Source organism: Mycobacterium sp. GA-1199 (assembly GCF_001500045.1).
In the GTDB taxonomy this organism is placed as follows: Bacteria; Actinomycetota; Actinomycetes; order Mycobacteriales; family Mycobacteriaceae; genus Mycobacterium.
The window spans coordinates 1-230,686 of the sequence record NZ_LQIX01000034.1 but is presented as its reverse complement, the minus strand read 5'-3'; the positions used below and the strand labels follow the sequence as shown (position 1 = coordinate 230,686).

The following is a 230,686-nucleotide window of genomic DNA, read 5'->3' as shown; positions in this document are numbered from 1 at the left end:
TCGGTACTGGCGTCGAAGCTGACCACGACGGTGTTGTCCGGTCGCAGTGAGACATCGTGGACTGTGCCGACTCGGATTCCCGAAACCCGCACCGAATCACCGGTTTTCAGACTCGAGACATCGGTGAACACCGCCGAGTAGTCGTTCGACGACCCCGTGCGGTACTGGCCGAAGATCGCGAACAGCGCGCCGGTCAACAGCAGCATCACCGTGCAGAAGACACCGAGCTTGATCGCTATGCCCACCCCGCTCATCCCGGCATCCCGATCTGTGCGGTGTTTCGCGGCGGACCGTCGATCGGGCCGAACAGTGCCTGCTTGAGCGCATCGGAGTTCAACAGGATGCCCTGATTGCCGTACTGCGCACGGCTGGCGTCGATGTCGCTGACGACGTAGGGCGCCCGCGTTTCGTATCCCACGTCAGGCAGACCCGCGCACTGGGGGCCGCCCTTGGCCGCCACCTTCGGCAGGTTCCCGGGGTAACGGTACCGTTCGGAGCCCAGCACGAAGGAATCCAGCAGTAGAACCCCAGGAACTGGTGAGGGCGCCGCCGTGGCCAACGGAACCATGCCTGCCAGCACACAATTCAGGGCTGGGTGATACTGGCTGGTCAGGTCGGTCGTGGGCACGAGCAGGTCGAGGACTTCAGTGATCGCGTGCCGGTTGTCGGACAGTACTTCGTTGCCGATCTCGGCGAACCCGATCGCGCTGAGCAGCAGGGCGTCGAGATCGTGCTGCTTCTCGACGATCGTGTCGCTTATGGCCGACGCACTGTCCACGACTGCCAGGAGATCCGGGCTCGCGTCGGCGTACGCGTCGAGAACTTCTGGTAGGACCGCGATGTCGTGGCTGAGGTTCTCCAAACTGGGGTCGAGCTTTGCGAGCATGGTGTCCAGGTCGGACAGCGCCTGCCCGAACTTCTCGCCACGGCCGCTGAGCCCGGAGGCCAACGCCCCCAGTGTCTCGTTGAGTTTTGCCGGCTCGATCTTGTTCAGCACGGAGACGAGTTGTTCGAATATGGTGTTGATCTCGACCGACACGTGATCGGCGTCGAGTACCTGGCCCGCCCGCAGCGATTGGGGAGACGGATCCGATGGTGGCACCAGGGCAACGGATTTCGCGCCGAACACCGTCGAGGATGCGATGTCGACACGTACGTTGGCCGGAATCAACTCCATCGCGGAGGGATCCATGGCGAGGTGGATAGCGGCCTTCCCGCCAGGGAGCGGTTCGATGGCGGAGACGGTGCCGACTTGAGCGCCGTGCAGTTTGACCCTGGCATCGGGATTCATCACGAGACCGGCGCGGTCGGTGATGACGGTGACCGGCTCGGTGCTGGTGAAATCCCCCCGGAAGAGCGCGACGGCGATGGCGACGACCGCTGCGATTGCGGCGATGGCAACGAAACCCGCTATCGGCCTTGCGTATTCACGCGGCTGTGTCGGTGGCTCGTGGTTGCTGGTCAACGTTCCACCTATCCCGACAGGTTGAAGTTGCCGTTGGAACCGTAGATGGACAGTGACACCAGCAAGGTGACCGACACGACGACCACCAGCGAGGTGCGCACCGCGTTACCGACCGCGACCCCCACACCCGAAGGACCGCCGGAGGCAAAGTAGCCGAAGTAGGTGTGAATCAACAAGATCGTGATCGCCATCAGCACCGCCTGAAGAAACGACCACAACAAGTCGATCGGATTGAGGAAGGTGTCGAAGTAGTGGTCGTACAGCCCGCCGGACTGGCCGAACAACACCACCGTGGTGAACTGGCTGGCCACAAAGCTCAAAATCACCGCAATCGAATACAGCGGAGTGATCGCCACCATGCCGGCCACGATGCGGGTGGACACCAGATACTCCACCGGCCGGATCGCCATCGACTCGAGTGCGTCGATCTCCTCATTGATGCGCATCGCCCCCAACTGCGCGGTCACCCCGGCCCCGAACGTGGCCGCCAACCCGATCCCGGCCACCACCGGCGCGGCGATACGCACATTGATGAACGCCGCCAAAAAGCCCGTCAACGCCTCGATACCGATATCGCCAAGCGACGAATACCCCTGCACCGCCAGCGTCCCACCGGCAGCCAACGTCAAAAACCCCACGATCGCGACCGTGCCACCGATCATCGCCAACGTGCCCGCGCCCATGGAGATCTCAGCGATCAACCGCACAATCTCCTTGCGGAAATGCACCGCCGCATGCGGGACCCCTGCCAGCGCCCGCAGATAAAACAACATGTGATCGCCGATGCGGCCGAGAAAGTCGACCGGCCGCTGGGCCTGGCGGCTCAAGCGGGGATACGTCGTGCGCAAAATCGTTGCGGTGCCCATGATATGCCGTTAGCCCGTGGTCATTCGGATGCCGATGGCGGTGACGACCACGTTGATCACGAACAACGCCATGAACGCATACACCACCGTCTCGTTAACCGCGTTACCGACCGCCTTGGCTCCACCACCGGTGATCGTCAACCCGCGAAAACACGCCACCAATCCCGCGATCAACCCGAACAACGCCGCCTTCACACACGAAATGATCACCTCGGGCACCCCGGTCAACAACGTGATCCCCGCAGCAAACGCACCCGGATTCACATCCTGGATGAACACCGAAAACGTGTAACCCCCCAAAATCCCGATGATCACCACCAAACTGTTGAGCAACAACGCCACCAGACCCGAGGCCAACATGCGCGGGGTCACCAAACGCTGCACCGGATTGATGCCCAACACCTCCATCGCATCGATCTCCTCGCGGATCGTGCGCGACCCCAGATCGGCACACATCGCCGTCGCGCCCGCACCGGCCACGATCAACACCGTCACGATCGGACCCACCTGGGTCACCGCACCAAAGGCCGCACCCGCCCCCGACAGATCCGCAGCACCCAACTCGCGCAACAAAATGTTGAGCGTGAACGACACCAATACCGTGAACGGAATCGCCACCAACAACGTCGGCGCCAACGACACCCGAGCGATGAACCAGCACTGCTCCAAAAACTCCCGCCACTGAAACGGCCGGCGAAACACAAACCGCACCGCATCAGCCGACATCGCAAACAACGCCCCGACCGCCTGCATCGGCCCGGCCAAATTCCGCAACGGCGGCAGACCCGCCGACCACCGCTCCGGTGCGTCGGTCGCCATCACCTCACGACTCCGCGTGCGGCCGTCATCGCGAAACACCCTGACGGGATCGCGGGTGACATCGGGCCTCCTGATTACGCGGGCGCATCGACGGCCCGTGTCTCGATCGGCAGCGTCGCAGTGAATCGTTCAGCGGCACAGTGAGCGTCCCGCTTACCGGGACGCCCGATGAACGGAACAACCGCCGGCGGTGAAATATGCGCGTGGCAGGCTAGGGGCGTGACCGATACCGCAGCCTTCATCGCCCGAGTCGAGAACGACCGCCGCGAGGCGCCGACACCTGCCGGAGTGCTGCGCTACTACGACGTGGGCGACGGTCCCGTGCTGCTGTTTCTGCACGGCTCCGGCCCCGGCGTCACGGGGTGGCGCAACTTCCGCGGCGTGCTACCGACCTTCGCCGAGCGGTTCCGGTGCCTGATTCTGGAATTTCCCGGTTTCGGGGTCAGCGACGATTTCGGCGGACATCCGATGATCACCGCACAGGGCACTGTCGCACCGTTTCTCGACGCGCTCGGGGTTGACCACGTTGACATCGTCGGCAACTCGATGGGAGGCGGTGTCGGCATCAACTTCGCGATCAACAACCCCGACCGCATCGGCCGGTTGGTCACGATCGGCGGCATCGGCACCAACATCTTCAGTCCCGGCCCGAGCGAAGGGATCCGGCTGCTCCAGGAGTTCACCGAGGATCCGACCCGGCAGCGGTTGGTCGACTGGCTCAACTCGATGGTCTACGACCAGTCTCTGGTCACCGAACAGCTGATCGAGGAACGCTGGCAGTTGGCCACCGATCCGGACACCCTGGCCGCCGCCCGCCGCATGTACGGCAAGAAGGCCTTCGCTCAGATGATGGCGTTCATGCGCAGCAGCGACGCGCCGCTGCCCTGGGCGCAGATGCACAGGGTCGCCGCACCCACGCTGCTGACGTGGGGGCGAGACGATCGGGTGAGCCCGCTGGACATGGCGTTGATACCGATGCGCACCATCCCCAACGCCGAGCTACACGTGTTCCCGAATTGCGGGCACTGGGCGATGATCGAGGCCAAGGAGGCCTTCGAGAACGTGGTGTTGGCGTTCTTGACCCGTGAGGCCTAGGGCGGCCCCAGCAGCCGGAAGCCCTTGTAACCCGCGGCGGCCACCTCGTTGCAGATGTCGAGGTAGACACCGAAACCGCCAATGAACAACATGAACCCGCGCGGTTTGCCCGGGACGTTGGCGCCCATGTACCAGGAGTTGGCCTTCGGGAACAACGTCGCATCCGCGCGCCGGTTGCACTCGGCGATCCAGTTGTCCACCGCAGCGGCGGTGGGTTCGAGTGCGGTGTAACCATGTCCGTCGAGGTAGGAGATCGCCTCGGCGATCCAGTTCACGTTCGCCTCGGCGTGCAGCACCATGTTGGCGAGCACCGCAGGCGCACCGGGGCCCGAGACCAGAAACAGGTTCGGGAAGCCGTCCACCCCGAGACCGAGGTAGGTGCGCGGACCGTGCGCCCAATCGTCGCGCAGACTCTGACCGCCGCGGCCGACAATGTCGATCTTGGCCAGTGCGCCGGTCATCGCATCAAAGCCGGTGGCCAGCACAATCGCGTCGACGTCATAGTGGGCGTCGGAGGTGTTGATACCCGTCGCGTCGATCGACACGATGGGCGTCTTCCGCACGCTGACCAGCTTTACGTGCGGTTGGTTGAATGTCTGAAAGTAGTTGGTGTCGGTGCAGATTCGCTTCGTCCCGATGGGGTGGTCGTTGGGGATGAGCAGTTCGGCGACCTCGGGGTCGTCGATCACCGCGCGGATCTTCTCCTCGTAAAACTTGCGCGCCTCCTCGTTGGCGGCCATATCGATCATCTGGTCGCTGAACGTCTTCGAGAACAGCACACCGCCGAGTTCCCAGCGTTTCTCGAACGCCGCCCGGCGCTCCTCGGGCGTGGCCTCCATCGTCAGCTTCGGATGAGCGATGTGCGGTGAGCCGCCGCCGCTGCGCCACGACAACCGGCGGCGTTCGGCGTAGGTCGCCTTGACCTGGGCGCGGTCCTCGTCGGTCAGTGGTCGATTCCCGGCGGGCACACTGTAATTGGGTGTCCGCTGGAAGACGTAGAGGCGATCGGCCTGTTCGGCGATGACCGGAATGGACTGGATGCCCGACGAACCCGTACCGATCACCGCGACTCGCTTGCCGGTGAAGTCGACGGGCTCGTGCGGCCAGTGCGCGGTGTGGTACAGCTCCCCCGCGAAACCGTCGAGGCCGGGAATGTCGGGCGTCAGCGCCGCCGACAGCGGACCGGTCGCCATCACACAGAAGCGCGCGGCGACGACCTCACCCGCGTCGGTCGTCACCGTCCATTTCAGATCGTTCTCGTCGAGCACCGCCGAGATGACCCGGGTGTTGAACGTGATGCCGTCGCGCAGGTCGAGCTTGTCGGCCACCCAGTTCAGGTAGCGCAGGATCTCGGCCTGCGTCGCGTACTTCTCCGACCAGTCCCACTCCTGCTCGAGTTCCGGATCGAACGAGTAGCAGTAGTCCACGCTCTCGACGTCGCAGCGCGCCCCCGGATAGCGGTTGTAGTACCAGGTCCCCCCGATCTCCGGCGCCGCCTCGAACACCCGCACCGACAAGCCCTGCGATCGCAGTTTGTGCAACGCGTACAGGCCGGCGAAGCCGGCGCCGACCACCACCGCGTCCACGTTCGACCGCTCCTCGGAGATACCCACGCGACCACGGTAGGGCGTGGCGGAGCCGATACCCCTGGAGTTTCCCGATGACCGGGCAATCGGGCGAGGAAGATTCCGCCCATTGGAAGGACCGGTCGACCCGGTTGCCGCGGACGGTGAAGATCAGCGCATGTCACAGACCGAGGCCAGCGTTACCCGGGTCGATACCACCGCCTGCGTCGATCTGGACGGAACCCGCCACCACCTTCGCTGGCCGCGCGACAAGACCCTCGTCGACGCGATGCTCGACGCCGGGATCGATGCCCCGCACTCGTGCCGGGAAGGCCACTGCGGGTCATGCGTCGCGACCGTGGTGTCCGGCGAGGTCGACATGGCCACCTGCGACATCCTCGAGCCCGCCGACCTGGCCGACGGCCTCATCCTGGGGTGCCAGGCCCGACCGCTCAGCGACGACATTCATGTCGAGTATTGAGCCGAAACCCCGCCCGCTGACCGGGATTGCGTCCCATTCGCCCGTCCGGTGCGGTAGACCATCAAGTGCAGCCGATAGTGAGGACATCAGCATGAGTGAGCGCGTACTCGACCGGGTGATGCACCTGGCCGAGCAGTTCAAAGACCAGGGCGCCGAGGCCGAGAAGATCGGACGCTTGACCGACACCACGGTCAAGTCGATGAAGGCCGCCGGGTCCATCCGCCTGCTGCAGCCCAAGAAGCACGGCGGCTACGAGGCCCATCCCCGCGAATTCGCCGAGACCGTGATGGCCACCGCGGCCCTGGACCCCGCGGCTGGCTGGATCAACGGCGTGGTCGGTGTGCACCCGTACCAGCTGGCATACGCCGATCCGCGGGTAGGCGAGGAAGTCTGGGGCGAGGACGTCGACACCTGGATGGCGTCTCCGTACGCGCCGCAGGGCGTCGCAAAGCCGGTCGACGGGGGCTACCTCTTCAACGGACGGTGGCAGTTCAGCTCCGGAACCGACGCGTGCGACTGGATCATCCTCGGCGCGATGATCGGTGATGCGGAAGGCAAGCCGCTGATGCCACCGCAGATGCTGCACATGATCCTGCCGCGGTCGGACTACGAGATCGTGGAGGACTCGTGGGACGTCGTCGGGTTGCGCGGCACCGGATCCAAGGACGTCATCGTTCGCGATGCGTTCGTGCCGGAGTACCGCACGATGGACGCGATGAAGGTGATGGACGGCACCGCCCAGCGTGAAGCGGGTATGACCGAACCGTTGTACCTGATGCCGTGGTCGACGATGTTCCCGCTCGGTATCTCGGCCGCCACCATCGGCATCGCCGAGGGCGCGCTGGCCGCGCATCTGGACTATCAGCGCGAGCGCGTGAACTCCAGCGGCGTTGCGATCAAGGACGACCCGTACGTCATGTACGCCATCGGAGAGGCGGCCGCCGACATCAACGCCGCACGCCAGGAACTGCTCGCCAACGCCGACCGCATCTACGACATGGTCGCCGCGGGCAAGGAGGTCAGCTTCGAGGACCGGGCCGCCGGACGTCGCACCCAGATCCGCGCGGTGTGGCGCGCGGTGTCCGCCGTCGACGAGATCTTCGCCCGCTCGGGCGGCAACGCCGCACGCATGGACAAGCCCTTGCAGCGGTACTGGCGCGACGTGCATGTCGGGCAGCTGCACGCAATTCACGTGCCCGGCACGGTATTTCACGCCTCGGCGCTGAGCTCGCTGGGCGTGGATCCGCAGGGTCCGCTGCGGGCGATGATCTGATGAGCGATCTGAAGAGCCTCGGATATGTCAAGGTCCAGGCGACCGACATCGAGCGCTGGCGCCACTTCGCGTTCAAGGTGCTGGGTTTCGCCGAGGGCTCCGGCCCCGACGGCGACGCGCTGTATCTACGCATGGACGAGCGCGCCGCGCGCATCATCGTGGTTCCCGGCGACGTCGACAAGATCGTCACCGTCGGTTGGGAAGTCCGCGACCATGCGGCGCTGACCCGGGTGAAGGCCGCTCTGGACGGCGCTGGCATAGCGGTCAAGGAACTCTCACTCGAGGAGGCCGACGCACGTCGGGTCGAAGAGGTGATCGCGTTCGACGATCCGGCAGGCACCTCCACCGAGGTCTTCCACGGTGCGGTACTCGACCACAGCCCGGTGGTGACGCCGTACGGTGCCAGGTTCGTCACCGGCGATCAGGGGTTGGGCCACGTCGTGCTGCCGGCCCTCGACGTGCCTGGCCTGTTCGGTTTCTACACCGAGGTTCTGGGATTCAAGTCGCGCGGGGCGTTTCGCGTTCCGACGCCGCCGGAGTTCGGGCCGCTGCGCGTGCGGTTCCTCGGTATCAACGCGCGCCACCACAGCCTGGCGATCTGCCCGGCGATGACGTTGCGAGACCCGGGCCTGATCCACCTGATGGTGGAGGTCGACAGCCTTGACGCCGTCGGACAGGCACTCGACCGGGTGAACAGGGACGGCTTCCAGTTGTCCTCGACGCTGGGCAGGCACACCAACGACAAGATGGTGTCGTTCTACGTGCGCGCGCCCGGTGACTGGGATATCGAGTTCGGCACCGACGGTATGCGGGTCGACGAAACCTATTACACCGCAGAGGAAATCACCGCCGACAGCTACTGGGGTCACGAGTGGGTCTCCGACCTGCCGGCGGCGATGCGCCCGTGAACGGTGACGTCACTCCGCTTCCCGCGGCGGATATCGCGCAGTGGGACGAGGAGGCCGACGTCGTCATCGCCGGCTTCGGCATCGCCGGTGCCGCGGCAGCGGTGGAAGCGACGCGCGCCGGCGCCGACGTCCTGGTCCTCGAACGAACCGGCTCGTGGGGCGGCGCGGCGTCGATGGCCGGTGGCTTCATCTACCTGGGCGGTGGCACACCCATCCAAAAGGCCTGCGGCTTTGACGATTCCGTCGCGAACATGGCCGCCTACCTGAACGTCGCGATGGGGCCCGGTGCCGACGAGAAGCGCATCGCCGACTACTGCGACGGCAGCCTCGAGCACTTCGACTGGCTCGTCGGCTGCGGTGTGCGGTTCAAGCCGGAATTCTTCGGCGAGCCGGGTTGGGAACCCATGGGCGATCAGGGGTTGATGTACAGCGGCGGGGAGAACTCCTACCCGTTCAACACCATTGCCACGCCCGCACCGCGGGGACACGTCCCGCAGATGTCGGACAAGAAGCAGGGCGAGGCGAGTGCCGGCTTCATGCTGATGAAGCCGCTCGTGGAGACGGCCACCGCGGCGGGAGCACGGGCCATTTACGACGTCCGCGTGCAGCGGTTGATCGTCGAGTCCGACGGCCGCGTGGTCGGTGTTCGCGCGCGTCGGTACGGCGAGGAGATCGCCGTGCGGGCGCGTCGCGGAGTGGTCCTCGCGATGGGCAGCTTCGCCTACAACGAGGCCATGGTCGCCCAGTACGCCCCGCGCATCGCCGGCCGACCCGCCGCCGCCATCGAGCAGCATGACGGCCAGGCCATCCGGATGGCGCAGGCGCTGGGCGCCGACCTCGCCCACATGGACGCCACCGAGGTGGCCATCTTCATCGATCCGCAACAGTTGGTGCGGGGCATCCTCGTCAACGGCCGCGGGCAGCGCTACGTCGCCGAGGACACCTATCCCGGCAGGGTCGGACAGTTGACGCTCTACCACCAGGACAACACGGCGTACCTGATCATCGACGAGAAGGCTCAGGAGGAGGCGATGGCCTCGCTGTCGCCGCAGTTGATGCTGCGCCCGCCGACCTGGGTGTGCGAGTCGGTGGCCGAACTCGAATCCGAGATGGGGTTGCCGACGGGATCGCTTCAAGCGACCGTCTCCGCCTACAACGCCGGCGCCGCCGCGGGTGAGGATCCGCTGCTGCACAAGAAGCCGCAGTGGCTGCGACCGATCGGCACACCGGTCGGCGCGATCGATCTGCGCGAGAGCACCGGCGGATTCACCCTGGGCGGGCTGCAGACATCGCTGAACGCGGAGGTCTTGCACGTCAGTGGCGAGCCCATCCCCGGCCTGTTCGCCGCGGGGCGCTGCACCGCGGGCCTCGCGGCGTGGGGCTACGCGAGCGGTATCTCGTTGGGCGACGGAAGCTTCTACGGCCGGCGGGCGGGGCGGAGCGCGGCGGCCGCCTAGTCCCCAGCCCGCGTGGTACACGATGGACGCATGAAGGCCGTCAGCTGTGAACAAGGCAATCTGTCCGTCGTCGACCTCCCGACCCCTGCCCCAACACGCGGGCAACTGCTGCTCGAGGTGCGGCGCTGCGGGATCTGCGGATCCGACCTACATGCGAAGGACCATGCCGACGAACTGACCGATGTGATGGACGAGGTCGGTTATCCGGACTTCATGCGTCGGGACACGCCGGTCGTGTTGGGCCACGAGTTCGTCGGTGAAGTAGCCGAGCGCGGCCCGGGCGCCGCCAAGGAGTTCAAGGCCGGGGCTCCCGTGGTGTCTTTTCCGATGGTGCGAGCGGCGGGCGGTGTGCACATGACCGGGCTGTCGCCGCTGGCACCCGGCGCCTACGCCGAGCACGTCCTCGCCGAAGCCTCGATGAGCTTTGTCGTCCCGAATGGGCTCGACCTCGATATCGCTGCGCTGACCGAGCCGATGGCGGTGGCCCTGCATGCGGTGCGCCGCAGCCAGATCGGCAAGCGTGATGTCGCGATCGTCATCGGTTGCGGGCCGGTCGGTCTCGCGGTGATCTGCCATCTGAAGTCGCTCGGCGTGGCCACGATCGTCGCGAGTGACTTCTCCGCCACGCGCCGCGAGATGGCGTCGCGCTGTGGCGCCGACGTCGTCGTCGATCCCGCCGTCGACTCCCCGTACACGGCCGCCGGTCAGTCCGCGGCGATCACCGAGGCTCAACAGTTGTTTGAACTCGCCGTCGGCACGATGGAGAAGCTGCGCCGCGTGCCGGGCTGGTCGCAGCTCTACCGGGTCGCCGACAGGTTGGGCGCGGCGAGCCCGAAGCGGCCCGTGGTCTTCGAATGTGTCGGCGTGCCCGGGATCATCGACGGCATCATCCGCGCGGCTCCCGTGCAGTCACGGGTCGTCGTGGTCGGCGTGTGCATGGGCACCGACCACTTCCGCCCGGCGGTCGCGAACGGCAAAGACATCGACCTGCGGTTCGTCTTCGGTTACACGCCGCTGGAGTTCCGCGACACATTGCACCTGCTCGCCGACGGCAAGGTGGACGCCTCGGCGCTCGTCACCGGGACTGTGGGGCTGAGCGGCGTGGCACGCGCCTTCGAGGTCCTCGGCGCGGCCGAAGCGCACGCCAAGATCCTGATCGACCCGCAGAGCGACGCGATTTCGCCTTAGCGGGTTGATCGCACGCGCCCAGTGCGGGCGATCAACCCGTTAGCGACACGTCGACGCGTGGCCCGAAACCGCAGGTCATTTCCGTGACCGAAGGCCAATCGAAGTGTTCGTGTGACACCACGCACAGCGACATGCTACAAATAGGCATATTCCTATTAGAAATATCGCCTGCCTGTCGCAGGTCGTTCGCCGGAGGCCACATGACAACGACTGTCGAAACACCCAGCGCCGTCCTCGACCGCGTATCGCTGGTTCTTGACGCCTTCGACGGCCCGGGCCGGCTGACACTGGCGCAGATCGTGCGCCGCACCGGGCTTCCCCGCTCGTCCGCACACCGCATGCTCGAGCGCCTCGTCCAATTGCGGTGGCTGCGACGCAACGGGCGCGACTACGAGCTGGGCATGCGGCTGGTCGAGCTGGGGTCGCTCGCGGTGCACCAGGACCGCCTGCACCGCGCGGCGGTCCCTCTGCTGCACGACCTGCACCGCGCCACCGGTCTCGTCGTCCACCTCGCCGTCCTGGACGGCGCCGACGTCGTATACCTGGAGAAGATCGGTGACGGGCTGGGCGCAGCCATACCCAGCCGCGTCGGGGGGCGTCACCCCGCTCACTGTTCGGCCCTGGGCAAGGCGATGCTGGCGTCCGTGGGCGATCTGGACTACGACACCATCGACCTGACGAGCCGGCGTACCAAGTACTCCATCGGATCGCCCGCCCAGCTGCGCACCGAACTCGCCAAGGCACGCTCGCACGGCATCGCGTTCGACCGTGAAGAGGCCCTCACCGGATTCGGTTGTGTGGCAGCACCGATCGGCGGTCAGGGTGAGGCTGTCGCGGCGGTGTCGGTGTGCGGACCGATGAACCGCATGATGTTCGATCAGCGCCTCGTCGCACCGGTGCGGATGACAGCCATGGCGGTCTGGCGCAACGCCGAGGACGGCCCCCGGCGGGTCGCGCCGACGCTGCAGCAGGCCCGGCCGCTGCGGAACATGCCCGCACCCCGGCCCACGGCGCCCCGCGAGCCGGTGCTGCAGTACGCGTGACACTCGATCCGCAGATCGCCGAACTGATCGAGGCGCTGGACTCCGGTTTTCCGCCGGTGCACACCATGACCGGCGCGCAGGCGCGAGCGACCATCCGATCACGCTTCGTACCGCCCGCACAGCCCGAAGCCGTCGGGTCGGCCGAGGACGTCACCATCCCCGGACGCGTCCCGGTTCGGATCTACCGACCGGCGTCGGATGTCGCGCTGCCGATTGTGGTCTACGCGCACGGCGGTGGGTTCGTGTTCTGCGACCTCGACAGCCACGACGGGCTGTGCCGCAACCTGGCGAATCTCCTTACCGCGGTGGTGATCTCGGTCGACTACCGACTGGCGCCCGAGCATGCTTGGCCTGCCGCCGCGGAGGATGTGTACGCCGCGACGTGCTGGGCGGCCGAGCACGCCACGCAATTCGGTGGCGACCCGGGCCGGCTGGGGGTCGCGGGCGACAGCGCAGGCGGCAACCTCGCGGCGGTCACCACGCTGATGGCACGCGACCGCGGTGGGCCCGCACTGTCCGCTCAACTGCTGATCTACCCGATGATCGCCGCGGACTTCGAGACCGAGTCATACCGCTTGTACGGCAAGGGTTTCTACAACCCGCGCCCAGCGTTGCAGTGGTACTGGGACCAGTACGTGCCCTCCCCCGTCGACCGCACACACCCGTATGCCTCGCCGCTGCAGGCGCGCCTCGACGGACTGCCACCGGCCGTGGTGGTGATCGCGGGTCACGATCCGCTACGCGACGAGGGCGTCGCGTACGCCGATGCGTTGGAATCCGCCGGTGTCTCTGTGGCGCGGTGCACGTTCGACGGCGGGATCCACGGATTCATGACGATGCCGATGCTCGATATCGCTCATGAGGCGCGGCGTCAGGCCAGCCAGGAGCTCGCGAAGTTGTTGTGAGGCTTGCCACTAGGCCTTGGTGACCGGCCCGTAGCGCTGGTGCGGGTCGAGCACGCAGTGTGTCCGGCCGAACACCGTGACCATGCATTTGTTGTTGTGGTTGCATCGGCTGCGGGTGTCGTGATCGGCGGTCATCGCGTTGACCAGATCGGGTTCGCGGAGTAACGCGCGGCCCATCGCCATGAAGTCGAAACCCTCGCGCAGCCCGGTCTGGAGGTGGTCGTAGTTCGTGATGCCGCCCAGCAGAATCAGTTTGGTGTTGCCGATGACGGGAACGAACTGTCGTGCGGCGTCGAGCATGTAGAGGTCCCGGTACGGATAACTGCCCATGACCCGCTTGCCCGCCAGGCGTACGCCGGGCCGCAGCGCGGACGGCATCACCTCGGCGAATTCCTTGACCGGAACGTCGCCCCGGAACAGGTACATCGGTTTGTAGACCGATGACCCCTGAGTGAGCTCGATGGCGTCCAGCGTGGAGTCGGCGTCGAGCAGCTGCGCGGTCCGCAGGGCCTCGTCGATCCAGATGCTGCCGGGCAGACCGTCGTCCATGTCGAGTTTGGCGATGACGGCGATCTGGTCCTTTACGACTTCCCGGACACGGGCCGCGATTTCGCGGACCAACCGCGACCGGTTGTCGATGGAACCGCCGTATTGGTCCTTGCGCCGGTTGATCCGCGCACTGAGGAACGAACTCGGTAGGTAGAGATGGCCGAAGTGCAGTTCGACGGCGTCGAAGCCGGCGTCGATGGCCACCTGCGCAGCCGCGGCGAATTGTTCGATCACGGCGCGGATCTCGTCGCGGGTGATCTCGCGACAGTAGGCGAAGGAGGTCGGGTTGACGAAGCGGCTCGGGGCGACCGCGGTCACCCCGGTCAGCTTCTTCGGAGCCACGACACCGGCGTGGCCGAGCTGCGCCGAGATCGCCGCGCCTGCCGCGTGGACGGCGTCGGTCAGCCTGCGCAGTCCCGGCAGCGCCGCCGGGCTCATCACGATCTGACCGGGGGCGCTGGCACCCTCCTTGGAGACGCAGCAGTAGGCGACCGTCGTCATTCCCACGCCGCCCTTGGCGAACGCGACGTGGAAGTCGATCAGGTCGTCGGTGACCAAGCCGTCCGGCGAGCGGCCCTCCGACGTCGCGGCCTTGATGACCCGGTTGCGCAGCTTCACCGGACCGAGCCGGGCCGGCGCGAACGGGTCCAGCGTCTCAACGGTCATCGGCCCACGGTGCTCCGCGGAACGGTCGCGGTCAACGGTGTCATCCCGATGGCCGGGAGCGTCATCCTCACCACGATCGCCGTCGCCCTAGTGTGCGGGTCATGGCCGACGGTGAGGTGTTCGTCATCGACCGGGTCATCACCCGGCCCGGATGCGCACGGAGATTCGTCGACACCTACCTGGCCGAATACGCGCCGGGTGCGCGGGATCGCGGGATGACGCTTCGCGACGTGCTCGTCAGCCCGCCGATATGGTTCGACGACCGATCCAACGTGATCACCGTGACGTGGTCGCTGCCGAGCCCGCAAGCCTGGTGGGAGATGACGTGGAAGGGCAGGCCCGACGCCACACTCGGGCCGTGGTGGGATGGCGTGGCCGACCTGGTCGTCGAGCGCACCCGTAGCGTTGCCGCCGCCGCGGGCGATGTCGACGGATTGTGCGATGTATAGCGTCATCCGCCTGATCGACGCCGCCGAAGCCGGACGCGAGCGTCTGCTGAAAGAGCTGCGCGGAGCCGCGGCGGCCAGCGGTGCGGCCCACGCCCTGGTGCAGCCGACGCTGCCGGGCGTGCGCAACGGCGGCGATATCCTCGTGCACCTGCGGTTCCGCGATGCCGACGAGTGGTCCTCGACGGCAACGTCTTTCGACGCGGTGTTCGACCGTCCCGAGGTCAATCGCGTCAACGGCGCCACCTACACCGGCAGCCCGGTCGCCGCCAGAGACATCTCGACCACCGTGTACCGGACACTACTGTTGCGCGTGCAACCGGACGCCGACGACGCCACAGTGGCGCGGTTCGAAGACGATCTGCGGCTGCTCCCCCGCTACGTGGGTTCGATCGGCACATGGCAGCTCAGTCGCGTCGATTCGGCCGTCGGTAACTCACCGTGGACACACGTGTTCGAACAGGAGTTCCGCGACCTCGACGGTCTGACCGGTCCGTACCTCATGCATCCGATCCACTGGGCGTACGTGGACCGCTGGTTCGACCCCGAGTGTCCCGAGGTCATCGTCCGCGACCGGGTCTGCCACAGCTTCTGCGACCTCCCCCCACAGTGATTTGGGTGCTCAGACAGTCGCACACCGACTGTTAGAGCACCGAAACCGCTACAGGCCGGCGGGCAGGATGTTCGGGTTGGCCACCGCGGGCGGCTCCAGCGGCGGCATCTCCGTGGCTCCGTCGAGGCTGCGCACGGTCAGCCCCTGCGACCACGGGTAGTGCAGGCTGAAGGCGACCAGGCCGGTGCGCTCGGCGGCAGGCCGATGGCACATCGCCAACACCGTCTCGGCCAGATACTCGACCGGTTCGGTCGGAAAGGTATCCGGAATCAGTTGGGCCGCACCGGGAGTCCGGATGGCGGTGGAGGGACCGACACAGTTGACCGCGATGTTCGCGTCGAGCAGCTCGGCGGCCACACCCTGCGTGAACCGGTGCAGCGCGGCCTTGCAGGAGGCGTAGACGACGTCGCCCGAGGTCTTGTTGTACTCGCGATACGGCCGCACCGGGGCGACGCCCGTCACCGAACCGATGTTGACGATCCAGCCGGCGCCCCGTTCCCGCATGTGTGGCACGGCGGCCTTGGTGAGCACGAAGGGGGTGCGCAGATAGTGTTCGACGGTGCGGTCGAAGGTGTCCAGGCTCATCTCCTCGACGCGGGCGTAGTCGGCGAAACCGGCGTTGTTGACGAGGATGTCGAGGCCGCCGGTGCGGTCGACGACCTCGTCGATCAGGCGGCCCCGCTGATCGGGATCTTCGAGGTCGGCCGCGATGCCGATCGCCGTTCCGCCCGCGCCCTCGATCAGCTCGATGGTCTCGGCGATGGTCCCCGGCAGGGCCGTGGCCGCTCCGCCACGTACCGATGCCGAGGGCTCGAATGACCGGGCGGTCACCGCCACGGTGGCGCCCTCTGCGGAAAGGCGTTGCGCCACAGCGCGTCCGATACCTCGGCTGCTGCCGGTGACCAGAGCCGTCCTGCCGGCGAGAAGTCCCGTCATCGGAGGACGAAGTGTTCTTCGACGGGTGCGCGATGCTGGTGCCACAGGTCGACCAGGCGGTACGGCGTGGCCACCACTACGCGACCGGAACCGGAACGGTAGTAGGTGTGCGCGTTCGGGGTGTGACACCACACCGTCTGCGACATCGCGTCGTCTATCTGGGCGACGTAGTCGTCGTAGGCCTCGCGCGTCACCTCGATGGTGGTGGCGCCGCGCAGCGCCAGCAGTTGCAGGCACTCCACGATGTAGTGGGCGAGCACCTCCATCGAAAAGTTCGCGCCCGCACCGTGGCCCGGGCTGTAGTTCGGGGCCGAGGTGATGAACAGGTTCGGGAAGCCCGGCACCGTGCCGCCGCGGTACGCGCGGGGGCTGTCGCCCCATTCCTCGCGCAGTGTCCTGCCGTCACGTCCCCGAATGTCGATCGTGGACAGGAAGTCGAGGTGATATCCGGTGGCATAGACGATGACATCGAGGTCGATCTGCCGCCCGTCGGCCGTGACGATGCCCGCGGCGTTGACGGCGGCCGGTTCGCTGGCTTCGACGTCGACGTGGTCGCGGGTCAGCGCCGCGTAGTAGCCGCCCGGATCGCGGATGATCCGCTTGCCGTACGGCGCGAAATCCGGCGTGACCTTCTTCGCCAGCTCCGAACCCTCGCCGAACGTCGTGTTGATGTACTCCAAACACATCTGCAGCAGCACGTCGTTGGCAGCCGAGATCGACAGGTGGTCCTTGGCCCACTCGGGGTCGCGCAGGATGACCGGGTAGTTGTTGTCGGCCGTCGCCCAGTACGACTTCAGCCGGTGCCAGTTCGCGTAGTACGGCAGGCGCCGTCCGAGGTAGCGCCGGTATTCGGGGACGTCGTCGGAGAGCCGCTTGCGCGGAGCCACCCAGTGCGGTTGGCGTTGGAACACGGTCAGGTGTTCGACCTCGTCCACACAGGCGTCGACGATCTGCACGGCGGTGCACCCCGCGCCGATGACGGCGACCCGCTTGCCGGTGAGGTCCAGCGACGGATCCCACTGTGCCGAGTGGATACTGGTGCCCTCGAACGACTCTCGGCCGGGGACCTCCGGCCAGCGTGGCCGGTTGAGGTAACCGGCAGCGGTGATGACCACCCGGGCGTAGCTGACGTCGCGGTTGCCGTCGCGGTCGACCGCGTGAATCTGCCATTGATTTCGCGCCTCGTCCCACCACAGCGCCTCGACCTCGGTGCCGAAGCGGGTGTGTTCACGCAGTCCGTGTTTGTCGGCCAGCGACACCAGATAGTCCTGGTACTCCGCGCCCTGCGGGTAGTAGCTCGACCAGTCCGGGTTGACCTCCCGCGACAGCGAGTAATACGCCGACGGGGTGTCGACGCCGATCCCGGGATACTTCGTCGTCAGCCAGGTGCCGCCGACCTCGTCGTTGCGGTCGAAGATCTGATACCGCACCCCGGCGTCGGCGGCGGCCAGTGCGGTGATGATGCCGGCGATGCCCGCGCCGATGATCGCGACCGTCGTCGTCGGCGGGATCGGCACCGTGCGCGGCACCGTGGGCTGGGAAAGATGGAAACCGCCCTGCTCGAGCAGGAGCGGGACGAATTCGTCGTCGACGTCGGAGCCCAGCGCAACCGGCAGTACGCGGGTGAACAGATCGATGTCGTCGGCGGCCATCGCACCCCCGGCCCGCGGCGCGGACAACGCCGAGATGACCGCGTCGACAAGCGCCGTCATGGTGTCGGCGTCGGTGACACCGACCCGTTCGGGCGGATCGGGGATGTGAGAGATCTTCGGCGCGAACCGGTCGATCACCGACGGATCACCCGTCAGCTGGGCCAGCACCGCGACCAGGACGCCTGGGTCCGCTTGAACGAGGTTCGCCCTGAGTTCATCGCGGTCGGCGTCCGCGGCACGCGGCGACGGTATGGCTCGAGCGTCAGCAGTCACGGCACGAGTATCGGCCCGCCACGCCGCGCCGGGCACCGCCCTGCCTACTGAGCGGGACATCCGTCGCCCGCACCACACTCAACGCGCTTACGCTTCCCGCCATGGATCTGGATGCGGTGGTCGAGCAGGCACGCAGCCACACTCTGGGCGACATCCCGCGCCGGTCGGCGCGCAGGCGACCCGACAAGACCGCGATCATCGACGGTGACGTGGTGCTGACGTTCGCCGAATTCGACCACCTGGTGGACCGGGCCGCCGCGGCGTTGCAGGACAACGGCTTTCGACCCGGCGACCGGGTCGCGCTGTTGGCCCGCAACTGTTGGCAGTATGCGGTGCTGGCCTTCGCCACCGCCCGCGCCGCGGTGGTGCTGGTGCCGGTCAACTTCATGCTGACGGCCGAGGAGGTCGCCTACATCCTCGGCCACAGCAAGGCCAAGGGCTTCATCGTCGAAGCCGAGTTGGCGGATGTCGCCGAGGACGCCATGCGGATCGACGGAGCGGTGCGCACCAGGGCCGCGATCGTTCGGCCCGGACAGAGCATTCCGTCGGGCTGGGAGGACTTCGCGCAGTGGCTGTCCACCACGACCCCCGCGCCGAATCCCCGCATCGACGACGACCAGCTGCTGCGGTTGATGTACACCAGCGGCACGGAGTCACGGCCCAAGGGCGCGATGCACACGAGCCGCAGCCTGATGTGGCAGTACGTCAGCACCATCGTCGCCGGTTCGATGGCCGGTGACGACGTCGAAATCCACTCGCTGCCGCTGTATCACTGCGCGCAGCTGGACAACTTTCTCGCCACCGACATCTATCTCGGTGCCACCAGCATCATCCTGCCCGGGCCCGACCCCGAGACGGTGCTGCGCACGATCGCCCGCTACGGGGTGACCAACTACTTCGCGCCTCCGACGGTCTGGATCAGTCTGTTGCGTTGTCCGGTGTTCGACGAGGTCGATCTGTCGAGCCTGCGCAAGGGCTACTACGGCGCTTCTGCGATGCCGATCGAGATCCTCGCCGAGATCCGCGACCGGCTGCCGAACCTGAGGTTGTGGAACTTCTACGGACAGACGGAGTTGGCACCGCTGGCGTCCGCGCTCGGGCCCGACGAGCAGGACACCCACGCTGGTTCGGCGGGACGCCCCGTGGTCAACGTCGAGACGACGATCCTCGACGAGGACGACGCTCCGGTAGCACCCGGCGTGGTGGGTGAGATCGCCCACCGCAGTCCGCATCTGATGCTCGGTTATCTCGACGACCCGGCCAAGACGGCGGAGGCGTTCCGCGGCGGTTGGTTCCACTCCGGCGACCTCGGTTACTACGACGAACACGGACTCCTGCACGTGGTCGACCGCAAGAAGGACATGATCAAGACCGGTGGCGAGAATGTCGCCAGCCGCGAGGTCGAGGAAGTTCTGTACCGGCACAACGGGGTTCAGGAGGTCGCGGTCTTCGGTCTTCCGCATCCGACGTGGGTCGAGACCGTGGTCGCCGCGGTGGTGTCGCGCGAGGGCGCCAACCTGACCGAGGACGACCTGATCGCGCACTGCCGGCAGCATCTGGCCGGGTTCAAGACCCCCAAGCACGTCTTCTTCGTCGACACGTTGCCGAAGAACCCGAGCGGCAAGCTGCTGAAACGTCAACTGCGCGAACGCTTCGTGGCCGAACCGCTGAGCCGCTGAGCCAGAAGGGAACTGAGGATTGTTCACAGGACGTATCGCGCGCTTTGACGCGCCCGGAAAACCGTTCGAAATAGAAACCGTGAACCTGGCCGAGGTCGGCCCCGGCGAGATCCTGATCAAGGTCACCAGGACCAATATCTGCGGATCGGACCTGCACGCGTGGCACGGCACCTTCGCCACCCGCGGACTCGGAGGCCAACTTCCGACGGTGCTCGGTCACGAGATGGTCGGCGCGGTCGAGGAACTCGGCGATGGCGTCACGGCGGACTCCAACGGCGCACCCCTGGTAAAGGGCAGCCGGGTAGTGTTCCCCTACTTCTTTTCTTGTCACCGGTGCCGAAATTGCCTGGCGGGCAGGCGCAACGCGTGCCTCAAACTCGCGATGGCCATGCTCGGACGCGCCGACGCGCCTCCCTACTTCGTCGGCGGTTACGCCGACTACTTCCTGCTGCCCGCCGGGGCGGTCGTGTACACCGTGCCCGACCGGGTCAGCGACGACATCGCGTCGGGCGCCAACTGTGCGCTGTCCCAGGTGATGTACGGCCTCGAGCGCGTAGACCAGCAACTCGGCGAGACCGTCGTCGTGCAGGGCGCCGGCGCGCTGGGACTGTATGCGATCGCGGTCGCCAAGGCCCGCGGCGCCGGTCGGGTCATCGCCATCGACGGGGTATCCGAACGGCTCGAGCTGGCAACCGCGTTCGGCGCCGACGCGGTGATCGACATCAACGCCGCCGCCACGGCGAAGGACCGCGCGAAGATCATCCGCGACCTGACCGACGGTTACGGCGCCGACGTCGTGGTCGAGGTCGTCGGCCACCCGTCCGCCATCGACGAGGGCCTCAAGATGCTGGGCCAGTTCGGCCGTTACGTCGAGATCGGAAACATCAACATCGGCAAGACCTTCGAATTCGACCCGTCACGGTTCGTATTCGCCAACAAGACGATGGTCGGGGTCTCGCTGTACGAACCGCCGGTGCTGTCGCGGGCGCTGACCTTCCTCGAACAGCACCAGGATGCCCTCCCCCTGCACCGGCTGGCTGCAGCGCAGTATCCGCTCGACGACATCAACGAGGCGTTCGCCGCCGCCGAGCACAAGCGCGACGTCCGCGCCAGCATCGTTCCCTGATCCCAAGGAGACCCATGCACGACTACACCCGCAAGACGCTGTTCATCGACGGGCAGTGGATGACACCGTCGGCGGCCGACGTGATCGACGTCGTCGACCCCGCCACCGAGAAGGTGATCGGCTGTGTGCCCAACGGAACGGTCGCCGACGTGGACGCGGCCGTGGCCGCCGCCCGCCGAGCCTTCGATCCGTTGATCACCCGCGCCGAGCGCAGTGACCGGCTGGCCCGGGTGATCGCCGCGATGGAGAAGCGGCTGCCCGACATCGCCGAGACCGTCAGCCGGGAGATGGGCGCGCCGCTGCGTGTGGCGCAGGGGGTTCAGACCAAGGTGCCACTGGCGGTGGCGCGCGGTTTCGCCGACGTCCTCGAGTCCTTCGAATTCGAAGAGCGCGTGGGCAACTCGTTGGTGCTGCGCGAGCCGTACGGCGTCGTCGGCGCCATCACCCCGTGGAACTACCCGCTCTATCAGGTGGTGGCCAAGGTGGTGCCCGCGATCGCCGCGGGCTGCACCGTCGTCCTCAAGCCGAGCAACGAGGCGCCGCTGTCGGTGTTCGCGTTCATCGAAGCGGTCGAGGAGGCCGGACTTCCCGACGGTGTGGTGAACCTGGTGTCAGGACGCGGATCCGTGGTGGGCGAGCGCATCGCGTCGCATCCCGACGTCGACGTGGTGTCGTTCACCGGATCGACCGCCGTGGGCCGCCGGGTCGCCGAGCTCGCCGCCGGATCGGTGAAGAAGGTCGCCCTCGAACTCGGCGGCAAGTCCGCCAACGTCATCCTCGACGGCGGCGACCTGACCACCGCGGTGAAGGTCGGCGTGGGCAACGCATTCCTCAACGGCGGGCAGACCTGCATGGCGTGGACCCGGATGCTGGTGCCGCACTCGCGCTACGACGAGGCCCTCGAACTGATCGAGGCGGCCGCCGCCAAGTACACGGTCGGCGACCCGTCCGATCCCGGTACCCGGATCGGCCCCCTGGCCTCGGCCGCGCAGTTCGAATCCGTGCGCGGGTTCATCGACCGCGCACGCCGCGACGGCGCCCGCCTGCTCACCGGCGGATCCGAATCGGTCCGCGACACCGGCTACTACGTCGCCCCGACCGTGTTCGCCGACGTCGACCCCGACTCCGAGCTGGGCCAGGAGGAGGTGTTCGGGCCGGTGCTCGCGGTGATTCCGTTCCGGGACACCGACGACGCCCTACGCATCGCCAATGGCACGCCCTACGGGCTCGCGGGCGCGGTGTGGGGTCCCGACCTCGACACGGCCATTTCCTTCGCGCGTCGCGTGCAGACCGGACAGCTCGACGTCAACGGCGGCATGTACAACCCGGTCGCGCCGTTCGGCGGGTACAAGAAGTCCGGTGTCGGTCGCGAGCTCGGCCGCGCGGGGTTCGAGGAATTCCTGCAGACCAAGTCCCTACAGTTGCCGTCATGAGCACACCGCTGAACATCGCCGCTCACGGTGCGACACAGACGTGGACCATCGACCTGCCCGAGGTCGGCAACGCGATCACCGACAAGGGCTTCATCTCGGCGTTCGAGGCCGCGGTCGACGCCGCCAACGCCGACCTCGACGTGCGCGCGGTGATCCTGACCGGCGCGGGCAAGATCTTCTCCGCGGGCGGCAACGTCAAGGAGATGGCCGACCGCACCGGGATGTTCGGCCTCGACGCCCTCGACCAGCGGCGCGCCTACGTCGACGGGATCCAGCGCATCCCGCGCGCACTCGGGCGCCTGGAGGTCCCGCTGATCGCCGCGGTCAACGGACCCGCCGTGGGAGCGGGCTGCGACCTCGCCATGATGTGCGACATCCGCGTGGCTTCCGAACGGGCGTCGTTCGCCGAGAGCTTCGTACAGATCGGCATCATCCCGGGCGACGGCGGCACCTGGTTCCTGCCGAGGGCGATCGGCTACGAGCGCGCCGCCGAGATGACGTTCACCGGCGACCGCGTCGATGCGGCCACTGCCCTGGAGTGGGGCATGGTCAGCCGCGTCGTGCCGCACGACGACCTGCTCACGGAGGCGCTCGCGTTGGCCGAGCGGATCACCAAGAACCCCGCTCACGCGCTGCGGATGGCCAAACGTCTGCTGCAGGAATCGCGGGCCGGCTCGCTGGACTCCACGCTGGCCATGGCCGCGGCCATGCAGCCGCTGGCCCACCGCGACCGGGAGCATGAACAGCGCATCAGCCGATGGCGGACCGCCCCGTGACGCTCCCCCGCCTGGTGCCCCCGGCTGCCGTCGACGCCGCTGCGACCGCGGCCCTGCGGGCAGAGGTTCGCGCGTTCATTGCCGAGCAACGTGCCGCGGGCGCCTTCACGCCGTCGGTCGACGCGTGGCTGACGGGATGGGACGAGGACTTCACCAAAGCGCTTGCCGCCCAGGGCTATCTCGGAATGACCGTGCCGGTCGAGTACGGCGGACACGGACGCTCCTTCGTCGAACGGTTCGCGGTGACCGAGGAGCTGCTCGCCGCGGGCGCACCGGTCGCGGCGCACTGGATCGCCGACCGGCAGATCGTGCCGTCGTTGCTCAAGTACGGCACGGAACTGCAGAAGAGGGAGTTCCTTCCCCGAATCGTGCGCGGCGAGTGCTTCTTCGGCATCGGCATGAGCGAACCCGATTCCGGCTCCGATCTCGCGAGCGTGCGTACCAAAGCGGTACAGGTCGACGGCGGCTGGTCGCTGTCCGGGACGAAGGTGTGGACCTCGGGCGCGCACTACGCGCATGCGTTCATCGCGTTGGCCCGCACTGCGCCCGTCGATCCGGACAACCGCCACGCCGGATTGAGTCAGTTCATCGTCGACCTGCGCGGATCGGGCGTGCACATCCGGCCCGTCGTCTCGATGAACGGCGCACACCACTTCAACGAGGTGATCCTCGACGGCGCCTTCGTCCCCGACGACATGGTGTTCGGTGAGATCGGTGCGGGCTGGCGCCAGGTCACGTCGGAACTGGCTTTCGAGCGCAGCGGACCCGAACGGTTCCTGTCCACCTTCGTGCTGTTGCGGATGTGCGGCGAAAAGATGGCCGCACAGAGGCTTTCGCGGGACGCCGGACTCGGCCGCCTTATCGCCCGAACCGCCGGATTGCACCAGATGTCGACCGCAGTCGCGGGCGCACTGGAGCGGCGCGAGCCCGCCGATGTTCCCGCGGCGGTGGTCAAGGTGCTCGGCACCACCACCGAGGGAGACATCGCGGACTTCGCCGACACGCTGACCGACGGGACCACGAATCCCGAACTCGCCGAACTGGTTTCGAGAGCCGTGGATCAGCGTCCCGGCTTCACGCTGCGCGGCGGCACCAACGAGGTGTTGCGCGGCGTGATCGCACGAGGGTTGGGGCTGCGATGACCGTCGATCCAGCGCTCGTCGAGATGATGGACGCGGTCTTCGCCGAGTACCGCGACGCCCACCCGCCTGCGAAGGCCGTCGAACGGGATACCGAGTTGTGGCGGCGCCTCGACGACCTGGGCCTGGTTCGCCTGACCGGCGCCGAGGAGTCGGGCGGCAGCGGGGCGGGCTGGTTCGAGGCCGCCGAACTGCTGGCGGCCGCCGCCCGCAACGCGGTGCGAACACCGTTGGCCGAACACGACCTACTGGCCTGCTGGCTGCTCGAGGCGAACGGGATGAGCGGCGACGACGCGGTGCGCACGGTGTGCCTGCTCGGCGAGGACGGCACCTCCGACGGCGTCCCCTGGGCCGCGGCCAGTGACCGGGTGGTCGTCGTCTGGCGCGACGGCGACGACCATCGCGTCGCCGACGTCGACGTCGCCGCACTCTCGATCACGGCCGGCAGCAACCTGATCGGTGAACCCCGCGACTCCATCGAGGCCGACGTCACCGCGCTCGACGGCGTCCCGGTGACCTCCGATCGGGTGGCCGAATTGCGGCTGAGAGCCGCGATGGTGCGGGCGATCCAGGTGTGCGCGGTGCTCGACCGCATCGTGCTGTCGTCGGTCGAACACGCCGCGTCGCGAATCCAGTTCGGCCGGCCCCTGTCCCGCTTCCAGGCCGTCCAGCACCTGATCGCCGACTCCGCCGCCGAAGCGGCGCTGGCGCGGGCGGCCACCGAGGGTGCGCTGACGACGGCCGTCACGAACGGTTGGTCGACGGGCAACCTCGCCTTCCGCGTCGCGGCGGCACGCTCCTGCGTCGGTCATGCCACGTCGGTCGTGGTGCGCAACGCCCACCAGGTTCACGGCGCGATCGGCACCACCCTCGAGCACCGGTTGCACGAGTTCACCCGCGCCGCGCTCGCATGGCGATCCGAATTCGGGTCGGTGCGCTACTGGGACGAACGGGTCACCGACGCGACGCTGGCCGCCGGAGCCGACGTGTGGAGCCTGATCGTCGACTGATCCGACTGCCCGGCCGCGCGGTGTTCCACTGACCGGGCACCGCCGCGCCACGTCCCGGTCGGCGACGGTTGACTCGCACCCATGAGCAACGAGATCACGCTGTCCGAGGTCCAGGAGTTCATCGCCGCCTTCTGGTACCACTACGACCAGGGTCACTTCGCCGAACTCGGGGCCCGGCTCGGCGAGGAGATGGAATACCTGAGCCGATCCGATTCCGGCAACTGCCCCTTCGAGGATCTGCTGGCCGCCGAGTTGCACGGCAAAGACGAGACCTTGGCCTGGCTGACCCAGCACCGCAACGAGAATCCCTACCCGTTGCGTCACCATGCGACCAACATCTTCCGCACCGGCGTCGACGGAGACGTCACCACCGCCCGCTTCTACCTGTACGTCAACCAGGTGACGAACAACGTCCCGTTCGACGTCTCCAGCGGAGTGGTCGACGTCGGCATCCGCCGCGCCGGCGACGGCCTGGTGTTCACATCGATGACCGTGATCCTCGACGCCGAGGACTCCATTCCGTTTGCCGAGCACGCCGCCAAGACCGCCACCGCCTCGACCGCCTCGTAAGGCGTGGACGCACGCGCGACGTTCGGCGGTGGTGTCGCGGTCATCACCGGCGCCGGAAACGGGATAGGCGCGGGACTGGCACGCCATGCCGCCGCGCTGGGCATGACCGTCGTACTGGTCGACATCGACGCCTCGGCTATCGCAGTACTTCGCGACGAGCTCACGGGCTCGGTGGACCTGGTGTGCGATGTGCGCGACCCCGAGGCGCTCGAAGGCCTTGCCGCACAGGTGTACTCAGAGGTCGGCCCGGTCCGGCTGCTGGTCAACAACGCCGGTGTCGAGCAGTTCGGATACCTGTGGGACACCCCCGTCGCCAATTGGGACCGGCTGGTGGACATCAACATCAACGGCGTGTTCCACGGAATCCGCGCATTTCTCCCGCGCATGATCGCCGCGGACACTCCGTCGTGGGTGTGGAACCTGTCGTCGATCGGCGGGGTGGCCGCCGTGCCGCTGCAGGCGCCCTACATCATGAGCAAGCACGCGGTGCTGGCGCTGACCGAATGTCTGCGACTGGAGGTCGAATTGGCCGGCCACGCCGACCGGATCCACGTGCAGGCGGTGCTTCCCGGCGCGGTCAAGTCGAACATCTTCGAGTCCGCCGGCGGCGTGGACGACGGCGACGTCGGGGCCGCCGAGGCGCAGCGGACCGCGATGCTCGACATCAAGGCCGAGGCAATGGATCCGGTCGAAGCGGCGCGAGTGGTCTTCGAACAGGCCGCGGCCGGCGAGTTCTATCTGCTCACCCAACCCGAGTACGTCGGCAACGCCATGGCGGAGCGCGCCGAAGTCCTGGCGTCGCGCCGGGCGCCGGCCCTGCGCGCCAAGCGGCGGTTCGACCCCACTCGGCATTGACGGAATCCGATTGAAGGAAGGTCGACGTGCAGATCGCCGACAAGGTGTTCGTGGTGACCGGCGCCGGCAACGGTATGGGCAGGCAAGTCGCGCTCGGACTCGCCCGCCGCGGCGCACGCATCGCTGCGGTCGACCGTGACTCGGTCGGCCTGGCTGGTACGGCGGAACTCGCGAGCATCACCGGCATCCCGATGTCCACGCATGTTCTCGACCTCACCGACGACGAGGCGGTCGCCGCACTACCCGAGGCGGTAGCGAAAGAGCACGGACAGATCGACGGACTGGTCAACATCGCCGGCGTCATCCACCGATTCGCCCCCTTCTCCGAGCTTTCCCCAGATGAGACCGACCGCATCATGGCCGTCAACTTCGATGCCACAGTGCGGATGTGCCGCGCCTTCCTGCCGTCCCTGCTGACGCGGCCGGAGGCGAACATCACCAACATGTCGAGTCTCTCCGCGCTGTTGCCGTTCGCCAGCCAAACGCTCTACAGCGCGAGTAAAGGAGCGGTGAAGCAGTTCAGCGAGGGTCTCTACGCCGAACTGTGCGACACCAATGTCCATGTGGTGACGGTGTTTCCGGGAAACATCGACACCAACCTGACGGGGAACTCCGGGGTGGCGATGCTCGACGCCGGTGACAAGAAGGTTCGTTCCGCCACCGCCGAAGCCGCAGGCAAGAAGATCGTCGACGGAATCGCCCGTGACCGCTTCCGAGTCCTGATCGGCACGGACGCATTGGCCCTCGACATCTTGGCCCGGCTGTCGGCGAAGCGCACTACCCGGTTGGTCGCCAAGCAGATCAAGTCGGTTCTGTGAGGTTGAACGTGGCAGCTGAAACCGAGTACGACGTCATCGTTGTCGGGTTCGGTGCTGCCGGCGCCGCCGCCGCGATCGAGGCTGCCGATCGCGGAGCTCGCGTCCTGGTGCTGGATCGGGGGTATGGCGGCGGCGCGACTGCCTTGTCGGGCGGGATCGTCTACGCGGGCGCGGGTACGGCCGAACAGCGGGCCGGCGGATACGACGACAGCGTCGCGGATATGCGGGCGTATCTCGAACAGGAGGTCGGCGACGCGGTCAGCAGTGAAACCCTTCGGAGGTTCTGCGAACAGAGCCCGGATCTGATCGAGTGGCTCAAGAGACAAGGGGTCGGGTTCCGCGGCGGTCCCGTGTCCTCATACAAGACGTCGTATCCGACCGACGATTTCTACCTCTACTACTCCGGCAACGAGAAGGCCCATCCCTACGCGCGGCACGCGCGGCCCGTGCCGCGCGGGCACCGCGTGGTGGCTCCGGGTATGAGCTCGGGCAAGGTGCTGTTCGAGAACCTGCGCCGTTCGGCGAAAGCCAAAGGCGTCGAATTCATTCCGTTGTGCCGAGTGCACCAACTCATAGCCGATGACCACGGGCGGATCCGCGGGGTCCGGTATCGCGCGATGCCGACGAACCATCCCGATGCGCGCAAGCACCGCGTTCTGACCAAGCTCACCGGAAAGGCAGGCACCTGGCTGCCCGGCCTGGTCAAGGGCGCGGTCGCGCGCGCCGAGACGCTGTGGTCCGAGGCCGCCGTGGACGGCGAGGCGTCCGCACGAGCAGTGATACTGGCCGCCGGCGGTTTCGTCCACAACCGTGAGTGGATGGCCGAACACGCTCCGGAGTTCATGAAGATCTCGCCGCTCGGCACCCCCGGCGACGACGGCTCGGGTATCGCCCTGGGAGTCGAAGCCGGAGGCATGACCGACAAGATGGGCAACATCACGGCCTGGCGTTTTCTGTCGCCACCGAGCGCATTTCTCGAAGGCCTCACCGTGGGCCGGGACGGCCGACGCATCGCCAACGAAGACCTTTACGGCGCAACGCACGGCAATGTGATGATGCGCGAGTTCAGCGGCGCGGGCTGGGCCATCTACGACGCCCCGACCTGGAGAAAAGTAAAGGCCCAGATTCGCACGCAGACACAGCTCTTCCAGCGCCTGCAATTGATGTACCTGTTGACGGTCGGACACCGCAAGGCGTCGACGGTCGAGGACATCGCACGAAAGAACGGGATCGATCCGACGGGTCTGCGCCGCACCGTCGAGGAGTACAACCGCGGCATTGCCGGCGGTGCGGGCGACCCCGCGCACAAGGAGCCGGATCTGTGCCCCCCGCTGACAACCCCGCCGTTCTACTCGATCAACATCTCTGCGGACTCGTCGATGTTCTACCCGATCCCCGGGCTGACACTCGGCGGCCTCATCGTCGATGAACACACCGGCGAAGTCGCCCATCGTGACGGTGGAACCGTGGCGGGCCTCTACGCCGCGGGTCGCAATGCGGTCGGTATCTGCTCCAACAGCTATGTCAGCGGGTTGTCCATCGCGGACTGCATCTTCAGCGGACGGCGCGCAGGGGCGCACGCGTCGGACACGCTGCGGTCGGTCTCGAGTGATCGAGATCGCCTGTGACGCACTACTGCCTGGATCCCGACGCCGCGGCGCGGGTTGCGCAGTTCGGGGACGTGGCGCCGATGCGGGAGCGCGGGCTCGACGCCGTGCGTGACGCGTTGGAATCCGCGCCGCTGCCTGCGATGCCGGAGATTGCCGACGTCGAAGACCGGATCATCGAGGGCCCCGTCGGGGACATCCCGCTGCGCATCTACCGGCCGTCAACCGACAGCGACGCCCCAGCGGTCGTCTACTTCCACGGCGGCGGGATGGTTCTGGGCTCCAACCACTCCTTCGAACCGTTGGCGCGCAACCTCGCCCAGCACTCCCACGCCACGGTGGTGTCCGTCGACTACCGCCTGGCCCCCGAAGCGGCACCCCCGGCCCAGTTCGACGACGCCTACGCCACGACCTGTTGGGTGGCCGCCCATGCCGACGACCTCCGGATCGACTGCACCCGGGTTGCGGTGGCGGGCGACAGCGCCGGGGGAACGCTGGCCGCCGGCGTCGCGTTGGCCGCCCGCGACCGCGGCGGCCCAACCCTATTCGCTCAGGTGCTGATGTATCCGGGCGTCGACAAGGATCTCGAGGTCCCGTCGATCCGGGCCATGCCCGAGGCGCCGATGCTCACACTCGCCGACATCGAGTACATGCACGAGCTGGCCGAAGGCCCCGAGCACCCGTACACGGTTCCCGCGCGCGCGCATGATCTGTCGGGCCTGCCGCAGGCCGTCGTCGTGACGGCCGAAGCCGATCCGATCCGCGACTGGGGTGAGCGCTATGCGGACCGGTTGCGCGAGGCGGGAGTGCAGACGACGGTGACCCGCTACCCCGGTGTGTACCACGGGTTCTTGATGCGTTCAGAGGCGACGGCCCGCGGGAGACTGGCGGTGGCCGAAATCGGCGCGCTGCTGCGCGCGAAGTTCGCCCATCCGCTGCCTTTCTGACCGGGCGGAAACAGATGTCCCGATGACCGGACAGGCACGCGTCCACTTGCGCGCCGCAACCACAGAATTGGCCAAGCGACCGGCATGAGATGCCGGCCTCGAGAGTAGGAGAGAACATGCTCACCCAAGAGCAGCGGATTGAGTTGTCCGACATCCTGCGGCCCGCCTCACCGCCCCGCGAGATCGACAACCTCTATACCGACGACCAGCGGGAGCGCCTCCTCGATGTGGTGCGCACCCAGGGTCCGTGGAAGCTGATCATCGCCCAGCACTTCGCGTCTGCCGAAGAACTGATGGCCACCATGAGCGGGTTGTTCCCCGAGGGCTTCACCCCCTCGCTGGACCTGTTCCTCACCGCGACGTTCCGCGGTTATCTGGCCAATTACGGCACGGTGCTCTACCCCGAGTTGCACGACTGCTTCTACAACCAGCGCTTCGTCGAGTACGCCAAGAGCTACTGGAACGCCGAGTACGCCAAGCCCGAGATGATGCTGTTCAACATCAACGGCCCCTGCGCGAACCGCGATCCCGGCCACCTGGACTCCCCCAGTTTCCGCGGCGTGCGCCACGAGAACGCTCCCACCTGGCTGACCAGCGTGATGGGCAAGTCCGGGCTGTTCCGCGACTACCTCATCAAGATGGCTCAGGTCATCACGTGGTTCTCGCTCGACGAGGGCAGCGGCTTCACCTACTGGCCCGACGGACCACTCAAGCCGCCGAAACGCCTGCTGCCGCCGGTGTACAACCGCGGTGTGCTCGTGCAGAACGAGATGATGGTGCACCGCGGCGAGGCCAACGGGCCGCTCGATCAACAGACCCCGGCCGGCCTGGCGTTCGACACGGTGTTCACCGGAGATCCGTCCGACCGCGACTTCTGGCTGCTCAAGAACGGCGACGACGTCATCGCCCGCCACCACACCGATGAACTCCGGTTCCTGGTGCACTGGTCGGCGGAGGTGTTCACCGACTTCGACGAGCTCAAGAAGAACATGGACGGCAGCGACGATTTGACCATCGACAAGGCGATCGACATGCTCGTCGACGATGTGCACTCCAAGGGCATCAAGCTCGATGTGCCGAGCGAGCCTCTGCACGACCCGGAGTTCATCGCGGCGCTGAACGCGGTCTACGACCTCGGCGGGCCGGCGGAGTACCCGCAGGAAGCACCCCTGTCGGCATTCCAGCTGACCTAGTAGCGATTTCGGTGCGCTATCAATCGCTCAGCGATCGGTAGCGCACCGAAGTCACACTGTTTCGTCGACGATCGGCACCGCCCCGCGGCGCGCCGCCTCCTCGATCGAATCCCGCAGCTCGAAGCAGACGAGGAACGGTCTGCCGTCGTGCGCATGGATGGCTTCGGCGTCGCGGCGCTGGTGGCACTTCTCGGTGGACTCGGCGTCCCATTGCACGCTGGTCTGCTGCCAGGTGCTCTTGCGCACTAAAACGGTTGCCGCGCAGAGCCGGCACGTCACCGAGGTCATCGGCGTGTCGGCGAGTCGGTTGTCCTGGCGGACGGTCATCCCGCGCTCGTGACGGCGTCCCGTGCGGCGATATTGGCCTCGACGACCTTCATCCACTCCTCCCGCGGGCGGGTGGTGTCGATCTCGTACTCGAAGCGGTCCACCATGTCGGGTGTCACGTCGGCGACATCCACATAGAACTGCTCGTACCACCGACGCAGTTGGTAGACCGGCCCGTCCTCCTCGCACAGCAGCGGATTGTCGATGCGGGCCTTGTTCTTCCAGATCGCGACGTCCTGCTCGAAACCCATCTTCACGAAGTCGCCGAGACCGATCGCGGTCTGCATCGCGAGGTCCTCGGGCAGCTGCTCGGACTTCTTGACGATGATCCCGTACTGCAGCACGAAGGAGTTCTGGTCGATCGGATAGTGGCAGTTGATCAGGATCGTCTTGTGGTCGATGTCGGTGTAGTGGTACGTCAGGTCGTCGATCATGAACGACGGCCCGAAATACGATGCGACGGAGGTGGTTCCGAGCATCTGCGTCGGACCGGGCTCGCCGAGGTCCGGCCGCCCCGCGCTGTTCATGTACTGGGTGGCGACGTGGCCTTCGAAGATGTTCTTGAAATGCGTCGGCAGTGAACCGTGAATGTAGAAGAAGTGCGCCATGTCGACGACGTTGTCGATGATCTCGCGGCAGTTGGTGTTGACCACCGTGGTGTACCAGTGCCAGTCGGTCCACTCATCGCTCGTCGCACCCTCGATGCGCGGAATGGTGACCTCGGGAGGTGGAGGGTTGCCCTCCGGGTCGTTCCAGACGAACAGCATGCCGTCCTGTTCGAGCGTGGTCCACGTGGCGGTGCGGGCCAACCGGGGGACGCGCTTGCTGTAGGGCACCTTCTTGCATCGCCCGTCGCCGCCCCAGCGCCAGTCGTGGAAAGGGCACGCGATCTCGTCGCCCTTGACCTCGCCCTGGCTCAGGTCGCCGCCCATGTGCCTGCAGTACGCGTCCAGGACGTTGATGCGGCCGTCACCGCCGCGGAACACCACCAGCTTCCTGCCGAACGCGCGCACTTGGTGCGGTTTGCCGTCACCGAAATCTCTGACCAGGCCCAGGCAGTGCCATCCACGAGCGAACCGCGACGGCGCGGCCTCCGCCTCGATCTGGCGGACCTCGATATCGGTGTCCAACGTCATACCGCTGTTCTAGCAGTCCTCGGGGAGCGTGTTCACGGTTCTGTTCCGCTCATCAGGACATCGATTCCGCACCGGATCGAACCGCTCTAATTTGTTCGGTTGTGAGTAGCGCATACGGGGCGACGATCCCCGACGGCTTACCGATGACCGACACAGACGTCGATCTGGTGGTGATCGGGTCCGGCACCGGCATGGCCGCCGCACTCGCCGCTCACGAGCGCGGCCTGTCCGTGCTGATCGTCGAGAAGTCGGCCTACGTCGGCGGCTCGACTGCACGTTCGGGCGGCGCGCTGTGGCTCCCGGCCAGCACGGTGATCAAGGGCGACGGCGGCGCCGACACCGCGGCCCGGGCCAAGACGTACCTCGACGCGGTGGTGGACGGGACGGCGCCCGCGCAGCGGTCGGACGCGTTCCTGGCGAACGTCGGCGCGACGATCGAGCTGCTGCGGCGGGCGACGCCGATGCGGCTCTTCTGGGCCAAGGAGTACTCGGACTACCACCCCGAAGCGCCCGGCGGCACCGCCGTGGGTCGCACGTGCGAATGTCGTCCCCTCGATTCGGGGATCCTCGGCCGGTACCGCACGCGTCTGCGGCCCGGCGTGATGGAGGCCAAGGTCCCGATACCGACCACCGGCGCGGATTACCGCTGGATGAACCTGATGTCGCGGGTGCCGCGCAAAGGTCTGCCGGTCATCGCCAAACGCCTCGGCCAAGGAATCGGCGGACTGGCCCTCAAGCGGCGGTACGTCGCCGGCGGCCAGGCGCTGGCCGCCGGCCTCTTCGCAGGTGTGCTGCGCGCGGGCATCCCCGTCTGGACCGACACCACCTTGCGTCGGCTCGTCACCGCTGGCGACCGGGTGAGCGGCGTGGTGCTCGACCACAACGGCGCGGAGATCACGGTGTCGGCGCGCCGCGGTGTCGTGCTCGCGGCGGGTGGTTTCGACCACGACATGGACATGCGCTGGAAGTTTCAGTCGGAATCCCTCGGCGAGCATGCCAGCCTGGGCGCGGAGACGAACACTGGCGACGCGATCCGAATCGCCCAAGACGTCGGCGCCGCAACCGATCTGATGGACCAGGCGTGGTGGTTCCCCGCCGTCGCGGCGCTGCCGGGCGCCGATCCGAAGGTCATGCTGGCGGAGCGATCGCTTCCCGGATCTCTCATTGTCGACCAGACCGGTAGCCGGTTCGTCAACGAGGCGACGGACTACATGACGTTCGGACAGCGTCTGCTCGAGCGTGAACGCGCCGGGAACCCGGTCGAATCCATGTGGATCCTCTTCGACCAGGGCTATCGCAACAGCTACGTCTTCGCCGCCGAACTGTTCCCGCGTATGGCGATACCCCAGAGGTGGTACGACGCCGGTATCGCGCACCGCGCCGACTCCATCGCCGGACTCGCCCCCAAGATCGGCGTCGACGAATCGGCGCTGACCGCGACCGTCGAACGGTTCAACGAAAACGCCGCCGCCGGAGTCGATCCCGACTTCCTCCGCGGGGCCAGTGCCTACGACCGCTACTACGGTGATCCGACCGTCACGCCCAACCCGAACCTGCGCCCGTTGAACCGGGGGCCGTTCTACGCCGTCAAGATGGTGCTCAGCGACCTGGGCACGTGCGGCGGGTTGCGCGTCGACGACCACGCCCGTGTGCTGCGGGAGGACGGCAGTGCCATTGACGGGTTGCACGCGATCGGCAACACGGCGGCCAATGCGTTCGGCGCCACCTATCCCGGTGCGGGCGCGACGATCGCGCAGGGTTTGGTGTACGGCTATATCGCCGCCGCGAACGCCGCAGGCGGGTGACTCATCAGTCCTCGGCTTCGGCCTTCTTCTCGATCTCGTACCAGTATTCCGGTGCAGGCCAAGGGATTTGCGTGCCCCGTTCGATACCGGCATCCGCGAAGGAGGCCTCGGCCTCGTCGAGTTCCTTGAGCATCTTCATGGCGAGCTCGCGTTCTGCGGCGTAATACCGCTCGGCCCACTGCAATGCGACCTTCGCGTAGGCCCACGACGGGTCCACGCCCGCCCACTTGGCGTCCTTCGCGGCTTGGCGCTGCATGTCGTCGGCGTAGGCGATGTGTTCCTGCAGGATCTCCTTGAGGCGCTCCGGTTCGGTCAGATGTCCGAACGTCACGCGCAGCAACGGGTTGTGCTTGAGCACCGGCGGATCGACGGGCGCCTCGTTGGCCCACCGCCGCACCGCGTCGAGACCCGCGGGGGTGATCTTGTAGAGGCGACGGTTGCGGGTCCGGCCGGTGTTCTCGACGCGCGAGGACAGCAGTCCCAACTTCTCGAGCTTCTTCAGCTCCGAATAGATCTGGCTGTAGGCGGGGCTCCCGTAGAAGAAGCGCATGCTCCATTCGATCCACTTGCGAATGTCGTAGCCCGACAGTTCGTGTTCGTAGGTCAGCATGCCCAGCAGCGCCCAACTGGTCGCGGCCAGATTCGGCTTCGCGTCGGACGTGCTTTTCGCCATTTGCCTAGCCTAACAACGCAGGAGCACACCGCACCTCCAACGCACCACTGGCCGGGACGCCGCCTTGCGGAGGCGCCCAGGCGTGCGCACGCTGAAGCCCATGGCCGGTTCCGAACTCGACGACCTGCGTGCGGTGTACGAACCGCTGGCGCAATCGGTGCGCCGACTGATCGACGTCACCATCCGCACCCGCGCGGACGCCGCGACGGTAGCGGCCGCGAAGGGCCGAATCGATTGCGCCAGTGACGAACTCAGTGAAGCGCTGCGCGACGGCTCATTCGGACTCGAACACACCCGTGACGGCGAGGCCATGGTGTGGGGAAATGTCGTCATCGGAGTCCGCAATCCAGCTGCCCCACCGCTGGTGGTGCATCACGATCCCGACGGCCGGGTATGGGCCGAATTCACACTCGGCGCCGCATTCGAAGGCCCGCCCGGGCACGTCCACGGCGGAGTCTGCGCGATGCTGCTCGACCACGTCCTCGGCGCCACAGCGCACAAACCGGGCAAGCCCGCCGTCACGGGCACGTTGACCACGCGGTACCGGCGCGGGACCCGGCTTGGTCACCCGCTGCGCGCGGAGGCCTGGGTCGAACGGGTGGACGGCCCGAAGACGTTCGCGGTCGGGCATATCGCCGACGCCGATGGCGTCACCGTCGAAGCCGACGGTGTCTTCATTCACCCCCGGAACCCCTGAGCGCTCGGGCGGGCGGGTCGACCCTCAGGCGGCCCCGCGGCGCCTGCGGTGCCGCGTATCCGTCGACCACAGATGCCCGCAGGTCGGGCATTGCAGATGAACGACCGTGGCCCGGTTGCTCAGCAGATACTGCCAGTGGTCTGCGCAGTTGCGCTGACTGGCACACTCACCGCAGCCCGAGCCGTGGTCGCAACCGGGGCAGGCCAGCCAGGCCCGCCGTGCGCGGTCGGCGGTGGGATCAATCGGCAGCACGGGTCACCGTCCGATCGGGCAGGACACCGGCGCGCACGAGCTCGTCGTAGATCCGCTGCTGCTCGTCGTCCAAGTCGCTGTAGAGCATGTCGTAGGCCAACCGCTCCTGCTGCAGCACGGCGATCGGATCCCAATCGTCGCCGATGGCTTCCAGGACGGCCGCGCGCCGCCGCCCCTCGTCGAGCGTGAGGTCGTACGCGAAGTCGAAATCCGACGTATCAGGCATGAACTGAAAGCACCTTTTGGCAAATATTCGATAGGAAAGGCCAGCGTGCCCGCCCGCCGAGGCGCCTGACAATGAATTAGGTCACACTTATGTGTTGAAATTCGTCACTTTCGGGCGGTGAGCCAGCGGCGCTGCCGACGGACGAAGTCGGCGTCGACCGCGGACCCGTGACCGGGCACGTAGACCGCGTCGCCGCCCCCTGCGGCCAGCACCCGATCGAGCGTCGCCGGCCAGGCGTCAAGGTCGGAGTCGAACTCGATGGACGGGTCGCCCGATTCCTCGACGAGGTCGCCGCAGAACACGACCGTCACATCCGCCGCGGCCACCACCGCGATCAGATCGTGGTCGGTATGGCCGCGACCGGGATGGCTGATCACCACCGTCCGTCCACCGAGGTCGACAGTGGCTTCCCAGAGCTTGCAGTCCGGCTCGCGCAGCGCACCGATCGCCGCGTCCACCTCTTCGGTGTCGGCGCCGTGCCGTATCGCGTCCGCGCGCAGGTACTGCCTGCCGGAGGTCACGGTGCCGGCCACCGGGGGCGCGCAGTAAACCTGCGCGCCGCCGAAGGCGGGAAAGCCCAGGACGTGGTCGAAGTGGTCGTGGGTCAGAAGCACATGGCACACCGGTTGCATGGTGAGCTCGGCGACGTCGGTATTGATGGCCCGCCCCTCGGCCAACGTGCTGCCCGTGTCGATCAGCAGGCAGCCGCTACGTCCGGCGACCACGCCCACCGTGACGTCGAGAAACGGCAAACGGGTGCGAAACACGCCGTCTGCCAATCGATCCCACGAAAAGTTCACTGCCCCAGAGTAAGCGGCTGCGCAGCCCGATACTGGTCGAACACCGACGGGGTGGGATCCGCACGGTAGGTCGCGATGTCGGCCAGCGGCCACGACGGCGGCACGTCCGATTGGGCCAGCGTCCACGCGGCCTGACGGGCAGCACCGAGCGCAACGTATTCGGCGGGTTCGGGTACCTGTACCGCCGCTCCGAAAATCGCCGGTGCGATCCGGCGAGCCGCCTCCGAGCGCGCTCCCCCGCCCGTCAGCATGACGCGTCCCACGTCGACACCGTGTGTCCTGATCTTTTCGATGCAATAGGCCATCGAACACAACAGGCCTTCCACAGCGGCTCGAGCGACGTTTGCGGGCAGCAGGTTTCGTGTGGTCACACCGTGCAGGGCTCCGGCGGCCGCGGGTAGGTTAGGCGACCGCTCGCCCTCCAGATACGGCACCAGGGTGAGGCCCTCCGCACCCGGCGGCGCCGACAGTGCCAGCCGGTCCAAGTCGCCGAACTCGACGCCCAACATCTTCGCTACGGCGGCGAGCACGGGGGCGCCGTTGAGAGTGCACACCAACGGCAACTGACGACCGGTGGCATCGGCGAAAGCGGCGACGATGCCCTCCGGATCGCGGGGCGCGACCGCGCCGACGGCGCTGACCACACCCGACGTGCCCAGCGACACCACACAATCGCCCTCGTCGGCGCAGAGGCCGAGCGCCGCCGCGGCGTTGTCGCCGGCCCCAGGCCCCAACACCGCACCGGAGGCCGAGCGTCCGGCGCTCGCGGCCGGTTCGAGCACCGGCGGAACGAGGGGTCGCCTGCCCCGCATGGCCATCTCGAGAAGATCGATGTCGTAGCGACCGGTGGCGGCGGAGAAATACCCCGTTCCGCTGGCATCGCTGCGATCGGTGCGCAGGTCGCCGAGATCCGGGGAGCCGCTCAGCCGCCAGGTCAGCCAGTCGTGCGGAAGGCACACGGCCGCGGTCGCATCCGCGTGCCCGGGCTCGTGATCGGCCAGCCAGCGCACCTTCGCCGCGGTGATCGCCGCGACCGGCACCACGCCCACCCGCGCGGCCCATTCCTGCGGACCGCCCAACTCACGGATCAGGTCGGCGGCGGCGCTACTCGAGCGAACATCGTTCCACAGCAACGCATCTCGCACCACATGACCGTCGTCAGCAAGGCAGACCATGCCGTGCTGCTGCGCGCCCACCGAGATCGCCGCCACGTCGTCGAGACCGCCCGCCGCCGAGGCCGCGGCCTGAAGCGCCGACCACCAGTGCCCGGGATCGACCTCGGTTCCATCCGGGTGCGGAGCCGAGCCCGAGCGGACCACCGCCCCGGTGCCGGCATCACAGATGAGCACCTTGCAGGACTGAGTCGATGAATCTATCCCCGCGACGAGCGCCACCCTCGCCAACGTACTCCGGCGTCGACTGCCACCGACCGGTTGGCCGGAAACCGTCATTCGGTCGACCGGCCACTGGAGCGGCTGCCAGAATCAGATGTGGACTTCGAGCGACCCGATCCGGACGGGCCGGAGGGCTACCGGCGCCACGAGACGGAAGCCCAACGGCTGGACCGCAATTGGTCGAGCCTGTTGCAGGAACTTCGGGTCGCGCAGACGGGTGTGCAGCTGCTCACCGGCTTTCTGCTGATACTGCCGTTCAGCGATCGCTTCTCCGAGCTGGACGAGGTCATGCGCACGGTCTATCTCGTCACGGTGGCCTGCTCCATAGGCGCGACGATATTGCTGATCGCCCCGGTCAGCATGCACCGACTGTTGTTCCGGCGGCACCGCATGGAGACGTTGGTGGCAACCGCGCACGCCTTCGCGATCACGGGCACGTTGCTGCTCGGCGTCGCGCTCTCCGGCGTCGCGACGATCATCTTCGATGCCGTCGCCGACCGGACGGCGGCGTGGATCGCCTGCAGCGTCGTGCTGATCTCGCTCGTCGGGTTCTGGTACATCATGCCGCTGCGGCACCGGACTCCCCGCGACGCGCCCAATTGACGTTTGCGTCCCGATACGCCTGGGAACTCCCGAGCCATGTTGATTCGCCGTATCGCGCGCCCGATGCTCTCAGCAGCCTTCATCGCCAGAGGTGTGGAAGCCCTTCGCAGCCCGAAACCGGCGGCCGACGCCGCACGCCCGACCCTCGAGGGGCTCAGCAAGCTGCCCGACCCGGTCGGGACCAACGTTCCGACGAACGCCGAAACCGTCGCCCGCGCGACGGCCGCCGTCCAGATCGGCGGTGGCCTGCTGCTCGCGACCGGCAAACTCCCTCGGCTCGCCTCCGCGGCCCTCGCATTGAGCGTGGTGCCGGGCAGCCTTGGCGGACATACGTTCTGGAGCGAGACAGATCCCCAGCGCAAGGCCGATGAGCGGCGTGCGTTCATCACCGACGTGAGCCTCATCGGCGGACTGATCATCGCGGCGGTCGACACGGAGGGCAAACCCTCGCTCGGTTGGCGTGGCCGGCGCGCGGCGCACAAGGTCTCTGAAGCGGTCACGGCGGCGTTGCCCGTCGGCGCGGCCGCGGGTGGCGCACTCTCCGACAGCGCGCTGGCCGACAAGGTGGGCCATGGCCTGCATGTCGGCGCAGAGCGGGGCCGCGAGCTGGCCAACGTCGCACTCGAACGCGGGGCCGAATTCGCCGACGTTGCCCGCGAACGCGCGCCCGAGTTCGCCGAACTGGCGCGCAAGCGCAGTGCGGAACTCGCCGACGTCGCCCGCGAACGCGGACCCGAGCTCGCCGAGGTGGCGCGCAAACGCGGAGCTGTGCTCGCCGACGTCGCGCGCGAACGGGGTTCGGAGTGGGCAGACATCGCTCGTGACCGCGCTCCCGAGTTGGCCGAGACGGCGCGCGGCCGCGCCGCGGAGTTGGCCGAGACCGCACGCAAGCAGGCCGACACCGCTCGCAAACAAGCCGAGACCGCACGCAAGGAGGCGCGCAAGCAGGCCAAGCGCCAGCAGCGCAAGCTCCGCTGAACTCCCTGCGGAGCGTACGAAAAGCGGCCCTGAACCGCGAGGTCGCCGGTACATTGACTCGGCACTTTGTTTTTTCCTGGCTCGTGTTGTGAGGGCATCACGAGCCTGGGTATCTCCGCTCGCATGCATCTCGATTGATCTAGACGCCGTGGCAATCGCGCGGACGGGTCACACGCGGTCTCGTGACTTGCGGATCTAGCGCTCTAATTGGTCGAGGCAGCTCTTATGCTCGTTTCGTATCAGTAATTCGGCCGGAATCGCTCCGCGCACATTGGCGGGGGTGCGTATCCTTCATCTGTGGGAATGCCGCAGGGGGATCCGTCGCAGGGAAATGCTCGACCTTTACCGGGGTGGTACACGGATCCGAGCGGTCACGGTATGCGATGGTGGAATGGCAGCGCATGGGGACAACAAGCTCCCGATGTGCACCCACAGCGTTCAACTCATTCGCTTTATTCGCAACCGCCGCAGGAGAAGTCGAGTGCAGTCGCCCTTCTCATAACTATCCTCTGGCCTGGTGGCGGGCACCTCTATCTCGGGCTAACCCGTAAGGGACTCCCATATGTGGTAGCCAATGCCATTGGTTTCGTTCTTGGAGTGCTCACCCTGATCTTTCTCCCTGTGGCCGTCGTAATTTGGATCGTGACCCTTTGTATGACTGTCGGGAGTATTACCGACGACACGAACTTCGTAAACGATGCGCTTCGCAGAGGGCAGAAAATCGTCGACTGAGCGTCCTGGCTCTAACCGGCATGCCACCGTGCTGTACGTCGACGAAACGGCAGAAATGTCGCCCGCGGGGCGGTGAAGCCCCAAGTCGACAGCTGCGGGCGGGCTATCCGGAACTGTGGACGCAACCACCAATCATTCCGTTTGTCAGCGGGCTGCTAAGCGTCTGCTAAGCGTCGTCGCTTGATCGAACTCCCTTGTTTTCGCGACGGGTTCGGCGTCAGATCACCAGCCACAAGATGAGGCTGAACGCGAAGGCGGTCAGGCCGAGCGTGGTCTCCATGACCGTCCACGTCTTCAGCGTGGTCTTCACATCCATCCCGAAGAAGCGGCTGACCAACCAGAAGCCCGAGTCGTTGACATGGGAGAGCACGGTGGCCCCGGCGGCGATGGCGATGCACAACAAGGTGAGGTGAAGACTGCTCAGAGCCGCCTCGCCCGCTGCGGCACTGAGCAGGCCCGCCGTCGTCGTGATCGCCACCGTGGCCGATCCCTGGGCCACGCGCAGCAGCGTCGCGATGATGAAGGCCTGGACGATCAGCGACATCCCCAGACCCGACAGGGAATCGCTGAGTGCGCTGCCGATGCCGCTCAACCGCAGCACCCCGCCGAACATGCCGCCGGCCCCGGTGATCAAGATGACCGAGCAGATGGGCCCGAGCGCGTTGTCGTAGAGGGCGCTGACCTCGTCCATCGACCGGCCCCGCCGCAGACCCAACACCACGGCCGCCACGATCACGGTGATCAGCAGCGCAACGCTCGTGTCGCCGAGCAACATCAGGTAGCGCGCCCACGTGGCGTCCTCTTCCAGAATCCCGGCGGTCACCAGGGTGTCGAGAACGGTGTTGAACGAGATCAACACGAACGGAAGAAGCAGCACGCCGAGCACCGAGGCGAACGACGGAGCGGTTCGGGCCGCGGTGGCCACTCCTCCGGCGCCGGATCCGTCGGGGGCATCGCCGGCATCGTCGCGTACGGAGTTCGTTGTTCCGCCGTTCATCTCGCCGAACAACGCCGTCGGGACGTCGACGTGTACGCGGTGCCCGATGACCCGGGAAACCAGCAGTACGCCGATGTACCAGGACAGAACAGCGACCGGGACGCCGACCAGGAGCGTCACGCCGATGCTCGCGCCGAGTGCCTCGGCCGCGGCCACCGGCCCCGGATGGGGTGGCACCAGGGCGTGCATGGCGGCGAACGCGCCCGCCGCGGGCAGACCGTAGAGCAGCAGCGACCCTCCGAACCGTCGGGCGACGGTCATGATGATGGGCAGGAACACGACCAGACCGGCGTCGAAGAAGATCGGGAAGCCGAACAGCAGCGCGGCGACGCCGAGCGCGAACGGCGCCCGCTTCTCACCGAATCGGGCGATCAGGGTGTCGGCGAGAACCTGCGCGCCGCCGGTGACTTCGAGCAGCCGACCGAGCATGACGCCGAAGCCGACGAGCAGCGCCACCGAGCCGAGGGTGTTCGAGAAGCCGTAACTGATGGCGTCGGGAACGTCGCCGACAGGGATGCCCGCGGCGAGCGCGGTGAGCACGCTGACGAGCACCAACGCTACGAAGGCGTGCAGCTTGACCTTGATGATCAAGAACAAAAGGAGCGCTACCGCCCCCGCGGCGATCAACAGGAGCGTCGTGGCTCCGTAGGCGGGATCGATTGCTTCCATCAGGGCTCCGAACTGTCAGTGCTGGATGTTTCCGGACGTCTCACTATCGGTGGATGGCCAAAGCGCCTCACTGGCAACGTCTTTGGTTCATCCGGTGTATCAGCCACGCGTCTTACCGGTCGGTCGAACCCGTTGCCGCTACATAGCTCTCGACGATGGCATCGATGCTCTGGTCGACGTCGATGTCGACGCCGCGCTCGTCGGGTCCCAGCGGTTCGAGTGTCGCGAATTGAGAAGCCAGCAGTGATGCCGGCATGAAGTGACCGGGACGGCTGGCCTGCCGCCTGCCGATGACCTCTGGGGTGCCGACCAGATGCAGGAGTTCCACCTCAGGGCAGTGACGCCGCAACTGATCCCGGTACTTGCGCTTGAGCGCCGAGCAACTCATCACCCCACCGGTTGCGCAGCGCTCGGCCAACCACTCACCGATCGCTTCCAGCCACGGGTAGCGGTCGTCGTCGTCGAGCGCCTCACCGGCCGTCATCTTCGCGATGTTGGCCGGCGGATGGAAGTCGTCCGCATCGGCGAACGGTACGCGCAATCGCTGCGCGAGCGCGGCACCCACGGTCGACTTGCCCGAACCTGAGACGCCCATGACCACGATCGGAGACGCCATTTCCTCCACCTACCCAGTTGTGTTTGGCATCACACAGCATTCCGTAATAGGCATACGATTGCAATAGCATTACGCATTGATATGTCTTTAGTGGCTATTGCCAACGTTATGAAAAGATGTATGCGTGGCGTCTCAACCAATCGTCGGCGCGCTGCACGGCAATCTACTCAATGCGCTGGGCACCGCGATCGTCTCCGGTGAGTATCCCGCCGGGCAGGTGTTGACCCTCGACGGGGTCAGCGCGCGTCACGGGGTGTCGCGCAGCGTCGCTCGTGAGGCGATCCGGGTCCTCGAATCGATGGGCATGGTCGAGTCGCGGCGGCGGGTGGGCATCACGGTCCAACCGTCGGAGAAGTGGAATGTCTTCGACCCCAGGTTGATTCGCTGGCGCTTGGAAGCAGGCGACCGGGCCGCCCAACTCCTCTCGCTTTCCGAGCTACGCCGCGGATTCGAGCCGGCGGCGGCCGCTCTGGCCGCGCGGCGGGCCGGCCCGGATCAGTGCCGCATCATGGCGGCCGCCGTTTCGGACATGGTGGTCCACGGCCGCGCGGGCGACCTCGAGGCATACCTCGAGGCCGACAAGCTGTTTCACCGGACCATGTTGGAGGCCAGCGGCAACGAGATGTTCCGTGCACTGGACGGTGTTGTGGCCGAAGTGCTCGCCGGGCGAACCCACCACGGGATGATGCCCTCGACGCCCAACCCCGCCGCGATCAACCTGCACGACGAGGTTGCGCGCGCCATCCGACTGCGTGACGAGGCGGCGGCCGAACAGGCCATGCGGGCGATCATCGACGAGGCCAGTTCGGCGGTGTCCGAGGATTCGTCGGGCCACTGACACCTCATGATCGGGCCGCGGCGGGCGGGGATCGACGTCAGTGGTTAACTGCCGACGTGGACAGGCAACCGTCGTTGGCGCGCCGATTCTTCGATCGACTCGAACCCGTGCACGCCGTCACCTACTTCGCCCCCGAAGCTCGGGCGGCCCTCGACGGCCTTGGCTACAAGGGATTCTGGATGGGCTATTTCGCGGCCAGGTCGGCACCGCTGGGCGAGGTCGCGCCCGAGGTGGTGACGGCGGCGTTCTACAACTTCGCGCCGCACCGGGTCGCCAAGGCTCTTCCGGCGGCGTGGGAGGTGGCTCCCCCGGCCAACGCGCTGCGGGTTCGACTGGAGTCCGCGGTGGCGGCGCTCGAGCGTTACGGCGTCGGACACGGCGACGACGTGGCCACCGCAGCTGACCTGTTGGCGAAGGTCGCCCGCAGCGCCGCGCTCGACGGTCGATGCCTGTTCGCCGCCAACGCGGCTCTGCCGTGGCCGGACGAACCTCTGGCCAAACTCTGGCACGCCACAACGCTGCTGCGGGAACAGCGCGGTGACGGCCACATCGCGTTGCTCATCACTCACGGGATCTCCGGTCGCGAGAGCAACATCCTGCACGCCGCTGCGGGCCGTGTGCCCAAGGAGATGATCATGCGCAGCCGCGACTACGACGACGAACAGTGGGCGCTGTACCGCGACCGGCTCGTTGGGCGTGGACTGCTCGACGGTGATGAGCTCACCGACGCCGGCCGCGACCTCAAACAGCGGATCGAGGACGACACCGACCGGCTGGCGCTGCCGGCGCTCGACGTGTTGAACGATGACGAGATCGAGACGCTGTTCCGCACGCTGACACCGATCACCCGCAAAGTGGTCGCCGGCGGCGACCTGCCCGCCGCGACGCCCATGGGCCTGAACCGCGACGACCTCGACGACGACAGCGCCCACCTGACCTGACAATCAGTGGCGCGACGGTGCGTGTTTGCACACGACACGCCGCGGCGTGAGAGCATTTTGCGCACGCTCACGGCACGCTGAGTGACGTGATGGTGCTCAAATCGGTGATGCTGTTCGTCCTCGCCGCGCTGCTCGAGATCGGCGGCGCGTGGCTGGTGTGGCAGGGCGTGCGTGAGCACCGCGGTTGGTGGTGGATCGGCGCCGGCGTAATGGCCCTGGGCGCTTACGGTTTCGTCGCCGCGTTTCAGCCCGACGCCCATTTCGGCCGGGTGCTGGCGGCGTACGGCGGGGTCTTCATCGCCGGCTCACTCGCGTGGGGAATGATCGCCGACGGCTTTCGGCCCGATCGGTGGGACGTCACCGGGGCGCTGATCTGTCTGGCCGGGGTCGGTCTGATCATGTACGCCCCGCGTTAGCGCACGCCCGCTGCGGCGCGAGGGTGCGCAAAGCGCCGAAGTTTCGCGGTGTGTCGTGTGCAAACCCGCACGTTCGCACCACAAAGATGGAGGCTAGGGCTGGTTGCGGTTCCACTCCAGCCAGCCCACGCCCTTGCGGCCGTCGGCCGTCGTGACCGTCGCCCACGCGCGGGGGAAGTGGCTGATCCGGCCGTCGGGCGAGGTCAGCAGCACCGGAGCATGGGCGCGCACCTCGGCCGTGACGGTCACGTCGCCGGGCGCCAGCGTCAGCGTCGTCTCCACCGGTAAAGCGTTGTCGGCGAACGTCTCCCGCGCAGTGACGGTCTGCAGTTCGATCAGCGGTTCGCCGGGCGGTTGCACATAGCCGATACCGAGCGGCGGGGCGCCGGGGATGCGGATGTCGACGCCGTGCAGGTGGGTGCCGTCGTCGAGGTGCAGCGCGCTCCACACCCAGTCCATCGACCACCAGTCGCGCACACCCCAGGAGTGGTCGCGCTGGCCCGGCACATCGGTGAACGTGAACTCGTGACCGTCGACCGACACCGTGCCCGACACGGAGCACGGTATCTCGTAGCGCGGGGTCACCCGGTACAGATACGGCGTGCCGGTGGTGGTCCACTCGAGTTCCATCGACACGTCGACAGGACGGCCGGATTCGTTGCGGAGCAGCCCAGCCGGATCGTCGTACGCCTGGCCGCGGCCGCGCATGGTGACGCGGACGGTCTTGAGCGGTTCGGTGGGGGTCAGCGTCAGTTCAATCGCATCGGTGCCCTCGAAGTCGAGCAACGCGTAGGTCGGGATGTTCGGACCACACACGAGGCCGTTGACCCAGGACGTCTTGAGGTTGGGGTACAGCCCCAGACGCACCCAACCGCCGATCTCCTGCTGCGGGTCGACGAAGTCGTAGTACCAGCTCTCGTTCCACAGCGGGTCGTCGCTGGACGGATGTTCACCCTCGTCCTCGGCCGTGGGTGTAAGAGGTTCGGGCGCAACCGGTTCCGGGAGTATGCTCAGCGCGTTGACGTCGATTACGTGCTCGCAGTGGCGCTGCAGCATCGTCATGAACATCTCGTCACCGCGCTCGGTCTGCTCGACCAGCATCGAGGAGATGATCGCCATCATCACCCCGAAGAAGGTCTGCCTGCGCACGCCGTCGCGGACGTCCTCGAAGCTGATCGGCGCGTCGGGACCCAACGCCTGGTGGTAAGCGTCCAACAGCGCGTCGTAGTGCTCGCGGCGCAACTCGACAGGGAGCGCACAGCCCATGAAGTACGCCACGTCGGTCATCGCCGGACCCCAGGTGACCGTCTGCCAGTCGACGACTGTCAGCGGCCGGTCGGCCCCGGCCTGCCCGAACAGCATGTTGTCGAGCCGGTAGTCCCCGTGCACGAGCCCCTTGACCCGGTCGTCCGCCGACTCCGCGGCCAGGTACCCGTCGAAGCTCGCGAGCAGTCGCTCGCACACCTCACGATGCTCTGGCGCGATCTTGTCGGCGTAGCGCTCGGCGAAACCTGCGTACAAGTTGGCGATCAGCGCCTGGTTGACCGGCGCCTCGCGGTTGAGCCACTCGGCGCTCGCGGCAGCGGGATCCCCGAGCAGCGGGCCGTGCAGTCTGCCGAGCTCGGACAGTGCCAGCATGGCCTGTTCGGCTGAGGCACCGCGAATCTCGTCTCCGACGGTCGCGGGTCCCGCGTCACCGAGCAGCAGATGGAAGGCGCCGGTTTCCGGGTTGAATGCCGACGAAAAGCAGGGCGCCACCGGTCCCCCGATCCGCGGCGCGATGTCGGTGTAGAACCGCACCTCGCGTTCGTAAAGGCCCAGCGCCAAACCGGTCTGCCTGCTGACCGCGTCGGTGGCGGCCACCTTGAGCACCACGGTCGCGGGGCCGGCGTGCTGGTCCGCATACGTCAGCGCGACGCGGTAGCACTCGCTCATCTGGCCCGTCCCGATGCGCTCGTAGGAGAAGTCCGCGACCGCTGAGCCGATCGCGGACGTCAACCACTCGGCGCTCAGATCTGCGGGGCTTTCGACGACGTTGATGGTGGGCACTCATTCCTCCGTGTGACGATTCGTGGTCGCTGGGGGCCAGCGTCAACGCGAGACTAGCGAGAAGTTTTCCCACTTCCCTGCGGGCGGCGTGCGGGTCGAACTCGATGCGCGGGCGCTGATCGAACACTCGCACGGCGCGATCCGCGCTGGTGTAGGCGGGCCAGTCGGCACCGGGGACGCCGGTGGCCGCGAATTCGCGCCAGCGGCGTTGGACTTCATCGCTGACGCGCAACGCGGTTTTGCGGTCACCGACCGCGGTGAGCAGACGGCCGAGCCCGGTGCGGTACACGTCGAACACCGCCAGTAGTTCGGTGGCGTGCGTGGCGCCGAGGCCCGACCAGCGCAACGGGCGCGGTGCGTAGTCGTAGCGGTACAGGTAGGTCGGCGCGTGGCGGCTGTGCGCCTCGGCGATCTGCCAGGCGGCCGAGCCGAACGCGAAATCGCTGCCGAACTGGACGCACGCCTTCTGATTCGGATATCCCGGGTACGCGGCGGTGATACGTTCCCGCTCTTCGGGTTCCGCCTCGGCGAGCAGCCGCTCGATCATCGGCTCCGACATGGGCAACAGCTTGAGGAAACGACCGAAGAGGTTGGCCTCTTCGGCATTCGTCCCGACGATGAGCGGCAGCCGGTGTCCCTTACCACTGCGCATCGCCTCCACCGGATCCTGTGGCAGGTAGTCGGTTCCGCTCGTCGGCCCCGCGGCGAAGGCGCCGAGCATCTCCCGTTGGCCGTGTCTGATGAGATCTTCGAACGCATCGACCAATTCGGCCGGGCGCGCCGCCATCACCGCGTTGGCGCCGTCGTTCTCCCCCGCGCCCAGCATGGCGGCGAACCGCGTCGCGTACTGTGCGGCCACCTCCGGGGTGCGCACCATTCCAGCCGCCGGACTCTCCGAGATCGCGTTGGCGAAAAGGTCTTTCGCGGCGGGTACCGCGAGCAACGTGGCCACGGCGTGCGCTCCGGCGCTCTCGCCGAAGATCGTCACATTGTCGGGATCGCCGCCGAACACCGCGATGTTCTCGCGCACCCAGCGCAGGGCCATCACCAAATCGCGCAGATACAGGTTGTCGTCGATCGTGACGTCTGAGTTCGACAGCGACGACAGGTCCAGACACCCCAGCGCACCCAGGCGGTAGTTGACCGATACGTACACACATCCCTTGCGGGCCAGTGCCGCACCGTCATAGATCGGGGTGGCCGACGTCCCCATGAAGTAACCGCCGCCGTGGATGAAAACCATGACCGGCAGCGCGGAGCCCGACCGTTTCTTCGGGCTCACCACGTTCAGGGTCAGGCAGTCCTCGCTCATCGGTTGGTACTTGCCCGGCGCCAGCATCGTGTACATGCGTTGCTGGGGGGCGCAGTTGCCGTATCCGTGGCAGTAGCGGACCCCGCGCCACGGCTGGACGGGCTGGGGCGCGCGCAGCCGCAGCGGACCCACCGGCGGGCGCGCGTAGGGAATGCCACGCCAACGGTGCACGCCGTCGCGGGTGAACCCCTCGATCGTGCCGGAGGCGATGGTCGCGCGGACGGTGTGTTCGTGCATCACCCGACGTTAGCAATGGTCTCTCGAGCACGGCCTCCCGCCGCGCCTGACCAGGGATCGCGTGTCGGCCCGCTAGCCTGGCCGGTATGCGAATGGCTGTGCTGATCGCGTCCGTGCTGGTAGCGGGGTGTTCGACGACGACGGGCGGGCAAGCTGAACGGATAGAACCGATTCCACCGTCTCCGTCGGCGAGTTCGCCGACCACGACCACGACCAAACCGAAGCCCACCGCTCCGCCGGCACCCGGCGCGCCGATCGGCGACGTGGTGGCCTGGGTGGAAGCCGGTGAGCCCGCCGACACCGGCCGGTACCACGCGGCCATGCGCGAGGGCCAGACAACGGACCTCGGCGAGGACGTCGCGTTCACCACGCCGTCGGGCAAAACGAGTTGCATGACCGACAGCCAGTACGCCGACGGGGCGCTGGCCTGCCTGGTGGACCTGGTCGACCCGCCGCCGCGGCCGGCTGACGCCTACGGCGAGTGGAAGGGCGGCTGGGTCGACTACGACGGCACCAGCGTCATCGTCGGCTCCGTGCACGGAGACCCCGGCCGGTTCACCGCCGGCGAGGGCCCCGAACTCCCGTACGGCCAGGCGTTGTCCTTCGGGGACTACCGCTGCCGAACCGACACCGTCGGACTGTTCTGCGTCAACTACGCCTATCAGTCCGCGGTCAAGTTCAGCGACGCAGGAATCGAACCGTTCGGCTGCCTCCAGTCGGTCACCGCGCCCCCGCAGACCGGCGAGAAGTTCAGCTGCTGACCACCCGCACTAGGCCACGCCCTTGCGCTTCAGCAGCGGCAGCACGCCTTCGGCGAACCAGTAGGCCTCTTCCAGGTGCGGGTAGCCCGACAGGATGAACTCGTCGAAGCCCAAGGAGTAATACTCGTAGATCAGATTGGCGACCTCCTCGTGGCTGCCGACGAGCGCCGTGCCCGCGCCGCCGCGCACCAACCCGACACCGGCCCACAGGTTCGGGTAGATCTCCAGCCGGTCGGTCCGACCGCCGTGCAGTGCGGTCATCCGCCGCTGCCCCTCGGACTGCGACTTAGCGTGCAGTGCAGTGGCTTTGGCGATCTGCTCCGCGCTCAGCCCCGTCAGCATCTCGTTGGCGACCGCCCAGGCCGCCGCCGAGGTGTCGCGGCTGATGGTATGCAACCGGACGCCGAACCGCACGGTGCGCCCACGTTGTTCGGCGAGCTCACGGACTCGCGCGATCTTCGCGGCCGCGTCCTGCGGTGGCTCGCCCCACGTCAGGTACACGTCGACGTACTGCGTGGCGATCGGCAACGCGGCCGGTGAAGATCCGCCGAAGTAGATCTGCGGCAACGGATCCGGCGGCTCGGGCACGCGCGCATCGGCGACCTTGTAGTAGTCGCCTTCGAAATCCAGCGATTCCCCGCGCCAGATGGAATCGACGATGTGAAGGAACTCCCCCGTGCGCGCGTAGCGCTGGTCGTGGTCGAGCCAGTCGCCGAACCGGCGCTGTTCGACGTCGTCACCACCGCTGACGATGTTGAGCAGCACCCTCCCCCCGGAGAACCGCTGCAGCGTCGCGGCCTGCTGGGCGGCGAGCGTGGGCGGCGTCAGCCCCGGCCGGAACGCGACGAGGAACTTCAACCGCTCGGTCTCGGCCAACAGGGCCGATGCGCTCAACCATGCGTCCTCGCACCAGGTTCCGGTCGGGGTCAACACCCCTTCGTAACCCAGGCGATCGGCGGCGCGGGCCACCTCGGCGAGATAGCGCCGCGTCGGCGCGCGGTAGTTGGCGGGCACGGTCTGCTGTGACGACGCGTGCGACGAACCGACGATGGACCGGCTGTCTCCGGCGGTGGGCAGGAACCAGAAGAACTTCCCCGAGGACATGTCGCTCCTAATCGCGAGTCAGGTAGAGGGGCTTGAGCACGTCGGTATAGCGGCGGTCGACCCAGCGTTCGAAATCCGGTGCCGCCGCGATCTGTTCGGACTCGGCGAACAGATCGGCCATTTCCTGCTCGGATGCGATCAGTCCGTCGGACAGGTCGGTGGGCAACCGCAGGCTGCGCCCCTGTGCGAGTGCGGCGACCGCGGGATCGAGGCCCACTTCTTCTCCGTAGCGTTTCGCCCACTGCTCGCGGTTGTCGTCGGCCCACCGGACGGCCTTGGCGTACCGCTGCAGCAGATCGCTCAGCGCGGTGTTGCGTTTCGGGTCGGCCAATGCGGCGTCGGAGGCGATTCCGAACCCGGCACCGTTGGTGACACCGGTGGCCCGGGCGATGCTGCGCACCGCCAGGTCGGTCTCGGCTTGGGCGGTGTAGGGGTCCCATACTGCCCAGACGTCGACGCGGCGCTGGGTGAACGCCGACAGCGCGTCGGCGGGTTGCAGGAACACCAGCTTCACATCGGAGGCCCTCAAGCCCACCCGGTCCAGCTGGACCAGCGTATGGCCGTGTGCCGAACTGCCTTTGGCGAGCGCAATGCTCTTGCCGCGCAGATCCGCGACCCGCTGGATGGGTGAATCGGCGTGCACCAGGATCTGATCGCCGAATCCGCCGCCGTCCAGGGCCGAGACGACCTTGATCTTCGCGTTGGAGGCGGCGCCGAAGATCGGTGGCGTGTTGCCGGTGATCGCGAAGTCGATCTTCCCGGCGGTAGCCGCCTCGATCTGGGCGGACCGGACGTGAATGTGGAGAAGTTGATCTCGTACGGCAGGCCCTCGAGAGCGCCCGATGCGCGCAGCAGCGCCTCGGTGCCGCCCTTCTGGTCGCCGACGTTGAGGGTGAGGCCGGCGAGGTCGGTCAACGCGACGGTGGCCGGCGCCTCCTGGGCGCCCGAACTGTCCTGGCGCGACACGCATCCGGTCGCCAACAGGCCGATGAGCGCGAGCACAGCGACGACTCTGGACATGACAATCCCTTCGGTTGTATGCGGTTTCAGCTCTGTACGCCGAGCTGGTCGAGCAGTTCGGCACGGTGGCTCGCCGAACCGGTCGAGGTGCGCGGCTCGGGGATGTCGAGCGTGTGGGTGACGCGTCCGTCGTCGAGCACGAGCACGCGGTCGGCGAGCGCAACGGCCTCGTCGACATCGTGCGTGACCAGCAGTACGCCGAACCCGTGCTCACGCCAGAGGTCGAGCAACAACTCGCGCATACTCAGCCGCGTCAACGCGTCCAACGCGCCGAACGGCTCGTCGAGCAGCAGTAGATCGGGTTCGGCCACCAGAGCACGAGCGAGCGAAACCCGCTGTGCCTGGCCACCGGACAGGGTCAGCGGCCAGGCGTCGGCACGATCGGCGAGCCCGACATCGGCCAACGCGCGCTCGGCGCGCGATCGGGCCTGATCCCTGGGCAACCCGCTGCGGGTGAGGCCGTACTCGACGTTGGTGCGGACGTCTCGCCACGGAAACAGCCGCGGCTCCTGGAACGCCAGCGCGGGCGGGCCCGACACGACGCGTTCCCCACTGTGTTCGGACGACAGGCCCGCGAGCACCCGCAGCACGGTCGACTTGCCGGATCCGCTGCGGCCGATCAGCGCAACGATCTCGCCGCTGCCGATCCTCATCGATACGTCGACGAGCACGTGGTGCTTGCCGTACCACTTGTCGACGTGCCGCACTTCGGCCGCAGTGCGGACTTCTCGGGCAGTGGCCAATGTCATGAGCGGTACCTCAATGCACGTCGTTCCAGAACCCGGACGATCGCGTCGGTACCGATGCCGAGCAACGCGTACACGATCAGGCCGAAGATGATGATGTCGATGCGTAGGAAATCGCGGGCGTTGTTGATCAGGAAGCCGATCCCGCTGTCGGCGTTGATCTGTTCGGCGACGATCAACGTCAACCACGCGATCGCCAACGACTGCCGGAAGCCGACGAGCACCTGCGGCGCCGCGCTCGGCACGATGATGCGCCAGAACCGCTGCCAGAACGAAAAGCCCAGCACCTGGGCGGTTTCGAACAGTTTCGGGTCGACCTGTCGAATGGCCGAGAACGTGTTCAGGTACAGCGGGAAGCTGACACCCAACGCGACCAGCAACACCTTGGGTAGTTCGCCGATGCCGAACCACAGGATGAACAACGGGATCAGACCGAGATGGGGCAGCGCCCTGACCATCTGCATGGGCGGGTCGATCGCGGCCTCCACCCACCGCGACAGGCCGACAGCCGTCCCGAGCGCGACACCCAGCACACCGCCGAGCACCAGGCCCTCGACCACCCGGATGCCCGAAACGCTCAGCGCATCGGCGAGTTGGCCGTTGCGAACAAGCTCCACGCCCGCCTCGAGGATCAGCGACGGGGCGGGCAGTACGTCCTGGGGGATCAGTCCGACCGCGCTGAGGAGTTGCCACAGCGCAAGAAGTATCACCGGCGACGCCAACCGAATCACGGCCCACTTGTGTTGCTGCCGAGTGGGATTCGCAGCCCGTCCGGCCGCGATGGGCGCATTGGGCGCGGCGAGGTCTGGTGGGGCGGTCACGGTGATCTGACGCTACGGACCGCCGCGCGGCACCTGAAGGCTTTGATTCCGGATGAAATAAAGACACAAGCCCCGGCGGGGCCTTGAAACTGTGTTGTCAGTTCAAGCGGAACGCACCGGTGACGAGGGTCGGGGTGACGTCCCTACCGTTGATCCTGGAGCTCATCGCCCCATTCGACAGGCGGGTGATCTGCTGCGCCTGTTGCAGCCGGCGTTTGTTGCGGACCTCGGCGCGGAACTGGGCGTCGTTGAGTTGTTGGATGTCGGCCTGGTCGAGCGTGCCGCTGAACCCGTTGAGCTGCACACCGACCGCCGAGCCGTCCTCGCGGACCACCCATGCCGCGCGCACGCCGTCCACGCCGGCGGTATACACACCGGCCTCATCGGCCACCGGCGTCGCGGTGAATGCGTAGGTGATCCCGTCCATGGTCAGGTCACCTTCGACGTCGGCGCCGTCGAACTGCGCGGTCAGCGTGTCGCGGAACCTCGACGTGAGGTCGATCTTGCCGTTGGTGTGGTTGCCGAAGAACCAAGCTTCGCCATCGCTGCCGTTGCAGGCGTACGCGGCGAGCTCACCGCCGTCGACGGAGATGCCGATGGTCATCGGCTTGCCGTCGAGCGATTTCATGTCCGCGACACAGCGCGCCGACTGCGGAAACGCCCGGGCCTCCGCCGTCGTCGTCGACTCCACCGACGAGCCGCCCATCGTGGTTCAACGACGCAGCGGAATACCGGGAAATCCAGCTGTCAGCGCCAACCGTCGGCCGCCTTGGCCGCAGTGATCAGCGCCTCGCACAGTTGGCGCAGTTCGACGGTGTCGGCGCCTTCCTCGACCGCTGTGGCGACGTCCTCGGCGGCGCATCGGACCTGGTAGATGCGGTCGGAGAGCTCAGCGGCCTCGTCGGCAGTGAGGACGACCGCGTCGGGGGCCAGCGACGTGCCCTTGATCACGGCGCGCTGTTCGTACGCGCGTTGTCGGCACGACTGCCTGCAGTACTGCCTCCGCCTGCCCAGCCCCGCATCGCCGACCTCGCGACCGCACCAGCGGCAGGCGGCGGGGCGGAGCCGCCTCTTGATCCCGGTTGCCACAGGCCAGACTGTAAACCGAGGGTCATCGGTTTCCCGGTATCATGGTGGGTCGAGTCGGGAACTTCACAGCATGCTGCGGCGTTGATGATTCGGACAATAACGCGCTGATCGAGGAGTGTTTGACGATGGCTGATCGCGTCTTGAGGGGAAGTCGCCTCGGAGCCGTGAGCTACGAGACCGACCGCAACCACGACTTGGCGCCGCGTCAGGTCGCGCGGTACCGCACCGACAACGGTGAAGAGTTCGACGTCCCGTTCGCCGACGACGCCGAGATCCCCCACACCTGGCTGTGCCGTAACGGCATGGAAGGCACCCTGATCGAGGGTGACGCCCCCGAGCCGAAGAAGACGAAGCCGCCGCGCACGCACTGGGACATGCTGCTCGAGCGCCGGTCGATCGAGGAGCTCGAGGAACTGCTCAAGGAGCGGCTCGACATCATCAAGGCCCGCCGCCGCGGCTGACCCCGTCGTTCACCGCGAGCGACCGCTTTAGGTCACGAAAGCACGGCGTGTCGGCGTGCAGACCCGGTCGCTCGCGGCTGGTGAGCGTCAGCGCTCGCGGCTGGTGAGGGTGAGGGTCAGCGCGTGACGCGGGCTCCGCGGCCGCGGTCGATGCGGCCGCGCAGACCCCACTCCGCGACCTTGAACAACGCCTCGCGGATGTTGGACCCGCTCATCTTGGACTGGCCGAACTCGCGTTCGGTGAAGGTGATGGGCACTTCCACGACGACGAACCCGTTGTTGATCGTGCGCCAGGTCAGGTCGATCTGGAAGCAATACCCCTTCGAGTCGACCGCGCTCAGGTCGATCTTTTCCAGCACCTCGCGCCGGTAAGCGCGATAACCGGCGGTGATGTCGTGGATGTCGACGCCGAGCAGGATGCGCGAATAACCGTTGGCGGTCCGCGACAGCAGCAGGCGGCGGCGCGGCCAGTTGCGGACCTCTCCGCCAGGCACATAACGCGAGCCGATGGCCAGGTCGGCGCCGCCGTCGATGGCGTCGAGCAACCGGTACAGCTGTTCGGGCGGGTGGCTGCCGTCGGCGTCCATCTCGACCAGCACGGAGTACTCGCGGCTCAGCCCCCAGGCAAACCCGGCCAGGTACGCCGCGCCCAGGCCACCCTTGGCATTGCGGTGCATGACGTGGATGCGGTCGGGGTCCGCGAGCGCCCGCTCGTCGGCGAGCCTGCCGGTGCCGTCGGGGCTACCGTCATCGACGATCAGGATGTGGACGTCGGGCAGCGCCTTCTGGACGCGATCGACGATCAGCGGAAGGTTCTCCCGCTCGTTGTACGTGGGGATGATGACCAGCGTGCGCTGGCTGGGTCGCTCCCCCGGGTCCCGGCCCGTCGTCATGTGGCTCCTCTGTCTGTGGTGCCGCCGCCCACGCGGCGACGCACAAAGCTTTTATTGTGCAGTATCGCGGTGAGCAGGCTGCCCACGCCGAGGGCGATGAGCAGCCCCTCCACCAGCGGCCCGAACCGTGTCGCGGCGCTGAGCTGGGTTTTCAGCCGTACGGCGGAGTCCAGGTAGGCGGGTTCGTAGAACGCGGTGCGAGCCAGCTCACGGCCGTCCGGCGAGATGATCGCGCTGATTCCCGTCGTGCCCGCCACCACGACGTAGCGGTCGTGTTCGACCGCACGCAGCCGGGCGAAGGCGAGTTGCTGTTCGCTCATGGACTCGGTGAACGTCGCGTTGTTGGACGGCACGACCAGCATTTGGGCGCCGTTGCGCACCGACTCGCGCGGCGCACGGTCGAAGATCACCTCCCAGCACGTCGCCACCCCCACCGGCACACCGGCCGGGTGCACGACGCCTGTTCCGTCCCCCGCTACGAAGTAACCGGCGCGGTCGGCGTACTCGGAGAAGTTGCGGAAGAACCCGCGCCACGGCAGGTACTCGCCGAACGGCTGCACGATCTGCTTGTCGTGGCGCTCGCCGGGACCGCTGCCCGGGTTCCACACGATCACCGAGTTCGTCGTGGTCGGCTCCTCGGGCGTGGCGCCGGGCGCCTCGACGACCGCGCCGACGAGGATCGGCGCGTCGATGGCTTCGGCGGCTGAGGAGATCAGCTCATGGGCGTCGGGGTTGGCCAGTGGATCGATGTCGGAGGAATTCTCGGGCCAGACGACGAACATCGGCCGCAGCGCCCGCCCCGCCCGCACGTCCTCGGCCAGCCGCAACGTCTCGCGGACGTGGTTGTCGAGCACGGCGCGACGCTGGGCGTTGAAGTCCAGTCCGAGCCGGGGCACATTGCCCTGGACGACGGCGACGGTGACCGAGTGCTCGTCGCCGGCGCCCAGACCCGACTGGCGCACGTGCGGCCATGTCAGCGCAGTGACCAGCAGCACGGCGCTGATGCACAGGCCGGGCACCACCACGGCCGGCGGTGCGGCTTTCTGCGCATCGTCACGCCGCCACCACTGGATGACCTCGAAAACCATTGCCGCCAAGCTGAACCCGACGAGCACGACCGCGAAGGACAGCAGCGGCGCCCCGCCGAGCTGCGCGATCGACCGCAGCGGGCTCTCCGTCTGGCCGTAAGCGACGACGCCCCAGGGGAATCCGCCGAACGGCACCGTCGACTTGAGCCACTCCTGCGCGGCCCACAACCCGGCGAACCACAGCGGCCAGCCCGGGAGCCGGCGAACCACCACAGCGGCCGCCCCGAACAGCGCGGGAAACACCGCCTCGGCGAGCGACAGCCCGATCCACGGGAACGGCCCGACGAACGCCCCCACCCACGGCAGCAGCGGCAGGTAGAAAGCCGCCCCGAACAGGAACCCGTAGCCGAATCCGCCTCGCACCGTGGTGGTTTCGCGTGTCAACACCCACGCCAACAGTGCGAACGCGACGAAGCCCAGATACCACCATCCAAACGGCGGGAAGCTCAAACACAGAAGCACGCCGGCGACGATCGCGACGCCCAGCTGTGGTAGCCGGTCCACCATCACCTGACCGAACCGCCTTGCCTTCGAGGGAGTTTCAGCCATGGATGACGACACCCCGATGGACCGTCTGCCGACACCGGGGTGACGGGCCGTCGAGTCGCGGCAACGCCGGCACCCGTGACCGCTGGTCGGTGGACCACCGTTGCACCGCGTCGGCGGGGGCACTCGCCTCGAGTTCGTCGGCCTCCCAGATCGCGTACGAGGCCGGTGCCCCGGGAACGAGGGTGCCCGCCAGCCCGTCTCGAACGCCGGCGGCGCGCCACGCACCTCGGGTGAGCGCTGCGAACGCCGCACGCGCCGAGAGCGCACTGCCCGGCGTCTGGTGTCGCGTCGCCGCGCGCAGCGTCGCCCAGGGGTCGATCCCGGTGACGGGGCTGTCCGAGCCGAAGGCAAGGGGCACGCCTTGGGATGCTAACAGCGCGAACGGGTTCAGCGATCGGGCTCGCTGCGGCCCGAGACGCTGGGCGTACATGCCGGATTCACCGCCCCAGAGCGCATCGAAATTCGGTTGCATGCTGGCGAGCACACCCCAGGCACCGAGCTTGTGCGCCTGTTCTGAGGTGACCATCTCCAGATGTTCGAGTCGATGCCCGCACCGGGCGACCGCGGGAGCGCCCGAGAAGGCGACGACGGACTCGAGGGCGTCGACCACCGCGGTCACGGCGGCGTCGCCGATCGCGTGGAAGCCGGCCGCGATACCCGCCTCCGTGCACGCCTGCAGGTGGGCCGCGATGGCGTCGGGGGCGAGGTAGGTGTTGCCCACGCAGCCGAGCGCGTCGTCGTAGGGCTCGTGCAGCCAGGCGGTGCGCGAGCCGAGCGCTCCGTCGACGAACAGGTCGCCCGCCAGGCCGCGGGCGCCGGTGCGTTCGATCAGTGCGCGTGCCTGGTCGGCTGTGGTGACCGCTTCACCCCAGTAGCCGACGACCTCGACGCCGTGGTCGAGGGCGCGGATCTCATCCCAGTCGTCGAGGCCGCCGATGTCGGGACCCGCGCATTCGTGCACCGCGACGATGCCGTGCGCCGCCACCGCGTTGAGCGCGGCGGTGCGCGCGTCGGCACGCTGTGGGGCCGTCAGCCCGGCCCGCGCGGCGGCGCGGACCAGGTGATGGGCGTCGCTGGTCAGCGGCCGCTGCGGGTCGTATCCGGCCGCGTCGGCCAGGCCCGGGCACCGCGTGCGCAGTGCGGTGGACGCCGCGGCCGAGTGCACGTCGACCCTGGCGAGGTAGGTCGGCCGGTCCCCCACGACGGCGTCGATGTCATCGGTGCTGGGCGGGGTGCGCTGGGGCCATGTCGACTCGTCCCAGCCGTGCGCCCAGATCGGACCGTCGGGGTGACTGCGCGCATGGTCGGCGAGCAGTTGCAGGCAGTGTTGAAGCGAGGCGGCGGCCCGCAGATCGAGCCCGGCGAGCGTGAGCCCGGTGGCGGTGAGATGGATGTGGCTGTCGACGAAACCGGGCGCGACGAAGGCACCGTCGAGGTCGATGACCTGCGCGTCGGGAAACTGGCTACGGCCCACGTCGTCGCTGCCCAACCATGCGATCACACCGTCGCGCACGGCCAGCGCCGTGGCGTCGGGCATGGCGGGGCTGTGCACCCGCCCGTTGAGCAGAAGGGTCGTCACCTACGGGAGGTTCTCACAGCCCGTCGGTGGTGGGACGCGGGCGCTCCACGGCGGGCGGTTCGACGTCGACCACGTCGACGACCTCGCCGTCGATGTAGTCACCGTGCTGGGTGGCCGAGTCACGCCGGTTGGTGGCCGCCCCCCACCCGGCCATTCCGGCGGTGATCAGCGGCATCCGGCGCGCGGCGAGCGCGGTCACCAGCGGGCGGCCCGCGGCCCGCGTCGGCGGCAGCAGGAGCAGCACCCCCGCCACCGAACTGGCCAGCCCCGGAATCACGACCAGCACGGTGCCGAGCGCGACGAGGACGCTGTCGGCGGCGGTACCGTGCAGGGTCGCCGGGGTCAGGCCCGAGCGCAACCTGCCGATGTGACGCCTGACCTGCGACCCTGCCAGCGCGAAACCCAGCACGAACGTGGTGAGCAGCGCCAGTAGCGTCCAGCCGATGCCGATCGTCGACACCAGGGCCACCACGACCGCGATCTCGATGACCACATAGAGGACAAACAGCCGCATCGCCATACGGGGTAAACGTCCGGACGGCCTCGAGGGTTCCGTAGATTGGCGGTGTGGCCACGATCAAGATCGATACACCGGGCGGTCCGATCGACGCGTTGCTGTCGACGCCGGATGGCGAGGGTCCGTGGCCGGCGGTCGTGGTCGTGCACGACGCGATCGGCTACGGGCCGGACAACGAGGCGATATCGGCGCGCATCGCCGAGGCGGGCTACATCGCCATCACTCCCGACCTGTACGCGCGCGGTGGCCGCGCCCGCTGCATCACCCGGGTGTTCCGCGAACTGCTTTCCAAGCGCGGTCGCGCGCTCGACGACATCCTGGCCGCCCGTGACCATGTGCTGGGCCTGCCCGAGTGCACCGGCGCGGTCGGCATCGCCGGCTTCTGCATGGGCGGGCAGTTCGCGCTGGTGATGTCGCCGCAGGGGTTCGGCGCGTCGGCACCGTTCTACGGCACCCCGCTCCCTCGCCGTCTCGACGAGACGCTGACCGGGGCGTGCCCGATCGTCGCGAGCTTCGGCAGGCGCGACCCGATCGGCATCGGCGCGGCGGACAAGTTGCGAAAAGTGGTCGCGGACAAGGGTACTGCGGCAGACATCAAGGTGTATCCGGACGCCGGGCACAGCTTCGCGAACAAGCTGCCGGGCCAACCGCTGTTGCGGATCACCGGGTTCGGCTACAACGAGGCGGCGGCCAACGACGCCTGGACGCGGGTGTTCGGATTTTTCGGCGAACACCTGACGGCTACCCCGCGGGCTTGATCTCGATTCCGATGTGAACCTTGTCGATGCCGCCACGGATGAGTGCCTGCGGGATCCACCACCACGCGTGCCACCAGTAGCGCCTGGTGACCTTGTCGAAGACGCGGCGGGTCTCCTCCTTGGGCAGCACCCTGGCGACGGCCTCCACCGGACCGCCTTTCGGCTTGCCCAACGCCGTCGACTTCTGGATCGTCACCCGCGGAGTGTTGTTGATGCGCTTGGTTTTCCACGACCCGTCATCGGTGATGACGAGCAGCTTGCCGTCCTCGGGCGCACCCCAGATCGGGGTGGGCTTGGGCTTGCCGTCCTTGGTGAAGGTGGTCAGCAGAATGTACTTCGAACGGGCGACGTCGCCGAACGTGTCGGCCATGGTCAGCCCGGCTTGATCTCGATGGTCACGTTGTTCTTCATTCCCCCGCGCAGCTTGGAGAAAACGTTGAACGTCTTGCCCAGCAGCCCGTAGCGCTTGCCGATCGCATCGTAGGTCGCGCCGTTGGCCGACTTGTCCAGGATCGCCGCGACGGCGTCGACGGCCTCGCCCTTGGGGTTGCCGCGCATGTCGCACGGCGCGATGGTCACGCGCGGGGTGTTGCGGATCCGCTTGACCTTCCACGACTTCTCCTGCGTGATGGCGATCAGGCCGTCGCCGTCGGGCACCGCCCAGATGGGTGTCGGCTTGGGCCTGCCGTCCTTGGTGAACGTGGTCAGCAGGATGTACTCGGATTTCACGACATCGGCAAAGGTGGCAGACACGACGCCAACCTAGCCCTCCAGGTCGCCTTCGGTCTCCAGCAGCACCTTGCGCAATCCGTCGAGCGTCGCCTGTTCGGGTGCCGCCCACATACCGCGGTCGGCGGCCTCCAGAAGCCGTTCGGCCATACCGTGCAGCGCCCACGGATTGGATTCGGTCATGAATTTGCGGTTCTCGTCGTCGAGCACGTATTCCGCCGACAGCCGCTCGTACATCCAGTCCGCCATCACGCCGGCCGTGGCGTCGTAGCCGAACAGGTAGTCGACCGTGGCGGCCATCTCGAACGCGCCCTTGTAGCCGTGCCTGCGCATCGCGTTGATCCAGCGCGGGTTGACCACGCGGGCGCGAAACACCCGGGTGGTCTCCTCGGACAGGGTGCGGGTGCGCACGGCGTCGGGTCGGGTGTTGTCGCCGATGTAGGCGGCGGGGTCCTTGCCGGTCAACGCACGAACGGTGGCGATCATGCCGCCGTGGTACTGGAAGTAGTCGTCGGAATCGGCGATGTCGTGTTCGCGGGTGTCGGTGTTCTTGGCCGCCACCGCGATCCGGCGGTACTGCCGGCTCATATCGTCACTGGCGGCGGCTCCGTCCAAGCCGCGGCCGTAGGCGAATCCACCCCACGCCGTGTACACCTCGGCGAGGTCGGCGTCGTCGCGCCAGTTGCGGCTGTCGATCAGCTGCAGCAGCCCGGCACCGTACGTGCCCGGCTTCGAGCCGAAAATCCTTGTGGTGGACCGGCGCTCGTCGCCGTGCTCGGCGAGGTCGGCCTGGGCGTGCGCGCGGACGTAGTTGTCCTCGGCTGCTTCATCGAGTCCGGCCACGAGCGCCACGGCGTCGTCGAGCATCGTGACGACGTGCGGGAAGGCGTCCCGGAAGAACCCGGAGATGCGCACGGTGACGTCGATGCGAGGCCTGCCCAGGTCGGCCAGCGCGATCGGTTCGAGGTCGACCACTCGCCGCGACGCCTCGTCCCACACGGGGCGCACCCCCAGCAGGGCGAGCACCTCGGCGATGTCGTCACCGGCGGTCCGCATGGCCGATGTGCCCCAAACCGACAGACCGACCGACCGCGGCCAGTCGCCGTAGTCATCGCGGTACCGGGCGAGCAGCGAATCGGCCATCGCCACACCGGTTTCCCACGCCAGCCGCGACGGCACCGCCTTCGGGTCGACCGAGTAGAAGTTGCGCCCCGTGGGCAGCACGTTGACCAGCCCGCGCAGCGGTGACCCCGAGGGGCCGGCGGCGATGAAACGTCCGTCGAGCGCCCGAAGGATCTGGGTGATCTCCTCTGCCGTGCCCGCCAGCCGCGGCACCACTTCGGTGGCGGCGAACCGCAGCACCGCGGCGACGTCGGCGTTGTCGGTCAACGTGTCGACCACCTCGCGGTTCCATCCCGAATCCTGCAGCGCAGCCACCAGTTTCCGGGCTTGTGCTTCGGTGGCATCGACGGCGGTGCGTTCATCGTGGCCGTCCTCGGCGAGGCCGAGTGCCTGGCGAAGTCCCGGCACCGTCTGCTCGCCGCCGAACAGCTGACGGGCCCGTAGCACCGCCAGCACCAGGTCCAGTTCGTCCTCCCCGCTTGGCGTTTGGCCGAGGATGTGCAGGCCGTCGCGGATCTGAACGTCTTTGATTTCGCAGAGCCAGCCGTCGACATGCAGCAGCATGTTGTCAAACGAGTCCTCTTCGGGCCGCTCCTCGAGGCCGAGGTCGTGGTCCATCTTCGCGGCGCGCATCAGCGTCCAGATCTGCTGGCGGATCGCGGGCAGCTTGCCCGGGTCGAGTGCCGACACATTCGCGTGCTCGTCGAGCAGCTGCTCCAAACGTGCGATGTCACCGTAGGTTTCGGCGCGTGCCATGGGCGGGATCAAATGGTCGATGAGGGTGGCGTGCGCGCGACGCTTGGCCTGGGTGCCCTCACCGGGATCGTTGACCAAAAACGGGTAGATCAGCGGCAGGTTGCCCAGAGCGGCATCGGATCCGCAGGCCGCCGACATGCCAAGCGTCTTACCCGGCAGCCACTCCAGGTTGCCGTGCTTGCCGAGATGCACGATCGCATCGGCACCGAACACCGACTCGATCCACCGGTACGCGGCCAGATAATGGTGGCTCGGCGGCAGATCCGGGTCGTGGTAGATCGCGACCGGATTCTCGCCGAAACCGCGTGGCGGCTGCACCATAAGAACGACGTTGCCCGCCCGCAGGGCCGCGATGACTATCTCACCGTCCGGGTCGGCGCTGCGGTCGACGAACATCTCCCCCGGCGGCGGGCCCCAGTGCTCGACGATCGCGTCGGTGAGCTCGGCGGGCAGCGTGGCGAACCAGTTGCGATAGTCGTTGGCCGACACCCGGATCGGGTTTCCCTCGAGCTGCCCTTCGGTCAGCCAGTCGGGGTCCTGGCCGCCGCGTTCGATCAGCGCGTGGATGAGCGCGTCCCCATCGCCGGCGTCCAGGCCCGGGATGTCGTCGATGCGGTAGCCGTGCGCGCGCATCGCGCGCAGCAGCGCGATGGCGCTGGCGGGCGTGTCGAGGCCGACGGCGTTGCCGATGCGGGCGTGCTTGGTCGGGTAGGCGGAGAAGACGACCGCGATCCTCTTGTCCTGCACCGGAATCGACCGCAGCCGGGCGTGGCGGACGGCCAGCCCGGCGACCCGCGCGCACCGTTCGGGATCGGGCACGTATGAGGTCAGGCCCTCGTCGTCGATCTCCTTGAACGAGAACGGCACCGTGATGATGCGTCCGTCGAATTCCGGCACGGCGACCTGCGTGGCGACGTCGAGCGGCGAGAGCCCGTCGTCGTTGTTCTGCCACTGAGCCCGAGAACTCGTCAGGCACAACCCTTGCAGGATCGGGACATCCAGCGCCGCAAGGTGCGCGACGTTCCACGCGTCATCCGTGCCGCCGGCCGACACGCTCGACGGGGTGGCGCCGCCTGCCGCGAGCACCGTCGTGATCAGCGCGTCGGCCGTCCCGAGCAGCTTGAGCAGGTCCGCGTCGGCGGTGCGCAGCGACGCGCAGAACACCGGCAGCGCACGGCCACCGGCATCTTCGATCGCATCACACAGCGCCTCGACGTAGGCGGTGTTGCCCGCAAGGTGCTGCGCGCGGTAGTAGAGCACCGCGACCGTGGGACCGTCGCCGCCGCCGTCTCGGGGCACCACTCCCCACAGGGGCGTGCTCTCGGGTGGGGAGAACCCGAAGCCGGTCATCAACACCGTGTCGCACAGGAACGCGTGCAAATGGCGCAGGTTCGAAACGCCGCCCTGAGCCAGATAGACGTGCGCCTGCAGCGCGACCCCGGCGGGCGTGGTCGAATGCCGCATCAGCTCCGCGTCCGGCGACTGCTCGCCGCTGACGACGACCGCGGGCACTCCGCTGGCCACCACCTCGTCGATGCCGTCCTGCCAAGCGCGGTAACTCCCGAGGATGCGCACCACCACAATGTCCGTACCGCGCAGCAGTTCGCCGAGTTCACCGTCCACCAGTCGCGACGGGTTCGCCCACCGGTAGTTGGCGCCGCTGGACCGGGCGGTGATCAGGTCGGTGTCCGAGGTGGACAGGAGCAAGACGGCGGGGTCGCGAGACGGCTGAGCCACCCCCCATTACTACCCCACGCCGGTTTCCTGCCCACTCCCCGTGCGCCGACGGTGCACGTCTGCGCACGACACTCCGCGCCACCGCGACAGTTTGCGCACGGTCAGTGGCCGACGAGCGTGCGGTCGCACGCTCGCGGCGCTTGCGGAGGGGGCTAGGGGCGGTTCCAGCGGCCGTAGGTGCTCTGCGGATAAGGCAATCCGAGGGCGGCGATGAGTACGACCAGAAGAGCACCGAACACGATGAGTTCGAACATCGTCGTTCCTTCCTGACGCTTACTGCACACACGTGCAGTAACCCGGAACTTACGACGTCAGCGGCGATATGAGACCGACTTGTGTGGCACGGATCACTAGAGGTTCTAGTGTGACCGCCGTCACTTTTGCGCGGTGTGGACGGTGAAGTCGGACGGCACCGGCGAAGCCAGCAGCCGGCGATGACGCACGGGTTCCCAGGGGAACAGCTCGGGCAGGCCGTTCTTGTCGAGATACCAGCTGTTGCAGCCGGTCGTCCAAACCGTCTGCGGCATAGCAGCTTTCATCTCCTCGTTGTACTCCTTCGTGGCCACATCCGTCGGCGCCGCGGCGACGATGTCGCCGTCGCGGATGCGCTCGATCCACCACATCGCATAGTCGGCCTGGTTCTCGGCGATGATCACCAACGACTGTTGGCCGATCGGAGAGTGCGGGCCCATCAACATGAACAGGTTCGGGAACCCCGGCACCGCCACCGACCGGTAGGCCTGCGGCCCGTCTGCCCAGGCTTCGTCCAGCGACACCCCGTGCTCGCCGATGATCTCCATCGGACGCACATAAGCGTGGGCGTCGAAGCCGGTGGCGAGCACGAGGAGATCCACCTCGTGCAGTGTCCCGTCGGCGGTGACGACACCCTCGGCCGCGATGTGATCGATCGGGTCGACGACGACGTCGACACCCGGCTTCTGCACGGATTGGTAGTAGTGCCCGGCCGCGACGATGCGCTTGCACATCGCCTGGTAGTTCGGCGTCAGTTTGCTCCTGAGCTCTGGGTCGCGCACCGAGAGGTCGAGATTCCACCGGCACATCGCCGAAACCAGCCGGCGGCGGAATCCCGGCTTGACCATGGCTTTGGCGAAGAAGTTCTCGTACACGGCCTGCCAGAAGCGGTAACCGAGGCGGCTCATCGCCGGGAAGCGCCGAAGTGCCGCCTTGGTGATCGGCGAGTAGCGCGGGTTCGGGAACGGGAAGACCCACTGCGCAGTGCGTTGGAATATCGTCAGACCGCGGACGTTCCCACCGAGTTCAGCGGTGATCTGGACACCGGTAGACCCCGTCCCGATCAGTCCGATCCGCTTGTCCTGCAACGGTACCGAGTGATCCCAGCGCGACGAGTGAAACATCGGGCCCGCGAACGTGTCCAGCCCCGGAATGTCGGGATAGCGGGGCACGCGCAGGATTCCGGTGGCGGTGATGAGGATGTCGAACTCCTCGGTGCCGCCGGCGGTGCTGACCCACCACTTGCCGTCGCGGTACTGCGCCGATGTCACCGGGGTGCCGAATCTGATGTGGGCTCGGATATCGCGCTCTGTGGCGACCTCTTTGAAATAGGACTGCACCTCGCCACCCGGCGGCAGCAGCCGCGTCCACTCGGGATTGGATCGGAAGGTATACGAATAGAAGCGCGACGGCACGTCGCAGCGCAGTCCGGGATAGGTGTTGTCGCGCCAGGTGCCACCGACCTCGTCGGCCTGTTCGAAGATCGTGAAGGTGTCGATACCCGCGTCCTGCAGTTTGGCCGCCATGCAGATGCCCGACATGCCGGCGCCCACGATCGCGATTCTCACTGCGCGTTTGTCTGCCATCGGACCCCCTTCGGCTACCGGAAGGGTACGCCTGACCAGCGCGGTTGTCGTGGCAATCGGGCTACGGGACGGTGACGAAACCTTGGGCCACCATCCAGTCCCGTGCGACCTCGCTCGGGTCGCGGCCCTCCACGTCAACCTGTTTGTTCATCTCCATGATCGCCTCATTGGTCAGCGCCGCCGTCACCGGCGCGGTGACCTCCGCGATCTGTGGATGTGCTTCGTAGAAAGCGCGTTTCATGGTCACCGACGGGTTGTAGTGAGCGAAGAACTGCTTGTCGTCGGTGAGCACGATGAGGTCGAGCGCGGCGATGCGGCCGTCGGTGGTGAACACCTCACCGAAGTCGCACTGCGTGCCGTCCGCGGTGGCCTGGTAGATGATGCCTACCTGCAGTACCGGCGTCTGCGCCCGCCCCGGATCGAACCCGTAGGCCGCCGCCATTCCGGGGAAGCCGTCCTGGCGCGCCCGAAATTCGGTGTCCACGCACGTACGCGCCGCCGCCGGATCGCGCTTGACCAGCTCGGCGTATTGCGAAAGCGTACGCACGCCGGTCCGTTCGACGACCGCCCTGCCGGCTGCCAACGCGTACGTGTCGTCCATCGGTCCTGGCGGCAACCACACCATGTCGTTGCGGGCCAGATCTTCATCGCGGACGGCCTCGAACTGCTTGCGGCTGTCGGGGATCGGCTTCTCGTGCCCCAGGTAATTGATCCATGCGTTGCCGGTGAACTCGTAGGCGACGTCGACCTGACCCGACAACTGGGCTTCCCGGGTGCTGCGGGAACCCACGATGCCGGTGAGGTCACGCACGTCGGCACCCGCGGCGGCCAACGTGAACTCGAGGATGTATCCGAGGATCACCTGCTCGGTGTATTCCTTGGAGCCCACCGTGATTCGCACTCCGTCGAGTGCGGCGACCGGCTGGATGGAACCCGGACCGACCTTGAGCGGCACGGTGCTGCCCGCGCCGAGCCCGCAGCCGGTCAGCAGCAGGCAGGCGAGCAGGGCGATGGTGCGGCGGATCATCGCAGGCCTTTGGGGTTGAGGTAGAACTCGGCCAGCCCGCCCAACCAGTCGACCAGCAGGGCAAGGCATACCGCGAGCACGCTGCCCAGGATCAGGGTCACGTTGTCCTGCAACTTGTAGCCGGTGTCGATCAAGATGCCCAATCCGCCGGCGTTGACGAGGAAGCTCAGCGTTGCGGTTCCCACGGCGAGCACCAGCGACGTGCGCAGTCCGGCCAGGATGTACGGGATCGCCAGCGGCAGCTCGACCCGCGTCAGCACCGAGCGTCGCGACATCCCCTGTCCCAGCCCGGCGTCCACCAGCGACCGGTCGACCTGTGTGATGCCGAGGATGGTGCTGGCCAGCACCGGCAGCAGTGAGTACAGCGCGATCGGAAGGACGCCGATCCAGAACCCGGTCCGACCCGTCCACAGGAACAGCAGCACCAGCAGCCCGATCGCCGGTGCCGCCTGGCCGATGTTGGCCACACCCATGAACAACGGGCGCAACAGTTTCGCGCCGGGGCGGGTGACCAGCACACCCAGCGGAACGCCGATGGCGAGCACGATCGCGGTGACCGCCACGGTGATCAACAAGTGCTGCCAGATCAGCGTGGCGATGTTGCCGGGGTTGATGTTCTCCTGCTGGGTGGCGGTGAGGTCGCGGTTGAACGCCCAGAACACGACCGCGGCAGCGATGACCAGCACCAAGACGGGCTGGATGAGCAGTCGTCTGCGCTCGCCCGGATCGGCGCGCGCCGATTGAGCGGTATCGGTGACCGCGGTCATGGTCGTCCGTCCGTGTCAGCCTGCGCCGAAGCCCGCAGCCAGGTGATCGTGTCGATCAACGTGTCCAACGTGACGACACCGGCATACCGGCTGCCCGGGCCGGCCACCACGGCCGACGCATGCTGTTGGGCGAGGATGGCCTCCAGCGCGTCTTCGAGGGTGGACTGCGTGCTGACCACGTCGAGCGATTCGACGACGTCGGCGAGCGCGGTCGCGTGCTCGAGCTTGCTCTCCCGCACCCAACTGACCGGGCGCTCACGGTCGTCGAGCACAACGGCCCAATCGAACTCACTGCCCGCCAACGTCTTCCGGACATCATCGATCGGATCCGTCTGGCGTACCGAAGGATGCGGCCGCAGCTCGACGTCCTTGATCCGCATCAGGCCCAGCTGGCGCAGCGACGCGCCGGACCCGACGAAACCGGCGACCGTGTCGTCGGCGGGACTGGCCAGGATGTTCTGCGGAGTGTCGTACTGCAGCACCTTGGACTGGTTGCCCAGCACGGTGATCCGATCACCGAGTTTGACGGCCTCACCGAAGTCATGGGTGACGAAGACGATGGTCTTGCGCAGCTCACCCTGCAACCGCAGAAGTTCATCCTGCAGCGTGCTGCGCGTGATCGGGTCGACGGCGCCGAACGGTTCGTCCATCAACAGAACCGGAGGGTCGGCGGCCAGCGCGCGCGCAACGCCCACACGCTGCTGCTGCCCGCCGGACAGTTGACGCGGATACCTGTCGGCGTACTGGCCCGGTTCCAGCCCGACCATGTCGAGCAGTTCGTCGACCCGTTCGGCGATGCGTTTGCGGTCCCAGCGCAACAGGCCGGGCACCAGGCCGACGTTCTGCCGGATCGTCATGTGCGGGAACAGACCCGCCTGCTGGATGGAATAGCCGATCGAGCGGCGAAGTTCGGTCGGACGGATCGACATCGCGTCGTTGTCGCCGATCATGATCGTCCCCGACGTCGGCTCCGAGAGCCGGTTGATCATCCGCATCATCGTCGTCTTCCCGCAGCCGGACGGGCCGACGAACACGACGATCTCGCCCGCGGGGATCTCGAGCGACACGTCGTCCACCGCGGGGCGGTCCGATCCGGGATAGACCTTGGAGACGTGGTCCAGCACGATGCGGACCCCGGTGCTGCCGTTCGAGCTTGTGTCCTCCGACGCGATGTTCTCTGCCTTCGAATGCCCTGTCATCGAATGCCTTTCGACGTGGTGAGGCGGCCGATCAGGACGAGCACCGCATCGAGCGTGAGCGCGAGGATGACGATGAGCAGCGTTCCCGCCAGCGCCATCGGGAGGGCCGTCGGGCTGCCCACCCGCGCCAACCCGGTGAAGATCAGGTTGCCCAGCCCCGGTCCTTTGACGTAGGCCGCGATCGCCAGCACGCCCATCGACATCTGGGTGCTGATCCGCATGGCCGACAGGATCGACGGCCACACCAGCCGCAGTTCCACTCTGGCCAGCGTGTCGAGCCTGCTCATCCCGATGCCCCGCGCCGCATCGGTCAGCGCAGGGTCGACCGCGTTGAGGCCGACGATCGTGTTGCGCACGATGGGCAGCAGTGAGTACAGCACCAACGCGGTGATGCTGGGTACCACGCCGAGCCCGAACAACGGGATCAGCAGGCCCAGCAGCGCGAACGCCGGGACGGTCATGATCACGCTGGAGGTCGCGGTGGCGAGGTTGGCGGCCATCGGGTTGCGGTAGGTCAGCACACCGATCACCACACCGACGATCGTCGCGATGAGCACACTCTGGACGACCGCACTGACGTGCTGGTAGGAATCGAACGTCAGCTGCGCTTGGTGGGCCCAGATGTAGTCCCACAGTGCCCTCACGGCGGTGAGCTACCCGATCTTGATCCAGCCGAAACACCTGCCCGGTTCGATTCGCGCTGAGTTGAACGGTTGGCGTCACACCTCCCGGAGACGAATGTGAGCACCACGTTTCATGCATCGTCTGGAGGTTCCCCGTGCCGTCATCTCTGCGGGTGTTCAAGCTCGGCGCTCACATCGGCGCCCGGATCGAGGGCGTCGACCTCAGCGCTGGAGTCGACGCGAGAACCGCGTCGTCGATCAACTCGGCCCTGCTCGACCACAAGGTGATCTTCTTCCGCGACCAGCGCGGCCTGGACGACGACGGTCAGCTCGCCTTCGCGCGGACATTGGGCACCCCGACCGCCGCACACCCGACCGTGACCTCGCGCGGTGAGCGCTTCCTGCCCATCGATTCCCGCTACGACAAGGCCAACAGCTGGCACACCGACGTGACGTTCGTCGACCGGATCCCGAAAGCGTCCATCCTGCGCGCCATCACGCTGCCTCCGTACGGCGGCACGACGACGTGGGCGAGCACCGAAGCCGCATATGACCGTCTTCCGGCGCCGTTGGCAGCGCTGGCCGAGAACCTGTGGGCCGTGCACACCAACCAGTACGACTACGCCACACTGCACGACGAGCCGGACGCAGCGCCCACCGCCGAGCAGCAGTCGTATCGCGATGAATTCGTCTCCGACTACTACGAAACCGAGCATCCCGTGGTCCGCGTACACCCGGAGACCGGCAGGCGGGTGCTGCTGCTCGGCCACTTCGTCAAGAACTTCGTCGGGCTCGGATCAACCGAGTCGGCCACCCTGTTCAATTTGCTCCAGGCGCGGATCACGAAGTTGGAGCACACGATTCGGTGGGACTGGCAACTCGGCGACGTCGCGGTGTGGGACAACCGCGCCACCCAGCACTACGCCGTCGCCGACTACGACGACCAGTACCGCAGGCTCAACCGCATCACCCTGGCCGGGGACATCCCGGTCGACATCCACGGCAAGTCCAGTCGCGCGGTCGTCGGCGACGCCTCGGCATATTCGGCGGTGATCAGTGCCCGCAGCGGACAGACCGCGGCCCTTGCCAGCTGATCACGGCCATTGCGCTGCCCGTGTTCGCGGCAGACACCCGCGGACTACCGTGAACTCGTGGCCAGGATCCGCAACGAGGACGCTTGCCCCGGTGCGCTGCAGGTGCATCGGGCGGCGGACGGCGCATTGGCGCGGGTGCGGCTGCCGGGCGGGCTGATCACCGCCGCGCAGTTGGAGGCCCTGGCACGGGCGGCCACCGACTGGGGTGCAGGCACGCTGGAGCTCACGTCGCGGGGCAACCTCCAGATTCGTGGCGTGACGGACACCGCTGCGGTCGCCGGGGCCCTGGCCGCGGCGGGTCTGCTCCCCTCGCCGACCCACGAGCGCGTGCGCAACATCGTCGCCTCACCGCTGTCGGGACGGGTGGGAGCGACCGCCGACATCCGTGGGCTGATCACCGGACTCGACGACGCCATTCAGGCCGACGCGGACCTGGCCACGCTGCCCGGGCGGTTCCTGTTCGGCATCGACGACGGGCGCGGCGACATCTCCGGTCTTGCCCCCGACGTCGGCGTACACGTCGAGGCCGCTGACGCCGCACTGCTGTTGGCCGGGCGCGACACCGGCGTCCGGCTGCGGATGCAGACAGCGGTGTCGACGATGGTCGACGTGGCCCGACGCTTCGCCGCCATACGCGGGAATGCTTGGCGCGTCAAGGAACTCATCGATACCGATGTGCTGCTGGGTGGATTGTCGCCGACCGTGGACCCGGGTGTGACGTGGCCCGCGGTCACCCGGCCGCCCGTCGGTTGGCTCGAACAGCACGACGGCCGCATAGCGTTGGGTGCCGCGGTCCCGCTGGGTGTGCTGCCCTGCCGGACGGCGGAGTTCCTCGCCGCGATCGAGGCGCCGATGGTGATCACGCCGTGGCGCTCGGTGCTCGTCTTCGACCTCGCCGAGGACGTCGCCGACGTCGCGCTGCGCGTGCTCGCGCCGCTGGGACTGGTGTTCGACGAGAACTCGCCCTGGCTGTCGGTCAGCGCGTGCACGGGACGCCCCGGCTGTGAGCATTCGCGCGCCGACGTCCGCGCGGACGCCGTCGCGGCCATTGACGAGCCGGCCGCGGGCCACCGGCACTTCGTCGGATGCGACCGGGCCTGCGGCAGCCCGCCCACCGGTGAGGTGCTGGTGGCAACCGGAGACGGATACCGGACGCGCGACGCTCACCCGTAGGGTGATCGCGTGCTCGACTACATCCGCGACGCCGGGGAGATCTACCGGCAGTCGTTCGCGACGATCCGCGATGAGGCGGACCTGACGCGATTCCCCACAGATGTCGCCCGGGTGGTCGTGCGGTTGATCCACACCTGCGGCCAGGTCGACGTCGCCGACCACGTCGCATTCAGTCCCGATGTGGTTAGTCGCGCCCACTCCGCGCTGGGCGCCGGCGCCCCGGTGCTGTGTGACTCGTCGATGGTCGCCGCGGGGATCACCCGGTCCCGGCTGCCCGCCGACAACGAGGTGGTCTCGCTGGTGGCCGACCCGCGCGCCGCGGACCTCGCCGCGCGCCTCGGCACCACCCGGTCCGCGGCGGCCGTGGACTTGTGGGCCGACCGACTTGCCGGTGCCGTGCTGGCGATCGGCAACGCGCCCACCGCGTTGTTCCGGCTGCTCGAACTCCTCGACGAGGGCGCTCCGACTCCCGCGGCGGTGCTCGGCGGTCCGGTCGGCTTCGTCGGCTCGGCGCAGTCCAAACAGGAACTCATCGACCGCCCCCGCGGGATGGCCTATCTGGTGGTCACTGGGCGCCGAGGCGGCAGCGCGATGGCCGCGGCGGCCGTGAATGCGATTGCGACGGAACGGGAATGAGCGACACAAGAGGACAACCGTCGCCGGAGGCGGCGAGAGGACAATTGTGGGGCGTCGGGCTGGGTCCCGGAGACCCGGAGTTGGTGACGGTCAAGGCGGCACGGGTGATCGGCGAGGCCGACGTCGTGGCGTACCACAGCGCGCGGCACGGGAAGAGCATCGCGCGCGGTATCGCCGAACCGTACCTGCGGCCCGGTCAGATCGAAGAGCACCTGGTCTATCCGGTCACGACCGAGACGACCGACCACCCCGGCGGCTACGCCGGGGCGATGGAGGACTTCTACCGCGAGGCCGCCGACCGCATCGCCGCCCACCTGGAGGCCGGGCGCGACGTCGCGCTGCTCGCCGAGGGCGACCCGCTGTTCTACAGCTCCTACATGCACATGCACACGCGACTCACCGAACGGTTCGACGCGGTCATCGTGCCGGGAGTGACGTCGGTCAGCGCGGCGTCGGCGGCGGTGGCCACTCCCCTCGTCCAGGGCGACGAGGTGTTGACGATCCTGCCGGGCACGTTGCCCGCCGACGAGCTTGCACGCAGGCTCGCCGACACCGACGCGGCGGTCATGCTCAAACTCGGACGGTCGTATCCGGCTGTGCGCGAAGCGCTCTCGGCAGCCGGGCGGTTGGACGACGCGTTCTACGTCGAGCGGGCCAGCACCTCACAGCAGCGGGTGCTCGGCGCCGGCGAGGTCGACGACGCCACCGTCCCGTACTTCTCGCTGGCGATGCTGCCGGGCCGACGCGACCAGCAGACGCCGACCGGGAGCGTCGCGGTGGTCGGGCTGGGTCCGGGCAGCACCGACTGGATGACCCCGCAGTGCCGTCGTGAACTCGCCGCGGCCACCGACCTCATCGGCTACGGCCCCTACCTCGACCGGGTCGGCAACCGGGCCGGCCAACGCAAGCACCCCAGCGACAACACCGACGAGCCCGCCCGGGCCCGGTTGGCGTGCACATTGGCCGAGCAGGGCCGGGCCGTCGCGGTCGTGTCGTCCGGCGACCCCGGGGTTTTCGCGATGGCGACCGCGGTGCTCGAGGAGGCCAAACAGTGGCCGGGAATCTCGGTGCGGGTGATTCCGGCGATGACGGCGGCACAGGCCGTCGCCAGCCGGGTCGGTGCGCCGCTGGGTCACGATTATGCGGTGATCTCGCTGTCGGACCGGCTCAAACCGTGGGATGTGATTGCCGCCCGGTTGACCGCAGCCGCAAAGGCCGACCTGGTGCTGGCGATCTACAACCCGGCGTCCAAGACCCGCACCTGGCAGGTCGGTGCGATGCGCGACCTGCTGCTCGACCACCGCGATCCGGGTACCCCGGTGGTGATCGGTCGCGACGTGTCCGGCCCCCGCGAGGAGGTCACGGTGGTACGTCTGGCGGACCTGGACCCCGCCGACGTCGACATGCGCTGCCTGCTGATCATCGGCTCGTCGCAGACACAGTGGTACACCGACGAGGGTGACCGGGTGTTCACACCGCGCCGCTATCCGGAGTGACCGGTGACCTCGATGATCCCGTGAGCGCCGCGCTCGGCGTCGACCATCGCGTGGGTGACGAACGGATAGCGCCCGGGCTGATCGAAGCTCAGCTCGACGAAACCGCCTTGTGCCGCTGACAATCCGAGGGCCTGCGCGCCACCGGGACCCGGTCGAAGCCGGTAATCACCCTCGGACCACACGGTGTCGAACTGGCCGCCGACGACGTGGAAGGAACTGCCCCGGTTCGGCCCGGCCGCCAGCACCCAGATTCGCACGCGCTCCCCGGTGCGTGCGGTCAGCGGCGCGTGGTCGTACTGGTTGGCGTAGCCGTTGAACACCACCAGGTCCGGCTTGTCGGCGACGACCTTGTCGGCGTCCACTTCGCCGCCCGGCGGGCCGAGGTAGTACTCGGACTGCACGAGAAGGTATTCGCGGTCCACGGGGGCGAGGTCCGGCGGGTCGATGATCACCGCCCCGAACATGCCGTTGGCGATGTGCACCGACATCGGCATCGTCGAGCAGTGATACATCCACACGCCGGCACGGCTCGCGGTGAACCGGTAGATCAGGTGTTCGCCGGGTCGGATGGTGCGCATCGGCACGTCCGGCGCGAGCGCCCCGGCGTGGAAGTCGATCGAGTGCCCGATCGTCCCGTCGTTGACGAGGGTGACCTCGAAGACGTCGCCGACCTTGCCCCGCAGCGTCGGCCCGGGCGCCGAGCCGCCGAATGTCCACTGCCGCTGTGTGATTCCCTGTGACACCTCCCGCGTCGTCTCGGTGACCGTCAGCGTGATGCGGTGGTCGGGCGTCGCGGCGGCCAAGGCGGCGTCACGCGGGTTGAAGCCGGGCCCCGGCCGCGTGGTGAGGCTGCGCGCGACGTCGTCACCGGCGATCGATTCCGGCGCCGTCTCATGGTGTCCCGGATGGTGGATTCCATCCGCGCGCACCGACATGGTCATGCCCATCTGGCGGTGCCCGGCGATCGAGCACCACCCATCGAGGTCGGCGCCGATGACCCCGGCGTCGAGGACGGCCTGCTCTCCGGGCGCGAGGCGGCCGGTCCTGGTCCCGTTCGACAGCACCAAGTCGTGGTGGTCGGATCCGCTGTTGACCAGTGTGACCTCCAAGCGGTTGCCGGTGGGTACCGAAATGTTGTCGGGCACATAGCGCATTCCTTCGATGCGCACCTCGACCCGGGTGGTCTGTCCGGTCGCGGGCACCGATGCCGACGGGGCCGTCGCGACGCCGGTCGCGGACGGGTCCGCGGCCACCGCGGCCGCTGCCGTGAGCACGACGACGGCCAGTCCGGCGGCGGCGACGCCGAGCCGCTGTCGCGCCGGCGGTCCGGACGGCGGCGGTCCCGGCGTCGACGGCGTCTCACGGAGCCTGCGTGCCCGCCACACCGCGCGGGCCAACAGCGGCAGGAAGGCGGCATAGGACGTCACCACCAAGACCGACGCCGCCACCCGCAGCAGGCTCGGAGTCGGCAGCACACACAACAGAAGCGCGAAGTTGGCGACCGCGAGCCGCCACGGTGCGCCGCGTTCCAATTCGGTTGTCGCCGCGATGGAAGCGGCGCGTCCGCCGACGACGATGGTGGTCAGATAGCTCAGCGCGCCCAACAGCACCTGAACCAGGAACCCTGCGAGCACCGCCACGGTCAGCAGACCGGCCCTGTCGAGCAGAGGGGGCCACGTCGGCGCGGTGGCGAAGGCGACCACGGCGTAGCTCAGCGAGCCCACCAGCCACACCACCCCGCACAGCACCGACAGCGTCGCGAAATTTCCCGGTCGCTTCCGCCGCAATTCGTCGAGATGCGGCCACAGCACGTAGAGCGTCGCCGCGAGATAGGCCAGCGCCCCGGTGGCGGTCACCACCGGCGAACCGGCAACCGCCCCCGACGCAGCCACCGTCAATCCCCCTACCAGCCCGGGTAACCCACGCCGGGCGGCGACCTCGACTCCGTCGGCCATCCGGGTGCGTAGCATCGTCGGCCACAGGGTCACCAACGTGCCCAGCACCGTGAGCCCGACGAAACCGAACAAGTTGACCGCCGCGTGGGCGATGACGAACCGGTCATGCAGGGCGCCGGGCAGCGTCGAGTTGGCCATCGCCACACCCAGTCCCGCCCCGATCGAAAGCAGCGCTGCGGCAGCGACGTAGTAGCGAACGGTGTCACCGAAGCGTGAGGGCAGCGCGGAGCGCAACTGCCGCACCAACGTGACGGCGTGGGCCAGCGCGACGCTGGCTACGGCGATGCCACCGGCCAGGACCGCCGGCCAGAAGGACAGGACCATGCCGGCGACCACCCCGACCGCGCCGAGGTTGAAAGCCGCGAGGGCGCAGGCCTGCCCGGCCCGCGAGGAGTCCGGCGGACGACGCAGAAGCGCATCGGCGAAGTGTCGGCTCCAGATGAGGATCGCGTTACCCGCCGCCCCCAGGCCGAGAAGATGGATCAGCAGCCAGCCCGACGCCGGCACCGACCTGTGAACGATCGCAATCACTACAAGTGCTGTGAGCCAGGCGAATACGATCGATCCGACCCGCAGGTGCCACCGGGAGCGGTTCATGCCGGCACCCCGATCGGCCGGCGCCGCGTCGCCGCATGAACGGCAACCCCCGCGAAGGCGAGCACGGCAACGATGTTGAGCACCCCGCCGGCCTGCAGCGCCCACTCCACACCGCGCACGTCTCCGACGACCACCCGCAGCAGCAGCGATGCGTGCAGCAACACGACGGGACCGTACATCGCCGGGGTGTACGGAACCGGGCGGCGCAGCACCGCAGGCATGATGACCGGTGCGTGCGCCATGATCATCGACAGCACGAACCCGAGCATCACCGCGTGCACCACCGCGTCGTAGCCGCCACCGGAGTGCACGGGACCCACCACCAGCCACGTCAGGCCCGGCACCGCCAGCCACGCGTATCCGGCCAACAGGCACACGGCCATGTACCGCGTCAGCCCTGTCGTATGGACCGTGCGCCGGGCGATGTCGAATCGCAGCAGCCAGCAGGTGATGCCCAGGATCGCACCGCCGAGCAGCGCGAAACCAACTGTCGGCCAGAGTAATTGAGCTAAAGCACCGAGGACCACGGCCGCCGACGACGCGACGAGCAGGACTTCGGCGTTCGTGCCGAGAATCGCCACCCTGGCCAGTTCGAGGCGCTCCCCGGCGATGGTCAGGATGAGGAATCCGACCAGCCAGCCCAGCAGGTCGGACACCGGCAGCCCGGCGGCCCACAGCAGCGCCGCGCCCGTCGCCAGCACAGCGCCCGCCGCCTGCACCAGCACGGCCGCATCCCAGCTGCGCCGCCACAGCGGCACGTATACCGCTGCGAGCAGCGCAGCCCCCGCGAGCAGGGCGAGGTCGGCGACGCGGCGCGGCGCCGGGCTGACGAGCAGAACCGCGCCCAGGCCCAGGAACGCCGGAGCGAGGTAGCACCACCGCCGGCCCGACGCGACCGCGCGTTCCACCGCGATCACGGTGCCCACGAAGCCGAGCACCAACAGAATCCCGTGCACGTCGGCCAATCTCGCGGTGTCGATCGGAGCCGGCAGTCCGAGCCGCAACAGCCCCGCGTCCAGCCCGGCCAGCAGTGCGAATGCGCCGGGAACCAGCAGCAGTGCCCGAGCCGGAATCCGGTTCTCAGCCATGGCTTTTCACCACCGGATCGGGAAGGAACAACCGGCAGGCGCCGGGTTCGGCGAACGGAATCAGGTCCAGGCCGGGCCCGGTCGACGCGTCGATGCTCTGCAGCAACCCTTCGACGATGCCGAGATGGACCTGGCAGACCACGCTCGGGTAGCGGCGGGCGGCCTCGAGCAGCGGACAGCGCCGCAGCGCCACCCCGCGCTCGGCACCCTCGTCGTCGGGCGCGAAGCCCAGCCGCGCCAGTGCGTCGAGGACCGCTTGGCGCGCATCACTGTCGGTGCGTGCCACCTCGTCGGCCAGCTCGCGCCCCCACTCGATGCCGGCGGCGCGGGCGTCGCGTTCGGGGTCGGCGCTGGTGCGGGCGAGATGCCCGGCGAGGGCGGTGGCAAGACCCGCGTAGTCACGGACCCGCACCGCGGGGTCGGCCGCCGAGGGCCGATACAGCGCGGCGGGCCGGCCGCGCCCGGCGGCAGGTTCGGTGGCGCGCTCGACGAGGCCGAGGTCGACGAGCGCGTCCAGGTGCTCGCGCACGGTGTTCTGGTGCAGCCCGAGCGTCGCCGCCGCATCAACCGTGCGGACCGGGGCGTGCGCGCGCACATGCTCGAGCACCCTCAACCGTTGCCCCGACAAGGGCACCGGACCAGTCGCCGAAGGCGCCGGTGAGGGCCCGAGCGGCGGTGCGCTATTTACCACGGAAATTATTGTAGTAAATTGCTATCTGTAGGGCCAGCACAGCCGAAAGGAATCCATCATGACTGTCAACGAACTGATCGTCGCCACCACACCCGCGGACGCGGAGGCGGCCGAGACGGTCAAGAATCACCACGCTGAGCTGGCCGGACACCTCAAGGCGCTGACGGAGGCGATGGTGTCGGCGGCCGAACGCGGCGCCGGTTTCGAAGCGGCGCGCGCCGCGGCCCTCGAATTCCTGACCGACGAGTTGCTGCCGCACGCCACAGCCGAAGAGGCCCGCCTCTACCCCGCCGCCGCCCATACCGAACGGGCCCGGCCGCTGATCGAGTCGATGATCGCCGCGCACCGCGTCATCGGCGGTCTGGTCGACCGGATTCGCACCGAGCAGTCACCCGTGCGCGCGGCCGCGGCCGGGCACGCGCTGCAGGTCGTGTTCGAGGCCCACCTCGTCGACGAGAACGACCGGATCCTGCCGATCGTCGCCTCCGACCCGGAAATCTCGCTGGCAGACTCCCTCGACGGAATGCACGAACTGATCGGCGGCCACCACCATGCCGAAGGCGGCCAGAGCTGCGGCTGCGGAGCCGACCCCGAGGAACCCGTGCTCGACGTACGCGACGTGCCGCACTCGATCCGGCACGCCACGGTGTTCGGCGCTTTCGACGCGGTTCCGGTCGGCGCCAGCATGGTGCTGGTCGCGCCTCACGACCCGGTGCCGCTGCTGCACCAGCTGCACGACCGCACAGCCGGCCGGATCTCGTTCGACTACATCGAACGCGGGCCGGAGGCCTGGAGGCTTCGCCTCACCCGCATCTGACGTGCCGCGAGCGCTCAGCCCGGTACAGAATCGGCGGGGCTTGATTCGTACAAGGGTGAGCGCTCGCGACGGTCGAGGGTGTTAATGTCCGGCGCGTGACATCCGTACTCGCCATTCCACGGGGGCCCGAAGATGTAACGCCCGCGTGGCTCGGATCAGTGCTGGGAACTGACGTCGACACGGTCGAGGTCACGCCGATCGGAACGGGCCAGACCGGCGCCACGTACCGAGTGTCGGCGACATACGGCGCGGACACCGACCTGCCCGCCACGTTCGCGATCAAACTGTCTGCGCAGGACGACGCGGTGCGTGAGCGGGTGGCACTGGGCTACCGCTCCGAGGTCGAGTTCTACTCGCTGATCGCCGACCGGATGCGAATCCCCGTCCCGCGCAGTTTCCATCAGGACATCTCCGAGGACGGCACCGACGTCGTCCTCCTGCTCGCGGATATGGCGCCCGCGGTGCAGGGCGACCAGATCGCCGGGTGCACTGTTGTCGAGGCGCAGCTTGCCGTCGAAGCGCTGGCCGGGCTGCACGGCCCGAGTTGGTGCGAGCCCGAGTGGATGGATCTGTCGGCCATCGTCATGCCGAAGCCAGGCGACACCGAAGCGGCCAAGGGCATGGGTGACGTCTGCAAGATGGCCGCCGGCATCGTGATCGACCGCCTCGGGTCTTCGATCAGCCCCGAGGACCAGGAAACACTGTCCGCGGCAATGGCTTCGGTCACCGACTGGCTGATGGCCGAGCCGGACCGATATGCATTGATGCACGGTGATTACCGGCTCGACAACATGTTGTTCGACCCCGACCACACCCGCATCACGGTGGTCGACTGGCAGACCATCGGCATCGGCCTGCCAGCGCGCGATCTCGCGTACTTCACCGCAACCAGCCTCGACCCGTCCGTGCGTGCGCAGATCGAGCGCGACCTCGTCGAGCGCTACCACCGCACTCTGATCGGTTATGGCGTCGGCGATTACGACCTCGAAACCTGTTGGATCGACTACCGCCTGGGCTTGGTGCAGGCGCCACTGCTCGTGGCGCTCGGCACGGCGTTCGCCACGTCCACCGAGCGCGGCGACGAGATGATGCTGGCGATGTTGAGTCGCGGTTGCCGGGCCATCCGCGAACTGCAGACCCTGGAGCTCATCGCGTCCTACCGGTAGGCGTGCCGACGCAGTAAGAACTCGGTGCCCGCAGACCGCGGGCGATTCGAGGCGGCTACTGCTCCCCACTTGCAGGTCCGTGGCACCGCCGAACCCGCTGTGAACGGTATCGAGCCCTGCAACGTTGAAGTCTTCGGGATCGCTGGATCGAGGGCATCGGGGACCTTCGCCATTTGATAGGAGCACCATGGCATTGCACGGCTTGGCCAAGGCCACCATCGGCGTACCAAATGTCGACGAAACCGTCGCCTATTACCGCGAATTCGGCCTCACGCACCGCGGGGGCGGCGTGTTCACCACCCGCAACGGGGGTGACCAACTGAAAATCATGCATACGCCTAGGCGCCGGCTAGTCGAGCTGACGATCGCAGCCGATGACGAGGACGACGTCGCACGCACCGCCACGCGGCTCGCCACCTTGGGCGCCGAGGTGCATTGCTCGACGATCATGTGCTCGGCGTGTGAACCCGTTACGGGGACTCGGGTCACCGTCGAGATCCGGCCCCGGATCGTTGTCGAACCAGCCGTCGCTGCCACCGCGTACAACGGCCCGGGACGCATCGACCGTTGGGGCCGCGCACCTTTCATTGCCCGGCGGGGGCCGGTACAGCCGAGCAAGCTGGGTCACGCGGTGATCGGTTCCGTCGACCTCGAAACGACGATGCGGTTCTTCGTCGACGGGTTGGGCTTCAAAGTCAGCGACTATATGGGAGACAAAGCCGCCTTCCTGCGGTGTTCCGTCGAACACCACAACCTCTTGGTCATGGCTGCGCCGGTCAACTTCATGCATCACACCAGCTGGCAGGTGAACGACATCGACGAGGTCGGCCGCGGTGCCCAGTCGATGCTGGACGGTCATCCCGAACGCCACATCTGGGGCCTCGGGCGCCACTATGCGGGCGCCAATTTCTTCTGGTACCTGAAAGATCCGGCGGGCAACTTCTCCGAGTACTACTCCGACATGGATACCGTCCCCGAGGACGAACTGTGGAGCCCCGAGGTGCTGCACGGTTTGCAGGGCCTCTACGCCTGGGGGCCGCCGCCTCCACCGTCGTTCCTCGAACCCGACGATCTCGCAGCCCTGATGATCGGTGCGCACTCTGCTGCGGGGCAGTGAGCGCTGCGGTCAGTCGCTGGTCCGTGCCTTGCGGATCGCCGCCACCCAGTCGAGCGTCTCGTCCACCGTGGCGACAGTCGTCACCCCGGCGGGCAGCGGCGGCCGCTCCACCATCACCACCGGTATCCCGAGCGCGGCGGCGGCGTCCAGCTTGGGTCGCGTCATCGACCCTCCGCTGTTCTTGGTGACCAACGCGTCGATGCGGTGCTCACGCAGTAAGGTCAACTCGTCGTCGTAGCGGTATGGTCCGCGCGACAGCACGACCTGATGCCGTGACGGCAGGTCCTCCGATTCGGGTGGGGTGACCGCGCGGATCAGGAACCACGCGTCGACGTCGCGGAACGCCGCGGCCCCGGATCGGCCGGTGGTCAAAAAGACCCGCTGAAATCTTTCGGCGGCAACGACATTCGCGGCCTCACGATCGTCGCCGACCACCACCGCGTCGCCGACCGGCCAAGGGGGCCGCGCCAGCACCAGGTGCGGCAACCGTAGCTCGGCGCACACGGCCGCGGCGTGGACGGTCATCGTCGCGGCGTACGGATGCGTGGCGTCGACGACGGCGTCCACCTGCTCGTCGCGCACCCACCCCCGCAGGCCGTCGATGCCGCCGAACCCGCCGACGCGCACCTCTCCGACCGGCAGCGCGGGGTCGGGCACCCGCCCGGCCAGTGAGCTGATCACCTCGATGTCGGGGTGCAGCCGTGCGGCGAGCGCACGGGCCTCCGATGTGCCGCCCAGCAACAGGATTCGCATCAGTGCCGCCCCCGCCGCACCCGCCCCGACGAGTACAGGTAGCTGTCGGCGAACCCCTCGGCCGCCAGCACGTCACCGACGACGATGACCGCGGTACGCGTGATCCCCGCCGCCTTGGTCTGCGCCGCGAGATCCTCGAGCGTGCAGCGCACGACCTGTTGCTGGGGCCACGACGCGAACGCGACCACCGCGCAGGCTGTTTCGGGACGGTAGCCGCCGGCCAGCAGCTCCGCGGCGATCGTGTCGATTTGCGCTGCCGCCAGGTGCAGCACCAGGGTGGCGCCTGACGCCGACAGTGTCTGCAGGTCCTCCCCCGGCGGCATCGCGGTCGACAGGGTGGCCACCCGGGTCAGCGTGACCGTCTGCGCGACGCCGGGGACCGTGAGTTCGCGGCCCAGTGCGGCGGCGGCCGCGGCGAATGCCGGGACGCCGGGAACGATTTCGTAGTCGATACCGAGATCGTCGAGACGGCGGCACTGCTCGGCCAGAGCGCTGTAGATCGACGGATCACCGGAATGCAACCGCGCCACATCGAGATTCGCGGCGTGGGCGTCGGCGAGTTCGGTGACGATCTGGTCGAGTGTCAACGGCCCGGTGTCGACGACGCGCGCGCCCGGCGGGCACAGCGCGAGCAGATCCTCGGGCATGATCGAACCGGCGTAGAGGCAGACCTGGCAGCGCTGCAGCAGTCGCTGCCCCCGCACGGTGATCAGGTCGGCGGCACCGGGACCGGCGCCGATGAAGTAGACGGTCATCGCTTGGCCATCGCCCACTGCGTGACGGGCATGGCCGGGCGCCAGCCGGTGAAACCACCGAGCGGCTCGCCGCGGTGGTGCTCGAAACGTCGAAGCTCCCCGCCTAATCGTGAATACCATTGGGCGACAAGTACTTCTGACTCCACCGTGACGGCGTTCGCGACGAGCCTGCCACCGGACGGCAACCGATCGAAGCACGCTTGCAGCAGTCCGGGTTGGGTGATGCCGCCGCCGATGAAGACCGCGTCGGGTGCCGGTAGCGAGTCGAACGACGCGGGCGCATCGGCCTGCACCTCGACGCGTGCGCCGAATGCGACGGTGTTTTCGGCGATACGTTTGCGGCGACGCTCGTCGCGTTCGAATGCCACTGCGCGGCAACCGGGTCCGCTGCGACACCATTCGATCGCGATGCTGCCCGAGCCCGCCCCGACGTCCCAGAGGAGCTGTCCGGGGCGCGGCGCCAGGGCGGCCAGCGTCACCGCGCGCACCGGTTGTTTGGTGATCTGCCCGTCGTTGGCGAACAGCTCGTCGGGCAGCACTCCGAGCCGCCGTTCGTCGGGCAGGTAGCGCACCGCAACCACATTGAGATCGTCGACGTCACCGGGAGGCCGCGCCGCCCATTCCCGCGCGGTGGCGGTTCGGCGCCGCTCGGCGGGGCCGCCGAGTTGCTCGAGGACGGTGACCTCGGAGTCGCCGCGGCCGGTGTCGGTCAGCAAGCGCGCCAGCGCCGCGGGAGTCGAACGATCGCGCGACATGACGACGGCCTGCCCGCCGCGGCGCACCGCGGTGTGCGGTTCGCTCGATACCAGGCTGATGACCTCGGTGTCCTGCACCGACCAGCCCACCCGCGAGCAGGCCAGGGTCACCGACGACACGTGCGGCAGCACCGCGACCCGGTCCGCGCCGTACAGCCGGATCAGCGAGTTGCCGACACCGTGCAGCAGTGGGTCACCGCTGGCCACCACGTGCACGTCACCCTCGGCCCCGTCGAGCAGCGTCCGCAGCGCGGGCAGCATCGGTGACGGCCACTCCCGGCGCGCAGCGGTGACGGCGTCGTCGAGCAGCGCCAATTGGCGCCCGGACCCGTAAATCACGGTGGCCCTAGTGAGTTCGGCCTTCGCGACCGGCGACAGTCCGGGCATTCCGTCGGCGCCGATGCCCACCACAACGATCGTCATCGCCGCCCTCTGCTCTTCGCGCAAGCGCTCATCGCCGCAACCTCCGCCACACGAACCGCGGCGTCATCCGGAACGCCAGCGCCAACACGGCCAGCGGCGCGGGCACCCACACCGTGCCGCGGCCCTTACCCAGCGCGCGGACGGTGGCGTCGGCGACCTGGCCCGGTGTGCTGGACAGCGGCGCGGGCGTCATGCCCTCGGTCATCCGCCCGATCACGAACCCCGGCCGAACCACCAGCAGCTGCACCCCCGAGCCGTGCAGCGCGTCGGCGAGCCCGCTGCAGAACCCGTCCAGCCCGGCCTTCGCGGACCCGTAGACGTAGTTGGCGCGTCGCACCCGGACGCCGGCCACCGACGAGAACGCGACGATGGCCCCGGCGCCCGCAGCGCGCATCGTGTCCGCCAGCACGGTCAACAGGCTGACCTGGGCGACGAAGTCGGTGTGCACGATCGCCGCGGCATGCGTGGGATCCTTCTCCGCCAGGGTCTGATCGCCGAGGATGCCGAACGCCAGCACCGCGGTGTCGATCGGGCCGTGCTCGGCGACGATGGACTCGACGAGCGGACCGTGCGAGTCCAGGTCGTCGGCGTCGAACTCGCGCACATGCACGGCCGCGGCGCCCGCGGCAGCAACGGCGGCCACCTCCGCGTCCAGCTCGTCGGAGCGGCGCGCCGCCAGCAGCACCGCAGCCCCGGACGCCAGACGCGTGGCCACCTCGAGGCCGATCTCGCTGCGCCCGCCGAAGACCACGACCAAGGGCAGACGAGAGTCAGCCGTGTCTGTCATGGCTGCGATTATGTCCTGCGCTACGGTGAACCCCGATGGCCCAGTCCAGCCGCCGGGCGACCACCCGGCTCACCACCGACGCGCTCGCGTTCCTGTCCGAGCGTCATCTCGCGATGCTGACGACCCTGCGTTCGGACAACTCGCCGCACGTCGTCGCCGTCGGCTTCACCTTCGACCCGACCACCCACATTGCCCGCGTCATCACCAGCGGAGGTTCGCAGAAGGCCGTCAACGCCGAGCGGCAGGGTGTGGCCGTGCTGAGCCAGGTCGACGGTGCGCGGTGGTTGTCGCTCGAGGGCAAGGCCAAGGTCAACACCGATCCCGACGCCGTCCGCGACGCCGAACTGCGCTACGCACAGCGGTACCGCACGCCGCGGGTCAACCCGAAACGCGTCGTGATCGAGGTTCGTGTCGAGCGGGTGCTGGGCTCCTCGGGCCTGCTGGACCGCGTCGCCGACTGACCGCGAATCAGCTGACCGGCACGACCACCAGCTCATGCGGGCGGTTGTTCACCGGCTCGGCCCCTTCGGCGGTGACGATCACGATGTCCTCGATGCGCGCGCCCCACTCGCCGGGAAAGTAGATGCCCGGCTCCACGGAGAACGCCATGCCCTCCTCGAGGGCGAGCTTGTTACCGGCGACGATGTAGGGCTCCTCGTGCACCGACAGCCCGATGCCGTGGCCGGTGCGGTGCACGAACGCGTCGGCGAGGCCCTCGGCGGCCAGCACGTCGCGGGCGGCGGCGTCGACCTGTTCGGCGGTGACCCCGGGCCGGACCGCGTCGACCGCGGCCCGCTGGGCGCGCTGCAGCACCGCGTAGCGACGGGCGACGTCGGCATCGGGTTCGCCGATGCTGTAGGTACGGGTCGAGTCGGAGTTGTAGCCGGGCTCGTAGGGTCCGCCGATGTCGACGACCACAATGTCACCGGCGCGCAGTTCGCGGTCCGAACACTCGTGGTGCGGGTCGGCACCGTGCGGCCCGGAACCGACGATGATGAAGGCGACTTCCGAATGCCCCTCGGCGACAATGGCTTCCGCGATGTCGGCGGCGACATCGGCCTCGGTGCGGCCGGGCACCAGGAAGTCGGGGACCCTGGCGTGGACCCGGTCGATCGCCGCTCCCGCCTTGCGCAGCGCGTCGATTTCGGCCGGATCCTTGATCATCCGCAGCCGGCGCAGTACGTCGGTGGCCAGCACCGGCACCGTTCCGAGGACCTCGGCGAGCGGAAGCAGGTGCAGGGCGGGCATGGAGTCGGTCACCGCGACCGCGAGCGTCCCCCCGCCCAGCGCCTCGCCCACAAGTGCGTACGGGTCGTCGCCGTCGACCCAGTCGCGCACCGTCAAGCCGAGTTCGGGCACCGCCGACTCCTTGAGCGCCGCCAACTCCAGCCGGGGCACCACGATGGTCGGGTCACCGTCGGCCGGTAACACCAGCGCCGTGAGCCGTTCGAAAGTCTGCGCGCGGGAACCGACCAGATAGCGCAGGTCGTAACCCGGCGTGATGACCAGGCCCGCCAGGCCGGCATCGGCCGCGGCGGACGCGGCGGCACGCAGCCGGGAGGCGTAGACATCGGTGCTGAATCGGTTGGCCGTCATGGGATTCAGGCTAATCCGCGCCCGGATAGCCGGCGACCGGCCTCGTCGGTCGCGCTACTGTCAGTGACCGTGGCCGCTCCCCTCGTCCTGCTCGACGGCGCCAGCATGTGGTTTCGCTCCTATTTCGGGGTGCCCAACTCGATCACCGCGCCGGACGGCCGCCCGGTGAACGCGCTACGCGGCTTTCTGGACGCCATGGCGACGGTGATCACCCGCGAGCGCCCCGGCCGGCTGGTGGTGTGCCGCGACGACGACTGGCGGCCGCAGTGGCGCGTCGACCTCATACCGTCCTACAAGGCGCACCGCGTGCTCGAGGAGAACCCCGAGGGTGAGCCCGACGTGGAGGAGGTGCCCGACGACCTCACCCCCCAGGTCGACATGATCTTCGAGATCCTCGACGCCTTCGGCATCCCGACCGCCGGCGCCGCCGAGTGTGAGGCCGACGACGTGCTGGGCACCCTGGCCGCGCGCGAGAAGCGCGATCCGGTGGTGGTGGTCAGCGGGGATCGCGATCTACTGCAGTTGGTGCGCGACGAGCCGGTAGCGGTCCGGGTCCTCTACCTCGGCCGAGGCCTGGCCAAGGCCACCAAATGGGGCCCGAAGGAAGTGGCCGAGACGTACGGCGTGCCGGTCGACCGGGCGGGTCCGGCGTATGCCGAACTGGCACTGCTGCGCGGGGATCCAAGCGACGGCCTGCCCGGAGTGCCCGGTATCGGAGAGAAGACGGCCGCGACGCTGCTGGCACAGCACGGTTCGCTGGAGAACATCCTCGCCGCGGCCAACGACCCGAAGTCGAAGATGAGCAAGGCGTACCGGACCAAGCTGCTCAAGGCCGCCGACTACATCGAGGCGGCGGCACCGGTGGTCAAGGTCGCCACAGACGCCGAACTGGACTGGTCGACGCCCAACGACACACTCCCGTTGGCAGCCGAGCATCCGCGCAAGGTCGTCACACTCGCCGAGACCTACGGCGTCACATCGTCGATCGGCCGCCTGCAGAAGGCCCTCGACGGACTCGACGGCTGACCGGCCTACTTGGGTCGGCCGACCTCGTAGGTGCCCTTGTCGTCCTGGAAGGTCACCGTCACCTGGCGCTTGGTGCCGTCGATGCTGACCTCGCAGTTGAAGGTGCCGCCCTTCTCGACGGTCGGATTCTGGCCGTCATTGCACTTGACGTCCTTGACGTTGGTGGCGCCGTATCCGTTGGCCTCATCGGTGAGGATCTGCTGCACCCCGGACTGCGCGGCGTCGATGTCGAGCTTGGTGGTGACGAAAAAGCCCGGCTTCCAGAAGCCCATGACCAGCACGACCGCGACGATGACCGCCGCCAGCAGGCCGATGACGCCCCCGATCACCGCCAGCGAGCGCTTCGAACCCTCCTCGGCGCCCGGAGTGCCGTACTGCGGGTACTGGCCGAACTGACCCGGCTGCTGGCCGTACTGGCCGGGTTGCTGTCCGTACTGGCCGGCCTGGTCGCCGTATTGGCCGGGCTGCTGCTGATAGCCCGGCTGACCGGGTTGTGCGTATGGCTGCCCGTAGTGCGGCTGCCCGTACTGCCCCGGCTGCTGATAGGCCTGCGGGGGGTACTCGCTGGGCTGCTGTCCGTACTGCTCGCCACCCGAGTACTGCTGCGGCGGCTGATACGCCGGCTGCTGGTACTGCGGGTACTGCTGTTGGCCCTGCGACGGGTCGTAGGCGGGCGGCTGCCAGCTGGGCGCCGCCTGGGTCGCGTCGCCGCCCTGAGGCTGCCACGGCTGGTTGGCCGATGGATCGCTGGACGGCTGGTCCGAAGGCTGTTCCGGCTGCTGGCCTGGCCACGACTGCGTCGGATCAGATCCCTGCGGTCCGCTCATATCACTCCTTGTTCACCCGCGGCCGAGCCGCGAATACCTGGGCGTCTTGCCCCCGACACATTACCCCGCATCAACAGCGACGACGCCGCGTCGAACGTCGTTTATCGCGCGTTTCGCGGTGCTTCGCAGCGCGGCGCCGGGTGCGGCGTTGCGTACCTGGTCGAGCAGGTCGAGGACCTGGCGGCACCACCGGACGAAATCGCCTGCCGACAGCGGTGATCCGCTGCCCGTGGCGTCGGACGCGGCCAGCGCACTGGTCAGGTCGCCGGTCGTGGCCCACCGGAAGATCGCGGCGACGAACCCGTCGTCGGGTTCACGGCTGCCCGTGATGCGGTGGCGCTGTTCGTCGGCGCGCAGCTCGGTCCACAGCCGCCGCGTCTGGTTGAGGGCGCGGCGCAGTCTGCCGGTCGGGATGTCGAATCCCTCGCGAGCGCCCGGCGTGTCACCGCGCGCCTCGTAGAGCACCGCCGACACCACGCCTGCCAGCTCGGCGGCGTCGAGTCCCTCCCAGATGCCGGTGCGCAGCGCCTCGGCCACCAGCAGGTCACTTTCGCTGTAGATGCGGGCCAGCAGGCGGCCGTCGTCGGTCACCTTGGGATCGTCCGCGGCGCCGCTGATGAAGCCACGTTCGGTCAGCAGCACCACAATCCGGTCGAACGTGCGCGCCAGCGAGTTGGTCGCCGCGGCCACCTTCTGCCGGATCTGTTCGTTGTCGCGTTCGATGCGCAGGTAGCGCTCGGCCAGCCGCGCCTTCTCCTCCCGGTCGGGCCGGTGATGAGCCGGGTGCGAGCGCAATTGCTCGCGCAACGAGGCCAATTCGGGATCGATGTCGCGCTCGGCGCCCGCACGCGTGGGCCCGCTGCGCTTGCCCTTCCTCGACGGCACGTCGAGGCGTTCGGCCGCCGAGATGAGGGCCGAGGCGAGGTCGCGCCGTGCGCGCGGATTGCGGTGCTCGACGCGTTTGGGCAACGGCATGGTGCCCAGCGGGGCGGACGTTCCCGAGTAGTCGGCCGACGAGATCCGCCCGGCCCAGCGGTGTTCGGTCAACACCAACGGGCGCGGATCCTCGTCGTCGCGGGCGGCTTCGAGCACGACGGCCAAGCCTCCGCGGCGACCGTGGGTGATCGTGATGATGTCGCCGCGGCGCAGCGAGGCCAGCGCCTCGTTGGCCGCCCTGCGGCGCTGCAGCCGCGACGCCCGCGATTGGGCGCGTTCGCGTTCGGAGATCTGCATCCGAAGCCGGACGTAGTCGAGGATCGAGTCGTCGCCCAGTTCGGCGTTGATCTCGGTGAGCATCCGCTCGCCACGCTCGATGCCGCGGCGCAGCCCGACCACCGAACGGTCGGCCTGGTACTGCGCGAACGAGCTCTCCAGCAGTTTATGTGCCTGCGCCGGACCCATCTGCTGGACGAGGTTGATGGTCATGTTGTACGAGGGCGCAAAGGAACTGCGCAGCGGGAATGTCCGGGTGGATGCCAATCCGGCCACCTCGGCCGGTTCGACGTCCGGGGTCCACAGCACCACGGCGTGGCCTTCGACGTCGATGCCGCGCCGACCCGCGCGACCGGTCAGCTGGGTGTACTCGCCGGGCGTCAACGGCACGTGTTGTTCGCCGTTGAACTTCACCAACCGTTCGAGCACTACCGTGCGCGCGGGCATGTTGATGCCCAAAGCCAGTGTCTCCGTGGCGAATACCGCCTTGACCAGGCCCGCGGAGAACAGCTCCTCGACGGTGTGGCGGAACACCGGCAGCATGCCGGCGTGATGGGCGGCAAGTCCGCGCAGCAGGCCTTCGCGCCACTCATGGTAGTCGAGGACGATCAGGTCGGCCTCGGGCAGATCTCCGCAGCGACGGTCGACGACTTCGGCGATGCGGGCGCGTTCCTCGTCGGTGGTCAGCCGCAGCGATGACCGCAGGCACTGTTTGACCGCGGCGTCGCATCCCGCACGCGAGAAGATGAAGGTGATTGCGGGCAGCAGCTCTTCGCGGTCCAGCGTGGCGATCACCTCGGGCCGCGACGGCGGCCGGTACATCGTCGGCCTGCCCCGGTTGCGGCCGCGGCCACGCGGCTGCCAGTCGGCGAGCCGGTCCGCTTCACGCCGATGTGCGATGTGGCGCAGCAACTCCGGATCGACCAGCAGCTCCCGGTTCGGTTTCGTGGTGCCGCGAGCCGCCCGGGTGGCGCGGTAGTCGAACAGGTCGAACAACCGCTTGCCGACCAGGACGTGCTGCCACAGCGGAACCGGACGGTGTTCGTCGACGATGACCGTGGTGTCCCCACGTACGGTCTGGATCCAGCCGCCGAACTCCTCGGCGTTGCTGACCGTCGCCGACAGGCTCACCAGCCGCACCTCGTCGGGCAGGTGCAGGATGACCTCTTCCCACACCGCGCCACGCATGCGGTCCGCCAGAAAGTGCACCTCGTCCATCACGACATACGAAAGGCCCTGCAACGTCGCGGAATTCGCGTAGAGCATGTTGCGAAGGACCTCGGTGGTCATGACCACCACGTCGGCGTCACCGTTGACCGACTGATCTCCGGTGAGCAGTCCGATCTTCTCCGGGCCGTAGCGCTGCACCAGGTCGTTGTGCTTCTGGTTGCTCAGCGCCTTGATCGGCGTCGTGTAGAAGCACTTGCCGCCCGCCGCCAGCGCGAGGTGCACCGCGAACTCCCCCACGACGGTCTTGCCCGCGCCGGTGGGTGCGCACACCAGTACTCCGTGCCCGTTCTCCAGTGCCTCACAGGAGCGCCGCTGGAAATCGTCGAGCGCAAACGACAACTGTTCGGCGAAACGGGCCAGCTCGCAGCCCGAGTCACTAGGTGGCGTCGTCATCGACCACATGCCGCGCGGACGTCGGCACGGTGCTGGACGCCTCGACGGGCTCGGCGGGTTCGATCGGTGCGGCCTGGTCGTCGGAGATGTCCTCAAGTGCGGCCCGCCGGGCCTTACGCCGGTCGTGCAGCCGCGCGATCTGAATCGCGAACTCGAGCAGCACCGTCAGGGCGAGCGCCAGTGCCAGCATCGAGAACGGATCCGATCCCGGGGTGAACAGCGCGGCGAACACGAACAACGCGAAGATCAACCCGCGGCGCCACGCCTTGAGCCGTTCGTAGGTCAGCACTCCGACGGCATTGAGCATCACGATCAGCAGCGGGAACTCGAAGCTGAAACCGAAGACCAGCAGCAGGTTGATCAGGAAGCCGAAGTACTGATCGCCGGACAGCGCGGTGATCTGCACGTCGCTGCCGACGGTGAGCAGGAAGCCCAACGCGGTGGCCAGCACCACGTAGGCCAGCACCGCGCCCGCCACGAACAGCACGGCGCCGACGGTGACGAACGCGACCGCGAAGCGGCGCTCCTTCTTGTACAGCCCGGGGGTGATGAAGGCCCACATCTGATAGAGCCACACCGGGCAGGCCAGCACGATGCCCGCGGTCAGCGCGACCTTCAGGCGCAGCATGAACTGGTCGAAGGGCGCGGTGGCCAGCAGGCGGCATTCGTCGTCAGGTGCGATGGTCGCCCGCGACGAGGGCGGCAGATCGCAGTACGGGCCGCGCAGCCAGTCCCCGAGGCTGGGCAACCCGAACACGCCGTGGCTGTACCAGAGGAAGCCCAGGATCGTCGTGACGACCACGGCGGCCGCCGAGATCAACAGCCGGGTGCGTAGCTCATGCAGATGCTCGACCAGCGACATCGTGCCGTCGGGGTTGACCCGCGAGCGCCGTCGGCGAGGATCGAGCTTCTTGAACAGTCCTGGGGTCTGCACGGCATGCCTACTTACGCGGCAGCGTGGCCGCGGTCAGTCGATTCTCGACGGTCAGGCGGGACGTTTGTCCGAGGGATGCTCGGTTGCCGGAGCCGTTGCGTTGTCCGGAGCGGCGTTGTCGACCCGCTCCGAGGCGATCGGAGTGGCCGGCGGCTTGTCCGGCTGGGAAGACGGGCTATCCGTGGTCGAATCGGCCTGCATCTCCTTGATCTCCGACTTGAAGATCCGCAACGACTTACCCACGGACCGCGCCGCGTCGGGGAGCTTCTTAGCGCCAAAGAGCAGTACAAATACGGCGATGATGACGAGCCAATGTGTCCATGACAGCCCACCAGTCATTTGGTTACCTCCAGACTTCGCTTCGATCGTACTCGTCTATCGGGTTCGACTTGCTTGACTAGGCCGACCGGTTCCCGGCTGGACGCACTGCTTCGGTCCAGCCTCGACCGTCGAAATAGCGAACCATCGAGTGGTCACGCGGATCCGGGTACCACCCTGGCCAAGGGCCCCTGTGCACGGGAGGCTTGTGGGATTTCGTCGCTGCGGCGACCGAAAACACGACGAGGGCCACCACAATCGCCAAACCACCTCCGATTACGATGAAGGCAATCGCCAAGTGCCAGGGCTGAAGCCCGCCCAATTCCCACCTCCACATGCCGGCGTCAACTCAGCTACTGAGCTTAACTTCCGCCGACGCCGTATGCGCGCAGCGCCGCTTGGGCCGATTCCCGCACCCTCTCCACAAGATGGGCGGGTTCGAGCACCCGCACGGCCGACCCGAATCCGAGTACGAACCGGGCCATCCAGTCGTCGGAGGCGTAGGTCATCGCGGCCTCCCAGCCACCGCCGGGCAGTTCTCGGCTGACCCGCAGCGGGTAGTAGTCGAACATCCACGCCGCCGACCGATCGATCAGCAGCGTCGCCGACGGCAGCGAAGGGTCCGCGTCGAACAGCGAGGTGTCCGGTTCGGCCTGCACGGCCGGCGGTGGCGGCGACGATGGCTCGTCGAGCACCTGCGCGTCGACGATGCGGTCGAAACGGAACAGTCGGACCCCCTCGGCGGTTCGGCACCACGCCTCCAGGTAGCTGTGGTCGCCGACCAGCACCACCCGGATCGGGTCGACGATGCGGCTGGTCAGCACGTCGTGCGAAGCCGAGTAGTACTCGATGGACAAGGCGTGCCCGTCGCGCACCGCCTCCCGCACCGCCGCGGCCGCCTCGCTCTCGATCGGCGCGGGCTCCTCGACCGCCGCGCCGTCCTGGCCCACCGTGCCCGCCGCGGACTCGATCTTCGCGATCGCGCTGCGCGCCGCCTCCGGGTCGACCATGCCGGGCACCTCGGCCAACGCGCGCAGGGCCACCAGCACGCCCGTCGCCTCCGGCGACGTCAACCGCAGCGGGTGGTCGATACCTGCGGTGAACGTCACTTCGATTGTGTCGCCCGAGAATTCGAAGTCGATCAGATCGCCGGGGCCGTATCCGGGCAGCCCACACATCCACAGCTGGTTCAGGTCCTCGCGCAATTGTTTGACGCTGACGCCGAGATCGGAGGCCGCCTCGGCGTAGGTGATCCTCGGGTTGGCCTGAAAGTACGGCACCATGTTGAGCAGCCGGACCAGCCGCGTCGATACGGCCGTCATGCGCGACCCGCCTGCGCGGTCAACCGGGCCACCACGTCGTCGCGCAACGATTCGGGCTCGAGTGCCACCGCGTCGGGACCGTAGCTGGCGACCTCGCGCGCCAACCGGTCGAACATGCCGATGTCGATGGTGATCACCTCGCCCGCGCGGCCGTTGTGCGTGTGGGGAGTCGCCGAGGCGGCCCGTCGACGCAGCGCGGTGCCCTTGCCCTCGGCGATCCACACCCGCGCCTGACCGCCCGACGGCCACTCACCCACCGCGCGCTCGACGACTTCACGGAGGTCGACGTCCTGCGGTCGCTTGATCGCGCCGGGTGGGCCGACCGTGGTCACCTCGGCGCCGATGCGGGAGAGCCGGAAGGTGCGCGTCGCGTCGCGGTCGCGGTCGTGGCCCACCAGATACCAGCGGCCCCTGTGGGTGATGACGCCCCAGGGTTCCACCGTGCGGGTGGTGTAGGGGTCACTGCGCGACGGTCGGTGCGGGAACTGCACCGCTTGTCCGGAATCGATGGCGGACAACAGGATTCCGAGCACCTCTTCGGAGCCGCGCAGCCCGGGCAGGGCAGCGGTCGAGGTGATCGCCGGCGCGGCCTCCACCGCGTCGATGTCGATACCCGCGGCGCGCAGCTTCAGCAACGCGCCCTGGGTGGCGGTGATGAGCTCCGGCGATTCCCACAACTGGGTCGCCACGGCTACGGCGGCCGCCTCGTCGGGGGTCAGTTCGACCGTGGGCAGCGCGTAGGCCTCGCGGTTGATCCGGTAGCCCTCGGTCGGGTCGAATTGCGAAACCCGCCCCGTCTCCAGCGGGATCCCCAAGTCGCGCAACTCGTTCTTGTCGCGCTCGAACATGCGCGAGAAGGCCTCGTCGCTGGCGCTGTCGGCGTATCCCGAAACCGTCTGACGGATCCGCTCGGCGGTGATGAAGTTCCGCGTCGACAGCAGCGCGATCACGAGGTTCATCAGCCGCTCGACTTTGGAGATCGCCACTCGACCCAGCTTAGGGTGTCCCGTCCTCATGCCGAGCGCTCAGCCTGGTACGAGTTTTCGCGCGCGCGAACCGCACATGAGTGAGCAATCGCGAGACTTACATGGAGGCGATGAGCCGCTTGACCCGCTCGTCGACCGACCGGAACGGGTCCTTGCACAGCACCGTGCGCTGCGCCTGATCGTTGAGCTTGAGGTGCACCCAGTCGACGGTGAAGTCGCGGCCGGCCTCCTGGGCGGCGCTGATGAACTCCCCGCGCAGTTTGGCCCTGGTGGTCTGCGGCGGCGTGTTGACGGCCGCCTCGATGTCCTCGTCGGTGGTGATCCGCGTGGCCAGCCCCTTGCGCTGCAGCAGATCGAACACCCCGCGACCGCGCTTGATGTCGTGATAGGCGAGGTCGAGCTGGCTGATCTTGGGATCTGACAGCTCCATGTTGTAGCGGTCCTGATAGCGCTGGAACAGCTTCCGCTTGATGACCCAGTCGATCTCGGTGTCGACCTTGGCGAAGTCCTGGCTCTCCACGGCGTCGAGTTGGCGTCCCCACAGGTCGACCACCTGCTGGATCTGCGTGTTGGGCTCGCGGCTCTGCAGGTACTCGACGGCGCGGGCGTAGTACTCGCGCTGGATGTCCAGGGCGCTGGCCTGCCGGCCCCCGGCCAGGCGCACCGGGCGCCGTCCGGTCAGGTCGTGGCTGACCTCGCGGATGGCGCGGATCGGGTTGTCCAGTGAGAAGTCGCGGAACGCGATCCCGGCCTCGATCATCTCCAGCACCAGCGACGCCGTGCCCACCTTGAGCATCGTGGTGGCCTCGCACATGTTCGAGTCGCCGACGATGACGTGCAGCCTGCGGTACTTCTCGGCGTCGGCGTGCGGTTCGTCGCGGGTGTTGATGATCGGGCGCGACCGGGTCGTGGCCGAGGACACGCCCTCCCAGATGTGCTCGGCACGCTGGCTCAGGCAGAACGTCGCCGCCTTGGGTGTCTGCAGCACCTTGCCCGCACCGCAGATCAGCTGGCGGGTGACCAGGAACGGCAGCAGCACGTCGGAGATCCGGGAGAACTCGCCTGCGCGCACGATCAGGTAGTTCTCGTGGCAGCCGTAGGAGTTGCCCGCCGAGTCGGTGTTGTTCTTGAACAGGTAGATGTCGCCACCGATGCCCTCGTCGGCCAACCGCTGTTCGGCATCGATGAGCAGATCCTCGAGTACCCGCTCACCCGCGCGGTCGTGGGTGACCAGCTGCGTCAGGCTGTCGCACTCGGCGGTGGCGTACTCGGGATGGCTGCCCACGTCGAGGTAGAGCCGGGCGCCGTTCCGGAGGAAGACATTCGAACTGCGGCCCCACGACACGACTCGCCGGAACAGGTAGCGCGCCACCTCGTCGGGGCTGAGCCGACGATGGCCATGGAACGTGCAGGTGACACCGAACTCGGTCTCGATGCCCATGATCCGTCGCTGCACCTCATCGAGACTACTTGTTGCTCGGCGGTCACGGAGGGCAAGCCGCGCCGAAGAAGCACCGGACATCGGGTTGACACCCGCTGCGCGGTCCGTAAGGGCGGCGCTGGCCTGTGGATAACTTCAGCGGCCTGGACGCCGATTCTGTCAGCATGAGCCATGGGGGAAATCGTCGAGGTCGACGTGTCGCAACTGCGCACCGTCGCCAATCGGGTCATGACCGCCGCTGACCAAATCGTCGAGATGCGTTGGCCCGAATTGAATCCGGATGAGCTTCCCGGCGCGGCCGTCGCGGACGTCGCCGCGACGGGTTCTGTGGCGCCCGGGCTCGCCGAGGTCGTGGCCGACATGGACGGATGGGCGCTCGCGGCGCGGATCTCCGCGGACGCGTTCGAGCGCGCGGAGCTACGCACCGCTGACCGCGTCGGGAAGTGACGCCGCCGACCGTCGGCCAGGCCGAAGCCTGGTCTCCCGGCGCGCTGGGTCGGTTGGCCGACGGTTGGGACCGCAACGCCCGGCTCGTGTGCGCGCACGCCGACTCACTGGCCTCCGAATTCAGCTTCTGGACCGGTGCGGCCGCCGACACCGCCCGCCAGCGCGCGAAAAGCATTGTTGCGGCGGCCGATACGCTCGCGCGAGCACTGGTGCTCGCGGCCGCGGCGGCCCGCGACGGCGCTGCCCAGATCAGTGCGGCCCGAACCGATGTCATGGCTGTGGTCGCCGCCGCGCGCACCGAGGGTTTCGCCGTCGACGACGCCGGGTCGGTCGAGGTGCACGCCCCACCGTCGCCGCTACTGGTCGCGCTGGCCGGTGGTGTGCCGTCGGTTGCCGTCGAGATGCTCACCATGCGCGCGGCCGAGCTGACCGGCCGACTCGCCGAGGCACTGAACCGCCTGGGCGCCGCGGACGCCGACGCTGCCGCCGATATGGCCGAGGCGTTGGCCATTCCGGCTGCCGGTGGTCACGGAGCCGATGCCGACGTCGTCACCGCATGGCCCATCACCAGCCAGGACCGGATCGCCGATCAGATCGCGGCGATGACGCCCGAACAGCGGCAGCGCTTGGTCGAGGGATTCCCTTCGCAGGTGGGCAACACCGACGGCGTGCCGTGGCAGATGAGGGTCGAGGCCAACCGCACCAACGTGGCGCAGGCCGTTCTGCGCGAGCCCGACCCGCAACGGCTTGCGGTGTACCGGGAACTGCTCGGAGAGGTCGACGATCCGGCAGGTGGACCCGTCCGCCTGGACCGCCAGATTCTGGCGTTCGATCCCGGCCGGTCATCACTGGTCGAGCTGCACGGCAACATCGCATCGGCCTCCAGCGTCGCCGTCCTCGTGCCGGGGTTGAACACGACGATCACCGGATCGGCGGCCAACGCCGGGACCGCGCGCAGGTTCGTCTCGGCGACCCGCGGCGACGTCGCGGCCATCACCTATCTCGGTGGGCCGTTTCCGCGCGGCGACAACGTCGTGGAGGGTCTGGCGGCCGCCGCCGACCCGCGCTACGCGTTGGCCATGGCGCCGCGGCTGGTCGCCTTCACCGAGGACGTCGACCGCACGGTGGACTCGACCGGCCGCCGCATCCCGCTCACCGTTGTCGGCCACTCCTACGGCGGGTCCATCGTGGGCACCGCCGAGGCGTTGGGCATGACCTCGGACCGCACGATGTACGTGGCCGCCGCAGGCGCGGGCGTCGGAGTGCGCAAGCCCGACGACTGGCACAACAGAAACCAGCATGTGCTGCGCTTCTCCCTGACGCCGCCGGGCGACTTCATCGCGGCGGTGCAGGGCATCCCGGGCGGCCCACACGGCGCCGACCCCGACGAGATGCCCGGCGTGATCAGGTTGCCCGCCGGCCGGTACGACGACGGGCGGCCGATGGCCGGACCCAGCGCCCACTCCGACGTGCTGAACGCGCCCTCCGACGCCTGGCGCGCGATCCTCGGGGTCATCACCGGTGATATCGGCAGGGATCGTGCAACCTCACGACAACCGGGATGACATCTGGCCAGAATAAGCCGGTGTGGTCGCGCAGCTCGCCCGTCGACGGGTTCCGGCTCGTCTACGACCGGTTCGGCGCCAGGGGCGCGCCGCCGGTGGTGCTGCTGCACGGCTGGCCGGGCAACCGCCACGACTACCGCCGGGTGGTGCCCCTGCTCGGGGATGCCGCCGATGTCATCGTGCCGGACCTCCGGGGGTTCGGCGGCTCGGACAAACACGCGGTCGCCATCCGGCACTTCTACAGCGCCACCGCGCAGGCCGGCAGCATCATCGGGCTGATCAAAGAACTCGAGCTGTCCGAAGTGGTGCTCGCCGGCTATGACGTCGGCAGTCGCGTCGGGCAGAGCATCGCTCGCATGCAGCCGGATATGGTGCGTTCGCTGGTGCTGTCCCCGCCGCTACCCGGGGCCGGCGACCGCGTCCTGACCGCGAAGGCACAGAACGAGTTCTGGTATCAGTCCTTCCACCAGCTGCCGCTGGCGGGCCAGCTGCTCGACGGAAACCCCGACCTGGTCCGCGACTACCTACGCCACTTCTGGACACATTGGTCCGGGCCGAATTTCGCCGTCTCCGAGGATGATTTGGAACGGCTGGTGTCCGACTACGGTCTGCCCGGCGCGTTCACCGCGTCGATCGCGTGGTACCGCGCTGGTGCCGGGATGATCGCCCAGTCGCTCACCGAACTGCCGCCCGAGCGTGCCATCAAGATCCACGTGCCCACCGATGTGGTGTGGCCGCACCATGATCCGCTGTTCCCGGCCGAGTGGTCGGACCGACTCGGGCACTACTTCACCGACGTGCACGTGCACTTCGCTTATGACGCGGGGCATTTCACGCCGCTGGAGTGCCCCGAGCAGTTCGCCGAACTCATCCTCATCCGGGCTCGGCCGACCCCGGCTGCCGGCTGACCTACTCCCCGGCGGGTTCGGCGTCCTGCGGAGTCTCCTGCGCCGGCGGCAGCAGCGTTTCCAGTGCGGAGCCGGTGATCCGACGGAACGCACGGCGCGGCCGATTGGCGTCCAGGATCGCCACCTCGAGCGTCGCGGGACCCAGCACGCGCTGCTCGGAGCCGCCGTTGCCCGCGGCGTGCAGCGCGTCGACCGCGATCTTCATCGCATCCTCCAGGCCGACGTTTTCGGTGTAGGAGTCGTTGAGAGCGGCGATGATCGGTTCAGTCGTTCCGCCCATGACCACGAAGTGGGGCTCGTCTGCGATCGACCCGTCATAGGTGATGCGGTACATCTCCGGAGGTTTCGACTCGCCGTAGTGGGCGACCTCCGCGACGCACAACTCGACCTCGTAGGGCTTGGCCTGCTCGGTGAAGATGGTGCCGAGCGTCTGCGCGTAGATGTTGGCGAGCTGACGTCCGGTCACGTCGCGGCGGGCGTAGGCATAACCCCTGGTGTCGGCGTACTGGATGCCGCCGCGGCGCAGGTTGTCGAACTCGTTGAACCGCCCGACGGCTGCGAAACCGACTCTGTCGTAGAGCTCGCTGACCTTCTGCAGCGAGCGGGACGGGTTCTCGGCGACGAACAGTACTCCGTCGGCGTAGGCCAGCGCCACGACGCTGCGCCCCCTGGCGATACCTTTGCGCGCGAGTTCGGAACGCTCGCGCATCGCCTGTTCGGGCGAGATGAAATAGGGAAAGCTCACGAATCTCCCCGCGCATCGGTCGAATGGTGGATGGCGTCGGGGCCGAATGTGTCAGCGCGCGAACGGTTTTCGATCACCAGACGGGCGAACTCGGCGATGCGCTCCTCGGTCACCTCTTCGGCGCCGTCGGAGTCGATGATCACCGCGGTCGGATAGATACCGCGCACGAGGTCGGGCCCGCCGGTCGCCGAATCGTCGTCGGCGGCGTCGTAGAGCGCCTCGATCGCCACGCGCAGCGCCGAATCTCCGTCCGTCACTTGCGAATACAGCTTCTTCATCGACGACTTGGCGAAGATGGACCCCGACCCCACCGACTGGTAACCCTCTTCTTCGAAGTTCCAGCCACCCGCCGCGTCGAAGGACACGATGCGCCCCGCCGCTTGAGGGTTCGGGTCATCGATGTCGTAGCCGGCGAGCAACGGCAGCGCGACGAAACCCTGCAGTGCCGCACCGAGGTTGCCGCGCACCATGGTCGCGAGCCGGTTCACCTTGCCCGGGAAGGTCAGCGCGACGCCCTCGAGCTTCTCGTAGTGCTCGAGCTCGACCGCGTAGAGGCGGGCGAACTCGACGGCGATGGCCGCCGTCCCGGCGATGCCCGTGGCCGTGTAGTCGTCGGTGATGTACACCTTCTGCACGTCACGGCTGGCGATCATGTGGCCCTGGGTGGCGCGGCGGTCGCCGGCCATGACCACGCCGCCGGGGAACTTCAGCGCGACGATCGTGGTGCCGTGCGGTGCGAAGTCGGTTTGCGCATCGCCGGACTGGCCGGCACGGTGCACGGGAAGGAGTTCGGGCGCCTGGCGGCGCAGCAGTTCAGAGAAGGACGAGAGGCCCACGGGGACGGAGGGTGCTACCGGGTAGCCGGAGGGGTGAGAAAAGGACAGCTGATCGCGTTGCGGCCAGGTCACTGTCCACCCTTCTGTACATATGCGCGCACGAAGTCCTCGGCGTTCTCCTCGAGGACGTCGTCGATTTCATCGAGCAGGTCGTCGGTGTCCTCGGCCAGCTTCTCGCGACGCTCCTGCCCGGCGGCCGTGCTGCCGGTGAGGTCCTCGTCCTCGCCGCCACCACCGCCACGCTTGGTCTGCTCCTGAGCCATCGCTGCCTCCTGCGTAAGTTGTCGGCGGGCTCACTGCTGCCCGCCGTGACTCCACATTACCGGTCGCCGCGCCGATTGCCTGCGATAGCGCGCCTAATTGGTGAGCTGTTCTACTAATTCGACAGCGCTGTCCACCGAGTCGAGCAGGGCTCCGACGTGCGCCTTACTGCCCCGCAGCGGCTCCAGGGTGGGGATCCGAACGAGCGAATCACCGCCCAGATCGAAAATCACCGAGTCCCAACTGGCCGCTGCGATGTCGGCCCCGAAGCGACGCAGGCACTCACCGCGGAAGTACGCGCGCGTGTCGGTCGGCGGGTTGTCGACCGCGTCCAGCACCTGCTGCTCGGTGACCAGCCGCTTCATCGACCCGCGGGCCACCAGCCGGTTGTAGAGTCCCTTGTCCAGCCGCACGTCGGAATACTGCAGGTCGACCAGGTGTAGCCGCGGCGCCGACCAGCCCAGGTTCTCGCGGTGGCGGAAACCTTCGAGCAGGCGCAGCTTGGCCGGCCAGTCCAGGATCTCCGCGCATTCCATCGGATCGCGTTCCAGCAGGTCGAGCACTTCGGCCCACATCTTGACGATGTCGGCGGCACGCGGGTCCGGATCGCGGCTGTCCACGAGCTTGGCCACGCGGTCGAGGTACATCCGTTGCAGCGCAAGGCCGGTCACCTCACGACCGTCGGCCAGCGCGACGGTGGCGCGCAGCGACGGGTCCCGGCTGATGACGTGCACCGCGTGCACGGGACGGGCCAGCGCGAGATCGCTGAGATCCATCCCCTCCTCGATCAGGTCCAGCACCAGCGCGGTCGTGCCGAGCTTGAGATACGTCGATGTCTCCGACAGGTTCGCGTCGCCGATGATCACGTGCAGCCTGCGGTACTTGTCGGCGTCGGCGTGCGGCTCGTCGCGGGTGTTGATGATGCCGCGCTTGAGCGTGGTCTCGAGGCCGACCTCCACCTCGATGTAGTCCGAGCGCTGCGACAGCTGGAAACCGGGTTCGTCCCCGGAAGGACCGATGCCCACCCGCCCCGAACCGGTCACGACCTGGCGCGACACCAGGAACGGGGTCAGCCCGGCGATCACCGCGGAGAACGGGGTCTGCCGGCTCATCAGGTAGTTCTCGTGCGACCCGTAGGAGGCGCCCTTGCCGTCGACGTTGTTCTTGTAGAGCTGCAGTTTCACGGCGCCGGGCACGCTGGCGACGTGCCGCGCGGCTGCCTCCATCACCCGCTCGCCGGCCTTGTCCCAGATCACGGCGTCCAGCGGGTCGGTGCACTCGGGTGCGGAGTACTCCGGATGGGCGTGGTCGACGTAGAGGCGCGCGCCGTTGGTCAGGATCATGTTCGCCGCGCCGACCTCGTCCGCGTCGACGACCGGTGGGGGGCCCGCGGACCGGCTCAGGTCGAAACCACGGGCGTCGCGCAGCGGCGATTCCACCTCATAGTCCCAGCGCGTGCGCTTGGCACGCTGGATCCCGGCCGCCGCGGCGTACGCGAGCACGGCCTGGGTGGAAGTCAGGATCGGATTCGCGGTCGGGTCGGACGGCGACGAGATGCCGTACTCGACCTCGGTTCCGATGATCCGTTGCATGTCGTCAAGCCTAGGCGACGGCGGAAAGTAGCCTGCGACCGTGCCATCCGATCCGGTCGACCCCGCCCCCGTCGATGCGACGCGCCGTCAGGCCGCCGAACGGTGGTTCCTCGTGCACGGCCTGCCGGCAGTCCTACGGCCGAGCCGGTCGGTCCGCCAGCTGTGGTCGCGGTCGGCGCCCGCCCTGGCCGCATTCGCGGTGCTGATGGCCAACACCGTCGCGGTGGTGTCGTTGACGGGCAAGCACGCGATCGACATCGACGGACGGCCGACGCGGGGCGAGTGGTTCGTGCTGGTGCTGCTGATCCTGGTGCTGCCGGCGGCCGCGGCGCTCGGCTGGTGGGTGTCGCGCATCTCTGTTCAGCGGCGTCGACTCGCGGCCGCGGCGGTCGCTGTCGTCGTCGCGGTGCTGGGCGGTGTGTTCGGCGGCCCGAGCCCCTACCTGCCGAGGAACCTGGTGTGGGTGGCGGTGGCCATCGCGGTGATCCTGGCGCTGACCGCGAGCGGTGTCGGCTCGATCCTCGGCTGGGCCGCCCGGGTGACTCTCGCGCACCTGAGCGCGGCGGGGTCGCTGCTGCTGCGCGCGCTGCCTGTCCTGTTGTTGACGTTCCTGGTGTTCTTCAATTCGCCGGTCTGGTTGATGGCGGCGACGATCTCGCGCACCCGGCTCTGGCTCGCGCTGTCGTTCCTCACGGCGATCGCGGCGGCGTTCGTCGCGTCGGTGATCGTGGACCGGTTGCGCCCCATGGTCAACGCCACCGATCCGCATCCGGGTCACGCCGAAAAGCTCGACGACACTCCGTTCGCCGACATGCCCGATCCCGCGCAGGTGAAGCCGCTGAGCCGGCCCGAGCGGTGGAACGTGTACTTCGTGCTCGCGGTATCGCAACTGGCCCACATCCTGGTGGTGGCGGCGGTCACTGCGCTGTTGTTCCTCGTGTTGGGGTTGATCCTGCTCTCCCCCGAGCTGCTTGCGGCATGGACGCACAACGGTTCCGCCGACGGCCAATTCCTCGGCATGACGATCCCGGTGCCGGATGCGCTCATACAGGTGACGCTGTTCCTCGGAGCTTTGACGTTCATGTACGTCAGCGCCCGCGCGGTGGGCGACGACGCCTATCACGACCGCTTCATCGCCCCCCTGGTCGACGATCTGTCGCTCACGCTGACCGCCCGCAACCGCTACCGGGCCGCCGTTCCGGCGCGGTGAGCGCCCGCCGGAGCCAATTTCCCGCAGAATAGGGCCGTGTCGGACATGGGTCAGGTGCACAACTGGTTCCTGCATCGCGGTCTGCCGCTGGTTCTCACCCGACGGGTCCGCTCCGGCGCGCTGATCGAACGCTCCGCCCCGATGGTCAGCGGTGTCGGAGCGGTGATCTCGCTGACGATGCTGCTGGCAGACCTCACCGGTGCGGATCCCGATATCGGCTACGCCATCCGTTTGGGAGTGCTGACCGCATTGTTGGTGGCGGCCCCCTTCGGGTTACATCTGTTGCACCGCATCGGCACCGCCCACAGCGAAGCCGGACGACGATCGGCCGCGTTGGTGGTGATGGCCGTGTTCGTATTGGGTCTTCCGTTCGCCGACAGCGGCTTTTCGGGCATCGCGGCTGTCGAGGCGATGGGGTTCGCGGTCATCGCAGTTGTCGCGATCTGGCTCACCTATCTCGGTATCGGGGCGATAGCCCTGTGGGCGCTGCGGTTCGCCTGGGTGCAATTCGGTGCACTCGGAACACTGATGAGCCGGGCGCTGCCGCTGTTGATGCTCACCGTCGTCGTCTACTTCACCGGCGAGCTGTGGCAGTTGGCCGCCCGGATGCCGCGCCAACGGCTCTGGCAGACAATCGGTTTCCTGGCCCTGGTGGCGCTGATCTTCGTGGTCACCACCATTCGCGACGAGGTTCGCGCGTTGCGCGAAGACCGCGCCGAACAAAACGATCCGGCCAAGCTGCTCGAGGACACACCGCTGGCCGTCGAGCCCGGCACCCGGCTGCAGCGTACGCCGCTGTCGCTGGCCGAGCAGATCAACGTCGTTGCGGTGATGGTTTTCTCCCAGACCATCCAGGTGGTGTTCTTCACAACCGGACTGTTCGCGTTCTTTCTCGCTCTGGGTATCGTCGCCGTGCCTGATGACGTCGCGGTGCTGTGGGCGTCGGAGGAGTCATGTCCGGTCGGCCAACCCCCCTGTCCGGGAACGTGGTTCGGGGTCAACGTCCCAGTCCCGCAGACCATCGTGCACGTCTCGCTTTTCGTCGCCGTGCTGTCCGGGTTGTACTTCACCGTCAGCACCAGCGTGGATCCGTTGTATCGCGAACGCTTCTTCGAGCCGCTGATCGCCGACGTCGCGGTCAGCCTGGCCGGCCGCGATGCCTACCGCGCGATGGAGTCAGCGCAGCGTTGACTCCGCCTCTCCGAGAAGCCGCCGAGCCCGGACGTACTCCGGGATCACGCAATCCGGGGCTAATGACGCCACCGTTTTGCGCAGCGCGTCGCGTGCCGACTCACCTCGTAAGTTGAAATCATCGAGCGCGGCACGCAACTCGAAAAGCGGAGCACCCTGGCGACGCGCCAAAGCTACCGCTGAAGCAAGGTCACGATGACTCTCGGCCTGGTCAGCGTGAGTCCGTGCGCGAACGCGAAGAAGTTCAGCGTCGTACATGTGCATCTCCGTGTCTCGAGCAATGCCGAGGGCGACTTCGACCCGCTCGCGAGCTTCTTCGACCCGTCCTGCCGCAGTCAGGAGTTGCGCGAGTAGGCAGTCGTAGTGAGTCTGGTAGGCGTACAACCCCACTGAGCGCCAGAACTCGACAAAGCCCGCGACGGCGGTGATCTGATTTTCCAGCGCTTCGGTGTCGGTGGATCCGTCGGCGATCAATTCAGTGGCGGTGACGAGGGATTGCTCGGTGGCTCCGAAGAGCTGCCAGAAATCGAAGCCGTACCGCTCGGCGCGTTGGGTCATCTCGGCGACCAACGCCCGTGCGCGATCGAACTGCCCAGCCTCCGTGCGCATCCATATCTCAATATCGATGGCATACACGTGGTTGTAGGGGCCCTGCGGGAATTCCAGTCGCTCGGCGCGACGAACAGCGTTGACAAACTCGGCTTCCGCGCTGGCCAGATCACCGTTGAGCAAGTTGATCATGGCCAGGTGTTCGTGAGCAAGCGCTATCGGATCGTCCGGAATGAACCACAGCGCACCGATCTGATGGGCGTCGTCTTCGGTCAACCCCGTCGTTGCATGCGTGAATTCACTGTGGGCGTCCCGGAAGTCGCCGCGAAGGAAGGCGACCATGCCGAACGCACTGTGAATAGCGGGCCTGAACCAATGCCGTTCGCCCTCGGCACCGGAGTCGACGAGTTCGAGCACTTGGGAGGCGCGCCGCAGATCGGCGCGCGGCACGTAGTAACTAGCGAGCGCCAGCATGGTCGCGAATACCTCGTCGTCGCGGATATCGGTACCAGCCAGCTGTAAACAGCGCTCGAAGTCAGCTGCTACGGAAGGACTTTGATAGCCTTCCGCGGCTGACGCGAGGAAGCCGCGTACCAGCCGAGGCGCGATCTCGAGACGGTCGCGAGTAACGCTCGGCGGACACTTCGCCAGCTCCTCGATCGCGTGGTCGAGATACAGGCGAGCCTCGCTGAGCGCGCCGCGGAGCCTGGCGTCCGATGAGGCCTTCTGATACGCCGTTGCCGCCTCACTGTGGCTCTCGGCGTGCTGGTAATGCGCGGCGACCAGTCGCCAGTCCGGCTCTCCCTGTCCGATCAGCGCGTCAGCGACCTTGGCGTGCAGTCCACGCCGCACGCTGGGCGGCGCCATCTCGGCTGCGACCTCACGCAGAAGCTCGTGACGGAATCGGAAGCCGAAAGCTCCGCTTGGTTCGATGACACGCGCCTTCTCGAGTTCGTCGATGACGTCGTCGATGTCGTCTTCGTCGAGCGAGGTGACAGCCACCAAGAGGCTGCGATCGACCTGGCGTCCGATCACCGCGGCCGCCTCCACGACCGGGACCACATTCGGCGTCGTGAGTAACCGCGCAAAGAGCGGTTCATAGAGCGGATCAGGCACCGTCGGCCGCTCGCCGGGCGGCGCCGACGTCCCGAGACCCGCCACCACTTGTTCGACGTAGAAGGGCACTCCGTCACATCGACGACGTACCGTGGCGCGCTCCTCTGCTGTCACGCTCGGGTCGAGGGCCTGGATGAGAGAATCCGTCTCATCGTCGCTCAACGGTTTCAGGTCGAACACCTTGACCGGCCACTGCGGGTCCAGCCAATTGCCGTCACGACCAGTGATCACGATTAGCAGATTGCCTTCGGCCCCGGTCAGAAGCTGTCCGAGTAGCTCGAGTGTGGAGTCGTCGAACCAGTGCACATCCTCCGCGAGGATCATCCCGGGCGCTGCCTTCAGGCACGATCGGAAATAGGCCTGTACGGCATCGTTGATAAGTTCTTGCAGCTTTCGCCCTTCGGCTGGCACCACGCGATATCCGTGTTCGGGCGCGATCGCGAGGACCGGTGCCAGGAGCGGAACTACCGCATCCGGCGCGAGTGATTGAGCGTCGAGCTCGTCATGCAATCTGCGGAGTCGGTCCGCAGCGCTGGTCTGCCGATCGATACTGCAGCGGCGTTCGAGCAGCGCGCGGACGGGATGAAGCCCAGCCTCAGGATGAAAAGGGGAACCCACCAGCTCGAGTACCGTCCCGCCATCACGCTCGACGAGTTCGGTGGCGGTGACAGCGAGCCGCGACTTTCCGATTCCGGCCTCCCCCCGAAGAACCACGCCTGGGGTCGTCAGTGTGCCGGCTTTTGCTCGGGCCCAACTCTTTTCAAGCCGTTCGAGCTCGCGATCACGGCCGACCACCGGCCCGAACTGAACTCGCGCCATGTTCAGTCGCTCCCCCACCACGTGGTAGTGGTTGATCAACTCGTCGACACCTTTGACCGGCGCCGGTGCCAGTGCCTGGACCTCGAAGTCACCCTCGATCAACGGCTGGACGGCGTCGGAGACCACGACGGTCCCGGGATGCGCCAGCCCCGACACCCTCGCAGCCAGGTTGGCAGCCAAACCATAAACGTCGTCCTGAGCGGTGTCGAGATAGACCATGCCCCGGTGCACACCGACCCGCACGTTCACCTGCAGCCCGAAACGACGTTCAGCCTGCTCGCTCAGCCGAGCGACTTCCCGGGTTATCTCCAGCCCCGCCTGTACTGCGCGATGCACATCATTCTCGTGGGCAGTCGGGTAGCCGAACACGATAAGCAGACCGTCGCCCTTGGTCGACCCGACATGACCTTCGTAACGCTCAACGATTCGCAGCACCTGATCGCGATAGCGGCCAACGAGCAAGCGATAAGTTTCGGGCTCCACCCGCGTCGACAGAACCGTCGAGTCGACGAGGTCGACGAACATTATCGTCAGGCGGCGGATCTCACCCGCATCGGCCGGGGCGGCCAGGAGATCCTCCGCGTCGACGTTGCCGTCATCGACGGCCAACACTTGTTCCACTAGATCGGAAGCTGCTTCCCGGTCGCCGCGGTTGATGGCCGATACCGCGCGTTCGAGCAGGTCGTCGATAGCGGTGCCGGTCTCAGGGGCGCTCAGGCCGTCCTCCGCGGGACCGCCGCTGTCGTAGAGTGCCGTTCCGGATGCGGCCACCGTAGGGGCGACGCGGTACTCCCGCTCGCCGCCGAAGAGTTCGGATACCGCGGTGCCATGTTCGGCCACTGTTCCGGACGACTCGGTCGCGAGTGAGGAGTTGCTCGCCGACGATTGGACCGCAAGTAACGTGTCGATCTCACTGGCGATGCGGAACGTCACGTCGTCACGAGCTCGCAACGCTCGCAACAGCCGCGAAACGTCGTGTTCTACGGCTGATCTCCCGGAATCTACTGCAGCGCTGCGCAACTCGAACAGAATCTGCATCTGGGTCGACGGTGAAAGCTCAGCGTCGTCGTACACCCAGTCGCCGAGTTCAAGCAGATACTCACCAGGGATCCGGGGCGCGGGCGGGGGATCGGCCGATCGCTCCCGTTCGCGAGCCAGCTCGAGCAGGGCCGCGACGAACTCGATGCCGCTGCGCCGCGAAGTTTCACGGTAGTCGAGTATCTGCGCGGTGAAGACCGGATCGGACCGACCGCCAGCCACTTCGCCGATCTGGACGGGGAGTATCGGCAATCCGAGCGCTTCGGCGTAGGCGAGTTCGGTGCGACACCCCTCAGAACGCAACGCCTGGTCGGACAGGGCGAAGACGAATACCGTCGCCTGACGGATCCGCTCCAGAGTCTTACTCCACCAGGCGTGGCGCCGTTCGGAGTCCACATCGCGCCACACCTGCATTTTCGCCAGTTCTACGTCTTCGAAGAGCGCGTCGACCGCGGACTCATCGGCATCCGAGTAGCTGATGAATACTTCAATCACCCGCGAGCCCCCCTGGACTAGGCCGGCCAGTTAGCTGGCAGCATACGGCCCGCGCGCGCAAGAGCGGGCCTTTACAGGGGCGATATCTCGAGCTCGGCACGCTCCCAACGCGTTGAGCGGCCTGATGTTCTTACGTCTGCAACGAATAGCTGTTGGCGAGGTCGTCCTGCGTCACGCAGGCGTCCTCGGTGGCGGTGTCGACCACGAGTGGCGATGTGGGGATACGCGCTTGATATGACCAGCCCTCCGGGAGCGACAGCCTGGCGGCGAGGCCGGCGAGGTCGCTCAGCGACAGCGACGGGTCGACCGTCTGGCTGAACGTCTGCATGACCCACCGGCGGCCGTTCGGATCGACGAGTTCGTAGATCTCCCGGCCCGCGTCGAAAGTGAAGATCGCCTTGCGGTCGACCCGGTTCAGTTGATACGGGGCCGGATTCATCGACGCGAGCTTGACGGTGGCTTGCCGCAACATCTCGATACCGCCGAAGCTCTTGCGCTCCAACGTGTCCCGGCCTCTCTTGCCGATACTGCTCATCAGCCAGTACCGCGGCCCGTTGAGCAGTGTGGCGACGGCGTCGTTCTCCTGGGCGATTGCCTTCGCGTCGAGCGCATTCCACAGATCGGCCGGGCAGTCGTTGAGGGGAAAGGTGTTGTACACCGTGGCTTCGGCGCCGGACGGCGTGGACTTGACGAGCAGCACTTCGCCGTACCGCTTGCCGAAAACACCGTCCGTGACCGACAGGTCGTCCTCGGACATGACGCGACCGTATCCCTCGACGCGCGCGAGCGTGCGCGAATTGCTGCACAAGCGCGGTGTGCCGTGTGCACACACGCGCGCTCGCGCACATAAGGAGGGCTACAGGTACTGACCCAGGTTCGACTCGGTGTCGATCGCGCGGCTGGCCGACGAGCTCTTGCCGGTGACCAGCGTGCGAATGTAGACGATCCGCTCGCCCTTCTTGCCCGAGATCCGAGCCCAGTCATCGGGATTGGTGGTGTTGGGCAGGTCCTCGTTCTCGGCGAACTCGTCGACGATCGAGTCCAGCAGGTGCTGGATCCGCAGACCCTTGCTGCCGGTCTCCAGCACCGACTTGATCGCGTACTTCTTGGCCCGGTCGACGACGTTCTGGATCATCGCCCCGGAGTTGAAGTCCTTGAAGTACATGACCTCTTTGTCGCCGTTGGCGTAGGTCACCTCGAGGAAGCGGTTGTCGTCGATCTCGGCGTACATCCGGTCGACGACCTTCTCGATCATCGCCTTGATCGTCAACGACCGGTCGCCGTCGAACTCCGCCAGATCGTCCTCGTTGACCGGCAGTTCTTCGGTGAGGTACTTGCTGAATATGTCCTGCGCGGCTTCGGCATCCGGACGCTCAATCTTGATCTTCACGTCCAGACGGCCCGGGCGCAGGATCGCGGGATCGATCATGTCCTCGCGGTTGGAGGCGCCGATGACGATCACGTTCTCCAGCCCCTCGACGCCGTCGATCTCCGAAAGCAGCTGCGGCACAACGGTCGTCTCCACATCGGAGCTCACGCCGGTGCCACGGGTGCGGAAGATCGAGTCCATCTCGTCGAAGAACACGATCACCGGGGTGCCCTCGGACGCCTTCTCCCGCGCGCGCTGGAAGATCAGCCGGATGTGACGCTCGGTCTCGCCGACGAACTTGTTCAGCAGCTCCGGACCCTTGATGTTGAGGAAGTAGCTCTTCGCCTCGCGGGCGTCATCGCCGCGCACCTCGGCCATCTTCTTGGCCAGCGAGTTGGCCACCGCCTTGGCGATCAGTGTCTTACCGCAGCCGGGCGGACCGTAGAGCAGCACACCCTTGGGCGGACGCAGCGAGTACTCCCGGTACAGCTCCTTGTGCAGGAACGGCAGCTCGACGGCGTCGCGGATCTGCTCGATCTGCCGGCCCAGGCCGCCGATGTCGTTGTAGCTGACGTCGGGCACCTCTTCGAGCACGAGGTCCTCGACCTCTGCCTTGGGAATGCGCTCGAACGCGTAGCCGGCCTTGGTGTCGACCAGCAGCGAGTCCCCCGGGCGCAGCTTGCGCGGACGGCTGTCGTCGGCCAGGTCGTCGTCGTAGCCGTCGGGCAGGTCCTCGGCCGCGACCAGCGGCTCGGCGAGCCAGACGATGCGCTCCTCGTCGGCGTGCCCGACCACCAGCGCGCGGTGTCCGTCGGACAGGATCTCGCGCAGGGTGCTGATCTCGCCGACCGCCTCGAAATTGCCGGCCTCGACGACCGTCAGGGCTTCGTTGAGACGGACGGTCTGACCCTGCTTGAGTGACTTGGTGTCGATGTTCGGCGAGCACGTCAGCCGCATCTTGCGCCCGGAAGTGAACACATCGACCGTGTCGTCGTCCTGGACACCCAGCAGGACTCCGTACCCGCTCGGCGGCTGTCCCAGGCGGTCGACCTCTTCGCGCAATGCGAGCAGCTGCTGACGGGCCTCCTTGAGGGTCTCCATCAGCTTGGCGTTGCGGGCGGCGAGCGAGTCGATGCGAGCCTCGAGCTGGTGGACATCTCGGGCGCTGCGCAAGCCACTCTGGGGGCCTACCGCGTTCTCCAACTGCTCTCGCAAGACCGCGGCCTCCCGGCGGAGCTCCTCGAGCTCGGCCGCGTCCTCACTGGACATGCCGGATCCTCGGGCGTCAAAACCCTCTGCGAAAGCGTCAGAACGCTCTGATTGACTCATATTGCGCCCCTCCCCGCACCGAGAGTTGGTGCAGTAACAACTTCAAAGCTACCGGCGATTCAGCCTTTGTGTGCGGTCTAGCAATTCGACACACCTGCACCACTGTTAACCTCTCTGATGTGTTGGGCCGATCGAAAGGAAAATCGTGACCCTGAAAGCCCTCGTTACCGGCGTCGCAGCGGTCGCTGTCGTCGGCGGTGCCGCGGCGGGTGTGACTTCAATTTCATCCCCCAATGTGGCCGCCGCACCGACCGTCGCCCCGGTCGTTTGGGAGATCCCGATGCCTCAGGCGCCGGCTCCCGAACTCGAAGGCCCGCTTCTCCAGACGCTGCAGGCGCTCGGCACGTCCGGGGCCGCCGCCAGCAAGGCGCCGTACATCCAGGGTGGCATCGGACGCATCGAGAGCCGCGTCGCCGACACCAAGCTTCGTGAGGCAGCAGCCGAAGGCAAGTTCCCGTTGACCTTCACGTTGGCGAACATCGACCAGAACGGCCCCGTGGTGTCGGCCGATGTCACCGCGACCTCCGCCACCGGCGGCACCGCCAGTCAGAACATTCAGTTCGTGCCGGGCCCGAGCCCGACCGGCTGGCAGATGGCGAAGCAGTCGCTGATGGCGCTGCTGGCCGCTGTCGGCTAGGAGCCCGGTGCGTCGCACCAAACGTTTCGCAGGCTTGAGCGCCGTCGCGTTTGCGGCGGCGCTCGGGCTTTGCGGATGTGGCGCCGACGAGCCGCAGACTCCACCCCCCGCCGCGACCGAGCCGCCGCCGGTTGCCACGACGCCGCCGACGGTGCCCGACCCTGGGGCGACGAGCGCACCCCTGCCGCCGCCCGAGGCCCTCACCGAAGTGCTGGCACGCATCGCCGACGCCGACGTTCCCGGAGCCGAGAAGCTCCACCTGATCGAGGACGCCACCGCGGCCGACAGCGAATCGATGGACAAGTTCGCCAACGCGCTACGCGACGGCGGCTACGCACCGGCCACTTTCGAGGCCAGGGATCTGACATGGTCCGACGGCGCGAACGGCGTCGTAGGGGCCGTCGTCACCGTCCGGACCGCCAATCCGGAAGCGGGCGAGTTCACGTTCCCGATGGAGTTTCGCCTCGCCGGCAACCAGTGGCAGCTGACCCGTTCGACGACCGACGCACTGCTGCAGCTCGGTCCGGCCCCCACGCCGACACCGACGCCGTAGCCGCCGATGTGGATCGGCTGGCTCGAATTCGACCTACTGCTCGGCGACGTGCGCTCGCTCAAGCAGAAGCGCTCCGCGATCCGGCCGGTGATCGCCGAACTGCACCGCCGGTTCGCCGTCTCGGCCGCCGAAACCGGCGCCCAGGACTTGCACCGGCGGGCCAACGTCGGAGTGGCTCTGGTGGCCGCCGACCGTGGTCATGTCGTCGAGGTGCTCGACGCCGCCGAGCGTCTGGTGGCCGCGCGTCCGGAGTTCGAGTTGTTGTCGGTGCGCCGCGGCCTGCGGCGCAGCAGCGACGACTGCAGGAGCGCCCCACCGGGTTGATCGCCCGGACGTGGCCGTCAGCCCGGCACCGTCAGCTGCCGAGCTGGCGTTTCCGGCGCAGCGGCATCGGCGCCACCGCGCCCGGCGCCAGTTTGCGCACGCTGACCAGAAACGCGGTGTGGCCGCGCATCGTGTGTTGCGGGCGCACGGCAAGCCCGACGACGTGCCAGTTGCGCTGCATGCTCTCCCAGGCCCGCGGCTCGGTCCAGCACTGCTGCTCGCGCAGCGCCTCCACCACTCGCGACAACTGGGTGACGGTCGCGACGTAGACCATCAGCACGCCGCCGGCGACCAGTGCATCGGCGACCGTGCCCAAGACCTCCCACGGAGCGAGCATGTCGAGCACGACGCGGTCGACCTCCGGACCGCTGTAGGTGGTCAGGTCGGCGACCACCAGCTCCCAATTCACCGGGGCCTCACCGAAGAAGGTCGTTACATTGCGCGAGGCGTGGTGAGCGTGGTCCTCGCGGACCTCGTAGGAAATCACGCGACCGTCGGGGCCGACGGCCCTCAGCAGCGAGCACGTCAGCGCGCCGGAGCCGGCCCCGGCCTCCAGCACCCGGGCGCCGGGAAAGATGTCGCCCTCGTGCACGATCTGGGCGGCGTCCTTGGGGTAGACCACCTGGGCGCCGCGCGGCATCGACATCACGTAGTCGACGAGCAGCGGCCGCAGCACCAGGAACTGGTCGCCGTTGGTGGATTTGACCACGCTGCCCTCGGGCAGCCCGATCACGGAGTCGAGGGCGATGACGCCGCGATGGGTGTGGAACTCCCCGCCGGGCGTCAACACCATCGTGTAGTGACGACCCTTGGCGTCGGTGAGCTGCACCCGATCGCCGACGGCGAACGGACCGGTCCTTGGCACAGTCGTTCAGCCTGCCAGTTGACGCGCCGCCGCGGGTATCGGGGGTTGAGTTCCTAACGAAGGTCAAGCCACTTGTGGGTTTGTCGTAGGGTTGCGTTTAGCGGGCTGGGATGTTGGAGCGCTTGGCGACTTCTGTGACTCCTGGCCCGCCTTTTTGCGTCGCTCGCGCATGAGTTTGTGGCGGACGTGATCGCGTTGGCGGGGATCGAGTTGGTAGCGCTGTTTGACGATGGCGCGGCCTTGGGATTCGGTGACCGCGGTGCCGTCGACGTCGCGCAGCTGGTAGGGCTGTCCGGTGCGCATGCAGGTGGCGATGCGGGTGATCAGCATGGTGGCCAGATGGCAGATCGCTGAGTCGTGGTGGCGGTTTCCGGCCATCAGTCGGTGGTACTTGGCGGCAAACTGGGGATCGACTTTGCGTGCCTGATCAGCTGCGGTGTAAAGCATTTCGCGTAGCAGCGGATCGCCTGCCTTGGTGATCGACGACTCGGTTTTAGCCACCCCGGATTGGCTGACCTTCGGGATGAGTCCGGTGTAGGCGCGGATCGCAGCCAGCGAGGTGAAACGGTGCGGGTCACCGATCCGCCCGGCAATGACCGCGCTGATGGTGGGACCGACCCCGGGTGCGGACGCAACGATCCCATGCGGGTCGGCGTCGGCGTAGAGGTTGGCGATGCGCTCATCGATCTCTTTGATCTGACGGGTCAAAAACAGTGCTTGTTCGGCTTCGTGGGCGATGTCGGCGGCCAGTTCGGCGAAGTCCATCCCATCGGTGCCGTCGACATTCCACAGGAGCAGGGTTTCTTTGGCCGCCGCGATCAGACCGACGGCATGCTCGTCGCGCCAGTTGCCGCGCGAGCGTGTGGCCAAGAACCTGGCCAGCCTGGCTTGGCCGAGCCGGATCACCGCGTGCGGATCGGCGTAACGGGCCAAAAATTCCAGCGCGGCGTTGCCGTAATTGGAGCCCAGCACTGCATACCAGGCCGGTCCCAACAGCTCGATGAGGGAATCGAGACGGGCATAGACCGCGGTGCGGCGCTTGACCATCGTGGAACGCTGCTTGGTCAGCCGCCGTAACGGATCAGCTGGGCCTTGCCCGGTGTAGGGACGCAATCCTTCCGGGTGCAGCAACGGCAGCCGGGCCAAAAGCTCCGAGTCGATCCGATCGTTTTTGGCATGTTTGGAGTAGTACCTACGTAAGTCAGCCGACTGCGTGGTCGGCACCATCACCACCGTTGCGCCGCGCCGGCGAAACCACTCGCCGATCACGATCCAGGCGTTTCTGGTGGGCTCGACCACCACCGTCAGCTCAGCGGGATCCTGGGCACCCACATCGGCCCACACCCGCTCCAGGTCCTCGGGGCGGGTCAAGAACTTCCGGCCCCGCCACACCGTTTTGCCGTCACGAGCCAGCGTCGCCTGGTGCGCAGCCCGGACCGCGACGTCGATCCCCAACGTCAATGCCACCACAAAACCCTCCTGCCACTAGCGCTTTCAGATGACCAGGTGACGGGGCGCCGCGGCCACGGCCCAGACATTCTCTAAGCAGGAGTCCACACCCACGGGCTGGCTCCAAGTTCCCGAACAAGGACACCGCACGACCAGACACCAAAGTCCACGGGAGGCCGTTCAAATCTCAGGGATCACCACGTGTCCCAGTCGGACCCTCGGACCTGCCCGTGAACTCACACAGAGGCTAAATGTCGGACACCGGTCTTAGGCTGGCGCTATGAACGACCGGGGTGAGCAGGAGCTGCGGCGCCCGGCGCTGTCTCCCTCGCGGGCCGCCGACTTCAAGCAGTGCCCGCTGCTGTACCGCTTCCGCGCGATCGACCGGCTTCCCGAGCCGTCCTCGGTTGCCCAGGTCCGCGGTTCGGTGGTGCACGCGGCCCTCGAGCAGCTGTACGCGCTGCCGGCCGCCCAACGCCGTCCGGAAACCGCGATGACGCTCGTCGAGCCGGCCTGGGACCGCATCGTCGCCGAGCACCCCGGCCTCGCCGACGAGTTCGCCCCCGAGGTGCGGGCCGCGCTGCTGGCGGAGGCGCGCGACCTGCTGGCCGGCTACTACCGGTTGGAGGATCCCACCCGCTTCGACCCGGACAGCTGTGAGCAGCGCGTCGAGGTCGAGCTGGCGGACGGGACGCTGCTGCGCGGCTTCGTCGATCGCATCGACGTCGCCCCGACGGGTGAGATGCGGGTGGTCGACTACAAGACCGGCAACGCGCCGCCCGAGGCGCGGGCGCTGGCCGAGTTCAAGGCCATGTTCCAGATGAAGTTCTACGCGGTGGCGCTGCTGCGGTCGCGTGGTGTGCTGCCCGCACGGCTGCGGCTGCTGTATCTGGCCGACGGTCAGATCCTCGACTACACCCCGGACCTCGAGGAGCTGCTGCGGTTCGAGAAGACCCTGACCGCCATCTGGCGGGCCATCCAGGACGCTGGGGCCACAGGTGATTTCCGCCCGCAGCCCTCGGCGATGTGCGACTGGTGTGCCCACCACGCGCACTGCCCGGTGTTCGGCGGAACCCCGCCGCCGTATCCGGGTTGGCCCGAGGCACCCGACGAGGGGTCACCGACCGCCGAGGACATCGTGCTTCGCGCCGCGGAGCCCGCCGCGTGATCGACTGCCACTACCGTCGTATCGGCGCTGAAGACGAGTTCGAGATCTTCGAGTCGACCGACGGCACGCGCAGCAATTGGAATCCCGAAATTCAGCACGGCTCACCGCCGTTGGCGCTGATGACCAGGCGCATCGAGGAACTGGCCGCCGATTCCGGACTGCGCATCGGTCGATTGACCCTGGACATCCTGGGCGCGATACCCGTCGAGAAGGTGGGGGTTCGGGCGTGGGTCGAACGTCCGGGAGCCCGAATCTCGCTGATGGTGGCCGAGATGTTGCAGAACCGGCCCGACGGCACACGGCGCGCGGTTGCCCGCGTGACGGCATGGCTGTTGGCGACCAGCGACACCGCCGATGCGGCCACCGACCGCTATCCCCCGCTCGTCGAGGGCACCGCCATGGAGGTGCCGCACGCTTGGGTCGACGCGAAAGGGTACCTGGAGACGGTGAGCTGGCGGAGGCAAGCCGAGACCGGCGAGACCGGAGACGTCGTGTGGATGAGTCCGCTTGTCCCACTTGTCGATTCGGAGCCGACGACAGCGTTGCAGCGGCTCGCGATGGTGGTGGACAGCGCCAACGGCGCAGGTGCGGCGTTGGACCCGGAGTCGTTTGTGTTCATGAACACCGACACCGCTGTGCATCTGCACCGACTGCCCACGGGCGACGACTTCGCGGTGCGCGCCCGTGGCTCGATCGGCCCGGACGGTATCGGGGTGACCACGGCCGAACTCTTCGACCGGCAGGGGTTCATCGGCACCTCGGCGCAGACGTTGTTGGTGCAACGGCGCCCGTGACCGCCGATCTCCAGTGGCAGTGCCACCTCGTGTGGGCGTTGACCGAGATCGGCCAGTCGCCCTTGTGATCCGCGCGACCGGGAAGCTCGGGTAGTTCTACCTACCCACGTGGTCGGCCGCGCCTGCACGCTGGCGACATGGACACACCAACCTCCTCGCGGACCACCGCCGCGTACTTCCTGCAAGCCGCAATCGCTTTCGGCGTCAGCCTGCTCGGACTGCTCGGCGGAATTCTGTTCCTTCCCCTCGACCCCTGGCAGCGCCTGTTCCTCGGTATGACGGCGCTGTTTCTCGTCACCAGTTCGTTCACGCTGGCCAAGGTGATCCGCGACCAGCAGGAAGCCGCCACCATCCGGGTGCGGCTCGATGAGGCCCGGATCGAGAAGTTGATCGCCGAGCACAACCCCTTCACGACCACCTAGTCGTAAGGAGTTACGCCCGTTCCCCGCGCGGAAATGCGGTGAAAAACGCGTAAGAGGGGTCTTGGGCGTCCATGCGCCCCTTGGCCAGCTTGCCCGACACCGATTTCTTGGCATCGGTCGCGAGTGGCGACGAGAACTCGTGAGTCCAGTCGGCGACGCACTTGCGTTGCGCGAATTTCCACTGACCTTCGTGCTTGGAATAGCGGTCGAGATAGCGGCCGCCGGTGATCAGCACATACTCGACGCCATCACGCTCGGCACGGTGGTAGGCGACAACGTAGGCCTCCCCTTCGGCGGTCTCGGGGCCGGTGATCCGGATCAGGTGATTCGTGACGTTGTGCTGAACCGCCGCCAGACCACCGAGTAAGACTCCTATCGAGTCGATGAACTCCTGGGCCGTGTTTGTCGCGTTGAAGCCGTGCTCGTCGCGGGCGTCTGGTTCGTACAGCGTTGCGGCCAGCGCGATGTCGCCGCGATCCATCGCGCGACAGTACTGAAGGACGAGATCGCGGATCTCGTCCTTGGCGGCCAAGGCATCGGAATTCGACAACGGCGTGGGCATGCCTCGACGGTATTCCATCGTCGGCCTAGGTGAGCGGCGTCATCTCCTGCAGCATCGTGGGCACCAACTCGCTGACCGTCGGATGGATGTGCATGGTGCGTGAGATCGCGGTGTAGGGCTTCTTCGCGGTCATGATGTCGAGAATCGAGTGGATCACCTCGTCGCCGCCGACGCCGAGGATCGCCGCGCCGAGGATCTGCTCGGTCTCCGCGTCGACGACCACCTTCATGAAGCCCTGCGTCTCGCCCTTTTCCACCGCGCGGCCGACCCGCGTCATCGGGCGCTTGCCCACCAACGCCTTTCGGCCCGACTCGCGCACCTGGGCCTCGGTCAGACCGGCGCGGCCCAGCGGCGGGTCGATGTAGAGCGCGTACGTGGTGATGCGGTCGCTGACACGTCGCGGGTCGTCGTCGAGCAGGTTCGCCGCGACGATCTCGAAGTCGTTGTACGACGTGTGCGTGAACGCGCCCTTGCCGTTGCAGTCACCCATGGCCCAGATGTGTTCGACGTTGGTGCGCAGCTGATCGTCGACGACGATGTAGCCGCGGCTGTCGGTTTCGACCCCGGCATTCTCCAGCCCAAGGTCGTCGGTGTTCGGGGTGCGGCCGACCGCGACAAGCAGATGGGTTCCCGCGATGGGCGCCGCACCGTCACTCGGGATGACCTCGAAGCCGCTGCCGGTCTTGGTGAATCGAATCGCGTCGGCACCGAGGACGACGTTGATGCCCTCGGCTTGCAGGATGTCTTTGACCGTGGCCGAGACATCCTCGTCCTCGCGCGAGGTCAACCGCGGCCCCTTCTCGATCACGGTGACTCCGGCCCCGAAGCGGCGGTACATCTGCGCGAACTCCAGCGCGATGTAGCTACCTCCGATGATGACGAGATGCTCGGGGACCGTGTCGAGTTCGAGGATGCCGACGTTGGTGAGGTAGTCGATGTCTGCGAGCCCGGGCATGTCGGGTGCGACGGCGCGACCGCCGACGTTGAGAAAGATCTTGTCCGCAGACAGCACTCGGCCGTCGACGCGGATCGTGTGCGGATCGGAGAATCGGGCGTGGCCGCGGATGAACGTGCATCCGTCCATGCCGTCGAGCCAGGACTCGACGCCCTCGCGGTCGCCGAGCACGATCTTGTCCTTGCGTGCCTTGACCTTCGCCATGTCGACGCGGACATCACCTGTGCTGACGCCGTATTCAGCGCCGCGGCGGGCCAGGTGAGCGGCGTGCGCGCTGGCGACCAGGGTCTTGGTCGGGATGCATCCGTAATTCACGCACGTTCCGCCGACGAGTTTGCGTTCGATCACCGCGACCGTCTGCCCCGCCTGCGTCAGCCGGCCCGCCAGTGGTGGTCCGGCCTGCCCGGCGCCGACGATGATCGCGTCGAATTGTTCTGTCACTTCAGTCATTTCAAGCGGCATCTGTTCACACCAGGCTGACCAGGAACGCGATCAGGAAGCCGCCGCCGACCGCGACGATGTCCTCGACGATCGCGCCCGGGCGGTCCTGACCGTTGCGCAGGTCGGCGAAGCGTTGACGTGCCGCCGCGCCGCCCATCGTGCCGAGGACCGCGCCGATGACGCCTGCGCCGAGCGCACTGAACGTGTGGAAGTACGCACTGCCGATCACCGCGCCGGCGAAAGCACCCGTGATGAGCCGGGTGATGAACTGCGGCGCCGTCCTACGACTTGGTGTGCTCGGCAGCTGATCGGTGACCAGTTCGACGAGCAGGAAGATGGTCAGCACGGTGACGGTGATCGGATGAGCCATCCACTCCGACCATTTCCCGTCCACGTCGATCCACCCCAGCAGGGCGCCCCAGGACACCACCGCGGGTGCGGTGAGTGCGCGCAGGCCGGCGATGACGCCGATCAACACAGCGAGTACCAGAATCAGGACCTGCGTCATGGCGACCTCCGGCCGGTGTTATGGACCTCCGGACGCTAACACGCAGGCTGGACGGGGTCGCGCCGAATCACAGGCGACAGAATCGGATGTCGGAGGCCAGGATCGCCTTGGCGCCGATGGCGGCGAGTTCGTCCATGATCTTGTTGACGTCGCGGCGGGGCACCAAAGCGCGCACCGCCACCCACGCGGGGTCGGCGAGCGGAGCGATCGTCGGCGACTCCAACCCGGGGGTCACCGCGGTCGCCTTTTCGAGCACGCTGCGCGGACAGTCGTAATCGAGCATCAGGTACTGCTGGCCACGAACCACGCCCTGCACACGGGCCACCAACTGGGCGCCGGTGGGACTGTCGGGCGCGCCGTCCCGCTCGATCAGCACCGCCTCGGAGTCACACAGGGAATCGCCGAATGCGACGAGGTTGTGCAGCCCGAGCGTACGGCCGGAGCCCACCACGTCGGCGATCGCGTCGGCCACGCCGAGTTGCACGGAGATCTCCACCGCACCGTCGAGCCGGATCACCGTCGCCTCGATCCCGTGGGCCGCCAGGTCTTTTCGGACCAGGTTCGGAAACGCGGTCGCGATCCGCTTCCCCGCCAGATCCTCCACCCGCCAATCGCGTCCGGCCGGACCGGCGTACCGGAACGACGACGAGCCGAATCCCAACGCCAACCGCTCCCGCACCGGCGCATCCGATTCGGCGGCCAGGTCTCGGCCGGTGATCCCGAAATCCAGCTGCCCGGACCCGACATAGATCGCAATGTCCTTGGGCCGCAGGAAGAAGAACTCGACATTGTTGGCCGGGTCGACGACTGTCAGGTCCTTGGTGTCCGTGCGGCGACGGTAGCCGGCCTCGGACAGGATCTCGCTCGCCGGTTCGGAGAGTGTGCCCTTGTTGGGAACCGCGACACGAAGAGGGGACATCGGCGATGAGCCTCTCGGGCGAAGAGCAGACATTAGAGCTTCCCGTAGATGTCGTCGAGGGTGAGGCCGCGCGCCAGCATCAAGACCTGTGTCCAGTACAGGAGCTGGCTGATCTCTTCGGCGAGGGCGTCATCGCTTTCGTGTTCGGCCGCCAGCCACACCTCGCCGGCCTCCTCGAGGATCTTCTTGCCGATCCCGTGGATGCCTCCGTCCAGAGCTGCGACGGTGCCGCTACCGGCGGGGCGGGTCCGGGCGCGTTCGCTGAGCTCAGCGAACAGGGCGTCGAAGGTCTTCACGGCACGCGATTGTGTCACGCTCGCACCCGCCGGGTCACGCCGGTTTGCCCGACCGTCCTGAGGTACGCGCCATGTGCAGCGCGGCGCGGTGGCTGAACAACAGCGACGCCCCGATCGGGTTCCCGCCGCCGGGGTAGGTCTCTCCCGACACGGCCGCCATCGTGTTGCCTGCCGCGTACAGCCCCGGAATGGGCCGGTCGGAGGTATCCAGGACGCGGGCGTCGACATCGGTGCGCAGCCCGCCCTTGGTGCCGAGATCGGAGACACCGAACGCCGCCGCGCGGTAGGGCGGGGTGTCGATCGGCACCAGCGGCGACGAGCCACCGGTGAAGGCCCGGTCGAACGATTCGGCGCCGCGACCGAAGTCCTCGTCGACACCGCGCGCCGCGAACTCGTTGAACCGGCGCACCGTGTTCTCCAATTGCGTTGCCGGAACACCGATCTGCTCGGCAAGCCCCGCCAGCGTGTCGGTCTGCACCCACAACCCCTGCGACACGTACTGCTCCGTCGGCGAGAACGACACGTTGGTGGCCATCACGGGCGGCTGCTCGCCGGTTCGGCTGTCGTAGACCATCCAGTACCGCGACCCCACCGTGCCGTCGCGCATCGCCGCCAGGATCGCGCGGCCCAGCCGGTCGTAGGCCGCCGACTCGTTGGCGAAGCGGCGGCCGGACCGGTCGACGAAGATACCGCCGGTGAAGCACAACGCGAACGCCGCACGGCCGTCGGGATGGATCAGCCCCGGCGCCCACCAGGCCTGGTCCATCAGGTCCACGCCGGCCCCGATGGCGATCGCCGCCCGATGCGCCATTCCGGTGTTGGCCGGGGCGCCCATGGTGTCGCGGGCATACCCGGGGACGCCGAATTCGGCCCGCATGTCGGCGTTCTGCTCGAAACCGCCCGTGGCGAGAAGCACCCCGCGCCGCGCCGTGATCGTGCGGCGCTCACCGTTGTGGTCGACGACCGCGCCGACCACGCGGCCGGCCTCGAGGACCAACTCGACAAGGGTGGTCGACAAATGGGCGGTCACGGCGGGGTTGTCGGCCATCGCCCACAGGAACCGTCCGACCAGCGCCCGCCCGCCGGTGAGCAGATCGGGCTGCGGCGCCCCGAGGCGCTCATGGTCCAGCGGCCCGCGGACCAGACCCGCGAAGCGACCGAGACGCTCGTCGGGTACCGCCTTGGAAACGATGTGGCGCATGCCGTCGTTGCGGGCCCCGGCCGCCGAACTGTAGTAGTCCGGCCACGGCAGGATTTTGAACGCGAAGTGCTCGTCGCGTTCGAGGTAGTCGATCAGCGCCGCGCCGCCGCGGACGTAGGTCTCCTGAAGAGCCGCGGGCGTGCGGTCGCCGACGACCTCGCGGTAGTAGCGCAGCGCCTCCTCAATCGTGTCGTCGCATCCGGCGCGGGCGAGCACCGCGTTGCACGGATACCACATTCCCCCGCCCCCGGAGTAGGCGAACGTACCGCCGAAGCGGTCGGTGGCCTCCACGATCGCGACCGAAAGTCCCTCCCGCGCAGCGGTATAGGCTCCGGCCAGCGCCCCTGCGGAGCCGGCGACGAGTACGTCGACCGACTCCTCGATGCCGGTCAGACGCTCTCCTGCTGCGGTGCGGCCTCGTTGCCCATGTCTTCGAGGTGCTTGCCCTTGGTTTCTTCGATGTACTTCCACACGAACAGGAACGACAGCACCGCGCAGATGGCGTAGAAACCGTAGGCGACGCCGAGCGAGAAGTCACCGAGTGCGGGGAACGACGCCGTGATCGCGCAGTTGGCGATCCACTGCGCTGCGGCGGCCAGGCCCAGCGCGGCGCCGCGGATGCGGTTCGGGAACATCTCACCGAGCAGCACCCAGACCACCGGACCCCACGACATGCCGAACGACACCACGAAGAGGTTCGCGGCCACCAGCGCTATCGGGCCGGCGATTCCGTCCAGGCTCGGCTGGCCGTCGACCACCGGCGCCGTGCCGAAGAGGATCGCCATCGTGCCGAGCGTGATGGCCATGCCCGTCGACCCGACCAACAGCAACGGCTTGCGGCCGACCTTGTCGATCAGCGCGATGGCGATCAGCGTGGTGACGATATTGGTGACCGACGTGATCACGGTGATCAGGAACGCCTGGCCCTCCCCGAAGCCGACGGCCTCCCACAACACGTTCGAGTAGTAGAAGATCACGTTGATGCCGACGAACTGCTGGAACACCGACAGCAGCACACCGACCCAGACGATGGCATAAAGCCCTCCGGTCGGCTTGCGCAGATCGCGCCACGACGGCGGTGTCTCCGACTTCAGCGAATCCTTGATGCGGGTGATCGTCAGTTCGAGGTTCTTCTCCCCCAACAGCCTCGACAGGACTCGCCGGGCCTCCGGAATACGGTATGTGGCAACGAGATAACGCGGCGATTCGGGAATCGTGAACGCCAGCACGCCGTAGACCACGGCGGGCACCGCCATCACGAGGAACATCCAGCGCCAGGCGGGCATCCCCAGCCAGAGCTCCTCGCGTGACCCACCGGCGAGGTGGGCCAGGAGGGCATCGATTGCCAGCGAGACGAAGATGCCGGTGACGATGGCCAGCTGTTGCAGCGAACCCAACCTGCCCCGGATCCGGGGCGGTGAGGTCTCGGCGATGTATGCCGGTGCGATGACCGAAGCCACGCCGACGCCGATACCGCCCACGACACGGAAGAGCCCGAACATCCAGATGTTGGTCGCCAGGCCGGTGCCGAAGGCGCTGATGAAGAACAGCAGCGCGGCGATCTTCATCACCGACAGCCGGCCGATCTTGTCGGCCAGCCGGCCGGCGACCACCGCGCCCATCGCGGCGCCGATCAGGGCGGCCGCAACGGCGACGCCCGTCACCGCCTTGGTGGTCTGGAAGTGGTCCTCGACCGCCGCGACCGCGCCGTTGATGACCGCGCTGTCGTAGCCGAACAGCAAGCCGCCGAGCGCGGCCACGGATGCAATGAGGACGACGCGACCGCTGTGTTCGGATTCCTCGTAATCCACACCTGTCGAGGAGTCACCAGCGGGTCCGTGAGTCATGTGAGACCTTTCCACAGCATCGCGTGATGGACGTCACATTCAATCACAGACCGGTGGTCAGGCGGTGCGTTCTCCTGGCCTCGTCACCAGTTCGGAATGGACCCGGCGAAGGTCCTCGGCGCGCAACCCGGCGAGTGAGGAAACCTGGCGTCGGCGTGGCCCGGCGGGAACGGCTACGTCGTTGGGTACCACCAGCACCGGGCATCCGGCACGCTCGGCGGCCGCCGAGCCGGTGACGGAGTCTTCGACCGCCAGACACGCGATCGGATCGAAGCCCAGCAGTGCCGCCGCGCGCTCGTACACGTCGGGTGCGGGTTTGCCACGGGCCACCTCGTCAGCGCAGACCGTCGCCGAAAAGTAATGCGTACCAATGCTGTTCAGCGCCCTATCGGTCAAGGCACGCAGCGTGTTGGTGACCAGAGCCATCGGAACTTCTTCCGCCGCAAGCTCTTCGAGCAATTCTTCCGCACCGGCACACCACGGCAGCCCGTCCTCGAACAACTCCGCGGTGTAGTCGTGCAACCATCGGCTCGATTCGGCCATGGCGCGCGGATCCTGCTCGAGACCGAGATCGGTGTACACGGTCCTGATCGTGTCTTCGGCCGAGCCGCCGACCAGCGCTTCACGCACCTGGGGGGTCAGTTCGCCGCCGAGTTCGGCGTACAGCGCCGCCAGCGAGACGTCCCACAGTTTCTCCGAATCGACCAGGGTGCCGTCCATGTCGAAGAGAACCGCGCGCAGCGCCTCCCCCATTCAGTCCTCCGGGTTGTAGCCGAGATTGGGCGCGAGCCAGCGCTCGGCTTCCTTCAGCGTCCAACCCTTGCGCTTGGCGTAGTCGGCCACCTGGTCCTGGGCCAGCCGGCCGACCACGAAGTACTGCGACTGCGGGTGCGAGAAGTACCAACCGCTGACCGCGGCACCCGGCCACATCGCCATCGAATCGGTCAACTCGATGCCGGTCCGCCTGGTCACGTCCAGCAGGTTGAACAGCGTGGCCTTCTCGGTGTGCTCCGGGCAGGACGGATAGCCGGGCGCGGGCCGGATCCCGACGTACTTCTCGGCGATCAGCTCGTCGTTGCTGAGCTGCTCGGCGGGCTGGTAGCCCCAGAACTCCTTGCGGACCCGCTCGTGCATCCGTTCGGCGAACGCCTCGGCGAGCCGGTCGGCCACCGACTCCAACAGGATCGCGCTGTAATCGTCCAGGGCGGCCTTGAACTCCATGATCTTTTCCTGGCTGCCCAGCCCGGCGGTGACGGCGAACGCGCCGACGTAATCCGACAGACCCGTTTCCTTGGGGGCGATGAAATCACCCTGCGAGCGGTTCGGGATGCCCTCGCGGTGCTCGCCCTGCTGGCGCAGGTTGTACAGCGTGGTCAAAACCTCGGTGCGGCTGTCATCGGTGTAGACCTCGATGTCGTCACCGACGGCGTTGGCCGGGAAGAAACCGATGACGCCGTTGGCGGTCAGCCACTTCTCCTTGATCAGGGTGTCGAGCATCTCCTGGGCGTCGTCGTACAGCTTGCGGGCGGCCTCACCCGTGGCCGGGTTGTTGAGGATGTCGGGGAAGCGGCCCTTCATCTCCCAGGCGTTGAAGAACGGCTGCCAGTCGATGTACTCGCGCAGCTCGGCGAGGTCGTAGTCCAGGAACTCGCGCACGCCGAGGCCCTGGGCGGGCACCGGCGGGGTGTAGCCGTCCCAATCGATCGGCGTCCGGTTCGCGCGCGCCTTCTCCAAGGTCAGCATCGGCCGGTCGTTCTTCTGGGCGTGCCGTTCCCGCAGCGACGCGTAGTCCTTCTCGGTGGCCTCCAGCAGGCCCGGCCGCTGTTTGTCGTCGAGTAGCGCGGCGGCCACCGGGACCGAGCGGGAGGCGTCCTTGACCCAGACCACCGGACCGCTGCGGCGCGGCGAGATCTTCACCGCGGTGTGGGCGCGCGAGGTGGTCGCACCACCGATGAGCAGCGGGATCTCCAGTCCCGCGCGTTCCATCTCGACAGCGAAGTTGGCCATCTCGTCCAGGGACGGCGTGATCAGCCCGGAGAGCCCGATGATGTCGGCGTCGTGTTCCTTGGCCGCATCCAGGATCTTCTGCGCGGGCACCATCACCCCGAGGTCGATCACTTCGAAGTTGTTGCACTGCAGCACAACTCCGACGATGTTCTTGCCGATGTCGTGGACGTCGCCCTTGACGGTCGCCATGACGATGGTGCCGTTGGTGTCTTTGGATCCGGTGGTACCGGCCTCTTCCTTCTCCGCCTCGATGAACGGCAGCAGGTAGGCGACCGCCTTCTTCATCACCCGCGCCGACTTCACGACCTGGGGCAGGAACATCTTGCCCGACCCGAACAGGTCGCCGACGACGTTCATACCGTCCATCAGCGGGCCCTCGATGACCTCGATCGGTCGCCCTCCGGCGTCGGCGATCTCGGCGCGCAGTTCCTCGGTGTCCTCCTCGACATGGGCGTCGATGCCCTTGACCAAGGCGTGCGTGATGCGCTCGCGGACCGGTAGGGATCGCCACTCCGCGGCGGACGGATCCTCCGATTTCTCGGTGCTGTTGAACCGTTCGGCGATCTCGAGCAGGCGCTCGGCCGCGTCGGGCCGACGGTTGAGCACGACGTCTTCGATGCGCTCGCGCAGTTCGGGGTCGATCGAGTCGTAGGGCACCAGCGCACCGGCGTTGACGATGCCCATGTCCAGACCCGCCTTGATGGCGTGGAAGAGGAACACCGCGTGGATCGCCTCGCGGACCGGGTTGTTGCCTCGGAACGAGAACGACACGTTCGAGATGCCGCCGGAGAGGTGCACCCCCGGCAGGTTCTCCTTGATCCAGGCGCACGCCTCGATGAAGTCGATCCCGTAGGTCGCATGCTCCTCGATGCCGGTGGCCAGCGCGAAGCAGTTCGGGTCGAAGATGATGTCCTCGGCGGGGAAGCCGACCTCTTCGGTCAGGATCCGGTAGGCGCGACCACAGATCTCTTTGCGGCGCTCCAGATTGTCGGCCTGCCCCTGCTCGTCGAAGGCCATCACGACGACGGCGGCGCCGTATTTGCGGCACAACCTTGCCTCGCGAATGAACTTCTCCTCGCCCTCCTTCAGGGAGATCGAGTTGACGATCGGCTTGCCCTGCACGTTCTTCAGGCCGGCCTCGATGACCTCCCATTTGGACGAGTCGATCATCACCGGCACGCGGCTGATGTCGGGCTCGGACGCGATCAGCCTGGTGAACCGGTCCATCGCGGCGACGCCGTCGATCATGCCCTCGTCCATGTTGATGTCGATGACCTGCGCACCGACCTCGACCTGCTGCAGGGCCACCGACAGCGCGGTGTCGTAATCCTCGGCCTTGATCAGGTTGCGGAACCGGGCCGAGCCGGTGATGTTGGTCCGCTCACCGATGTTGACGAACAGGGTGTCGTCGTCGATGTTGAGCGGTTCCAGCCCTGAGAGCCGGGTGGCCACCGGGATCTCGGGCACCTGGCGCGGTGGCTTGCCCTCGACGGCCTCCGCGATCTTGGCGATATGCGCGGGCGTCGTGCCGCAGCACCCGCCGACGAGGTTGACGAACCCGGCCTCGGCGAAGTCAGCGACGTAGCCGGCCTGACGCTCGGGGGTCTCGTCGTACTCCGCGAAGGCGTTGGGCAGCCCGGCGTTCGGATAGCAGGAGACGAACGTGTCGGCGATTCGCGACACCTCGGCGATGTAGGGCCTCATCTCCGGTGCGCCCAGGGCGCAGTTGAGGCCGATCGCGAGCGGCTTGGCGTGCCTGACCGAGTTCCAGAACGCCTCGGTGACCTGCCCGGACAGCGTCCGCCCGGAAGCGTCGGTGATGGTGCCCGAGATGACCACGGGCCAGCGGCGCCCACGCTGCTCGAACAGCGTCTCGAGCGCGAACACGGCGGCCTTGGCGTTGAGCGTGTCGAAGATCGTCTCGACGAGGATGATGTCGGCGCCGCCGTCGACCAGGCCGTTGGCGGCTTCGAGGTAGGCGGCGACCAGCTGGTCGTAGGTGACGTTGCGGGCGCCGGGATCGTTGACGTCCGGCGAGATCGACGCGGTCCGCGTGGTGGGCCCCAGCGCTCCGGCGACGTAGCGGGGCCTGTCCGGGGTGCCGACCTCGTCGCAGGCCTTCCGTGCCAGGGCGGCACCGGCGTAGTTCAGCTCGTAGCTGAGTTCTTCCATGCCGTAGTCCGACAGCGAGACCGCGTTCGCGTTGAACGTGTTGGTCTCGAGGATGTCGGCGCCGGCGTCGAGGTATTCGCGGTGGATCGCCTCGATGATCTGCGGCTGCGTCAGGTTGAGCAGGTCGTTGTTGCCCTGGACGTCGCTGGGCCAGTCCTTGAATCGCTCGCCGCGGTACCCGGCCTCGTCCGGCCGGTCGCGCTGGATCGCCGTGCCCATCGCGCCGTCGATCACCATGATCCGCCGGCCCAGGGTCGCCGTCAGCTCGTCGGTGCAGTCGGGGCGGATGTTCGGCGTGAGAGTGTTCGACTCAACGGCGGTCATGCGAGCTCCTTCCCTGAGGAAGGCGTCCTTGAGTCTGCCGAGCGTGGCGGATAGCGGTGAAGACCGGAATCCGTTGCAACGCCTCTCGACAGGGAAAGTCTACGTTGTCATCCAACCGATTTTCGGACGCCCGCCTCGACGCGGCGATCGGGCCGACCCGCACCCTTGAGCGAGGGTTGGCGGATCTGGTCGGCACTGTCGTCGACACCTTGGTCAACCAGATTGCCGCCGAGCGTATTTCGTTCCGGCGGGAAGCCGGGGGCACATCGCGCTGCCACCGATCAGCAGGGTGCCGCGCAAATCGGTGGTATCGGCGCGATCCTTTCCACCAGCCACGAATCCAGGGTAGTCGGCGAATCAAGTCAGCACGTGTGGCGATGGCGCTCCTACCCGCTCAGAAGGGCTTACGCTGGCGTTGTGACCTTGTCGGATGCGAGCGGTTTGAGACCGCCCGACCTGCCCGAACTCAACGACACGATCGTCGTCGCGGCGTTCGAAGGCTGGAACGACGCCGGCGATGCGGCCAGCGATGCGGTGGCGCACCTCGACGCGATCTGGGAAGCCGAGACGATCGTCGAGATCGACGACGAGGCTTATTACGACTACCAGGTGAACCGGCCGGTGATCAGGCAGGTCGAGGGGGTCACGCGGGAACTGGTGTGGCCGTCGATGCGGATCTCGCACTGCCGTCCGCCGGGTTCTGACCGTGACATCGTGCTGATGCACGGCGTCGAGCCCAACATGCGCTGGCGCACGTTCTGCTCGGAGTTGCTGGCGATCGCCGACAAGCTCAACGTGCAGACCGTCGTCATCCTCGGTGCACTCCTGGCCGATACGCCCCACACCCGGCCGGTGCCGGTGTCGGGTGCGGCCTACTCGTCGGATTCCGCCGCGGTGTTCGGGTTGGAGGAGACGCGGTACGAAGGCCCGACCGGCATCGCCGGCGTGTTCCAGGACGCGTGCGTGCAGGCCGGCATCCCCGCGGTGACGTTCTGGGCGGCGGTGCCCCATTACGTTTCCCAGCCGCCGAACCCAAAGGCGACGGTCGCCCTGCTGCGTCGCGTCGAGGATGTGCTCGACATCGAGGTGCCGCTGGCCGACCTGCCGACCGCTGCCGAGGAGTGGGAGCAGGCGGTTTCGGAGATGACCGCCGAGGACGACGAGATCGCCGAGTACGTGCAGTCGCTGGAGGAACGCGGCGATGCCGAGGTCGACATGACCGAGGCGCTCGGCAAGATCGACGGCGACGCGCTGGCCGCCGAGTTCGAGCGCTACCTGCGCCGCCGCGGCCCCGGCTTCAGGGGTTAGGGCTCAGCGCTTTTCCAGCGCTTCGGTGCGTGCGCTCATCGACCGGCCCAGCGCGGCGACCTCGGCGTCCATCTTCGGCAGCAGATCCGGTACCGACTTGAGTGAGGCCCGCTCCCCCAGCCGCGACGCCAGGACCGGCTTGAGCCAGCGCATCAGGCCGACGAAGCGGGGACAGTTGATCTGGCGTTTGCGCTGTTCGATGCCCTGGACGAACAGCTCTCCGCACTCGCGCACCGATGTGGTCTTACCCAGCGGTCCGGGCAGGGTGTCGAGCATGGCGCGAGCGCTGGGCAGGTCGGACCGGCTCTCCTGCACCAGAGGGGTGTCGATCCAGAGCATGTGCGCTGATCCGACGTCGACGCCGTGGTGGGCCACCTCCAGGCGCAGCGCGTTGGCGAAATGCTCGACCGCGGCCTTGGACGCGTCGTACGGTGCCATGCCTGCCGATGCCGCGTAGGCGGCGGCCGAGGCCACGATCAGGACGTAGCCGCGACGGTCGATCACCGACGGAAGCGCTGCCCGCACGGTGTGGAACACGCCGACGACGTTGACGTCCATCAGCGTCTGGAACGCTTCCGGGTCGACCTGCAGCACCGACCCGTAGGTCGCGATGCCCGCGTTGGCCATCACGACGTCGATGCCGCCGAACCGCTCAACACCCTTGGCGACGGCCGATTCCATCGCGGCCAGATCCCGCACGTCGGCGACCGCGGTGACCACGCCCTCGTTGCCCAACCTCGCAGCTACCTGCTCCAGCCGGTCCCCGTCCAGGTCGGTCAGCACCAACTTCGCGCCCTTGTCGTGCAGGCGGCGCGCCACCTCTTCGCCGATACCGTTCGCCCCGCCGGTGATCAGGACGACTTTGCCGTTCACAGAAGCCATGGGCGACAACGTACCCCGCTCGGGGAGACCACGGATAGGTTCTACAGCCGAATACCCAGCAAGGCGTCGACGGCGGCCGCCACCGTGTGCCCCGCCTCGGGGTCGTGGCCGCCGTAGGTCAGCGCGTCGGTGGTCCAACCATCCAGCGCGGCAAGCGCTTTGGGGGTGTCGAGATCGTCGGCGAGGTACCGGCGAACCCGTTCCACGACGTCGGTCGCGTCCGGCGCACCGGGCAGCGCGACCGCCGCACGCCACCGAGCCAGCCGCTCGACCGCCTCGGCGAGCAGGGCGTCACTCCAGTACCGGTCGGCGCGGTAGTGACCGGCGAACAGGCCGAGTCGGATCGCCGCGGGGTCGACGCCTTGGGAACGCAGCCGCGAGACCAGCACCAGGTTCCCGCGGCTCTTGCTCATCTTGTGGCCGTCCCAGCCGATCATGCCGGCATGTACGTAGTGGCGAGCGAATCTGCGCTCGCCGGTGACGGATTCGGCGTGGGCGGCGGAGAACTCGTGGTGCGGGAAGATCAGGTCGCTGCCGCCGCCCTGGATGTCGAGGTCGGTGCCGATGCGGCTCAGGGCGATGGCCGCACATTCGACGTGCCATCCGGGCCGTCCCGGCCCGAACGGCGACGGCCAACTCGGCTCCCCGGGCCGCTGCGCCCGCCACAGCAGCGCGTCGAGTTCATCGCCCTTACCCGGCCGCTCCGGGTCCCCGCCGCGTTCGGCGAACAACCGAGCCATGGTGTCGCGGTCGTAGCCGGACTCGTAGCCGAACTGCGCGGTGGCGTCGGCGCGGAAGTACACGTCGGGATACTCGGCGTCGTCGACGACGTACGCGGCACCCGACGCCAGCAGCTTTTCCACCACCTCGATGACCTCGGCGATGGTTTCGGTGGCGGCGACGTAGTCGTGCGGCGGCAGCACCCTCAGCGCGGCCATGTCCTCGCAGAACAGCCGGGTCTCGCGGTCCGCGAGATCGCGCCAGTCGATTCCGTCGCGCTCCGCGCGTTCGAACAGCGGGTCGTCGACGTCGGTGATGTTCTGCACGTAGTGGACCCGATGCCCAGCGTCCAGCCAGATGCGGTGCACGAGGTCGAACGCGAGATAGGTGGCGGCGTGGCCGAGGTGGGTCGCGTCGTAGGGCGTGATGCCGCAGACGTACATCGTGGCCGTTTCGCCCGCACTGACGGGACGGACCTGCCGGTCGGCGCTGTCATAGAGACGCAGCTGCGGTCCCCGGCCCGGCAGCGCCGGGACGACGGGGGCCGGCCACGAATTCATGGTCTCGACTCTAGGCATCGATGTCACCGACATCGCGGGCGGCCATTTCATTCCCGCTCAGTCCCTCCAGCGGCTCCGATACGCCGACAGGATCTCCTTGAGCAGCACCTCGGCCAGCTCCGATCGGCACATCAGCAGGTCGGGCAGGTAGGGGTCGCGCCGGTTGTAGACCAGCTCCGAGCCGTCGATGCGCGACGCGTGCAGACCCGCGGCCTGCACCACTCCGGCCGGCGCAGCCGAATCCCACTCCCACTGGCCTCCGGCGTGCAGATAGGCGTCGACGTCACCGCGCACCACCGCCATCGCCTTGGCACCCGCGGACCCGATCCGCACCAGCTGAATGTCCAACCGATCGCGCAGCCACCACAGCACCGGCGGCGGCCGGTTGGCACTCGCCGTGATCAGGATGGGGCCGTCGGCGCGCGGTGGCGGCGGGGTGACGGTGTCGGTGCGGTAGACCTCGTTGCGAGCCGGTAGCGCGACTGCGGCGTCGGTGATGCGCCCGTTCGGGCCGCCGTCGCGTCGCCACAGCGCGATGTGCACCGCCCAGTCCGTGCGTCGCGGCATGGAGTACTCGTGGGTGCCGTCAACCGGGTCGACGATCCACACCCGATCGGCACCGACGCGCGACAGATCGTCGACCGCCTCTTCGGAAAGCACCTTGTCCTCGGGCCGCGCGGCCCCAAGCCGATCGAGGATCAGCCGGTTGGCCAGCTTGTCGCCGGTGTCGCCGAGGCCGTACGGGTCGTAGAAACCCACTTCTTCGCGGACCTTCAGCAGCATCTCGCCCGCCTCGGCGGCCACTTCGGCGGCCAACGCCGCATCAGTCTGGGTCATCGCTTCAGAACGCCGGCCACGGGATCGGGCGGCGACGATCGGGTGAGGGCATCACCGGATCGGTCAGCAGCGCAACGGTTCTGGAGAGCAACGCGGCGATCTCGCGGCCGGTGATGAGGGTGCACAGTTCGTCGGCCAACCCGTTTTGCAGCTGATCGCGCAGCGCCGCCACCGATTCCAGCGTCTGGTCGTCGACGGGTTTACCGGCCCAACCCCACAGCACAGTGCGCAGCTTGTCCTCGCTGTGCAGGGTCACCCCGTGGTCGACGCCGTACACCCGGCCGTCGACGCCCGACAGGATGTGCCCGCCCTTACGGTCGGCGTTGTTGACCAGCACGTCGAACACCGCCATCCGGCGCAACCGGTCGTCGTCGGCGTGCACCAGGGTGACCTCGTCGCCCGCATAGTCGTAGGCCTGAAGGATCGGTAGAAAGCCCGGCGGAATGCAGCCCGCCGGAAGCAGATCCACCAGATCCGGGCCCGCCGGTCGTTCGTCGTCGACCTCGTCGCCCGGCTGGTCCACCCACAGTTGCACCATGCCCTCACCGGCGGGTCCCTCGCGAATGATGGTGTAGGGCACCACATTCCAGCCCAACGCGGCCGACACCAGGTAGGCCCCGCGCTCACGGCCGGCCAGCGTGCCGTCGGGGAAGTCCCACAGCGGCGCCTCGCCCGCGACCGGCTTGTACACGCAATGCACTTGCTGTGTACCGAAATTCGCCTCGCACAGGAAGGTTGCGTTGCTGGCCGATCGGATACGCCCGATGACGGTCAGTTCACCGCACCGCAGCACCTCTTCGCGGACGGCGTCGGCCCCGCCGTCAGATGTCGATGTCATCGTCGGACTCGGCGAAGGCGCCGCGCCGATAGCCGTTGGTGCGCACGCAGATGTGACCTTCGGGGTCCAGCGGTTCGTCGCACAGAGGACAGGGCGGGCGGCCTGCCGAGATGACCCGGTTGGAGCGCGTCGCGAACTCGCGAGCAGATTCCGGTGTGAGGAACACGCGTACCGCGTCGGGGCCTTCCTCGGCGTCGTCGAGCACCACCGACGCGTCGAACTCGGTCTCCGAGACCGCGAGCAGTTCGACGACGACCGTCTGAGCTTCCGAGTCCCAGCCCAGCCCCATCGTGCCCACCCGGAACTCGGCGTCCACCGGAGTGATCAGCGGGCTGAGATCCTCGACCTCACCGGTGTCGGGCGGGATCGGCGTTCCGAACCGGCGATTGATCTCCAGCAGCAGCGCGGCAATGCGTTCGGCGAGCACGGCGACCTGCTGCTTCTCCAGAACCACCGATACGACGCGCTTGTCGTGGACGGCCTGCAGGTAGAACGTGCGGTTGCCGGGTTGGCCGACGGTCCCGGCCACGAATCGGTCGGGTGTGCGGAAGACGTGGATTGCGCGGGCCATGGCACTTTCCAAAATACCTGTTGGGGCTTGTCAGCCGTAATTGCGACTAGCCGGTGGACCCGCCGACGACGGCATCCTCCGGCGGCACCTCGCCGTCCTCGGAGTCGGTCTTGGGCGGTTTGGGCGACAGGCCGGAGGTGAGTTGGTCGCCGGTGTGGTTGACGTGGATCACGAACGGCCGCACCGCCGTGTAGCGGATCACGCTCATCGACGCCGGGTCGGCGGTGATCCGCTGAAAGTTGTCGAGATGGGTCCCGAGCGCGTCGGCGACGATGGCTTTGATCACATCGCCGTGAGTGCAGGCGACCCACAACACGTCGCCCTCGTGCTCCTCGGCGAGTCGACGGTCGTGCTCGCGCACCGCGGCCACCGCACGGGCCTGCACGTGAGCCAGACCCTCCCCGTCGGGGAACACCGCGGCGCTGGGCTGTTGCTGCACCACCGCCCACAGCGGCTCTTTGACCAGATCGGCGATCTTGCGCCCCGTCCAGGCCCCATAGTCGACCTCCGAGATCCGGTCGTCGACGATCGGCACCAGGCCCAGCGCGGCGGCCAGCGGTTCGACGGTTCGTTCGCACCGCAGCAGCGGCGAGCGCACGATCGCGCGGATCGGCAGCGCACCGATGCGGGTCGCCACCGCCTGCGCCTGTTCGCGCCCCTTGTCGTCGAGGTCGACGCCCTCGGAACGGCCCGCCAGTGTGTGCGCGGTGTTGGAGGTCGAGCGGCCGTGCCGCAACAGGATCACCGTCATGTCGCCGCCACCACACCCGTCCCCAACAAGATCAGCACCACGGTGCCCAGCATGACGCGATACCCGACGAACCAGTACATGCTGTGTCGGACCAGGAACCGCAGGAACCAGGCCACCGCGGCGAAGCCGACGACGAACGCGATCACCGTCGCCACGAACAGCTGCGGGCCGGTGGCGCTCATGCCCTCCCCGACGGGGTGGAATGCGTCGGGAAGTGAGAACAACCCGGAGGCGAACACCGCGGGGATGGCCAGCAGAAAACCGAACCGGGCGGCCAGCTCGCGGTTGAGGCCGAGAAAGAGCCCGGCGCTGATCGTCGCGCCGGAACGGGACACGCCGGGCAGCAGGGCCAGGCACTGCGCGAAGCCCACGATGATGCTGTCCTTCCACGTCAGCTGTTCGACGCTGCGTGCCTGGCGACCGAAGTACTCGGCGGCGGCGATGACGGCCGAGAACACGATCAGCGCGATCGCGATGGCCCACAGATTGCGTGCGCCGGTGCGGATCTGGTCCTTGAACAGCAGCCCGAGCACCGCGATCGGGATGGTCCCGACGATCACGTACCACCCCAGCCAGTAGTCGGCGTTGCGGTGCGCGGTGACGAACAAGCCGTTGAACCAGGCTTTGACGATGCGCCCGATGTCCTTGGCGAAGTAGAGCAGGACCGCGAATTCGGTGCCCAACTGGGTGACGGCGGTGAACGACGCCCCGGCATCGTCGGCGAAGAACACTCGCGATGTGATCGCCAGATGCCCCGAGGAGCTGACGGGCAGGAACTCGGTCAGCCCCTGCACGATCGCGAGAACGACGACCTGCACCCACGACATCGCCGGCACGTCGGTCACGACGAAGACCGTACCGTGGGCGCGGTGTCAGCGGCCGGTGCGTGCCACCGGCTCTGCCGAAGCGACGAGATCGCGCACCGCCGCGCCCACGCTGCGCCGGTCGGTGAGGTCGATGTCGGTCAGCTTGCGGCTGGAGGTCGCGACCACGTCCTCTTCGTGCGGGACTGGGCCGGCCAGCCGCGGGCGGTAGATCTCGACGACGAGCATCTGGCGCTCGACGTGGAATGAGAAGCTGCGGCCGTCCCCCACCTGGCCGAACCCGCTGGCGTACAGGCCGGTGGTCATGTCCTCGATCACAAACTCCCCGGCACCGGTCGCGCGGTCCGTGGCGAGGGTCATGATCGCACCATACCGTTGACGCGCCCGCCAATTGGGAGGGCACGGCGGGCGGGCGAAAGCCCACGCGCGGTCTGCCTAGACTGGCCGTTCAGTCGCTTCACCGTACGCACGACCGAGAGCTACCCCTTGCCGACCGTTGTAAACACATCGAAGCAGCCGGTTCGCCGGATCGTGGCCGCGCTGGCTATCTCGTCCGCATTTGCGCTGGTCAGCGGCTGCTCATCGGACGGCTCCGACGCTCCGGCCACCATCGCGCCCGCGCAGGCCGCGGTGTCCCCGCCGGTCGCGGGCCGGCCGGACGGTGTGGTGCGGCCGTTGGTTGCGGACGCGCAGGCGGCCGTCGTCGACACGGCGAGCGGCTCATTGGTGGTGCTGGCGGCGGAGCCAGTGGTCACGGTGCTTTCCCGCAACGGCGGAGACGCCGCGACGGTGCCGTTGTCCAGCCCCGCCACCGCGTTGACCGGCGACGGTGACGGTCATGTCTACGCGGCGACCCGCGGCGGGTACCACCGGATCGACCTGGCCGGCCGCACCGCCACCACGACCGAGGTCGAGGGCCTGTCCGACACCGAGTTCACCGCCATCGCCCGGCGCGCGGACGGCCGGCTGGTGCTGGGCAGCGCCGACGGCGCCGTCTACACATTGAGCTCCGACAACACCGCCGTCGCCGCCGAGCTGAAGATCTTCGCCCGGGTGGATGCTCTTGTCACACAAGGAAACACAACCGTCGTGCTCGACCGCGCCCAGACCTCGGTGACGGCGCTCACCGAGAACGGCGAGGAACAGGCACAGGCACTGCGGGCGGGTGAGGGGGCGACGACGATGGTCGCCGACCCGGTCGGTCGCGTGTTGGTGGCCGACACGCGGGGCGAGGCGCTGCTCGTCTTCGGCACCGACCCGCTGATCCTGCGTCAGCGGTATCCGGTGCGCGGGGCCCCCTACGGCCTTGCCGGGTCGTCGACGTTGGCCTGGGTGTCGCAGACAGCGGCGAACGAGGTCGTTGGCTACGATTTGGCCACCGGCATCCCCGTCGAGAAGGTGCGATATCGAACCGTGCAGCAACCGAACTCCCTGGCATTCGACGAATCCTCTGGCACGCTGTATGTGGTGTCCGGATCGGGAGCGGGTGTGCAGGTGATCGTCGACGCGGCGAGAGCGCACGCATGAGCGCACTTCACCGCGGACGGATGCCAGCGGCTTGGGAGGACGCCGTCAAGGCCGACCTTTCAGACGACTACGAATGGATTCCGCTGCGGCTGCCGCCGGACGTCACGCGGATCAGCGCCTCGACGCGGTTGTCGATCGAGGCCGAATACCGCGGTTGGGAACTCACCCGCGTCAGGCTCTACACCGACGGTTCGCGACGGGTGTTGCTGCGCCGCAAGAAGACCGCGGCTAGCCGGATGGATGCCCCCGAGCAGCCCGCACAGTGATCCGATGATCTACCGCACGCTGCGGCGGACGCTGTTTCTCGTTGCGCCCGAACGGATTCACACGTGGGTGTTCGCGGTTCTGCGAGCCGTCACCTATCCGCCGTGGACCAGGCGCGCGTTGAGACGGTGGTTGGGGCCGCGCGATCCGGTATTGGCGAGCACGGTGTTCGGCGTCCGCTTCCCGGGACCGCTGGGCCTGGCCGCCGGGTTCGACAAGGACGGCAGCGGACTGCACACCTGGGGCGCGCTCGGATTCGGGTACGCGGAGGTGGGCACCGTGACAGCGCAAGCCCAGCCCGGCAATCCGAAACCGAGGATGTTCCGCCTCCCCGACGACCATGCGTTGTTGAACCGGATGGGCTTCAACAACCACGGTGCGGGGGAACTGGCGGTGAGGTTGGCGCGGCACCTGCCCGATGTCCCGATCGGGGTGAACATCGGCAAGACGAAGGTCTCGCCACCGGAGGCGGCGGTGCAGGATTACGCGACATCGGCGCGCCTGTTGGGGCCGCTCGCCGCGTACGTGGTGGTCAACGTCAGCTCACCGAACACGCCGGGGCTGCGCGACCTGCAGGCGGTGTCGTCGTTGCGCCCGATCCTGACCGCCGTGCTCGCGGAGACGTCGACACCGGTGCTGGTGAAGATCGCACCGGACCTGTCCGACGAAGACGTCGACGAAATCGCCGATCTGGCAGTGGATCTCGGCCTGGCAGGCATCGTGGCCACCAATACGACGGTGTCGCGTGACGGCTTGGTCACCCCGGGCCTCGACGAACTGGGGTCGGGCGGAATCTCCGGGCGGCCGGTGGCCGCGCGCTCGGTCGAGGTGCTGCGCAGGCTCTACCGCCGCGTCGGGGACCAGCTGGTGCTGATCAGTGTCGGCGGCATCGAAACCGCCGACGACGCGTGGGACCGCATCATCTCCGGCGCGTCGCTGCTGCAGGGCTACACCGGGTTCGTGTACGGCGGCGGGCTGTGGGCCAAGGGCATCCACGATGGAATCGCCCGCCGCCTTCACGAGGGGGGCTTCGGCTCACTGGCCGAAGCGGTCGGTTCTGCGGCCTAACTGGCGCGCTTGCGCTTGCGGATGAACTCACCCGCCTCGGCGTCGCGCTGACGCTTCTCGGCGCGCCGCTCCTTGAGGGACCGTCCGGTCTTCTTCAGGTTCTTACCCGGTTTCTTGTCAGCCATTGTCGCTCCTTAAGCAGAAGTGGCAATCACTCACCCGCGACCATACGTCAGTTCCTCAGAAAAGCCAGTGACGCAGGAAATCGAAGCGCGCAGAGCCGATTTCGCTACTTCTGTTCGTAGGTCGCGTGGATCAGCGCCCGGGCGATCGCCTGCTGGAACAGGTTGAACCCGAGGTAAGCGGGAGTCGCGTCCTCGGGCAGGTCGAGCTTTTCGACGCCGACGGCGTGCACGGCGACGATGTAGCGGTGCGGGCCGTGTCCCGGCGGCGGGGCGGCGCCGATGAAGCGCTTGAGGCCGGCGTCGTTGCGCAGCGTGAGCGCATCGCCGGGCAGGCTGCTGCCGTCGCCGGCGCCGGCGGGCAGTTCGGTGACGGTGGCGGGCAGGTTGGCCACCGCCCAGTGCCAGAAACCGGACGCGGTCGGGGCGTCGGGGTCATAGACCGTCACCGCGAAGCTGCGGGTCTCCTCGGGGAAGCCCGACCACGTCAGGTGCGGCGACACGTCGTTGCCCCCGGCGCCCATGATGCCGCTGACCTGGTCGTTACCCAGCGCGTCGCCGTCGTTGAAGGTGTTCGAGGACAGCTTGAACGAAGGTAGCTTCGGGAGGAACTCGTACGGGTTGTAGTCAAACGCCATGACTCGTCCTTTCGTCGATTCAGCAGTGCAGCAGGAAGTGTTCGAGAACCTGGGTACCGAACGTCAACGCGTCAACGGGTACCCGTTCGTCGACGCCGTGGAACAACGCGGTGAAGTCGAGGTCGGGCGGCAACTGCAGCGGCGCGAACCCGAAGCATCGAATCCCCAACTGCGCGAACGCTTTCGCGTCCGTTCCGCCGGAGAGCATGTACGGCACGATGCGGGCGTCGGGGTCCACGGACAGGATCGCGCCGTTCATCGCGTCGACCAGGTCGCCGCCGAAGGTGGTCTCATAGGACGGCAGTTCGGTGACCCACTCCCGGGTGACGTTCGGGCCGATCAGCTCGTCGACCTCGCGTTCGAAGGCCGCCTGGCGCCCCGGCAGGATCCGGCAGTCCACCACCGCTTCGGCCGACGCCGGGATCACGTTGGCCTTGTAACCGGCCTTGAGCATGGTCGGGTTGGCGGTGTCGCGCAGGGTGGCGCCGACCACGCGGGCGATCGGGCCCAGCTTGGCGATCGCGCCGGGCAGATCCGGTGAGTCGACGTCGAACGAATATCCGGTCTCCTCGGTGACAGCCGCCAGGAACTGGCTGACGGCGTCGGTCATCACCAGCGGGAACTCGTGGCGGCCCAGCTTGGCCACCGCTTCGGCGACCGCGGTCACGGAGTTGCTGTCGTGGATCATCGAGCCGTGACCGGCGTGGCTGCGCGCGGTCAGTTTCATCCAGTTCATCGACTTCTCGGCCGTCTCGACCAGGTAGAGGCGTCGCTCCCCGCCGTCCTTGCGCGGCACGGTCAGGGAGAAGCCGCCGACCTCGCCGACCGCCTCGGTGACCCCGGCGAACAGGTCGGGCCGGTTCTTGACCAGCCAGTGTGAGCCGAACTTGCCGCCGGCCTCCTCGTCGGACAGGAACGCGAAGATCAGGTCGCGCGGCGGGGTGATGCCCGCGCGCTTGAAGTGCCGCGCGATCGCGATCATCATGCCGCACATGTCCTTCATGTCGACCGCGCCGCGGCCCCACACGTAGCCGTTCTCGACCGCCCCGGAGAAGGGGTGCACGCTCCAGTCGGCGGCCTCGGCGGGCACCACGTCGAGGTGGCCGTGCAGCAGCAGCGAGCCGCGCGAGCTGTCGGCGCCCTCGAGCCGGGCGAACACGTTGCCCCGGCCCGGCGCGCCTGCCTCGACGTATTCGGTCGCATAGCCGACCTCTTCGAGCTGCTCGGCCACCCAGCGCGCGCACTCGGCCTCACCCTTGGTGGTGGCCGGGTCGCCGGTGTTGGACGTGTCGAACCGGATGAGCGTGCTGACGAGGTCGACGACCTCCGCTTCGGCGTTGACGGGACCAGTCACAGTGCTAATGGGTAGTGCTCCTCTCGTCCGCCACCATTCGTACCATTGACCTGCCAGCTGGGTTTGGGTCACGCCTCGGTGATCCGATAGCCTTAGCTGCCCACAACGAGTCCGAGTGGCGGAATGGCAGACGCGCTAGCTTGAGGTGCTAGTGCCCTATTAACGGGCGTGGGGGTTCAAGTCCCCCCTCGGACACCAGGTCAGTAGACGTCGCGCACGTAGCGTTTGGCCGCGACCAGCTCACGTTTGTAGTCGTGCGCCTGGTCGTGCGACATTCCGCCGTGCCGCTCGATGATCGTGGTCAACGCGGCGTCGACGTCCTTGGCCATACGGGTGGCGTCGCCGCAGACGTAGAAGTGCGCGCCGTCGTCGAGCCAGCGCCACAGCTCGGCCCCTTGTTCGAGCATCCGATGCTGGACGTACACGCGCGAGGCCTGGTCGCGGGAGAACGCGAGATCCAACCGGTCGAGCAACCCGTCGCGGGCCATGTCCTCGAAATCGTCGCGGTAGTAGTAGTTCTGAGCGCGGTGCTGCTCACCGAAGAACAGCCAGTTGTGACCGCGGTGCCCGAGCGCCCGTCGCTCCTGTAGGAAGCCGCGGAACGGCGCGACGCCCGTACCGGGGCCGACCATGATCATCGGCACCGAGCCGTCCTCCGGCGGGCGGAAGTGCGGTGAGCGCTGTAGGAAGACCGGCGCCGACGATGCGCGGTCGGCCAGGAACGTCGAGCAGACGCCGCCACGACGGCCGCCGTCGGCCCCGCGGTAGCGCACCACCGACACCGTCAGCTGTACCTCGTTGGGGCTGACCAGCGGACTCGACGAGATCGAGTAGCTGCGCGGGGTCAACCGGACCAGCACCTCGCGCCACTCGTCGGGATCTGCGTGCACAACGAACTCCTGGACGAGGTCCAAGCCGTTGCGACCGATCAGCCACTTGTCCAGCTTGGCCTTGGGCGCGCGCAACGGCTTCGCGCCGCGGCTGTGCTCGGCGATGAAGCGCACCAGATCGGGAGTGACCCGGCAGAAGTCGAAGTGGCTGATGAGCGCGTCGCGCAAAGGCTGCTCCGCCCCGTCGACCTCGACGGTGTGCTGAGCCGGCATCCCGGTGGCCGCCAGCCACGCGTCGACCATTGCCGGATCGTTGGTGGCGCACACCCCCAGCGAATCACCTGCGGCGTAGGTGACGTCGTGCTCGGAGATGTCGAAACCGAACTGGCGCACCTCCTTTCGGGAGGCCGGCCCGTTGAGCACCATATTGCGGGACAGCGGCACGATGAGAGGACGCGCACGGGTGAACGGCTGCGCGACGGTGGTGGGCCGCACGAGTGTTGAGACACTACCGGTCGACGGTGAGATCCCCGGATTGAGCAGTGCGGTGACGTCGTCGGCCCAGCGTCGCATCCGCTCGTCGTCGTAGGCCTCGCAGTCGGCGCGTTCGAGCAGCCGGACGGCGCCGAGGTCGGCCAGCCTGGTGTCGACGGCCTTGGCGTATCCGCAGAAGTCGTCGTAGGAGCGGTCGCCGATACCCAGCACCGCGTACCGCACGCCGGTCAACCGCGTCGCCTCGTCGGATGCCAGCCGCTGCCAGAAGCCCGCACCGTTGTCGGGCGGTCCGCCGTCGCCGAACGTGCTCGTGACGACGAGCACGTCGCGGGCGGCCGCGAGGTCCGCGGGGGCGACATCGTCCATGTTGACCAGCTGGGCGTTGCCGAGCCGCTCGGCCAGCCGCGAGGCGAAGTCCTCGGCGTTGCCCGTCTGGGAGGCCCAGAGCACGAGCGGCCCGTCGTCGAGTTGTGTTCGGGCGACCGGTTCTTCTGACGGGCGGTGAGCCTGCCCGGCGAGCAAACCGTTGATCCACTGCCGCACCTCAGTGGATACGGGCGCAGAGTCGGGCAGCACCGGAGCCTCCGACTGTGCCTCGGCCAGGCCGCTGAAAAAGCCTGACACATAAAGCGCTTCCTGATCGGTGAGCGTCGGGGACGCAACAGGCTGCAGGTTGACCGCGCAGACCTTGAATTCGGGCTGCAGCGAGTCGGGGTCGACGGCGTCGTTGGTCAACGCGTTGACGGTGAGGTTTTCGCCGTGCTCGTCGTTCCAGTGGAACGGCACGAAACAACTGCCGGGGCGGACGCGTACCGTGACGGCGGCGGGTAGCACCGCGCGCCCGCGTCGCGTCGTGAGTTCGACCGGTCGTCCGTTCTCGATGCCCAGCTGCAGCGCGTCCTCGGGATGCACCTCGACGAACGGCTCACCGGTCAACTTGTTGAGCGACTCGACGCGTCCCGTTTTGGTCATGGTGTGCCACTGGTGTTGTAGCCGGCCGGTGTTCAGGGTCAGCGGGTACTCGTCGTCGGGCAGTTCCCGCGCGTCCATGTGCGGGCGGGCGTGGAAGACCGCCCGCCGCGACGGGGTCGGGAAGGCCAGCCGCGGTGCGCGACCGTGCTCGTCGACGAAGTACTCCTGGCTCACACCGTCGTTGAGGTAGCGGATGGGATGGCGATCCTGCGGATCGTCGGGTGGGCATGGCCACTGCACCGGTGTATCCCGTAGCCGCGCATAGCTGACGCCGCGAAGGTCGTAGCCCGACTTGGGGTTCCAGAATCGCCGGATCTCGTCGAAGACCTGCTCGCTGGAGGTGTAGGCGAAGTGCTCGCCGAAACCCATGTGGGCTGCGACCTGGCAGATCAGCTGCCAGTCGGGCCTGGCCTGTCCGGGCGCCGGGATGGACTGCTGCAGCAGGGTGAGGTTGCGCTCGGAGTTGACCATCACCGCATCGGATTCCGCCCACATGGTCGCGGGTAGCACGATGTCGGCGTAGGCGTTGGTGGCGGTTGCGCTGTAAGTGTCCTGGGTGATGACGAGCTCGGCGGACCGCAGCCCTTCGATGACCGTCGACCGGTTGGCCACGCTGGCAACGGGATTGGTGCAGATGATCCAGCACGCCTTGATGTCACCGGCGGCGAGCTGCCGGAACATGTCGATGGTGCCCGGTCCGACGTCCGCGCGGATCGTGCCGGGCGCCACGCCCCACTGCTCCTCGACGAATGCGCGGTCCTGCGCCGAGGTCACCGAGCGCTGCCCCGGCAATCCCGGTCCCATGTAACCCATTTCGCGTCCGCCCATCGCGTTGGGCTGACCGGTCAGCGACATCGGTCCGCTGCCCGGTCGGCAGATTGCGCCCGTGGCCAGGTGCAGATTGCAGATCGCGTTCGTGTTCCAGGTGCCGTGCGTGCTCTGGTTGAGCCCCATCGTCCAACAGCTCAGCCACTCCCCCGCGTCGGCGATCATCCGCGCGGCGAGCCGGATGTCGGCCTCCGCCAGACCCGTGACCTGAGCGACGCTTTCGGGCGTGTAGTCGGCGAGGAATGCCGGCATCGCCTCCCAGCGCTCGGTGTGGGCGTCGATGAAATCGCGGTCGATGTCGCCGTTTTCGACCAACAGATACAACAGCCCGTTCAGCAGCGCGAGATCGGTGCCGGGTTTGATCTGCAGGAAGAGGTCGGCGCGTTCGGCGGTCGTGGTGCGGCGCGGATCGACGACGATCAGCTTGGCGCCCGCCTTGAGTCGGTCGGCCATGCGCAGGTAGAGAATGGGGTGGCAGTCGGCCATGTTGGAGCCGATGACGAAAAACAGGTCGCTGCAATCGAAATCGGCGTACGACCCCGGCGGGCCGTCGGCACCCAGCGATTGTTTGAAGCCGGTTCCCGCGCTGGCCATGCACAGCCGTGAGTTCGACTCGATGTGAACCGTGCGCAGGAACCCCTTGGCCAGCTTCGTGGCGAGATACTGCGCTTCGATGGACATCTGGCCCGAGACGTAGAGCGCGACCGCGTCGGGACCGTGCTGCTCGACGATCTCTCGCAGTCGTCGACCCGCCTCGGCGACGGCGTCGTCGACGGGCGTCGGGACCAGTTCCTCGTCACGGCTGGGCCGCAGCATCGCCGAGGTCAGCCGGCCGTCTGCGGCGCGCATCAATTCGGCGTGGGTGGCGCCCTTGGTGCACAGCCTGCCGAAATTGGCTGGATGCAGCTTGTCCCCGGAGACCCGCGCGATGACCGGCTTGCCGGTCTCGCGGTCGGTGGCGGTGTGCACCTCGATACCGCAGCCCACGCCGCAGTACGAGCACGCCGTCCGAGTCACCATCGGCGTCAAGCGGGCACCGGTGAAGCGGCGCGGCCGACCTGCTCGCCGGCGCCAGACCGCGAGGTCTGCATGCGCAGGAACACGAACCACGTGACGATCGCGCAGATAACGTAGAACCCGAGGAACACCCAGAACGCGTTGGTGGCCGATTTGGCGTCGCTGACGTACGAGGCACGCAGGACGACGTTGATGAACACGCCGCCGAGGGCGCCGACCGCACCGGCGAAGCCGATCAGCGCGCCGGACATGCTGCGCGACCAGGCGGCCTTGTCCTCGCGGCTCCATTCGTCGCGGCCCTGGGCCTTGGCCTCGAAGATCGACGGGATCATCTTGTAGGTCGAGCCGTTGCCGATGCCCGACAGGATGAACAGCAGGATGAATCCGGTCACGTAGGCGGCCATCTGCGCGCCGGTGGCCGCGCCTGCCATGCCGTCGTCGAGCACGCCCGCCGCCACCAGGATTCCGGCGGCGAAGATCATCGCGATGAAGGTGTAGAGGGTGACCCTGCCGCCACCGACCCGGTCGGACAGCTTGCCGCCGAAGGGGCGCGGGATGGAACCGAGCAGCGGGCCGATGAACGCGATCTGGGCGGCGTGCAGCGAGGCCTGCGCGGGGGTGTCGCCGCCGGCGAGGAAGTTGATCTGCAGCACCTGTCCGAAGGCGAATGAGAAGCCGATGAACGAGCCGAAGGTGCCGATGTAGAGGAAGCTCATCACCCAGGAGTGCTTGAACCGCAACGCCTCTACCATGGCGCCGAGGTTGGACCGCTGGTTGCCGAGGTTGTCCATGAACAGGGCAGCCCCAAGCGCGGCCAACGCGATCAGGACAAGGTAGATGGCGCAGACGATTTCGGGTGCGGTGTTGCTGACGGTGGCGATCACCAGCAGGCCGACCAGCTGGATCACCGGTACGCCGATGTTGCCGCCGCCGGCGTTCAGGCCGAGCGCCCAGCCCTTGAGCCGCTGTGGGTAGAACGCGTTGATGTTGGTCATCGAGGAGGCGAAGTTGCCGCCGCCCACTCCCGCGACGGCGGCCACGAGCATGAACGTGGTGTAGGTCGTGTCGGGGTTGCTCATCGCCCACAGCGTCAGCACGGTGGGGATCAGCAGCAGCAGGGCGCTGACGATGGTCCAGTTGCGCCCGCCGAATCGCGCGGGTGCGATGGTGTACGGGATCCGCATGAACGCGCCGACCAGGGTGGGCATGGCGACGAGGTAGAACTTGCCCGCCGCGTCGATGCCGTAGACGTCCTGGGGCATGAACAGCACCATCACCGACCAGATCGACCACACCGAGAATCCGACGTGCTCGGCGAAGATCGACCAGATCAGGTTCCGCTTGGCGATCTTGTTACCGCCGGATTCCCAGGCCTCGACGTCCTCGGCGTCCCAATCTTCGATGGTGCGGCTGCGGCTCAGAGTCTTCACGGGCACCAGAGTCGCCCGAACCCATTCCGCATCCGTTGCGTCATCGTGACGTAAACGTCAACTCCAGCTCACATACGTAACGGATACGCGTGCGGGGTGCACGAAACCATGCCGAAACAAATGTGGCCGGGGCCACTCCGCGGCATCTTCAAAGGGGCATCTTCAAAGGGGCCGCCGCACACCTCGGCGAAAGCGCCGCAGGTTTCAGAACGGTGCCGGTCGCCGGTTCCTCGCGCGTTCGGCCTTGATTCGCGCGGCGTATTCGGCGGCGCGGCTACGCCGTCGCAGCGGCATCATCAGCCCGCGGTCGCAGACCGTCGGCGGCGAGGTCGGCGGCGGAGGAAGGTCAGCGGTCGTCGTATCCCACGTCGGAAAGAACAGCCTGCTTCCGGGATTTGTGGTGTATTTCCGACCGCTCGGCGAGGTCCAGATCACCGTGCCGTCTGGCAGCTGAACATCGTCCCATCCGCCAAATGTCTTGGCTAGATGGTGTTTTCGGCACAGACACTTGAGGTTGGACGGATGTGTGGGCCCGAACGGATACGGGACGGTGTGATCGATGTCGCAACGATCGGCTGGCATGCTGCAGCCGGAGGCCCGGCAGTGCAGATCTCGCATGCGCACGAACTGGGCCAAGTCCGCCGACGGGCGGTAACGCGGCTCGGGCTCGTCGCTGGGCAGTTTGATCGGACGGATCTTCGCGCCATCACGGATCAGTTGGGCCAGAAGCGGTGCAGGCAGGATGTTCTCGCCGAGGATGAGTGCTGTGGGCGGCTTGGCCTTGTACTCGCGGGCCGTCGGGGCAGGCCCCTTCGACTCGCGGGCTGTCGGCGTAGGTCCCTGAGACTCGCCGGCTGTCGGGGCAAGTCCCTGAGACTCGCGGGCTGTCGGGGCAGGTGCGTCGGACTCGCGGGCCGTCGGCTGCTGTAATGCCGCTTCGGCCGCTGACCGCTCGGCGAAAACGTTGACGACGACGTTCGACGACCGCGGCACGTCAGCCGACGGACACGTGTCCGATCCGCAGCGGCACGCGAGGCGGTCATTGCCCGAGATCATCGCACCGACCGCGTCCGATCGGCGCTCCCCGGCGGATCGAGGATCGGCATCGCACAGGCCCTGCACCATTGCAGCGATGCGACGTTTGAGCACCGCCCCATCCGTGGCCAGCAGCCGGCCCCACACCGACGTGGTTCCTGCCGGATCGTCGATGTCGCCGACTGAGAAGTCTCTGCTGCGAATGGTTGTTTCGCTGCGGCGCAAGGCTTCTGGATCGTACCGCTCGACCCACGCGTCAATTGCCCTCTCGAGCTTGTCATCGGACAGCCGACCCCATTTCGTCGCGCCTTCTGCAAGGGCAGCGTCGATCAAGGCCAGCGCCTCAGCGTCGTAGACGAGCTGTGTGCGCCACGTGAGCGCCGAGACGACCCGGGAGTTGATGGCGCCCTGCAGATACAGCGCCGCAACGCGCGGAAGCCGGTCCCGAAGTGCGATCGCTATGCGCATCTGTGCCGAGGCCCTCCTGTGGCCGACGGTCATAGCGGCCGCGACTTCGGCGGCGGCCGCATCCCAACCGTCGAATGCTGCTCGGTCGTCATCGTCGACTCGGCGGCGGGCGAGTTCGGCGATGGCCGCCAGCCGACGGGCTCCCGCCCTTGCTTCGGCCCGCGTGCTCTCCTCGATCGCGGCGACGACGGCGGCATCGTCAGCCTCCGAGTACTTCGAGTCGAACATGTGTTCGAGTATGCCACCGCCCACCGACACGTTGACTCATCAGAATGCGCGCGAACGGCTGAGCCGACAAGACCGTCAGTCAGCGGCGGTCTCCCAGAAGCGCGTGAGCACCTCGGCCCCGTGCGCCGGATCCTGGACCATCCACCAGTGTCCGAGCCCCTCGAGAACTCCGGTCCGCGCGCCGGCACGCTCGGCCGCACGCCGGCGCATGTCCTCGGTTCCGACGTACGGATCCTCGGTGGCGAGTATCGACAGGCCGGGCCGCGAGGCGGCGGTGCCCAACCCGCGCCCGGCTTCGCGGAGAACCGGCTGGGCGGCCGATCGGTACAGCACCAAGATCGCGCTCCCCATCTCCGGGCCTTGGGCCTTCGCCAGCGATGTCGCGATGTCGATTGGCAGCCCGAGATCGGCCATCTGCGCCGTCCTGTCCGCGACCGTGCCGCCCATCATCGCCTCGACCAGTTCCTCGCCGGCTCCCGGCGTCTGCCACACCTGCGCGAGGTCATGCCAGACGTAGTCGGCATCGAACAATCCCACGACGTCACTGGCCCAGGTGCGCAGGAGTTCGGGACGGTGCATCGCCACGTTGACGACGTGGCCGCCGCCCCAGTCGTGTCCCACCAGATCGACCGGCTCGTCGAAGCGCTCCAGTTCGCGCTCGAGCCAGTCGCGATAATCGAGATAAGTCGCCGAGAAGTCGTCGGGCAGCGGTGCACCGAATCCGGGCGGAGAGAGCCGCACCACGTCATCGCGGCCGAGCGCGTCGACGAGCGGACCCCAGATCGCCTCCGTCTCCGGATTGCCATGCACCAGAACCACTGTCATACAGCGATCCTAGGCGTGCCGCGCGGCCTCCTGAGCCAGCTGCACGCGCGACGCAAGTCCCAGCTTGGTGTAGACGTGGGTCAGATGCGTCTGCACCGTCCGATGGGACATGAAGAGCCGTGCGGCGATGTCCTTGTTGCCGAGTCCCTCGGCGACCAATCGGACCACGCCGAGCTCGGTCGGAGTCAATGAGGCCCAACCGCTCGACGGGCGTTTGCGCTCACCGCGTCCGCGCTGCGCATACGCGATGGCCTCTTCGATGGACAACGCGGTCCCTTCGTCCCACAGCGCCTCGAAGTCGTTCTTTCCGAGGGACTCCGTGAGTAGCGACACCGATTCCGCGTACGTCGCGTCGTGCACCCGGAGCCGGACCAGTCCCATGCGTTCCCGCATAGCGTCGGCGGCACCGAGGAACCGCGCAGCATTGCGCTGATCGCCGGCCGCACCTGTCAACTCACCGAGCACCTCGAAGGCATCGGGCGCGATTTGATAGGTCTGATGGCCGGCAATGCAGTCGAGCGCTCGACGCAGATCTTCATCGGCCTGAGCCAGTTCACCCTGCGCCATCGCGACGCGACCGCGGATCACCAGGGCCCGCGCCAGATGCCACCCATGCATCAGCGACACGTCAACATCCGAATACTCTCTGGCAGCGCGCAGATCGCCTTTGGCGAGTTCGAGCTCTGCCAGTGGATTGACGTTCGTTATCGCCGTTTCGGGCTGTGCATTGATGCGCTGCGACGCCAAATCACACGCCCGGGCAGCCGCTTCCAGATCGCCCTCGGCGAGGGCAGCATAAGCCAACGGCGCGTACGCCCACGGTTCGAGGTAAGGACCGACCGTGGATGCGGTTTCAATGGCCGCCTCGGCCAAACTTCGACCCGCGGCGGGGTCGCCCGTCGATACAGATACGTGCGCAAGACCGATACGCGCAAGGAGGCCGTGCAGCACGTCCCCTGATGCGTCGGCCTCAGCGAGAAGTGCCTGCAATGACTCTGTGCCGTACTTCAGATCGCCGTGCTGGAACGCCGCCAGCGCCGGGCCCCAGTAACGGTTCATGCGCGCCATGAACACGTCTCCGACTCCCTCGGCCAGTGACTGGCCCTCCTCGCCGGCCGCCCGGGCCGCCACCGGATCTCCGAGGAGGATGGCAATGAGCGCCTTCCACGCGAGGATCTGGCAGAGTCGCCACCGATCGTCCAACCTCCGCGCCAAATCCAGTGCTTCATCGATGTACGGGTACGCCGCCTGGGCGTCGAACGTGGCCGCCCCGACACACGACACCAGCACCCGAAGCAACAATGCGGGGTCGTCGAGCTCCCTTGCCGTCGCCAGGGCCAGTTCGAGATCGTCGGTGACGCCGACCGTGACCGCCCACGCGTGGAGCACCGCCCGATCGGCAACCGCACTGAGCCGGGCTACCACATCGGACGCTCCCTCCAGCGCCGGATCGCTCAGCACGCCGTTGAACCAGGACAACCCCTCTTTGACCCGTCCGCGCATGAGCCACAGCGGTTGCAGCGAGCTTGCGAGGCGCAACGCCGCGTCGATGTCCTGACGCTCCCGGCTCCACGCGAAAGCGGCACGGAGGTTGTCGATTTCGAGTTCGGCCTGTGAGACGAGGCGTTCATACTCGGCGCATCCCGGCACCTCGAGTTGAGCGGTCATCGAGTTGTAGTGATCCCGGTGGCGGCCTCGCACGACATCGGCTTCACCGGACTCACCGAGTTTGTCCAATGCGTACTGGCGGACCGTTTCCAGTAACCGGTATCGCACTCGCCCACTGGAACTTTCGGCCAACACCAGCGACTTGTCCACCAGGAGCATCAGCAGATCGAGCACCTGGAAGCGCTCGACCTCTCCGCCCGCGGCGACGGCCTGAGCCGCCTCGAGGTCGAAATCCCCGGCGAACGCCGCCAGGCGCCGGAAGACGACTCGTTCGGGTTCGGTCAACATCTGATGCGACCAGTCCACAGAGGCTTTGAGGGTCTGCTGGCGACGCACCGCTTTTCGTGATCCGCCCGTCAAGAGACGGAACCTGTCGTGCAGCCCCTCGAGGATCTCGCGCACGGACAGGGCGCGGACCCGGGCGGCCGCCAACTCGATGGCCAGCGGCATACCGTCCAGACGCTGGCAGATCTCGCTGACGATCGCGAGGTCCTTGTCCGAGGGAGTGAAATCCGACTGGACATGGCGGGCGCGGTCGACGAACAGCTCGACGGCTTCGTCGTCGATCACCAGGGACGCTACTCGCCAGATGAGTTCACCCTCGACGCCGATCGGTTCGCGGCTGGTGGCCAGCAGCCGCAGCGCGGGACACCGATCCAGGAGAGTGGTGATCAGCTCGGCACTGACCTCGAGCAGGTGTTCGCAGTTGTCGAGCACCGCGAGTCCCGCACGCTCGCCGATGAACTCGACGATGCTGTCCATTGTCGAGCGACCCGGTTGATCCGGTACCCCGAGCGCTCGGAGCACGGCAACGGGCACGAGATCCGGGTCGCTGATCGGAGCGAGATCTACGTACCAGACCGAAGGCAGATCGGTACGATCCGCAATCTGCACGGCCAGCCGTGTCTTGCCCACCCCGCCCGCACCGGTCAGCGTCACAAGCCGGTTCTCGGTCAACAGCTCGCGGATGTCGGCGATCTGTGTGCGGCGCCCGATGAATCGCGTCAGCTGGGCGGGCAGGTCGTGTCTCAGCGCGGCCTCGGCAGTACGCAGGGGCGGGAAGTCGTTGCGGATGTCGGGGTGGCACAGCTGCACAACGCGTTCGGGCCGTGGGAGGTCCCGCAACGGATGCGATCCGAGGTCGCTGAGCCACGCACCCTCGGGCAGATAGTCGACGACCATGGATTCGGTCGCACCCGTCAGCACCGTCTGCCCGCCGTGTGCGAGATCGCGCAGCCGCGCCGTGCGGTTGATCGTCGTCCCGATGTAGTTGCCCTCGTCGCGCAACTGGATCTCGCCGGTGTGCACGCCGATGCGCAGCCGGATCGGGGCCAGCGGCGCCCGCTGCAAGGCCAGCGCGCACGCCACCGCATCGCTGACGCGCGCGAACGCCAGCACGAAGCTGTCGCCCTCGCCCTGCTCGACGGGACGGGCGCCGTTGTTCATGATCACGAGATCGGCCAGCGTCGCGTCGAGCCGCCGGATGGCCGCGCGCATTTCCTCGGGCTGCGAGTCCCACAACCGCGTCGACCCTTCGACGTCGGCCAGCAGCAACGTCACGGTTCCGGTCGGCAGTCCGCTCACACCAAGTTCGCTCCACTCGAGTGCGCTCATGCTAGCCAGCATGCGACCCGCGTATCGACAAAACATCAGCGCAAGCGCGTAGATTTCACCCGCGCAGCCCGGTCACAGCCGCCGTTTCAGCCGGTCCCGATACGACCGCCCGTCCGGGTCGTACATGAACCGGTATACGGGCTCGGCCCACAACCGTGTCAGAAGCCCGAGCCGCTCGGCCTTGTGCGGGCGCAGCCGGCCCGGCGGCCTCGGCCCCTGTCGACCGGAGGCATACCAGGCCTCCAACGCCTCAGCGGCCTCGACGATCTCGGACACGGCGGTGACCGGATCGACCAGTCCGCCGTCCTCGCTGCCGTCCCCGGCCCGGTCCAGGTGCTCGCGCATCAGCCGCAGCCTGAAGTCGCGGGCGAACACACCGTCGGAATCCAGTACGGCGCAGGACAACTCGCTGTCATGCGTCCACGATCGCCGGTTGAAGTTGTCGCTGCCCGAGCACGCCCACACGTCGTCGATCACGCACACCTTCGCGTGCACGTACACCGGTGTGCCCTCATGGTTCTCGACATCGAATACATGCACCCGGTCCGGTGCGGCGCGGTGACACGTCTCGATGGCCTGCCAGCGGCCGACCTGGTTGGGCGGCAACGCCAGCCGGCCGTCGACGTCGGGGTAGCGCGGCACCACCGCAATCAGATGCAGATCTGGGTTCTCCCGTAGCGAACCCGCGAACAGGTCGGCCACCCGCTTCGACCACAGGTACTGGTCCTCCAGGTAGATCAGCCGACGGGCGCGCGGCACCGCCTTGCTGTAGGCGCGGGCGATGCTGCGCTCGCCGTGCGGCGCGAAGTCGTAGGTGAAGTGGGCGTCCGGATAGGTCCGCAGCACCTGCACGCTGTGCGAACCACACCGTGGGGGGTCCGGCGGTTGCTCCGGCAGCTCGTCGGCCGTCATGTCCGCGCCACTGAACTTGTCGCGCAACCACGCCAGGGGGTTCAGCATGTCCAGCGACGCCGGATCGTTCCACCGCTCGCGAAACGTCATGTCCAACGCGCCGACGACAGGCCCCTGCAGCCGCAGCTGCACGTCGTGCCAGGGCGGATGGTCACCGTAGCGCGGTGACATCTCGATCGCCTGCGGGTCGCCGCGGTGCGAGGCGTCATCCCTGCGCGAGTGACACAGATCGATGCCTCCCGCGAACGCCACATCGCGCTCCGGCTCACCGGGATGCCGGATCACGACCAGCTTCTGGTGGTGCGAACCGCCGATCCGCACCCGCTGGTCCAACAGGACCTCGCCGCCGGCCTTCTCGATGTGCTCACCGAGATGGCGGTTCTCTTCTTCGCTGTAGGACAGTTCGTCCAGATGCGACCGCCACACCAGGCCCTTGACCACCACACCGCGTTCTGCTGCGCGGCAGAACAATTCGCGAACGGTCGGACCGTCGTCGCGCATCTTCTGATCCGGATCGCCACGCCAGTCGGTGAAGAACATGTAGTCACCCGCAGCAAGCGCCTCCACCTCGGTGGCGAGCTGGTCGAAGTAGGTCGAGCCGTGCACGAGCGGTTCGACGCGGTTGCCGTCGCACCACGGCGGGATGTCCGATGCGGGGTTGCCCCGCTCCTGCGCGGTCAGGAACCACTCCTCGACGTTCACGGGCGCCGCCGCAACAACCGGTCGCGGTACGAGCGACCATCGGGGTCGAAGATCATCCGGTAGGCGGGTTCGGCCCACAGCCGCGTCAGCGGATCGACCCGTTCGCTCTCGTGTGGCCGCAGCCGCCCGGGTGGTCGCGGCCCGGAGCGGCCCGACCGATGCCACTTTTCCAACGTCTCTGCACAGGCGACGATCTCGTCGACGGCGGTCGCCGGGTCGAGCAGACCCTCGTCTTGGCTACCGTCCTCGGCCCGATCGAGGTGCTCGCGCAGCAACCGCAGCCGCAGATCGCGCGCGAAGCTGTCATCGGCGTCGAGCACCGCGCAGGACAGTTCGCTGTCATGCGTCCACGACCGGCGATTGAAGTTGTCGCTGCCGATGCAGGCCCAGGTGTCGTCGATGACACACACCTTGGAGTGCACGTAAACCGGTGTGCCCTCATGGTTTTCGACATCGAAAACGTGCACCCGGTCGGGTGCGGCGCGTCGGCACGCGTCGAGCGCCAGCTGGCGCCCGACCAGCGTCGGTGGCCGGCCCAAACCACCCTCGAGATCGAAATACCGGGGCACGACAGCCACCAGCTGCAGTTCGGGGTTCTCGGTCAGCGCGCCGACGAGCAGGTTGGCGACCTCCTCGGACCACAGATACTGATCCTCCAGATAGATCAGGCGCCGGGCGCGCCGGATCGCCTTCGTGTAACCGCGCGCAATACTGCGTTCGCCCTCCTTGGCGAACTCGTACTCGATCAACGCGTCACCGTAGGTGCGAAGCACCTGCACCGCGTGCGGCCCGCAGGCCGGCGGGTCCGGTGGCTGGTCCGGCAACGGGCGTCGTCGCGAATCGCCACCGAACCTGTCGCGCAGCCACGCGAGCGGGTTGAACAGATCCAGCGGAGCCCGCGCCGTCCACCGCTCCCGGAACGTGACGTCCAGCGCGCCGATGACCGGACCACGCACCTGCAGTTGCACGTCGTGCCACGGCGGCCGCTCCCCGTACCGGCTCGACATCTGCACCGCCTGCGGGTCACCGCAATGCGAGGCGTCGTCACGGCGCGAGTGGCACAGGTCGATGCCTCCGATGAACGCCACGTCGCGATCCGGTTCCTCGGGATGGCGCAGCAACACCAGCCGCTGATGATGCGATCCGCCCACCAGCACCCGCTGATCGAGCAACACCTCCCCGCCCGCGCGCTCGATGGTTTCGGCCAGATGGCGGTTCTGCTCCTCGTTGAACTGCAAGCGATTCGGATACGACCGCCACATCAGGCCCTTGACGAGCACGCCGCGTTCGGCCGCCGCGCGGAACAGTTCGGCGACGGTCGGGCCGTTGTCGCGCAATCTCTGGTCTGCGTCGCCGCGCCAGTCGGCGAAGAACAGGTGATCTCCCGCGCCGAGCTCTTCGACCTCCGTGACGAGCCGGTCGAAATACGCCGCGCCGTGGATCAAAGCCTCGGCCTGGTTACCCTCGCTCCACGAGGGCAGCTCCCAGTCGGGATTGCCGCGTTCACCGGCGGTGAGGAACCATTCGGCCAGCACTGACACCCCGTGGGATGCCCACTCGACACGGGATCTACGCGCGAAATAATGGGGCGCGTGACGGCAAAAGCCCTGTTCCTCTACAACGACCCCATCGCGACCGAGGCGCTGCTGGGCGAGGCGTTCGTCGACGCGGGCTTCGACGTCCACACCTTCGAGGTGGTACCCGCCGAGCGCGCACACTTCCCGGCCCGCGACGTCACTTTCCCTGATCCGACCAACTACGACGTGCTCGTTCCCCTGGGTGCGCGCTGGCCCGTCTACGACGACGCGCTGCGCCGCACCTGGGTCGGCGAACAGATGACGATGATGCGCCGCGCCGCCGCCGGCATCGCGATTCTCGGCATCTGCTTCGGCGGCCAATTGCTGGCGCAGACGTTCGGCGGAACGGTCACACGAGCGCCGTCACCCGAGATCGGTTGGTATGACGTCGAGTCCACCGATCCCCTGCTGCTGCCCGGTGGCCGGTGGTTTCAGTGGCACTACGACAGCTGGACACTGCCGCCCGGTGCCATCGAACTGGCCCGCACCGCCACCGCTTCCCAGGCGTTCCTGCTCGGCCGCACGCTCGCCCTGCAATTTCACCCCGAGGTCGACCTCGAGCTGCTGGACCGATGGTTGGCCGACGACGAAGTCGGCGAGATCGCCGCGTCCGGTCTAAGCCACGACGAATTACGTTCTCAGACAAGCATATTCGCAGACGATGCGGCCAACCGGGTGCGACGTCTCGTACACGGTTTCGTGACGCGCGTGGTGGGTCAACCGTGCCCGAGCTCGTGAGCGAGCGCGCCGTCGAGCGACGGATGGCGGAAGCGATGCCCCAGCGCCTGCAATGCGGCGGGCAGCACCCGTTGATTGGCCTCGGCGAGTTCGCGGGCCCCCTGCTCCCCGAGCAGTAGCCGCGGCCCGAACGACGGCACCGGCACGACGGCGGGACGACGCAGCACCCGCGCCAGCGTCCGGGTGTAGTCGGCGTTGCGCACCGGATGCGGGGCCACGGCGTTGACCGGACCGGCCATCCGATCGTCGTAGAGCGCACGCAGGTACACGTCGAGCAGATCATCGAGCGCGATCCACGCCAGCCACTGCCTGCCGCCGCCCAGCCGGCCGCCCAGGCCGGCGGCGAACAGCGGTCGCATCAGCCGCAGCGTGCCGCCACGCGCGGACTGCACGATCCCCGTCCGGACGGTGACGACCCGCAGCCCCGCCTCGGCGGCCGGAGCCGTGCCCGCCTCCCACTCCCGGACCACCTCGGCCAGGAAGCCGTCGCCGGCCACGCTTTCCTCGGTCAGCGCCGCATCACCGCGGTCGAATCCGTAGATGCCGACCGCCGACGCGCTGATGAACATTCGGGGGCCGTTGTCGGTCCGGGCCGCCGCATCGGCGAGCCGACGGGTCGGTTCGACGCGGCTGGCGCGGATCGCGTCCTTGTGGGCGTCGGTGAACCGGCCGGCGATCGACGCGCCTGCCAGGTGCACGACCGCGTCGACCCCGGTCAGCAGTCCGGGGTCCGGCCGATCGGGGTTGCACTGCCGCTCGTCGGAACCCGTCGCCGCCCGTCGCACCAGCCGGATCACCCGGTGCCCTCCGGTGCTCAGAAACGCGGTCAACGCCGAGCCGACCAGCCCCGACGCACCCGTGACCGCGACGGTGAGCGGTGCCAGCCCGGCGCCGGCGGCGTCGCGGTGGGCGGCCAGATCGTCAGCCAACTGGCGGTGGCGGTAGACGAACATTCCCCGCAACGCCGCCCCCGGCACCGGCGCCTCGACGCGGTCGTACACCCGGGTGCCGCCGGAGGCTTCACCGAACTCGTGAATGTGGGTCCACCGGCCGACCAGGCGCGGCGGCCACGAGGCCGGCCCATCCGAGGACAGCACGTCGACGAAGCGATGCGGCGGGTCGTAGCGGTCCGGGTCGTGCTGGGCGATCCAGCGCAGACCTCCCGGCAATCCGAGCACCGCGCGCCCGTCGGCCAGCGATCCCGCTTCGGCGATCACCTTCATCGGCTGCCACGGCGGGATCAGTCGCCTCATCGCGCCGGGTCGTTCGTACCAGGCGAACACCTCGTCGCGCGGGTGCTCGACGACACTCTCGTATTCGATTCCCATGTTTCGATATTCGTCGCCGTCGTGCCGATGGATTGCGTCCGGGTGGGGTACCCACGGTCGTAGTCTGACAAGGTCCCACATCGAAGCGGCTGTCATGAACGGATGGAGCGGGCTCGCCCGCCGAAGCGGCAAACGCCTGTATCAGGATCGCCGGGAGGCCGGCGAGGTTCTGGCCGGCGAGTTGTCGTCCTACCGCGGTCACGATGTGGTGGTGTTGGGTCTCGCGCGCGGCGGCGTTCCGGTCGCCTGGCAGGTGGCCCGCTCGCTGGAGGCTCCCCTCGACGTCTTTCTGGTCCGCAAGCTCGGGGTGCCGCAGTGGGAAGAGCTGGCCATGGGTGCGCTGGCCAGCGGAGGCGGCGTGGTCGTCAACGAGAACCTGGTCCGCAACCTGGGCATCGGCGACGAGGCGATGCAGGCCGCGATCGCGCGCGAGACCGAGGAACTGAGCCGCCGCGAGCGGGCCTACCGGGGCGACCGGCCACCGCCGCAACTGGCGGGCAGGACGGTGATCCTCGTCGACGACGGAATCGCCACCGGAGCCAGCATGCTCGCCGCGGTGCGTGCCGTGCGGGCTCAGAACCCGGCTCGGGTCGTGGTCGCGGTCCCGGTTGGACCGCCGTCGGCGTGCCGGGAGCTGGCCAGGGAAGCCGACGACGTGGTCTGCGCGAGCATGCCCCCGGGCTTCGAGGCCGTCGGCCAGGTGTTCGCCGACTTCCATCAGGTCAGCGACGACGAGGTCCGCGAACTGTTAACCGACCGGAATTAGCAAGGGCCGCAACGGATTAGCGGCGGTCTTCGCCTGAGTCGGCTTGTTCGACGACCGTGGTCTCGTCATCGGCACCGGCGTACTCCGGTTGCTCGGCCACGGTCTCGTCGTCGGGATAGTCCTCGTAGTACTCCGGGTCGGCATCGGTCTGCGCGTCGGCGGCGGTGTCGGCCCTGCGGCCCGACCGCTCCCGCACCGCGTCGACGATCAGCAGCACCACACCGATCACGCTGGCCGCGATACAGACCCAGGCGATCAGTTCATTGCTGGTGACAACGGCCGTCACCAGCGCCGCGAGGCCGATGACAGCGAGGACGAGCGCAACGATCAGCATTGATCAACCCTAGGCCAAGCGGGTCTCAGTTGTTTCCCCGGTTGAACTGATTGAAGCCGCCACCGTCGTTTCCGGCGCTGGAGTCGACGGGCGCGGCCGAACCGCGCTGGCCGAGCTCCTCGAGCTGGGACTCCAGATAGGTCTTGAGCCGGGTGCGGTATTCGCGCTCGAAGGTGCGCAACTGTTCGAGGCGGCCCTCCAGCACCGTGCGCTGCTGGTTGATGGTGCCCATGATCTCGGAGTGCTTGCGCTCCGCGTCGGCCTGTAGGGCGTCAGCCTTCTCTTGCGCCTGGCGCAGCTGCGCCTCCGACCGGGTCTGGGCGTCGGCCAGCATCGCGTCGGCGCGCTGGCGAGCATCGGCGACGGTGGTCTCGGCGGTCTGTCGCGCCTCGCTCACCATGGCATCGGCCTGCGCCCGCGCATCGGCGAGCAGCTTCTCCGACTCGGCCTTGGCGGTGCTGGTCAACCGGTCCGCGGTGTCCTGGGCGAGGCTCAGCACCTTCGCCGCCCTCAACGCCTGGTCCTCGCTGGCCTGCGCCGAGGGCGCCTCGTACGCCGGCTGCGGCGTCGGAGCGGGCTCGGGGGCGGGCTGCTCGTAGACGGGTATGGCCTGTGTCGACTGGCCACCGCCGGAACCGCCGGAAGCCAACTCCTGCTCCAGCTCGGCGACACGCTGCCGGAGATCCGCGTTCTCCTCGATGAGGCGCGTCAACTCGTTCTCGACCAGATCGAGGAACGCGTCAACCTCATCCTCGTTGTAGCCGCGCTTGCCAATGGGTGGCTTGCTGAACGCGACGTTGTGAACGTCGGCGGGTGTGAGCGGCATTGTCGCCCCCTATGAAGTCTGGACAGTCAACCGGTCTCAAAGTGTAAAGCGTGGGTGGAACGTAACTGGCGTCCATCCTGTCACACCAGCCGCGGCCGTAGCAGAAGAGGATGAAATTAAGAGCGAATTTCAAACACGGCCGGTCACCCGACGACCATTTCGCCGCTCAATTTCTTCTCGGCAAACGTCCGCTGCGTGCGCGGTCTCAGGCCGCCGCGCCGAAGGCCAGTTGCATACCGATGAACGCGACCAGCAGCAGCACCATGATCGACAGGTCGAACCGCACCGCACCTATCGTGAGCTGGGGAATGAGGCGCCGCAGCAGCTTCACCGGCGGATCGGTCAAGGTCATGATGATCTCGAGGATCACCACGGTGGCACCCTTCGGATGCCAGTCCCGCGAGAACGACCGGATGAACTCGACCACGACGCGCGCGATCAGCAGCAGCCAGAAGACGAACAGGGCGAAGCCCAGGATTTCAAAGAAGAGCGACAACGCCGACGGTCCTCACTACGGGCACAAATGTGACTTTTGATACAGGCTTGATACAGGCAAGTCGCCAAAGACCGCTCAAGCCCGCACGCGACGCCAGCCTACCCGCCGGTGAGAAGACCTATTGATAGGAGTAGAAGCCGGCCTCGGCGATGCGGCGCCGCTCTTCGGCCGTCACGTCGATGTCGGCCGGCGACAGCAGGAACACCTTCGTGGCGACCTTGTCGAAGGACCCCCTCAGCGCGAAAGCCAGGCCCGCGGCGAAGTCGACGAGGCGCTTGGCATCGGCGTTGTCCATCGAGACCAGGTCCATGATCACCGGGGTTCCGTCGCGGAACCGTTCGCCGATCGTGCGGGCCTCGCTGTAATCCTTGGGCCGTAGCGTGGTGATCTTCGCCAGCGGGCTGCCCGCCTCGAACAACTCGGCCATCCGGCGGGGGTCCATGGCCAGCGCGCCACGGGTGGCGCCGCGCATCGGGGCGAAACGTGGTGCGGGACGCTCGAATTCGCGCGGTGCGCGCAGTCTCGGCTCGAAGCGGTCCTCGTAACCGCGGTAACCGCCGGGCGCATCGTCGTAGTCGCGGTCGTCGTAGCCGCGGTGCCCCGGGCCGTAACCGTCGTCGTCGAAATGGTCGTCTCGACCACGGCGCGAATACCCACGGGAGGCGCCGCGGTCGTCGTCCTCGTAGTACTCGTCGTCGTAATCGTCCATCGGGGCCATACCGAAGTAGGCCTTGACCTTGTGAAGTGTGCTCATCGTTCGACCCTTCTCATGCCCTGGACTCTGGTGTCTGTGATGAAGATGTGACTGGAGTGACTACTTCTGGTGACGGTAAAGGACGTTGTCCCAATAACGCGGTACCGACACGCACACATGTGGAGCCGTGTTTGACCGCCGCTTCGAGATCGTTCGACATCCCGGCCGACAGCTCGAGGCGCTGCGGGTAGGCGGCCTGGACCCGCCTGTACTCGGTGTTCACCCGCGCGAACGCCGCGTCAGCGTCCTCGTCGAGCGGAGGGATCGCCATCAGACCGGCGAACGCCAACCCGGATGCGGCGTGCGCGGCGGCGCACAACTCATCGACCGCGTGGGGCCTGTTGAGGTCGACACCGCCGCGCTTTTCGTCCCCGTCGAGGCTCACCTGGATGAAGACGCGCAGCGGTTCGGCGCGTCGGCCCTCGTCGAGCGCGGAGGACGCCGCGCGGCTCAGGGCGTCGACCAACTTGCGGGTGTCGACCGAGTGCGCCGCATACGCCCAGCCGGCAATGGACCGCGCTTTATTGCGCTGTATCCGTCCGACCATGTGCCAGCGAATGGGTCCGATATCCGGAATCGAAGCGATTTCTGAGACCTTATTCGACGCTTCCTGTTCCCGTGATTCGCCGAAAGCCTCACAACCCAAACGGCGAAGAATTGCGACATCGCCGGCGGGAAAGAATTTGGTTACCGGTAACAATTCAATTTCGCCGATATCGCGTCCCGCGGCCTCGGCGGCGGCGGCGAGCCTGGTGCGCACGGCCACCAGCGCTTCGCTCAGCTCGACTTCGCGGGATGACGGCACGGTGTCGCTCACTCCATCCACACCAGTGAGGCGAGCCGCCCGGTCGGGGCGTCGCGCCGATGGCTGAACAGGTTGGGGTCCTCGACCGTGCAGCGAGGGTCGACGTCGATGGCCTTGACGCCCAAATTCGTTAACTGCCGGTGGATTCCGGCTCGCAGGTCCAGCGCGGGCGTGTTCTTCGCACTCGTCGTGCGGCTGCCGGACAACGTGGTCTCGACCTCGGCGGCCATCGCGGCCGGGACCTCGTAATTGCGCCCGCTGGCCGCGGGCCCGAGCAGCGCCGAGATGTCCTCGGCGTGCGCGCCCAGCGACAGCATCACCTCCACGGTGCGCGACACGACGCCCTTCTGCGCACCGACGCGCCCGGCGTGCACGGCGGCCACCACACCGGCGCGCGCGTCACCCAATAAAACGGGAACGCAATCGGCGGTAACCACCGCCAAAGCCAATCGCGGTGTGGCGGTGACCAATGCGTCAGTTTTATCGACGGCGCGATCCGTGGCGCCGTCGACCACGACGACGTGATCGCCGTGCACCTGATTCATCCACACGATCGCGTCGTCGCCCAATCCGATGGCGTCGCCGAGCCGTTTACGGTTGGCGGCCACGGCCTGCGGATCATCGCCGACGTGGTCACCGAGGTTGAAGGTGTCGAACGGCGGCGCGGAGACGCCGCCGGCCCGTGTCGTGGTCACGCGCCGTATGCGAACCGTCACGGTCGCCAGTATTGCCGGATCAGTGGCGCATGAACGGCGGCACGTCGACGTCGTCGTCATCGTCCCCGCCGATACTGACCGTCGCGCCGTTGGTGTGCACCGGCACGCTCGCCGGGTCCGCGGGCTCGAACAGCGATGTGCTCACCTTGCCGGCCTTACCCGGGGTGATCCCCTGCCCTTCGGCCGGGCTGACCACGGGTTTGCGCCCGGGACCGGCCGAGTCGAAGCCCGCGGCGATCACGGTGACCCGCACCTCGTCGCCGAGCGAGTCGTCGATGACCGTGCCGAAGATGATGTTTGCGTCGGGATGAGCGGCGTCCTGCACCAATGACGCGGCTTCGTTGATCTCGAACAGGCCGAGATCGCTGCCGCCCGCGACCGAGAGCAGCACACCCTGGGCCCCCTCCATCGAGGCCTCCAGCAGCGGCGAGTTGATCGCGATCTCGGCGGCTTTGAGCGCACGGCCGTCACCCCGCGCCGAGCCGATGCCCATCAGCGCGGTGCCTGCCCCGCTCATCACGCCCTTGACGTCGGCGAAGTCGACGTTGATCAGGCCCGGAGTGGTGATCAGGTCGGTGATCCCCTGCACGCCGTTGAGCAGTACCTCGTCGGCGCTGCGGAAGGCGTCCATCAGCGAAACCGCGGCATCGCCCATCTGCAGCAGACGGTCGTTGGGGATGACGATGAGCGTGTCGCAGCTCTCCCGCAGCGCCTGGATGCCGTTCTCGGCCTGGTTGCTGCGCCGCTTGCCCTCGAAAGAGAACGGCCGGGTCACCACGCCGACGGTCAGTGCGCCCAGCTTGCGCGCGATCGACGCCACCACCGGCGCGCCACCCGTGCCGGTGCCGCCGCCCTCGCCCGCCGTGACGAACACCATGTCGGCGCCGCGCAGCAGTTCCTCGATGTCGTCCTTGGCGTCCTCGGCCGCCTTGCGCCCCACCTCGGGATCGGCGCCCGCGCCGAGACCGCGCGTGGAGTCGCGACCGACGTCGAGCTTGACGTCGGCGTCGCTCATCAACAACGCCTGCGCGTCGGTGTTGATGGCGATGAACTCCACGCCCTTGAGGCCCTGTTCGATCATCCGGTTGACGGCGTTGACTCCGCCGCCCCCGATGCCGACCACCTTGATGACGGCGAGGTAGTTGTGTGGGGGGGTCATCGCGATCCCTTCCTCCCAAGTTGTCCGACGACACGCCGAGTCCTTGGCAAACCCTAAACCTCAACCAGAGGGTTATAGTTATGTCAAGTTGTTCCGCGCAACCAGAACGGTAGGGCGAGGTCGCGGCCCAGCGATGCAGGCGCGCCGACACGCGCGACAAATTTTTCGTGCAACTTCGCGGGCTGGACGCGCACGAACTCACTTCACGGTGGGAAGGTCCGGACTCGACACGTCATAGGTCTTGCCCGGCTGGGTGAGCAACGCCCCGAGTTTGAGCGCCTTCTCCTCGGTTCGGTCGGTGGTCCCCCACACGACCTCCCTGCCGTCGATGAGCTGCAGGGTGATGGCCGCGACCGAGGGCGCCGCGATACGGGCGACCTGCGCGGCGACCTCAGGGCGCAGCGACGTCATCACCTGCAGGGCCGCCTTGGTCGGTTCGTCGTTGGGACCGGGATTCTCGGTGTCGAGGTACGGCACCCCCGGCGGCGGCGGGCCGATCGCGAAGTCGACGCCGTCGCGGTCGAACAGGTGTGGCCCGTCGGGATAGTCCTTGACCACCACCGGCACCCGCTCGACGACGGTGATCCGCAAGGTGGACGGGTACTGGCGCTGAACACGCGCGCTGGCGATCCGCCGGATCGCGGCCACCCGTTCGGCGACGCTGTCGGTGTTCACCTGCAGCAGCGGCGTGCCCGGCGCTACGGCCGCCGCCGCGACGATCTCCTCCTGCGTCACCGCGCCCACACCGGTGACCACCGTGTTGCGCACCGCCATCACCGGCGTGAAGTACAGCAGCAGCCCGAGCCCGACGACAATGACGCTGATCAGCGCCGACCACATCAGCACCTTCAGTCCGCGGACCGTACCCCGGCGCAGTTTCCGGGTGTCGGAGGCGGGCTTGCCCAGCGCACGCCGCTTGGCCTCCCTGCGGGCCTCCTCGATCGCCATGGCGCGGGCCTGCGCCGCGCGGCGTTCCTCACGCTCTCGGCGCGCCCGCCGGCGCGGACCCTCGAAATCCGTTGTCTCAACGGGTGTTTCTGTGTCTTGCGTCTCCTGTGGCTGCGGCGCCTCCTCCCCCGGCCCGGGCTCCGCCGAGGGCTCCGGGGACTCCGGGTCACGGTCGATCGGCCCGGTCACCGCGACCCCGGTGTGCTCCGGTTGGCCTTGACGCGCAGCGCGGTGATGATCTCCGGGCCGAGCATCGTGACGTCACCGGCCCCCATCGTGACGACGACGTCGCCCGGTGCGGCGGCCGCGGCCACCCTCTCGGCGACGGCGGCGAAATCGGGCACATAGGTGACCGGCACGCTGACGTGCTCGGCGACGGTGGCGCCGCTCACGCCGACGATCGGCTGCTCACGAGCGGCGTAGACGTCGAGCACGAACACCTCGTCGGCCGCACTCAACGCTGCGCCGAACTCGCGTGCGAAAGCCTCTGTGCGCGAGTACAAGTGCGGTTGGAACACGACGATCGAGCGGCCCAGTGACTCCTTGGCCAGCGCGCACACCGCCGTCAGCGCGGCGGCGACCTTGGTCGGATGGTGGGCATAGTCGTCGAACACCTTCACCCCCGCGGCGGTGCCGACCAGTTCGAACCGGCGGCGCACGCCCTCGAAGTCGGCCAGCGCGTCGAGCACCGCGTCGATGGGCGCGTCGACCTGCAACGCGGCCAGCAGCGCCCCGAGCGCGTTCAGGGCCATGTGGCGCCCAGGCACCGACAGTCGCATCACCCGCGGGTGGGCCTCGCCGGCCAGTTGGATGTGGGCGACGGCGGACGTGCCCTGCTGCTCCCAGCTGAGCAGTGTGGCGTCCAGCGATTGGGCCGGGTCGCTGCCGTAGCGCAGCACCCGGATGCCCAGCCGCGCAGTGCGCTCGGCCAGCGCGGCGGCGCCCGGGTCATCGAGGCAGGCCACCAGTGCGCCACCGGGTTTGATGCGCTCCATGAACGCGTCGAACACGTCGACGTAGGCCTGTTCGCTGCCGAAGAAGTCGAGGTGGTCGACTTCGACATTGGTCACGATCGCGATGTCGGGCTCGTACTGCACCAACGATCCGTCGCTCTCGTCGGCCTCGGCCACGAAGTACGCGCCGCTGCCGTGGTGCGCATTCGTGCCTGCCTCGCCGAGGTCGCCGCCAACGGCGAAGGACGGATCGAACCCGCTGTGCTGCAACGCCACGATGAGCATCGAGGTGGTCGTGGTCTTTCCCGCGGTGCCGGTCACCATCAACGTGGTGTCCTCAGCCATCAGCTTGGCCAGCACCACCGGCCGCAGTATGACCGGGATACCGCGGCGACGGGCCTCGACCAGTTCGGGATTGGTCTTGGGGATGGCGGCGTGGGTGGTGACGACGGCGGTCGGCCCGTCCGGCAACAGGTCCAGCGAGGAGGCGTCGTGCCCGATCCGGATCGAGGCGCCGCGGGCCCGCAATGCGGCCACCGCCCGCGACTCCTTGGCGTCGGAGCCCGACACCAGCCCGCCGCGGTCGAGCAGGATGCGCGCGATGCCCGACATGCCGGCACCGCCGATGCCCACCATGTGCACCCGCTGCAGCTCCTCGGGCAACGACTTCGGTTTCACCGCAACCCCTTTCGGGGCTCGGCTCGGGCCACCTCGATGGCGATCTCGGCGACCCGCCTGGCCGCGTCGCGGTGACCGGCCAGCGCCGCGCCTGCCGTCATCGTCTGCAACCGGCCGGTGTCGGTGAGCAGCTCGACGACGGTCTGGGCGACGAAACTCGGCGACAGGTCGGCGTCGTCGACGATCAACCCGCCGCCGGCGTCGACCACGGGAAGCGCGTTGAGCCGTTGTTCACCGTTACCGATCGGCAGCGGAACGTACACCGCAGGCAACCCGACCGCGGTCAACTCGGCGACCGTCATCGCGCCAGACCGGCACATCGCCACGTCGGCCGCGGCGTATGCGAGATCCATCCGGTTCAGATACGGCACAGGAACATACGGCGGGTCACCGTCGGCGGGCTCGCGCAAATCGAGGGTGTTCTTGGGCCCGTGCGCGTGCAGCACCGAAATACCAGCCGCGGCAAGGTCTTTGGCTGCCCCCGACACCGCGCGGTTCAGCGACTGCGCGCCTTGGGACCCCCCGAACACCAACAACACCCGGGCGTCGGGGGCGAACCCGAAGTGGGCGCGGGCCTCGGCCCGCAACGCCGTGCGGTCCAGGGAGGTGATCGCCGCGCGCACCGGCACCCCGACCACCTCGGTGGTCCTGCCCAGTCCGGGGTTCCGAACGGCCGAGAGCACCCGCCGCGCCGAACGGGCACCGACCCGGTTGGCCCAGCCCGCGCTGGCGTTAGCCTCATGCACCACCACCGGCACGCGCCTGCTTCGGCGCACACTGCGCGCGGCCAGATAGGCGGGCAACGCGACGTAGCCGCCGAAACCGATCACCACGTCGGCCTCGACCTCGTCGAGCAGCGCCCGGGTCTGCCGTACCGCCCGCCGCACCCGCAGGGGTAGGCGCAGGAGGTCACCGGACAGTTTGCGCGGCAGCGGCACCGGCGTGATCAGCTCGAGGTGGTAGCCGCGTTCGGGGACCAGCCGGGTTTCCAGGCCGCGCTCGGTGCCCAGAGCGGTGATCCGCACGTCGGGCACGAGTTCGGTCAGTGCGTCGGCCACCGCCATCGCCGGTTCGACGTGTCCCGCGGTACCGCCGCCCGCGAGGACCACGGAGACTCCCCGGTCGTCCCCCGGCCGCCGAGGGACGGGACCCGTGTCGTTCACCCGTAACGCTGACCTTCCAGTGCGCGCCGCCGGCTGCTGTCCGTGCGGCCGCCTCCATGATGCCTTGCCGCCCGGGCCGGCTTACCGGCCGTCTGACGTTTACGGGCGGGCTTGGGCGGCTGCTTGGCCGCGGGCTTGGGCGCCCGGGCGCGCTTTGGCGCCTGCGATTTGCCTGATCGTTTCGGGCTGCGCTTGTTGAGCCGGTCGCGCACCGCCTCGGTCCGCGACGGCACGTAGGGCGCGGGCAGCGGCAGCCGGAGCAGCCTGTTGACGCGGTCGTCGCGCCCGGCCCGCAACGCCGCCACCGCCTCCGGTTCGTGCCGTGCCGCACTCGCCATGATGCCGATCATCAGAAGCGTTGTCGCCGTTGAGGTTCCACCTGCGGAGATGAGGGGCAGCTGCAACCCGGTCACGGGTAGCAGGCCGACCACATACCCGACGTTGATGAACACCTGGCCCATGATCCACAGCGTCGCGGTGGCGGTGAGCAGGCGCAGGAACGGGTCCGCGGAACGCCGCGCGATGCGCATCCCGGTGTAGGCGAACAAGCCGAACAGGCACAGCAGGCCGCCGGCGCCGATGAATCCGAGTTCCTCGCCGATGATCGCGAAGATGAAGTCGTTGTGCGCGTTGGGCAGGTAATTCCACTTGGCCGCGCCCTGGCCGAGGCCGTCGCCGAACACGCCGCCGTTGGCCAGCGCGAACCGTGCCTGGCGGGCCTGGTAGCCCGACCCCTGCGTGTCGGCGCCCGGGTTGAGCCAGGACTGCACCCTCGCCGACCGGTACCCCTCGGCCATGGCCAACACGACGGCCGACACCACGACCATGAGCAGCGAGGACACAAACACCCGCAGCGGCAGGCCGGCGTACCAGAGCAGGCCCAACAGGATGATGCCCAGCGACACCGTCTGCCCGAGGTCGGGCTGGGCGACGATGAGCGCCAGCGCGACGAAGGCGGCGGGTACCAGCGGGATCAGCATCTCGCGCAGCGACGCCTGCTCCATGCGGCGCGCGGCCAGCAGGTGCGCGCCCCAGATGGCGAACGCGATCTTGGCCAGCTCGGAGGGCTGCATCGAGAACCCCGCGACCACGAACCACCCGCGTGAACCGTTGGCCACGGTGCCGATGCCCGGGATGAGCACCAGGATCAGCAGGACGATGGTGAGCGCGAAGCTGGAGAAGGCCATGCGCCGCATCAGTTGCACCGGGATCCGCATCGCGACGTAGAACGCGAACAGCCCGATGATCGTCCACAAAACCTGTTTGAAGAACACGACCCACGGCGAGCCGTCCTGGTCGTAGGAGTACACCCCGGACGCCGACAGCACCATCGTCAGACCCAGCGTGGTCAGCAGTGCGGCCACCGCGATGATGAGGTGAAACGACGTCATCGGGCGCCCGAGCCACGCCCCGACCCGGGTCCGATGCCCGGCGGTTGCGGGCACCGGTCCGGCCGGTTTGTCTTCGGCGCCCGTCCTGCGAAGCCGCAGCCGGGTCAGGATGGTGGCCATCGGCGACTATCGGGTCAGGGCGCGCACGGCGTCGGCGAACGCGTCGCCGCGGTGGCTGTAGCCGCTGAACTGGTCGAAGGAGGCGCCGGCGGGGGCCAGCAGCACGGTGTCGCCGGACCGGGCCAGCCCGCGGGCGGCGTCGACCACCGCGGCCATGATCGCGTCACCGGATCGCGCACCGCCAACTCTGATCACATTAGTAACAGGACTAACATCCGACCCACTTGTCCCTTGCACCCCAAAATCCTCCCCCGTCACAACCTCGATGACGGGGACATCCGGGGCGTGTCGCGATAACGCCTCGGCGATCAGGGCCCGGTCGCGGCCGATCAACACCGCTCCGACCAGCCGATTCGCCATCGAAGTGACTAGCTCGTCGACCGAGGCGCCTTTGAGCAGACCGCCGGCCACCCACACCACCCGCGGGTAGGCGGCGATCGACGCCCCCGCGGCGTGCGGGTTGGTGGCCTTCGAGTCGTCGACATAGGTGACGCCGTCGACGGTGGCCACCACCTCCGCGCGGTGTCTGCCGACCCGGAAGCCGGCGAGCGCGTCGGCGATGGCCGTCGGCGGCACGTCGACCGCGCGGGCCAGCGCGGCGGCGGCGAGCGCGTCGAGCACCCCGACCGGCCCGGCGACCGGGATCGACGCCGCCTCGGCCAACGTCCAGCCGCCCTCGGGCGGATCCCCGAACGCGTTGTCCACCAGCATGCCGTCGACGACGCCCAGTTCGCCCGGGCCGGGTTCCCCCAGCCGGAACCCGGCGCGGGTCGGTGCGGCCGCCGTGCCGAGCAGTCCCGCGGCCACCGGGTCGTCGAGTCCGACCACGGCGACGCGGCCGTCGAGCACGCGGGCCTTGGCGGCGGCGTACGCGGCCATCGACCCGTGCCAGTCCAGATGGTCCTCGGCGACGTTGAGCACCACGCCGGCGTCCGGCCGCAGCGAGGGCGCCCAATACAGCTGGAAGCTGGACAGCTCCACCGCGAGCAGATCGGACGGTTCGGCGAGGACGTCGAGCACGGGGTTGCCGATGTTGCCGCACAGCACCGCGTGTCGCCCGGCGGCGATGAGCATGGCGTGCAGCATCGACGTCGTCGTGGTCTTGCCGTTGGTCCCGGTGACGACGAGCCAGCGCCGCGACGGCCCGAACCAGCCCGCCCGGTCCAGCCGCCAGGCCAGCTCCACGTCCCCCCACACCGGCACGCCCGCTTCCGCCGCGGCGGCCAGCACGGGCGCGGTCGGCGCGAACCCGGGACTGGTGATCACGAGCGCGTACTCGCCGATCGTGGCCCGGGCCTCGGCGGTGGTGACGACCCTGGCGGGAGTGATCAACCGCTGCAGCGCCAACGGATCGTCGTCGCAGATCGTCAACCGCACCCCGGTGGGCTCCAGCACGGCGCTGACCGCGCGGCCGGTCAGGCCCGCGCCGGTCACCAGCACCCGGGCGCCGGGAACCAGCGGCTCGAGACGGGTCATGTCAGGCACCGACGGTCGTCAGCCACTCGCTGTAGAACAACGCGACCCCGAGCCCGCACGCGATCGCGGTGAGCAACCAGAACCGGATGATCACGGTGGTCTCGGCCCACCCCACCAGCTCGAAGTGATGGTGGAACGGCGCCATCCGAAACACCCTGCGGCCGGTCGTGCGGAACGCCAGGATCTGCACGACGACCGACACCACCTCTGCGACGAACAGGGCGCCGAGCACCACGGCCAGCATCTCGGTGCGGCTGGCCACCGAGAGCCCGGCGATGATGCCGCCGAGGGCGAGCGACCCGGTGTCGCCCATGAAGATCTTGGCGGGCGCGGCGTTCCACCACAGGAATCCGATACAGGCACCCGCGGTGGCAGCGGCGATGATCGCCAGGTCGAGAGGGTCGCGCACGTTGTAACAGCCCAGGCCCGGACTCGTCGCGCAGGCGTTGCGGAACTGCCAGAAGGTGATCAGCACGTAGGCCGCGCACACCATCGCCATCGCGCCCGCGGCCAGCCCGTCCAGCCCGTCGGTGAAGTTCACCGCGTTCGACCACGCGCTGACCACCACGATGCAGAACAACACGAACAGCGCGGGCGGCAGTGTGACCGTGGCGATCTCGCGCACGTAGGACAGTTCGGCGCTGCCGGGTGTCAGCCCGTCGGCGTTGCGGAACTGCAGGGCCAGCACGCCGAAGATGACGGCGGCGGCCAGGATGCCGACGGTCTTGGCGGTCTTGTTGAGCCCGAGGTTGCGGGAGCGCCGGATCTTGATCAGGTCGTCGACGAATCCGACGACGGCCAGGGCGCTGGCCAAAAACAGCACGAGCAGACCCGAAGCCGACGGACCCCGGCCGTCGATGACGACACCGACGAGGTGGGTGCCCAGGTAGCTGGCCCAGATGCCCGCGACGATCGCCACGCCGCCCATCGAGGGGGTGCCGCGCTTCTTGGCATGGGTGGGCGGTCCGTCCTCGCGGATCTCGTGGCCGAATCCCTGCCGGGTGAACAGTCGGATCAGCACCGGGGTGAGCAGGATCGACACCATCAGCGCGATGCCGACGGCGATGAGGATCTGCCTCATGCGTTCTGGTCCCGGATGTCAGCGGACCGAGGATCGAGCAGAGCTTCGGCCAGCGCGCCGAGTCCGGCCGCGTTCGACGCCTTCACCAGCACCACGTCGGACGGTTGCAGTTCGGCGCGCAGGAGTTCCAGCGCCGCGTCGGCGTCGGCGACCATGGCGGCCTCAGCCCCCCACGATCCCTCCATCACCGCGCCGTGGTGCATGGCGCTCATAGTCCTCCCGGTTCCGACGACGATGAGTCGTGACACATCTAAGCGCACGGCCAGTCGGCCGATGCGGTCATGTTCGGATATCGCGTCGTCGCCGAGTTCGGCCATCTCGCCCAGCACCGCCCAGCTGCGTCGGCGGCCCCCACCCTCGCGGGCCATCCACGCCAGCGCCTTGAGGCCCGCGCCCATCGAGTCCGGGTTGGCGTTGTAGGCGTCGTTGATCACGGTGACGCCGTCGCTGCGGGTGACGACCTGCATGCGGTGTTTGGACACCGGGCCGGCGGTGGCCAGCGCTGCGGCCACCTGCTCGAGGGAGGCACCGCACTCCAGCGCCACGGCCGCCGCGCACAGGGCATTGGACACCTGGTGGTCCCCGTGCACGGCCAGCGCGACGTCGACGGACCCGGCGCCGGCGTGCAGGGTGAACCGCGGCCTGGCCAGCTCGTCGAGCGTGATCGCGTCGGCCCACACATCCACGTCGCGCCCGCCCGGCTCCCGTGACACCGCCACGATGCGCGCGGCGGTCTTTGCGGCCATCGCCGCCACCGCCGCGTCGTCGACATTGAGTACGACGGCTCCCGACGCTGGAACCGCTTGTGGTAGTTCGGATTTGGTCTCGGCGATGGCCTCCCGCGACCCGAATTCGCCGAGGTGCGCGGTGCCCACGTTGAGCACCACCGCGATCGAGGGCGGGGCGATCGCGGCCAGCGCCGCGATGTTGCCGCGATGGCGCGCCGACATCTCCAACACCAGAAAGTCGGTGGATCCTGTCGCGCGCAGCACCGTCCACGGATGCCCGAGTTCGTTGTTGAACGAGCCCGGCGGTGCGATCACCTCGCCGAGCGGGGCCAGGACCGCGGCGACGAGGTCCTTGGTCGAGGTTTTACCCGACGATCCGGTGATGCCGATGATCGTGAGCCCGCCAGCGACGAGTTCGGTGGCGACCGCCGCGGCCAGCTTCGCCAACGCCGCGAGCACGGCCGCCCCCGAACCGTCGACGTCGTGTTCGAGCACGCCCGCTGCCCGGTCGGATGTCTCCGGTGTCGGGTCGACGACGATCGCCGGCACGCCGACCGGGCGGGCGGCCAGCACCGCCGCGGCCCCGGCCTGCACCGCGGCGGCGGCGAAGTCGTGTCCGTCCGAGCGGGCTCCCGGCAGCGCGAGGAAGAGACCGCCCGCCGTGACGGCCCGCGAGTCGAACTCGACGGTGCCGGTGATCCGGGTGGTCGCGGCGTCGGCTTCGGAGATGTCGGCGAGGCGGCCGCCGACGATCTCGGCGACCCGCGCCAGGGTCAGGTCGATCACGGCAGGGATCCCCGTGCCTCGAGGGCGCGCGCCAACTCTTCGCGGTCGTCGAAGGGCCGGGTGACCCCGGCGCTGGTCTGCCCCGCCTCGTGGCCCTTCCCCGCGACGAGCACGACATCGCCGGATCGCGCCCACGCCACCGCGTGCTCGATCGCGGCGCGTCGATCGCCGATCTCGACGATCTCCGCGCGGCCCACCGCGCCGGCCACGATCGCCGCGCGGATCTCGGCGGGATCCTCGTCGCGCGGATTGTCGTCAGTCACCACCACCAGATCGGCCAGTTCGGCGGCGACACCGCCCATCGGCCCCCGCTTGCCGGGGTCGCGGTTTCCGCCCGCCCCGAACACGACCGCCAACCGGCCGTCGCTCTGTGCACGCAACGTCTCCAACACGGCCTGCAGGGCGCCCGGCTTGTGCGCATAGTCGACCAACGCGAGGAAATCCTGCCCGCACTCCACGGGCTCCATCCGCCCCGGCACGGTCGCGGTGCGCAGGCCGGGCACGGCCTGTTCGGGTGACACACCGACCGCGTCGAGCAGCGCGATCGCGAGCAGGCCGTTGGCCACGTTGTAGCGCCCGGGCAGCCCGATCTGCAGATGGTGGTGCACGCCCGCCGGATCGACCGCGAAGAACTCCTGCGCGTTGCGTCCGACCGTGCGGACATCCTCCACACGCCAATCGGCGACGCGGCCCGTCGCGCTGACCGTCACCGGTTCGCGGGCCAGCCTGGCCATCTCACGGCCGGCATCGTCGTCGACGCACACCACGGAAAGATCTGCGCGGTTGGGAGATTCGGGAGCGAACAGTCGCGCCTTGGCCTCGAAGTAGTCCCGCATCGTCGGATGGAAGTCGAGATGGTCGCGGGACAGGTTGGTGAACCCGCCGACCGTGAAGCGCACTCCGTCGACGCGGCCGAGGGTGAGCGCGTGGCTCGACACCTCCATGACGACGGTGTCGACGCCGCGCTCGACCATCACCGCGAGCAGCGCCTGCAGATCCGGCGCCTCGGGCGTGGTGAGGACGCTGGCCTGATCGCGTCCGTCGATCCGGATGCCGACGGTGCCGACGAGTCCCGCCGCCCGCTCCGCCGACCGCAGGCCCGCCTCCACCAGATAGGTGGTGGTGGTCTTGCCGGAGGTGCCGGTGACCCCGATGACCCGTAGCCGCTCGGACGGCCGCCCGTACACCTCGGCGGCCAGTGCGCCGAGCACCGAGCGCGGAGCCGGATGGACCACGACCGGAATCTCCACTTCCGGTCCCAGAAGCGCGAGCCCGTCGGGGTCTGTGAGGACCGCCGCCGCACCGCCGGCGATCGCCTCGGCGGCGTAGCGGGCGCCGTGCGACAAGGCCCCCGGCAGCGCCGCGAACAGGTCACCCGGTTCGACGTCCCCGCTGCGCAGCGTGACGCCGGTGACGCGGATGTCCGGCACGGCACCGCCCGCGGGCACCGCCTGGACCTGCCCGGCCAGCGGCCCGAGCGCCGCGCCGGCGGGATGGCTGGGTCGCAGGTTCATGGCGTTGTCACAGTACCGACTCGCCGGTGCGGCCCCCGCGACATATCGGGGTCGCCCCCGTCAGTCGGCTACCAGGGTCAACCGCGAGTCGGGATCCGGCGACAGCGGCACGTTCTCGCGCTGCAGCAGCCACGAGGCGATGTTGTGGAACAGCGGCGCGGATGTGGTGCCGGGTTGTCCGTCGGCCGTGCGCTGCGGGTGGTCCATCATGATGGCGACGACGTAGCGCGGGTCGTCGGTGGTGGCGATGCCGGCGAAGGTGATCCAGTAGACGTCGCTGTAGTAGCACCCGCAGGCCGGGTTGATCTGCTGTGCGGTGCCGGTCTTCCCGGAGATTTGATATCCCTCGACGGCCGCTTGCGAGCCCGTCCCCTGCTGCACCCCGGTGGGGTCGCGCTGCACCGTGGCCCGCAACATGTGCCGCACCGTCTTGGCGGTCTCCGGCGAGACCACCCGGATGCCCTCGGGGCGGGGCTCCTCGGTGCGGCTTCCGTCGGAGGCGATGGTGGTCTTGACGATGCGTGGCGGGACGCGCACACCGTCGTTGGCGATGGTCTGATACATACCGGCCATCTGCAGCAGGGTCATCGAAAGGCCCTGTCCGATGGGCAGGTTGGCGAATGTGCTGCCCGACCACTGGTCGATCGGCGGGACCAGGCCCGCGCTCTCGCCCGGCAGCCCCACCCCGGTGCGCTGACCGAGGCCGAACTTGCGGACCATCTCGAAGAAACGCTCCGGGCCGAGCCGCTGCGCCAACATCAGCGTGCCGACGTTGGAGGACTTACCGAAGATGCCCGTCGTGGTGTACGGCATCGTCCCGTGCTCCCAGGCGTCGCCGACGGTGACCCCGCCCATGTGGATCGACCCCGGGACCTGCAACACCTCGTCGGGATGCGACAGCCCGTACTCGATGACCGACGCGGCGGTGATGATCTTGTTGACCGAACCGGGTTCATAGGGCGAGGACACCGCGGGGTTGCCGAGCTGGCGGTGCTCCTGTCTGCCGATGTCCTGGCTCGGGTCGAACGTGTTGTCGTTCGCCATCGCGAGCACCTCAGCCGTTTTCGCATCCAGGACGACCGCCGAGACGTTCTTGGCGCCGGACAGGTTCTTGGCCTGCTGCACCTGCTGTTGGACGTAGAACTGGATGTCGTCGTCGATCGTCAGCATGACCGTGGAACCGTCGACCGCGTCGTGCCGGTTGCGGTAGCTGCCCGGGATGACAACGCCGTCGGAGCCCCGGTCGTAGGTGATCGACCCGTCCGTGCCCGCGAGCACGGCGTCGAGCGAATCCTCCAGCCCCAGCAGACCGTGTCCATCCCAGTCGATGCCCCCGACGATGTTGGCCGCCAGCGAGCCGCCCGGATACTGGCGCAGGTCCTGGCGTTCCGAACCGACCTCGGGGAACTTCTTGGTGATCGCCTCGGCGATGGCGGGATCGACCGCCCGAGCGAGATAGACGAACGTCTCGTTGCTCTTGAGTTTCTTGAGGACGGTGGCCGAGTCCGGCTTGTTGTTCAGGCGCAACGCCACCTCGGCGGCGATGTCGCGAAGCCTGCGGTCGGGTTCGGGCGCCTCCGTGCTTTTCGCCCTGGCCTCCTCCAACTGCTTGCGCACCTTTTGCGGCTGGAAGGTCAGCGCACGCGCCTCGATGGTGAACGCGAGCTTGTCGTTGTTGCGGTCGACGATCGCCCCGCGTACGGCCTTGTCGACGTCGGTGACCTTGAGCTGGCTCGCCGCCTCGGCCCGCAACCCGTCGGCGCGGGGCACCTGGAGGTGGAACAGCTGTCCCGCCGCGATGATCAACACGAGGAAGATCGCCGCGTTGCCCACTCGATGCCGGAACACGAAAGACGCGCTGCGCAGCCCGGTTTCGGTGATCGGAGCGCGAGTTCGCCTGGCCCTGGCCGAGCGCTCCTGAGAACCGGCCGCCGGTGCGGCCTTGCGGGTCCGGCGCTCGCCGCGGGTCATGCGCCGGGACCCGCCGGAGGCAGGGCCGCGGGAGGCGCGACAGCCGGCGGCACGACCGCGGGGCTGAACTGTTCGGCGCCGGGCACGGGACCGGGCAGCACCTGCGGGTTCGGGATGTGCAGCGCATCGGGCGGCACCATCGGCGCCTCGGGCGGGACCAGCGGACCCGGTGCGGCACCGGGCACCGGCGGCTGTCCGGGAAGTGACTGCGCCGCTGGGGTGGGCGCCGTGCGCGTCGGCATCCGGACGGTGACCTCGCGGGGATCGACGACCCGCGGTGCGGGCGGTCGCGGTCCGGGTGGCGGCGCCTGCGGGGTCGCGTCGGGCAGCGGCGTGTTCAGCGGCGGCGGCGGAACGCCCTCTGCCGGTTTGGGTGTGCCGACCACCACCCAGTTGCCCGCCGGATCCTGCACCAGGTGTGCGGTGTCACGGGATGGGATCATCCCCAGCTCGCGCGCGGCTTCGGCCAATGCCGGTGCGGCCTGCGCCTCGAGCACATCGCGCTCAAGGGCTTCCTTCTGTTGCAGCAGAGCCTGATTCGTCTCGCGGGCGTTGCCCAGCTGATAGGACCGCTCGGCGGCGTCGGTGGACAACCACAGCGTGGTGCCCAGGCCCATCCCCAGCGAGCCGATCACCAACACCACGAACGGCACCCTGGCCACGAGGGCCCGTGGGCTGAGCTCCACCGAGGCCAGCTTGACGATGATGCGCTGGCGCAATGGTGTCCGAACGACCTTCGGCGCCTTGGCCTTTCGCGCCTTGGCCCGCGCCTTCGCCTGGCTGGCGCTCTTGGGCCTGCCCGGTGCGCCGGCCGGACGCGGAATGGGGTTGGTCTGCGGCGCTGACCGCTGCGGCCGCTGATCGCGGGTCGGCTTGCGCCGGTCCTGCGCATCCACCGTGCGCCGCCCCGCGCCGGTGCGCCGACGTTCATCGGCGCCGCGCACCCCCTTTGCGTGCTTGGTCTTTTTGGCCTGTTTGGTCTGTTTGGCCTGTTTGGCCTGTTTGGCATTCACCTGGGTGCCCCCACCTTCTCCAGTGCTCGTAGCCGCACAGGCGCGCTACGCGGGTTTCGTTCGATCTCCTCGGGAGCTGCACGCTCGGCACCGCGAGTCAGTGCGACGAACTCCGGCTCGTGACCCGGTAGTTCCACCGGTAAGCCGGGCGGCGTCCTGGACGCCGTTGCGGAGGCGAAGGCCGCCTTGACGATGCGGTCCTCCAGGGACTGGTAAGCCATCACGACGATGCGCCCGCCGGGGGCCAGGGCGTTCAGCGCCGCGGGCAACGCGTCGCGCAGCGAGTCCAGTTCGCCGTTGACCGCGATCCGAAGCGCCTGGAACGTGCGCTTGGCCGGGTGCCCGCCGGTGCGGCGCGCCGGCGCGGGAATCGCCTCGTACAGCAGCTCGACCAGCTCCCCGGTGGTCCGGAACGGCTGGCGGGCCCGCCTGCGGATGAGCTGAGCCGCGATCCGGCTCGCGAAGCGTTCCTCACCGAACTCGCGGAGCACCCGGGTCAGCGATTTCTGGTCGTAGGTGTTGACCACATCGGCGGCGGTCAATTCGGCGTCGGGGTCCATCCGCATGTCCAGCGGCGCGTCGGCGGCGTAGGAGAAGCCGCGGTCGGTGCGGTCCAGCTGCATCGAGGACACGCCGAGGTCGAACAGGATGCCGTCGGCCTGGCTGCCCCAGTACCCGTCATCGCCGAGCACGCCGCCGATGCCGTCGTAGCGCGTGCGGACCAGCATCACCCGGTCACCGAACCGCGACAGGCGCTCACCGGCGATCCACAACGCGTCGGGGTCGCGATCCAAGCCGATCAGCCGCAGACCGGGCAGTTCGGTCAGGAAGCGCTCGGCATGTCCGCCGGCCCCGAGGGTGCCGTCGACGAGAACCGCGCCCTCGCCGTCGGGACTCCGCCGCGTCAGTGCCGGTGTGAGCAGTTCGACGCAGCGGTCCAGCAGGACGGGGACGTGTCCGTGGTCGCCGCTGCTCCGTGCCATCACCGTGCCTCCCTGGCCTCCACCCGAAACCCCTGCACCGGGGTCCCTGTCCGAGAGCACGGACCTGGCGTCGGGGAAGTACGCCAGGGCCGGTTCGGGCAGAGGCCGCGATGCACGGGCCTGATGCCGGTCGACCGCCGAATCAGATGATGTCGTGCAGAGCTTCATCGGTGGCCGCGGAGAAGTTCTCTTCGTGGGTCTGCTGGTACTCCTGCCATGCCGCGGAGTCCCAGATTTCCAGGTAGTCGACCGATCCGATCACCACGCAGTCCTTCGACAGGTTCGCGTAGCGGCGATGATCGGCCGACAGGGTGATTCGGCCTTGTGCGTCGGGATGCTGTTCGTCGGTGGCGGCGGCGAGGTTACGCAGGAACGCGCGTGCTTCCGGGTTGCTACGCGATGCCTGCGACGCCCGTCGGGCCAGCTTCTCGAACTCCGCGCGCGGGTAGACGGCAAGGCTGTGATCTTGGCTTTTGGTGACCATCAACCCTCCTGCCAGCGCGTCGCGGAACTTGGCGGGCAGCGTGAGCCGCCCTTTGTCGTCGAGCTTCGGCGTGTAGGTGCCGAGAAACATCTCGCCACCTCCCCGCCGGTCAACAGAGCCCCGGTCGCTCCGTTGTCCGCCACTTTACCCCACAATCCCCCACCATCCACCATTTGCGCACCAATTTTCCTGGTGAGTCCCCACTTGACGCCCCACATCGAGCGTCGTCAGTGATGCGTCGCCTCCACCTCGGACGCAGCCGGCAAGAAAAGCGCAGGTGAGAGGCTTCTAGGGACGCGGTGGGGCGTAGTGGGGTGATCAGCCACCGGACGCACGAAAAGAGGGGCAGCCCGCCGTGCGGGCTACCCCTGTGTCGTGTCAGTTCCTATTCGTCGAAGCGGCGACGGAAACGGTCCTCCATGCGACTGGCAAACGAACCGCCCGAGCCCTTGCCCCGCTTCTGCCGCGGAGCGCCCGGCTCGGCGACCGACCGGTCACGTCCGCCGGGAACCCGCGGGCCGGTGATCGCGAACACCACACCGCCGAACATCACGATGAACCCGAGGACCGAGAGCACCGGGAAACCGCCGATCTGGGTGGCTGGGATCGCGACACCGGACACCAGCATCGCGAGCCCAAGCACGAAAAGCGCGGCGCCCTGCAGCCGACGCCGGGTCGAGGGTGCGCGCAGGGTTCCGCCGCGGACACTCGAAGCGAACTTCGGGTCCTCGGCATAGAGCGCGCTCTCGATCTGGTCGAGCATGCGCTGCTCATGATCGGAGAGTGGCATTCGTCCCTCCCTCGGAACCCAGGGGCCCACCGCGGCCAACTCATTGTTCAAAGTCGTGTGTGCCCGCGTTCACGGGCATCTAACAGTCATGATACGAGGTCGATCTGAGCCGTACCACCTTGTTCGACGCCCGATTGTATGACGGACGCCGCCGCGTGGGAGGCGCAGGCGGATTCACTCGATAATGGTTGGGACGGCACCGCCCCGATACGCGGAGAGGCAGACACAGTTGGCGACATTTCTCATCGATCTGTCGCCGAGCGATATGCAGCGCCGGCTCGGTGACGCGCTCGCTGTCTACGTCGACGCGATGCGTTATCCGCGCGGCACGGAGGCCCAGCGGGCGTCGATGTGGCTCGAGCACACCCGCAGGCCGGGGTGGAAGGCCGTCGCGGCGGTGACCGTCGGCGAAAACGAGGACACTTCGGTCGGCGAGGCCGAGCTGGCCTCCGCGCCGATGGTCGGCATCGCCTACGGCTATTGCGGCGCCCCCGACCAGTGGTGGCAGCAGCAGGTGGTGGCCGGGCTGCAGCGGGTGGGCGCCGACCGCAACTCCATCGCCGCGTTGATGACGAGCTACTTCGAGCTCACCGAACTGCACATCCACCCCCGTGCCCAGGGGCAGGGCCTCGGTGAGGCGTTGGCTCGCCGACTGCTCTCCGACCGCCGGGAGGCTCACGTGTTGCTGTCGACACCGGAGATCAACGGTGAAGCGAACCGGGCATGGCGGCTGTACCGCAGGCTGGGCTTCACCGACGTCATCCGCGGCTACCATTTCGCGGGCGATCCGCGGGCTTTCGCGATCCTTGGCCGGTCATTGCCGCTGTGACACGGATTTGATGTCGTCGACGCCCCGGTTCGGCTCGGTCTGGCACGATGACCACGTGCCGGCCCGCCACCGCAGCAGAACCCGCCTGCTCGCACTCGTGATGCTGCTCCTCGTCGTGCTTCCGACCGCCGTCGGCTGCGTCCGCGTGCGGGCCTCGATCACGGTCTCCCCAGACGACCGGGTGTCCGGTCAGATCGTCGCGGCGGCAAAGCCGCGAAACGCCGACGACAAGGGCCCGCAGCTGCTGAACAACCTGCCATTCGCCAACAAGGTGGCGGTCTCGGAGTACAGCCGAGACGACTACGTCGGCTCCCAGGCGGTATTTTCCGACCTCACGTTCGCCGAACTGCCTCAGCTGGCGAACATGAACCGCGACGCCGCCGGTGTCGACCTCTCGTTGCGCCGGGCGGGTGACCTCGTCATCCTCGAGGGCCGTGCCGACCTCACCTCGCTCAGCGACTCGGAGGCCGACGTGTCGCTGACCGTGTCGTTTCCGGGCGAAGTGACCTCGACCAACGGTGATCAGGTGTCGACCGAGATCGTCGAGTGGAAGTTGCGGCCAGGCGTGGTCAGCACCATGAACGCGCAAGCCCGTTACACCGACCCCAGCGCGCGGTCCTTCACCGGCGCCGCGATCTGGCTCGGACTCGGCTCCTTCGTGGTGGCGGCCATCATCGGCGCCTTGGCGTACATGAGCCGCGACCAATCGCCGAAAGTGGGCGAAGCCCGCGATTGACGGTCGGGTCCTCACCCGTCCTCCCTTGCTCGGACCACGCATGCAGGCTCTACTCTGAAGGCGTTCGGGGCAGGGTGGTCGCACAGAGAAAGGGGCGCCCGCTGAGCGTGCATGCCACGTCACCGTCAGCCGTCGAGCTGGCCGGCGCCGTCACCGATCAGCTGCGGGACTATCTGCAGCAGCGTCGCAGCGAATGCGCCTACATGGGCGACGACTACGCCGAAATGACCGCCGCACTGGAGGAATTCGTGCTGCGCGGCGGTAAGCGGCTGCGGCCCGCGTTCGCCTACTGGGGCTGGCGCGCGGTCGCCGACCGGCCCGAAAACCCGCTGGACCCGGACGTGTTGCGGCTGTGTTCAGCGCTCGAACTGCTGCATGCGTGCGCGCTGGTCCACGACGACGTCATCGACGCCTCCGCGACCCGCCGCGGGCTGCCGACCGTGCACCGGCTGTTCACCGAACGGCACCGCATGCACGGCTGGCACGGCTCGGCCGAGCAGTTCGGCATGTCGGCGGCCATCCTGCTCGGCGACCTGGCGCTGGTCTGGGCCGACGACGTCGTCGCCACGGCCGACCTGCCCGCCGACGCTGCCGTGCGGGTCCGCCGCGTGTGGAGCGCGATTCGCACCGAGGTGCTCGGCGGCCAGTACCTCGACATCGTCGCCGAGGCCAGCGGAGCCGACTCGGTGGCTTCGGCACTGACCGTCAACATCTACAAGACCGCGTCGTACACGATCACCCGGCCGCTGCAGCTCGGCGCCGCCGCGGCCGCCGACCGGCCCGACGTCCAGGCCGCATTCGGAGAGTTCGGCACTGATCTCGGCGTGGCGTTCCAGCTACGCGACGACGTGCTCGGGGTGTTCGGCGATCCCGCGGTCACGGGCAAGCCATCCGGCGACGATCTGCGGGCAGGCAAGCGCACCGTGCTGTTGGCCGAGGCCGTCGAGCTGGCGGAGGAGGCCGACCCCGTGGCGGCAAAGCTGCTGCGCACTTCCATCGGATCGGAACTCTCCGATGCCCAGGTCAAGGAACTGTGCACGGTGATCGAGTCGGTCGGCGCGCTGGCCGCGGTGGAGAACCGCATCTCCGAACTCACCCGCCGCGCACTCGACACCCTCGATTCCGCCGCCATCGACACCCATGCCAAAGCGGGGTTGTCAGAGCTCGCCCGATTGGCCGCGAATCGAACCGCATGACGATGACGACCTCACCATCGAGACGGCCGTCGAAAGCCGGTTTTGCAGAACATCTTTCGCGGCTGACCGCGTTCGCGACGTCGTCGCAGGGCCAACCCGCCCGGCTGGGCTTCGTCGGCGCCGTCCTGATCACCGCCGGTGGGTTGGGTGCGGGCAGCACGCGCCTGCACGACCCGCTGCTGGAGTCGCTGCACCTGTCGTGGCTGCGGTTCGGGCACGGTCTGGTGCTGTCGTCGATCCTGTTGTGGGGCGGCGTGGCGCTGATGCTGGCGGCGTGGCTGTGGCTCGGGCGCCGGGTGGTCGACCGCACCGCGACCCAATACACGATGGTCGCCACGACCGGCTTCTGGTTGGCGCCGCTGCTCTTGAGCGTTCCGCTGTTCAGCCGCGACACCTACTCCTACCTGGCGCAGGGGGCACTGCTGCGCGACGGCCTCGACCCGTACGCCGTCGGACCCGTCGAGAACCCGAACTCGTTGCTGGACAACGTCAGTCCGATCTGGACCACCACCACCGCACCGTACGGACCGGGTTTCATCCTGATCGCCAAGTTCGTGACGATGCTCGTCGGCGAGGACGTCGTCGCGGGCACGATGTTGTTGCGGTTGTGCATGCTTCCCGGCTTGGCGCTGCTGATCTGGGCCGCGCCGCGCGTGGCCAGGCACATCGGCGCCGACGGCGCGACCGCGCTGTGGATCTGCGTGCTCAACCCGCTGGTGATCATCCATCTGATGGGCGGGGTGCACAACGAAATGCTGATGGTCGGCCTGATGATGGCCGGCATCGCGGTGACGTTCTCCGGGCGCCATCTTTGGGGCGTGAGCCTGATCGCCGCGGCGGTAGCGGTGAAAGCGACCGCGGGACTGGCGCTTCCGTTCATGGTCTGGGTGTGGGCGCGGGACCTGCGGAACCGGCGCGACTTCTCACCGGTCAAGGCGTTCGTGACGGCGTCGGCCGCGTCGGCGCTGATCTTCACCGCGGTCTTCGCCGTGCTGTCATTCGCCGCCGGTGTCGGGCTGGGCTGGCTCACCGCCTTGGCCGGTTCGGTGAAGATCATCAACTGGCTGACCCTGCCCACCGCGGCGGCCAACGTCATCAACGCTGTCGGCGGCCTGTTCCTGCCGGTGAACTTCTACGCGGTGCTCGATATCGCCCGGATCATCGGTATCTCGCTCATCGCGCTGTCACTTCCATTCGTGTGGTGGCGGTTTCGCCACACCGACCGCGACGCGTTGACCGGTATCGCGGTCGTGATGGTGATCGTGGTGCTCCTCGTGCCCGCCGCGCTGCCCTGGTACTACACCTGGCCGCTGGCGGTGGTGGCCGCGCTGGCCCAGAGCCGGCGGTCGATCGCGATCATCGCGGGCCTGTCGACGTGGATCACCGTGATATGGAAACCCGATGGGGCACATGGGATGTACTCGTGGCCACACGTGCTGCTGTCGTTGGCGTGCGCCGCGGTGGCGTGGTACTCGCTGAAGAACGCGCCGGAATCCGCGGTGAATAGGCCACGACCGGGGGCGGTCAATAGGCCACGACCGCGGGCGGTCAATAGGCCATCGCCTGGGCCCGGCGCACCACCTCACGGGCCTGATGCGAGTGAAGAGCATCAACCGGCCGAGCATTAGGCAGGTCACCGGTCGCGCCGTCGCGCCTGATCGTCAGGGACGCGTCGGGTGTGAACAGCCAGCGCACGATCTCGGTCTCGTGATAACCCCCGTCGCGCAGCACGACGAGTAGTCCAGCCAGGCTCTTGACGACGTGGCCGGTGTCGTCGAAGAACGCCTTCGGAACCACCACGACGCCGTCGCGCCGGACGCCGATCAGGTGGCCGTCCCGCAGCTGTTGGTGCACTTTCGTCACCGCGACGCCGAGCATCTCGGCGACGGTGGGTAGGTCGTAGACGTCTTCGGCGGGATCGAGGACATCCTCGGCGGCCGGAATGCTGCTCACCGCACCGAGTCTAAATCCGGTAACCGTCGTCGTTGCCGCAAAGCCACCGGTGTCGCGCTCCGTAACATGTCTCCGGTGGATGCCTACCCGATGACGGACCCGCTGCTGGGAACCGTGCTCGACGGTCGGTACCGCGTCGACGTGATGATCGCGACCGGCGGAATGTCCGCGGTGTACCGCGGGCTCGATCTGCGGCTGGATCGTCCGGTCGCGCTGAAGGTGATGGACAGCCGCTATGCGGGTGACTCACAGTTCCTGACCCGGTTCCAGCGCGAGGCACGCGCGGTGGCCCGGCTGACCGACCCCGGTCTGGTCGCGGTGTACGACCAGGGCGGTGGACGCATCGGCGGCCCTCCCCCCTTCCTGGTGATGGAACTCGTCGAGGGCGGCACGCTGCGCGAACTGCTGCGGGAGCGTGGGCCGATGCCCCCGCACGCCGCCGCCGCGGTGCTCGGCCCGGTCCTCGGCGGGCTGGCCGCAGCGCACCGCGCCGGCCTGGTGCACCGCGACGTCAAACCCGAGAACGTGCTGATCTCCGAGGACGGTGACGTCAAGATCGCCGACTTCGGACTGGTGCGGGCGGTGGCCGAAGCGAAGATCACCTCGACCAGCGTCATCCTGGGCACCGCGGCGTATCTGTCACCCGAACAGGTCAGCACCGGCGACGCCGATCCGCGCAGCGACGTCTACTCGGCGGGCATCCTGACCTACGAACTGCTGACCGGCCGCACCCCGTTCGCGGGCGACTCGGCGCTTGCCGTGGCGTATCAGCGGATGGACAACGACGTCCCGGCACCGAGCACGGTGATCACGGGCGTCCCCGCGCAGTTCGACGACCTGGTGCTGCGCGCCACCGCCCGCGATCCGGCTCAGCGCTACGCCGATGCCCGGGAGATGGGTGACGACCTGGACGCGATCGTCGACGAACTCGGTCTGCCGCCGTTCCGGGTGCCGACACCGCGCAACTCCGCCCAGCACGCCTCGGCTCCTCTTCCCCATCCTCCGGCGTCCCCGGCCGCAGCTGCACCCGCGCCGCGGCAGGCGACGCGGACGCTCCCGCGCGAGGACTGGCAACCCCCCGAAGCCGAATACCAGCCAGTGTCGGGACGGTTCGCCGGAATCGAGCTCCAAGAGTTTTACTGGGCGCGGCAGCGCTCCCGGCGAGCACTGCTGTTCTGGGTGATCACCGTGATCACGCTGACGGCGCTGATCGCCGCGGCCGCGTGGGCGGCGGGCAGCAACCTCACCCACCTGATTTAGTCGCGCACCCGGTCCCACACCAACGGCACACCGGGTGCACAGCCCGCTTGCGCTGCATGTAACAGGGCGTCGTGGATGGCTACGGACCGCAAGAGGCGCCGCCGCCCCCTCCAACTACATGTGCAGCAAGCTGTTCGGTTGCGAACAGTCACCACGTCGCCCGTGTCCGGAACAACGGGCGCGTCCTTGCGCCTGTCGACTTGCTCCACATTCACCCCTGCTCTTCAGCAAGCAGTTACGGACTCATTATTGACGAGTACGAATCTGGCAAACATAGTCTTCCGAATGTATTTTGCATCCGTTATTACTTGGCGCTAACTTCGTGATCTACGTGTCCTGGCCCGAAGAGCCGCGACGGCGGATAGATGACTTACGCACGTAGCCAACGCCGCCGCCTGCGTGCGTTCGTCGGCCAACGAATCGCTGGAGTGAGTCCGCCGAGGCACCGCGGTTTTGTCGCCCGGCATAGCCGATCCGCTCTGCCGACTGGCGTAGGGATCATCTCGTCAGGCGGCGCCTGACATTCGTTGCCAGCACTCCTAGTCGCGCAGCATCTCGGCGACCAGGAACGCGAGCTCCAGGCTCTGCTGGGTGTTCAGCCGCGGGTCGCACGCGGTCTCGTAGCGTCCGGCCAGGTCGGCGTCCGAGATGTCCTGCGCCCCGCCAAGGCATTCGGTGACGTTCTCACCGGTGATCTCGACGTGGATGCCGCCGGGATGGGTGCCCAGCGCCCTGTGCACCTCGAAGTAGCCCTGCACCTCGTCGACGATCCGGTCGAAGTGGCGGGTCTTGTAGCCGGTCGAGGACTCGTGGGTGTTGCCGTGCATCGGGTCGCACTGCCAGATCACCTGATGGCCGGTGGCCTGCACCTTCTCGATGATCGGCGGCAGCAGGTCGCGCACCTTGTTGTTACCCATGCGGGTGACCAGCGTCAGCCGGCCGGGCTCGTTGTTCGGGTCGAGGCGTTCGACGTACTCGACGGCCAGTTCCGGTGTCATGGTCGGGCCGAGCTTGACCCCGATCGGGTTCGCGATCACCTCCGCGAACGCGATGTGCGCGCCGTCGAGCTGACGGGTGCGCTCGCCGATCCAGACGTAGTGCGCTGACAGGTCGTAGAGCTTCGAACCCTGATCGGTCTCCGACAGCCGCAGCATCGCGCGCTCGTAGTCCAGCACCAACGCCTCGTGGCTGGCGTAGATCTCGGCGGTCTCCAGGTTGCGGTTGTCGACCCCGCACGCGCTCATGAACGTCAGCGCCCGGTCGATCTCACCGGCCAGCGCCTCGTACCGGGCACCCGCAGGCGACGTGCGGACGAACTCGCGGTTCCAGTCGTGCACCAGATGCAGCGACGCGAGGCCCGAACCGGTCAGGGCCCGCACCAGGTTCATCGCGGCGCTTGCGTTGGCGTACGCGCGGACCAGCCGCGACGGGTCGTGCTCACGTACCGCCGGGTCGGGCGCGAAACCGTTGATCATGTCGCCGCGGTAGGAACGCAGGCCGAGCGCGTCGATGTCGGCCGAGCGCGGTTTGGCGTACTGGCCTGCGATGCGGGCCACCTTGACCACCGGCACGCTGGCGCCGTAGGTCAACACCACGGCCATCTGCAGCAGCGCGCGCAGGTTGGCCCGGATATGCGGTTCGGTGTTGTTGACGAAGGTCTCGGCGCAGTCGCCGCCCTGCAGCAGGAACGCCTCGCCGCGGGCCACGGCGGTCAGCAGACTCTTGAGCCGCTCCACCTCGGCGGGCACCGTCACCGGCGGAACGCTTTCGAGGACGGTGCGCATGGTCTTCGCCGCTTCGACATCCCACGTCGGCTGCTGCACCGCGGGCTGGGCGAGTGCGGCATCGAGCCGCTGCCGCAGCTCATCGGGCAGCGGCGGCAACGAGGGCAGCTGGTCGATGGGTACGTCGACGGTCCAGTTCACCCGTTCATGGTAACGGCCCGCGACATGTGCTTTTCACCGCTGGCCCGACGCATCACCGGAGGTCATCAGCTGGAACCGCCGCAAATTGTGGCGGGCGTCGACCAACGCGTCGTGGGCGTCGCGCGGGCGCGGCGGCATGCGCGGTGAACCACGCTCCTCCCAGAACTGACGCAACTCGCGGGTGAAGCGCGGTATCGCGGGTGGAAGGTCGGTCATCGGACCCCAGAGCTGACACAACACGACATGGTCGTAGGCGCCCACCCACGCCCACAGCTCGATCGGCTCGTCCCCGTCGATTCCGAAGAAGTCCTCGAGCTCCGCGCGAATCTGCCGGCGCGAGCGCCACAGCTGCGACGCCGGCGGCGGGAGTTTGGGCAGCACATGCTTGCGGACCCAGCTGCCTGCCCGGTCGGGGTTGAATTCCGTTGAGACCGCGTAGTATTCGCGGCCGTCCTCGGCGGCGACGCCGATCGAGATCAGGTCGATGGTGCGCCCGTTGTCGATGAATTCCGTGTCGTAGAAGTAGCGCACTACGCGGGTTCCTTCTCGGGTTCGGTCGAGACCGACCGATCCTTGGGGGCCGGGGCGGCGTGGATCTCGCGGTCGAGCTGCTCGTCGACCAACGCGTCGTCGGGAAACTTGGGCATACCCGCGATCGCGTCCTGCAGCCACAGCTTGGCCTGCACCACGGGTCGGCGCAGCCAGCGCTCCCGCTCCAGCGCCCGATGCATCTTGCGCGGGCGGTTGGTGTAGCGCCACCGCGCCCACGGCGCGTGCGGCCTCGACAACCGGATCGCACCGACGAACAGCAGCGGGGTCACGAACATCCCCACGAGCCCGGTCCACACCTTGCCCTTGAGCAGCACGATGACGGCCAGCATCAACGTCAGCACGGCCGCCACGACCACTCCGGCGCGCACGAGCAGCGAGTGGTCGTTGCGCCAGATGTCGATGTCGAAGAACGACAGCGGGTTGAAGCCCAGAATCAGCAGGCCCGCGACGGCGACGGCGGCGAAGACCGCATCGACCGAGGTCCTGCCGTCCTCGGCCCAATACACGTCCTGCAGATGCAGGATCAGCGCGAACTCGTCGAGCACCAGCGCTGCACCGATTCCGAAAAAGATTGCCGCCGCCGTGAATTCGGGTACTCCCCCGTCGACACCCAGCGTCACCATCGTCACACCGGAGATCATGACCAGCACCACGCCGATCACCACGTGGTGGATGTGCAATCCACTACCGGTACCGATATTGCGCGGCTGCCACCACTTGCGCGGCGCATCGCTGTCGGCATGCTTGCGGATGTACCGCACGATCGTGCGGGTGACGAAGAACGTCAGGATGAACGCGATCAGGCAGTACATGAGCGGCACCCGCGCATGCGGGACGCCGAAAACGAGGTGTAGATCCGCGAGCACCCAGAAAACTTACGCCGACCGCCGCGCACGCGAGGAGCAGAATGACCAGCGCGTGTCGCGCCCGGTATACCGGCCGACACGGCGGGGCGCCCCGATAGTCTGGTCAGCGACATGAGTACGTGGCGGTCGCCCGGCGGGGCTGGTTGGGGGCCAACGCTCGCCTGGCGGCTGTTCCAGCTGCTGACCCTGGCGGCGTTGGCCTGGGCCGGCTGGCGTGTGCTTGGCCGCGTGCCCTACCGCATCGACGTGGATGTCTACCGGATGGGCGGGCAGGCCTGGCTGGACGGCCGGCCGCTCTACGCCGACGGAGCGATGTTCCACACCCGGGGCGGCCTCGATCTGCCGTTCACCTATCCGCCGCTGGCGGCCGTGGTGTTCGCCCCGTTCGCGTTGCTGTCGCTGGAAGCGGCCAGCGTCGCGATCACGGTGACCACCCTGGTGCTGCTCATCGTCGCGGTGACGATCGTGCTGCACCGGTGCGATGTCTGGGCCCAGGCGTCGGTGACGGCCGAACCCGCGTGGCTGCGCCAGGCGTGGCTGGCCGCGGCGATCGTCGCCCCGGCGGTGGTCTACCTGGAGCCGATCCGGTCGAACTTCGACTTCGGCCAGATCAACGTCGTGCTGATGACGCTGGTGATCGCCGACTGTGTGCCGCGGCGGACACCATGGCCACGCGGCATGCTCTTGGGACTCGCGATCGCGCTGAAGCTCACCCCGGCGGTCTTCCTGCTGTATTTCCTGCTGCGGCGCGACGTTCGCGCGGTCATCGTCACCGCGGTGTCCGCCGTCGTCGCCACGCTGATCGGGGTGGCATTCGCCTGGCGCGACTCGCTGGAGTACTGGACCGAAACCGTGCGCAACACCGATCGCATCGGTACGGCCACGTTGAACACGAACCAGAACATCGCCGGCGCTCTGGCTCGGCTGGGGCTGAGCGAAGGGCCACGGTTCGTGTTGTGGACCGCGGCCTGCTTCGCTGTGCTGGCGATCACCGTGTGGGCGGTTCGACGCGTGCTCAGGGCCGATCAACCGGTGCTGGCGCTGATCTGCGTGGCGATGTTCGGGTTGGTGGTCTCGCCGGTGTCGTGGTCGCACCACTGGGTGTGGGCGCTGCCCACGCTGCTGGTCACCGCTCTGGTCGCCTATCGGACGAGGCACGCGGCGCTGGGCGTGGTGGCGGCCGCGGGCTTCGCGTTGATGGTGTGGACACCGATCACGCTGATGCCCGAGCACCAGGAGACCGCCGCATCGCTGTGGCGCCAGCTGGCGGGCGGTTCGTATGTGTGGTGGGCGCTCGCGGTCATCGTGGTCGCCGGCACCGTCGCGGGTACGGCCGCACCCGCGACCCGCAGCACACCGGTCCTCGACGCGTCGCCGGTACCGGCGGTCAACTAGCCGGGCTCAGCCGGCGGCTACCTCTGGCATTCGGGCCGACGGCTTTGTCGAGTCGTCGGCCCTGCCCTCCTTGATGTCGGCGGCGTAGAGGTCGACGTACTCCTGCCCGGACAGCCGCATCAGCTCGTACATCACCTCGTCGATGACGGCGCGCTCGATGAAGCGGTTGCCCGCCAGCCCCTCGAACCGGCTGAAGTCCATCGGCGCCCCGAACTTCACCTGGACTCGGCCGAAACGCCACATTTTGCTGCCGGGTGGGTTGACGACGTCGGTTCCGATCATCGCGACGGGAATGACCGGCATACCGGTCTCCAGCGCCAACCGGGCCAGACCGGTCTTGCCCTTGTAGAGCCGACCGTCCGGTGAGCGGGTGCCCTCCGGGTACATCCCGAGCAACTTGCCTTCGCCGAGGATCCGCGCCGCGGTGTTCAACGCGCTCTGCGCGCTGTCGGCGTCTGTGCGGTCGATCGGCACCTGACCGGCGACGGTGTAGAACCACCGGGTGAACCAACCCTTGAGCCCGGTGCCGGTGAAGTACTCGGCCTTGGCCAGGAACGTGATCCTGCGGCTCACCACCAGGGGCAGATAGAAACTGTCTGCGACCGCGAGGTGGTTACTGGCCAGAATCGCCGCGCCGGACGACGGAACATGCTCCAGCCCTTCGACTTTCGGCCGTCCCAGCAATGACAGCAGGGGGCCCATGAAGATGTACTTGAACAGCCAATACCACATGGGCCCTCCCGGTGATCGAACACCGGCCGGTGTTCTGCGACAACTTTACCCACGCACTGTGGATGCGACCACAGCGCGCAAGACTACTCCTCGACAGTTACCGGAATGTGCTGATAGCGCCCCGGCGCGGGCGGCGGAGCCGAGCCGTTCGGTCCCCGATCGTGCGGTGGCGGCGGCGGGGGCCCGTCCGGACCCGTCGGGCCTTCTCCCGCCTGGTCGAGAATCGCCCGGACCACGGTGAGCAGGGCGACGCTGTGCTCGGCGACGACGGTGAGCAACGGATGCTGTTCGCCCGCCGCCAGGGCAGCGAGCGCACACACCGGGCACCAGACCTGCTGGCACTTGCCCGCGGAACCGGTCGTCGCACGCGCCGCGGCCAGACGCACCGCGGGGTCGAGCCTGTCGAGAATGGCCTGCGCAAGCGCCCGTAACTCCGGTCCGAGATCGCCGTGTGGCGTAGTCACTTCGGCCACACCTCCGGATTCGGTCGGAACCGCACGGTCAACTCACACCCCCGCAGTTGGGCGTCCACGACGACGCATCTTCGCAACACGGACGCCAATCGGACCCGGCGCCGCAATCCGCCCGCGCCGACTATCAGATCGTCGTCGACTCGGCCCAGCGTCAGCGCCGAGGAGTCGACCTGCGGCAACTCTAGCCGTAACCGGTACACCGATTCGAGGCCGGAGCCCGACTCGCGGTCGACGATCGGGCGCAGCGGCCCCGGCGGGGGTGACCCGTCGCGGCGCCGTGCGCTGTCGAGCAGCTCTCCGAGCGCCTTCGCGCCTATCGGCTCGCCGGCCAGATGCGGAACCAAGACGAGTTGGACATCGCCGATGGTCGCGTCGAGCTGGTCGAGCACGGCCCGCTGTTCGGAGATCCGTTCGGTGTACCAGTCGAAGGCGGGATGTTCGGGCAAGTTGCGATACTCGAACGAATCGTCTTGTACGAGTATCTGGTTGACGATCAGCTCGGCCACCTGCACGCCCATCAGCGCCAACGAACCCAGCGTGCGGGCGGCCTCGGCGGCCACCACCCGCTCGGCGGTCATCACCAGATGGGCGCTGACCACCGAGCCGTCGGTGAGCATCGCGCCCAGCGATTCGGTGCCCGCGCTGATGCGTTCGAACAGTGCGACGACGGCCGCGGAGTGCGGGTCGTCGAATCCGGTGGACAGCCGCCGGTGCCGCGGCCAGGCCCGCTCCAGGTACAGGCCGAACGTCGTGGGCAGGGTGAGCATGCGCAGCGCGTCGGCGGTCGACGCGCAATCGACCACGATCCGGTCCCAGTTCCCGGAGGCGGCCAGTTCACCCACCTCGTAGAGCCCGAGCACCTCCTGAACACCTGGTAGCGCCGAAAGTTCCTCGGGAGCAACGCTTCCCAGATCGGACTCCGGAAACCGGTCGGACAGCAGGCCCGCGATCTCACGCCACCGCACCTCCAGAAGGGCCAGCGTGTCCAACGCCAGCGCGTCCAGTGCTCCGCCGCCGGCGTCGGCGTCATCGGTGAACACCCGGGTGGGCCGACGCAGGCCGGTCGGTGTCACGGTCACCGCGAGCACGTCGCCGATGGAGTGCGCCTGATCGGTCGAGACGATCAGTACCCGCAGCCCCGCGCGTGCGTCACGCACGGCGGTGGCGGTCGCCAACGTCGACTTGCCGACCCCGCCCTTGCCGACGAACAGACCGATCTTGGCGACAGGCGGGCCGGTGGCATTGGCGCTCACTCAGCCTCGACTCGTTTCTTGAGGTCCTTCAACGCGGTGTCCGTGAGGCGCCGTTCGGCCTTGCGTTTCAGCAGCCCGATCATCGGAATGATCAGATCGACAGACAACTCGTAGGTCACGTCGGTCCCTGATCCCTTGGGCGACAGGCGATATGCGCCTTCCAACGACCTCAGCAGCGAGCTGGACACCAGCGACCACGTCACCGACTGGCGATCAGGCGGCCAGTTGTATGTCAACACCATGGTGTCCTTGAGGACGGCGGCATCCAGCACCAGCCGAGCGGTCTTCGGATAGCCGTCGGCGTCGGCCTCGAGTACCTCGGTCTCGTTGTACTCGGCCACCCAGTCCGGATAGGACCCGATGTCCGCGATGACGTCCATGACCGTCGAGGGATCGGCATCGATGTAGATGGTCTGCGCCGTCTTGTCCGCCACGTTGAAAATCTACCCTCCCCTGTCGTCGACGGCCGAAGCCTCAGGCCAACGGCGACACACCCACCGGGCGCGTGGCCTCCAGCCGCTGCTTCACCTCGAATGCCATGTTCTTACCCGCGACCCGCCGCCGGTGGTTCATCTTCGCCAGATTCATCTTGGCCAGCTGCCACGCCGCCACCCCCGCCGGTTCGGCGTGCAGAAAGTAGTGCAGCACGACGCCGTCGAGCACCGGTTCCAGCCAGACCTCCATCGTCCCGACGAGCGCCCCGGTGACGGTCCAGCGGTGGCCCTTGTCGCCGCGATCCTCCACCACGGTCAGCCGCAGGTCTGGCCACCAACGACGCCAGCTCGCAGGATCGGCGACGTAGCGGCCGACCTCGGCGGGGTCCGCCGCGACGAACGTGTCGTCCGCGATCTGAATGCTGTTCATGGCATACCAGCTTCACATACGAGCCTGCCCGGCCCGATGCCGGCCGACTAGGGTGGATGTGGCAAGAGCAGCCGTATCGAGAGGTCAAGACCGTGCGTGAGTTCAGTGTGCCCGCGTCCTTCACGGTGGAAGAGCACGACAGTGTCGTGCGCGCCGTGTTCGACCATGAGCGCGACGATCCCGACCATGTGATCTTCCAGCGCCTCGTCGACGGTTCGTGGACCGATGTGACGAGCAAGCAGGCCGCCGACCAGATTCGCTCCGCCGCGCTCGGCCTGATCGCCAAGGGGGTGCAGCCCGGTGACCGCGTGGCGCTCATGTCGGCGACCCGCTACGAATGGCCCATCCTGGACTTCGCGATCCTGGCCACCGGAGCGCTCACCGTGCCGATCTACGAGACCAGTTCGCCCGAGCAGGTGAAGTTCGTGCTGTCGGACTCCGAAGCTGTGCTGCTGATCGTCGAGACCGACGCGCACGCCGACAGGATCAAGCACCTCGAGGACGAACTGCCCGGGCTCCGGGAAGTGTTGTGCATCGAAAGCGCGGGCACGCAGGCGCTCGACGAACTCGCCGAGGCGGGAAAGTCGGTCGACGCCGAACAACTCGACGACCGGTTGGCCGGTCTGGCGTCCGCCGAACCCGCGACGCTGATCTACACCTCGGGCACCACCGGTCAGCCGAAGGGTTGCCAGCTGACCCACTCCAACCTGGTTTACGAGATTCGCGGCGCGAAGGAGTGCTTCCCGACGCTGCTCGACAAGGGCGAGCGCATGCTGGTGTTCTTGCCGCTGGCACACGTGCTCGCGAGGGCGATCACGCTCGCGGCGTTCACCTACAAAGTCACCCTGGGCTTCACCAGCGACATCAAGAACCTGGTGCCGACGTTCGCGGTGTTCAAGCCGACGCTCGTGGTGTCGGTGCCGCGCGTGTTCGAGAAGGTTTACAACACCGCCGAGCAGAACGCCCGCAACGACGGCAAGGGCCGAATCTTCGAGATGGCCGCCGACACCGCGATCGAGTGGAGCAAGTCGCTCGACAGCGGCAAGGCCGGCCTGCTGCTGCGCGCCAAGCATGCGGTGTTCGACCGCCTGGTGTACGGCAAACTACGCGCGGCGCTGGGCGGCAACTGCCACGCCGCCATCTCCGGCGGCGCTCCGCTGGGCGCACGGCTCGGCCACTTCTACCGCGGCGTGGGGCTGACGATTTACGAGGGCTACGGCCTCACCGAGACCAGCGCCGCGATCACGGTCAACCGAGTCGACAACGTCAAGGTCGGTTCGGTCGGAACACCCTTGCCGGGCAACAGCATGCGCCTCAACGACGACGACGAGTTGCTGGTCAGGGGCGGCGTGGTGTTCAACGGCTACTGGAAGAACGAGGAGGAGACGAAGGCGGTCTTCTCCTCCGACGGCTGGTTCCACACCGGCGACCTCGGCGCGATCGACGAGGACGGCTTTCTGACCATCATCGGCCGCAAGAAGGAGATCATCGTCACCGCGGGCGGCAAGAACGTCGCGCCGGCGATCCTCGAGGACCGGTTGCGCGCACACCCGCTCATCAGCCAGGCGATGGCGGTCGGCGACGCCAAACCCTTCATCGGGGCGCTGATCACCATCGACCCCGAGGCGATCGAGGGTTGGAAGGTACGCAACAGCAAGAGCGCGGGCGCCTCGGTGGGCGATTTGGCCGCCGATCCGGATTTGGTCGCCGAGATCGACCTCGCGGTCAAGGAAGCCAATCAGGCGGTGTCCAAAGCCGAGGGGATTCGCAAGTTCCGAATCCTGCCGGTGGACTTCACCGAAGACACCGGCGAGCTGACCCCGACGCTGAAGGTCAAGCGAAAGGTGGTGGCGCAGAAGTTCGCCGACGACATCGAGGCGATCTACACCGGATAGAGCAGGTCGGACAGTCGCTTCGCCTGGGTGTGCCACTGCCAGTTGTCGACCACCCAGCGCCTGCCCGCCGCGCCCATCCGGACCGCACGGTCGGGATCGGACAGCAGATCGCCGACCGCCGCCGCGATCGCGCCGACGTCCCAACCGTCGACCACCACGCCGGTCTCCCCGTCGCGCACGGTCTCCGGCGCCCCACCCGACCGGCCCGCCACCACCGGAACCCCCGTCGCCGACGCCTCGAGGTAGACGATGCCCAGACCCTCGACGTCCAGTCCGGCGCCGCGGGTGCGGCACGGCATCGCGAACACGTCGGCCATGGCGTGATGGGCGGGCAACTCGTCCCCGGGAACGGCGTCGGTGAAGACGACGTCCTCGGCCACCCCGAAGCTGTGCGCCAGCTTGTGCAGGGTGGACCGATAGGGCCCGCCGCCGACGATCACCAGCGCGGCATCGGGCACGCGTTGCCGGATCGCGGGCATGGCCCGGATCAGCATGTCCTGGCCCTTGCGCGGCACCAGGCGGGACAGACACACGACGACGGGTCGGTTGCCGAGCCGGTAGCGCGCCCGTAGTTGCGCTCGCGCGAACTCATCGGGCGTGAACCGGTCGGTGTCGACACCCGGCGGCAGGTGTTCGAGCGCGGCATGCGGGCCGAACGCCGACGCGAACCGGCGCCGCGTGTACTGGCTGACGTAGGTCACCGCGTCCGTGCCCGATCCGATGCGCCGCAGAGCATTCCGGGCCAGGGGCAACATCGACCAGCCGACCTCGTGACCGTGTGTACTGGCGATCACCCGGCGCGCGCCTGCGCCGCGGGCCAGCGGCGCCATCAACGCCAGCGGGGCCGCCGCACCGAACCAGACCGTCTCGGCGGCGGTCTGCTCGATGAGGCGCCGCATTCTGCTGCTCACGGACGGCTCGGGCAGCATGAGGGTGGTCGGGTGCCGCACGACCCGATACGGCGCGTCCCGGTCGAACTCGTCGGCGCCCTTCCACTTCGGCGCGTACACCGTCAGAGTGTGCCGCCCGTCGGCGACGAGGTGGTCGACGAGCGCCTGCAGATAGGACTGGATGCCACCGCGCCGCGGCGGAAAGTCGTTGGTGACCAACAGAACCCGGCTCACGTCACCCACTCGCCCACTGCCGCCACTGGGCGAGCACGGCGTCGAGGTCCATACCCAGGGTGTCGCGCACCGCCGACGCGACGGCGGGGTGTCCTGGTCCGCACGACCGGTGGTACAGCTCGAGTAGCGCGCCTGCGCCGAACCGGTCGGCGATGAACCGGCTGAACCACCAGGCCCGGTCGTAGGCCAGCGAACGGTCCGGCCCGGAGAGCTCGGCGTCGCTGGGCAGCGTGAGAAGCGAGGCGTCGGGCACCGGTGTCGCGGGCCGGGCGACGAAGTCGGCCACCCCCTCGGTGATCCAGCGGGGCGCGTCAGATGCGGTTCGGGCACGGGCCGCGTAGTGAAACAGTTCGTGGCGCAGCACGATTCGCAACGCGGTATCGCTCAGGTCGGCGGCGCCGGGGGCGAACGTGATCCGCTCGGGCGTGGTGGTGGCCGCGGTGTGAATGTCACCGCCGCCGATCGCTGCGAACTGCGCGTCGGTGCCCGCGACGGCGATCACGATCTCGCGCGGCCACTGCGGGCCCCAGAACGCGGTGACCGCCGCGGCGGCGCCGTCCATCTCGGCCTCGATCCGGGACAGCAACCGCTCGGTCCGCGCCCCGCCGAGGTTCGTCAATCGAACCGCACGGCCGTCGACGAGTGTGTGGACGCGCGATGCCGCGACGGGTGTGGTCAGCGACGCCGGAGCGGCGGGTGTGGCCACCATCGGCCCGGACGGGACCTCGGAGCGGCCGACGATCAGCAGCGCGAAGACGAGTTCGGCGATGAGCAGCGCCGCGAGCCGAGACCTACTCCTCGCATGCGCGACACCCCGGCGGTCAGTAACGGCGGACGTTGTAGATCGGCGCATTGTCCACCGGGGCGACTCGCACCGGCGTGCCGTAGGTCGAGGCGTGCACCATCATTCCGTCACCGATGTAGATCGCCGAGTGCGACGCGTCGGAGTAGTAGTTGACGACGTCACCGGGCTGCATCTGGTCCTGTGAGACCGGCTGACCGCCGCGGGCCAGCGCCTGGCTGGAGTGTGGCAGCGAGATGCCGGCCTGTTGGAACGCCCACATGACCAGCCCCGAGCAGTCGAATGCGTTCGGTCCGGATCCGCCCCACGAGTACGGCGAGCCGATACGGCTCAACGCGGCCTGGATCACGGTCGCGGAGTGTCCGCTGCCCGGGGTCGCGACATCTCCGGGCGGGATGGCGCCGGGTGCGGGCGGTGCGGCCATGATCGCGGGGTCGCCGCCCGGCGGCACCGGCGCGGATGCGGGCACCGGAGGCATCGGCGGAATGGCCGCGAGCGCCTCGCGCTGGTTCGGTGTCAGCGCCTCGTACTGCGACTTCACGACGGCGATCTGCACCTGCAGCCTGCTCTGCTTGGACTGCAGGTCGGCCCGGACGGCGGCGGCCTGCTCTGCGGCGGTCTTGGCCGCGGCGGCCGACTTCGCGGAGGCCTCTTCGGCCAGGGCGGCCTGCCTGCCGATTTCGCGGTAGCTCTTCATCTGCGCCGACATCTCGGCGGCCATCACCCGTTGCACCGACAACTGATCGATGAGGCCCTGCGGCGAGCCGGCGGTCAGGATCGCGTCCAGTCCATCGGTTCTGCCGCCCATGTACTGGGCCGCGGCAACCTTGTCGACGGCGGTCTGGAAGTTTGCCAACTGTTCGCGGGCCGCGTTTGCCGCTGCCGCATCGGCGGCGTGCTTGGCCTCGGCGTCCCGCTGGATGGCCAGCTTGTTGTCGAGATCGAGCTGCGCCGAGTGCATCGCCTCGGTGGTCTGCTCGGCCTGTCGCGACAGTTCGTTGAGCTTAGCCAGCGCATCATCGGCCGGATCGGCCTGCACACTGACCGCGAAGAAACTTGCGAAAAACGTGATACCGACTATCGCGCTGACGAGGGGGCGAAGGAACCCACGAATGGTCAAGCGCGTGTGGTCGAGCCTCAAGATTTTGCGTCCTTCAACTTCCGGAACGAAGCCGTGTCGAATAGCCCTTAGGTCTCAGACAGGTTACGAAACGGCATCGGGGATTGTCCAACAGAAGACGCAAATTTAACAGGCAGCTCATATTTCGTTCCGTCGCCCGCCACGCCGCGTGTCATCAGGCGACACCGGAACTGCCCTCCCGGCGGATGGGTACCAGCCGCAGTCGCGGCGCCAGCCCCACATCGGCGAGCACCTCCAACGCTCGACGCTCGTCGTCGAGCAAGGTGTCGGGTACGCCCAGCAGAACACTCACGACGCAGTCCTGACATCCGGGTCCGCGCACCGCGCAGTCGTCGCAGTCGATCTTCACCGTGCCCACGAATGGCTCCTCTCGGTCGGTGCGGTCCGCACGCTATCGGGAGCTACCGACAAGTCCTTCGGGGTCCGCGTGGCAACCCGAAGGTGTCGGTGGGGTTTTCTACCGTCGAGCCGTGAGCCAGCTCAGCTTCGCCGATGTCGATCGGCAGGCTGACGTCTCCCTGCACGACACCACGTTCGTCGTCGTCGACCTCGAGACCACCGGAGGCCGCGCCAGCGGCGACCACCACGACGAGATCACCGAGATCGGGGCCGTCAAGGTGCGCGGCGGCGTCGTGCTCGGCGAACTGGCCACGCTGGTGGACCCGGGCCGCAGCATCCCGCCGCAGATCGTGGCGCTGACCGGGATCACCACCGCGATGGTGTGCAACGCGCCCCGGATCGACTCGGTGCTGCCGGCTTTTCTGGAGTTCTCGCGCGGGGCGGTGCTGGTCGCCCACAACGCCGGGTTCGACATCGGGTTCCTGCGGGCCGCCGCCGAACGCGCTCAGATCGCCTGGCCGCGGCCGCCGGTGCTGTGCACGGTCAAACTGGCGCGCCGGGTCCTCACCCGCGACGAGGCCCCCAGCGTGCGCCTCTCCGCGCTGGCCCGCTTGTTCGGCGCGAGCACCACCCCGACGCACCGCGCACTCGACGACGCCCGCGCCACCGTCGACGTCCTGCACAGGCTGATCGAGCGCGTCGGCAACCAGGGCGTGCACACCTACACCGAGTTGCGGTCCTACCTACCCGACGTCACCCCGGCGCAGCGGCGCAACCGCCACCTCGCCGCGGCTCTGCCGCACTCCCCCGGCGTCTACCTGTTTCGCGGCCCCGGCGCCGAGGTCCTCTACGTCGGCACGGCCGTCAACCTCCGGCGACGCGTCGGGCAGTACTTCAACGGCTCCGACTCGCGCATCCGCATCAAGGAGATGGCCTCCCTGGCCACCGCGGTCGACCACGTCGAATGCGCACACGATCTCGAGGCAGGCGTGCGCGAGCTACGACTGCTGGCCGCGCACGCCCCGCCCTACAACCGCCGGTCGAAGTTTCCGCACCGATGGTGGTGGATCACGTTGACCGACGAGGCCTTTCCCCGCTTCTCGATCGTGCGCACCCCCAAGCACGACGCGGTGATCGGCCCGTTCCGTGCACGCGCCGACGCCGTCGACACCGCCGCGCTGCTGGCCCGGTTCACCGGGGTCCGGACATGCACCAAGAAGCTGGGGCGCAGCGCGGTGCACGGCCCGGCCTGCCCGGACCGGGAGTTGTCACCGTGCCCGGCGCCCCGCGACGTGGGCGCCGACCGGTACGCCGAGACGGTCGCGCAGGCGGCCGACCTGATGGCCGGCCGCGACGGCCGGGCGCTGGCCGCGGTGCTGGCCCAGGTCGCCGACCTCGCCGACCGCGGCCGCTACGAGACCGCCGCCCGGCTACGCGACCACGCCGCCGCCGCGATCGACGGATTGTGGCGAGGCCAACGACTTCGGGCCCTGACCGCCGTCACCGAGTTGGTGGCCGCACGCCCCGACGGCGACGGCGGATGGCACCTCGCGGTGATCCACAACGGCCAACTGGCCGCGGCGGGAAACGCGCCGCGCGGTGTGCCTCCGATGCCGGTGGTCGACGCGATCTGCGCCGGCGCACAAGCCGTTCTGCCCTCCGCAGCCCCGCTGGGCGGCGCGCTGGTCGAGGAGACGGCCCTGATCGCGCGGTGGCTGCACCAAACCGGGGTGCGCATCGTGCGCGCCGACGACGGCTACTGCTCGCCGGTGCATGCTGCGGGCCGGTGGGCGGCATGGGTCGCGTCGGCACGCTCGGCGCGGCTGGCCGCAGAACAGATCGAAAAGACAACCCGCTCAGGCTTTTTGAGTGAACCGCACCCAACGCGCGAGGAGCTGTTCGGCCGCCCCGGAGTCGATGGCCTCGGCCGCCTTGGCCAGCCCGCTCTCCCAGGCCGGCAACCATTTGGCGTCGCTGGCTAGCCCCGCGTGCGCCACCAGCGCGCCCGCGGCATTGAGGATCACGGCGTCGCGCACCGCCCCCGGCGCACCGCCGAGCACCGCGCGCACCGACGCCGCGTTGGCCTCGGCATCACCGCCGACCAGTTCCGAGATTTCGGCACGCTTGAAGCCGAACGCTGCGGGGTCGAACTTCAGCCGCTCGACCGTGCCCGCCTGTACCCGCCAGATGGTGCTGGTCGTGGTGGTGGTGAGCTCGTCGAGACCGTCGTCGCCGTGGACCACCAGCACGCTGGACCCGCGGGCCGCGAACACGCCTGCCATCACCTCGGACAGCTCCCCCCACGCGCAACCGACCAGCCCGGCGCGCGGCGAGGCCGGGTTGGTCAGCGGACCGAGCAGGTTGAACACCGTCGGCACCCCGATCTCGCGGCGCACCACGCCGGCGTGCCGGTACGACGGGTGGAAGTGGGGCGCGAACGCGAACCCGATGCCTATCTCGGTGACGCTGCGCGCGACGTCGTCGGGACCCAGGTCGATGCGCACCCCGAGCGCCTCGAGCGTGTCGGCGCCGCCGGACAACGACGACGCGGCGCGGTTCCCGTGCTTGATCACCGGCACCCCGGCGGCCGCGACGACGATGGCCGCCATCGTGGACAGGTTCTGGGTGTTGGCACCGTCCCCGCCGGTGCCCACCACGTCGACGGTCGCGGTGCCGATCACGTCGGTGGGGACGCGGCGCGCGTGTTTGAGCATGGTGTCGGCCAGCTCGGTGACCTCCGCCGACGTCGGGCGCTTCATCCGCATCGACACCCCGAAGCTGGCGATCTGGGCAGGGGTGGCCGCGCCGGTCATGATCTGGTCCATCGCCCACGCCGCCTGCCCGTTCTCCAGCGACTGACCGGTGGTGAGGCGGCCGAGGATCCGGGGCCACGTTAAGGAATCGGGGTTTTTGGGAGAAGCCACCACGCGATTATGACGAAACGCCGACCCGGGTGGAGATCGACAACTACAAAGCGTCATACTTGCACCTGTGACGAGCGCTGTAGGGACCTCGGGAACCGCAATCACGTCGCGAGTACATTCGCTGAACCGGCCGAACATGGTCAGTGTCGGCACCATCGTCTGGCTGTCCAGCGAGCTGATGTTCTTTGCTGGCCTGTTCGCGATGTACTTCACCGCGCGTTCGCAAGCGGCGGGCGAATGGCCGCCGCCGCCGACGGAGCTGAACCTCATGCAGGCCGTACCGGTGACGCTGGTGCTGATCGCGTCGTCGTTCACCTGCCAGATGGGCGTGTTCGCCGCCGAACGCGGTGACGTGTTCGGGCTGCGCCGCTGGTACACGCTCACCTTCGCGATGGGGCTGTTCTTCGTCCTCGGCCAGGGCTACGAGTACATCGAACTGGTCAAGCACGGCACCACCATTTCCAGCAGCGCGTACGGCTCGGTGTTCTACCTGGCCACGGGTTTCCACGGACTGCACGTGATCGGCGGCCTCGTCGCCTTCCTCATCCTGTTGGCTCGAACCCGGATGAGTAAGTTCACTCCGGCGCAGGCCACCGCCGCGATCGTGGTGTCGTACTACTGGCACTTCGTCGACATCGTCTGGATCGCCCTGTTCGCCGTCATTTACTTCGTAAGATGAGCGGCTCGCCGATGTGTCCGTTGATCGGCTTGACGTGCCGATCGATCCGATGAGAAGGAGATCGATGACCGACAAGTCGCGCCGTCGGCTACGCCGGCGCCTGTCAGGTGCTGTGCTGCTGCTGCTCGGATTGGGCGTCGCCGGTGGTCTGGCCGCCACGCTGACGCCCACGCCGCAGGTCGCGGTCGCCGACGAATCGCAGTCGGCGCTGTTGCGCACGGGTAAGCAGCTGTTCGACACCTCCTGCGTGACCTGCCACGGCGTCAATCTCCAAGGTGTGCCGGACCGCGGCCCCAGCCTCATCGGCGTCGGTGAGGCGGCGGTCTACTTCCAGGTCTCCACCGGCCGGATGCCCGCGATGCGCGGTGAGGCCCAGGCCCCGGAGAAGCCCCCGCTGTTCGACGAGGCGCAGACCGACGCGCTCGGCGCCTACGTGCAGGCCAACGGCGGCGGCCCGGTCGTCCCGCGCGACGACAACGGACGCGTCGCACAGGAGTCGCTGCTGGGCGATAACGTCGCCCGTGGTGGTGACCTGTTCCGGTTGAACTGCGCGTCGTGTCACAACTTCACCGGCAAGGGCGGCGCCCTGTCGTCGGGCAAGTACGCTCCCGACCTCGGCAACGCCACGCCCGCGCAGATCTACACCGCGATGCTGACCGGCCCGCAGAACATGCCGAAGTTCTCGGACCGGCAGCTGTCGCCGGATGAGAAGCGCGACATCGTGGCCTACGTCCGCGAGTCGGCGGAGGCACCGAGCTACGGCGGCTACGGCCTCGGCGGGTTCGGCCCGGCGCCCGAGGGCATGGCGGCCTGGATCATCGGCATGGTGGCCGTCATCGCCGCGGCCCTGTGGATCGGAGCGCGAGCATGAGCGAGCCGGGCAACGGCACCGAGAACACCCCCAAGGGCACCGACGCACCCGGTCAGGCCGGTGTACCGGGTCAGCCCACGGACGCCGAACTGGCGGCGATGTCACGCGAGGAGCTGGTCGAACTCGGCGGCAAACTCGACGGCGTCGAGATCGTCTACAAGGAGGACCGCTGGCCGGTCCCCGACACCAAGGCCGAGAAGCGCGCCGGCCGCGTGGTCTCGTATTGGCTTCTGCTGGGCGGCTTTTCGGGCCTGGCGCTGCTGTTGGTGTTCCTGTTCTGGCCGTGGGAGTACGTGCCCTACGGCTCCGAGGGCGAGTTCCTGTTCAGCCTGACCACGCCGCTGTACGGGTTGACGTTCGGGCTGTCGATCCTGGCGATCGGCATCGGCGCGGTGCTGTACCAGAAGAAGTTCATCCCCGAGGAGATCTCGATCCAGGAACGCCATGACGGCGCCTCCCCCGAGATCCACCGCAAGACGGTCGTGGCGAACCTGACTGACGCGCTCGAAGGCTCGACGATCAAGCGGCGCAAGCTGGTCGGCCTCTCGCTGGGTATCGGCCTCGGCGCGTTCGGCCTCGGCACGCTGGTGGCGTTCGCGGGCGGTCTGATCAAAAACCCGTGGAAGCCGGTTGTGCAGACCGCCGACGGCAAGAAGGCCGTGCTGTGGACGTCCGGCTGGACGCCGCGATACCAGGGCGAGACGATCTTCTTGGCCCGCTCCACCGGCACCGGCACCTTCGTCAAGATGCGGCCCGAGGACATCGACGCCGGCGGCATGGAGACGGTGTTCCCGTGGCGCGAATCCGACGGCGACGGAACCACTGTCGAGTCGCACCACCACCTCGCCGAGATCGCGATGGGCGTGCGCAATCCCGTCATGCTGATCAGGATCAAGGCACAGGACCTGCCGCGGGTGGTCAAGCGCAAGGGTCAGGAGAGCTTCAATTTCGGCGATCTGTTCGCCTATACCAAGGTCTGCTCTCACCTGGGCTGCCCCTCGTCGCTTTACGAGCAGCAGTCGTATCGCATCCTCTGCCCGTGCCACCAGTCTCAGTTCGACGCGTTGCACTTCGCCAAGCCCATATTCGGCCCGGCTGCGCGCGCGTTGGCGCAGCTGCCCATCACCATCGACCAGGACGGGTATCTCGTCGCCAACGGCGACTTCATCGAACCCGTCGGGCCGGCCTTCTGGGAACGGAAAACAGTATGAGTCCATCACTGCCGAAGCCGCCGAAGCTCGCCGAAGTCGCTGCGGCACAGGGCAATGCCATCGATTCGCGCTATCACCCGTCGGCAGCGGTGCGGCGCCAGCTGAACAAGGTGTTCCCGACCCACTGGTCATTCCTGCTGGGCGAGATCGCGCTCTACAGCTTCATCGTGCTGCTGATCACCGGCGTGTACCTGACGCTGTTCTTCGACCCGTCGATGGCCGAGGTCACCTATAACGGCGTCTACCAGCCGCTGCGCGGGGTCCAGATGTCGAAGGCGTACGCGTCGACGCTCGACATCAGCTTCGAGGTCCGCGGCGGGTTGTTCGTCCGTCAGATCCACCACTGGGCCGCACTGCTGTTCGCGGCGGCGATCATGGTCCACCTGGCCCGCATCTTCTTCACCGGCGCCTTCCGGCGCCCGCGTGAGGCGAACTGGGTGATCGGCGCCCTGCTGCTGATCCTGGCGATGTTCGAGGGCTACTTCGGCTACTCGTTGCCGGACGACCTGCTGTCGGGCATCGGGCTGCGGGCCGCGCTCTCATCGATCTCGCTCGGCATGCCGGTGATCGGCACCTGGTTGCACTGGGCCCTGTTCGGCGGCGACTTCCCCTGCGGCGGCGTCGGATACATGTGCAACGAAGACGGATACTGGATCCCCAGGATGTACGCACTGCACATCCTGCTGATCCCCGGAATCATGTTGGCGCTCATCGGGCTTCACCTGGCCCTGGTGTGGTTCCAAAAGCACACCCAGTTCCCCGGCCCGGGCCGCACCGAGACCAACGTCGTCGGCGTGCGCGTCATGCCGGTGTTCGCGGTGAAGTCGGGCGCCTTCTTCGCGATGACGGTCGGCATCCTCGGCCTGATGGGTGGACTACTGACGATCAACCCGGTCTGGAACTTGGGGCCGTACAAGCCATCTCAAGTGTCGGCGGGTAGCCAGCCGGACTTCTACATGATGTGGACCGAGGGTGTGGCGCGTATCTTCCCGCCGTGGGAGCTCTACTTCGGCAACTACACCGTCCCGGCGTCCACCTGGGTCGCCCTGTTCATGGGACTGGTGTTCACGCTGCTGATCGCCTACCCGTACATCGAGAAGAGGCTCACCGGCGACACCGCGCACCACAACCTGCTGCAGCGTCCGCGTGACGCCCCGGTGCGAACCGCGTTGGGGTCGGCGGCGATCGCGTTGTACATGCTGTTCACGCTGTGTGCGATGAACGACATCATCGCGCTGAAGTTCCACATCTCGCTGAACGCGACGACGTGGATCGGCCGCATCGGCATGGTGGTGCTGCCCGCGATCGTCTACTACATCGCCTACCGGTGGGCAATCGGCCTGCAGCGCAGCGACCGGGAGGTGCTCGAACACGGCATCGAGACCGGCATCATCAAGCGGCTGCCCCACGGTGCCTACATCGAGCTGCACCAGCCGCTCGGTCCGGTGGACGAGCACGGTCACCCGATTCCGTTGGAGTACCAGGGCGCTGCCATCCCGAAGCGGATGAACAAGCTGGGCTCCGCGGGGGCGCCGGGCACCGGCAGCTTCCTCACGGCCGATCCGATCGAAGAGCACGAGGCCCTCACTGCGGCTCTGCACGCCGGCGAGCGCAAGGCGCTCACCGCGCTGGCCGAGCACCAGGAGCGCAACAGCCCGTCGAACGGACACGGCTCCCGGGACGGAGACTCGTCCAACGGCCACCACTGAGGCGGCCGGCAAGAACCGAAGAAGGACTTACGCGCCCTGCTGATCGAGCAGGGCGCGTAGTTCTTTGAGGTAGAACCACGGCACGACGGGCATGGCGAGGGTGACCAGAGCGGTCAGTGCATAAAAGATCCAGGCCGCGACATTGCTGTCGACCGCCATCAGATAGGTGGCAACACCGATAGCCACCATGGCGATGCCGATCGCGCAGGCGATCGCGACCGCGCAGCGCAGCCACAACAGCTCCACGGCGGTGGACGCGGGCTCCGGCGCCTCGAATGTGCGCTCCTGGCGCGGGGCCGCGTACGGCAACTTCTCGGTGGGCGGTGTCGGGTCGATCGGCCGTGCCCGGCCGGGAGCCGGTGAGGCGGCCGGGGCGGGCCCGTCGGCATGCGGCTGCGGCGATTCGGCCAGCGCGTCCCGTCGGGCGCGCAACAGCAGCGGGACCGCTCCGATGATGACCACCGCGGAGATCCCGATGACGGTGTAGAGCAGCCACGGCGTCCCGGCATCCCCGGACGACTCCGTCGGCCCCCGCCCGAGGTTTACCAGCGCCACCGTCGCGGCGACCCCGGTCCCCAGGGCGACCAGCCAGATCGCCGCGCACGAGCCGAGCAGGATGCGGTCGGTGCGGTCGAGTTCGCTGGGGTCCAGGCCGGGGGTCAACCGCGAGCGCCCCGACGCGTCGGTTTCGTATGTCATCAGCAGCTGGTCTGTGCGGCGTTGTTGGTGTTCGACGACAGCACGGTGCCATCGCTCGTGGTGATCGAGCAGTTCAGCCTGCTGACCAGGAACAGGCTCGACGCCTGCACCGAGCCGACCTCGGACTGCGAGATCGGCGTCACGGTCAACGACCACGGGATGTAGACGTTGCGCTGGGTCCGGCTACGGCCCGAGGCGTCGATATAGGTCACAGTGATGATGTCTCCCGGTGCTTTGGTTCCCGTCACCGAATAGGTGACCTGTCGCGGGCCCGAACGGGTCGTCGTGGGTGGCGGCGGCGCCGGCGGCGGCGTGGTCTCCGGCGGCGGTGGTGGCGGTGGCGGTTCGACAGGTGCGGGCGGCGGAGGCGGCGGCTCCTGAGTCACCGTCACGGTTTCGGGCGGCGGTGGCGGTGGCTCTTCGCTCGGTGGAGGCGGAGGTGGCGGCGGCGGCGTGGTGGTCGTGATCTCGTCCTGTACCGGGGGCGCCACGGTCGTGGTCGAGGTCTCCGGTACTGCGAGGCTGTCGGTGTCGGTGCGGGTCACCAACACCGAAACGGAGACCACCAGCGCGATGGCCGCGATGATCGCCGCGACGCCGACGACCCACGGCCACCGCGGCGGTGCGGGTTGGTCGACCGGCTCGGCCTGCTCGTAGTTGTCGTAGTCGTACAGCGACGAGTCGGCCGGTACGTACGGTCCCGCGGTGAACTGCTCGGACTCCGGCGCCGAGTACGCCCGCGAGTAGAAATCCGTGTCGCTGCTGTCCGGCGCAGGCTGCTCACCGCCGGCCTGGTCCGGTTCCTGACTCGGCTCCCGACCCTGGATATCCGAACCTTCGTCATCCGGGGGATTCGGCCCGCTCATGTACGCCTATCCTTCTCGACTACTCAACCGGCGCGGCACGCCACAGACTCCCGGCTCAGCGGCGGCGACTGACCGTGCCTCGGCAACACTACCCAACCCCGTCACCGGGCGTGATCACCCGCCACGGTTCCCGACGCAAGTGGTGGTCCGATTGTGACCTTGGCCGTGGCCCTGTCCGCCCGCACCGATCGGCACGGCGGCCGATTCGACGGTCAGTGCTTCTCGGGGCCGGTGTAGTACTCGAACGTCAGGCCCGCGACCGTCGTGATCACGAAGGCCCCACCGGCCACGATGAGCCACGGCAGCCACAGCGCCACACCGACCGCGGCGATCGAGGCCGACAGCGCGATCATGACCGGCCACCAGCTGTGCGGGCTGAAGAAACCGAGCTCACCGGCGCCGTCGCTGATCTCGGCGTCCTCGTAGTCCTCGGGCCGGGTGTCCAGGCGCCGTGCCACGAACCGGAAGAAGGTGCCGGTGATCAGGGTCAGGCCGGCGGTCAACACCAGCGCGGTGGTGCCGGCCCATTCGATGCCGCCGTACTGGAACATCGCCGTCAGCACCGCGTAGACGATGGCGGCGAGGACGAAGAACGCGGTCAGGAACTCGAACAGCCGGGCTTCGATATGCATGTGGTGTCCCTACTTGCTGGCCTGCGTTAGCTGGGGCGCCAGTTCACCGCGACGGGTGTCGAACGGCTTCGTGGTGATCGCGGTCGGTGGCTGGTTGATGGCCTGCAGCGCCTGGGCGTTGGTCTTGCCGTCGATGCGCTGCTGCAGATACGCCTTGAAGTCGTTGGGCTCCACCACGCGCAGTTCGAAGTTCATCATCGCGTGGTAGGTGCCGCACATCTCGGTGCACCGCCCGACGAACGCCCCGGTCTGGGTGATCTCGCTGATCTGGAAGGTGTTGTCGGAGTTGTTCGCCCGCGGGTTGGGCATCACGTCGCGCTTGAACAGGAACTCCGGCACCCAGAATCCGTGGATGACGTCGGCCGAGGCGATCTGGAATTCGATGCGCTTGCCGGACGGCACCACCAGCACCGGGATCTCCGAGGACGAGCCGAGCGTCTCGACCTTGTCGAACGCCAGGTACGAACGGTCCTGCGGGTGCTTGCCGGCGATCACGCCGAATGCCGGGTCGTGTGAACCTTCCTCGCCGCCGTGCTCACCCTCCAGGCCCTCGGGGCCCGACGCCACGGCGGCCGCGCGCTCGGGGTCGGCGCCCTCGTAGGTGAAGGTGCCGTCGGAGAAGTTCACGTTCTTGTAGCCGAACTTCCAGTTCCATTGGAAGGCGGTGACGCTGACCACGACTTCGGGATTCGACTCCTCGTGCAGCATCCTCTCCTGCACCACCACGGTGAAGTAGAACAGCACCGAGATGATCAGGAACGGGATGACGGTCAGCACCAGTTCCAGCGGCATGTTGTAGCCGAACTGGCGCGGCAACTCGGTGTCGGTCTTCTTGGCCCGGTGAAACGCCGAGGACCAGAAGATGAGCCCCCACACGATCGCGCCGACGACCAGCGAGGCGATCACCGAACCGATCCACAGTTCGCGGTTGACGTGCGCTTCGGGCGTGATGCCTTTCGGCCATCCCAGACCCAGCACCTCCGACCAGCTGCAACCGCTGAGCAGCAACGCCGTAGCACCCAGGACGATTGCCAGCGACGCGGTTCGCGCCACCGCCTTCAGCCCGCGAGGTGTCACGTTGGAGCCTCCTAGAAGTCAGTGACGCGCGACCGCGGTGCGGTCAATTTCTGGAGCGAATACTACGCAGCGTAGACCACGCCCGGGTGCAGGTCTCAACACACCTCGGGATTAGGCATACTGGCGCCGTGTGCGGACTGCTGGCCCTGGTGCGTGACCCGTCCGCTGAGGTATCCCCCCCGCTGATCGACGCGGTGTCCGGCGCGTCGCACCTGATGCGTCATCGCGGCCCCGACGAGCCCGGGACGTGGTCCGACGACCGGGTCGTGCTCGGGTTCAACCGGTTGTCGATCATCGACATCGCCCACAGCCACCAACCCCTGCGGTGGGGTCCGCCGGACTCGCCCGACCGCTATGTGCTCGTGTTCAACGGCGAAATCTACAACTATCTCGAGCTACGCGAGGAACTGACGGCCCGGCACGGCGTGACGTTTCACACCGACGGTGACGGCGAGACCATCATCGCGGCGTACCACCACTGGGGCACCGACGCGCTGACCCGGCTGCGCGGCATGTTCGCCTTCGCGCTGTGGGACACCGTCGGCGGTGAGCTGTTCTGTGCCCGCGACCCGTTCGGCATCAAACCGCTCTACCTGGCCACCGGCCCGGGGGGCACGGCGGTGGGCAGCGAGAAGAAGTGCCTGCTCGAACTCGCCGACGACCTGGGCCTCGACCTCGACATCGATCAGCGGGCCGTTCAGCACTACACGGTGCTGCAGTACGTCCCCGAACCCGAGACCCTGCACGTCGGGATCCGCAGGCTGGAGTCGGGTAGCTACGGGCGCGTGCGTCCGGGCGGTGAACTCGAGGTGACCCGCTACTTCCATCCGCGGTTCTCCGCTGTTCCATTCGCCGAGGGCCGTGAGCAGGACCGCTACGACGAGATCACCGCGGTGCTCGAGGATTCGGTCGCCAAGCACATGCGTGCCGACGTGACCGTGGGCGCGTTCCTGTCCGGCGGCATCGACTCGACGGCGATCGCGGCGCTGGCCATGCGGCACAACCCGCGGTTGATCACGTTCACCACCGGGTTCGAACGGGAGGGCTTCTCCGAGGTCGACGTCGCGGTCGCCTCGGCCGAGGCGATCGGCGCCCGGCATGTGGCCAAGGTGGTCAGCCAGGCCGAGTTCGTCGCCGCGCTGCCCGAAATCGTCTGGTATCTGGACGAACCCGTCGCCGACCCGGCGCTGGTGCCATTGTTCTTCATCGCCCGCGAAGCCCGAAAACACGTCAAGGTGGTGCTCTCCGGCGAGGGCGCCGACGAATTGTTCGGCGGCTACACCATCTACCGGGAACCGTTGTCGCTGAAGCCATTCGAGTATCTGCCGCGCTCGGTGCGACGGTCGTTGGGGCGGGCGTCGCGACCGCTGCCCGAGGGTATGCGGGGCAAGAGCCTGCTGCACCGCGGTTCGCTCACGCTCGAGGAGCGCTACTACGGCAACGCGCGCAGTTTCTCCGACGAGCAACTGCGCGCGGTGCTCCCCGGGTTCCGTCAGGAGTGGACGCACACCGACGTGACAGCGCCGGTGTACGCCGCGTCGCAGGGGACCGACCCGGTCGCGCGCATGCAACACGTCGACCTGTTCACTTGGCTGCGCGGCGACATCCTGGTCAAGGCCGACAAGATGACCATGGCGAACTCGCTCGAACTGCGGGTGCCCTTCCTGGACCCTGAGGTTTTCGCCGTCGCTTCCCGGCTACCGTATGACCAGAAGATCACAAGGGCCACAACGAAATTCGCTTTACGGCGGGCGTTGGAGCCGATCGTTCCCGAGCACGTGCTCAACCGGCCCAAGCTGGGCTTCCCGGTGCCGATCCGGCACTGGCTGCGGGCCGGCGAACTACAGGACTGGGCGTACTCGATGGTCAACTCGTCGCAGGCGGGCGAGCTGGTCGACCTCGCGACCGTCCGCACCATGCTCGACGAACACCGCGACGGCACAAGCGATCACAGCCGCCGGTTGTGGACGGTGCTGATCTTCATGCTGTGGCACGCGATCTTCGTCGAGCACAGCATCACCCCGGAGATCGGCGAGCCGACCTACCCGGTGCAGCTGTAGCTACTTGAGCGCCTGCGAGATCTCTTCGGCCGCTTCGTCACCGTAGGCGTCACCGAGCCGCTGGATCGCCTCGTCTCGGTTCCAGCTCCATTCCTGCGGGCCGGGCGCCTCGAACACGAGCACGGCCACCAGCGAGGCGAGCTGCGCCGAACGCTCCAGGCTCAGCCCGGCACTGCGACCGGTGAGGAAGCCGGCCCGGAACGCGTCTCCGATACCGGTCGGATCGGCCTGGTGCTTTTCCGGAACCACGCCGACGTGGATGAAGGTGCCGTCGGAGCTGACCACGTCGACGCCCTTGGGGCCGAGCGTGGTGACGCGCAGCCCGATCTGGCTCATCACCTGGGCCTCGCTCCAGCCGGACTTCTGTAGCAGCAGATCCCATTCGTAGTCGTTGGTGAACAGATAGGTGGCGCCGTCGATCAGCTTGCGGATCTCCTCCCCCGACAGCCGCGCCAGCTGCTGGGAGGGGTCGGCGGCGAAGGGCAGGCCGAGCTTGCGGCACTCCTCGGTGTGCAAGAACATCGCCTCGGGGTCGTTGGCGCCGATGATGACCAGCTCGGGCTCCCCGATCCGCTTGGCCAGCTCGGCCAGCGAGATGTTGCGCGCCTCCGACATCGCACCCGGATAGAACGACGCGATCTGCGCCATGGCCTCGTCGGTGGTGCAGACGAACCGCGCGGTGTAGGCGTCCTCGGAGATCAGCACGCTTTCGGTGTCGACGCCGACGGCCTCCAGCCAGCTGCGGTAGTCGTCGAAGTCGCGGCCGACGGCGCCCACGAGCGCGACGTCACCACCGAGCACGCCGATGGCGAAGGCCATGTTGCCCGCGACGCCGCCGCGGTGAACGACGAGGTCGTCGACGAGGAAGCTGAGCGAGACTTTCTGCAGGTGTTCGGGCAGCAGCTGTTCGGAGAATTTCCCGGGGAACCGCATCAGGTGGTCGGTTGCAATCGATCCGGTCACCGCAATTGTCACGAACTACACCCTTCATTTGATTAAGTCGCCTAGATATTTCTCGTGCGCTAACCTGCCTACAAAGACATGCCCGCCTCGTAAGACAGCACTGTAGACAGGCGCCTTCCTACCCACATCTCGGGGGAGCAACTATATGACCGGTCCGTACCCGCCCGATTACGGCGCTGGACCGACCGGCCCGCAAATGTATCCGCAATCACTTCCGTATCCGGAGAACGTGCCGTCGGCGTATCCGGGCATGCTGCCGCCGCCGGTGCCGTACCGCAAGAAGAAGCGGTGGCCGATCGTCCTGGCGGCGGTGGTGGCGCTCGCGGTGGTCGCGGCGGTCGTCGCGGTCGTCGCCATGGCGGGTGGCGACGAGGAACCGGCCGGTTCGAACACGCTGAGCGAATCCTCGGTGACGGCCGCCATCCAGGACTACCTGGACGCGCTGACCAACGGCGACAACGAGACCGTCGCCCGCCACACCCTGTGTGGGCTCTTCGACGCGGTGAAGGAGAAGCGCTCGGACCTGGCGCTCGCGCGCCTGTCGGGCGACGCGTTCCGCAAGCAGTACAGGCAGGCCGAGGTGATATCGATCGACAAGATCGTCCAGCCCTCGCCCCACCAGGCTCAGGTGCTGTTCACCATGCGGGTGACGCCTGCGGGCGGTTCACGCCGAGAACAGAGCGACACGCGCGAACAGCAGGCCGTCGCTCAGCTGTTGGCGGAGGACAACGAAATCCTGGTGTGTTCCTACCTGCCGCGCACCTCTGGGCAGTACTGACCGACCGGGTCGGAAATCAGTTGAAGGAGTCGCCGCAGGCGCACGAGCCGGTGGCGTTGGGATTGTCGATGGTGAAACCCTGCTTCTCGATCGTGTCGACGAAGTCGATGGTCGCGCCCTGCACATACGGTGCGCTCATCCGGTCCACCGTCAGGTTCACGCCGCCGAATTCCGCGGACAGGTCACCGTCGAGCGACCGGTCGTCGAAGAACAGGTTGTAGCGCAGTCCGGCGCACCCACCCGGCTGCACGGCGATGCGCAGGGCCAGGTCGTCGCGGCCCTCCTGGTCCAGCAACGCCTTGGCCTTCGCGGCAGCGGCATCGGTCAGGATCACACCGTGGGTGGCGGTCGCCGTCCCGGGGGTTCCTGCCGACTCTTCCTGAACTGTCATTACGTCTCCTGTAGGCCTCATTGTCGTGGCGCGTACAAATCAACGGTACCTCGTCTCGACGCTATTCCCGAGTTCTGTCCCCAGGCCTCCTCCCCAGGCAGTGGCGCCCCTCGCGGCGGAAGTAACCTGGCAGGCGTGAAGCTGCTGGGCCGCAAGAAGGACGACAAGCCGACCGCCGACGCGTCGAGCGCCGAGGTGTCGGAGAACACCGCCGAGGAGGCACAGGACACCGCCAGGCCCACGGGCACCACCCCGCCCAAGGGCCGGCCCACGCCCAAGCGCACCCAGGCGGCCCGCAAGCGCGGCCCGGTGGCACCGGCCCCGCTCACGGCCGCCGAAGCGCGTCGCCGCCGCAAGGAGATGCGCAACAAGATGAGCCGTGAGGAGCGCCGCGAGGAGAAGGCGGCGCGCCGCGAGCAGATGAACGAGCGCCGCGAACGGATGATGGCCGGCGAAGAGGCCTACCTGCTCCCCCGGGACAAGGGGCCGGTGCGTCGTTATGTCCGCGACGTGGTGGACGCCCGCCGCAACGTGCTCGGGCTGTTCATGCCGTCCGCGCTCGGCCTGATCTTCGTGATGCTCGCGGTGCCCTCGGTGCAGGTGCAGCGCCTACTGTCCCCCGCGATGCTCGTACTGGTGCTGATCATGGTGATCGACGGCTTCATCCTCGGCCGCCGGGTCAACCGGCTGGTCGACGAGAAGTTCCCGAACAACACCGAAGGCGGCTGGAAGCTCGGCTTCTACGCGGCCAGCCGCGCCTCGCAGCTGCGTCGCATGCGCGCACCGCGCCCGCAGGTGAACCGCGGCGACAAGGTCACCTGAGCCCGGTGCGCACCCTGGTGCTCGGCGGCATCCGGTCGGGTAAGTCGCAGTGGGCCGAAGCCGCGCTCGCCGACGAGGCGTCCGACGCGCAACCGGTGTGCTACCTGGCCACCGGACCCTCGCCCGCCGATGACCCCGAGTGGGCGGCCCGGGTAGCGGCCCACCGATCGCGCCGCCGGGATCGGTGGTCCACCGTCGAAACCACGGATGTCGCAACGCAATTGCGCGCGCACCACGTCGCGACGCTGGTCGACGACATCGGTTCATGGCTGACCGCGGCGATGGACCGGGCGGGCGCGTGGATTGGGGGCTCGGTCGCCGCGGACGTCGACGAGCTGCTTGACGCGGTCGGGGGCTTCCCCGCTCCGCTGGCGATCGTCAGCCCCGAGGTGGGGCTGACCGTCGTACCGCCGACGACGGCAGGTCGCCGGTTCGCCGACGAGCTGGGATCGCTCAACCAGCGGCTCGCCGCGGCCTGCGATCGGGTCGTGCTCGTCGTCGCCGGACAGCCGCTGGCCGTGAAGGAGCCGGTGTGACGGACTTCCCCGCCGTCCAGCCACCCGCCGCCGAGGCCGCCACCGCCGCCCGTGCACGCCAGGACCAACTCGTCAAGCCTCCCGGATCTCTGGGCAGGCTGGAAGAGCTCGCGGTGTGGATCGCGTCATGCCAGGGCGTGTGCCCCCCACGGCCGCTTGCGCGCCCGCGGGTGGTGGTGTTCGCCGGAGACCACGGCGTCGCCTCGGCAGGGGTTTCGGCCTACCCGCCGGACGTCACCGCGCAAATGGTCGCCGCCTTCGACGCCGGCGGTGCGGCGATCAACGTGCTCGCCGAGGCCGCCGGCGCGACCGTGCGGGTCGTCGACATCGCGGTCGACACCGAAGAACCGCACTCCCCGACGATCGGCGCGCACAAGGTGCGTCGGGGCAGCGGCGACATCACGGTCGAAGACGCGTTGAGCGCCGATGAGGTCACCGCCGCACTCGAGGCCGGCCGGCGCATCGTCGACGACGAGGTCGACTCGGGTGCCGACCTGCTGATCGCGGGCGATATGGGCATCGGAAACACCACCCCGGCAACGACTTTGATCGCGGCGCTCACGGACACCGAGCCGGTCGTGTTGGTCGGGAGAGGCACCGGTGTCGACGACGCGGGTTGGGCGCGCAAGGCCGCCGCGGTCCGCGACGCGCTGTACCGGTGCCGCAACAGCCTCACCGATCCCGTTGCGCTGCTGCGTATCTGCGCCGGCGCCGATCTGGCCGCGATCGCCGGGTTCTGCGCGCAGGCGGCCGTGCGGCGGACGCCGGTGCTGCTCGACGGCCTGGTGGTGACGGCGGCGGCGCTGCTGGCCGAACGCCTCGCACCCGGTGCCCGACAGTGGTGGCAGGCCGGGCACCGGTCCACCGAACCCGCCCACGAGGTGGCGCTGAACCGGCTGGGACTCGAGCCGATCGTCGATATGCGCATGCGCCTCGGCGAGGGCACCGGAGCAGCGGTCGCATTGCCGATCGTGCGGGCGGCGGTGGCCACGCTGGCGTCGATGGCGACGTTCGACGACGCGGGGATCACACGCATGCCCCGGGAGGACTAGCACGTGATCCGTTCGATCACAGGGGCTTTCGCGTTCGGCACCGTCGCACCGGTTCGGAATGGGGCCGCGGTCGGGCGCGGTGCTTTGACGGCGTTGCCGGTGGCCGGTGCGGCGATCGGCGGGCTGGCGGCGGCCACGGTGTGGGCGGCGTCGTGGGCATTCGGGCCCGGGGCGCTGGCCGGGCTGCTGGCGGTGGCTGTCGTCGTGGCCGCGACGCGTGCCCTGCACATCGACGGTCTCGCCGACACCGCCGACGGTTTGGGCTGTTACGGTCCGCCGCAGCGCGCACTGGAGGTGATGCGCGACGGCTCGGCAGGCCCGTTCGGCGTGGCCGCGGTGGTCTTGGTGATCCTCGCGCAGGCCTTCACGTTCGGCGGGTTGACCGCCCTGGGGCTGGTGGTGGCGCTCATGTGCGGGCGGGTCGCGGCGGTGCTGGCGTGCCGTCGAGGCGTGCCCGCCGCGGCGGGCAGTGCGCTGGGCGCCCGGGTCGCAGGCACCCAGTCCTGGGTCGTGGTCGTCGTGTGGAGCGTCGCCGCCGCCGGGTTGGCCGCATTCGCGGGCCCCCGGCCCTGGCAGGGACCACTGGCCGTCGCGGCCGGGCTCGCGTGCGGCGCGCTGCTCGTCGTGCACTGCGTGCGGCGCTTCGGCGGGATCACCGGCGACGTGCTCGGCGCCGCGATCGAGGTGACGACGACGATCACGGCGTTAGGGCTCGTCATCCGCTGAGCCCGTTCCAAGAAGTCACCAAGAATCCGCCAAGTACGACGTCGGAGCCTTTCGGTACCCGCGAGGGCGGCGGTGTGGGTGGCCCGGCTCAGCCGAGTCGGGCCATCCAGCCGTGCGTATCGGCGAACGTGCCTCGTTGAATCCCGGTCAACGTGTCGCGCAGCGCCATCGTGATCTCCCCTGGCCCGCCGTCGGCGATGGTGAACTCGCCTTCTGCGTGCTTGACGGTGCCGACCGGGGTGATCACCGCGGCGGTCCCGCACGCGAACACCTCGGTGATCTCGCCCGCGGCCGCTTTCTTCTGCCACTCGTCGACGTCGATCTTGCGTTCCTCGACGGCGAAACCAGCATCGGATGCCAACTGCAGCAATGAATCTCGCGTAACACCGGGCAGGATCGAGCCACTCAGCTCGGGGGTCACGAGCCGCGCCGACCCGCCGCTGCCGAAGACGAAGAACAGGTTCATCCCGCCCATCTCCTCGACATAGCGGCGTTCGGCGGCGTCCAACCACACCACCTGGTCGCAGTCGTTGTCGGCGGCCTGGGCCTGGGCGAGCAGCGAAGCGGCGTAGTTCCCGCCGAACTTGGCGGCGCCGGTCCCGCCCGGGCAAGCCCGCACGTATTCGGTGGACAGCCACACGGAGACGGGTTTGATACCGCCGGTGAAGTAGGCGCCGGCCGGTGAGGCGATGACCATGTAGCGGTATTCGGTCGCCGGCCGCACACCGAGTCCGGGCTCGGTGGCGAACACGAACGGCCGCAGGTACAGCGACTCCTCACCCCCGGCGGGCGGGACCCATTGTTCGTCGACCGCGATGAGCTGGCGCAGCGACTCGATGAAGACATCGTCGGGCAGTTCCGGGATGGCCAGCCGCCGCGCCGACGTCCGCAGTCTGCGCGCGTTGGCCTCCGGCCGGAACGATACGACCGAGCCGTCCGCCCAGCGGTAGGCCTTGAGGCCCTCGAAGATCTCCTGCGCATAGTGCAGCACGATCGCCGACGGGTCGAGTTCGATCGGGCCGTAGGGGATCACGCGCGCGTCGTGCCAGCCGTGGCCCTCCCGGTATTCGATCGAGACCATGTGATCGGTGTGGTAGCGGCCGAATCCGGGATCGGCCAGGATCGACGCCCGTACCTCGTCGCTCGCCCGGTTCGCATTGCGCTCAACCGTGAACTCGAGGGGGCCGTCAGTCATGCAGCGATTGTATATCCGCGCGCTACCGGGTTTTTGCCGCGACGAACGGGGGCTTGACCACCTCGCACTCGATCGCGCGGCCGCGGACGTCGACCGTGACGCGATCCCCGTCGGCAATGTCGGCCGCGGTGTCGATCAAGGCCAGTCCGATGCCGACTTTCAATGTGGGAGAGAAGGTTCCCGATGTCGTCAGCCCCACGGGCCGGTCGCCGTCGAGGACGGTGAAATCGGCCCGCAGCACTCCCCGGCCGACGGCCTTGAGACCGCGCAGCAGCCGGGCCGGGCCGGCCTCCTTTTCGGCCAGCAGCGCGTCGCGCCCCCAGAACGCCTCCTTGCGCCAGCCGACGGCCCACCCGCACCGGGCCTGCAACGGCGAAAAGTCCGGCGACAATTCGTGGCCGTGCAGCGGATAACCCATCTCGGTGCGCAGGGTGTCGCGAGCGCCCAGTCCGGCAGGCTCACCACCTTCGGCCGTGACGGCCTCGAGCAGCGCGTCGAAGACCACGCCCGCGCGGTCCCACGGCGGCAGCAGCTCATAGCCGTGCTCGCCGGTGTAACCGGTGCGACAGACCCGCACCGGTACGCCGGCGAACTCGGCGTCGGCGTAGCCCATGTAGTCCATGTCGGTGGGCAGCCCCAACCCGCCGACCGTCTCGGCGGACTTCGGTCCCTGAACCGCGAGCACCGCGTACGACCGGTGTTCGTCGGTGATGGTGAGGCCGGCAGGCGCGCGCTCCCGCAGCGCTTCGACGACCGCGGCGGTGTTGGCGGCGTTGGGCACCAGGAAGATCTCGTCGTCGGAGACGTAGTAGGCGATCAGGTCGTCGATCACCCCACCGGAGTCGTTGCAGCACAACGTGTATTGCGCCTTGCCGGGGCCGATCCTGCGCAGGTCGTTGGTGAACGCGGAATTGACGTATTCGGCGGCGCCGGAACCGCGCACCAACGCCTTGCCCAGATGGCTGACGTCGAACAGCCCGACGGAGTTGCGCGTCGAGTTGTGCTCGCTGACCGTTCCCGCGTACGAAACGGGCATCAGCCAGCCGCCGAACTCGGCGAAGCTCGCACCCAGTTCGCGGTGGCGGTCTTCCAGCGGGCCCTTCAACACGTCGGTCACGCCGATCCACCCTAGTGGGGCCGCGAAGTTGGCACACTTGTGCAGGTGGTCGACCTCGACGCGCTGCAAGCCGCCGGGATCGCCGACGCCCATGCGCGGGCCGGGTTGATCGCCTACCTCGACTCGCTGGGCTTTTCCGCCGAGGACATGGTCGAGGCCGAACGCCGCGGCCGGCTCTTCGGCCTGGCCGGCGACGTCCTGCAGTGGTCCGGACCCCCCACCTACACGCTGCAGGCGGCCGCCGACCAACTCGGCGTCCCGCTCGCCGACCTCGCCCACGCTTGGCAGGCGCTCGGTCTGCGTGTCTCCGGCCCCGACGTGCCCGCGCTGAGCCGCGCCGACGTGGACGCACTGGCGTCGTGGCAGACGATCAGCGCGGTGACGGGCCCCGACGCAGCCCTCAACTTCCTGCGGATCGTCGGTGCGTCGATGGCCCGCCTGGCCGAGGCCAGCGGGACGATGATCCGACTCGCGCAGCCGGATCTGCTGATGACGCACACCCACGACGAATTGACCACCGCGCGCGCCTACCGTTCGGTCGCCGCACTCGTGCCCGGCATCTCGGCGCTGATGGACTCGGTGTGGCGCCACCACATCACCAGCGCCAGGGCGTACTTCGAGGACGTCATCCACGATGCGTCGGCCATGGTGACCTGCGGCGTCGGGTTCGCCGACCTGTCAGGGTTCACGGTACTGACCCAGCGGCTGAGCCCCACGGAGCTGTCGGACCTGCTGGTCGAGTTCAGCGGCGCGGTGAGCGATGTCGTGCACAGCGACGGCGGCCGGGTGGTCAAGTTCATCGGCGACGAGGTGATGTGGGTGAACTCTGACCCCGAGCAGCTCGTCGAGGTCGCGACCGACCTGGTCGAGTATCCGAGGGCCCGCGAGAGCGGGTTGGGCGTTCGGGCCGGTCTGGGGTACGGGTTGGTGCTCTCGATCGGAGGCGACTACTTCGGTACCCCCGTCAATTTGGCCGCGCGGCTGGTCAGCGCCGCGGCGCCCGGCCAGGTCCTGGCCGCGCGCGATGTGCGCGACGCGCTGCCCGAGCACCCCGCGGCTCAGCTGGAACCGTTGACGCTCAAGGGGTTCGAGGGTCCGGTAACGGCCTACGACCTGCACGCCGGCTGCTGAAGCTAGGGTTGGGATTCGTGAGCCCTGCAACCTCTGGATATCAGACCCCGACCGTCACCGTCAGCACGTCGCTGCCCAAACGCAAAGCCGACGGCTCGGTGCTGATCGTTCCCGTCGTGAACGGGGACGACGACTCGGCGGCGAAGGTCGTGCCCAGCCCGTCCCTCGACGCAGCAGCGGTCGCTGAGATCGAGTCCGCGCTGGCGGCGCTGGGCGCCAAGGGCGGCAGCGAGCAGGTCACGCGCGTCGTGGCACCGTCACTTCCGGTGGGCAGCGTGCTGGCCGTCGGGCTCGGTAAGTCACGCGACGACTACCAGGCCGATGTCATCCGCCGCGCGGCGGGCGTGGCGGCCCGGTCGCTCAACGGCACCGAGTCGGTGCTGACCACGCTGTCGGGCGTGGATCTGGCGGCGGCGGTCGAGGGCCTGATTCTCGGTGCATACCGGTTCAGCGACTTCCGCAGCGACAAGACCGCGCCCAAAGACGCCGGCCTGCGAGAGATCACGGCTTTGGCTCCGGACGCCAAGTCGGGCACCAAGGAGGCCGCGCAACGCGCCGCCGACATCGCGACCGCGGTCGCCACCGCCCGCGATTTCGTCAACACTCCGCCCAGCCACCTGTTCCCCGACGAGTTCGCCAGGCGCGCAAAGGCTTTGGGCGAGGCGGCCGGATTGTCGGTCGAGGTCCTGGACGAGAAGGCGTTGGAGAAGGCCGGTTACGGCGGCATCATCGGTGTCGGCAAGGGTTCGTCGCGGCCGCCGAGGCTGGTGCGGCTGACGCACAAGGGCGCCAAACGCAGGGGCAGGCGTGTCGCGCTGGTCGGCAAGGGCATTACGTTCGACACCGGCGGCATCTCGATCAAACCCGCGGCGAACATGCACCACATGACCTCCGACATGGGCGGCGCGGCGGCCGTCATCGCCACGGTGGTGCTGGCGGCCCGGCAGAAGCTGCCCATCGACGTGATCGCCACGGTGCCGATGGCCGAGAACATGCCGTCGGCGACCGCGCAGCGCCCCGGTGACGTGTTGACGCAGTACGGCGGCATCACGGTCGAGGTGCTCAACACCGACGCCGAGGGCAGGCTGATCCTGGCCGACGCGATCGTGCGCGCGGGTGAGGACAAGCCGGACTACCTGATCGAGACGTCGACGCTGACCGGTGCCCAGACCGTCGCGCTCGGCGCCCGCACTCCGGGGGTCATGGGCAGTGACGAGTTCCGCGACCGGGTGGCGCGGATTTCGCAGGCGGTCGGCGAGAACGCTTGGGCGATGCCGTTGCCCGAGGAACTCAAGGACGATCTGAAGTCGACGGTCGCCGACCTCGCCAACGTCAGCGGTTCGCGCTATGCCGGCATGCTTGTCGCGGGGACTTACCTGCGCGAGTTCGTGCCCGAGGGTGTGCAGTGGGCCCACATCGACATCGCCGGCCCGGCGTACAACACGGGAGGGCCGTGGGGTTACACGGGCAAGGGCGGCACGGGTGTGCCGACGCGGACGATGTTCGCGGTCCTGGAGGACATAGCCGCGAGCGGCTGATTAGGCAGTAGCCGCGAGCGGGTAGGCCCTTCCAAACCGACGAAATGGCGGCTTTCGCTCGCAAAAAGCCGCCAAAGCGTCGGTCTCGGCGCTAGACGACCTTGCCGCGAGCGGTGCTGCGCATCACCTGCGGCAGAAGGTGTGCGACGCCGTAGACGATGTGGGCCTCCGGGGCGACCGGGCGGATCGGCTTGTTCTTCTTGACCGCCGACACGATCGCGTTGGCGGCCTTGTCGGGGCCGTACCGCCGCCGGGAGAACGCCTTCTCGAGCTGCGCGCGACGGGCTTCGACCTTGTCCCGCTTGGAGGCGGGGATGTCGAACCGGGTGGTGTGCACGATGTTGGTGTCGATGACGCCGGGGCACACGGTGGTCAGCCCGACGCCCGCCTGGTCCAATTCCGCGCGCAGGCAGTCGCCGAACATGAACACCGCCGCCTTGCTGGTGGCGTAGGCGTTCATCGACTGCTGCGGTGAGTACGCCGCCATCGAGGAGATGTTGACGACGTGCCCGCCGAGTCCGCGGTCGACCATCCTGCGCCCAAAAGACCTGCAGCAGTTGACGACTCCACCGAAGTTGATGGACATCACGCGGTCGTACTCCTCGCGCGGGGTGTCCAGGAACATGCCCGCGTGCCCGACGCCGGCGTTGTTGACCAGGATGTCGGGCACGCCGTGTTCTGCGCACACCTTTTCGGCGAACCGCTCGACGGCGTCGGCGTCGGACACGTCGAGGGTGTAGGCGTGCGCAATTCCGCCGCGCGCGGTGACCTGCGCCGCGGTCTCCTTCGCGGTGCCCTCGTCGACGTCGCTGACCACGATCTCGGCGCCCTCGCGGGCGAACGCCAACGCCGTCGCACGGCCGATACCGCTGCCCGCACCCGTAACGGAAACCAGTGTGTCGCTGAAGTATTCGCGTGGCCGACCGACCTGCGCGCGCAGCAGTTCACGCGCGGGTGGTTCACCGTCGAGGAAGTCGACAAGCTGCTCGACGGAGCGGGCGATGGCTTGCGGATGCGACATCGGCGACCAGTGCCCGGCGGAGATGTCGCGGCGCCACACCCGCGCCACCCATCGGGCGGTGTCCTCGTAGACGTGGGGCCGCACGAATGGGTCTTTGATGTTGACGATGAGCTGCACCGGGACATCGACGTAATGGTCCTTGCGCCCCGGCGTCATCGAGCGCAGGTAGTTGGCGCCGTAGACCTTGACGCTCTTGGCGGCATCGGCCCTGTAGGTCGCACCGTGGTGCAGTTGCTCATGCGGGATGCCGTCGCGCACCAACAGGATCTGGCGCACCAGGTTCGCGACGAAGCCACGCACCGCCAGCGGTGCGAGCACCGGGATCGAGAAGAGGCCCATATAGGCGAAGGACACGAACTGGCTCAGTGCGCGCACGAATCGGCGCGGACGCCACGGGCGCATCAGACTGCTGGTGATGAAGACGTTGAGGTGGTCGATGCTGGGCCCGGAGATCGAGGTGAACGACGCGACCCGGTCGCCGGCCCCCGGCCGGGCCAGGTATTCCCACATGGCCGCCGAGCCCCAGTCGTGGGCGAGTACGTGCACCGGCTCACCCGGGCTCACCGCGGCGACGACCGCTTCGAAGTCGTCCGCGTAGCGAGACATGTGATAGGCCGAAACCCGCTTGGGCCCAGTCGATTTCCCGACACCGCGGTTGTCGTAGCGCACGATGCGGAACCGGTCGGACAGCAGCGGCACCACGCCGTCCCACAGCACGTGCGAGTCGGGCCACCCGTGCACGAGGACCAGGGTCGGACCCTCAGGATCGCCTTCTTCGTAGACCGCGATCCGCACGTCGTCCGTGCTGTCGACCAACCGCGTAGCGACGTCCCCCATCGCACCTCCCGTGACTTGGCGGAACCGCCGGTACCGTAGCAGTGTCGATGGTCAGCGCTCGTCGAGCTCCCGTCGAGCTGCGCGTCGGCGCTCGATGCGACGTTTCTCGTCGTAGTCGCGCATCCGCTGCGGGTAGCCGACTTTCTGCACGTCGTAGACCGGAATCTTCAGCCATTCGGACAGCCGCCGGGCGCCGGCGTCTCCCCCGGCGCGCCGCCGCGTCCACTCCCCGTCGGCGGCCACCAGCACCACGGTGACGTCGGTGACGGTGGTCTTCGGTTCCACGAACGCTTCCACGCCGGTGTGGGTGGCGACCCACTGCCGGAGATAGTTCAGATCCGCAGCGGGGTCGCCACCCGGACCCACGCCTTTGCGCTTCCCGCGCCGAAACCTGTCGAGGACTCCCACTCGCGTCCGCGCTCCCTCCGATCACCTCTTTCCGATAGTGCCAGAGGAGTGCGTCGGACGGTCTGCGGCGAACTGCGCGTCCGGACGTGACAGGATGGGTATGCAGACAATCACCCAGCACGACTGACGACCGTTCAAGGGAGCGAGGGAGTCAATCAATGGCCATCTCCGTTCAGATGCCCGCACTCGGTGAGAGCGTTACCGAGGGGACTGTCACCCGATGGCTCAAGCAAGAGGGTGACACGGTCGAACAGGATGAGCCACTGCTCGAAGTCTCCACCGACAAGGTCGACACCGAGATCCCTGCGCCCGCTTCCGGTGTGCTGAAAAAGATCATCGCCCAGGAGGACGACACCGTCGAGGTGGGCGGCGAGTTGGCGGTCATCGGTGATGCCGACGAGGACGGCGACTCCGGAGACTCCGACGACTCCGAGGACGACGCGTCGGACGACGACGAAGGGTCGGAGGACCAGGAACAGCCCGCCGAAGAGGAGAAGCCGGCCGAGGAGCCGGCCGCGCAGCCCGAGCCCGCCGCCGAAGAGACGGAATCAGAACCCGAGCCCGAGGAGAAGGACGAGGACAAGCCCGCCGCGAAGTCCTCGGGTGGGGCCTCAGGTAAATCCACGCCGGTGCTGATGCCCGAACTCGGCGAGTCGGTGACCGAAGGCACCGTGACCCGCTGGCTGAAGAAGGTCGGCGACAGCGTGGAAGTCGACGAGCCGCTGCTCGAGGTGTCGACCGACAAGGTCGACACCGAGATTCCCTCGCCCGTCGCGGGCACCTTGATCTCGATCACCGCAGAAGAGGATGACACCGTCGAGGTGGGCGGAGAACTGGCCAAGATCGGTGATGCCGACGCAGAAGCCGAGGCCGAGCCGGAACCCGAACCCGAGCCCGAACCGGAGCCAGAACCCGAACCCGAGCCCGAGCCTGAGGACAAGGAAGACAAGAAGCAGGAGTCCAAGCCGGAACCGAAGCAGGAGTCCAAGCCCGAGCCCAAGGAAGACAAGAAGCCCGAGCCCAAACCGGAGCCCAGGTCCGAGCCGCAGCCGGCGAGCGATTCGGGTCCCTACGTCACCCCTTTGGTGCGAAAGCTGGCCGCGGAGAACAACGTTGATCTCGCGAGCGTGAAAGGCACCGGGGTCGGCGGCCGTATTCGTAAGCAGGACGTGCTCGCGGCCGCGGAGGCCGGCAAGGCGCCGGCGGAGTCGGCCGACAAGGCGGCCGAGGCTCCGGGCAGATCGGCGCCGGCGCCCGCGGATGCCAACGCGCCGGCCACTTCGCTCGCACACCTGCGCGGCACCACGCAGAAGGCCACCCGGATCCGGCAGCTGACCGCGAAGAAGACACGCGAATCCTTGCAGGCGACAGCGCAATTGACGCAGACCCATGAAGTCGACATGACCAGGATCGTGTCGCTGCGGGCACGGGCGAAGGCCGGCTTCGCCGAACGCGAGGGCGTCAACCTGACCTACCTGCCGTTCATCGCCGTCGCCGTCATCGACGCGCTCAAAGCGCATCCCAACGTCAACGCCAGCTACAACGAGGAAACCAAGGAGATCACCTACTACGACGCCGAGCATCTCGGTATCGCGGTCGACACCGAGCAGGGTCTGCTGTCGCCGGTGATCAAGAACGCTGGTGACTTGTCGCTGGCTGGGCTGGCCCGCGCGATCGCTGATATCGCCGCGCGCGCCAGGTCGGGTGACCTCAAGCCCGACGAACTGTCCGGCGGGACGTTCACCATCACCAACATCGGCAGCCAGGGCGCGCTGTTCGACACGCCGATCCTGGTCCCGCCGCAGGCGGCGATGTTGGGAACCGGGGCGATCGTCAAACGGCCGCGGGTGATCGCCGACGAGTTCGGCAACGAGTCGATCGGTGTGCGTTCGGTGTGTTACCTGCCGCTGACATACGACCACCGGTTGATCGACGGTGCCGACGCCGGACGCTTTTTGACCACCATCAAGCGTCGCCTCGAAGAAGGCGCGTTCGAGGCCGATCTGGGTCTCTAGAGCGCCTCTAGAGAATCTCGTGTCCGAACCCGTCATCGCGATCGCGGGATCGTCCGGTCTGATCGGTACGGCTCTGGTCTACGCGTTGCGCGCCACCGACCACCGGGTGCTCCGCATCGTCCGGCGAGCGCCGTCCAACGCCGACGAGGTGTTCTGGAACCCCGACACCGGCGAATTCGACCCCGCGATGCTGGCCGGGGTGGACGCCGTGGTCAACCTGTGCGGGGTGAACGTCGGCGAGAAGCGGTGGTCGGGCGCCTTCAAGCAGAGCCTGCGTGACAGCCGCATCGGTCCGACGGAGGTGCTGGCCACCGCGGTCGCCGCGGCCAGGGTGCCGGTGCTGATCAACGCCAGCGCGGTCGGCTACTACGGCGACACCGGATCCCAGATCACCGACGAGACCGCCCCGGCAGGCGACGGGTTTCTCGCCCACCTGTGCGTGGACTGGGAGGCCGCGACCTGGCCCGCCCGGCAGGGCGGCGCCCGGGTGGTGCTCGTGCGGTCAGGGCTGGTGCTGGCCCAGGCCGGAGGGATGCTCGGCAGGCTCAGGCCGCTGTTCTCTCTGGGACTGGGCGCGCGGCTGGGCGACGGCCGCCAGTACCTGCCGTGGATCAGCCTCGAGGACGAGATCCGCGCGCTGCTGTTCGCAATATCGCACGACGAGCTGTCCGGTCCGGTGAACCTCACCGGCCCGGCGCCTGTGACCAACGCCGAGTTCACCACCGCGCTGGGCCGCGCGCTCAACCGCCCGACACCGCTGATGGTGCCCGGGTTCGCGCTGCGTGCCGCACTGGGCGAGTTCGCCGACGAGGGTCTGCTCGGCGGTCAACGCGCCATCCCCGCCGCGCTCGAGCGAGCCGGATTCGTTTTCCACCACAACACCATTGGTGAAGCGTTGGCGTTCGCCAACGCGCGCCCGGAGTAGCGTCGTGATCATGACGCATTCGATCCGGTCGGCAACGGCTCCGGTCGAGGTGCGCCGACTGGGCTCGGTCGACTACGAGAACGCCTGGCAGCTGCAGCGAGCGATCGCCGACCAGCGCGTGGCTGGCGGCCCGGACACCCTGCTGCTGCTCGAGCACCCGCCGGTGTACACGGCTGGACGGCGCACGCTCGCCACCGAACGGCCGAAGCCCGGTGCCGGCGACACGCCCGTCATCGACACCGACCGCGGCGGAAAGATCACCTGGCACGGCCCCGGCCAACTCGTCGGCTATCCGATCATCGGCCTGGCCGAACCACTCGACGTGGTCAACTTCGTGCGGCGGCTCGAGGAGTCGCTGATCAAGGTCTGCACCGACCTCGGTGTGCGGACCGGCCGCGTCGAAGGCCGGTCGGGAGTGTGGGTGCCGGCCGACGAAACCGGTCCGGCCCGCAAGATCGGCGCCATCGGCATCCGGGTGTCGCGGGCGACCACCCTGCACGGTTTCGCGCTCAATTGTGACTGTGACCTGTCGGCGTTCAGCGCGATCGTGCCGTGCGGAATCTCCGACGCCGGAGTCACTTCGCTGTCGGCTGAACTGGGGTGCCGGGTCGCGGTGTCCGACGTCGTCGATCGGGTGGCCGACGCCGTGTGCGATGCGCTCGACGGTCGGCTAGAGGTAGCGTTGACGTAGTGACTGTCGCTCCTGAAGGTCGGAAACTGCTGCGTCTCGAGGTCCGCAATGCCGAGACGCCGATCGAGCGCAAGCCGCCGTGGATCAAGACCCGCGCCAGGATGGGCCCGGAGTACCAGGAACTCAAGGCGCTGGTGAAGCGCGAGGGTCTGCACACCGTCTGCGAAGAGGCCGGCTGCCCCAACATCTTCGAATGCTGGGAGGACCGCGAGGCCACGTTCCTGATCGGCGGCGAGCAGTGCACCCGTCGCTGCGATTTCTGCCAGATCGACACCGGCAAGCCGGCCGAACTCGACCGCGACGAGCCGCGCCGGGCCGCCGAGAGCGTGCAGGCGATGGGTTTGCGCTACTCGACCGTGACCGGCGTGGCCCGCGACGACCTGCCCGACGGTGGTGCGTGGCTGTACGCGGAGACGGTCCGTGCGATCAAGGCGCTCAACCCCAACACCGGCGTCGAGTTGCTGATCCCCGACTTCAACGGAGACCCGGACCTGCTGCGGCAGGTGTTCGAGTCCCGCCCGGAAGTGTTGGCGCACAACGTCGAAACGGTTCCGCGGATCTTCAAGCGCATCCGGCCCGCGTTTCGCTACGAGCGTAGCCTCGACGTGCTGACTGCGGCCCGCGAGTTCGGGCTGGTGACGAAGTCGAACCTGATCCTCGGGATGGGCGAGACGCCCGATGAGGTGCGGGCGGCGCTGGCCGATCTGTACGACGCCGGCTGCCATATCGTCACGATCACCCAGTACCTGCGCCCGTCGGTGCGCCACCACCCGGTCGAGCGCTGGGTGCACCCCGACGAGTTCGTCGAGCACGAACAGTTCGCCCAGCTGCTCGGTTTCGCCGGTGTGTTGGCCGGACCGCTGGTGCGCTCGTCCTACCGTGCTGGTCGGTTGTACGCGCAGGCCAAATCGGCGTCCGTATCCTGAAGCAATGGCGAAAACCCGCAACCCCCAGGCACTGAAGGCCGCCAAGGCCGAAGCCAAGGCGGCTCGTAAGGCGGCGTCGAAACAGCGCCGCAGCCAGTTGTGGCAGGCTTTTCAGCTCCAGCGCAAAGAGGACAAGCGTCTGCTGCCGTACATGATCGGCGCATTCGTGCTGATCGTCGCCGCTTCGGTGGCGCTCGGCATCTTTGCGGGCGGCTTCACCACCTACATGATGATTCCGCTGGGCATCGTGCTCGGCGCCCTGGTCGCGTTCATCATCTTCGGTAGGCGAGCGCAGAAGTCGGTGTACAGCAAGGCGGAGGGCCAGACGGGAGCCGCGGCCTGGGCACTCGACAACATGCGAGGCAAGTGGCGTGTGACCCCCGGTGTCGCGGCGACGGGCCACTTCGACGCGGTGCACCGGGTGATCGGCAGGCCGGGTGTCATCTTCGTCGGCGAGGGGTCGCCGTCACGTGTGCGGCCGCTGCTGGCGCAGGAGAAGAAGCGCACGGCTCGACTGGTCGGCGACACCCCGATCTACGACGTCATCATCGGCAACGGCGAGGGTGAAGTGCCGCTGGCCAAACTGGAGCGTCACTTGAACAAGCTGCCCGCGAACATCACCGTCAAGCAGTTGGACGCGCTGGAGTCGCGGTTGGCCGCGTTGGGCACCAAGGTCGGACCCGCGGCGATGCCGAAGGGCCCGCTGCCCGCGCAGGCCAAGATGCGAGGAGTGCAGCGCACGGTCCGGCGGCGATGAGCGCTTGCGCGAAGAGCAGACGACCGCGATGAGCGCTTGCGCGAAGAGCAGACGACCGCGATGAGCGCGGGCTCCCAGTTTCGCCGAAACAGACGTAATGGTCATAATCCGACTGGCGGTTTCAAGCGATCGATGCAATAGCGGGTGGTTTGGACGGATTCGAGAGTAGTTCGTCGAGCGCTTCTGCCGGG

213 protein-coding genes, 1 tRNA gene and 5 pseudogenes (1 of these 219 cut by a window edge) are annotated in these 230,686 nt (G+C 67.9%); 85 read left to right on the top strand and 134 right to left on the bottom strand.

Going from position 1 to position 230,686, the window contains the following annotated elements; all coding sequences use genetic code 11:
* The 4 genes in view from AU198_RS19135 to AU198_RS19120 are tightly spaced (at most 9 nt apart) and all read right to left on the bottom strand, a layout consistent with a single transcriptional unit that may run on beyond the window.
* Positions 1–254, bottom strand: the 5' end (the start) of a protein-coding gene (locus tag AU198_RS19135) for an MCE family protein (RefSeq protein WP_064350128.1). The gene continues 769 nt to the left of window position 1, outside the view; the window shows 254 of its 1,023 coding nt (coding positions 1–254); its start codon is at positions 252–254; its stop codon lies beyond the left edge, outside the window.
* Positions 251–1,465, bottom strand: coding sequence for an MCE family protein (locus AU198_RS19130; protein WP_064350127.1), 1,215 nt, complete (start codon positions 1,463–1,465; stop codon positions 251–253). The genes AU198_RS19135 and AU198_RS19130 overlap by 4 nt, the downstream gene beginning before the upstream one ends.
* Before the next feature lie 8 nt (positions 1,466–1,473).
* Positions 1,474–2,331 carry an MlaE family ABC transporter permease gene (locus AU198_RS19125; RefSeq protein WP_064350126.1) on the bottom strand — a complete coding sequence of 286 codons (858 nt, stop codon included), beginning with the start codon at positions 2,329–2,331 and terminating at the stop codon, positions 1,474–1,476.
* 9 nt (positions 2,332–2,340) lie between these two features.
* Entirely contained in the window at positions 2,341–3,150 is an 810-nt protein-coding gene (locus AU198_RS19120; RefSeq protein ID WP_064350125.1) for an MlaE family ABC transporter permease, read from the bottom strand.
* A 219-nt stretch (positions 3,151–3,369) separates the two neighbouring features.
* Here AU198_RS19120 and AU198_RS19115 point away from each other — a divergent pair, with 219 nt between their 5' ends.
* On the top strand, positions 3,370–4,245 hold the full coding sequence (locus tag AU198_RS19115) for an alpha/beta fold hydrolase (RefSeq protein WP_231744715.1): 876 nt from the start codon (positions 3,370–3,372) through the stop codon (positions 4,243–4,245).
* Here AU198_RS19115 and AU198_RS19110 read toward each other — a convergent pair.
* Positions 4,242–5,858: a flavin-containing monooxygenase gene (locus tag AU198_RS19110; RefSeq protein WP_064350124.1), complete on the bottom strand. Its 1,617-nt coding sequence runs from the start codon at positions 5,856–5,858 to the stop codon at positions 4,242–4,244. The genes AU198_RS19115 and AU198_RS19110 overlap by 4 nt on opposite strands.
* 130 nt (positions 5,859–5,988) lie before the next feature.
* Here AU198_RS19110 and AU198_RS19105 point away from each other — a divergent pair, with 130 nt between their 5' ends.
* From AU198_RS19105 to lipP1, 7 genes are all read left to right on the top strand, one after another.
* Positions 5,989–6,291 carry a 2Fe-2S iron-sulfur cluster-binding protein gene (locus tag AU198_RS19105; protein WP_064350215.1) on the top strand — a complete coding sequence of 101 codons (303 nt, stop codon included), beginning with the start codon at positions 5,989–5,991 and terminating at the stop codon, positions 6,289–6,291.
* 91 nt (positions 6,292–6,382) lie between these two features.
* On the top strand, positions 6,383–7,564 hold the full coding sequence (locus tag AU198_RS19100) for an acyl-CoA dehydrogenase family protein (RefSeq protein WP_064350123.1): 1,182 nt from the start codon (positions 6,383–6,385) through the stop codon (positions 7,562–7,564).
* On the top strand, positions 7,564–8,472 hold the full coding sequence (gene bphC / locus AU198_RS19095) for a biphenyl-2,3-diol 1,2-dioxygenase (protein ID WP_064350122.1): 909 nt from the start codon (positions 7,564–7,566) through the stop codon (positions 8,470–8,472). Before AU198_RS19100 ends, bphC begins: the two co-directional genes overlap by 1 nt.
* Positions 8,469–9,929 carry an FAD-dependent oxidoreductase gene (locus AU198_RS19090; RefSeq protein ID WP_064350214.1) on the top strand — a complete coding sequence of 487 codons (1,461 nt, stop codon included), beginning with the start codon at positions 8,469–8,471 and terminating at the stop codon, positions 9,927–9,929. Before bphC ends, AU198_RS19090 begins: the two co-directional genes overlap by 4 nt.
* A 30-nt stretch (positions 9,930–9,959) precedes the next feature.
* On the top strand, positions 9,960–11,117 hold the full coding sequence (locus AU198_RS19085; protein ID WP_064350121.1) for a zinc-binding dehydrogenase: 1,158 nt from the start codon (positions 9,960–9,962) through the stop codon (positions 11,115–11,117).
* Positions 11,118–11,317: 200 nt separating this feature from the next.
* The gene (locus AU198_RS19080; protein ID WP_064350120.1) at positions 11,318–12,160 is read left to right on the top strand and encodes an IclR family transcriptional regulator; all 843 of its coding nucleotides are present in this window, start codon (positions 11,318–11,320) and stop codon (positions 12,158–12,160) included.
* Positions 12,157–13,065 carry a LipP1 family hormone-sensitive lipase gene (gene lipP1 / locus AU198_RS19075; protein WP_064350119.1) on the top strand — a complete coding sequence of 303 codons (909 nt, stop codon included), beginning with the start codon at positions 12,157–12,159 and terminating at the stop codon, positions 13,063–13,065. Before AU198_RS19080 ends, lipP1 begins: the two co-directional genes overlap by 4 nt.
* 9 nt (positions 13,066–13,074) lie before the next feature.
* Here lipP1 and AU198_RS19070 read toward each other — a convergent pair whose 3' ends face one another.
* Positions 13,075–14,280 carry an NADH:flavin oxidoreductase gene (locus tag AU198_RS19070; protein ID WP_064350118.1) on the bottom strand — a complete coding sequence of 402 codons (1,206 nt, stop codon included), beginning with the start codon at positions 14,278–14,280 and terminating at the stop codon, positions 13,075–13,077.
* Between the two features lie 101 nt (positions 14,281–14,381).
* On the opposite strand from AU198_RS19070, the gene AU198_RS19065 reads away from it, so the two are divergent.
* Both AU198_RS19065 and AU198_RS19060 read left to right on the top strand, forming a co-directional pair.
* Positions 14,382–14,729, top strand: coding sequence for a hypothetical protein (locus AU198_RS19065; protein ID WP_064350117.1), 348 nt, complete (start codon positions 14,382–14,384; stop codon positions 14,727–14,729).
* Positions 14,722–15,339 carry a Dabb family protein gene (locus AU198_RS19060; protein ID WP_064350116.1) on the top strand — a complete coding sequence of 206 codons (618 nt, stop codon included), beginning with the start codon at positions 14,722–14,724 and terminating at the stop codon, positions 15,337–15,339. The genes AU198_RS19065 and AU198_RS19060 overlap by 8 nt, the downstream gene beginning before the upstream one ends.
* A 48-nt stretch (positions 15,340–15,387) precedes the next feature.
* Here AU198_RS19060 and AU198_RS19055 read toward each other — a convergent pair whose 3' ends face one another.
* Both AU198_RS19055 and AU198_RS19050 read right to left on the bottom strand, forming a co-directional pair.
* Complete coding sequence (locus AU198_RS19055) at positions 15,388–16,275, bottom strand: SDR family NAD(P)-dependent oxidoreductase (protein ID WP_064350115.1); 888 nt, start codon at positions 16,273–16,275, stop codon at positions 15,388–15,390.
* Complete coding sequence (locus AU198_RS19050) at positions 16,272–18,200, bottom strand: flavin-containing monooxygenase (RefSeq protein ID WP_231744714.1); 1,929 nt, start codon at positions 18,198–18,200, stop codon at positions 16,272–16,274. The genes AU198_RS19055 and AU198_RS19050 overlap by 4 nt, the downstream gene beginning before the upstream one ends.
* Positions 18,201–18,301: 101 nt before the next feature.
* Here AU198_RS19050 and AU198_RS19045 point away from each other — a divergent pair, with 101 nt between their 5' ends.
* From AU198_RS19045 to AU198_RS18990, 12 genes are all read left to right on the top strand, one after another.
* Positions 18,302–19,879 (top strand): acyl-CoA synthetase, encoded by a 1,578-nt coding sequence (locus tag AU198_RS19045; protein WP_064350114.1) that lies wholly within the window; start codon positions 18,302–18,304, stop codon positions 19,877–19,879.
* 19 nt (positions 19,880–19,898) lie between these two features.
* A complete protein-coding gene (locus AU198_RS19040; protein WP_064350113.1) occupies positions 19,899–21,005 on the top strand; it encodes a zinc-binding dehydrogenase in 1,107 nt (368 codons plus the stop codon).
* Between the two features lie 14 nt (positions 21,006–21,019).
* A complete protein-coding gene (locus AU198_RS19035) occupies positions 21,020–22,438 on the top strand; it encodes an aldehyde dehydrogenase family protein (RefSeq protein ID WP_064350112.1) in 1,419 nt (472 codons plus the stop codon).
* The gene (locus AU198_RS19030) at positions 22,435–23,214 is read left to right on the top strand and encodes a crotonase/enoyl-CoA hydratase family protein (RefSeq protein WP_064350111.1); all 780 of its coding nucleotides are present in this window, start codon (positions 22,435–22,437) and stop codon (positions 23,212–23,214) included. The genes AU198_RS19035 and AU198_RS19030 overlap by 4 nt, the downstream gene beginning before the upstream one ends.
* Positions 23,211–24,356 carry an acyl-CoA dehydrogenase family protein gene (locus tag AU198_RS19025; RefSeq protein WP_197416162.1) on the top strand — a complete coding sequence of 382 codons (1,146 nt, stop codon included), beginning with the start codon at positions 23,211–23,213 and terminating at the stop codon, positions 24,354–24,356. The genes AU198_RS19030 and AU198_RS19025 overlap by 4 nt, the downstream gene beginning before the upstream one ends.
* Entirely contained in the window at positions 24,353–25,363 is a 1,011-nt protein-coding gene (locus AU198_RS19020) for an acyl-CoA dehydrogenase family protein (protein WP_064350109.1), read from the top strand. Before AU198_RS19025 ends, AU198_RS19020 begins: the two co-directional genes overlap by 4 nt.
* Positions 25,364–25,444: 81 nt before the next feature.
* Positions 25,445–25,933: a nuclear transport factor 2 family protein gene (locus AU198_RS19015; protein WP_064350108.1), complete on the top strand. Its 489-nt coding sequence runs from the start codon at positions 25,445–25,447 to the stop codon at positions 25,931–25,933.
* Between the two features lie 3 nt (positions 25,934–25,936).
* Complete coding sequence (locus AU198_RS19010) at positions 25,937–26,788, top strand: SDR family oxidoreductase (protein WP_064350107.1); 852 nt, start codon at positions 25,937–25,939, stop codon at positions 26,786–26,788.
* Positions 26,789–26,814: 26 nt separating this feature from the next.
* A complete protein-coding gene (locus AU198_RS19005; RefSeq protein WP_064350106.1) occupies positions 26,815–27,606 on the top strand; it encodes an SDR family NAD(P)-dependent oxidoreductase in 792 nt (263 codons plus the stop codon).
* A gap of 8 nt (positions 27,607–27,614) precedes the next feature.
* Entirely contained in the window at positions 27,615–29,234 is a 1,620-nt protein-coding gene (locus tag AU198_RS19000; RefSeq protein ID WP_064350212.1) for an FAD-binding protein, read from the top strand.
* The gene (locus AU198_RS18995; protein WP_064350105.1) at positions 29,231–30,160 is read left to right on the top strand and encodes an alpha/beta hydrolase; all 930 of its coding nucleotides are present in this window, start codon (positions 29,231–29,233) and stop codon (positions 30,158–30,160) included. Before AU198_RS19000 ends, AU198_RS18995 begins: the two co-directional genes overlap by 4 nt.
* Before the next feature lie 116 nt (positions 30,161–30,276).
* Positions 30,277–31,353, top strand: coding sequence for a hypothetical protein (locus AU198_RS18990; protein WP_064350104.1), 1,077 nt, complete (start codon positions 30,277–30,279; stop codon positions 31,351–31,353).
* 51 nt (positions 31,354–31,404) lie between these two features.
* On the opposite strand, the gene AU198_RS18985 is transcribed toward AU198_RS18990, so the two are convergent.
* Together AU198_RS18985 and AU198_RS18980 are read right to left on the bottom strand one after the other, a co-directional pair.
* Positions 31,405–31,680, bottom strand: coding sequence for a hypothetical protein (locus tag AU198_RS18985; protein ID WP_064350103.1), 276 nt, complete (start codon positions 31,678–31,680; stop codon positions 31,405–31,407).
* On the bottom strand, positions 31,677–32,816 hold the full coding sequence (locus AU198_RS18980; protein WP_064350102.1) for a 3-ketosteroid-9-alpha-monooxygenase, oxygenase component: 1,140 nt from the start codon (positions 32,814–32,816) through the stop codon (positions 31,677–31,679). Before AU198_RS18980 ends, AU198_RS18985 begins: the two co-directional genes overlap by 4 nt.
* Before the next feature lie 101 nt (positions 32,817–32,917).
* Between AU198_RS18980 and AU198_RS18975 the strand changes: the two genes are divergently transcribed.
* Complete coding sequence (locus tag AU198_RS18975; protein WP_064350101.1) at positions 32,918–34,621, top strand: 3-ketosteroid-delta-1-dehydrogenase; 1,704 nt, start codon at positions 32,918–32,920, stop codon at positions 34,619–34,621.
* 4 nt (positions 34,622–34,625) lie between these two features.
* On the opposite strand, the gene AU198_RS18970 is transcribed toward AU198_RS18975, so the two are convergent.
* A complete protein-coding gene (locus tag AU198_RS18970; protein WP_064350100.1) occupies positions 34,626–35,294 on the bottom strand; it encodes a PadR family transcriptional regulator in 669 nt (222 codons plus the stop codon).
* Positions 35,295–35,394: 100 nt separating this feature from the next.
* On the opposite strand from AU198_RS18970, the gene AU198_RS18965 reads away from it, so the two are divergent.
* Positions 35,395–35,991, top strand: coding sequence for a PaaI family thioesterase (locus tag AU198_RS18965; RefSeq protein ID WP_064350211.1), 597 nt, complete (start codon positions 35,395–35,397; stop codon positions 35,989–35,991).
* A 238-nt stretch (positions 35,992–36,229) separates the two neighbouring features.
* Here AU198_RS18965 and AU198_RS18960 read toward each other — a convergent pair whose 3' ends face one another.
* The 3 genes from AU198_RS18960 to AU198_RS18950 form a co-directional block, all read right to left on the bottom strand.
* Complete coding sequence (locus AU198_RS18960; RefSeq protein ID WP_064350099.1) at positions 36,230–36,469, bottom strand: DUF6400 family protein; 240 nt, start codon at positions 36,467–36,469, stop codon at positions 36,230–36,232.
* Between the two features lie 104 nt (positions 36,470–36,573).
* Positions 36,574–37,269, bottom strand: coding sequence for an MBL fold metallo-hydrolase (locus tag AU198_RS18955; RefSeq protein ID WP_064350098.1), 696 nt, complete (start codon positions 37,267–37,269; stop codon positions 36,574–36,576).
* Positions 37,266–38,663: a xylulokinase gene (locus tag AU198_RS18950; RefSeq protein WP_064350097.1), complete on the bottom strand. Its 1,398-nt coding sequence runs from the start codon at positions 38,661–38,663 to the stop codon at positions 37,266–37,268. Before AU198_RS18950 ends, AU198_RS18955 begins: the two co-directional genes overlap by 4 nt.
* Positions 38,664–38,759: 96 nt before the next feature.
* Between AU198_RS18950 and AU198_RS18945 the strand changes: the two genes are divergently transcribed.
* The 3 genes from AU198_RS18945 to AU198_RS26930 all read left to right on the top strand — a co-directional run bounded on the left by AU198_RS18945 (position 38,760) and on the right by AU198_RS26930 (position 40,976).
* Positions 38,760–39,266: a DUF6328 family protein gene (locus tag AU198_RS18945; protein WP_064350096.1), complete on the top strand. Its 507-nt coding sequence runs from the start codon at positions 38,760–38,762 to the stop codon at positions 39,264–39,266.
* Positions 39,267–39,302: 36 nt separating this feature from the next.
* Positions 39,303–40,244, top strand: coding sequence for a DoxX family protein (locus tag AU198_RS18940; RefSeq protein WP_064350095.1), 942 nt, complete (start codon positions 39,303–39,305; stop codon positions 40,242–40,244).
* Positions 40,245–40,547: 303 nt separating this feature from the next.
* Entirely contained in the window at positions 40,548–40,976 is a 429-nt protein-coding gene (locus tag AU198_RS26930) for a DUF2510 domain-containing protein (protein ID WP_082691102.1), read from the top strand.
* A 217-nt stretch (positions 40,977–41,193) separates the two neighbouring features.
* On the opposite strand, the gene AU198_RS18935 is transcribed toward AU198_RS26930, so the two are convergent.
* Both AU198_RS18935 and AU198_RS18930 read right to left on the bottom strand, forming a co-directional pair.
* Positions 41,194–42,642: a GntP family permease gene (locus AU198_RS18935; RefSeq protein ID WP_064350094.1), complete on the bottom strand. Its 1,449-nt coding sequence runs from the start codon at positions 42,640–42,642 to the stop codon at positions 41,194–41,196.
* Positions 42,643–42,754: 112 nt separating this feature from the next.
* Entirely contained in the window at positions 42,755–43,258 is a 504-nt protein-coding gene (locus AU198_RS18930; protein WP_064350093.1) for a gluconokinase, read from the bottom strand.
* Between the two features lie 124 nt (positions 43,259–43,382).
* Here AU198_RS18930 and AU198_RS18925 point away from each other — a divergent pair, with 124 nt between their 5' ends.
* The 3 genes from AU198_RS18925 (at position 43,383) to AU198_RS18915 (ending at position 45,453) form a co-directional block, all read left to right on the top strand.
* Positions 43,383–44,096: a FadR/GntR family transcriptional regulator gene (locus AU198_RS18925; RefSeq protein WP_064350092.1), complete on the top strand. Its 714-nt coding sequence runs from the start codon at positions 43,383–43,385 to the stop codon at positions 44,094–44,096.
* Positions 44,097–44,152: 56 nt separating this feature from the next.
* On the top strand, positions 44,153–45,037 hold the full coding sequence (locus AU198_RS18920; protein WP_064350091.1) for an SCO6745 family protein: 885 nt from the start codon (positions 44,153–44,155) through the stop codon (positions 45,035–45,037).
* An 89-nt stretch (positions 45,038–45,126) separates the two neighbouring features.
* Positions 45,127–45,453 carry a YnfA family protein gene (locus AU198_RS18915; RefSeq protein WP_064350090.1) on the top strand — a complete coding sequence of 109 codons (327 nt, stop codon included), beginning with the start codon at positions 45,127–45,129 and terminating at the stop codon, positions 45,451–45,453.
* Positions 45,454–45,546: 93 nt separating this feature from the next.
* On the opposite strand, the gene AU198_RS18910 is transcribed toward AU198_RS18915, so the two are convergent.
* Together AU198_RS18910 and AU198_RS18905 are read right to left on the bottom strand one after the other, a co-directional pair.
* Positions 45,547–47,502 carry a DUF7064 domain-containing protein gene (locus tag AU198_RS18910; RefSeq protein WP_064350089.1) on the bottom strand — a complete coding sequence of 652 codons (1,956 nt, stop codon included), beginning with the start codon at positions 47,500–47,502 and terminating at the stop codon, positions 45,547–45,549.
* Positions 47,503–47,544: 42 nt separating this feature from the next.
* Positions 47,545–49,051, bottom strand: a pseudogene (locus tag AU198_RS18905) (carboxylesterase/lipase family protein).
* 86 nt (positions 49,052–49,137) lie between these two features.
* Here AU198_RS18905 and AU198_RS18900 point away from each other — a divergent pair.
* Positions 49,138–49,812, top strand: a complete 675-nt coding sequence (locus AU198_RS18900; RefSeq protein WP_064350088.1) for a hypothetical protein — start codon at positions 49,138–49,140, stop codon at positions 49,810–49,812.
* Between the two features lie 9 nt (positions 49,813–49,821).
* Here AU198_RS18900 and AU198_RS18895 read toward each other — a convergent pair whose 3' ends face one another.
* The 6 genes and pseudogenes from AU198_RS18895 to AU198_RS18870 all read right to left on the bottom strand — a co-directional run bounded on the left by AU198_RS18895 (position 49,822) and on the right by AU198_RS18870 (position 54,592).
* On the bottom strand, positions 49,822–50,916 hold the full coding sequence (locus AU198_RS18895) for an LLM class flavin-dependent oxidoreductase (protein ID WP_064350087.1): 1,095 nt from the start codon (positions 50,914–50,916) through the stop codon (positions 49,822–49,824).
* A gap of 7 nt (positions 50,917–50,923) precedes the next feature.
* Positions 50,924–51,936: pseudogene (locus AU198_RS18890) on the bottom strand (ABC transporter substrate-binding protein).
* A 26-nt stretch (positions 51,937–51,962) separates the two neighbouring features.
* Positions 51,963–52,685 (bottom strand): ABC transporter ATP-binding protein, encoded by a 723-nt coding sequence (locus AU198_RS18885; RefSeq protein ID WP_064350086.1) that lies wholly within the window; start codon positions 52,683–52,685, stop codon positions 51,963–51,965.
* The gene (locus tag AU198_RS18880) at positions 52,682–53,410 is read right to left on the bottom strand and encodes an ABC transporter permease (RefSeq protein ID WP_502689308.1); all 729 of its coding nucleotides are present in this window, start codon (positions 53,408–53,410) and stop codon (positions 52,682–52,684) included. The genes AU198_RS18885 and AU198_RS18880 overlap by 4 nt, the downstream gene beginning before the upstream one ends.
* 190 nt (positions 53,411–53,600) lie before the next feature.
* On the bottom strand, positions 53,601–54,209 hold the full coding sequence (locus tag AU198_RS18875) for a hypothetical protein (protein WP_197416161.1): 609 nt from the start codon (positions 54,207–54,209) through the stop codon (positions 53,601–53,603).
* Between the two features lie 41 nt (positions 54,210–54,250).
* The gene (locus AU198_RS18870; RefSeq protein ID WP_082691100.1) at positions 54,251–54,592 is read right to left on the bottom strand and encodes a hypothetical protein; all 342 of its coding nucleotides are present in this window, start codon (positions 54,590–54,592) and stop codon (positions 54,251–54,253) included.
* Between the two features lie 125 nt (positions 54,593–54,717).
* On the opposite strand from AU198_RS18870, the gene AU198_RS18865 reads away from it, so the two are divergent.
* Complete coding sequence (locus AU198_RS18865; RefSeq protein WP_064350208.1) at positions 54,718–55,053, top strand: RNA polymerase-binding protein RbpA; 336 nt, start codon at positions 54,718–54,720, stop codon at positions 55,051–55,053.
* Positions 55,054–55,181: 128 nt separating this feature from the next.
* Here AU198_RS18865 and AU198_RS18860 read toward each other — a convergent pair.
* The 4 genes and pseudogenes from AU198_RS18860 to AU198_RS18845 all read right to left on the bottom strand — a co-directional run.
* Positions 55,182–55,955 (bottom strand): annotated as a pseudogene (locus AU198_RS18860) (polyprenol monophosphomannose synthase); the annotation flags it as partial.
* A complete protein-coding gene (gene lnt / locus AU198_RS18855) occupies positions 55,943–57,583 on the bottom strand; it encodes an apolipoprotein N-acyltransferase (RefSeq protein ID WP_064350084.1) in 1,641 nt (546 codons plus the stop codon). The pseudogene AU198_RS18860 and the gene lnt, both read right to left, overlap by 13 nt.
* The gene (locus tag AU198_RS18850) at positions 57,576–59,162 is read right to left on the bottom strand and encodes an amidohydrolase (protein WP_064350083.1); all 1,587 of its coding nucleotides are present in this window, start codon (positions 59,160–59,162) and stop codon (positions 57,576–57,578) included. The genes lnt and AU198_RS18850 overlap by 8 nt, the downstream gene beginning before the upstream one ends.
* Positions 59,163–59,175: 13 nt before the next feature.
* Positions 59,176–59,682 (bottom strand): FxsA family protein, encoded by a 507-nt coding sequence (locus AU198_RS18845; protein WP_064350082.1) that lies wholly within the window; start codon positions 59,680–59,682, stop codon positions 59,176–59,178.
* Between the two features lie 47 nt (positions 59,683–59,729).
* Between AU198_RS18845 and AU198_RS18840 the strand changes: the two genes are divergently transcribed.
* A complete protein-coding gene (locus AU198_RS18840) occupies positions 59,730–60,437 on the top strand; it encodes a dienelactone hydrolase family protein (protein WP_064350081.1) in 708 nt (235 codons plus the stop codon).
* Here the strand turns inward: AU198_RS18840 and AU198_RS18835 are convergent.
* The 8 genes from AU198_RS18835 to AU198_RS18800 form a co-directional block, all read right to left on the bottom strand.
* On the bottom strand, positions 60,421–60,807 hold the full coding sequence (locus tag AU198_RS18835) for a PPOX class F420-dependent oxidoreductase (protein ID WP_064350080.1): 387 nt from the start codon (positions 60,805–60,807) through the stop codon (positions 60,421–60,423). The two genes, AU198_RS18840 and AU198_RS18835, sit on opposite strands and share 17 nt — an antisense overlap.
* A 2-nt stretch (positions 60,808–60,809) precedes the next feature.
* On the bottom strand, positions 60,810–61,190 hold the full coding sequence (locus AU198_RS18830) for a PPOX class F420-dependent oxidoreductase (protein WP_064350079.1): 381 nt from the start codon (positions 61,188–61,190) through the stop codon (positions 60,810–60,812).
* A 9-nt stretch (positions 61,191–61,199) separates the two neighbouring features.
* Positions 61,200–64,781: a cobaltochelatase subunit CobN gene (gene cobN / locus AU198_RS18825; RefSeq protein ID WP_064350078.1), complete on the bottom strand. Its 3,582-nt coding sequence runs from the start codon at positions 64,779–64,781 to the stop codon at positions 61,200–61,202.
* Positions 64,782–65,155: 374 nt separating this feature from the next.
* The gene (locus tag AU198_RS18820) at positions 65,156–66,619 is read right to left on the bottom strand and encodes a flavin-containing monooxygenase (protein ID WP_064350077.1); all 1,464 of its coding nucleotides are present in this window, start codon (positions 66,617–66,619) and stop codon (positions 65,156–65,158) included.
* Positions 66,620–66,680: 61 nt separating this feature from the next.
* Positions 66,681–67,646 carry a glycine betaine ABC transporter substrate-binding protein gene (locus tag AU198_RS18815; protein ID WP_064350076.1) on the bottom strand — a complete coding sequence of 322 codons (966 nt, stop codon included), beginning with the start codon at positions 67,644–67,646 and terminating at the stop codon, positions 66,681–66,683.
* A complete protein-coding gene (locus AU198_RS18810; protein WP_064350075.1) occupies positions 67,643–68,413 on the bottom strand; it encodes an ABC transporter permease in 771 nt (256 codons plus the stop codon). Before AU198_RS18810 ends, AU198_RS18815 begins: the two co-directional genes overlap by 4 nt.
* Positions 68,410–69,612, bottom strand: coding sequence for an ABC transporter ATP-binding protein (locus tag AU198_RS18805; protein ID WP_064350074.1), 1,203 nt, complete (start codon positions 69,610–69,612; stop codon positions 68,410–68,412). The genes AU198_RS18810 and AU198_RS18805 overlap by 4 nt, the downstream gene beginning before the upstream one ends.
* The gene (locus tag AU198_RS18800; RefSeq protein ID WP_064350073.1) at positions 69,609–70,256 is read right to left on the bottom strand and encodes an ABC transporter permease; all 648 of its coding nucleotides are present in this window, start codon (positions 70,254–70,256) and stop codon (positions 69,609–69,611) included. Before AU198_RS18800 ends, AU198_RS18805 begins: the two co-directional genes overlap by 4 nt.
* 134 nt (positions 70,257–70,390) lie before the next feature.
* Between AU198_RS18800 and AU198_RS18795 the strand changes: the two genes are divergently transcribed.
* From AU198_RS18795 to AU198_RS18780, 4 genes are read left to right on the top strand one after another with little or no spacing between them, the layout of a single operon-like run.
* A complete protein-coding gene (locus tag AU198_RS18795) occupies positions 70,391–71,329 on the top strand; it encodes a TauD/TfdA dioxygenase family protein (protein WP_064350072.1) in 939 nt (312 codons plus the stop codon).
* A 57-nt stretch (positions 71,330–71,386) separates the two neighbouring features.
* Positions 71,387–72,502, top strand: coding sequence for a precorrin-3B synthase (cobG, locus tag AU198_RS18790; RefSeq protein WP_064350071.1), 1,116 nt, complete (start codon positions 71,387–71,389; stop codon positions 72,500–72,502).
* 9 nt (positions 72,503–72,511) lie between these two features.
* Positions 72,512–73,138, top strand: coding sequence for a precorrin-8X methylmutase (locus AU198_RS18785; RefSeq protein WP_064350070.1), 627 nt, complete (start codon positions 72,512–72,514; stop codon positions 73,136–73,138).
* Complete coding sequence (locus tag AU198_RS18780; RefSeq protein WP_064350069.1) at positions 73,135–74,634, top strand: precorrin-2 C(20)-methyltransferase; 1,500 nt, start codon at positions 73,135–73,137, stop codon at positions 74,632–74,634. Before AU198_RS18785 ends, AU198_RS18780 begins: the two co-directional genes overlap by 4 nt.
* On the opposite strand, the gene AU198_RS18775 is transcribed toward AU198_RS18780, so the two are convergent.
* The 3 genes from AU198_RS18775 to AU198_RS18765 all read right to left on the bottom strand — a co-directional run bounded on the left by AU198_RS18775 (position 74,622) and on the right by AU198_RS18765 (position 78,965).
* Positions 74,622–77,120 (bottom strand): multicopper oxidase domain-containing protein, encoded by a 2,499-nt coding sequence (locus AU198_RS18775; protein WP_502689305.1) that lies wholly within the window; start codon positions 77,118–77,120, stop codon positions 74,622–74,624. The genes AU198_RS18780 and AU198_RS18775 overlap by 13 nt on opposite strands.
* A gap of 62 nt (positions 77,121–77,182) precedes the next feature.
* A complete protein-coding gene (locus tag AU198_RS18770; RefSeq protein ID WP_064350067.1) occupies positions 77,183–78,274 on the bottom strand; it encodes a DUF8744 domain-containing protein in 1,092 nt (363 codons plus the stop codon).
* Entirely contained in the window at positions 78,267–78,965 is a 699-nt protein-coding gene (locus tag AU198_RS18765) for a helix-turn-helix transcriptional regulator (protein WP_064350066.1), read from the bottom strand. Before AU198_RS18765 ends, AU198_RS18770 begins: the two co-directional genes overlap by 8 nt.
* 58 nt (positions 78,966–79,023) lie before the next feature.
* On the opposite strand from AU198_RS18765, the gene AU198_RS18760 reads away from it, so the two are divergent.
* The 3 genes from AU198_RS18760 (at position 79,024) to AU198_RS18750 (ending at position 82,065) form a co-directional block, all read left to right on the top strand.
* Positions 79,024–79,782, top strand: coding sequence for a DUF2249 domain-containing protein (locus AU198_RS18760; protein ID WP_064350065.1), 759 nt, complete (start codon positions 79,024–79,026; stop codon positions 79,780–79,782).
* A gap of 95 nt (positions 79,783–79,877) precedes the next feature.
* Positions 79,878–80,948 (top strand): phosphotransferase family protein, encoded by a 1,071-nt coding sequence (locus AU198_RS18755; RefSeq protein ID WP_064350064.1) that lies wholly within the window; start codon positions 79,878–79,880, stop codon positions 80,946–80,948.
* 187 nt (positions 80,949–81,135) lie between these two features.
* The gene (locus AU198_RS18750; RefSeq protein ID WP_064350063.1) at positions 81,136–82,065 is read left to right on the top strand and encodes a VOC family protein; all 930 of its coding nucleotides are present in this window, start codon (positions 81,136–81,138) and stop codon (positions 82,063–82,065) included.
* 9 nt (positions 82,066–82,074) lie between these two features.
* On the opposite strand, the gene AU198_RS18745 is transcribed toward AU198_RS18750, so the two are convergent.
* The 4 genes from AU198_RS18745 to dprE2 are packed head-to-tail and all read right to left on the bottom strand — an operon-like array spanning position 82,075 to position 85,538.
* Positions 82,075–82,818: a cobalt-precorrin-6A reductase gene (locus AU198_RS18745; RefSeq protein WP_064350062.1), complete on the bottom strand. Its 744-nt coding sequence runs from the start codon at positions 82,816–82,818 to the stop codon at positions 82,075–82,077.
* Entirely contained in the window at positions 82,818–83,573 is a 756-nt protein-coding gene (gene cobM / locus AU198_RS18740; RefSeq protein ID WP_064350207.1) for a precorrin-4 C(11)-methyltransferase, read from the bottom strand. The genes AU198_RS18745 and cobM overlap by 1 nt, the downstream gene beginning before the upstream one ends.
* Positions 83,570–84,751, bottom strand: a complete 1,182-nt coding sequence (locus AU198_RS18735) for a bifunctional cobalt-precorrin-7 (C(5))-methyltransferase/cobalt-precorrin-6B (C(15))-methyltransferase (protein WP_064350061.1) — start codon at positions 84,749–84,751, stop codon at positions 83,570–83,572. The genes cobM and AU198_RS18735 overlap by 4 nt, the downstream gene beginning before the upstream one ends.
* A gap of 28 nt (positions 84,752–84,779) precedes the next feature.
* Complete coding sequence (dprE2, locus tag AU198_RS18730; protein WP_064350060.1) at positions 84,780–85,538, bottom strand: decaprenylphospho-beta-D-erythro-pentofuranosid-2-ulose 2-reductase; 759 nt, start codon at positions 85,536–85,538, stop codon at positions 84,780–84,782.
* Positions 85,539–85,573: 35 nt separating this feature from the next.
* Between dprE2 and AU198_RS18725 the strand changes: the two genes are divergently transcribed.
* Positions 85,574–85,999, top strand: a complete 426-nt coding sequence (locus AU198_RS18725; protein ID WP_064350059.1) for a F420-dependent biliverdin reductase — start codon at positions 85,574–85,576, stop codon at positions 85,997–85,999.
* 7 nt (positions 86,000–86,006) lie between these two features.
* Here AU198_RS18725 and AU198_RS18720 read toward each other — a convergent pair whose 3' ends face one another.
* Complete coding sequence (locus tag AU198_RS18720; protein WP_064350058.1) at positions 86,007–87,134, bottom strand: M24 family metallopeptidase; 1,128 nt, start codon at positions 87,132–87,134, stop codon at positions 86,007–86,009.
* Positions 87,135–87,203: 69 nt separating this feature from the next.
* Here AU198_RS18720 and AU198_RS18715 point away from each other — a divergent pair, with 69 nt between their 5' ends.
* Positions 87,204–88,160, top strand: coding sequence for a 5'-3' exonuclease (locus tag AU198_RS18715; RefSeq protein WP_064350206.1), 957 nt, complete (start codon positions 87,204–87,206; stop codon positions 88,158–88,160).
* 5 nt (positions 88,161–88,165) lie between these two features.
* On the opposite strand, the gene AU198_RS18710 is transcribed toward AU198_RS18715, so the two are convergent.
* From AU198_RS18710 to pafA, 8 genes are all read right to left on the bottom strand, one after another.
* Positions 88,166–88,987: a DUF4333 domain-containing protein gene (locus tag AU198_RS18710; RefSeq protein ID WP_064350057.1), complete on the bottom strand. Its 822-nt coding sequence runs from the start codon at positions 88,985–88,987 to the stop codon at positions 88,166–88,168.
* A gap of 60 nt (positions 88,988–89,047) precedes the next feature.
* Positions 89,048–91,822, bottom strand: a complete 2,775-nt coding sequence (locus AU198_RS18705; RefSeq protein ID WP_064350205.1) for a DEAD/DEAH box helicase — start codon at positions 91,820–91,822, stop codon at positions 89,048–89,050.
* Complete coding sequence (gene tatC / locus AU198_RS18700; protein WP_064350056.1) at positions 91,806–92,756, bottom strand: twin-arginine translocase subunit TatC; 951 nt, start codon at positions 92,754–92,756, stop codon at positions 91,806–91,808. The genes AU198_RS18705 and tatC overlap by 17 nt, the downstream gene beginning before the upstream one ends.
* Positions 92,757–92,807: 51 nt before the next feature.
* A complete protein-coding gene (gene tatA, locus AU198_RS18695; protein ID WP_064350055.1) occupies positions 92,808–93,095 on the bottom strand; it encodes a Sec-independent protein translocase subunit TatA in 288 nt (95 codons plus the stop codon).
* Positions 93,096–93,153: 58 nt separating this feature from the next.
* A complete protein-coding gene (locus tag AU198_RS26845) occupies positions 93,154–93,411 on the bottom strand; it encodes a DUF2510 domain-containing protein (RefSeq protein WP_082691097.1) in 258 nt (85 codons plus the stop codon).
* Positions 93,412–93,436: 25 nt separating this feature from the next.
* Positions 93,437–94,396: a helix-turn-helix transcriptional regulator gene (locus tag AU198_RS18690; RefSeq protein ID WP_064350054.1), complete on the bottom strand. Its 960-nt coding sequence runs from the start codon at positions 94,394–94,396 to the stop codon at positions 93,437–93,439.
* On the bottom strand, positions 94,393–95,382 hold the full coding sequence (locus tag AU198_RS18685) for a helix-turn-helix transcriptional regulator (RefSeq protein WP_064350053.1): 990 nt from the start codon (positions 95,380–95,382) through the stop codon (positions 94,393–94,395). Before AU198_RS18685 ends, AU198_RS18690 begins: the two co-directional genes overlap by 4 nt.
* A 97-nt stretch (positions 95,383–95,479) precedes the next feature.
* Entirely contained in the window at positions 95,480–96,838 is a 1,359-nt protein-coding gene (pafA, locus tag AU198_RS18680) for a Pup--protein ligase (protein WP_156431665.1), read from the bottom strand.
* Between the two features lie 156 nt (positions 96,839–96,994).
* On the opposite strand from pafA, the gene AU198_RS18675 reads away from it, so the two are divergent.
* From AU198_RS18675 to AU198_RS18665, 3 genes are read left to right on the top strand one after another with little or no spacing between them, the layout of a single operon-like run.
* A complete protein-coding gene (locus AU198_RS18675) occupies positions 96,995–97,270 on the top strand; it encodes a DUF7162 family protein (protein ID WP_064350051.1) in 276 nt (91 codons plus the stop codon).
* Positions 97,267–98,835: an alpha/beta hydrolase gene (locus AU198_RS18670; RefSeq protein WP_064350050.1), complete on the top strand. Its 1,569-nt coding sequence runs from the start codon at positions 97,267–97,269 to the stop codon at positions 98,833–98,835. Before AU198_RS18675 ends, AU198_RS18670 begins: the two co-directional genes overlap by 4 nt.
* Positions 98,832–99,743 carry an alpha/beta fold hydrolase gene (locus AU198_RS18665; protein WP_064350049.1) on the top strand — a complete coding sequence of 304 codons (912 nt, stop codon included), beginning with the start codon at positions 98,832–98,834 and terminating at the stop codon, positions 99,741–99,743. Before AU198_RS18670 ends, AU198_RS18665 begins: the two co-directional genes overlap by 4 nt.
* A gap of 1 nt (position 99,744) precedes the next feature.
* On the opposite strand, the gene prcA is transcribed toward AU198_RS18665, so the two are convergent.
* From prcA to dop, 4 genes are all read right to left on the bottom strand, one after another.
* Positions 99,745–100,488 carry a proteasome subunit alpha gene (gene prcA / locus AU198_RS18660; RefSeq protein WP_064350048.1) on the bottom strand — a complete coding sequence of 248 codons (744 nt, stop codon included), beginning with the start codon at positions 100,486–100,488 and terminating at the stop codon, positions 99,745–99,747.
* Positions 100,485–101,396 carry a proteasome subunit beta gene (prcB, locus tag AU198_RS18655; RefSeq protein ID WP_064350047.1) on the bottom strand — a complete coding sequence of 304 codons (912 nt, stop codon included), beginning with the start codon at positions 101,394–101,396 and terminating at the stop codon, positions 100,485–100,487. Before prcB ends, prcA begins: the two co-directional genes overlap by 4 nt.
* Positions 101,393–101,587 carry a ubiquitin-like protein Pup gene (locus AU198_RS18650; protein WP_064350046.1) on the bottom strand — a complete coding sequence of 65 codons (195 nt, stop codon included), beginning with the start codon at positions 101,585–101,587 and terminating at the stop codon, positions 101,393–101,395. Before AU198_RS18650 ends, prcB begins: the two co-directional genes overlap by 4 nt.
* A 93-nt stretch (positions 101,588–101,680) precedes the next feature.
* Entirely contained in the window at positions 101,681–103,177 is a 1,497-nt protein-coding gene (gene dop / locus AU198_RS18645) for a pup deamidase/depupylase (RefSeq protein WP_064350045.1), read from the bottom strand.
* Between the two features lie 40 nt (positions 103,178–103,217).
* On the opposite strand from dop, the gene AU198_RS18640 reads away from it, so the two are divergent.
* The gene (locus AU198_RS18640; RefSeq protein ID WP_064350044.1) at positions 103,218–104,387 is read left to right on the top strand and encodes a hypothetical protein; all 1,170 of its coding nucleotides are present in this window, start codon (positions 103,218–103,220) and stop codon (positions 104,385–104,387) included.
* A 45-nt stretch (positions 104,388–104,432) separates the two neighbouring features.
* Entirely contained in the window at positions 104,433–105,578 is a 1,146-nt protein-coding gene (locus tag AU198_RS18635) for a hypothetical protein (protein WP_064350043.1), read from the top strand.
* Here AU198_RS18635 and AU198_RS18630 read toward each other — a convergent pair.
* The 4 genes and pseudogenes from AU198_RS18630 to arc form a co-directional block, all read right to left on the bottom strand.
* Positions 105,564–108,833: an ATP-binding protein gene (locus tag AU198_RS18630; protein ID WP_286141478.1), complete on the bottom strand. Its 3,270-nt coding sequence runs from the start codon at positions 108,831–108,833 to the stop codon at positions 105,564–105,566. The genes AU198_RS18635 and AU198_RS18630 overlap by 15 nt on opposite strands.
* A gap of 501 nt (positions 108,834–109,334) precedes the next feature.
* Positions 109,335–109,595 (bottom strand): annotated as a pseudogene (locus tag AU198_RS26925) (toll/interleukin-1 receptor domain-containing protein); the annotation flags it as partial.
* Positions 109,596–109,725: 130 nt separating this feature from the next.
* Positions 109,726–110,352, bottom strand: coding sequence for a hypothetical protein (locus tag AU198_RS18625; RefSeq protein WP_064350042.1), 627 nt, complete (start codon positions 110,350–110,352; stop codon positions 109,726–109,728).
* Positions 110,353–110,451: 99 nt separating this feature from the next.
* The gene (gene arc / locus AU198_RS18620) at positions 110,452–112,293 is read right to left on the bottom strand and encodes a proteasome ATPase (RefSeq protein WP_064350041.1); all 1,842 of its coding nucleotides are present in this window, start codon (positions 112,291–112,293) and stop codon (positions 110,452–110,454) included.
* 145 nt (positions 112,294–112,438) lie between these two features.
* Between arc and AU198_RS18615 the strand changes: the two genes are divergently transcribed.
* Genes AU198_RS18615 through AU198_RS18605 form a run of 3 tightly spaced genes read left to right on the top strand, consistent with a single transcriptional unit; the run spans position 112,439 to position 113,807 of the window.
* Positions 112,439–112,930, top strand: coding sequence for an MTB12 family secreted protein (locus tag AU198_RS18615; protein WP_064350040.1), 492 nt, complete (start codon positions 112,439–112,441; stop codon positions 112,928–112,930).
* Between the two features lie 7 nt (positions 112,931–112,937).
* Complete coding sequence (gene lppK / locus AU198_RS18610; protein ID WP_197416160.1) at positions 112,938–113,483, top strand: lipoprotein LppK; 546 nt, start codon at positions 112,938–112,940, stop codon at positions 113,481–113,483.
* Positions 113,484–113,489: 6 nt separating this feature from the next.
* Positions 113,490–113,807 (top strand): DUF503 domain-containing protein, encoded by a 318-nt coding sequence (locus AU198_RS18605; RefSeq protein WP_064350039.1) that lies wholly within the window; start codon positions 113,490–113,492, stop codon positions 113,805–113,807.
* 31 nt (positions 113,808–113,838) lie between these two features.
* Here AU198_RS18605 and AU198_RS18600 read toward each other — a convergent pair whose 3' ends face one another.
* Positions 113,839–114,672 carry a tRNA (adenine-N1)-methyltransferase gene (locus tag AU198_RS18600; protein ID WP_064350038.1) on the bottom strand — a complete coding sequence of 278 codons (834 nt, stop codon included), beginning with the start codon at positions 114,670–114,672 and terminating at the stop codon, positions 113,839–113,841.
* Between the two features lie 63 nt (positions 114,673–114,735).
* A complete protein-coding gene (locus tag AU198_RS18595; protein WP_082691115.1) occupies positions 114,736–116,139 on the bottom strand; it encodes an IS110 family RNA-guided transposase in 1,404 nt (467 codons plus the stop codon).
* Positions 116,140–116,401: 262 nt separating this feature from the next.
* On the opposite strand from AU198_RS18595, the gene AU198_RS18590 reads away from it, so the two are divergent.
* From AU198_RS18590 to AU198_RS18580, 3 genes are all read left to right on the top strand, one after another.
* Positions 116,402–117,289, top strand: coding sequence for a RecB family exonuclease (locus AU198_RS18590; protein WP_064350037.1), 888 nt, complete (start codon positions 116,402–116,404; stop codon positions 117,287–117,289).
* Positions 117,286–118,083 (top strand): thioesterase family protein, encoded by a 798-nt coding sequence (locus AU198_RS18585; RefSeq protein ID WP_064350036.1) that lies wholly within the window; start codon positions 117,286–117,288, stop codon positions 118,081–118,083. Before AU198_RS18590 ends, AU198_RS18585 begins: the two co-directional genes overlap by 4 nt.
* Positions 118,084–118,220: 137 nt before the next feature.
* Complete coding sequence (locus AU198_RS18580) at positions 118,221–118,505, top strand: YiaA/YiaB family inner membrane protein (RefSeq protein WP_064350035.1); 285 nt, start codon at positions 118,221–118,223, stop codon at positions 118,503–118,505.
* Between the two features lie 10 nt (positions 118,506–118,515).
* Here the strand turns inward: AU198_RS18580 and AU198_RS18575 are convergent, their stop codons facing one another.
* The 9 genes from AU198_RS18575 to metH form a co-directional block, all read right to left on the bottom strand.
* Positions 118,516–119,067 (bottom strand): nuclear transport factor 2 family protein, encoded by a 552-nt coding sequence (locus tag AU198_RS18575; protein WP_064350034.1) that lies wholly within the window; start codon positions 119,065–119,067, stop codon positions 118,516–118,518.
* A gap of 25 nt (positions 119,068–119,092) precedes the next feature.
* On the bottom strand, positions 119,093–120,472 hold the full coding sequence (locus AU198_RS18570) for an FAD-containing oxidoreductase (protein ID WP_064350033.1): 1,380 nt from the start codon (positions 120,470–120,472) through the stop codon (positions 119,093–119,095).
* 16 nt (positions 120,473–120,488) lie between these two features.
* Positions 120,489–120,971 (bottom strand): DUF4126 family protein, encoded by a 483-nt coding sequence (locus tag AU198_RS18565; protein ID WP_064350032.1) that lies wholly within the window; start codon positions 120,969–120,971, stop codon positions 120,489–120,491.
* Positions 120,972–121,038: 67 nt separating this feature from the next.
* Positions 121,039–121,890, bottom strand: a complete 852-nt coding sequence (gene hisG / locus AU198_RS18560; protein ID WP_064350031.1) for an ATP phosphoribosyltransferase — start codon at positions 121,888–121,890, stop codon at positions 121,039–121,041.
* Positions 121,891–121,922: 32 nt separating this feature from the next.
* A complete protein-coding gene (locus tag AU198_RS18555; protein WP_064350030.1) occupies positions 121,923–122,204 on the bottom strand; it encodes a phosphoribosyl-ATP diphosphatase in 282 nt (93 codons plus the stop codon).
* Between the two features lie 16 nt (positions 122,205–122,220).
* Positions 122,221–123,780: an FAD-binding protein gene (locus AU198_RS18550; RefSeq protein ID WP_064350201.1), complete on the bottom strand. Its 1,560-nt coding sequence runs from the start codon at positions 123,778–123,780 to the stop codon at positions 122,221–122,223.
* Positions 123,777–125,234, bottom strand: coding sequence for a sugar porter family MFS transporter (locus AU198_RS18545; RefSeq protein ID WP_082691094.1), 1,458 nt, complete (start codon positions 125,232–125,234; stop codon positions 123,777–123,779). The genes AU198_RS18550 and AU198_RS18545 overlap by 4 nt, the downstream gene beginning before the upstream one ends.
* Before the next feature lie 57 nt (positions 125,235–125,291).
* Complete coding sequence (locus tag AU198_RS18540; protein WP_064350200.1) at positions 125,292–125,975, bottom strand: HAD family hydrolase; 684 nt, start codon at positions 125,973–125,975, stop codon at positions 125,292–125,294.
* A 12-nt stretch (positions 125,976–125,987) separates the two neighbouring features.
* Positions 125,988–129,737, bottom strand: coding sequence for a methionine synthase (gene metH / locus AU198_RS18535; RefSeq protein WP_064350026.1), 3,750 nt, complete (start codon positions 129,735–129,737; stop codon positions 125,988–125,990).
* A 441-nt stretch (positions 129,738–130,178) separates the two neighbouring features.
* Between metH and AU198_RS18530 the strand changes: the two genes are divergently transcribed.
* The gene (locus tag AU198_RS18530; RefSeq protein ID WP_197416167.1) at positions 130,179–131,045 is read left to right on the top strand and encodes a PAC2 family protein; all 867 of its coding nucleotides are present in this window, start codon (positions 130,179–130,181) and stop codon (positions 131,043–131,045) included.
* A 3-nt stretch (positions 131,046–131,048) separates the two neighbouring features.
* On the opposite strand, the gene AU198_RS18525 is transcribed toward AU198_RS18530, so the two are convergent.
* From AU198_RS18525 to AU198_RS18490, 8 genes are read right to left on the bottom strand one after another with little or no spacing between them, the layout of a single operon-like run.
* A complete protein-coding gene (locus tag AU198_RS18525) occupies positions 131,049–131,927 on the bottom strand; it encodes an SDR family oxidoreductase (RefSeq protein ID WP_064350023.1) in 879 nt (292 codons plus the stop codon).
* Between the two features lie 41 nt (positions 131,928–131,968).
* Positions 131,969–133,207 carry a cysteine--1-D-myo-inosityl 2-amino-2-deoxy-alpha-D-glucopyranoside ligase gene (gene mshC / locus AU198_RS18520; RefSeq protein WP_064350021.1) on the bottom strand — a complete coding sequence of 413 codons (1,239 nt, stop codon included), beginning with the start codon at positions 133,205–133,207 and terminating at the stop codon, positions 131,969–131,971.
* Positions 133,208–133,264: 57 nt separating this feature from the next.
* Entirely contained in the window at positions 133,265–134,044 is a 780-nt protein-coding gene (locus AU198_RS18515; RefSeq protein WP_064350020.1) for a 3'(2'),5'-bisphosphate nucleotidase CysQ, read from the bottom strand.
* Positions 134,045–134,048: 4 nt separating this feature from the next.
* On the bottom strand, positions 134,049–134,882 hold the full coding sequence (locus AU198_RS18510) for an SCO1664 family protein (RefSeq protein ID WP_064350018.1): 834 nt from the start codon (positions 134,880–134,882) through the stop codon (positions 134,049–134,051).
* Positions 134,866–135,453 carry a DUF3090 domain-containing protein gene (locus tag AU198_RS18505; RefSeq protein ID WP_064350016.1) on the bottom strand — a complete coding sequence of 196 codons (588 nt, stop codon included), beginning with the start codon at positions 135,451–135,453 and terminating at the stop codon, positions 134,866–134,868. Before AU198_RS18505 ends, AU198_RS18510 begins: the two co-directional genes overlap by 17 nt.
* Before the next feature lie 46 nt (positions 135,454–135,499).
* Positions 135,500–136,204 carry a histidine phosphatase family protein gene (locus AU198_RS18500; protein ID WP_064350015.1) on the bottom strand — a complete coding sequence of 235 codons (705 nt, stop codon included), beginning with the start codon at positions 136,202–136,204 and terminating at the stop codon, positions 135,500–135,502.
* On the bottom strand, positions 136,201–137,031 hold the full coding sequence (locus tag AU198_RS18495; RefSeq protein WP_064350199.1) for an undecaprenyl-diphosphate phosphatase: 831 nt from the start codon (positions 137,029–137,031) through the stop codon (positions 136,201–136,203). Before AU198_RS18495 ends, AU198_RS18500 begins: the two co-directional genes overlap by 4 nt.
* A 45-nt stretch (positions 137,032–137,076) precedes the next feature.
* The gene (locus AU198_RS18490; RefSeq protein ID WP_064350013.1) at positions 137,077–137,388 is read right to left on the bottom strand and encodes a hypothetical protein; all 312 of its coding nucleotides are present in this window, start codon (positions 137,386–137,388) and stop codon (positions 137,077–137,079) included.
* A 126-nt stretch (positions 137,389–137,514) separates the two neighbouring features.
* Between AU198_RS18490 and AU198_RS18485 the strand changes: the two genes are divergently transcribed.
* The 3 genes from AU198_RS18485 to AU198_RS18475 are packed head-to-tail and all read left to right on the top strand — an operon-like array spanning position 137,515 to position 139,887.
* Positions 137,515–138,555 (top strand): YncE family protein, encoded by a 1,041-nt coding sequence (locus tag AU198_RS18485; protein ID WP_064350011.1) that lies wholly within the window; start codon positions 137,515–137,517, stop codon positions 138,553–138,555.
* Entirely contained in the window at positions 138,552–138,821 is a 270-nt protein-coding gene (locus tag AU198_RS18480) for a DUF5703 family protein (protein WP_064350010.1), read from the top strand. The genes AU198_RS18485 and AU198_RS18480 overlap by 4 nt, the downstream gene beginning before the upstream one ends.
* Positions 138,822–138,828: 7 nt before the next feature.
* Positions 138,829–139,887: a quinone-dependent dihydroorotate dehydrogenase gene (locus tag AU198_RS18475; RefSeq protein WP_197416166.1), complete on the top strand. Its 1,059-nt coding sequence runs from the start codon at positions 138,829–138,831 to the stop codon at positions 139,885–139,887.
* On the opposite strand, the gene AU198_RS26840 is transcribed toward AU198_RS18475, so the two are convergent.
* The 3 genes from AU198_RS26840 to AU198_RS18465 form a co-directional block, all read right to left on the bottom strand.
* Positions 139,884–140,012 carry a hypothetical protein gene (locus tag AU198_RS26840; protein WP_263987669.1) on the bottom strand — a complete coding sequence of 43 codons (129 nt, stop codon included), beginning with the start codon at positions 140,010–140,012 and terminating at the stop codon, positions 139,884–139,886. The genes AU198_RS18475 and AU198_RS26840 overlap by 4 nt on opposite strands.
* A 104-nt stretch (positions 140,013–140,116) precedes the next feature.
* On the bottom strand, positions 140,117–140,647 hold the full coding sequence (locus AU198_RS18470) for a YbhB/YbcL family Raf kinase inhibitor-like protein (RefSeq protein WP_064350005.1): 531 nt from the start codon (positions 140,645–140,647) through the stop codon (positions 140,117–140,119).
* 19 nt (positions 140,648–140,666) lie between these two features.
* Entirely contained in the window at positions 140,667–142,010 is a 1,344-nt protein-coding gene (locus AU198_RS18465) for a M20/M25/M40 family metallo-hydrolase (protein ID WP_064350198.1), read from the bottom strand.
* Between the two features lie 100 nt (positions 142,011–142,110).
* Between AU198_RS18465 and AU198_RS18460 the strand changes: the two genes are divergently transcribed.
* Positions 142,111–142,199, top strand: a tRNA-Leu gene (locus AU198_RS18460).
* Positions 142,200–142,201: 2 nt separating this feature from the next.
* On the opposite strand, the gene AU198_RS18455 is transcribed toward AU198_RS18460, so the two are convergent.
* From AU198_RS18455 to AU198_RS18425, 7 genes are all read right to left on the bottom strand, one after another.
* Positions 142,202–146,146, bottom strand: a complete 3,945-nt coding sequence (locus AU198_RS18455) for a bifunctional nitrate reductase/sulfite reductase flavoprotein subunit alpha (protein WP_197416159.1) — start codon at positions 146,144–146,146, stop codon at positions 142,202–142,204.
* A gap of 5 nt (positions 146,147–146,151) precedes the next feature.
* Positions 146,152–147,582 carry a nitrate/nitrite transporter gene (locus AU198_RS18450; protein ID WP_064350003.1) on the bottom strand — a complete coding sequence of 477 codons (1,431 nt, stop codon included), beginning with the start codon at positions 147,580–147,582 and terminating at the stop codon, positions 146,152–146,154.
* A 195-nt stretch (positions 147,583–147,777) separates the two neighbouring features.
* Positions 147,778–149,304, bottom strand: coding sequence for an HNH endonuclease signature motif containing protein (locus AU198_RS18445; RefSeq protein ID WP_064350196.1), 1,527 nt, complete (start codon positions 149,302–149,304; stop codon positions 147,778–147,780).
* A 75-nt stretch (positions 149,305–149,379) separates the two neighbouring features.
* On the bottom strand, positions 149,380–150,129 hold the full coding sequence (locus AU198_RS18440; protein WP_064350001.1) for an alpha/beta fold hydrolase: 750 nt from the start codon (positions 150,127–150,129) through the stop codon (positions 149,380–149,382).
* A gap of 9 nt (positions 150,130–150,138) precedes the next feature.
* Complete coding sequence (locus tag AU198_RS18435; protein WP_231744712.1) at positions 150,139–153,411, bottom strand: helix-turn-helix transcriptional regulator; 3,273 nt, start codon at positions 153,409–153,411, stop codon at positions 150,139–150,141.
* Positions 153,412–153,483: 72 nt separating this feature from the next.
* A complete protein-coding gene (locus AU198_RS18430) occupies positions 153,484–155,025 on the bottom strand; it encodes a phospholipase D family protein (protein ID WP_064349997.1) in 1,542 nt (513 codons plus the stop codon).
* A complete protein-coding gene (locus AU198_RS18425) occupies positions 155,022–156,566 on the bottom strand; it encodes a phospholipase D family protein (RefSeq protein ID WP_064349996.1) in 1,545 nt (514 codons plus the stop codon). Before AU198_RS18425 ends, AU198_RS18430 begins: the two co-directional genes overlap by 4 nt.
* Positions 156,567–156,608: 42 nt before the next feature.
* On the opposite strand from AU198_RS18425, the gene AU198_RS18420 reads away from it, so the two are divergent.
* Entirely contained in the window at positions 156,609–157,340 is a 732-nt protein-coding gene (locus tag AU198_RS18420; RefSeq protein ID WP_064349994.1) for a type 1 glutamine amidotransferase, read from the top strand.
* Here AU198_RS18420 and AU198_RS18415 read toward each other — a convergent pair.
* Positions 157,319–158,668 (bottom strand): TIGR01777 family oxidoreductase, encoded by a 1,350-nt coding sequence (locus AU198_RS18415; RefSeq protein WP_064349992.1) that lies wholly within the window; start codon positions 158,666–158,668, stop codon positions 157,319–157,321. The genes AU198_RS18420 and AU198_RS18415 overlap by 22 nt on opposite strands.
* A 94-nt stretch (positions 158,669–158,762) precedes the next feature.
* Between AU198_RS18415 and AU198_RS18410 the strand changes: the two genes are divergently transcribed.
* Entirely contained in the window at positions 158,763–159,434 is a 672-nt protein-coding gene (locus AU198_RS18410; protein ID WP_064349990.1) for a phosphoribosyltransferase, read from the top strand.
* 16 nt (positions 159,435–159,450) lie between these two features.
* Here the strand turns inward: AU198_RS18410 and AU198_RS18405 are convergent, their stop codons facing one another.
* The 20 genes from AU198_RS18405 to AU198_RS18310 form a co-directional block, all read right to left on the bottom strand.
* Positions 159,451–159,768 carry a hypothetical protein gene (locus AU198_RS18405; RefSeq protein WP_064349988.1) on the bottom strand — a complete coding sequence of 106 codons (318 nt, stop codon included), beginning with the start codon at positions 159,766–159,768 and terminating at the stop codon, positions 159,451–159,453.
* A 25-nt stretch (positions 159,769–159,793) separates the two neighbouring features.
* A complete protein-coding gene (wag31, locus tag AU198_RS18400; protein ID WP_064349987.1) occupies positions 159,794–160,594 on the bottom strand; it encodes a DivIVA-like cell division protein Wag31 in 801 nt (266 codons plus the stop codon).
* Between the two features lie 205 nt (positions 160,595–160,799).
* Complete coding sequence (locus AU198_RS18395) at positions 160,800–161,090, bottom strand: YggT family protein (protein WP_064349985.1); 291 nt, start codon at positions 161,088–161,090, stop codon at positions 160,800–160,802.
* A 118-nt stretch (positions 161,091–161,208) separates the two neighbouring features.
* Positions 161,209–161,844, bottom strand: coding sequence for a cell division protein SepF (locus tag AU198_RS18390; RefSeq protein ID WP_064349982.1), 636 nt, complete (start codon positions 161,842–161,844; stop codon positions 161,209–161,211).
* Between the two features lie 13 nt (positions 161,845–161,857).
* Positions 161,858–162,661 (bottom strand): YggS family pyridoxal phosphate-dependent enzyme, encoded by an 804-nt coding sequence (locus tag AU198_RS18385; RefSeq protein WP_082691091.1) that lies wholly within the window; start codon positions 162,659–162,661, stop codon positions 161,858–161,860.
* Positions 162,658–163,365, bottom strand: a complete 708-nt coding sequence (pgeF, locus tag AU198_RS18380; protein WP_064349980.1) for a peptidoglycan editing factor PgeF — start codon at positions 163,363–163,365, stop codon at positions 162,658–162,660. Before pgeF ends, AU198_RS18385 begins: the two co-directional genes overlap by 4 nt.
* Positions 163,366–163,384: 19 nt before the next feature.
* Entirely contained in the window at positions 163,385–164,524 is a 1,140-nt protein-coding gene (gene ftsZ, locus AU198_RS18375) for a cell division protein FtsZ (protein WP_064349978.1), read from the bottom strand.
* 198 nt (positions 164,525–164,722) lie between these two features.
* Positions 164,723–165,661, bottom strand: a complete 939-nt coding sequence (locus tag AU198_RS18370) for a cell division protein FtsQ/DivIB (protein ID WP_231744711.1) — start codon at positions 165,659–165,661, stop codon at positions 164,723–164,725.
* Positions 165,658–167,061 carry a UDP-N-acetylmuramate--L-alanine ligase gene (gene murC / locus AU198_RS18365; protein WP_064350193.1) on the bottom strand — a complete coding sequence of 468 codons (1,404 nt, stop codon included), beginning with the start codon at positions 167,059–167,061 and terminating at the stop codon, positions 165,658–165,660. The genes AU198_RS18370 and murC overlap by 4 nt, the downstream gene beginning before the upstream one ends.
* Positions 167,062–167,099: 38 nt before the next feature.
* Entirely contained in the window at positions 167,100–168,167 is a 1,068-nt protein-coding gene (murG, locus tag AU198_RS18360; RefSeq protein ID WP_231744724.1) for an undecaprenyldiphospho-muramoylpentapeptide beta-N-acetylglucosaminyltransferase, read from the bottom strand.
* A 95-nt stretch (positions 168,168–168,262) separates the two neighbouring features.
* Positions 168,263–169,768, bottom strand: coding sequence for a putative lipid II flippase FtsW (gene ftsW / locus AU198_RS18355; RefSeq protein WP_502689307.1), 1,506 nt, complete (start codon positions 169,766–169,768; stop codon positions 168,263–168,265).
* Positions 169,769–169,783: 15 nt separating this feature from the next.
* Positions 169,784–171,262, bottom strand: a complete 1,479-nt coding sequence (gene murD, locus AU198_RS18350; protein ID WP_197416158.1) for a UDP-N-acetylmuramoyl-L-alanine--D-glutamate ligase — start codon at positions 171,260–171,262, stop codon at positions 169,784–169,786.
* Positions 171,255–172,334 (bottom strand): phospho-N-acetylmuramoyl-pentapeptide-transferase, encoded by a 1,080-nt coding sequence (gene mraY / locus AU198_RS18345; protein WP_064349969.1) that lies wholly within the window; start codon positions 172,332–172,334, stop codon positions 171,255–171,257. The genes murD and mraY overlap by 8 nt, the downstream gene beginning before the upstream one ends.
* Positions 172,331–173,848, bottom strand: a complete 1,518-nt coding sequence (locus AU198_RS18340) for a UDP-N-acetylmuramoyl-tripeptide--D-alanyl-D-alanine ligase (RefSeq protein WP_064349967.1) — start codon at positions 173,846–173,848, stop codon at positions 172,331–172,333. The genes mraY and AU198_RS18340 overlap by 4 nt, the downstream gene beginning before the upstream one ends.
* Complete coding sequence (locus AU198_RS18335; RefSeq protein WP_064349966.1) at positions 173,845–175,362, bottom strand: UDP-N-acetylmuramoyl-L-alanyl-D-glutamate--2,6-diaminopimelate ligase; 1,518 nt, start codon at positions 175,360–175,362, stop codon at positions 173,845–173,847. The genes AU198_RS18340 and AU198_RS18335 overlap by 4 nt, the downstream gene beginning before the upstream one ends.
* Before the next feature lie 60 nt (positions 175,363–175,422).
* A complete protein-coding gene (locus AU198_RS18330; RefSeq protein WP_064349965.1) occupies positions 175,423–177,333 on the bottom strand; it encodes a peptidoglycan D,D-transpeptidase FtsI family protein in 1,911 nt (636 codons plus the stop codon).
* Positions 177,330–178,346 carry a cell division protein FtsL gene (gene ftsL / locus AU198_RS18325; protein WP_502689304.1) on the bottom strand — a complete coding sequence of 339 codons (1,017 nt, stop codon included), beginning with the start codon at positions 178,344–178,346 and terminating at the stop codon, positions 177,330–177,332. Before ftsL ends, AU198_RS18330 begins: the two co-directional genes overlap by 4 nt.
* On the bottom strand, positions 178,343–179,497 hold the full coding sequence (gene rsmH, locus AU198_RS18320) for a 16S rRNA (cytosine(1402)-N(4))-methyltransferase RsmH (protein WP_197416157.1): 1,155 nt from the start codon (positions 179,495–179,497) through the stop codon (positions 178,343–178,345). The genes ftsL and rsmH overlap by 4 nt, the downstream gene beginning before the upstream one ends.
* Positions 179,472–179,903 carry a division/cell wall cluster transcriptional repressor MraZ gene (gene mraZ, locus AU198_RS18315; RefSeq protein WP_064349961.1) on the bottom strand — a complete coding sequence of 144 codons (432 nt, stop codon included), beginning with the start codon at positions 179,901–179,903 and terminating at the stop codon, positions 179,472–179,474. The genes rsmH and mraZ overlap by 26 nt, the downstream gene beginning before the upstream one ends.
* A 295-nt stretch (positions 179,904–180,198) precedes the next feature.
* The gene (locus tag AU198_RS18310; RefSeq protein WP_064349958.1) at positions 180,199–180,603 is read right to left on the bottom strand and encodes an SCO2097 family morphological protein; all 405 of its coding nucleotides are present in this window, start codon (positions 180,601–180,603) and stop codon (positions 180,199–180,201) included.
* A 229-nt stretch (positions 180,604–180,832) separates the two neighbouring features.
* On the opposite strand from AU198_RS18310, the gene AU198_RS18305 reads away from it, so the two are divergent.
* The 4 genes from AU198_RS18305 (at position 180,833) to AU198_RS18290 (ending at position 184,992) form a co-directional block, all read left to right on the top strand.
* The gene (locus AU198_RS18305) at positions 180,833–181,432 is read left to right on the top strand and encodes a GNAT family N-acetyltransferase (RefSeq protein WP_064350191.1); all 600 of its coding nucleotides are present in this window, start codon (positions 180,833–180,835) and stop codon (positions 181,430–181,432) included.
* 10 nt (positions 181,433–181,442) lie between these two features.
* Entirely contained in the window at positions 181,443–182,168 is a 726-nt protein-coding gene (locus AU198_RS18300) for an LppM family (lipo)protein (protein ID WP_064349957.1), read from the top strand.
* 107 nt (positions 182,169–182,275) lie between these two features.
* Positions 182,276–183,364: a bifunctional (2E,6E)-farnesyl/geranyl diphosphate synthase gene (gene idsA2 / locus AU198_RS18295; protein ID WP_064349956.1), complete on the top strand. Its 1,089-nt coding sequence runs from the start codon at positions 182,276–182,278 to the stop codon at positions 183,362–183,364.
* Positions 183,365–183,366: 2 nt separating this feature from the next.
* Positions 183,367–184,992, top strand: a complete 1,626-nt coding sequence (locus AU198_RS18290; RefSeq protein ID WP_064349954.1) for an alpha-(1->6)-mannopyranosyltransferase A — start codon at positions 183,367–183,369, stop codon at positions 184,990–184,992.
* On the opposite strand, the gene AU198_RS18285 is transcribed toward AU198_RS18290, so the two are convergent.
* Positions 184,913–185,317: an Rv2175c family DNA-binding protein gene (locus AU198_RS18285; RefSeq protein WP_064349951.1), complete on the bottom strand. Its 405-nt coding sequence runs from the start codon at positions 185,315–185,317 to the stop codon at positions 184,913–184,915. The genes AU198_RS18290 and AU198_RS18285 overlap by 80 nt on opposite strands.
* A 66-nt stretch (positions 185,318–185,383) precedes the next feature.
* Here AU198_RS18285 and AU198_RS18280 point away from each other — a divergent pair, with 66 nt between their 5' ends.
* Positions 185,384–186,577 carry a protein kinase domain-containing protein gene (locus AU198_RS18280; protein WP_064349949.1) on the top strand — a complete coding sequence of 398 codons (1,194 nt, stop codon included), beginning with the start codon at positions 185,384–185,386 and terminating at the stop codon, positions 186,575–186,577.
* A gap of 539 nt (positions 186,578–187,116) precedes the next feature.
* Here the strand turns inward: AU198_RS18280 and AU198_RS18275 are convergent.
* The 3 genes from AU198_RS18275 to AU198_RS18265 are packed head-to-tail and all read right to left on the bottom strand — an operon-like array spanning position 187,117 to position 189,866.
* On the bottom strand, positions 187,117–188,502 hold the full coding sequence (locus AU198_RS18275) for a class II 3-deoxy-7-phosphoheptulonate synthase (protein WP_064349947.1): 1,386 nt from the start codon (positions 188,500–188,502) through the stop codon (positions 187,117–187,119).
* A gap of 33 nt (positions 188,503–188,535) precedes the next feature.
* Positions 188,536–189,033 carry a polyadenylate-specific 3'-exoribonuclease AS gene (locus AU198_RS18270; protein ID WP_064349946.1) on the bottom strand — a complete coding sequence of 166 codons (498 nt, stop codon included), beginning with the start codon at positions 189,031–189,033 and terminating at the stop codon, positions 188,536–188,538.
* The gene (locus tag AU198_RS18265) at positions 189,033–189,866 is read right to left on the bottom strand and encodes a hypothetical protein (RefSeq protein ID WP_231744723.1); all 834 of its coding nucleotides are present in this window, start codon (positions 189,864–189,866) and stop codon (positions 189,033–189,035) included. The genes AU198_RS18270 and AU198_RS18265 overlap by 1 nt, the downstream gene beginning before the upstream one ends.
* Positions 189,867–190,031: 165 nt before the next feature.
* Here AU198_RS18265 and AU198_RS18260 point away from each other — a divergent pair, with 165 nt between their 5' ends.
* A complete protein-coding gene (locus tag AU198_RS18260; protein WP_064349941.1) occupies positions 190,032–191,315 on the top strand; it encodes a glycosyltransferase family 87 protein in 1,284 nt (427 codons plus the stop codon).
* Between the two features lie 6 nt (positions 191,316–191,321).
* Here AU198_RS18260 and AU198_RS18255 read toward each other — a convergent pair whose 3' ends face one another.
* The 5 genes from AU198_RS18255 to AU198_RS18235 form a co-directional block, all read right to left on the bottom strand.
* Positions 191,322–192,047 (bottom strand): lysophospholipid acyltransferase family protein, encoded by a 726-nt coding sequence (locus tag AU198_RS18255; RefSeq protein ID WP_064349940.1) that lies wholly within the window; start codon positions 192,045–192,047, stop codon positions 191,322–191,324.
* 83 nt (positions 192,048–192,130) lie between these two features.
* On the bottom strand, positions 192,131–192,511 hold the full coding sequence (locus tag AU198_RS18250) for a hypothetical protein (protein ID WP_064350190.1): 381 nt from the start codon (positions 192,509–192,511) through the stop codon (positions 192,131–192,133).
* Positions 192,508–193,773: an ArsA family ATPase gene (locus AU198_RS18245; RefSeq protein ID WP_082691089.1), complete on the bottom strand. Its 1,266-nt coding sequence runs from the start codon at positions 193,771–193,773 to the stop codon at positions 192,508–192,510. The genes AU198_RS18250 and AU198_RS18245 overlap by 4 nt, the downstream gene beginning before the upstream one ends.
* Complete coding sequence (locus AU198_RS18240; RefSeq protein ID WP_064349938.1) at positions 193,770–194,207, bottom strand: SRPBCC family protein; 438 nt, start codon at positions 194,205–194,207, stop codon at positions 193,770–193,772. Before AU198_RS18240 ends, AU198_RS18245 begins: the two co-directional genes overlap by 4 nt.
* A gap of 40 nt (positions 194,208–194,247) precedes the next feature.
* A complete protein-coding gene (locus AU198_RS18235; protein ID WP_064349937.1) occupies positions 194,248–194,637 on the bottom strand; it encodes an SRPBCC family protein in 390 nt (129 codons plus the stop codon).
* A 92-nt stretch (positions 194,638–194,729) separates the two neighbouring features.
* Here AU198_RS18235 and AU198_RS18230 point away from each other — a divergent pair, with 92 nt between their 5' ends.
* A complete protein-coding gene (locus AU198_RS18230; protein WP_064350188.1) occupies positions 194,730–196,532 on the top strand; it encodes an AMP-dependent synthetase/ligase in 1,803 nt (600 codons plus the stop codon).
* Here the strand turns inward: AU198_RS18230 and AU198_RS18225 are convergent.
* From AU198_RS18225 to AU198_RS18210, 4 genes are all read right to left on the bottom strand, one after another.
* A complete protein-coding gene (locus tag AU198_RS18225; RefSeq protein ID WP_064350187.1) occupies positions 196,520–197,656 on the bottom strand; it encodes a glycosyltransferase family 4 protein in 1,137 nt (378 codons plus the stop codon). The two genes, AU198_RS18230 and AU198_RS18225, sit on opposite strands and share 13 nt — an antisense overlap.
* 1 nt (position 197,657) lies before the next feature.
* A complete protein-coding gene (locus AU198_RS18220; protein ID WP_064349934.1) occupies positions 197,658–198,509 on the bottom strand; it encodes a hypothetical protein in 852 nt (283 codons plus the stop codon).
* On the bottom strand, positions 198,478–199,599 hold the full coding sequence (gene ripC, locus AU198_RS18215) for a peptidoglycan hydrolase RipC (RefSeq protein WP_064349932.1): 1,122 nt from the start codon (positions 199,597–199,599) through the stop codon (positions 198,478–198,480). Before ripC ends, AU198_RS18220 begins: the two co-directional genes overlap by 32 nt.
* A gap of 154 nt (positions 199,600–199,753) precedes the next feature.
* Positions 199,754–199,957 carry a hypothetical protein gene (locus AU198_RS18210; protein ID WP_064349930.1) on the bottom strand — a complete coding sequence of 68 codons (204 nt, stop codon included), beginning with the start codon at positions 199,955–199,957 and terminating at the stop codon, positions 199,754–199,756.
* On the opposite strand from AU198_RS18210, the pseudogene AU198_RS18205 reads away from it, so the two are divergent.
* A pseudogene (locus tag AU198_RS18205) lies at positions 199,950–201,857 on the top strand (DEDD exonuclease domain-containing protein); the annotation flags it as partial. The gene AU198_RS18210 and the pseudogene AU198_RS18205 overlap by 8 nt on opposite strands.
* Here AU198_RS18205 and trpD read toward each other — a convergent pair.
* Positions 201,795–202,919: an anthranilate phosphoribosyltransferase gene (gene trpD / locus AU198_RS25880; protein WP_502689303.1), complete on the bottom strand. Its 1,125-nt coding sequence runs from the start codon at positions 202,917–202,919 to the stop codon at positions 201,795–201,797. The pseudogene AU198_RS18205 and the gene trpD overlap by 63 nt on opposite strands.
* Positions 202,920–202,929: 10 nt before the next feature.
* Here trpD and ctaE point away from each other — a divergent pair, with 10 nt between their 5' ends.
* The 4 genes from ctaE to qcrB all read left to right on the top strand — a co-directional run bounded on the left by ctaE (position 202,930) and on the right by qcrB (position 207,332).
* Positions 202,930–203,541, top strand: a complete 612-nt coding sequence (gene ctaE / locus AU198_RS18190) for an aa3-type cytochrome oxidase subunit III (protein ID WP_066842775.1) — start codon at positions 202,930–202,932, stop codon at positions 203,539–203,541.
* A gap of 64 nt (positions 203,542–203,605) precedes the next feature.
* Entirely contained in the window at positions 203,606–204,412 is an 807-nt protein-coding gene (gene qcrC, locus AU198_RS18185; protein ID WP_064349923.1) for a cytochrome bc1 complex diheme cytochrome c subunit, read from the top strand.
* Positions 204,409–205,623 (top strand): cytochrome bc1 complex Rieske iron-sulfur subunit, encoded by a 1,215-nt coding sequence (gene qcrA / locus AU198_RS18180; RefSeq protein WP_064349922.1) that lies wholly within the window; start codon positions 204,409–204,411, stop codon positions 205,621–205,623. Before qcrC ends, qcrA begins: the two co-directional genes overlap by 4 nt.
* Complete coding sequence (gene qcrB / locus AU198_RS18175; RefSeq protein ID WP_064349921.1) at positions 205,620–207,332, top strand: cytochrome bc1 complex cytochrome b subunit; 1,713 nt, start codon at positions 205,620–205,622, stop codon at positions 207,330–207,332. The genes qcrA and qcrB overlap by 4 nt, the downstream gene beginning before the upstream one ends.
* Before the next feature lie 27 nt (positions 207,333–207,359).
* Here qcrB and AU198_RS18170 read toward each other — a convergent pair whose 3' ends face one another.
* The 4 genes from AU198_RS18170 to ctaC all read right to left on the bottom strand — a co-directional run bounded on the left by AU198_RS18170 (position 207,360) and on the right by ctaC (position 210,606).
* On the bottom strand, positions 207,360–208,031 hold the full coding sequence (locus tag AU198_RS18170) for a DUF2561 family protein (protein WP_064349920.1): 672 nt from the start codon (positions 208,029–208,031) through the stop codon (positions 207,360–207,362).
* Positions 208,031–208,897 (bottom strand): MmpS family transport accessory protein, encoded by an 867-nt coding sequence (locus AU198_RS18165; RefSeq protein ID WP_064349918.1) that lies wholly within the window; start codon positions 208,895–208,897, stop codon positions 208,031–208,033. The genes AU198_RS18170 and AU198_RS18165 overlap by 1 nt, the downstream gene beginning before the upstream one ends.
* Before the next feature lie 212 nt (positions 208,898–209,109).
* Entirely contained in the window at positions 209,110–209,529 is a 420-nt protein-coding gene (locus AU198_RS18160) for a cytochrome c oxidase subunit 4 (RefSeq protein ID WP_064349916.1), read from the bottom strand.
* A gap of 9 nt (positions 209,530–209,538) precedes the next feature.
* Complete coding sequence (gene ctaC / locus AU198_RS18155) at positions 209,539–210,606, bottom strand: aa3-type cytochrome oxidase subunit II (protein ID WP_064349915.1); 1,068 nt, start codon at positions 210,604–210,606, stop codon at positions 209,539–209,541.
* Positions 210,607–210,734: 128 nt separating this feature from the next.
* Between ctaC and asnB the strand changes: the two genes are divergently transcribed.
* Positions 210,735–212,666, top strand: coding sequence for an asparagine synthase (glutamine-hydrolyzing) (gene asnB / locus AU198_RS18150; protein WP_064349912.1), 1,932 nt, complete (start codon positions 210,735–210,737; stop codon positions 212,664–212,666).
* On the opposite strand, the gene AU198_RS18145 is transcribed toward asnB, so the two are convergent.
* Complete coding sequence (locus AU198_RS18145; protein ID WP_064349911.1) at positions 212,667–213,641, bottom strand: carbohydrate kinase family protein; 975 nt, start codon at positions 213,639–213,641, stop codon at positions 212,667–212,669. It abuts the gene before it with no gap.
* 133 nt (positions 213,642–213,774) lie between these two features.
* Here AU198_RS18145 and AU198_RS18140 point away from each other — a divergent pair, with 133 nt between their 5' ends.
* Entirely contained in the window at positions 213,775–214,407 is a 633-nt protein-coding gene (locus tag AU198_RS18140; RefSeq protein WP_064349909.1) for an Rv0361 family membrane protein, read from the top strand.
* Between the two features lie 16 nt (positions 214,408–214,423).
* On the opposite strand, the gene AU198_RS18135 is transcribed toward AU198_RS18140, so the two are convergent.
* Positions 214,424–214,798 (bottom strand): HesB/IscA family protein, encoded by a 375-nt coding sequence (locus AU198_RS18135; protein WP_064349908.1) that lies wholly within the window; start codon positions 214,796–214,798, stop codon positions 214,424–214,426.
* 195 nt (positions 214,799–214,993) lie between these two features.
* Here AU198_RS18135 and AU198_RS18130 point away from each other — a divergent pair, with 195 nt between their 5' ends.
* From AU198_RS18130 to AU198_RS18115, 4 genes are read left to right on the top strand one after another with little or no spacing between them, the layout of a single operon-like run.
* Complete coding sequence (locus tag AU198_RS18130) at positions 214,994–215,620, top strand: DUF3043 domain-containing protein (protein WP_502689306.1); 627 nt, start codon at positions 214,994–214,996, stop codon at positions 215,618–215,620.
* Between the two features lie 5 nt (positions 215,621–215,625).
* Positions 215,626–216,156 carry a bifunctional adenosylcobinamide kinase/adenosylcobinamide-phosphate guanylyltransferase gene (locus tag AU198_RS18125; protein WP_064349904.1) on the top strand — a complete coding sequence of 177 codons (531 nt, stop codon included), beginning with the start codon at positions 215,626–215,628 and terminating at the stop codon, positions 216,154–216,156.
* The gene (cobT, locus tag AU198_RS18120; RefSeq protein ID WP_064349903.1) at positions 216,153–217,208 is read left to right on the top strand and encodes a nicotinate-nucleotide--dimethylbenzimidazole phosphoribosyltransferase; all 1,056 of its coding nucleotides are present in this window, start codon (positions 216,153–216,155) and stop codon (positions 217,206–217,208) included. Before AU198_RS18125 ends, cobT begins: the two co-directional genes overlap by 4 nt.
* Before the next feature lie 3 nt (positions 217,209–217,211).
* Complete coding sequence (locus AU198_RS18115) at positions 217,212–217,934, top strand: adenosylcobinamide-GDP ribazoletransferase (RefSeq protein ID WP_064349901.1); 723 nt, start codon at positions 217,212–217,214, stop codon at positions 217,932–217,934.
* 88 nt (positions 217,935–218,022) lie between these two features.
* Here AU198_RS18115 and AU198_RS18110 read toward each other — a convergent pair whose 3' ends face one another.
* Together AU198_RS18110 and gcvT are read right to left on the bottom strand one after the other, a co-directional pair.
* On the bottom strand, positions 218,023–219,129 hold the full coding sequence (locus AU198_RS18110) for a branched-chain amino acid aminotransferase (RefSeq protein WP_064349899.1): 1,107 nt from the start codon (positions 219,127–219,129) through the stop codon (positions 218,023–218,025).
* Positions 219,130–219,151: 22 nt separating this feature from the next.
* On the bottom strand, positions 219,152–220,246 hold the full coding sequence (gene gcvT / locus AU198_RS18105) for a glycine cleavage system aminomethyltransferase GcvT (RefSeq protein ID WP_064350185.1): 1,095 nt from the start codon (positions 220,244–220,246) through the stop codon (positions 219,152–219,154).
* Positions 220,247–220,291: 45 nt separating this feature from the next.
* Between gcvT and AU198_RS18100 the strand changes: the two genes are divergently transcribed.
* Both AU198_RS18100 and AU198_RS18095 read left to right on the top strand, forming a co-directional pair.
* Positions 220,292–221,377 (top strand): adenylate/guanylate cyclase domain-containing protein, encoded by a 1,086-nt coding sequence (locus tag AU198_RS18100; protein ID WP_064349898.1) that lies wholly within the window; start codon positions 220,292–220,294, stop codon positions 221,375–221,377.
* Between the two features lie 17 nt (positions 221,378–221,394).
* Positions 221,395–222,915: a leucyl aminopeptidase gene (locus tag AU198_RS18095; RefSeq protein WP_064349896.1), complete on the top strand. Its 1,521-nt coding sequence runs from the start codon at positions 221,395–221,397 to the stop codon at positions 222,913–222,915.
* 91 nt (positions 222,916–223,006) lie between these two features.
* On the opposite strand, the gene AU198_RS18090 is transcribed toward AU198_RS18095, so the two are convergent.
* Together AU198_RS18090 and AU198_RS18085 are read right to left on the bottom strand one after the other, a co-directional pair.
* Positions 223,007–224,773: an SDR family oxidoreductase gene (locus tag AU198_RS18090; protein WP_064349894.1), complete on the bottom strand. Its 1,767-nt coding sequence runs from the start codon at positions 224,771–224,773 to the stop codon at positions 223,007–223,009.
* Between the two features lie 51 nt (positions 224,774–224,824).
* Positions 224,825–225,181, bottom strand: coding sequence for a hypothetical protein (locus tag AU198_RS18085; protein ID WP_064349893.1), 357 nt, complete (start codon positions 225,179–225,181; stop codon positions 224,825–224,827).
* Positions 225,182–225,339: 158 nt separating this feature from the next.
* Between AU198_RS18085 and sucB the strand changes: the two genes are divergently transcribed.
* From sucB to AU198_RS18060, 5 genes are read left to right on the top strand one after another with little or no spacing between them, the layout of a single operon-like run.
* On the top strand, positions 225,340–227,196 hold the full coding sequence (sucB, locus tag AU198_RS18080; protein ID WP_064349892.1) for a 2-oxoglutarate dehydrogenase, E2 component, dihydrolipoamide succinyltransferase: 1,857 nt from the start codon (positions 225,340–225,342) through the stop codon (positions 227,194–227,196).
* 19 nt (positions 227,197–227,215) lie between these two features.
* Positions 227,216–228,121, top strand: a complete 906-nt coding sequence (locus AU198_RS18075; protein ID WP_064349890.1) for a TIGR01777 family oxidoreductase — start codon at positions 227,216–227,218, stop codon at positions 228,119–228,121.
* Between the two features lie 10 nt (positions 228,122–228,131).
* Positions 228,132–228,812 carry a lipoyl(octanoyl) transferase LipB gene (gene lipB / locus AU198_RS18070; protein ID WP_064350184.1) on the top strand — a complete coding sequence of 227 codons (681 nt, stop codon included), beginning with the start codon at positions 228,132–228,134 and terminating at the stop codon, positions 228,810–228,812.
* On the top strand, positions 228,812–229,738 hold the full coding sequence (gene lipA / locus AU198_RS18065) for a lipoyl synthase (protein WP_064349888.1): 927 nt from the start codon (positions 228,812–228,814) through the stop codon (positions 229,736–229,738). The genes lipB and lipA overlap by 1 nt, the downstream gene beginning before the upstream one ends.
* Before the next feature lie 4 nt (positions 229,739–229,742).
* Complete coding sequence (locus AU198_RS18060) at positions 229,743–230,495, top strand: DUF4191 domain-containing protein (protein ID WP_064349887.1); 753 nt, start codon at positions 229,743–229,745, stop codon at positions 230,493–230,495.
* Positions 230,496–230,686 lie beyond the last annotated feature (191 nt).

Bases quoted from the DNA above. Each gene is read 5' to 3' on its own strand.
- AU198_RS19125 (WP_064350126.1), bottom strand. From the start codon at position 2,331: ATGGGCACCGCAACGATTTTGCGCACGACGTATCCCCGCTTGAGCCGC.
- AU198_RS19120 (WP_064350125.1), bottom strand. From the start codon at position 3,150: ATGGCGACCGACGCACCGGAGCGGTGGTCGGCGGGTCTGCCGCCGTTG.
- AU198_RS19105 (WP_064350215.1), top strand. From the start codon at position 5,989: ATGTCACAGACCGAGGCCAGCGTTACCCGGGTCGATACCACCGCCTGC.
- AU198_RS19100 (WP_064350123.1), top strand. From the start codon at position 6,383: ATGAGTGAGCGCGTACTCGACCGGGTGATGCACCTGGCCGAGCAGTTC.
- bphC (WP_064350122.1), top strand. From the start codon at position 7,564: ATGAGCGATCTGAAGAGCCTCGGATATGTCAAGGTCCAGGCGACCGAC.
- AU198_RS19085 (WP_064350121.1), top strand. From the start codon at position 9,960: ATGAAGGCCGTCAGCTGTGAACAAGGCAATCTGTCCGTCGTCGACCTC.
- AU198_RS19080 (WP_064350120.1), top strand. From the start codon at position 11,318: ATGACAACGACTGTCGAAACACCCAGCGCCGTCCTCGACCGCGTATCG.
- AU198_RS19070 (WP_064350118.1), bottom strand. From the start codon at position 14,280: ATGACCGTTGAGACGCTGGACCCGTTCGCGCCGGCCCGGCTCGGTCCG.
- AU198_RS19065 (WP_064350117.1), top strand. From the start codon at position 14,382: ATGGCCGACGGTGAGGTGTTCGTCATCGACCGGGTCATCACCCGGCCC.
- AU198_RS19060 (WP_064350116.1), top strand. From the start codon at position 14,722: ATGTATAGCGTCATCCGCCTGATCGACGCCGCCGAAGCCGGACGCGAG.
- AU198_RS19055 (WP_064350115.1), bottom strand. From the start codon at position 16,275: ATGACGGGACTTCTCGCCGGCAGGACGGCTCTGGTCACCGGCAGCAGC.
- AU198_RS19045 (WP_064350114.1), top strand. From the start codon at position 18,302: ATGGATCTGGATGCGGTGGTCGAGCAGGCACGCAGCCACACTCTGGGC.
- AU198_RS19035 (WP_064350112.1), top strand. From the start codon at position 21,020: ATGCACGACTACACCCGCAAGACGCTGTTCATCGACGGGCAGTGGATG.
- AU198_RS19030 (WP_064350111.1), top strand. From the start codon at position 22,435: ATGAGCACACCGCTGAACATCGCCGCTCACGGTGCGACACAGACGTGG.
- AU198_RS19020 (WP_064350109.1), top strand. From the start codon at position 24,353: ATGACCGTCGATCCAGCGCTCGTCGAGATGATGGACGCGGTCTTCGCC.
- AU198_RS19015 (WP_064350108.1), top strand. From the start codon at position 25,445: ATGAGCAACGAGATCACGCTGTCCGAGGTCCAGGAGTTCATCGCCGCC.
- AU198_RS18990 (WP_064350104.1), top strand. From the start codon at position 30,277: ATGCTCACCCAAGAGCAGCGGATTGAGTTGTCCGACATCCTGCGGCCC.
- AU198_RS18985 (WP_064350103.1), bottom strand. From the start codon at position 31,680: ATGACCGTCCGCCAGGACAACCGACTCGCCGACACGCCGATGACCTCG.
- AU198_RS18980 (WP_064350102.1), bottom strand. From the start codon at position 32,816: ATGACGTTGGACACCGATATCGAGGTCCGCCAGATCGAGGCGGAGGCC.
- AU198_RS18970 (WP_064350100.1), bottom strand. From the start codon at position 35,294: ATGGCGAAAAGCACGTCCGACGCGAAGCCGAATCTGGCCGCGACCAGT.
- AU198_RS18965 (WP_064350211.1), top strand. From the start codon at position 35,395: ATGGCCGGTTCCGAACTCGACGACCTGCGTGCGGTGTACGAACCGCTG.
- AU198_RS18960 (WP_064350099.1), bottom strand. From the start codon at position 36,469: ATGCCTGATACGTCGGATTTCGACTTCGCGTACGACCTCACGCTCGAC.
- AU198_RS18940 (WP_064350095.1), top strand. From the start codon at position 39,303: ATGTTGATTCGCCGTATCGCGCGCCCGATGCTCTCAGCAGCCTTCATC.
- AU198_RS26930 (WP_082691102.1), top strand. From the start codon at position 40,548: ATGCCGCAGGGGGATCCGTCGCAGGGAAATGCTCGACCTTTACCGGGG.
- AU198_RS18935 (WP_064350094.1), bottom strand. From the start codon at position 42,642: ATGGAAGCAATCGATCCCGCCTACGGAGCCACGACGCTCCTGTTGATC.
- AU198_RS18930 (WP_064350093.1), bottom strand. From the start codon at position 43,258: ATGGCGTCTCCGATCGTGGTCATGGGCGTCTCAGGTTCGGGCAAGTCG.
- AU198_RS18915 (WP_064350090.1), top strand. From the start codon at position 45,127: ATGGTGCTCAAATCGGTGATGCTGTTCGTCCTCGCCGCGCTGCTCGAG.
- AU198_RS18900 (WP_064350088.1), top strand. From the start codon at position 49,138: ATGCGAATGGCTGTGCTGATCGCGTCCGTGCTGGTAGCGGGGTGTTCG.
- AU198_RS18895 (WP_064350087.1), bottom strand. From the start codon at position 50,916: ATGTCCTCGGGGAAGTTCTTCTGGTTCCTGCCCACCGCCGGAGACAGC.
- AU198_RS18885 (WP_064350086.1), bottom strand. From the start codon at position 52,685: ATGACATTGGCCACTGCCCGAGAAGTCCGCACTGCGGCCGAAGTGCGG.
- AU198_RS18875 (WP_197416161.1), bottom strand. From the start codon at position 54,209: ATGGGCGGCTCGTCGGTGGAGTCGACGACGACGGCGGAGGCCCGGGCG.
- AU198_RS18865 (WP_064350208.1), top strand. From the start codon at position 54,718: ATGGCTGATCGCGTCTTGAGGGGAAGTCGCCTCGGAGCCGTGAGCTAC.
- lnt (WP_064350084.1), bottom strand. From the start codon at position 57,583: ATGGCTGAAACTCCCTCGAAGGCAAGGCGGTTCGGTCAGGTGATGGTG.
- AU198_RS18845 (WP_064350082.1), bottom strand. From the start codon at position 59,682: ATGGCGATGCGGCTGTTTGTCCTCTATGTGGTCATCGAGATCGCGGTC.
- AU198_RS18835 (WP_064350080.1), bottom strand. From the start codon at position 60,807: ATGGCCGACACGTTCGGCGACGTCGCCCGTTCGAAGTACATTCTGCTG.
- AU198_RS18820 (WP_064350077.1), bottom strand. From the start codon at position 66,619: ATGGCAGACAAACGCGCAGTGAGAATCGCGATCGTGGGCGCCGGCATG.
- AU198_RS18815 (WP_064350076.1), bottom strand. From the start codon at position 67,646: ATGATCCGCCGCACCATCGCCCTGCTCGCCTGCCTGCTGCTGACCGGC.
- AU198_RS18810 (WP_064350075.1), bottom strand. From the start codon at position 68,413: ATGACCGCGGTCACCGATACCGCTCAATCGGCGCGCGCCGATCCGGGC.
- AU198_RS18805 (WP_064350074.1), bottom strand. From the start codon at position 69,612: ATGACAGGGCATTCGAAGGCAGAGAACATCGCGTCGGAGGACACAAGC.
- AU198_RS18780 (WP_064350069.1), top strand. From the start codon at position 73,135: ATGAGCGACACAAGAGGACAACCGTCGCCGGAGGCGGCGAGAGGACAA.
- AU198_RS18770 (WP_064350067.1), bottom strand. From the start codon at position 78,274: ATGGCTGAGAACCGGATTCCGGCTCGGGCACTGCTGCTGGTTCCCGGC.
- AU198_RS18760 (WP_064350065.1), top strand. From the start codon at position 79,024: ATGACTGTCAACGAACTGATCGTCGCCACCACACCCGCGGACGCGGAG.
- AU198_RS18750 (WP_064350063.1), top strand. From the start codon at position 81,136: ATGGCATTGCACGGCTTGGCCAAGGCCACCATCGGCGTACCAAATGTC.
- AU198_RS18745 (WP_064350062.1), bottom strand. From the start codon at position 82,818: ATGCGAATCCTGTTGCTGGGCGGCACATCGGAGGCCCGTGCGCTCGCC.
- cobM (WP_064350207.1), bottom strand. From the start codon at position 83,573: ATGACCGTCTACTTCATCGGCGCCGGTCCCGGTGCCGCCGACCTGATC.
- AU198_RS18735 (WP_064350061.1), bottom strand. From the start codon at position 84,751: ATGACGATCGTTGTGGTGGGCATCGGCGCCGACGGAATGCCCGGACTG.
- dprE2 (WP_064350060.1), bottom strand. From the start codon at position 85,538: ATGACAGACACGGCTGACTCTCGTCTGCCCTTGGTCGTGGTCTTCGGC.
- AU198_RS18725 (WP_064350059.1), top strand. From the start codon at position 85,574: ATGGCCCAGTCCAGCCGCCGGGCGACCACCCGGCTCACCACCGACGCG.
- AU198_RS18720 (WP_064350058.1), bottom strand. From the start codon at position 87,134: ATGACGGCCAACCGATTCAGCACCGATGTCTACGCCTCCCGGCTGCGT.
- AU198_RS18710 (WP_064350057.1), bottom strand. From the start codon at position 88,987: ATGAGCGGACCGCAGGGATCTGATCCGACGCAGTCGTGGCCAGGCCAG.
- AU198_RS18705 (WP_064350205.1), bottom strand. From the start codon at position 91,822: ATGACGACGCCACCTAGTGACTCGGGCTGCGAGCTGGCCCGTTTCGCC.
- tatA (WP_064350055.1), bottom strand. From the start codon at position 93,095: ATGACTGGTGGGCTGTCATGGACACATTGGCTCGTCATCATCGCCGTA.
- AU198_RS26845 (WP_082691097.1), bottom strand. From the start codon at position 93,411: ATGTGGAGGTGGGAATTGGGCGGGCTTCAGCCCTGGCACTTGGCGATT.
- AU198_RS18690 (WP_064350054.1), bottom strand. From the start codon at position 94,396: ATGACGGCCGTATCGACGCGGCTGGTCCGGCTGCTCAACATGGTGCCG.
- AU198_RS18675 (WP_064350051.1), top strand. From the start codon at position 96,995: ATGGGGGAAATCGTCGAGGTCGACGTGTCGCAACTGCGCACCGTCGCC.
- AU198_RS18665 (WP_064350049.1), top strand. From the start codon at position 98,832: ATGACATCTGGCCAGAATAAGCCGGTGTGGTCGCGCAGCTCGCCCGTC.
- AU198_RS18650 (WP_064350046.1), bottom strand. From the start codon at position 101,587: ATGGCTCAGGAGCAGACCAAGCGTGGCGGTGGTGGCGGCGAGGACGAG.
- dop (WP_064350045.1), bottom strand. From the start codon at position 103,177: ATGCAACGGATCATCGGAACCGAGGTCGAGTACGGCATCTCGTCGCCG.
- AU198_RS18635 (WP_064350043.1), top strand. From the start codon at position 104,433: ATGGGTCAGGTGCACAACTGGTTCCTGCATCGCGGTCTGCCGCTGGTT.
- AU198_RS18625 (WP_064350042.1), bottom strand. From the start codon at position 110,352: ATGTCCGAGGACGACCTGTCGGTCACGGACGGTGTTTTCGGCAAGCGG.
- arc (WP_064350041.1), bottom strand. From the start codon at position 112,293: ATGAGTCAATCAGAGCGTTCTGACGCTTTCGCAGAGGGTTTTGACGCC.
- AU198_RS18605 (WP_064350039.1), top strand. From the start codon at position 113,490: ATGTGGATCGGCTGGCTCGAATTCGACCTACTGCTCGGCGACGTGCGC.
- AU198_RS18590 (WP_064350037.1), top strand. From the start codon at position 116,402: ATGAACGACCGGGGTGAGCAGGAGCTGCGGCGCCCGGCGCTGTCTCCC.
- AU198_RS18580 (WP_064350035.1), top strand. From the start codon at position 118,221: ATGGACACACCAACCTCCTCGCGGACCACCGCCGCGTACTTCCTGCAA.
- AU198_RS18575 (WP_064350034.1), bottom strand. From the start codon at position 119,067: ATGCCCACGCCGTTGTCGAATTCCGATGCCTTGGCCGCCAAGGACGAG.
- AU198_RS18570 (WP_064350033.1), bottom strand. From the start codon at position 120,472: ATGACTGAAGTGACAGAACAATTCGACGCGATCATCGTCGGCGCCGGG.
- AU198_RS18565 (WP_064350032.1), bottom strand. From the start codon at position 120,971: ATGACGCAGGTCCTGATTCTGGTACTCGCTGTGTTGATCGGCGTCATC.
- hisG (WP_064350031.1), bottom strand. From the start codon at position 121,890: ATGTCCCCTCTTCGTGTCGCGGTTCCCAACAAGGGCACACTCTCCGAA.
- AU198_RS18545 (WP_082691094.1), bottom strand. From the start codon at position 125,234: ATGACTCACGGACCCGCTGGTGACTCCTCGACAGGTGTGGATTACGAG.
- metH (WP_064350026.1), bottom strand. From the start codon at position 129,737: ATGACCGCCGTTGAGTCGAACACTCTCACGCCGAACATCCGCCCCGAC.
- AU198_RS18525 (WP_064350023.1), bottom strand. From the start codon at position 131,927: ATGGCTTCTGTGAACGGCAAAGTCGTCCTGATCACCGGCGGGGCGAAC.
- mshC (WP_064350021.1), bottom strand. From the start codon at position 133,207: ATGAATTCGTGGCCGGCCCCCGTCGTCCCGGCGCTGCCGGGCCGGGGA.
- AU198_RS18515 (WP_064350020.1), bottom strand. From the start codon at position 134,044: ATGACCCAGACTGATGCGGCGTTGGCCGCCGAAGTGGCCGCCGAGGCG.
- AU198_RS18510 (WP_064350018.1), bottom strand. From the start codon at position 134,882: ATGACATCGACATCTGACGGCGGGGCCGACGCCGTCCGCGAAGAGGTG.
- AU198_RS18505 (WP_064350016.1), bottom strand. From the start codon at position 135,453: ATGGCCCGCGCAATCCACGTCTTCCGCACACCCGACCGATTCGTGGCC.
- AU198_RS18500 (WP_064350015.1), bottom strand. From the start codon at position 136,204: ATGACGGTGATCCTGTTGCGGCACGGCCGCTCGACCTCCAACACCGCG.
- AU198_RS18495 (WP_064350199.1), bottom strand. From the start codon at position 137,031: ATGTCGTGGGTGCAGGTCGTCGTTCTCGCGATCGTGCAGGGGCTGACC.
- AU198_RS18490 (WP_064350013.1), bottom strand. From the start codon at position 137,388: ATGACCCTCGCCACGGACCGCGCGACCGGTGCCGGGGAGTTTGTGATC.
- AU198_RS18480 (WP_064350010.1), top strand. From the start codon at position 138,552: ATGAGCGCACTTCACCGCGGACGGATGCCAGCGGCTTGGGAGGACGCC.
- AU198_RS26840 (WP_263987669.1), bottom strand. From the start codon at position 140,012: ATGGCTGACAAGAAACCGGGTAAGAACCTGAAGAAGACCGGACGGTCC.
- AU198_RS18470 (WP_064350005.1), bottom strand. From the start codon at position 140,647: ATGGCGTTTGACTACAACCCGTACGAGTTCCTCCCGAAGCTACCTTCG.
- AU198_RS18455 (WP_197416159.1), bottom strand. From the start codon at position 146,146: ATGGTGACTCGGACGGCGTGCTCGTACTGCGGCGTGGGCTGCGGTATC.
- AU198_RS18445 (WP_064350196.1), bottom strand. From the start codon at position 149,304: ATGTTCGACTCGAAGTACTCGGAGGCTGACGATGCCGCCGTCGTCGCC.
- AU198_RS18440 (WP_064350001.1), bottom strand. From the start codon at position 150,129: ATGACAGTGGTTCTGGTGCATGGCAATCCGGAGACGGAGGCGATCTGG.
- AU198_RS18435 (WP_231744712.1), bottom strand. From the start codon at position 153,411: ATGAGCGCACTCGAGTGGAGCGAACTTGGTGTGAGCGGACTGCCGACC.
- AU198_RS18420 (WP_064349994.1), top strand. From the start codon at position 156,609: ATGGGGCGCGTGACGGCAAAAGCCCTGTTCCTCTACAACGACCCCATC.
- AU198_RS18415 (WP_064349992.1), bottom strand. From the start codon at position 158,668: ATGGGAATCGAATACGAGAGTGTCGTCGAGCACCCGCGCGACGAGGTG.
- AU198_RS18410 (WP_064349990.1), top strand. From the start codon at position 158,763: ATGAACGGATGGAGCGGGCTCGCCCGCCGAAGCGGCAAACGCCTGTAT.
- AU198_RS18405 (WP_064349988.1), bottom strand. From the start codon at position 159,768: ATGCTGATCGTTGCGCTCGTCCTCGCTGTCATCGGCCTCGCGGCGCTG.
- wag31 (WP_064349987.1), bottom strand. From the start codon at position 160,594: ATGCCGCTCACACCCGCCGACGTTCACAACGTCGCGTTCAGCAAGCCA.
- AU198_RS18390 (WP_064349982.1), bottom strand. From the start codon at position 161,844: ATGAGCACACTTCACAAGGTCAAGGCCTACTTCGGTATGGCCCCGATG.
- ftsZ (WP_064349978.1), bottom strand. From the start codon at position 164,524: ATGACCCCCCCACACAACTACCTCGCCGTCATCAAGGTGGTCGGCATC.
- murC (WP_064350193.1), bottom strand. From the start codon at position 167,061: ATGGTGGGCATCGGCGGTGCCGGCATGTCGGGCATCGCGCGCATCCTG.
- murG (WP_231744724.1), bottom strand. From the start codon at position 168,167: ATGGCGGTGGCCGACGCACTGACCGAACTCGTGCCCGACGTGCGGATC.
- mraY (WP_064349969.1), bottom strand. From the start codon at position 172,334: ATGAGGCAGATCCTCATCGCCGTCGGCATCGCGCTGATGGTGTCGATC.
- AU198_RS18335 (WP_064349966.1), bottom strand. From the start codon at position 175,362: ATGAACCTGCGACCCAGCCATCCCGCCGGCGCGGCGCTCGGGCCGCTG.
- AU198_RS18330 (WP_064349965.1), bottom strand. From the start codon at position 177,333: ATGACCCGCGGCGAGCGCCGGACCCGCAAGGCCGCACCGGCGGCCGGT.
- rsmH (WP_197416157.1), bottom strand. From the start codon at position 179,497: ATGAAGCTCTGCACGACATCATCTGATTCGGCGGTCGACCGGCATCAG.
- mraZ (WP_064349961.1), bottom strand. From the start codon at position 179,903: ATGTTTCTCGGCACCTACACGCCGAAGCTCGACGACAAAGGGCGGCTC.
- AU198_RS18310 (WP_064349958.1), bottom strand. From the start codon at position 180,603: ATGCCACTCTCCGATCATGAGCAGCGCATGCTCGACCAGATCGAGAGC.
- AU198_RS18300 (WP_064349957.1), top strand. From the start codon at position 181,443: ATGTCGTCGACGCCCCGGTTCGGCTCGGTCTGGCACGATGACCACGTG.
- AU198_RS18290 (WP_064349954.1), top strand. From the start codon at position 183,367: ATGACGACCTCACCATCGAGACGGCCGTCGAAAGCCGGTTTTGCAGAA.
- AU198_RS18280 (WP_064349949.1), top strand. From the start codon at position 185,384: ATGTCTCCGGTGGATGCCTACCCGATGACGGACCCGCTGCTGGGAACC.
- AU198_RS18265 (WP_231744723.1), bottom strand. From the start codon at position 189,866: ATGTACTGCCTGATCGCGTTCATCCTGACGTTCTTCGTCACCCGCACG.
- AU198_RS18260 (WP_064349941.1), top strand. From the start codon at position 190,032: ATGAGTACGTGGCGGTCGCCCGGCGGGGCTGGTTGGGGGCCAACGCTC.
- AU198_RS18255 (WP_064349940.1), bottom strand. From the start codon at position 192,047: ATGTGGTATTGGCTGTTCAAGTACATCTTCATGGGCCCCCTGCTGTCA.
- AU198_RS18235 (WP_064349937.1), bottom strand. From the start codon at position 194,637: ATGAACAGCATTCAGATCGCGGACGACACGTTCGTCGCGGCGGACCCC.
- AU198_RS18220 (WP_064349934.1), bottom strand. From the start codon at position 198,509: ATGCGCCGATCTACAACGTCCGCCGTTACTGACCGCCGGGGTGTCGCG.
- trpD (WP_502689303.1), bottom strand. From the start codon at position 202,919: ATGACGCTTTGTAGTTGTCGATCTCCACCCGGGTCGGCGTTTCGTCAT.
- qcrC (WP_064349923.1), top strand. From the start codon at position 203,606: ATGACCGACAAGTCGCGCCGTCGGCTACGCCGGCGCCTGTCAGGTGCT.
- qcrA (WP_064349922.1), top strand. From the start codon at position 204,409: ATGAGCGAGCCGGGCAACGGCACCGAGAACACCCCCAAGGGCACCGAC.
- qcrB (WP_064349921.1), top strand. From the start codon at position 205,620: ATGAGTCCATCACTGCCGAAGCCGCCGAAGCTCGCCGAAGTCGCTGCG.
- AU198_RS18170 (WP_064349920.1), bottom strand. From the start codon at position 208,031: ATGACATACGAAACCGACGCGTCGGGGCGCTCGCGGTTGACCCCCGGC.
- AU198_RS18165 (WP_064349918.1), bottom strand. From the start codon at position 208,897: ATGAGCGGGCCGAATCCCCCGGATGACGAAGGTTCGGATATCCAGGGT.
- AU198_RS18160 (WP_064349916.1), bottom strand. From the start codon at position 209,529: ATGCATATCGAAGCCCGGCTGTTCGAGTTCCTGACCGCGTTCTTCGTC.
- AU198_RS18140 (WP_064349909.1), top strand. From the start codon at position 213,775: ATGACCGGTCCGTACCCGCCCGATTACGGCGCTGGACCGACCGGCCCG.
- AU198_RS18135 (WP_064349908.1), bottom strand. From the start codon at position 214,798: ATGACAGTTCAGGAAGAGTCGGCAGGAACCCCCGGGACGGCGACCGCC.
- AU198_RS18110 (WP_064349899.1), bottom strand. From the start codon at position 219,129: ATGACTGACGGCCCCCTCGAGTTCACGGTTGAGCGCAATGCGAACCGG.
- AU198_RS18090 (WP_064349894.1), bottom strand. From the start codon at position 224,773: ATGGGGGACGTCGCTACGCGGTTGGTCGACAGCACGGACGACGTGCGG.
- sucB (WP_064349892.1), top strand. From the start codon at position 225,340: ATGGCCATCTCCGTTCAGATGCCCGCACTCGGTGAGAGCGTTACCGAG.
- lipB (WP_064350184.1), top strand. From the start codon at position 228,132: ATGACGCATTCGATCCGGTCGGCAACGGCTCCGGTCGAGGTGCGCCGA.
- AU198_RS18060 (WP_064349887.1), top strand. From the start codon at position 229,743: ATGGCGAAAACCCGCAACCCCCAGGCACTGAAGGCCGCCAAGGCCGAA.